The following is a 230,686-nucleotide window of genomic DNA, read 5'->3' as shown; positions in this document are numbered from 1 at the left end:
CGGTACCAGGCGGTCGCCAGGGTCTCGGTCGGCCGGTTCGACGAAGCGGCCGGCAGCCTCAGCGAGGCCCGGGCCGTTGACGAGGCGGCGGGCACGGTACCGCTCCTGGGGCCCGAACTGGTCCTCACCGGCTTCCGAGGTGACCTCAACCGGTACCAAGAATTGCGGGAGCTGCTGGGTCGTGACGGGCGGCCCTTCGAAACGGTCGGCGAGCACTACGCGAGGGCGGTGCTGCACAACGGGCTCGGCAACTACGAGGCGGCCCTGGACGCCGCGCTGGCGGCCCAGCGCCGCCACCAGGCCGGCTCCTACTCGATCTGGGCCGTCTACACCGAGCTCGTCGAAGCCGCCGCGCGCGTCGGACGCGGCGAGGACGCCGTCGCGGCCATGAAGCACCTGGAGGCACTGGCCCGCACGAACCCCGTCCCCTGGGCCGTGGCCGAATGGCTGCAGGCACAGGCCCTCCTCGACCGGGGCGGGGACCGCGAAACGCTGCACCGACAGGCCATCGCCCACTTCGCCCGGACCCGGGTCCGGGTGCTCCACGCCCGCGCCCGGCTGACGTACGGGGAGTGGCTGCGCCGCGAGAACCGACGCGCCGAGGCCCGCGACGAGCTGCGGGCCGCGCACGACGTGCTGTCGGGCCTCGGTGCCCGCGCCTTCGCCGACCGCGCGGCCCGGGAACTGCGGGCCACCGGCGAACAGCCGCACCGACACGGTGAGAACCCCCTCGGCCGGCTCACCGCGCAGGAACGGCTCATCGCCGGAAAGGTGGCCACCGGAGCAACATCCAAGGAAGTGGGCGTGATGTTGTTCCTCAGCCCCCGCACCATCGACACCCACCTGCGCAACGTGTACCGCAAACTGGGCATCTCCTCGCGCCGCCAGCTGCGCGAGATATCGCTGTGACGCATCGGCCTCAGGTGCCCACGGACGGTTCAGGACTGGTCCCCACCGGACCGGCCGAAGAGCTCGATCTCCGCTATGGCCAGCTGTTTGTCCGCGGACGCGGCATGGGCCGACTCGATGGTGAAACGCACCCTGGTCACCTCACCGACGGAGAAGGCACGGCGCTGTCCGCCCGCGGCCGGATCCAGGGTGAGTTCACGGGTCGTGGTCCCTCCGTCCTTCGTCGTGATCGTCGCCTTGACCCGGTGCGGCAGGGCGGACTTGCCGAGCTGGTCGGCGCGAGTGGACACACCCGGCGTGATGATGAGGTCGAGCAGCCGGGTCGGGTGGGCGAAACTCACCTCGATCCACTCGCCCTGGCCGGATTCCGACACCCCCGGGCCCCACCAGGTGTTGTTGAGCTTGTCGAAGGCCAGCTTCGGTCCGTGGCCGGGGTAGGACCGCGAGGCCCGGATCCCGTCCGGTTCGACCGGCGCACGCTCGGCGAAATGGTCGCGCACGGCCTGGATGCCGTCGGGGACGTACAGCACACCGAGAACGAGCAGCGCCACGGCGATGGCGGCGGTGATCCAGGTGCCGATGCGGTCGAACGCGCGGCGGAGGCGGGGGCGGTCGCCGGCCCAGGGGATCTCATGGCGGCCGGGGCCGAAGAGACGGCGCCACCAGGGGCGGTGTCCGGGCTGCGTGGGCGCGGGTGCGCCGTTCTCGGCGAGCGGCATCGCGCAGTGCCGGCAGAAATGGCGGTCGGGTGGGTTCGGGGTGGTGCACCAGGGGCAGGACGGGCCGTGCACCGTCCCCTGCTGGGGGCCGGGGGCGCGTACGACGGGCCGGTCCGTGTCGGGTCGGCCGGGGAGGACCGGGGCCACGGCCGGGAAAGGCACCGGAGGGGTGGCCTCCGGGTCCGTGACGGGGACGACGAGGGAACGGGCGCGGTCGGCCATCCGACCGTCCGGGGGGAAGCTGTCCGCAGGTGTGCGCAGCGGCGGGCTGTCGGGGGCGGTGTCCTCCAGGTCCGGGGCGTTGGGGGCGGGCCGGGACGCGCCGGTCGTCCTGGCGCCGTCACGGTCCCCGGGGTGCTCCGGGGCCGCCCCCGCAGGGCGGCTGCCGGGCGGGCCGGAGGGAGCGGGCGGCACGTCGGTACCGACGGGTGCCGGCGCCGGGCCGCTGCCGCCGGGTCGGGCGGAGGCGGCCCGGCCGGCACCGGCGTCCGCGGCCGCCGGGCGGCAGGTACGCCGACCGGCCTGATCCCAGCGGAGGACGGCACCGCAGGCGTCGCAGAACGACTGCCCCGGTTCCGCGCGGGTTCCGCATTCACCGCAGTCCTGCGTGGTCATTTCTCCGAGTTCCTTTCAGCGGCCGTCACGGTGACGGTGTAGGGCATGTGCGCGGGACGGGCCGCGGCCACGAGGGTGTCCAGGCGGTAGGTGTCGGCCGGGGTGGGGTCGGACAGCCGGAGGGCGACGTGGAGGTGGGGGCGGGCGCTGCCCGGGAAGGAGCCGCGCGGGCGCGCGCTCCAGGCGGCACCGCCGCTCTCCGTGATCTCCGGTTCGACGCCGAACGCGAGCCGTACCGCTTCCGACAGCCCACGCCGGGTGCCCCGGACGCGGTGCAGGCCGACCGCGGCGGCCACCGCGGCGCGCAGCCGCGGCTCGGGTTCGGTGCCGTCGGTCTCGGCGCCCACCCAGGTACTGAGCCAGCGGGCGAAGTCGGCCGGGGTGAGGGCGGGGTCGAAGTAGGTGTCCAGGCAGTCGAGCACGTTCAGGATCGGCGCGAGGACGTCGTCGAGTCCGGCGACGAAGCGCAGGGCGAGATCGTCGTCGGCGAAGACGGCCGGGAGCATCGCACCGATGGGGGCGGAGGAGCCGAGGCCGTCGACGGAACCTCTCATGACCGGCCTCCCGTGTACGTCGATGTCCTCACGTCCCGTCTCCGATCACCCGTACGCGGTGGTCGAAGGAGAAGACCAGGGACGGCGGTTCCAGGTCGATGCGGTCGGTCGGATCGCCGCGCCGGCCGGTCAGCGGGTCGGCGGGATGCAGTACGACCTCGTCGACCAGTTCCACCCCGGGGACCCGTTGCAGGATGGCGAAGACCTCGCCCGACTGGACCGGTCGGCCGAAGCGCCAGCCCTGGCCCTCCGCGCCGCCGGTGAGCGGGTCGAGGTGGCGGTAGAGGGCGTCGTGGGCCTGGCGGCGCACCCGGTCGGTGTCGGCACCGCGGAAGGCGTGGACGGTGGCGACGACCGTGACCCCCTGGTAGTAGGGCGGGCCGACCGCGAGTCTGGTGCCGATGAGGCGGCGTGCGTCGAGGTGGCGGGTGATGCGGTCCAACAGGCGGTCGCCGGGGACGAGTTGCTCGAAGCGCAGCCGGCCGCCGGGGTCCGGGACGGCCTGCGGCACGACCAGCACCCGCACCGCGTAGGCGCCGTGCTCGTCCCGTTCGCCTTCCAGGCAGGTGATGCGGGCGGTCTCGGGGGCGGCCCGGCGGGCGAGTTCCTCGTAGTCCCGCAGGGTGACGGCGCGTTCCTGGGCGCGGAGCGTGATCGGGGCCCGGACCTTGGCCTCCTCGACGGTCTCGCCGTCCACCCCGCCCCGTGCGGCTTCGCGGTTGACGACTTCCGACACATACGGAATGGAGGTGCGCAGGACCCGTACGGCACCGCGGGTGACATTGCCGGTCCGGCCGCCGCCGGTGCGGTAGCGGCGGGCACGGATGACCGCGCCCTTGGGGGCGACCATGCCGTACTGGCGCAGGGTGCCGTCGGCTTCGCGGACGGCGGGGCCGAAGGCGATCTCGCCGGTCGTGGCGTCGAGGGTGAGGTGGCGGTCGTCCGGCCGGGACCCCGCGAAGTGCGGGACGACCTGCCAGTCCTGCCAGCCGTCGTGTTCGGCGGTCTGGAGCAGCAGGGGCGGGTCGTCACCGACGACGGGTGCGTGGGCGAGCCGCCGGCGCTGCCCCGGCAGGCCGGTGGATTCGCCGAGCGCCTCGTCGTGCACGGTGGCGGCGTGGACCACGCGGGTGGTGCCGCCGATGGTGCAGACCTCGGCGGATCGTACGGTCGGTGACGTGGTGTAGAAGGGCTGGCCGGGCAGGGGTGCGGTGACCCGGCAGCGCAGCCAGCCGGCCTCGTGGCCGCCGTTGCGGGACAGCGCGTGGCCGCCGGGGACGTGCAGGACGATGTCGCCGGCGCGGTTGAGGCCGCCGGTGCCGTCGCGGTCGACCTCGCAGGGTTGCCAGCCGTCCTCGGTCCACGCCTCCCACACCAGCGGCGGCTGTCTCGGGTCGACGCCGACGCCGTCCACCCGGCTGTCGAGTTCGAGGGCGACGGCGCAGTGCGGGACGGCAGCCGTGAGGCCGATCAGCATGCAGTCGCCGGGGCCGGGGGCTTCGGCGAAGCACCGTACGTGGGTGCCTTCGGCGAGTGCGACGGTGTGGTCGGCGACGGGCTGTCCCCGGTGCTGCGCCATGAGACGGCTCATGGCGCAGGGGACGATGTCCAGTTCGTCTTCGGTGGCGAAGACCACCGCCTCCTCCTGCTCCGTGCGCAGCGTGGCCACCTCGGTGCCGACCGGCACCAGCACGGCCTCCTCCTGGGGTGCGGACAGCCAGAAGGTGACGTCCGTACGGGCCGCCGACGGCGGGAAGAGGGTGACGCCGACGAGGTCCAGGAACGCCAGGTGGTTCTTCTCGGGCACCCGGTTGAGGCGGTAGACGATCTGGTCGGCCATGTGGGCGACGGTCTCGACGAGGGTGACGCCCGGGTCGGAGACGTTGTGGTCGGTCCACTCCGGGGCGCGCTGCTGGATGTAGCGCTTGGCGTCGTCGACGAACTGCTGGAAGCGGCGGTCGTCGAGGTTGGGGGAAGGCAGGGACATCAGCGTTCGCTTTCGGGGGAGTTGCCGGAGCCGTCGTCGAAGGGACCGCCGCCGGAGCCGTCCTCCTCATGGGAGGGGATGACGTAGAACGGAAAGACGAGGCTGCGCGGGTTGTTGGTGCCGCGGATCTGGTAGCGGATGTCGATGTACAGCACGCTGCGGTCGGTGCCGGCGGTCACCTCGACGTCGGTGACCTCGATCCGCGGCTCCCAGCGGTCCAGGGTGACGTACACCTCGTGCTGGATGCGGCCCGCGGTCTGCTCGTTGACCGGGGCGAACACCAAGTCGTGGATGGCGCAGCCGAATTCGGGCCGCATGGGCCGCTCTCCGGGCGCGGTCGCCAGGACGAGACGGATCGCCTCCTCGATCTCCCGCTCGCCGCTGACCAGCGCGATGCCGCCGGTCGGCCCGATACGCAGCGGGAACGACCAGCCGGACCCCACGAACTGCTCGGTCATCAGCCGTCCACCCCTTCCCCGTACCCACCGGCGCTCATGCCGGCAGCACCATCGGCACCAGGCCGTCGATGGTCACCGCGCCCATCAGCGGGACCGCGAGGGCCCGGATGCCCACGTTGGCAACGGAGTTGATCTGTACGCCCCCGATGCCGCTGACCAGCGCGCTGCCCACCGCGTTCATGGTCAGGGCGCCCACCGCGTCCACCGTGACCGCGCCGAGCGACTTGACGTTGACCAGCCCCTTGCCCTCGATGTCGAGCGGGCCGCCGCTCCTGATGCTCACCCGTCGCCGCGCGCTGAGCGTGAGGTCGGTACCGGCCTCCACCGACACCGACCGGCTGCCCTTGATCGTGACCGAGCCCTTGCTGTCCACGACGATCTCGGTGTTGGTCCGGTCCAGATTGATGGTGAGCTGTTTGTCGCCGGACGCCAGCCGGACGCCCTGCTTGCGGCCACCGGTCTTCTGGCTGAGCAGGTCCATACGGTTGCCGTCCCGGTCGGAGACGGTGTGCCGGCTCGCCTTCTTCCGCACGGTGTCGTGCAGCGGCACGTCACCGACGGTGGTCGGTGTGTCCTTGCCGTTGTAGAGCCCGCCGATCACGAACGGATGGTCGAGGGCGCCCCGGTCGAACGCGACCAGCACCTCGTCGTTGACGTCCATCGGGAACACCCCGCCGCCACCGAGTCCGCCCATCTGCACCGTGCGGGTCCAGTCGCTGACGTACTTGTCGTCCAGCCACGGGAAGCGCAGCCTCACCCGGCCCTGCTTGAGCGGGTCGTTCACATCGGTGACCAGGGCGTTGGCCACGCTCGGCAGCCTGGGCGCGGTGCCCGTGCCGCCCCCGCCGGAGGCCAGCCCGAACAGCGAACGCCACTGCCGGCCGCTGACGGTCACCCACGACTCGTAGTGCTTCCCGTCGCCGAAGACGTGCCGTACGGAGGTCGCCGTGTACTTGCCCTCGAAGGGCGCGCCGGTCTCCGTGAGCGTCACCGGCACTCCCGGCCGCAGTCTCGTGTTGCCCAACGCCACGACCTCCACCTCGGCGAAGGCCGCGGTGACGTCCTCGGCGAGGGCGTCGGAGGCGAACTTCACCTCGGTCGCCTTGTCGTACGGGGTCGACGTCTCGACCAGCTTGCCCGCCTTGAAACTGCCCGCGGCCCGGCCGGGCGTCTCGCCGATCGCGAAGCCCGGGTTCTGGGTGGCGGGTGAGACGGATCGGAGCGGCTTCTTCTGGGTGACGTCCCAGCCGCGCGCCTCCACCTTGCCGATCTGGTCGGAGGCGGTGACCGCGGCCCGCAGCCGCAGGATGTCGTGTCCGGCCTGGAGCACGAGCGGGCTGGTATCGCTGTCCGTGCTCGTCGGCGGCGCACCCGAGGCGGGCTTCGGCCTGACGAACTGGAACCTTCCCTTGGCGTCGATGGACATGACGGTCTCGTTCTCGTCGGCCAGTCGCGCCAGGAAGTCCCAGTCGGTGACGTTGGACTGACTGATGAAGTCGTACACCGTCTTCGTCGACTCGATCGTGCCGATCGGCACACCGTCCCGCGCGGCCAGCTTCCGGGCGATGTCGGAGGCGGACTGGTTCCGGTACGCCGCCACCCGGCGCTGGCGCATGAGCCGGTGCCCGAAGTCGTAGCCCCGGATGACGGTGAACGTGCCGGTGCCGTCGTAATCGGCCTCAAGGCCGGTGATCTCGCCGGTCAGCAGGATGTCGCCGGCGCCCTGACCGTCGGTCACGGTCGCGAGGGTGACCGGAGTGCCGAACGTGGCGCCCAGCCTGCTGATCATGACCCGGTAGGGATCACGGAAGGTGAGCTGGAAGGCGGCGGGCACCCCGGCGCCCTGGTCGACCCAGCCGTCGACGAGCGCGTCGGCGGCGTCGTCGGGCAGCGGGTCGTCGCCGATGGTGACCTGGAGGACTGCGGACGTGGCGGGATTCACCATCAGTGACGCACCTCCTCGGCGGCGGGCAGGACGAGTTCGGTGCCCGTGGACAGCTGGGCCGGGTCGTCGATGCCGTTGGCCTCGGCGATCACCCGCCACGCCGTCGCGTCCCCGTACTCCCGCCAGGCGAGGGACGGCAGCGAGTCACCGGCGACGACCTGGTGCACCCGCTGCGCGGTGAGGGCGCCCGATGTCGGGTTCTGCCGCCCGGTCCTGCGCGGGATCTCGTGCAGACGGACCTGGCAGGTGGCACGGATGGGGACACCGGTGGTCCCGAACAGCGTGTACGAGGCCTCGACGGAACTGACGTACGCGGTGAACCGCGCCGTGGAGAACGACCCCCACTGGAAGACCACCCACGGCGGCGAGGGCCGTTTGGTCGCGATGCTCTTGGCGGTCACCCGGCAGCAGCTCATCAGGGACTCCACCTTCTTCAGCACCGTGTCGCTGGTCGGCCGGTCGGAGGAGTCCAGGAAGATCTCCAGGGTCATCGAACGCGGCTCGACCCCCATGAACTCGGGTTTCGGGCCGTCCCGTCGGGCCGCGGTCGGCGTCACCTTCCACTGGGCGGACCGGCTGAGGGACAGCTGCGCCGGGTTGAAGTCGAAGCGGAGCGTCTTTCTGAGCGCGCCCGGGGTGGTGCCGGTGCCGGCGGGAGGCTCGTGGATGGCCAGGGTGGCGCGTACCAGGCTCTTGCCGGCGCCGTTGCTGCTCTTGGGCATGGGGCGTTCTCTCCCGCTCCTCGGTCGGTGGTCTTCAGTCGGTGAACCCGTGATGGGCGATCTCCAGGACCTCCGTGGCGACGGCCGGAGACGCCGGGTCGAGGGCGGGGCCCTGCCAGCTGACCGGCAGCACATCGATCAGCCCCCAGCGCGCGACCTCCGAGCCGTCCGCGCGCAGCGCCGTGATCTGGGCGGTGGGCCGCTCGATGCCCGTCTGGACGGAGGAGATCCACTTGGCGACCTTCGTGGTGTCCGGGGTGAGGGGACGGGTCAGCCGGATGGTGGAGAAGGTGACACGGGTCGGCAGCTGCCAGACGAAGCCGTTGTTGCCGCCCTCCTGCCGCTGCTCCGTCTCCACCTGGGACGACAGCCCGTCGCACCCGTTGAAGTAACCCAGGCTCTCGCCGTCGATGGAGAGGGTGAACCAGAGGGAGGAGCCCGGGTCCTGGCGGGACATCGCGGAGGGCCTTTCTGTCAGAGGTGCGGTGCGCTGTGATGCGGTGTGCTGTCAGAGGTACGGCGTGGGGCGGCCGGTGCGGCGGGAGGCCGTCGGCCGGTCACTGGCGGGGGTCGCGGAGCCTGCCGATCCGCTCGCGGTCCAGCCGCAGTTCGGTGCGGATCAGCCGGGTGATGCGGCCGATGATCCGGTGCACCAGCTCGTCGAGCTGGAAGTCGGTGAGTGCGCGCGGGTCGAATCCGCCGGCGGGTACCTCCGCGTAGACGGGCGGGGGCTGTTGCGCCCGAAGCTGCGTCTGTGAGGGCGGGGCGTAGGCGTAGGCAGGTGGTGGGTCGTCGCGAGCGGATGCGCTGTAGGCGGGGGGTGGGCTGTAGGGAGGGGACGGGCTGTAGGCAGGGGGCGGGGCGTCGGCGGGCGGCCGGTGCGGAGGCAGGATCCGGGGCAGGGTGTCGGCCACCGTGGCCGCGGCCCCGGCGGCGAGCGCACCGATGGCCGAGCCCCGGGTGCGCTGGACGGTGACGGGGGGCGCGGAGGCCGGGGCGGCGGCGGTCCCGGAGGTGGGCCGGAGCGCGGGCGGCGACAGTGCCGGGGGCGGGGTGAGGGGGGCCACGGGGAGCGGCCGGGGGGCGGTGGTGCCGGTGGGCGGGGTGGGACGGTGCAGCGGTGCGCCGTTGTGGGGCGCGGTGCTGCGCTGGACGCTGACGGGGGAAGGGACCGGGGGAGGGACGGAGGTGGTGCGCGCCGGTGGGCGCGGAGCGGCCGGGAGTCCCACGGCCGGAGGTGCGGGAACGGGACCCGGAGCGGGCGTGCCGGCCTCCCGTGCCGGGAATCCGGCGAGCGGCGTGGCGTCCGCGGGCACGCCGGTGACCGGCGCCCCCAGGGGAGAGCGGCGCTGTGCGGTGGCTGCCGGCGCACGCTGGACCAGGGGCGCCGACGACGCGGAGCGCGGGGCGGTGCCGGGACCGTGCGGCGCGGCGGGGCGCACGGCAGTGGTCACCGCCGGGGGCGGGCCGGCGGGCCGCGCGGCACTCCGGGGTGCGCTCGGCGCACCGTCCGGCAGGGCCGAGGCGGGGTGTGGGCGTGCGGGAGCCGCGGCCTGGGGAACGGAGTCCCGGGACGCGACGGTCGGCGGCGCGGGCACCGAGGCGACCGGGGCGCCGAGGCCGGTCCTGGGGACCTCACGCCGGACGCTGCGCTGAACCGATCGGCTGGGCGCGGAGCGGGCGGGGGGCGGGTTCGCGCTTGGGTTCGCGTTCGGGGTCGGGTTCGTGCTCGGGGTCGCGTTCGGGTTCGAGGGCGCGTTCGGGGGCGGGTTCGTCCTGGCGCGGGGCGTGGCGGACGTCGGCGGAAGGCCGGCGGGGGAGCTCCCGGTGGGGGAACTTCCGGCGGGGGAACTCCCAGAAGGTGAACTCCCAGAAGGTGAACTCCCAGCGCGGGGTGGGGACTTCACCGGGCGAGCCGCGGAACTGCTGCCCGGGGCCGCGTGCGGTACGGAGGAACCGGCCGCCGAAGGCACACCGGGTACGCGGCCGTCGGCAGCCGGGAGCGACCGCTGAACAGGGACCGCTGCTTCCGAGGCGCCAGAGGCCGACGCGCCAGAGGCCAACGCGCCCGAGGCCGGCGCGCCCGACCCCAACGCGCCCGAGGCCGGCGCGGCCGCCCGTACGGCGTTCTCGGCCGCCCCTGCGACGGCACTCGGGTGCGCAGCCGGCGCGCTGCCCGGGGGCGCTACGGGCCGGGTCGCGGCGTCCCGCACAGGGGGCAGCGCGCGCGGCGGACCGGCCGGGGTGCCGACGGCCCGCTGGACGGGTGCCGTGTCGTTGCCCGCACCCGTCGCTGTCCCTGTCGGCGCACCGGCCGCCGGTCCGCCTGCCGCCGTGGTGGCACGGCTGGCTGACGGCCCCTGCGATGTCGTGGGTCGGGTCGTGGGTCGACCGGAGCCGACGGCCGGCCGTCGGTCGTCGCCCGCCTCCCTGTTCAGGCCGACCGTTCCGCTCGGGGCGACTTCTCCGCTCGGGCCGGCCGTTCCGCCGGAGGCCGCGGCGTTGCGTTGCTCGACCGGGGCCCGCTGTACGCGCACCGGACCGGAGGTCGCCGTGCCGCGATCGCCGCGCGGTGCGCGGGCCGGGGGCCGGGATCCCGCCATGTCGTCGCTCGTGTCGCGTACTTCGCCACCGGGGGCAGCGGCACCGTGAGAGGCGGCGCCTGCGCCACGAGGGCCGGATGCCGCGTCGGTGCCGGGGCCTTCCGGTGCGCGGTCGCGACGGACGGCCGCCCGCTGCACCGGGGGCCGGCCACCGTCCGCCCACGCCCGGTCGGCGCTGCGCCGGATCCGGAGGGGGACGGACCGGCGCCCACGTTCTTCGGTGCGGGTGCGGGTGCGGGTACGGGCGCGGGGCGGTCGAGCGGGCCACGCGAGGCAGCCGGGCCGGCCCCTGCTCGGTCACCCTCGGCCGGCGAGACCGCTCTGGGCTCGCTGGCCAAGGCACCGCTCGGTTCCCGCACGGCCCTCGTGGTGCGCGCCCCTGTACCGGCGGGGCCTGCCGCAGTCGTTGCCGTATTTTCCGCGGGCACGGAAGGCTCCTGCTGCGCCACCGGCAGAATCTTCCGCTGTACGGTGCCCGTCCCGGCCGGCGCCTTGGTCAGGGGCCGTAGCCGGGACGAGTTGGGCGGGGTGGTCGGGGTGGGCGCCACGCGGACACCCCGTACGGCGAACGGGGCGGACGCGTGCGGGTCCCGAGTGCCCTTAGCACCCGGGCCCCTTGAGGAAGACGAAGCCGCGGGGGTCGAGGCCGCCGGGGTTGAAGCCGCGGGGGTCGAAGCCGCCGGGGTCGAGGCCGCCGGGGTCGAGGCCGCCAGGCCGGACCGGGACATGGCAGCGGGCGCGGCACGACGACCACCCGCAGCGGGCCGAGCCCCCGGAGCCTGCGCGACAGGAACGGCAGGAACGGCAGGGACAGCCGGCCCGGCCGGAACGGCAGGCCTGGCCGGCCCGGCAGAGGAAGCGGACGCCGCCGCACCGCCCGCCGCCGCACCGCCCGCCGGCGCCCGGCGCCCGTCCCTCCCGGGGCCTTTCCGCTTCCGAGCGGTGCCCGAACTCCCCCTGCCGGGCCCGGCGTCGGCATCGCCGGTGGCAGGGCCCGCAGCGGTGCCGCGGGCGCCCGCTGCACCGTCGGCTCCGGTGATGCGGTCGGCCAGGACAGCGCGTTCGACGGCCGTTCCAGTCCCGTCACCGGTCGGGCCGCGTCGGTCATCGCCCCCGAAAGCAGGCTGCCGGCAGCGGTGTCCAGGACTCCGATGCCCACCTGCGCCCTCGTGAACGAGGGGTTCTGCCACGTCGGCAGCCGCGTGGCGAAGCCGGCGTCCGCGACCCCGGCCCGGCCGTCGGCCACGGAGCGCTGGAGGGGCGGCAGCCCGCTCCAGGCGGTCGCCGCTGCCGCGCCGTCGGCCACCGCACCGTTCGTCGGCGGTTCCGGGGCGGGGCGGTCGCCGCTGCCGACCTGGTCGCCACTGCCCTCAGGGCCCCGGTCGTCACTGCCCTCAGGGCGGTGACGAGCCTCCGGGTCCCCACCGTGACCACGACCGCCTCGGCCCCGCAGCCGGTCCAAGAACCCCACGGCTCAGCCCTCCGCCCCGGCGCGCGTCACGAAGGACGCGATCCGGTCCGCGTACCCGCGGCGGTCGTGGTGTTCCAGGTCCAGGATCGTCTCCAGGCCCCAGTGGAAGTGGTAGGCGACGTACGCGATCTCCTCGTGCAGTCGGTCGGTCGCGTACGTCACGATTCCCCCAGGCGGCTCCCGCCGAGTTCCACCTCGAACGGCTCGGAACAGTGCGGGCACTGCACCGCGGCGCGGGTGTGGCCCTCGGCGTTGATCTGGCGGTAGAAGTCCTGGAGGAAGGCGAGGTCGGAGGCGAACATGCTCTCCACGATCCCGTCGTGCACCATCGACAGCGTGCCCAGCCGGGTGATGACCCGGCCGAGCAGCACCACCGACAGGTACGCCGGATTCTCCTGGACACGGACGTCGCGCAGCGGGACCAGCTCGTCCCGTGCCGTCGACAGCCGCATCACGCCGTCCCGGTGCACGGTGCCCGACTCGTCGACGTAGCCACGCGGCAGTTGGAAGGGGAACTCGGTGCGCAGGTCGCGGGGTGCCGGGTCGGCCGGAGCGGCGGGGGAGGCGGGAGCGGGGAGCTCCACGCCCGCCGCCGCGGCCGGGGAGGCCGGTGGCGCCGCGACGGCGGCGCCCGCGCCGGGCGTACCGGTAGCCGAGCGCCGCATTACTCGATGACCAGTTCTTCGAAGACGATGGTCACGGTCTCGGTGAGCACGGCGGCCTCGCCGGCCTTCAGGCTGCTGGCGTCGATCTTGCTGCACCAGGCGTTGCGCAGGTTGTACCGCTTCACCGGATTGTCCTCGTAGTCCATGAGGATGATGGTGGCGTTCTTGCGGGCCGTGCTCATCCGGCCGTTGATCGAGTCGTTGATCCACTGCGTGAACGAGTTCGACTGGGTCATGCCGCGCACCACGGTGCACTGCCCGTTCTTCTGCACGCCCGGCAGAATGTTGATGTCGATCTTGCCCTGCGCGGTGTTCTGCGGGCTGACGATGACGTCCTGTTCGATGGTGAGACCGCTGACCTCCGCGAGGTACTCGACCATCACGCCGTCGATCTGCAGACCGAAATTGTGTGCGGTGAGGGAGTCGCCCTGCATGAGACTCATGTGTTCGCTGTCCTTCTAGGCTTCTTGACGGTGACGTACGAGGGCTGGGGCGTGGGCGCCCGCTCCTTCGGGGCTACTCCTCCAACTCCCCGTTGCGCTGGAGAACTGGGACAACCGGAAGATCACGAACTCCGCCGGTTTGACCGGCGCGATGCCGATCTCGCACACGACCCGGCCGAGGTCGACCGACTCCGGCGGGTTGGTCTCCGCGTCGCACTTGACGTAGTAGGCCTCCTCGGGCCGCTGGCCGAAGAGTGCGCCGCTGCGCCACTCGTTGACCAGGAAAGCCGAGACGTTGCGCCGGATGCGGGCCCACAGCGCGTGGTCGTTCGGCTCGAACACCACCCACTGGGTGCCGATCAGGATCGACTCCTCCAGGTAGTTGAAGTACCGGCGGATGTTGAGGTAGCGCCACTCGGGGTCGGAGGAGAGGGTGCGGGCTCCCCAGACGCGGACGCCCCGGCCGGGGAAGGCGCGGATGCAGTTGACGCCGATGGGGTTGAGCAGGTCCTGCTCACCGCGGGTGATCTGCAGCTCCAGATCGACGGCGCCGCGTACGACCTCGTTGGCGGGGGCCTTGTGCACGCCGCGCTCGGAGTCGTTGCGGGCCCAGATGCCGGCGACGTGGCCGCTCGGCGGGACCATGCGGGCCTGGCCCGTCGCCGGGTCGAAGGACTTCAGCCAGGGTAGTACAGGGCCGCGTACTTGGAGTCGTAGCCCGCCGTCTCCTGGCGCCACACCCGGATCTGACGGGCATTCAGGCCAGGCGGCGGGTCGACGACCGCGACCCGGTCGCCCATCAGCTCGCAGTGGGCGATGAGCCCGAGCTGCACGGCCTTGACGGCCTCCAGGTCGAGCGTGCCCTGCTGGTAGGCGGCCATGAGGTCGGGCACGGCCACCATGGATATCTCGTCGATGGCCTCCAGGCCGCCGAAGCCGGTGCGGTCCGCGGAGTCGCCGAGGTACTGGGCCGGACCGGGTGCGCGGCCGGGGCCCGCTCCGCCGGCGCGGTTGCGGGGGCCGGGGCGGGTGGTGCGGCCAGGGTGACGGTCTGGTTCTCCGGGCGGGCGAGCTGGGCCGCCGGCGCCGTCTCCGTCACGCTGATGAGCTTGGAGCGCTCCTTGACCTGAGTGACGACGTAGGACCGGGAGCCCTTCTTGGCGGTGACGTCGAAGGTCTCGACCGGCTTGTCGCCGTCCTTGACGATCAGCTTGAAACGTTCCGCCGGGCCCTCGCCCTCGGGGTCGGCGACCTCCACGGTCAGGGGCCGGTGGCGCCCGGTGCCGTGGCCGCCACGGAGAACGTGCCGAGCTGCTTCGGCTCGGCGGCGGGCAGGGCCACCGGCGGGACCGGGCCGGACGTCTCGGCCGGGGCCGCGCCCTCACCGGTGCTGCCCTCGGCGGAACCCCCGACCCGCACCACGTACGCGGCGGAACCGCCGTTGTTGAAGAAGCCGTAGACGGAGTGGGCGAGGTAGTACCCGTCGGTGAAGTCGCCGAAGGAGGAGACGTACTGACTCCAGTTCGTCACCAGCGTCGGCTCGTTCAGCGGCCCGGTCGGCGCGAGCCCGACGAAGGCCGCCACGGAGGTGCCCACCCCCTCGATCGGGCGCGAACCACTGGCCACCTCCTCGACGTAGACGCCGGGCGACAGGTAGGACGGCATGCTGTGCTCTCCTCGGGTACGAGACGGGACGCTCCTCACCCTGGCGTGCGCGCCGCGCCGCCGTAACGGCCCCGGGGGCCGGTGACCGGGCAACGCCGCTGCCCCCAAGGGCACTTCGGCGTGGACCGGCCCCGGGCGCCCGCCGTGCGCTGCCCGGGTCATTGCCCGTGCGGCTGCCCTCGCGGCCCTGCCGGCCCCGGGCGCGGGCGGGTACAACGGCGTGACGGAGGCGGCCCGGCCCCGTCAGGACCGGAGGACATCGCCGCCGCCCATCAGGGCAACCAGCTCTGCCCGGCAGCCTCCTGACGGCACCCGCCTTCCCTCCTAGCGTCGAGGCGTGAGCCTTTGGACTTCCTTGGAACCTGCCTCCGCGACCGTCGACCCCGGCAGCAGCACCACCGTGCGGCTGAAGGTGCGCAACACCGGTGACATCGTCGACGAGTACCGCTTCGAACCGGTCGGTGCTCTCGCCCCCTGGACCACGGTGGAGCCGCAAACGCTGCGGCTCTATCCGGGGACGACCGGCACGGTGGAGCTGACGTTCGCGCCGCCGCGTACGCCGGACGCGACCGCCGGCCCGAATCCGTATGCCGTACGGATCACCCCGACCGAACATCCGGACACCCCCGCCGTCCCCGAGGGCAACCTCACCATCACCCCCTTCACCGAGATACGCGCCGAGCTGGTGCCGCCGACGGTGAAGGGGCGCTTCCGGGGGCGGCCGCAGCTGGCCGTGGACAACCTCGGCAACACCAAGGTCACCGCCTCGCTCAGCGGCAGTGACACCGGTGACCGGTTGTCGTACGACCTCCAGCCGGCCAACGTCCAGATCGAGCCGGGCCGGGCCGCGTTCGTGAAGGCGACACTGCGGCCGCGGCAGATCACCTGGTTCGGTTCCAAGCAGGAACAGCCGTATGCGCTGAGCGTGCGACGGTCCGGCGCCGATCCGATGAAGGTGGACGGAACCTATGTGCAGCGCGGGGTCCTGCCCGGGTGGCTGGCCACCAGCTTCGGCCTCCTCCTCGCGCTGACCATCGCGTTCATCACCATCTGGCTGACGTTCCAGCCGCAGCTGAAGAGTGCGGCGCGGGAGAAGCCCCTGGCGGGCCACAACATCGCACCGACCAAGCCGTCCGCGCCGATCAGCAGCGCGCCTCCGCAACCCGAGGCGAAGCCGACCGACGCCGCCAAGCCCGACGACTCGGGGGGCGGCGATGGCGGCGGTGGCGAAGAGCAGCCCGAGAAGCCCCAGGAGCGGACCGCGGCCACCGCGGTGCGCGAGCTCGTCGCCGGCGGCCCGGCCGCCACATCTGCTACCGCGTCTACGTCGCGGACGGCGGCTGGCAGGACCCGGTGTGCGACGGGGCCGAGGCCGGGGCGGTGGGCAGCGGCACGCCCATCAAGGCCCTCAACATCGCCGTGTCCGGCACCAAGGGCGTCACCGGCGCCAGTGCCTATGTCGGCGAGGGCTGGCGGAAGGGCGACGAGTGGGCGTTGGCGGTCGACGAGCAGGACATGGTCATCGGCAGCGACAAGGAGGCGGACCCCGCCATGCAGGGACTGACCTTCAAGGTCTTCGACGGCTCGGTGTGCCAGGACGCCTATGTCAAGGACAAGCAGTGGATGGGCCAGACGTGCACCGACCCCGGCGGGTGGAAGTACGGCGGAAGCCCGATGGAGCTGAACCTCCAGCTGGAGGCGGTCCGTTTCACCGTGTGACCCCGCCGCCGCGTGCCGGGGCGGGTACCGGTACGCGGGGCGGGAAGGGCGACGGCCCTCGCCGTCACCAGTTCGCTTCGCCCGGGACCAGTCGGCCCGCCTTGCGGTACTCGCGGCGGGCGCCCTCCCACAGGTCGCTCGCCCCGACCGACCGGTCCCGGCCGGCCGCGAGGTAGGCGGCGGTGACCACCGCACTGCGGATCGCACCGCCGGCCAGCTCGAAGTCCCGGGCGAGGGCGTCGACGTCGATGTCCTCGGCGCGGGGCACGTGCGACAGTCCGTGCCGCCACAGCGCCAGACGCTGACCGGCGTCCGGGAAGGGGAAGTCGACCACCAGGTCGAGACGGCGGTGTGAAGGCGTCGTCGATGTTGGCCCGCAGGTTGGTGGTCAGCAGGGCGATGCCGTCGAAGGACTCCAGGCGCTGCAGCAGGTACGCGCTCTCCATGTTGGCGTACCGGTCGTGCGAGTCCTTGACCTCCGAGCGCTTGCCGAAAACGGCGTCGGCTTCGTCGAAGAGGAGCACGGCGTCCGTGCGGTCGGCCTCCGTGAAGATCCGCTCCAGGTTCTTCTCGGTCTCGCCGACGTACTTGTCCACGATCGAGGACAGCTGGACCACGTACAGATCGACACCCAGATCGGCGGCGAGCACCTCCGCGGACAGCGTCTTGCCGGTGCCGGACTCGCCCGCGAACAGTCCGAGGACCCCGCGGCCGCGGCCGCCGCCGGCACTGAGCCGCCAGTCGCCGAGGACCCGGTCACGGTGGCGGGCGCGCAGGGCGAGTTCCCGCAGCTGGGTGAGCGGCCCGTCGGGCAGGACCAGGTCCCGCCAGTCCACCGCGGGCCGGATCCGGCGGGCATGCCGTTCGAGGCCCGAGGCCGACTGCTGCCGGGCCGCCAGCCGGACGTGCGCGGCGGTGAGCGGGGTCCCGTCGAAGGCGGCGAGCGCCGCGGCGGCACGGGCGGCGCGCCGGATGCGCTCACCACCGAGGTGGTACGGGGCCACGGTGCCGGCCACGTCGAACCCGTCGGCGGCCGGCCCCAGCGCGGTCCGCCAGGCGGCCGCACCCCCTGCCGGATGCCGGGGTGCCTGCAGCACCAGCGGGTCGTGCGCGGACCACTGCGGATCGTAGGGACGAGGATCGGCCAGCAGCACCGTCACGTCCGTCGCCCCTGTCAACTCACCCACCATCGGGCCCGGTTCGTCGGGCAGACCGCACACCACGACCGCCCGGCCGCTCAGCCGGGCCTCCCGCAGCAGCTCGGGGACGTGGTCCGCGGAACCGGAGAAGCGCAACGCGTCGACGCCCGCCGCCTGCAGAGCGGACGCGAGGGCGGCCAGGGCGTCGCCCTCGCGGTGTTCCCGTAAGTAGGCGGTGAACGGTCCCTCGCCGAGTCGGGTGGCCAGCCGTTGGACGAAGGCCTCGTCGTGCTCCGCGGTGGGCAGCGCATCCGGCATCGGCAGCAGCCGGCCGAGGAGCGCGGCATCCGGGGTGTCGTCGCCCAGCAAGTGGGCGGTGAGGCGGTCGGGCACGCACAACGAGCGGGTGAGGAGCGGCCGGTCGGCCTCCTCGACGGTCAGCAGACCGAGGGCGCGCAGCGGCGCCGAGAGGTGGAAGCGGGCGCGGGCCGCCGGCAGATGCGCGGGCACCCCGCACAGTTCGAGGGCGAGTCCCACGGTGGCGCGGCGGCGGCTCACGTCGTCGTTGAGGTAGCCGTAGAGCGGTTCGAAGGCGCGGTCGAGGTCGGGGGCCAGGGCGATGAGCAGCACGGCGGCATCGAGCTCGGTCAGCCGGAGCCGGACGGCCGTCCGGGCCAGCCGGTCGTCGGTGTCCTCCGGCCACCCCGTCGGCCCGGCCGGCCGCACGGCCGCGTCCGGCACCGGGTGCGGCCGGGTGCGCAGCAGACGGCGCACGGCTTCCTCGGACACGTACAGGCCGCGCAACGGGTCGTGCGCGGTGGGGTCGTCGACGGACCGGTGCTCGATCAGCGCGGTCACCGTCTGCCGCAGTCCGGCCAGCCGGTCGAGGAGGGCGCCGGCCGGGCCCGCGGCCCCGGAGTCCGGGGGCCGGTCGGCCGTGGCTGTGGCGCTGTCCGGGGACGAGGTGGTCATGGCTGCTCCGTGCGGTGGGCCGACTTCTGCTCGCGTGCGGCGCGGGCCGCCGCCACGTGGTGGGGCCGGTGGGCGCGTTCCGCCGACCGCAGCGAGTCGCCGTCCACACCGCGTACCCGGACCGCCGCGCCCTCCGTGACCGGGGGCCCCGCGTCGTATTCGGGGTACGCCGGGAACGGCACGGTCACCACGACGTCCAGGGACGGCTTGAGTTCGCCGCCCAGCGCGGACCAGATGTCGGCGAGGGAACGGGACTCCGTAGGGACGCTGCCCACCGTCACCGGCACCGGCAGGCCGAGGCGCCCCAGCGCGCCCGGAAGCTGCTGAGGAGGGAGCAGCTCATGGGGCAGCAGTGTCGCCAGTACCGCCGACAACAGCCGGTGTTCGTCCCGCGGAGTCTTCGTCCAGGCCGTCACCAGGTAGGACAGCCGGAACCAGCGCGGAGCCCGGCGGCGGCGGACGACGATGTCCCGCTCGTCGATCACCGGCGCGCGACCGCCCTGCCGCCGGGACGCGTCCTCCCGGATGTCGTACAGATAGGCGTTGATCACCGGAGCGTTGCGCCGGGCCGCCCAGTCACGGGTGGGGACGTCGAAGGACACCTCGATACCCGAGCCGTCCAGCGCCCCGCTGCCGAGGACCTCCTTGAGGACCTCGTCCACCTCATGCATCACTTTCCGCGCTCCCGCCCGCCGCCACCCGCCGAGGGCGGCTCCTCGACGCCCTGTCATCGATCGTGCTCCCCGCACCGTCCCAGGTGCACGCACCGTGGGGACGACGGCGGGGCAGCGCTTCTTGCCTGAAGGGGCCCCTCCGTCGCCCGTCCGGTCAGATGTAGCCCTCGCGGACCGCGTACGCGACCGCGTGCGCACGATTGCGCAGATGCAGGCGGGTGGTGAGCCCGTGCATGACGTTCTTGATGGTGCGTTCGGAGTAGGAGAGCTTGGTGGCGATCTCCGTGGTGTCGAGGCCGTCGGCCACCAGCCGCATGACGTCCGCCTCGCGCGGAGTGAGACCCAGAAAGGTCCCCGGCCGGTCGGCGCCCCCTCGGTGCAACTGCCCCACCTGGCTGATGAGCCGGCCCAGCAGGTCCGCGGGCAGATCGCCACCGCCCTCGGCCGCGGTCAGCACCGCCTGCACCAGCCGATGCGCGGTGGCCTCGCGGCGCCAGACGATGGCTCCGGCACCGCACTCGATGACGTCCAGCAGTTCGCTCTCCCGGATCGTCCCCACGACGAGCACCACCCGCGCCCCCTCGCTGCGCACCATCCGCCGCAGCCGGACGAGCGCGGTCTCGTCGAGCACGTCCTCGACCAGCAGGGCCACCGTCGCGGAGCCGAGATCCTCACACAGGTCGACCTCCGGGTGCCGACGCAGCTGGCTGAGGACGCCCTCCTGGCTGATCGGATCGGGTGCCGTGACGGCTACCCGCACCCGGCTTGCTGTGGGGACGGAGACTGTGGCGGCCGGATGCGAGCTGAACAAGTGTTCCCCCTCTGTGTACTGGCACGTCCCCGGCCAGGACTGGCGCTGTGGGACGCATGCGCGGTCGCAGACCCGGGGTTCCGCGCTGCCTGGATGCCCGGCAGAACTGCCCCCGTGATCACCGTGTCTGCCCCTTACGTCGGGGCCCTTACGTGACTGCGGTACCGAGCCTGCCGCCGGAAAGGGAACCGTCGCGTCGGCAGAAACTACGTAGCGCGGCATCTACGTAATCCCGCGCCGGGCACGGGAGATCGTGGGCCGGGCGTGGGAGAACCTGGGCCGGGCCGTCGGGAAGTACGTCGCCGCGCACCACGCCCTCATCGGCATCCGCGCCCCGCCGCAGTCCCTTCCCCCCGATCCTGAGCCACACACGCCGCCCCCGCACGCGCGCCGCCCAGCATTGCCCCGTTCTCCACCCGCACTACCCGGTAAGGCGTTCTTCCCGCCTTCCCGGGCATTCGCGGGCAAGGACACCGTGCCCCCTCGGCCCTCCCGACCACCGTGCGTCCGCTGGTAGGTGTGCCACGAAGGGCCGGAAGAGCAGGGCGGCTGGACCCGACGGGAGATCGTCCGCTGCCTCCAACGCTCCGCTGCCGGGACATCCCTGCCCCGCCAGCTCCCGCCAACTCCCGTGAAGGCCTGGGAACTTCACCCACCCGCCAGTAGCATCCGGCCGGCCAGTAGCACGTCGCCCAAGCCGCCCTCCTCGAAAGGGGCTCGGCATGCGCTTGACCTCCCGCGTCGCCTCCGCCGTCCTCGCCGTGGCCGCCCTCTTGCTCGGCGTCCTCCCCACGCCGGCCCAGGCCCACCCCGACCGCGCCCCCGACCGCGCCCCGACCGGGTCACGGTCGGCGACCGCACTTACATCGCCGACGACCAAGGCCGCGCGCTCCAGTGGCGCGGCTTCAACCTCGCCGACAAGAGCAGCCGCGGCACCCACGCGTTCGCCGACATCCACGAGAGCGACCTCAAAGACATGGCCGGCCGGGGCTTCAACCTCGCGCGCCTCGCGTTCTTCTGGGACGACCTCGAACCCACCCCAGGGCACTACGACCGCGGCTACCTCACCAAGATGCGCCGCATCCTCGACTGGGCCGGCCGCTACCACATCAAGGTCATCCTCGACGCCCACCAGGACGTCTACGGCCCCCACTTCGGCTCCCGCGGCGTCCCCGACTGGGCCACCCGCGACGAGGGGTTGCCGTTCGAGCCGAAACCCGACGACTGGTTCTCCGAGTACTTCGAGCCATCCGTACAGACCGCCTTCGACCACCTGTACAAGGACGCCGATTTCCGCGCCGCGCACGCGCGCATGTGGATGACGGTCGCCTCCGCCCTGGGCAGGCACCCGGCGCTGCTCGGCTACGACCTGATGAACGAGCCGTTCGCGAAGTTCCTCGCAGGCGAAGACCTCCCCACCGCCGCGGCCCGCTTCGAGGCCACCGAACTCACCGAGCTGTGGAACCGCCTGGCCCGGGCGATCCGCCTGGTCGACCACAGGTCATGGGTATTCGTCGAACCCACCGTCATCGTCGGTGTCGGCGTCCCGACCCAGATGGGCCACATCGACGACCCGCACGCCGGCTACGCGCCGCACTTCTACGAGACCGCGATGGAAACCGGCGCCGACTACGACCCCAACGGCACCTTCATCCCCGCCTACGAGGCCGCGATCAGCGACTACCCGACCCGTCACCGCATGCCGGTGATCGTGGGGGAGTGGGGCGGCAACCCCTACCTTCCGCACGCGAGACAGTTCGTCACCGACATGACGGCCTCCCTGGACCGCTTCTCCAGTGGCTGGACGTGGTGGCAGTGGTGCCGGGGCGGCGGCTACTGCTTCCTCGACCGGGCGGGCGTCGCGAAGCCCAACGCCCAGCTGCTCGTCCAGCCGTACGCGCGGGCCGTCGCGGGCGACCCGCTCAAGTACGCGTACGACCCGGCTACCCGCACCTACACGCTCACCTTCCGCACCCGCCACAACGCAAAGGGGCCCACCCGGATCACCGTGCCCAGCGACACGTACCCAGGCGGCTACCGCGTCGATGTCCAAGGCAGTAAGGCCAGTTGGGACGACCACGGCCAGACCGTCAGCGTGCACACCCACGGCAGGGCCGGAGCCACCTACAGGGTCACGATCACCCCGAGGTAGCCCACCCGATCCGCTCAGGGGCTGCGGCCCGCGACCCCCGCATCCACGCCAGGGGGCTCGCGGGCTGCGGCCGTTGGCTTCTCGCTTGTCACTGTTCCGGCTCATGCGGCTGGAGCGGGCCGGCACGCGCCACCGACAACGCCACCCACAAGGGGCCCGCCGCGAGCGGGCCCCTTGCGCATGTCCGCACGCGCCCGCCAGGAGCGGGTCCACCACACGGGTCTGGGCTCCGTATTCGGCGCCCGGCTTCGCCGTGTATTGGCCCGTCCGGGTGATAGTCGAGTCAAGACGGTGGTGTTCCATTGGCCATTTCGGGTTAATGGTGGTGACCGTTTTCCGGTGGGTTGCCCATCTCTCCGGGGAGAGATGGGCAACCCCTGCGGTGCGCCGGTGAGCCAGTGCGTCGGTGAGTGGTACGCGTCGGGGCGTCCTCTCTCTGTCCCGGTGTGCAAGCGGTGATCCGGTTTCGCGTATTCCGGCGCTGCGCGACGCGGGCCCCGGTGGAATCCTTGGGCGGCCCTCTCAGCTGAGAGGTGTGTCATGGAATCGACTACGGGTTGGTTGGGAGCTCCGGCGGTAGCCGGCGGGTTTAGGCCGGCTGTACCGGCCGGTGGATCCGGGGTGGCCGCTGTGCGGGGGCTTGCGGCCGCGCCGTTCAGTGCGGCGTTCTCCACGGTGACGATCCCGGCGGGCACGACCCCGCTGGCGGTGGCGGTGGCGCAGAACGGCAACGTCTACGTCGGCAACGCCAATTCGGCCAACGTGACGGTGATCAACAGCACCACGAACACCGTCCTGGCCACCGTCCCCGCCGGCTCGGACCCGGCCATGATTGCGGTGGCGCCGAACGGCAACGTCTACGTCACCAACCAGAGCTCGAACAACGTGACGGTGATCAGCAGCGCGACGAACACCGTCCTGGCCACCGTCCCCACCGGCGGGGCCCGTTCGCGCTGGCGGTGGCGCCGAACGGCAACGTCTACGTCGCCAACAGCATCTCCAACAACGTGACGGTGATCAGCAGCGCCACGAACACGGTCCTGGCCACCGTCCCCGTCGGCGCGGTCCCGGACGCGGTGGCGGTGGCGGCGAACGGCAACGTCTACGTCGCCAACCGGAACGCGAACACCGTGACGGTGATCAGCAGCGCCACGAACACCGTCCTGACCACCCTCCCCACCGGTGGTTTCCCGGGCTATGCGGCGGTGGCGCAGAACGGCAACGTCTACATCGCCAACCAGACCTCGAACAACGTGACGGTGATCGACAGCGCCACGAACACGGTCGTGGCCACCGTCCCCGCCGGTTCGGTCCCGGGGGTGATCGCGGTGGCGCAGAACGGCAACGTCTACGTCACCAACACCGTTTCGAACAACGTCACGGTGATCAACAGCGCCACGAACGCGGTCCTGGCCACCGTCCCCACCGGTGGGGGCCCGTTCGGGGTGGCGGTGGCGCCGACCGGCAACGTCTTCGTCGGCAACAGCAATTCCAACAACGTGACGGTGATCAGCAGCGCCACGAACACGGTCGTGGCCACCGTCCCCGTCGGCGCGTTCCCGTTCTCGGTGGCGGCGGCGCAGAACAGCAACGTCTACGTCACCAACGCCAATTCGGCCAACGTGACGGAGATTTCGCCGCTCACGGTGACCACATCACCAGCGTCGCCGGTGTGCGGGCAACCGGTGACGTTCAACATTTCCGGGGGGACTCCCAACGGGACGGCGGTGGTGAACTTCGGTGACGCCAGCCCCACGGTCACCGTCCCCCTGGACGCCACCGGGAGCGGGCAGACCACCCACACCTACACCGCCGGTATGTTCACCGCGACCGTGAACGGCAACCCCACCCCCGTCACCGTGAGCACCAACCCCACGACGACGACGCTGTCGGTGACGCCGAACCCCTCCACCTGCGGGCAGAGCGTGACCGTGTGCGCCACCATCACCCCGGCACCAGGCACCACCACCGTGCCGACCGGCACGGTCACCTTCACCCTCCCCGACAGCCAGACCCAGATGGTCCCCGTCAACGCCTCGGGGCAGGCCTGCTTCACCACCACCGCCCTGACCACCGGCACCCTCACCGCCTCCTACGGCGGTGACAGCTGCTTCACCGGCTCCGCCGCCGGCACCCCCGTCACCGTGAACCCGGCCCCCACAACACTGACCGCGCAGCCAGGCACGATCCGGCTCCGGCTGACCCCGCTGCCCGAGTTCTACATCCCCACCCTCAGCGCCACCCTCACGACCACCTCGGGGATGCCGGTGGTCGGTCAGCCGGTGACCTTCACCGCCACCACGCTCTTCGGCCCGGTCAACCTCGGCACCGCCATCACCGACGCCAACGGCACCGCCACCGTCCACAACGCCATCGTCCCCGTCTTCGCCATCGCCACCCCCTTCTACACCGCCACCTTCGCCGGCACCGCCTGCTACACCGCCGCCACCGCCCACGGCATCCTGCTGTTCATCCCCCTCTAGGCCAGAGGCGGGGCTCCGGCCGCGAGGGCGGCTCCAGCATGGGCACGGTGATCCAGCAGACGACGGCGCAGGAAAGGCGGCAGAACAGCCCGACCGACCGTCGAGGCGGTAGCGGCGTTGTGACGTCGCCATGGGTGGAGAGCCCATGTGTTCGGGGACCAACAAGATCGTGAAGCGCTGCGGCTCTGCAGTCGGGCTGTGACGCCACGGGGGTGAGCGCTTCCCGCCGGACGCCAGTGTGCAGCAGACACATGCCCCCACGGCCTTCGTGCTGGTCATGTGCCTCTTTGGCCGGAGCACAAGATCAGACGAAGGCCGTGTTCACGTCCCCGGGATCCTCGTACGGGCGATCAGGTTCGGGGAACCGTGCGGAGTAAGACCAGGAAGATCAAGCTCAGCGCATCCACTCCGAGTAGAAGTTGGGGAGGCCGGGCTGGGGGTCGCTGACGCAGGTGGCCTCGTGGTACTTGGGGTTCTGTGCCAGGTCACTCTGCATCTGGTCATAGCACTTCTGCCAGGAGTCGAACGACTCGCCACCGACCGGCTGCCAACCGTCACCGGGCGGAGGGCCGGCGGCAAAAGCGGCCGTGGCAGTCAGCGGCACCGTGACCGCCGCGACACCCACGGCGAGACCGAGAGCGATACGAGTGCGCAAGGACTTCATGAATTCCTCCATCGTGTGTGGGGATCTTTTCCGCAGCAGCTCTCCTGGAGCGACACCGCGGCCAAAGCCACCTGCTCTGTGCGTCGTTCACCAGGTTTGGTGCACGTACTGGGGCAGTGGCACAGGTTGGTCTTTACTTGTGGGCGCTGATCACGCCGCCGCTGCTGAGCACGATGTACACGCCGTTGGCGTCGACCCCGGCGTCGTGTCCCTTGGTCTCCAGCGTGGCGGCCACGCCGTCGAAACCGATGATCTGCGCGCGGTAGCGCAGCTCGCCGAGCTTGGTGACCTTGGCTGTCCAGCCGCCCGGGAGCTTGAAGGTGCCCGGGCCCTGGTGGCCGCCGCCCATCCAGGAGTGGATCTCGCCGCCCATGGTGAGCACGATGTACATGTCGTTGGCGTCGAGTCCGGCGTCGGCGTTCTGCCCCGTCGTCTCCATCGTGGCCACGACCGATCCGCGGGCGACGATCTTGGCGCGGTAGTGCTGGGCGCCGAGCTGGTAGATCTCGGCCTTGCTGATACCGTCCGCCAGGGTCTGGGTGCGGACCGGGGTTCCCGTCTTGGCGCCGCCGGTGGCGTGCGTGCCGCCCGACTGCTTGTCCGCGGCGGCCGATGTGATGGCGGTCTTGGCATCGGTGCTCTGGAGTCCGGACCAGCCGGCGGCGGTGGAGTCGGCGGCGGCCGCGCTCGTGTGCGGGTGGCCCGCGGACTTCGCGTCGGCGGGGTCCGAGCCGGAGCAGGCGGTCAGGGTGAGGCCGGCGGCTGCGGTCAGGGCCGCGGCGGCGACGCGCAGGGTGCGGCGACGGGCGGTGCGGGCGGTGGTGCTGGCGCTCATTGCAGGCCCCCGGGGGGCAGTCGGTGTCGTTGTCTCCTCGGTACGTCACCCACCCTGGTCCGGGCCACTATCGAGAGGCTGCCGCTCCACTAACGATGGGCTAACACGGGTGTGAGGAGGGGAAGATGGCTGTTCTGTAGGGCCTGGCCTGAGGGCCTGCGCGGCCGCCACCTGCCCGCCGACGACGGCGGCACAGAGAGGGGGCCGCCCCCCCCGTGCGACCGTAGCCGTAGCCGTAGCCGTAGCCGTAGCCGTAGCCGTAGCCGTAGCCGTAGCCGTAGCCGCACGAGGCTGCCCGGGCACTTCAGTTGAGTTGTGCCTCAGCGGAAAGCGGCGATGTTGCGGGCGACCCAGTCGTTGAACGGGCGCGGGGCGCGGCCGAGGACTCGTGCCACGTCCGGGCTGATCCGCAGTTCGGCCGGGTTCGGGGCGGCGATGATGTCCAGGGTGTCGTCGGCGAGTTCCGCCGGCACCAACTGGGTCATCGCGGCCTTGGCCTCGTCGCGGGTGAGTTCGTGGAACCGCACCGGCGAGTCGAGCGCGGCGGCGGTGGCCTGTGCCTGCTGACGCGGCGTGATCACCTCGGGCCCGGTCAGCTCGTACACCCCGCCGGTGTGCCGGTCGTCCACCAGGCAGGCCGCCGCGACCTCGGCGATGTCCGCCGGGTCGATGACCGGCACCCCGACGTCACCGAAGGGTGCCGCGACCACCCTCCGCGTGCGGAGGGACTCCGCCCAGGCCAAGGCGTTGGAGGCGAAGCCGCCCGGCCGCAGGACGGCCCACTCCAGGCCGGACTCCCGCAACACGTCCTCCAGCGCGCGCATCGCGACCCGCGACGGGCCGAGCGGCCTGGTCGCCACACCCTGCGAAGACAGCAGGACGATCCGGCGGACCCCACTGGCCTTGGCCAGGCCGACGATGTCGGCCGGCCTGGCTCCGGGGGCGTGCAGGTCGCCGGAGAGCAGGAGGAACAGCGCCTTCGCCCCGTCCAACACGGGTGTGAGGCCCGCCGGCTCGGCCAAGTCGGCGGCCGCGTGCCGGACGCCGTCCGGCACCGCCGCCGCGTGCCGGGACACCGCTGTCACCTGCTCGCCCGCCTCGGTCAGGACCCGCGTCAAAGGCCGGCCCACGTTCCCGGTAGCCCCGGTCACCACGATCATGTTCAGCTCCTAGTCCGTTGTGCACTACGGGATTTGACGTTAGGAGCAGTGGCTTACTTTTCGTAAGGACGTACCCAGAGGTAAGCTCCGGACAGGAAGGAAGGTGCGCAGCTGGCGCAGGTCGAGGTGGGTCGCCGGTATGAGGTGTTTCACACCGACTGCCCGCGCGGGACGTGGTCGACCACGTGACCAGCAGGTGGGGCATCTGGGTGCTGATCTCCTTGCGGAGCAACGACCTTCGGTTCTACGAGCTGCGCAACGGCATCCAGGGCATCAGCGAGAAAATGCTGGCTCAGACCCTGCGCGCGCTCGTCGAGGACGGTCTGGTCCGGCGGGAGGTCGAGCCGACGACGCCGCCCCAAGTCACCTACGGACTCACCGAGTTCGGTCGGGAGATCGGCGAGCCACTGACGGATTTGTTCCATCGGATCACACAGCGGCTCACGCCGCGCAGCCCGGGATAGTGCGGTAGTGGCCGGCCTCGAAGACGAATCCAACGTGACCTGGTGACCTGGTGGCCTACGCTGCGGGGCGACCAGAGGCGGCTGGCGATACCGTCGGTGCTCCGTCGCCGGGCTCTCCTGGTACTTCAGGGCTTGGCCGCCGAAGCCGTACCGCCGAGCGGCCCCGCCTCGCCTGGGACACCCACCTCGTGACCCCGGCGACCCCGCAAGGCACCGCATCCGTACCAGCGGATCATGGCGAGCCACGACGAGCCGGGTCACCCGGTCGTCCACGAAGTCTCCACGGCGAGGGTCTGACCTGCGGAGATCACCCCTCCGGGTCCGCTCCGCGGCCACGTTTTGAGGGCTCCTCCTGACCCGGGTGTCAGGATCGCGTCACGGAGTGGGTAGCGTGGTCGGGTGAGTGAGAAGACCCTGCAGCACCGGATTGATGGTCCAGACGACGCACCCGTACTCGTCCTCGGTGCCGCGCTGGGTACCACATGGCACATGTGGGACCGGCAGATCCCCGAGCTGACCCGCCACTGGCGGGTCATCCGTTTCGACCTGCCCGGACACGGCGGTTCCCCCGCCCACGCGGCGCCCTCCGTCGCCGAGCTGGCCGACCGGCTGATCGCCACGCTCGACGGCCTCGGCGTGGACCGCTTCGGCTACGCCGGCTGCAACATCGGCGGCGCCATCGGCACCCAGCTGGCGCTCACCCGCCCGCACCGCGTCACCTCCCTGGCGCTGGTGTCCTCCTCACCGCGCTACGGGACCGCCGACGCCTGGCGGCAGCGCGGCGTCGTCATCCGCACCAACGGACTCGACCCGATCGCCCGCACCGCCCCCGAGCACTGGTTCACCCCGGGCTTCGCCGGCGCCCAGCCCGCCATCGTCGAATGGGCCGTCCAGATGGTGCGGACCACCGACCCCGGCTGCTACATCGCCGCCTGCGAGGCGCTGGCCTCGTTCGACGTCCGCTCCTCGCTCGGCCGGGTCGGCGTGCCCACGCTCGTCGTCGTCGGCTCCGAGGACCAGGTCACGCCGACCACCGACGCCCGCACCCTGGTCGCCGGCATACCCGACGCGAGCCTCGCCCTGGTGCCCGGCACCTCTCACCTGGCGCCCGTCGAGCAGCCCGCGGCCGTCACCGAGCTGCTCATCCGGCACTTCACCAACGCCTGGCACGACAAGCCGGCCCCGGCGGCCAGGTGGCCATCGGCGCCGCCGCCCCCAAGCCGCAGATCGCACCCCCGCCGCCCCCGCAGGCGCCGCCGGCCGCCATAGAGTCCGGCCTCGCCCAGCCCGAGCAGGACCGCGGCGGCACGTACGAGGCGGGAATCAAGGTCCGCCGGGAGGTCCTCGGCGACGCCCATGTCGACCGCGCCCAGGCCGCCGCCGACGACTTCACCGGCGACTTCCAGGACTTCATCACCCGCTACGCCTGGGGCGAGACCTGGACTCGCCCGGGCCTGGACCGCCGCACCCGCAGCATCATCACGCTCACCGCACTGACCGCCCGCGGTCACAAGGAGGAGCTGGCCCTGCACACCCGCGCGGCCCTCCGCAACGGGCTCACCCCGTCGGAGATCAAGGAAGTCCTCCTCCACACCGCCATCTACTGCGGCGTCCCGGCCGCCAACTCCGCCTTCGCGGTCGCCCAGCAGGTGATCCGCGAGGAAACGACACCGGAGGGGTGAGGGGCCGGGGGCCTTCGCCCCCGTTGTCGCGGGGCGCACCGCCGGCGCGCCCTTCCCCGCCGCCCACCCGCGCCTTGATTTTTTCCCCGCCGCCCACCCCCTTCGGGGGGTGGGCGGGTCAGGTGACGCGGGGCGCGCGTAGCAAAGACCTGAGCCGGGGGAGCATGCCGGGCCCCACCCACCCCCCGGCGCGGCAAGATGGCAGGCATGGAACTCACCAAGAAGACCCATGCCTGCGTCCGGCTGGAGAAGGACGGGCAGACGCTCGTCATCGACCCGGGTGTCTTCAGCGAGGAGGACGCGGCCGTCGGCGCGGACGCGATCCTGGTCACCCACGAGCACATGGACCACTTCCACGAGGACCGGCTGCGGGCGGGCATGGAGGCCAACCCCGGCGCCGAGATCTGGACCCTCGCCAGCGTCGCCGAGCAGCTCTCGGCCGCCTTCCGGGCCGCGTGCACACCGTCGGCGAGGGCGACACCTTCACCGCCGCCGGCTTCGAGGTCGAGGTGCACGGTCAGCTGCACGCCGTGATCCACCCCGACATCCCGCGGGTCACCAACGTCGGCTATCTCCTCGACGGCGGCGCGGTGTTCCACCCGGCGACGCCCTCACGGTCCCCGAGGGCCGTACGGTCGACACCCTGCTGCTGCCCGTCCACGCGCCCTGGAACAAGGTCGCCGAGGTGATCGACTACGTCCGCGAGGTCGCGCCCCGGCGGGCCATCGACATCCACGACAGCCTGCTGCAGGACCACGCCCGCCCGATCTACGACTCCATGATCGACAAGCTCGGCGGTACGGACCACGGCCGGCTCACCCCCGGCAGCCACACCGCGCTGGGCTGACCCCCGACGGGTGACCGGGCCCCCGCCGACCAGGGCCGGAACCGGCTGTGACCAGGGCCGGAACCGGCCCCGGCCGGGACCGGAGCCGGGTTGTCAGTGGCGGGCGGTAGGTTTGCAGACATGCGCATCGCGACCTGGAACGTCAACTCGATCACCGCCCGCCTGCCGCGGCTGCTGGCCTGGCTGGAGAGCTCCGGCACGGACGTGCTGTGCCTCCAGGAGACCAAGTGCACCGCCGAGCAGTTCCCGTACGAGCAGCTCCGCGAGCTCGGCTACGAGGCCGCGGTCAACGCCAACGGCAGGTGGAACGGCGTGGCCCTGCTGTCCAAGGTCGGACTGGAGGACGTCGTCATCGGCCTCCCCGGCGGGCCGCAGTACGACGGCGTGGAGGAGCCCCGGGCCGTCTCGGCGACCTGCGGCGCGGCCCGGGTCTGGTCCGTCTACGTCCCCAACGGCCGCGAGGTCGACCATGCGCACTACACCTACAAGCTCGGCTGGTTCGAGGCCCTGAAGACCGCGGTCGCCGATGACGCGGCGGCCGACCGCCGTTCGCGGTCCTCGGGGACTTCAACGTCGCCCCCACGGACGAGGACGTCTGGGACCCTGCCGTCTTCGTCGGCTCCACCCATGTCACCCCCGCCGAGCGCGCCGCCCTCCAGGCCCTCCGCGAGGCGGGCCTGTCGGACGTCGTCCCGCGCCCCCTCAAGTACGACCGCCCGTACACCTACTGGGACTACCGCCAGCTCGCGTTCCCCAAGAACCGCGGTATGCGCATCGACCTCGTCTACGGCAACGCCCCCTTCGCCAAGGCCGTCTCCGACGCCTACGTCGACCGTGAGGAGCGCAAGGGCAAGGGCGCCTCGGACCACGCCCCGGTCGTCGTGGACCTGGACGTCCAGCCCACCGGGTCGTAGCAGCTCCCCTCAGGCACGGGAGGGCTTCTCCAGGGCGCGAGACGGCTCCCTCACGGGGCGACTGTCCGCCCGGGCACGCGCGCCGTCCCGGGCACCAGCGTCCTCAGCTCGATCGACTCGCCCAGCGCGCGCAGCCCCGCGTCGCCCGGGTGGAGATGGTCGCCGCTGTCGTAGGCGGGCAGCATGCGGGCCGGAGCGGCCGGGTCGCGGAGTACGGCGTCGAAGTCCAGGGTCGCGTCGAAGGCGCCCTGCCCGGCGCCGTCGCGCAGGAAGGCGTTGACGGCCTGCCGGCGGGCCTCCGCGGCCGGGGTGCAGTCGGGGTAGCCCCCGCACGGCGTGACGGTGGCCGCGACCGCCCGCAGTCCCCGCTCGTGCGCCCGCCGCGCCAGCGCCCGCAGACCGGCGATGACGTCGTCGGCCGGGGTGCCCGAGCGGACGTCGTTGATGCCTCGAAGACCACCACGGTCCGCGCCCCGGCCTGGGCCAACACGTCCCGTTCCAGCCGGTGCTGGGCGCTCACCCCGCCGGTATCCGTGCTCACCCCGTCGCCCTGATAGCGGTCGGTGACGATGCGGTTCGCCGAGATGCCGTGATTGAGCACGCCGTAACGCGGCAGCGTGTGCTGGGCCTGGAAGCGGCGGGCGAGGACGTCCGGCCAGCGGCGGTCGGCGCCGCTCGTCGACTTCACCCCGTCGGTGATCGAATCGCCCAGCGCGACGATGGAGCCGGGCCCGCCGTCGGTCTCCAGACCGGTCAGGAACGGCCAGAACGTCATGGTCTGCGGATAGGCGCCGCCGTCCGGGTCCCGCGTGCGGTCGCCGCTGCCGTCGGCGCTCACGTACGACAGCTGGGCCGCCTCCTGGTGCACCGGCGCCGCGGTCAACGTCCCGGGCAGATGGAGGCTCACCAGCAGATCGGTGTCCGCGGGGACGGTGAAGGCCGCGGGATCGCTGAACAGCTCCGCGCCGGCCGGTATCCGGGCTCCGGCCCGCCCCCGGAAGGTCAGCGCCACGGGCCGGCCGTCGCCGCCGCTCCCGCGCCGCGCACCGCGATGCTCGCCGCCCCGATGGCGACCGGTGCCGCCGCGAAGGTGTTGGCGATCCGGATCCGCGCCCGTGGCCCGCCCGCGCCGCTGTGCACGACCAGCCGCACGGTACGGTCCCGCCAGGGGCCGACGGCGCGGTAGCCGGCCGTGCTCGCCGCCCAACTCCCGGTGCGGCCAAGCCTGTTGTCCCGCACCGACACCGCGAAGACGTGCAGGGCGGCGCCCCCGGCGGCGGCCCGGGCGCGGGGCGGCAGCACCACCGACGCCACCGCACGCCCCGGCCGCAGCGGTACGGTCACCGCGTACAGCCGCGCCGGACCGGCCGACTGCCCGTCCGGGCCGTTGACGTGCGGCAGCGCCACCGCCTTGGTGCTCAGCGGCCCGGAGCGCCAATCGGGAGCGGTGAGTTCATAGGTGCTGTGCGAGCCGTCCCGGTAGCGGACGGTGCCACGGCCGGCCGCCTGGCCACCCGTACCGGCCACCAGGAAGGTCAGCGCATCGCCCCGGCCGCGCACCGCGACCGCCTGGCCGTCGGCCCGTACGTTGTCCGGCGTCCCGGCCGCGCCGCGCGGCCAGCTCAGCCGTGCGCCGTCGAGCGTCAGCACGGTCCCCGGCGACCAGCCGGCCGCGGCCAGGTCCTGCGCGGACAGCGAGCGGCCCGCGCCGTCGAAATCGGCCGCACCGGGGCGGGAGTTGTCGCTCACCGCCGTGTTGTCGAAGAGCCGGGGCAGCGGCCGGGGCGCGGGCGGCGCCGTGGTTGCCGCGGCCGCCGGCGCGAGGGCGGTGCCCGGCAGCGCGGTCATCAGGAGCAGCAGTGTCAGGGCGGTGCCCCATCGGCGTAGACGCATCGGTCCGTGTCCCCTCCGGCCGCAGATCCGCTCCGGGCGCACCGAAGGTAGGGAGCCGACGGGGGCGCGTCAAGGTGGCGGACGGCGCCGGGTCACGCCGCGCGCCTGTGGCCCCGACCACAGGTCGGGTGGGACCCTGCACACCATGAACATGTCTTTCCTGGACAAGTGGCGCAAGCGACCGCCGACCCGCCGGTCCGTGCCGCTCGCGGAGTCGGTGCGCGCCGACCCGGAGAGCGTCATCGAGCTGCTGTCCGAGTGCGGGCTGCTGCGGTCCCACGCGGCCACCGCGGGCGTCGAACTCGACGACTCGGTACGGTCGTTGGAACGGCTGGACCAGCTCCAGCCGGTCTGGCGGGACGACCCCGAGGTGGCGCCCTGGCTCGGCAACGACGCGGGCCTGTATCTGGGCACCGTATTGGTGCGTACCGTCCGCGGCGCGGTCTGGCACGTCTGGCCGGACGGGCAGCCGGTGGTCCGGCTGGCGTCCGGGCGCGAGATCGACGTCGTGGCGGCCGGCCACCAGTGGGCCGACGACGGCGCACCGGAACTCTCCCAGGTGTACGCCGAGGCCGCGGAGAGCTGACCCGTAAGCCCGGGACCCGCCTGCGCGCCGTACCGGCCCGTATGTGCCGGGGCCGTACGTGCTGCCCCGCACCCGCCGCCGAGGCGCCATCGGACCCTGAACAGCCGCAGGTCGACTTACCCGATTTATCCCCTCGAACCCGCCTGGATGTGCGTGTCAGGGCGTACCGCCTCCCTCTCCCCGGTAGTTTGCGGGCTCTCCGCTGTACGGACGAGAGTGGGCAGATCGGACATGGCCGGTGAGGCGCTGATTGAACTGCGCGGGGTCAACAAGCACTACGGAAAACTGCACGTCCTCCAGGACATCGACCTCACCGTCGGCCGTGGGGAGGTCGTCGTGGTCATCGGGCCCTCCGGGGGCGGGAAGTCCACCCTGTGCCGGGCCATCAACCGCCTGGAAACCATCGAATCGGGCACGATCACACTCGACGGCAGACCGCTGCCCGAAGAGGGCCGGGCGCTCGCCCAGTTGCGCGCCGAGGTCGGCATGGTCTTCCAGTCGTTCAACCTCTTCGCCCACAGGACCGTGCTCGACAACATCATGCTGGCCCCCGTCAAGGTCCGGAAGAAGCGGAAGGACGAGGCCGCGCGGCGCGCCCGTGAGCTCCTGGACCGGGTCGGGCTGGTCTCCCAGGCCGAGAAATATCCCGCGCAGCTCTCCGGAGGCCAGCAGCAGCGCGTCGCCATCGCCCGCGCGCTCGCCATGGACCCCAAGGCGCTGCTCTTCGACGAGCCGACCTCCGCACTCGACCCGGAGATGATCAACGAGGTGCTGGAGGTCATGCGCCAGCTCGCCCAGGAGGGCATGACCATGGTCGTGGTCACCCACGAAATGGGCTTCGCCCGGTCCGCCGCCAACCGCGTGGTGTTCATGGCCGACGGCCGGATCGTCGAGGACCGCACCCCCGAGGAGTTCTTCACCGCCCCGCGCAGCGAGCGGGCGAAGGACTTCCTCTCCAAGATCCTCAAGCACTGAACGGGGGTGCCGCCATGCCATACCGACACTCCGCGCGCCCGCCCCGTACCCGCACGGCCCTCCTGCTCGCCGTAGTGGGCGCCCTCGCACTGCTCCTCGCGGGCTGCGGCCGGGCCGGCAGCCCACCGGTCAAGGGCCCCAGGGGCAGCGAACTGCCCCAGTACCCGGTCGCCAAGAACTTCCGGCTGCCGTCCTCCCCGACCTGGGTGGCGGCCAAGCGCCGCGGCCACCTCATCATCGGCGTCAAGGAGGACCAGCCCTACCTCGGCGAGAAGGACCCCGCCACCGGCGTCTACACCGGCTTCGACATCGAGATCGCCAAGATGATGTCCGCCGCCCTCGGCTTCCCGCCCCGCACCATCCAGTTCCGGACCATCGCCTCCGCCAACCGCGAGACCGCCCTCCAGAACGGCCAGATCGACCTCTACGTCGGCACCTACACGATCAACGACAAGCGCAAGAAGCTGGTCGGCTTCGCCGGCCCGTACTACATGGCCGGCCAGTCCCTGCTGGTGCGCACCGACGAACACGACATCCACGGGCCGCAGGACCTGGCCGGCAAACGCGTCTGCTCGGCGGCCGGCTCGACCCCGTACCAGCGCATCCAGTCCGAGTACCCCAAGGCGATCCTCGTCGCCTACGACACCTACTCGGTGTGCGTGGACAACCTGCTCACCTACCAGGTCGACGCGGTCACCACCGACGACGCGATCCTGCTCGGCTACGCCGCCAAGGTCCCCCGCGAACTCAAGGTCGTCGGCAAACCCTTCTCCGAGGAGCCCTACGGCATCGGCGTCCCGCGCGCCGACAACGCCCTGCGCTTCGCCCTGAACGACGCGCTCGCCGCGAACGAGAAGAACGGCAACTGGAAGAAGGCCTACGACGCGACCCTCGGCCTGTCCGGGGTGCCCGCCCCCAAGCCGCCCCCGATCGACCGCTACCCGGCGACCTGAGCCGCCAAGGAACCGACCGATGAACGTTCTCCTCGACAACCTCTCCCTCTACGCGGAGGGGCTGCTCGGCACCGTCGAACTCACCGTCTACTCCTCCCTGCTGGCGCTCGCCCTCGGCTTCCTCATGGCGGCCTTCCGGGTCGCCCCGGTCCGCTCGCTGCGGGCCTTCGGCACCGCGTGGGTGACGGTGCTCCGCAACACGCCGCTGACCCTGCTGTTCTTCGCCGTGGTGCTGGGCCTGCCGCGGTTCGGCCTGGTCCTGCCCTTCAAGCTCTTCGCCATCCTGGCGCTCGGCTGCTACACCTCCGCCTTCATCTGCGAGGCGGTCCGCTCCGGCATCAACACCGTGCCGACCGGACAGGGCGAGGCGGCCCGCAGCCTCGGCATGACCTTCCCGCAGACCCTCGGCATCGTCGTCCTGCCCCAGGCGTTCCGCTCCGTCATCCCGCCCATCGGGTCCACCCTGATCGCGCTCGCCAAGAACTCCGCGATCGCCGGCGCCTTCAGCGTCGTCGAACTGCTCGGCGTCTACAAACCGCTCAACGAGCTCGGTTACAGCATCATCTGGACCTTCGTCTGGATCGCCGTCGGCTACCTGATCGTGACCCTGTCCATCAGCGCGATCTTCCACGTGCTGGAGAAGCACTACGGAGTCGCCCGATGACCGCCAACGCCCTCTACGACGTCCCCGGCCCCCGGGCCAGGACCCGCCACCGGGCCTACGGACTCGCCGGGACCGTCGTGATCCTCGCCCTGATCGGCTGGATCCTCTACCTGCTCTTCGTCACCAGCCAGTTCACCGCCGCGAAATGGAGCCCCTTCACCTACGTCGGCATCCAGGAACTCCTGCTGAACGGACTGGCCAACACCCTGCGGGCGTTCGGATTCGCCGCGGTGCTGTCGCTGGCCTTCGGCGCGGTGCTCGCCACCGGGCGGCTCTCCGTCCACCGGCCGATCCGCTGGCTGTGCACGCTGATCGTGGAGTTCTTCCGCGCGATGCCCCTGCTCGTCATGATCTTCTTCATCTACGTGGCGCTCCAGGTGGCGCCGCTGCCCGCCCTGGTCGCCGGCCTGACCCTCTACAACGGCTCGGTCCTCGCCGAGGTCTTCCGCAGCGGCATCAACGCCGTCGAGCGCGGCCAGGGCGAGGCCGCCTATGCGCTCGGCATGCGCAAGACGCAGGTCATGACGTACGTGCTGGTGCCGCAGGCAGTTCGGGCGATGCTGCCGGCGATCATCAGCCAGCTGGTCGTCGCGCTCAAGGACACCTCGCTGGGATTCCTCATCACCTACGAGGAGTTCCTGCACGCCGGCAAGCTCATCGCCTCCAACCTCGACTACGACCTGCCGTTCATCCCCGTCGTCATGATCATCGCGCCGATCTACATCGGGATGTGCATGCTGCTCTCCTGGTTCGCCAACTGGGTCTCCCGGCGCCAAATGCGCAACCCCAAGGTCGAGTCCGCCGACGTGGCCGCCGCGGAACCCGGCAACCTCCTGCCGGGCGACCACCAGCGGCCGGCGCTCTGAGACCTGCGTGGTGGTCCCCCCCGGGACCGCCGTCAGCGGATGCGGCGCGCCAGCCAGGGGCTGAGCGCCCCGCCCAGGATCAGCTCCTTGTACGTCTCATCGCCCGGCAGCGGGACGACCAGCCACTGCCCCGGCGGGAAGAACCGCGTCTTGACGTGGGCCAGGCCGCCGTAAACGGACCGCAGGAACGCCGGCACCGCATCCCGCGGCACATCCGCGAACTCCACCCCGTCCACGGTGATCTTCGCATCGTCCTCCGGGAACAACTGGACGGTGACCACCGGGTCCCCGCCCAGCTCCACGAACGCCTCGTGCGGCAGCGAGCCGTCCGGGTCCAGCACGGCGAACGCCCCGGCGGAGGTGCGCCGGGAGGTCACGTCCGCACCGATGTCGTCCGTGACGGCCACCTCGAGCCGGTACTCCTCGGCGACCTGCCGGACGGCCGTGACGGCGGACTCGGTCGTGGGCAGCTGCGGCCGCTGCCCCGGGCTCGGGGCGGAATTTCCCATACCGGCGATCATGCCACCGGCCGCTCCCGGGCCCGGACGGACGGCCGCGTACGACTACACTCGCCACACCCCGTCCCGCATCAGCTCCCGCCCCGCGAGCTCGTTCACCTCGCGCCACGCCAGGATCCGGTGCGGCCGGAAGACGAGGAACACCCAGGCCTCCCGGCCGCGCGGATCCCAGCCGAGCTTCTCGACGAACGCTGTGCCCGTGTCGTCGGGCAGCGCGTCGGAGGCGACGGTCTCGGCCGTGCTCTCGATGAGGACCACGTCCCGGGTGGGGCCGAGCGCCACCCAGCAGGCACCGTTGGCCCGGAGGTTGCGGGCCGTCGGGTTGTTCTTCTTCGTGGCCATCACCAGCCGCTCGCCGTGCCAGACGAACGACAGCGGCACGAGGTACGGCGTGCCGTCGGCGGACGCCGAGGAGACCCAGGCGTCCTCGTCCGTGATCAGTCGTGCGAGCGCATCGCGCTTCCGCTGCCCGGCGTCGCGGGCCGGTGGGATGGTGGCCATGCGCTGAGGCTAGCGATCACGACCCCCTCGCCGCCTCGGGCCCGCGCTGTACGCCTGGGGGCCTAGGACCGGTTCGCGGGGGCCTAGGACCGGTTCGTGGGCCCCTGGGACCGGTTCGCGGGGTCGCGGGCGGGTGGGGTGGCCCGAGCGCATCCACCGGAGCAGAAGCACGGGGTGCCAGCCTCAGGAGAACCACGGGGCGAGAACCACGGATCGAGAACCGCGGATCGAGCCTTGCGGATCGAGAACCACGGGTTGAGAACCACGGGTTGAGGTGGGGTCAACCCGTGGTGCGATGACCGGGGCGGGCGTTCATGGAACGGTTGAGGACATGAACAGCCGGTCAGGCTGAACCGCCGGTCGGCTCACCAGCCGATCGGGCTGACCGGCCCGTCAGACGACGTTTCCCTATCTCTTTCCCTATCCCTTCCGGGAGGCCCCCATGTCCACGCTCGCCGCCCTCACCCATCCCGGCGTAGCCCGCCCCGCCCATCCCCGCTTCCTCGGCGGCCGATCTCTCGACGTCCGATCCCTCGACGGCCGATCTCTCGACGTCCGATCCCTCGACGTCCGATCCCTCGACGTCCGACCCCTCGACGTCCGACCCCTCGGCTTCCGCCCCACCCACCCCGGCCCTCACCACCATGCCGACGAACCGGGGCCGGCGCCGCCGCGGTGTCTAGTCGCGCACCGGCACGGAGACGTACGACGGATCGTCCGCGGGAGAGGAGAACGTCAGCCGGGCGCCGGACGGATTGTGCTCGATGTAGAGCGGATCGACGGTGTCCACGACCACCGCCAGCTTGTGCCCGGCCGGGACGTCGTACGCGGTGGAGAACAGCTCCAGGTCCACGCCGAAGGGCTGCCCGGGCGTCTTGCCGTGGAAGGTGAACGGCGCGTGGGTGACCAACTTGCCGATGCCGAGCGGGCCGACGTCGTAGAGGTACGCGATCGCGGTACCACTCTCGGCGGTGCTGGTGACGGTGGTGTGCAGACGGGTGGTGCCACGGACCCGCTGCCCCGTCTCGTAGCGCTCGGTCTGCCAGACGGCGGCCAGCGAGCGCGGCAGCAGCGGGATCGAGGCCATCGGCGGCAGCCGGAAGAACTGGTCCAGCATGCTGGAGAGGAAGATCAGTCCGCCGTCGGCGCCGGAGTCCCAGTTGGTGTTGATCTGCCGGCTGCCGTCCAGCGCGATCTTCCGGTGCGCGGACGGCACGTCCTTCCAGCTCTTGTAATCCTCGTAGGCACCGGTGGAACGGGACTTGAGCAGTACCGGAGATTCCTTGTCGATCCCGTTGTCGGCGCCCTTGAGGTAGTGATCGAACCACCGCTTGGTGTCGGTCCAGGTGTCGTTGGGCAGTCCGAACAACCCGAGGCCTTCGGCCGTCGCATGGTCGCCGGGCCGGAACTCCAACCGCTTCGGCCCCTTGAGCTTCTCGAAGAAGTCGGCGTACTGATTGGGCGGGAAGAGCGAATCGCCCCACGCATTGCCCAGCATGATCGCCGCGCCGTTGGAGTTGATCCGGTCGAGGTAGGTGGCGGGGGAGCGCTTCTTCCCCCAGGCGATCAGGTCCTTCTCCTTGGAGAGGTTGGAGGCCAGGAAGTCCTTGAGGACGGTGCGGAGTTCGGGGCTCGGCCGCCCGGTCAGCTCACCCGCGCCGCCGAGCATCGCCGCCGCCTGCAGATGCTGGGTCCGTTCGCTGTAGATCGAGTCGATCAGGTTGGCCCAGCCGCTGAGCGCCGCAACCACCTTGATCCGCTTGTCGAACGCGGCGGCCAGCAGACTGATCCCGGCCCCGTACGAGACCCCACCCATACCGACCTTCTGCGGATCGGCAGGCGTGTTCGCCAGCGCCCAGTCGATGACCTTCGAGGCATCGGCGATGTCCTCCGGCCCGGCGGTCTCGATCTGCCCGCCGGACTCCCAGAATCCTCGCGAGTTGTATCCGACGACCACATATCCCGCGTCGGCCAGCTTCTTGGCCTGCGCCATGTACTCGACCTGCGGCATCGCCCAGCTGGTGGGCAGCACGATGACCGGGTAGCGCCGGGTCCCGTCCGCACCGGCCGGGGTGAAGACGTTGGCCTTGAGGGTGATCCCGCCCTCGCCCTTGATGTCGACGAACCGCACGGAGGCGGAGCCGGCGGATGCCGTGGCCGCGGGGGCGGCTTCCGGGGTCGCCGCCTGGGCGGTGGCCGGTGCGCCGGTGAGCACGGTCGTCGCCAGCACCGCCGCCGAAACGGTGCCGATCGCGGCGCGCAGGGTCGTACGGGAGGGGGTCATCTTCTGCTCCAGATCTCGATGCGAGCCGACCGCATGCTGTCTGGGGACAGGAGGGGGCATACGCCCGGCCCGAGGTGACTGGAGAGTAAAGTCCGACCCTTACCGAAGGTAACCCGTCGGTAGGTTACGGGTGGGTAACAGCCTTGGGTCGGGGCGAGTCGGGGGCGAGTCGGGGGCGAGTCGAGGGTGAGTCGGAGTGCGGTGGTGGGGTGGGTCCGGGAGGGATGCGGCTGACTCGGGGAGGGGGCGGGGCGGGGGAGGGGGGTGAGGTGGGGTGAGTCCGGGAGTGGTGTGGCTGACTCCAGGTGGGGACGGCGAGTTGGGGTGAGTCCGTTCGGCTCGGGGGTGTGTCGGGCGATAGTGGCGGAGCCGTCGGCGCCGGCCGCGTCGGGTCGTGTTCGGCCGCGTCGGGTCGTGTTCGGCTACGTCGGGCCGACTTCGGTGCAGCCGGGTCGGCTCCGGCCAGGCGTCGGACCGGGATCGGTCACGTGGGTGTGTTCGGTCGTGTCGAGCTGCGTCGGGCGACTCGCGGCCCTTGCGGGGTGCGTTGGGCGGCGCCGGACCGAGTGGGGGGCAGGTGAGGCAGGCGGGTCGGGCCGGTCGAGTGCGGCGCGGTGTCGAGCCGTGCCCGGCTGCGTCAGGCCGCATCGGTCGTTTCCGGCAGCGTCGGGGGCGCGGCGGGATGAGCTCAGCCGCGTCGGGGTGAGTTCGTGTGGGCTTGGTCCCGTCTGGCCGCCGTGGGTCAAGTTGGGCTGGACCGGGGCGAGTTGGCGCGAATAAGGGTGGGGCGGCGGGCTGAGTTGGATGGTGCGTGCGGGGCCGGACCACGTCTGGCCGCCTCTGGCCGCCTCTGGCCACGTCTGGCTGCGGCGGGTCGAGTTGGGCTGCACCGCGACCCGTTGGTGCAGGTTTGCGGGCGGGCTGAGTTGGGTGGGGCGGGCTGAGTTGGGTTGGGGCGGGGGAAGTTGCGTGGGTCGGGCGGCGTCGGGGCGGTTCTGGCCGCGCCTGGTTGCCGCGGGCCCAGTTGGGGCGAGTCGGGGGCGAGCCAGGCTGTTTCCTTCGGATCACCTCGCCGACCGGAGGAAGAGGGCGGCGAGGTGGAGCGCGGCGAGGTAGATGGTGGCGATCGTGTCGTAGCGAGTGGTCGGGCCGCGCTGCTGCTTGAGCTTGTTGATGCACCGGTCGACGGTGTTGCGCTGCCTGTAGGTCTCACGGTTGAAGGCTGGGGGTCGGCCGCCGCGGTGGCCGAGCCGCTTGCGGTTGGCGGCCTGCTGCCGGGCTGTGGGATCACCGCCCGGATTCCGGGGCTGTGGGGTCACCGCCCGGATTCCGCGTCGTCGGAGATGACGGCGGATCGCCTGTCGGGACGCGACTGCCGCCCGCACGTTGTCCCGTCTACCGGCGGGCGGCCGGTCGGTAGACGGTCGCGGCACACCGGCCCGGGCCGACGCGCACGACTGCCCGTGTGGTCGGTGAGTCTGCCCCTGCGTCCCTGGAGTCGCCTCGGTCCTGCAGGTAAGGGTGAACCGATTGGTTCGCCCTCGATTCAGGAGGAACGCAGATGGGCCTGGCCCGGGACGACAACAGCAAGGACGAGAAGGCGCGTGCGGCCGCGCGGGCGCGCGCGGCTTCCCCTCCCCAGGCGCGGCGGTGCAACGAATGCTCGACTTGAACGGTTCTGCCGGCAACGCGGCGGTCGTTCAGATGCTGCGTCAGGACGGGCATCCATGGGCGCAGACCGGGCACCAGCACGGTCCTGCCTGCGCCCCTCACGCGCAGGGCTCCCCCGTACAGCGATCCGTGGGTGCCACCGTGGCGCGCGCCGCGGAGGAGGACGCACACCTCCACAACGCCGTGCCGGACACCAGCCCGGAGGGACAGAGTGCGCTGCTGGCCGCCGCCATGAACTCCTCCAGCGAGTCGCTGCCCTCGCCGGTGGTGGCGAAGGCCGAGTCGTTCTACCAGAACAAGAGGATCTCCTCCACCCGCCTGCACCGCGACGCGGTGGCCCAGCGCGCCACCGCGGCGATGGGGGCCGAGGCCATGACGGTCGACAACCACATCTTCCTGTCCGCCGGAGCGAGCGTGCACGACAAGACGCTCATCGGCCACGAGCTCAGCCACGTCAACAACAACCTTCTGGGCATACCGGAGACAGGCCACAGCAACGGCGCCGGCATTACCGTCACCGACCCGAAGCAGGGCTCGGAACGGGCGGCCGGGAACGACGGCACCGCTTTCGATGCGGGTGAGACGACCGCTCCCTCCGTCATCGCCCGGAGCAGGACGGCAGACGGCCCGGGCGAAACCGTCCAGCGGATGGCAGCAAGTGGCGGGCCCCACCAGCACGGGCCGGGGTGCGGCCACGGTCAAGGGCGGGAGGACGTCCATATTCAGCGTGCGGCCGCCGCCTACTACGCGCCGGAGGAAGACGTCGATGAACATCCCGGATTCAGCACCCGATGCACTGCGACGCTGAATGGGCAACCCATCGGAACCACCACCAGCAAAACCGGTCCACACTCGCCGGGTGACCACGCCGAGGACCAGTTGCTCGACATACTTGACGAAGCAATCGCCAACCATGAAAACGGTGCGCGCACCACCGCCCTGGCCCTTGGTCGGGTCGGGAGTGACGACACCCTGCACCACACGCTGGTACTGGATCTCTCCACGAGTCCGTGCTCCACCACCATGCAAACCTGCAGAAAGACACACGGAGAGGGCTGCACCGAACGGCTCATCGAGTTCGCCAGGCACGGCTACCAGCCGAAAAAAGGCGGTACCACCCACAAATTCGCCATCACCGTCGATGCGCATCATCTCTACCAGCCGCACGCCACGGAAGACGTCAAAAGCAAGTCGCAAGCCGCCGTTGACGCCATGAAGAGTGCGGGAATCACGGTGATTATCAGGAATTGAGCCCGCGGCTTTCGGCCTGTTGTTGGTCAACGGTTCCCGCGCGGCAACCGCAAGGCCTACGCGGGCGCCCGTTTCCCTCCGGCCTTCGGCTGGACCGTTTCTTTCAGCTCACCGGATCGCTGGTTGATGGGTGTCGGTGTCGTTGACTGACGCCCAGTGGGCACGCATCGAGCCCACTGCTGCCGAATCGGAAACCGAAGCGGGGTGGGCGGTGGCGGGGCACCGGCAGGCGACCGACGCGATCGCGTTCAAGTACCGCACCGGGACGCCGTGGATGGACCTGCCCGAACACTTCGGCTCGTGGTCAGCACGCCGCCGGGGCCCGTCAAAAGGGGCCCCGGCCAGAGAGCCGGCCGACCATGCTGTCGATCGCCCCCGTGGTGGACGCCCCCGCGGCTGACCACCAAGATCCACCTCGTCGGGCTTCACCTCGCCGCCGTCTTCATCTGGTCGGCGAGGTGATCCGAAGGAAGCGACTAGGGGCGAACCAGGGGGCGAGTGGGGATGGGGGAGGAGGGGCGGGGCGGGTGTAAGGATGAGGCGGCAGTCGGTTGGCGGTGAGTTGGGGAGGGGCGGTTCGTGGAGGCGGCTGAGAAGGGTGGGGCGGCGGGGGTGCAGACGCCGTTCGATGTGAGTGAGCGGCGTGCCTGGGCGGGGAGTGCGGCCGCCTATGAGGCCGGGTTCGGCAGGCTGTGTGCGTATCCGGTGCCCGCGCTACTCGACGCTGCTGGAGCGGGGCCGGGCATGCGGGTGCTCGATGTGGGGACGGGCCCGGGGGTGGTCGCTGCGGCGGCGGGTGCACGCGGTGCGCAGGTGGTGGCGGTGGATCCTGAACCTGGGATGGCCAAGCGTGCCGCCCAGGCGGTTCCGGATGCTTCCGTATACGTGGCCGCGCTACCTCAACTCCCGTTTCAGTGCGGCCAGTTCGATGCGACCGTGGGCAACTTCGTGCTCAATCATGTGGGGCGGCCGCGGGTGGCGCTCGCGGAGTTGCGTCGGGTGACCCGGCCGGGCGGCTGGATCGCGCTGACGATCTGGGCGGTGCCGGCGGCGTCCGGGCAAGCACTGCTCGGGCGGTCCGTGGCGGCAGCCGGGGTGCCCCGGCCGGCCGATGTGCCCGCGCTCGCGCCGGAGGATGACTTCCCGCGTACGGAGGAGGGGCTCACGGCGCTGCTGGAGGAGGCGGAACTGACGGAGACGGGGTGTCGTTCGCTGGCCTGGGACCACCACACGACGGCGGAGGAATGGTGGCAGGGGCCGGCGGCGGGGGTGGCCACGATTGGACGGGTCGTTACCAGTCAGGGGGCGGAGGGAGTCGAGCGGGTTCGGCGGCACTTTGCCCTGCTGGCCGAGGAGTTCATGGACGGGGGTGGCGGTCTGGTGCTGCCGCACCGGGCACTGCTTGCGTATGGGCGAGTGAGCCGCCCGGCGGCGTGAAAGAACCCTTCCGAGCGGCGCGGACGGTGAACCGCAGGGCTCCTTCCGCGTGGTGCGGGCGGCGAACCGCAGGGCTCCTTCCGCGAGCCGCCGCCGAGGTGCCGATCTGTCGTGCCGTGCTGAACTGCCCTTCCGGGCGGGCGACTTCGGGCGGCCCTCGCCGAGGCCGGCCGTCTCGTCCCGGCCTTTTGAGGGCCGGGACGAGACGGCGGCTCTACGGAGTGTTCCGCTCGCCGTCGATGAGATGGCGATGGTCGGCCCGGTTCGGGGTGATGGTCGACCGTTGGGGCGCCGTGGCCAGCTGGGGCACGTAGGCCGGCGGCGTCGGGCGGCGCTTGCGCAGCAGTTGCTGGGCAGCGACGTGCCTCTGGCCGTGGCCCGGACCCGGCTGGCACAGGGGCGATTCGACGACTGGGCCGACCGCGAGGTGAGCGAGACCGCACTCGGCCACTACCGCGGCATCTACGATGCGCATCGCACCGAGCGCGCGGAGCGGCGTCCTACCTTCTGGTGGGGGTGGAGAGGGTGGTCAGGAAGGCGGACAGGGCGGTGTTGAAGTCGTCCTCCCGTTCCAGGTTGGGCATGTGGGCTGCCTCGGGGATGATCGCCAGGGTGCTGTCCGGGATGCGTTGGTGCAGGTCGCGGGCGTCGCTCACGGGGGTGTAGGCATCTTCCGTGCCGACGACCACCAGGGCCGGTACGGACATCCGGGTGAGCAGTTCCCGGTAGTCGGGGCGTTCGGCGCGGCCACGCAGGGCGGCCGCCGCGCCCTCGGGCGGGGTGCCGGTCATCATGCCCAGGACGTGTGCGGCGACCTCCGGCCGGGCTTCGATCGTGCTCGGTGCAATCATCTTGTCGAGCACCTCCTGCGCGTATCCGGTCATCCCCTCGCGTAGTAGGCGCTCGGCCATCGCCCGGCGGCCCGCCTTGCCCTCGTCGGTTTCGGGCGCCGCGAAGGTGTCGGCGAGTACGACGCCGTGGATCCGCTCGGGGAAGAGGCGGTAGCACTCCATGACGATCTGGCCGCCCATGGAGAGCCCGCCCAGTACGCAGCGCTCGATGCCCAGGTGGTCGAGCAGCCCGGCGATGTCGCGGGCGAAGGTCTCCAGCGGGGTAATGCCCGGGACGGTCGAACTCTCGCCGTAACCTCGCAGGTCAGGGACGATCACCCGGCGGCCGGCCCGGCTGAAGTGGGCGATCTGCGGGCGCCACATGGAGCGGTCGAAGGGGTGCCCGTGGATGAGTACCAGGGGCTCGCCGCCATCCCCGTTCCGGTGGCCCTCCTCCTGCTCTCCTACATCCTCGTAGCCGATGGTGATTTCGCCTATGACGACCGATCCCATGGTGGACATCCCCTCTGCGGCAATGTGACGCCCTCGATGCTATGAGGTGCAATTACTCGGCACAATAGGGATAATGTGCTCGGTGCAATGTGGTCCATGCGTGATGCTTTCCATGTCCCATGTCCCATGTCCCGGTACCCGGAGGGCGGAAGGCGAGAGACGGGGGCGGGGGACGAGGAGCGAGAGGCGAGAGGCGAGAGGCGAGAGGCAGAAGACGGAAAACGGGGCGGCGGGAAGACGGGGAGCGGGGAAAAGGTGGCGATGGACGACTATCGAGTGCTGGCTGATGGGGTGGCGGCGGATATCGCGGCGGGGCGGTTGCGGCCCGGGGACCGGTTGCCGCCGTTGCGGCGGTTTGCCCGGGACCGGCGGATCGCCAGTTCCACCGCGGCCCGGGTGTACCGCGAACTGGGTCGGCGCGGTCTGACCGTCGGCGAGGTCGGCCGCGGCACCTACGTCCGTACCGCCGCACCACGCGCCGAAGCCGCCCTGGCCGAACCGGCGGAGGCCCGGATCGACCTGGAGCTCAACTTCCCGGTCCTGCCCGAGCATCCCGCGCTGCTCGCCAAGAGCCTCGAACGCCTGGTGCGTCCCGACGCCCTGGCAGCCGCGCTCCAGCCGGTGGGTCCGGCCGGTACGGCAGCGGCGCGGCAGGTCGCGGCCGCCCACCTCGTCCGGGCCGACTGGGCCCCGGATCCCGGCCAGTTGCTCTTCGCGGGCAACGGGCGGCAGGCGGTCGCCGCCGCGATCGCCGCGCTGGTGCCGGCCGGCGAACGGCTGGGCGTCGAAGCGCTGACGTATCCCGTGGTCAAGAGCATCGCGGCCCGGCTGGGCGTCACCCTTGTCCCGCTCGCCATGGATGAGTACGGTCTGACGCCCGCCGCGGTCCGGGCCGCCGCCCCGCTGCGCGCCGTCTACCTCCAGCCGGCGCTGCACAACCCGCTCGGCATCACGATGCCCGGTCCGCGGCGACGTGAACTGGTCGAGGCAGCCCGGGAGTTGGGGCTGCGGATCGTCGAGGACGCGATCTACGGTTTTCTGCGCCCCGACCTCCCGCCGCTGGCGGCTCTGGCGCCGGAACGCACCGTAGTGATCGACAGCCTGTCCAAGCGGCTGGCGCCTGGCCTGTCGCTGGGGTTCCTCACGACGCCCGAGGCTCTCACCCGCGAACTGGCGGCCGCCCTCCGGTCGGGGACCTGGACCGCGTCCCGTTTCGCGCTGGAGGCGGCCACCGGCTGGATGGCCGACGGGACCGCGGCGGCCCTTGAGGAGGCCAAGCGCAGTGATGCGGCCGAGCGCCAGCGGATCGTCGCCGAGCGGCTGGGCGGCTTCCGTATCCGGGCCGATCCGCAGGCGTACCACTGCTGGTGGGACCTGCCGGAGCCGTGGCGGGCCGACACCTTCGTCGCGGCCGCCGCGCGCCGGGGGATCGCGGTCACCCCGGCCGGAGCGTTCGCCGTGGGCACGGGGCACGCCCCCAATGCCGTACGCCTGGCGCTCGCCTCTCCGCCGCTCGACGCCCTGGCCGAGGCGCTCGACGTCCTGGCCGGGCTGGCCCGGGGCGTACCGGAGGACAGCGGTCCGGTGGAGTGAGCGGGCGGTCGGGGAGCCGGTCCGGACTGCTCAGGTGCAGCTCATCGCCCCGCTCAGGTGGTGTTCAGGCGCAGCTCGCCGCGCCCGCTCAGGTGCCGCTCATCATGTCTCCGAGGCCGGTGCGGAGGTCGTCGGCGTTCATCACCGGCTGGAGCGCGACCTTCGCGTTCAGGTCCATGAAGAACGATTCGAGCACCGGCGGCATCTGGGAGGACTGCTGCATGTCGAAATAGAAGAAGCAGGTGCGCTCGCCGTCTTCGAGGGTGAAGTACGCCGCCTCCGGCTGCAGGGCGGCGTACGCCGCCTCCATGATCTTCAACAGGGTGCCGTTCCTGAGTACCGCGTTGCCCGCCTCGGTCGGTATCCGGGCCTTCAGGACCATCCTCATCGGACTCACTCCTCGGCTGACTGTGGAGTCCCCGTCCCTCTCTGTCCCCGTCCCTCTCTGTCCCCGCCCCCGTCTGTCCCTGTGTCTCTGCCTGTGTGTGGCCCTGGTGGGCCGTCTGTCAGTGTCTGCGTCTGACTGTGGTGGGCCGTCTTTATGTCCCTGTATCCGCGCCAGCATCCTGTTTGTTTCAGCGTCTCACGGTACGGCGCGACGGTCAGGCCAGGCAGCCCGGCGTCAGGAGAGCCCGGTGTCAGGACGGCCCGGCGATCACGACAGCCTGGCGTCAGGACAGTCCGGCGATCAGGACAGCCCGGGCGGAGGACAGCCTGGGCGGTCAGGCGGTCAGGCGGCCCGGTAGCCCGGCAATCAGGAAGTCGGGCCGACGGGCGGGGCTGTCCGCCCCGCAGTCAGTGCAGCGGCTCGGGGCGGCCGGTGGGCGGCACTTCCTCGGCCGGCGGCACCGGGCCCGGCGGCGTGCCGTCGCCGAACGGCCGGCCGCCCAACTCCGCGCGGTGGTGCGGGGTCAGCCAGCCGGACAGGTCCGGCCCGACCGGGACCAGGCCGGTCGGGTTGATGCCCGTGTGCACCCGGTAGTAGTGCTGCTTGATGTGGTGGAAGTCGACGGTGTCGCCGAAGCCCGGGGTCTGGAAGAGGTCCTTGGCGTACGCCCACAGCACCGGGTCCTCGGCCAGCTTGAATCCGTTGCACTTGAAGTGACCGTGGTAGACGGCGTCGAAGCGGACCAGTGTGGTGAACAGCCGGATGTCGGCCTCGGTGATCGTGTCGCCCACGAGGTAGCGGCGGTCCGCGAGCCGCTCGGACAGCAGGTCCAGGCGCCGGAAGAGATCGTGGAAGGCGGACTCGTACTCGCTCTGCCCGGTGGCGAATCCGGCCCGGTAGACCCCGTTGTTGACGTCGCGGTAGACCCCCGCCATGACCACGTCGATCTCCTCGCGCAGCGGCTCCGGATACAGGTCCGGCGCGCCGGGCCGGTGCAGTGCCGTCCACTCCGTCGCGAGGTCCAGCGTGATCTGCTGGAAGTCGTTGGTGACCAGCTGGCCGCTGGGGATGTCCACGATGGCGGGCACGCTGACCCCGCCGGGGTAGTCCTTCTCCCGGGCGTCGTACGCCTCGCTGAGGTACTCGATGCCCAGCACGGGGTCGCGGCCGTCCGGATCCAGGGTGAAGCGCCAGCTGCGGTCGTCCTGGATGGGGTCGGCGATGGCGAGCGAGAGCGCGTCCTCCAGCCCGAGCAACCGTCGGGAGATCACGGCGCGGCTCGCCCACGGGCAGGCGCGGCTGGCCACCAGGCGGTAGCGGCCGGCCTCGACCGGCCACCCGTCGCGGCCGTCCGCCGTGATGCGGTCGGCGAAGTGGCTCTTGGAGCGCTTGAAGGGCTTGCTGCCGTACGCGGCGTTGCCGTCGCTCTTGCCGCTGTTCTTGCCGTCGTCGCTCTCGCCGCTGCTGCCGCTGCTGTGGCCGCTTCCCTTGCCGTTGCCGGGCATCGTCGGCTCCTTCCGTCTGCGGTGGCGCGGACCCCGGGCCATTGCGTGTCCCCCGTGTTCTCCATCGTGTGCCCTCCGGGCCCCAACCTCATGGCGGGGATCCGGGGCCGTGCGGTGATTCCGGTGGGCACCTGCATCTGCACCTGCACCCGCACCCGGGGCCGCGCCGGAATTCGGCATTCCGCATTCCGCATTCCGCGTGCTTTACGGCAGGTCGGGAGGTCGAGTGCCCTGCGGCACGTCGCGCGCCTTACGAAAGGGCGGTGCCCTCCGACACGTCGCGCTCCTTGCGAAAGGTCGGGTGCCTTGCGGTGGAATTCCTCCGAAATGCGGGATGGAATGTAAGAGAGGTGTCCTACCGGACCTGTTCAGCGACCCGGAGCACTGCCTACCATCGCCCGATGATCAAGAAAGCATTCAGCGTCGCCCTGGTGGGCGCCGCACTCCTGACACCGTCCGCGACCGCCGGCGCGGCGCAGGGCTGGCAGCGCGTCGGGGACGGCATCACGGCCGGTCTCAGCGGCATCGTGGTCGACGGCCGGCACGGCGACACGGTGGACACCCTCGCCGTCCGCGACAACAAGAAGCCCGGCGAGAACCGCCTGGTCGCGGTCGCCTACCGCCCCGGCGCGGCACCGCGGGTGACCCCCGTGACCTGGCGCGGCACCCTGCCCGTCGACCTGGAGGCGATCGACTCCGTACCGGGCCGGGCCCATGAGTACGTGGCCCTGGCGAGCGACGGAACGGCGTACCGCATTCGTCGCGAGAACACCACCGTCAAGGTGCTGCGCACCTTCCGGCTGCCCGGTGTTTCGTCTGACGGAAACTACGAAGGATTTGCGCTGGCCCCCGTCGGACACGGGAAAATAACCGCGGTCTGGGCGGACCGGGGAAGCAATGATCGCCCCGGGAAGCTCACCGCGGCGGAATGGGACCCGGCCACCAATGCATTCGGCTCCCGGGATTCCGCGAAATTCCGGGCACCGTACCCCAAGAAGGACGTCCGGCAGATCTCCGACGTGAAGCTCTCCGCCGACGGTGCGCTCACCGTGTCGTCCACCTCGGACCCGGGCGACGACGGGCCGTTCGAGTCCGCGCTCTACGCCGCCGGGCACCTCTCCCTCGGCAAGCACGGCGCCGTCCGGCTGAAGGTGTCCGACACCCCGAAGCGGCTCGCCACCTTCTCCGGGCACAAGATAGAGGCGCTGGCCTGTCTGCCGAAGTCCCACAAGGGCGTCCTCGGCTCGGACGACGAGAACGCCGGCGGCTCGATCACCGAGGCGTCCTTCTGCCGTCCGTGACGAGCGCTTCCCACCGTCCGTGACGGGCGGCTCTCCTGCCGTCCGTGACGGTTTCCGCCGTCCGTAGTGGCGTTACGGGGCAGCCGTCCTGCCCCACCCCACCCCCTCCCCTCTCCCCCTCCGCCTCACCCCAAGTGGGTCAGGTCCGGCCGTAGTCGGTGCCAGATCGGGTGGCGCAGCCGGCCGGCCGCGGTCCAGCCGCTGAAGGCGATCTCGGCGACGAGCCGGGGCTCGGCCCAGTGGGCGTCGGACGCGTCCACCGGGTTGACGAACGGGGAGCGGTCGAGCGGGATCACCCCCAGGTACTGCGCCAGTTCACGGCGTTCCCGGTCGGACAGCCCCGAGCCGACCGAACCGACGTACCGAAGGCCGGACGGTTCCGCCACCCCCGCGAGCACGGAACCGGGCAGTCCGGCCAGTGTGCCGTGCCCCTCCAGCCAGCCACCGATGACCACGTCGAGGGTCTCCAGATGCTTGGTCTTGCGCCAGTCGGGTGACCGGACGCCGGGCAGGTACAGGGAGGTGAGCCGCTTGGCCACCACGCCTTCGAGGCCGCCCTGCAGCGAGGCCTCCCAGGCCTGCTGACCGTGCCCCTCCACAAAGCCGGGCACCGACCAGTTGGGGCCGCGCAGTCCCAGCCCGGCCAGTGCGGTGCGGCGCTCGAAGTACGGCGCGCCCAGCAGCGACCCCTCCAGAAACATGAGGTCGAACAGGACCAGGTGGACCGGATGCTCCATGGCCAGCCGGGCGGTGCGGCGCGGATTCGCCACGCCCATCCGGCGCTGCAGCAGCCCGAAGTCCGGCCGGCCGCGCGGATCGAGGACCACGACCTCACCGTCCAGCACCGCGATCCGGCCCCGTAGCTGTTCCCCGAGCGGCGCCAGCTCCGGATACGTCGTGGTGGCGTCGTTGCCCGCCCGGGTGACCAGCCGGATCGTGCCGTCGCCCGCGGTGTTGACGATGCACCGCGCGCCGTCCCATTTGGCCTCGAACGCCCAGGCCGCCTCCTCGTGCGGGGCGGGCAGCGGCCCGACCGAGGCCAGCATCGGCTCGATCACGGGGTACGGGGCCGGGCCGCGCCCGGTGGTGGGGGCCATGGTTCGATCATCGGCCGACGGGCAGGCGTTCGCAGATCGGCGCCGGACGGCTTGAGCGGGGCCCTCGTCCGCCGCCCGGATCAGTCGTGGGGCCGCCGGAAGACCAGCAGATAGCGCCAGAACAGCAGCCGGCGGATGTGGCACCCGGGGAGCAGTTCCGCGGCCTGCCGACGGATCCGGGGGAGCGGCACGGTCGGCGGGGCGGTCGGCGCCCGAACCGGGTCCGCCGCACCGGACGGCTGGAGCGCCTCCGTCGCTCCCACGGCGAGCCGGGCGGCCGCGTTCGCCGGTACGGCGGCCAGGCTCCAGGCGTAGTCGGCCGTCGTCCGCTCCGGATAGCAGCCGAGGACGGCCAGTACCCCACCGGGCGCGAGCGATGCCCGCAGTGTGCTCACCGTCTCGAAGGGCATGTGGTGCAGGCTCGCCAGGCAGGAGATGAAGTCGTAGTGGCCGGACGGGAGTTGGAGCCGGGCCGCGTCCGCCTGCTGGTAGCGCACTGGCGCTCCACCGGGCGTTCGCGCGGTCGCCGCCCGGGCCCGGGCGAGCGTCTCGGCCGACGGATCGACGGCATGGACGTCGATGCCCCGCGCCGCCAGCCGCCGCGCGAACCGCCCGGTGCCGCACCCCACGTCGAGGGCTGTACGGCAGCCCGGGGGCAGCTGCCGTAACAGCAGCCGGTGGTAGTGGTCGTTGTGATCGAACGGCATGGGGTGACTGTACGGGGGCCCCGAGGCGGGGGTGTTGCCCCGAGGCGCGGGTGACCGGGGCACAGCCGGGCCCGGCCCCGTTCCCTAAGATCGTTTGCGGTATGCCGAGAGGCGTGGACCGAGCGAGCGACGGAAGCGACGGAGGGGTGCCGATGAGTCGGGGAGTGCTGGTCACGGGGGCCTCGCGGGGGATCGGGCGGGCGGTTGCCGAGCGGTTCGCGGCGGACGGGGACCGGGTCGCGCTGCACTACGCGACCCGGCGGGAGGCGGCGGAGGAGGCCTTCGCCGGGCTCGCGGGGAGCGGACACGTGCTGGTGCACGGGGACGTGAGCACGCCGGAGGGGGCCGAGGCGGTGGTCGCGGCCGCCGTGGCGGGGCTGGGCGGCGTCGACGTGCTGGTCAACAACGCCGCGGCGAACGAGCCGCATCCGCTGGACCGCACCCCGTTCGAGGACTGGCAGCGGGCCTGGCGGCGGATCGTGGACGTCAACCTGCTCGGTGCGGCGCACGTGAGCTACTGCGCGGCGCGGAACATGATCGAGCGCGAGGTGGAGGGCCGGATCGTCAACATCGGCTCGCGCGGCGCCTTCCGCGGTGAGCCGGACCATCCGGCGTACGGCGCGACGAAGGCGGCGCTGCACGCGATGGGCCAGTCGCTGGCGGTGCACCTCGCGCCGTACGGGATCGCGGTGGCGTCGGTGGCGCCGGGGTTCGTGACCACCGAGCGGGTCGCGGACCGGCTGACGGAGGAAGTGCGGCAGCAGAGTCCGTTCGGCCGGGTCGCCGCGCCCCTGGACGTGGCGTCGGCCGTCCACTACCTCGCCTCACCGGAGGCGGTCTGGTCCTCGGGGGCCGTACTGGACGTGAACGGTGCCTCGCACCTGAGGTGAGCCGGGAACGGGGAAGCCCCGGCCGAACGGGGGAATTCGGCCGGGGCAGCTTGGGGGAGGGCGCTCGGCGCCGTTTCCAATTGAACGATAAACCATAGGGGAGAGCAACGCGCTGCGAAGTGACCGTTCTCACCCATTGGCACCTTTTTGTGATCGTTCGGTGACGGGGTCGAAGCCGGCCGCCGCCTCACGCCCGCGGTCCGCGTGGCTCACGGCTCGATGCGGGCGCGGTACCCACGGGCGGCGGGCGCCGCGCGGTCCTACGGGCTGACCGCCAGCACGATGTACGCGGCCAGCAGGGTGAGGTGGATGCCGCCCTGGAGCGGGGTGGCCCGGCCGGGGATCACCGTCAGGGTGCCCACGGTCACGGTCAGCGCGAGCAGCACCATGTGGCTGGCGCCGAGGCCCAGGATCAGCGGCACCGGTAGCCAGACCGTGGCCAGCGCGACCGCGGGGATGGTCAGGCCGATGCTGGCCATCGCCGAGCCGAGACCGAGGTTCAGGCTGGTCTGCACGCGGTCGCGGCGGGCCGCGCGGACCGCCGCGATGGTCTCCGGCAGCAGCACCAGCAGCGCGATCACGATGCCCACGACCGACGACGGCAGACCGGCCGCGGCCACCCCGGACTCGATGGCCGGCGACACCCCCTTGGCCAGCCCGACCACCGCGATCAGTGCCAGCGCCAGCAGGCCCAGGCTGAGCAGCGTGGCCCGCGCGGTCGGCGGGTCGGCGTGGTCCTCGGTGCCGATCACCTCGCCGGACGAGGTCACCGGCAGGAAGTAGTCCCGGTGCCGGACCGTCTGGGTGGTCACGAACAGGCCGTACAGCACCAGCGCGGCCAGCGCCGCGAAGACCAGCTGCGGGGTGGAGAACCGCGGGCCCGGCGTGCTCGTGGTGAACGTCGGCAGCACCAGGCTCAGCCCGGCCACCGTCGCGACCGACGCCAGCGCGGCCCCGGTCCCCTCGGCGTTGAAGACGGCCACCTTCCGCTTGAGCGCCCCGACCAGCAGACACAGCCCGACGATCCCGTTGCAGGTGATCATCACCGCCGCGAAGACGGTGTCCCGGGCCAGCGCGGCGCTCTTCTCCCCGCCGTCCGCCATCAACGTGACGATCAGCGCCACCTCGATGACGGTCACCGCGACCGCCAGCACCAGCGACCCGAACGGCTCGCCCACCCGGTGCGCGATCACCTCCGCGTGGTGTACCGCGGACAGCACCGCCCCGGCCAGGAAGTACGACACCAGCCCGATCAGTGGGGGCGGGAGCGACCGCCCCCACGTCAGGACCAGCAGCACCGCCGCCAGCACCGGCACCACCGTCGTCCAGTGCAGGAGGGGCGAACGGGGAGATGCGATCATGCCGACGAGCTTCGCAGATCAGCCGGACATATCCCGGCAAAAGCATCGCGCTCAGGCTCGCCGCGGCACCGCGCTCAGACCGCCGCCCGATGCCCCTTCGGCTCCGCCGGCGCGGTCGCGGCCTTGGTGACGTCCGCGACCAGCTCGACCACGTCCGGCCCGTACGCCTGCGAGTTGACCACCTTCAGCAGCAGGCAGAACTGGCCGTCGGCACCGTGCCGGCGCGCCAGCCGGGCCCGGTTGCGGACGAGATGGCGGACCGCGGCCCGGTGGGTGACCGGACGCTGCCCGGCCGCCAGGAACACCGGACGGCCGCCCTCGCCCGCCGTCAGCCGGGCCAGCAGCACGTACTCCACCGCCCCCGGCTCCATCCGGTACGCCGTGCCGCCGATGGTGAAGGTGCCGCGGCCGGCCCCGGACTCGTCGCCCGGGTGCACCGCGACCCCCGGCAGCAGACTGGCCACGTGGGCCGCCAGCCGGCGGTGCGCGGTGGGGTCGCCGACGCAGAACTCGGTGCGCGCCCCGAACCCCTGGAGCCCGGTGTCGTGCGGGGCCACCTCCGGGTGCGCACCGCAGTTCTCGACCACCGCGGCCAGCCCCAGCAGCGCCAGCGCGTCATGGCGCGGGATCGACCAGTGCGGCGAGGAGCTGTCGCGGTGGGTGACCAGTACGCACTCCGAACCGCCCGGCAGCCCGAAGAAGCTCTGTTCGCGGGCCAGCTTCCGGCGTGCCGCGGTCGCTTGGCCGGCCCAGCCCGCCACCAGCCCCACGACGAGGGCCGCGGCCGCCACGGTCAGGAGCAGCAGGGTGTCATCCATGGCCGGGGAGCGTAGCGGCTGCCCGGCTGCGTGTTCGAGGGCGGGGCACCGGATGCCCGCGGAAAGCGGCTCCACCGGCCCGCCGTCGGCCCGTCGGACACCACCGCCCGGGATGTCCGCCGGATGTCCGGAACGTCACGCCACCGCCGTCCCGCGGCCGCTGTGTGCCGTCCGTGTGTCGTCGATGTACCGTCCCGCGCGGCGTCGTTGATGGGCGCGGCGGTGCCGATTAGCCTCCTGGGACCGTTCGTTCGAATGAGCGGTCCCAGGGAGGGCACGCAGCGTGAGCGTTGACGAGAGCCAGGACAGTGCGACCGGAGCCCCGGCCCGGCACACCGGGACCGCGGCCGGGGAACTGGAGGGGCTCGCCGAGCAGTCCCGGGCGCTGGCCGCCGGCAGCGTGACCTCCACGGCCCTGGTCCGGCGCTCGCTGGAGCGCATCGAGGCCACCCAGGGCACCGTCAACGCCTTCCGGCGGGTACGCCCGGAGGCGGCGCTCACGGAGGCCGCCGAGGCCGACCGCAGACTCGCCGCTGGCGAGCGGCTGCCGCTGCTCGGCGTGCCGGTCGCCGTCAAGGACGACACCGACGTGGCGGGCGAGCCCACCGCGTTCGGCTGCGCCGGTGAATTCCCGCCGAAGGAGCGCGACTCGGAGGTGGTCCGGCGGCTGCGCGCGGCCGGCGCGGTCATCGTCGGCAAGACCAACGCCTGCGAACTGGGCCAGTGGCCGTTCACCGAGGGCCCGGCCTTCGGCAACACCTGCAACCCCTGGAACCTCGCGCACACCCCGGGCGGTTCCTCCGGCGGCTCGGCCGCCGCGGTCGCCGCCGGCCTGGTGGCCGCGGCCCTCGGCACCGACGGCGCCGGCTCGGTACGGATCCCCGCCGCCTGGTCCCACCTGGTCGGCATCAAACCCCAGCGCGGCCGCATCTCCACCTGGCCGGACCCCGAGGCGTTCCAGGGCATCACCGGCATCGGCCCGCTCGCCCGTACGGTCGAGGACGCGGCGCTGCTGCTGGACGTGGCCGCCGGCAACCACGCCGGCGACCTGCACCGGCCGCCCGCCATCGCGGCCCACGAAGCGGTCCGCCGCGACCCGGGCCGGCTGCGGATCGCGCTGTCCTGGAAGGCGGCCACCACCTTCACCCGCAAACCGCTGCACCCCGACGTCCGGGCTGCGGTCACCGACGTGGCCCGCACCCTGGTCCGGCTCGGCCACTTCGTCGAGGAGGCCGAACCGGACTACGGGCTGGTGGGGCTGGCCTTCGTCCCGCGGGCCACGGTCGGCGTGGGGGAGTGGGCCGCCCGGGTCCCGGACCGCTCCCTGCTGGACCGCCGGACGCGGGGGTCGGCGCGGCTGGGGCGGCTGCTGAGCGGGCCCGTACTGCGCCGCGCCCGCGCCGCCGAAAGACGCCAACAGCAGCGCGTCGGCGCCCTGTTCGGCCCCTACGACGTCCTGCTGACGCCCACCACCGCGACTCCGCCGCCGCGCATCGGCACCCTCGCCAAGATGAGCGGCTGGCGCACGGATCAGGCCATGATCGCGGCCTGCCCGTACGCCTGGCCGTGGAACGTCCTCGGCTGGCCGGGCGTGAGCGTACCGGCCGGGTTCAGCGCGGACGGCCTGCCGCTGGGCGCCCAGCTCCTCGGCCCGGCCCACGGCGAGCCGCGCCTGATCTCGCTGGCCGCCCAGCTCGAAGCCGAACTGCGCTGGTACGAGCACCGGCCGCCCGCCCACCCGGCCCGGGTCGACGGCACCGTGGTCAGCCGAGGAGAGTGAGCACCGCCTCGGTGGTGCCGGTCTCGCCCAGGCGCGGGAAGACCTTCTCCAGGCTGTTGCGGTGCGCCGCCTCGTCCAGGTCCGCCATGGCGTCGGTGACCAGGGTGACGTGGTAGCCGTGCTCGTGCGCGGCGCGGGCGGTGGACTCCACGCCGATGCTGGTGGCGATGCCGGCCAGCACGATCTGGGTCACCCCGCGGTCGCGCAGCTCCCGGTCCAGCCCGGTGCCGTGGAAGGCGCCCCACCGCTGCTTGCTGACGGTCAGGTCGCCGGGCCGCCGGTCCAGTTCGGGCACCAGCTCCGCCCAGTCGGCCGGCGGCGTGCCGCCACCCGACGGGAACTCCGTACGGCCGGGCGCGCCACCGGTGACGTTCACCAGGACGACCGGCAGGTCCCGGGCGCGGAACGCGGTGGCCAGCCGGGCGGCCCGCCCGACGACGTCGGCGGCCGGCACCGGGACGACGGGCAGCCCGGTGATCCCCTTCTGCAGGTCGATCAGGACCAGGGCGGTCTTCGGGTCGAGGGTCGTGACGGACATGAACACTCCTTGTACGTGGAGGGGTTGGGGACATCGGTGAGGTTGGTATGGCGCAGGTGAGGTGAGGTGAGGTGAGGTGAGTGACCGGTGGCCGGATCTAGCCGTCGGTCGGGGCAGTGGCGCCGCGGCGCAGCGTCCGGTCGGCGGCGGTCAGGACGATCAGCAACAGGCCCAGCACGACGCCGATCAGGGCGATCCGGTGCAGCCCGGCGTCCGCGGCCCGCTGCCCGTAGAGCAGCCCGATCAGGCCGGCGGCGGTGATCGCGCCGAGGTACTGGGCGGTGCGCTGCAGCCCGGCCGCCGCGCCCACGCCGTCGGCCGGTGCCTGGGCGTAGACCGCCGCCTGGTTGCCGGTCGAGGCCAGGCCCTGCGGGACGCCGAAGAGCGCCCCCGCGCACAGCAGCACCAGCAGCGGACTGGTCCCGTGGAGCAGCAGGAAGACCGCGCTGCCGGCGGTGAGGCAACCCGCGGCGACGGTCAGCGGCGCGCGGATGCCCTTCGTCCGGGCGCCCACGATCGAGCAGAGGGCGGCCGCGCCGGACATCGGCAGCATGACCAGCCCGGCGTGGAAGGACGAATTTCCGTGCGCCTCCTCCAGCCACTGGCTGAAGCCGTAGAGCACGCAGTAGATGACCAGGTACGTCAGGCCCTGCCGCAGATACGTCAGCACCAGCGGGCGGTTGCGGGCGAGCATCCGCAGATCGATGAACGGGTCCGGACGGCGCAGCTGCCACCACACCAGTACGGCGCCCAGCACCGCGGTCGGCGCCAGCAGCAGCCACTGCGGGTCCTGCAGCCGCAACAGGAAGAACATCGCGCAGGTCAGCGCGCCGGCGAACAGCCCGATGCCCAGCGGGTCGAGCGAACCGCCGCCGGACCCGGCGCTCCCGGCGGCGCTCCGTCCACCGCCCCGTTCCTCGCCCCGTGCACCACCGCGCCGGCCGTCCGCCGGCAGCCAGGCCAGCGCCCCCGCCCCGGCCAGCAGCGCCAGCGGGACGTTGACCGCGAACACCGCGCGCCAGCCCGCCGTCGCGACCAGCAGCCCGCCGAGCGTGGGCCCGACCGCCGCGCTGCCCAGCGCGGCCAGCGACAGCCGGCCCAGGACGTACCGGGGCGTGGGCCGGCCCAGCCGGCGGGACTCGGCGCGCAGCAGGGCCATCGCGGCGGGATAGGCCGCCGCGGTACCGATGCCGAGCACGGCCCGGGAGACGACCAGCAGGGTGAAGCCGGTCGCCAGCGCCCCGATGAGCCCCGCCGCGCAGACGGCCAGCGTTCCGGCGAGGAACACCCGGCGCGGTCCGATCCGGTCGGCCAGCCGCCCCAGGCAGGGCTGACCCACCGCGCTGGAGAGGTAGAGCGCGGAGACCAGCCAGGCGGTGTCCGCGGCGCCGACGTGGAAGTCCTGGCCGATGGCCACCAAGGACGTGGCGATCATCGTCGAGTTGACGGGATTGAGCAGCGAGCCGAGCAGCAGCGGCGTCATCAGCCGCGCGCCGAAGGCCCGGTCGCCGGGGCGCGCGGGCCCGGCGGAGCGGGCCGGCGACGCGTCCGCCGCGCGGGCACCGGCCCCACCCCTGGACGCGGAGTCGCTCATTCCTGCGTCAGCCGCCGTATCAGCCCGGTCGCCTCGGCCAGGGTCCGCTGCTCCTCGGGGGTCAGCCGGTCGGCGATCGCCACGGCGAGCCAGTTGTGCTTGGCCTGACGTACCGCGTCGATCAGCCGGCGGCCCTCCGCGGTGAGCGAGAAGACCACCTGACGGCCGTCCGTCGGATGCGGGCTGCGGACGAGGATGCCCCGCTCCTCCAGCGCGCCGACGGTCAGCCGCATCGACTGCGGCCGGACCAGCTCGGCGCGGGCCAGTGCCGCGATCGTGGCCGGGCCGTCGGTCTCGATCCGGGAGAGTGCCGCGCGTTGGGAGGGCGTGAACTCACCGTCCGACGAAGCGACGCGCAGATGGCGCATCAGCTGGGAGAGGGCCGCCCGCAGGTCCGTCGCGAGCCGTTCCTGTTCTTTGTCCGGCATGCCTCCACCGTACGAGATCGACAGGCAAACTTGCAAGATTGCCTGCCGAAATCGCCGTTCCGCCGCGGACGCGCCACGCTGGAGATGGTCTTGCCAGCGCCCATGACGGGGCCTACGGTCACCTCCACACGCGTAGATCCCGCGTGGGCTGCAGGCTGACTTACGGACGAGGGAGCAGCTCATGGCCGATGTTGTGCGTGCCGCACTGGTCCAGGCGACCTGGACCGGCGACACCGAATCGATGATCGCGAAGCACGAGGAACACGCCAGGGCGGCGGCCGCGCAGGGCGCGAAGGTGATCGGCTTCCAGGAGGTCTTCAACGCTCCGTACTTCTGCCAGGTCCAGGACCCGGAGCACTACCGCTGGGCCGAGCCGGTGCCCGACGGCCCGACCGTACGGCGCATGCGGGAACTCGCCCGCGAAACCGGCATGGTCATCGTCGTCCCGGTCTTCGAGGTCGAGCAGTCCGGCTTCTACTACAACACCGCGGCCGTCATCGACGCCGACGGCACGGTCCTGGGCAGCTACCGCAAGCACCACATCCCGCAGGTCAAGGGCTTCTGGGAGAAGTACTACTTCAAACCGGGCAACGCCGGCTGGCCGGTCTTCGACACCGCCGTCGGCAAGGTCGGGGTCTACATCTGCTACGACCGCCACTTCCCGGAAGGCTGGCGGCAGTTGGGCCTGAACGGCGCCCAGCTGGTCTACAACCCCTCCGCCACCTCCCGCGGCCTGTCCGCCTACCTGTGGAAGCTGGAGCAGCCCGCGGCCGCGGTCGCCAACGAGTACTTCATCGCGGCGATCAACCGGGTCGGCGTCGAGGAGTACGGCGACAACGACTTCTACGGCACCAGCTACTTCGTCGACCCCCGCGGCCAGTTCGTCGGCGACGTCGCCAGCGACTCCAAGGAGGAACTGGTCGTCCGCGACCTGGACTTCGCGCTGATCGACGAGGTCCGCCAGCAGTGGGCGTTCTACCGCGACCGCCGCCCCGACGCCTACGACGGGCTGGTGCAGCCGTGACCCACCACCCCCATGACGCGGCGGAGCTGCACGCCCGCCACCGGGCCGTACTGCCCTCCTGGCTCAGCCTCTACTACGAGCGGCCCCTGGAGCTCACCCACGGCGAGGGCCGGTACGTCTGGGACGCCGAGGGCAACCGCTACCTCGACTTCTTCGGCGGCATCCTCACCACCATGACGGCCCACGCGCTGCCCGAGGTCACCAAGGCCGTCGGTGAACAGGCCGGCCGCATCATCCACACCTCGACGCTCTACCTCTCCCGGCCCATGATCGAGCTGGCCGAGCGGATCGCGGCGCTCTCCGGCATCCCCGACGCCCGGGTCTTCTTCACCACCTCGGGGACCGAGGCCAACGACGCGGCCCTCCTGCTGGCCACCAACCACCGCCGCTCCAACCAGATCCTGGCGATGCGCAACAGCTACCACGGCCGGTCCTTCTCGACCGTCGGCGTCACCGGGAACACCAGCTGGTCACCGACCAGCCTCTCGCCCCTCCAGACGCTCTACGTCCACGGCGGGGTGCGCAGCCGCGGCCCCTACGCCGGCCTGGACGACCGGGCGTACATCGCGGCCTGCGTCGCCGACCTGGAGGACATGCTCCAGCAGACGGCCGGCGGCGTCGCCGCACTGATCGCCGAACCGGTCCAGGGCGTCGGCGGCTTCACCCTGCCGCCGGACGGCCTCTTCGCCGCCTTCCGCGAGGTCCTCGACCGGCACGGCATCCTCTGGATCAGCGACGAGGTGCAGACCGGCTGGGGCCGCACCGGCGACCACTTCTGGGGCTGGCAGGCCCACGCGGACAACGGCCCGCCGGACCTGCTCACGTTCGCCAAGGGCATCGGCAACGGCATGTCCATCGGCGGGGTGGTGGCCCGCGCCGAGGTCATGAACGCGATGCCCGCCAACTCCATCTCCACCTTCGGCGGCAGCCCCGTCACGATGGCCGCCGGCCTGGCCAACCTCACCTACCTCCTCGAACACGACCTCCAGGGCAACGCCCGGCGGGTCGGCGGCCTGCTCATCGAGCGCCTACGGGCGGTCGCGGCCGGCCTCGACGTGGTCCGCGAGGTACGCGGCCGGGGCCTGATGATCGGCGTCGATCTGGTCCGCCCCGGCACGGACGTCCCGTCCCCGGAAGCCGCCACCCAGGTCCTGGAGGCCGCCCGCGAACGCGGCCTCCTGGTCGGCAAGGGCGGCCAGGGCGGCGCGGCATTGCGGATCGCCCCGCCGATGTCCCTGACGGTGGCGGAGGCGGAGGAGGGAGCGGAAGCCCTCGCGGCGGCGCTACGGGCTGTTTGACTTCCCACGTAGCCGTCTCTCCCGCCGCGGGGCTCGCTCGCCGTTGCGCGCTTTGCGGCGCCTCCCACGTACCTGTCTGTCCCGCCGCGGTTGTTGTTCGCCGTTGCGCCTGCGGCGGGCTGGGTTGTGGTGGGTGCGGTGACGGGCCTCCGGGGCCGGTTGTGTGGACTGCTGACGCTTTACGTCCACACAACCGGCCCCTCCGGCCCGTCCCCTCCCGTGAGGGGGAAAGTTTTGGCCGGTGGGGGTGCACGTAACGCCCACGCGCCCGCAGGCAACAGACCAGGCCCGCCCCCAACCAGCTGAGAAACTCCCACTCACGGGAGGGGCTGGACCGGAGGACGAAGTCTGGAGGGCCGGCACCGCACCCGACACACAAACGCCCGCCGCCAGGCGCAACGGCGAGCAAGACCCGCGGCGCCGCAGACAGGTACGTGCGGGGCGCCGCAAAGCGCAACGACGAGACGACCCGCGGCGGGAGAGACGGGTACGTGGGAATCAAACGGCCCGTAGCGCGGCCGCCACGTGGGAGAAGAACCGGCTGTGCGCCCGGCGGCTGCACGGCGCCTCCGGGTTCCACGGGAGGAGCCGTACGCGCGCCTCCAGCGCGCGCCAATGCGCATCGACGCGCAGCGCCTCCGCGCGAGCGGCGTTTGCCCGGACGTCGATGAGGAGGATGTCGGGGGTCAGCCCGGCCGCCTCCGCCCAGCCGACCGTGGACCAGTTGATGCCGGCGCCGGCCGGCGGTTCGACCAGGTTCACGCCGTGCTCGGCGAGTGCCCGCAGGTCCGGCCAGGAGCTGGGGCGGGCCAGATGCACCCGTTCGGGGCCGGCGGGCGACAGGGCCAGGACCCGCGGCCGGGAGGGGGCGCCGGCCGCCTGCCGCAGGGCGTCCTCCGCGGTGTCCAACTCCCGTGCCAGGCCCAGTGGTTCGCCGCGGCCGAGGGAGCCGGCCAGCGCCGCGAACCGTTCGCGGACCTCGGCCAGGCTCCGGCCCGGGCCCACCGCGACGGTGGCGACCGGTACGTGCGCCTCCAGCTCCAGCGCGGTCTTCTGCTCCAGGCCGTAGAGCTGCTCGCCGTCGTACGTCACCGCCACCACGAGGTCCGGCTCGGCCTCCAGCAGGGCGTCGGGGTGCAGCGCGGCGCCCGCGCCCAGGTAGGGGATCTCCGCCAGCGGCAGCTCGCCGCCCTTGGCGGGGTCGGGGGCGGCGCCGTCGTGCTGCGACCCGAACAGGCCCACCGGGCGTATGCCGTGGTCCCACAGGGTCGCTCCGGCCTGTATGTACGTGACGAGCCGTTCCGGCCGCTGTCCGGCCACCACCAGGCGCCCCCGGTCGTCGGAGAACTCCCACGGTGTGCGCTGCTCCATGACCTGCCGCCCTCTCTGTGTCGTCCGCCATGAGGTCGTGCCGCTCGCGAGGATTGCCCGCCGCAGTCGGCGGATACCTGCCCATCGCGCCACTCCCGCACCCCTCCGGGACCGCCGCGGCCCGTGGTGAACCGACCGGCTGATCGCCCGCGCAACACGCGCCCGGCGCGCTGATCGAGCGTCACGGTATTGCCACGGATGGTGACATGCTTCTACGGTGTCTCCTTCTCGAGCGGAATCTACGGGTGTAGACCGGTCATGACATGGCGTCAGGCAGGCACGGGTAGACGGGCAGGGAGCTGACATGGTGAGCCGTACGGTCGTCCGGGGCGGACTGGTGATCACCGCCGCCGATGAGATCCACGCCGATGTCCTGGTGGAGGACGGGCGGATCGCCGCCCTCGCCGCCCACGGCAGTTCGACCGCCGACAGCTGGACGGCCGTCGACCGCACGCTCGACGCCACCGGCAAGTACGTCATCCCGGGCGGTGTCGACGCCCACACCCATCTGGACTTCCCGTTCGGCGGGACGGCCTCCTCCGACACCTTCGAGACCGGCACCCGCGCGGCGGCCTGGGGCGGCACCACCACCATCGTCGACTTCGCCGTCCAGTCCCGCGGCGCCTCGCTCCGCGCCGGTCTGGACACCTGGCACGCCAAGTCCGATGCCCAGTGCGCCATCGACTACGCGTTCCACATGATCCTCTCGGACGTCAACGAGCACACCCTCAAGGAGATGGACCTCCTGGTGGCCGAGGGCGTGACCTCCTTCAAGAATCACGTTGGCCAAGGTGACCGGCGATGTTCTGACGACCGACTCAGCCCGTCCGGTGACGCGGGAGGTGTCGGGGGAGCGGCCGGCGGGCGCGGCTGATACGGCGGTGAGGCGTGCAGACACCGACTCGCACCTACGAGACCGGGGTATCACGACCGGCTCCCTCACCCCTACTGCCCCTACTGCGCCGCCAGCTCCGGGCGCGTAGGGCCAGGTTCGACTCGACGACCGCACCGGGATCACGGAAGTGCCCGGTGAGCGCAGGGAGGCGCGAAAGATGACCCGCACTCTGATCACCGGTGGCCTCGTCATCACGTCCGCCGAAGAGATCCACGCGGATGTCTTGATCGAAGACACTCGCATCGTGGCCGTGGCTTCCACCGGAACGCAGGAGTGGACCGCCGAGCGGGTCATCGATGCTTCCGGCAAGTACGTCATTCCGGGTGGGGTCGACGCCCACACGCACATGCAGATGCCGTTCGGCGGCACGACCGCTTCCGATACGTTCGAATCGGGGACGCGGGCGGCCGCGTGGGGCGGCACCACCACGATCATCGACTTCGCGATCCAGTCGGTCGGCCAGTCACTGCGGCAGGGGCTGGATGTCTGGCACGCGAAGGCCGATGCCCAGTGCGCGATCGACTACGGCTTCCACATGATTCTCTCCGACGTGAACGAATCAACGTTGAGGGAGATGGACGGGCTCGTAGGTGAAGGAGTGAGCTCGTTCAAGCTCTTCACCGCGTACCCGGGAGTTTTCTACAGCGACGACGGGCAGATTCTGCGGGCGATGCAGCAGGCCGCGGACAACGGTGGACTGATCATGATGCACGCGGAGAACGGCATCGCGATCGACGTGCTGGTGCGCCAGGCACTGGAGCGGGGCGAGACGGAGCCGCGGTACCACGGTGAGGTGCGCAGGGCGTTGCTGGAGGCGGAGGCGACGCACCGAACGATCCAGCTCGCCCGGGTAGCGGGTTCCCCGCTGTATGTGGTGCATGTGGCGGCTCAGGAGGCTGTCGCGGAGCTGACGGCGGCCAGGGATATGGGGCTGCCGGTCTTCGGGGAGACCTGCCCGCAGTACCTGTACCTGTCCACCGACAACCTGGCCGAGCCCGACTTCGAGGGTGCGAAGTACGTGTGTAGCACGCCTTTGCGGCCACGTGAGCACCAGGCCGCTCTGTGGCGAGCCCTGCGCACCAACGACCTCCAAGTGGTCTCCACCGACCACTGCCCGTTCTGTTTCGCGGGCCAAAAGGAGCTGGGGCGCGACGACTTCTCCAAGATCCCCAACGGTCTGCCCGGAGTGGAGAACCGTATGGATCTGCTCCACCAGGCGGTCGTGGACGGGAACATCAGCCGCCGCCGCTGGATCGAGATCGCGTGCGCCAGCCCGGCCCGCATGTTCGGGCTGTACGGCAAGAAGGGCACGATCGCGCCGGGCGCGGACGGGGACGTGGTCATCTACGACCCGACCGCCGAGCAGGTCATGTCGTCGGCGACGCACCACATGAACGTCGACTACTCGGCGTATGAGGGCAAGCGCGTCACGGGGCGAGTGGAAACGGTCCTGTCACGGGGCGAACTCGTCATCGACCAGCGGGAGTTCGTTGGGCGTGCCGGCCATGGCCAGTACATGCCGCGCGCCACCTGCCAGTACCTGAACTAGGAGGCCACCGTGGATTTCGGACTGGTTCTGCAGACGGACCCACCCGCGTCGACGGTCGTCGACCTGATGCGACGCGCGGAGAGAAACGGCTTTCGCTACGGCTGGACCTTCGACTCGGCAGTGCTCTGGCAGGAGCCCTTCGTCATCTACAGCCAAATTCTGGAGCACACGACGGCCTTGACGGTCGGGCCGATGGTGACGAACCCGGGACGCGCACGTGGGAGGTGACCGCGTCGACCTTCGCGACGCTCAACGACATGTTCGGCAACCGCACTGTGTGCGGCATTGGCCGGGGCGACTCGGCGATGCGGGTTGCCGGACGGAAGCCGAACACGCTGGCCACGGTCGGCGAGGCCATCCACGTCATCCGTGATCTGGCGGAGGGCCGCGAGGCCGAGGTGGACGGGCGGGCCCTGCGGATCCCCTGGGTACGCGACGGGCGTCTTCCCGTATGGATGGCGGCGTACGGCCCGAAGGCGCTGGCCCTGGCCGGCCGGCAAGCCGACGGCTTCATCCTCCAGCTGGCCGACCCGTATCTGACGGAGTGGATGGTGAAGGCCGTACGGGATGCGGCGGCTGCCGCCGGCCGCGACCCGTCCTCGGTGACGATTTGTGTAGCCGCACCTGCTTACCTCACCGATGACACCTCGCCCGCCGCGCTTGCGCACGCGCGTGAGCAGTGCCGCTGGTTCGGCGGCATGGTCGGCAACCACGTCGCGGACCTCGTCGCCAAATACGGCGAGCACTCCGACGCCGTCCCCGAGGCCCTCACCGCTTACATCAAGGAACGAGAGGGCTACGACTACGCCCATCACGGTCGCGCCGGCAATCCTGATACTGCCTTCGTACCCGACGAGATCATCGACCGCTTCTGCGTCATCGGCACCGAAGAACAACACCTCGACAAGCTGAGGACGTTGCAGGCATTGGGCGTCGACCAGTTCGCGGTGTACGCCATGCATGACGCCCGGGAGGAGCTTATCGACGGGTACGGGTCGAGTGTCATCCCTGCTCTGCGGCACTGAGAGCGACGTATAGGCCGACTCGTCGGTCAAGGTGACCTGACCGAAGAACATCCTGGCGCGCGCGGCGTTCTCGGGGCTGCTGCTTACCGAAGTGAAGGGAGCGCTGCAGCGTGCCCTGATGTCCCCCATGACCCCGACGGCGCCCGCCTCGCAGACCGAGACGTTGCCACGTTGCCTCGGCCTGCTGGCGGGCCGAGGCGAGACGCCTTCCGCGCATCTGTGATCCCCTCGAACTGCTCGTTCTCACCAGCGATCCAGCCCGCCATGGCGATCAGCCCAGACAGCCCCAGTTGCTTCGGCCTGTGTCGACTCGTCTCAACTCATCCAGGGCGCGATGTCTTCGGGGAAGGTGACAGGGGAGCCGGCCATTTACCGGTCGGACATACGCAGAGGGGAGAGTTGTCATGGCCAGACGGCCGATGAGCCGTCGTGAGTGGCTGAGCCTGATGGGAATCATCGTGGGCAGCCTTGTCTCCGCCATCGCCGGAGCGGTCACCAGCGAGGCGTTGAGGATGCTGCTGTCTTGAGTGCACGATCTCGAAATGCCACAGCGCATGCCCCGACGCTCACCCGACTGTGCGGCGTGACCGCTCTCGGTGCGCTGCCGTGGGCCCCTGTCGTCCCAGCTTGCTCTGCCTCGGATCTTGCCTGCGGCAGACGGCTGGTGAGACACCCTGGCCCGAAAACGGTGCTTACCCGTCGCTGGTATACGGCGAACCCCTTGCAATCCTCATGCATTCCGTCACTTTGTGTGTGGCTTCGGCTGCGACACGCAAGGATGTCTCGATGACCAGTCACAGGAGTAGTTCGCGGCAGGGAAGCCAGCGGCGCATTCCGCAGCCCCTGGGCGTGACCCCAGCGGCGCTGCGTGACTTGAAGGACTACGTGTACCAGCTCTACGTGGAAGCGGGAACACCGCCGGTGCAGCACGTAGCGGCTGAGATTGAGAAAGATGACACGTTCCGTGGCAGTCCCTCAAAGGCCACGGTGCACCGCATCATCGGCTCACGGGAACTGCTGGCGGGACAGGAAGACGTTGTCTCTGTTGCCGTGCTCCTGGCCCGCACAGCGGGCAAGGACGCAAGCGCGGTGGAGAGCCGGGTCAAGGGCATGTGGGCCGCCGCCCAGCTTGCACAGCCTCTGGGGACCCCAGTGAGAGATCTCGATCCGTTTGCCCTTGAGGTACACCAGGCCATCACCGTCCCCGGGCGGGAGTCACTGCCTACGTTGCCGCTATACGTTGAACGGGATCACGACCGAGCGCTGAGCGAACTCGTGGATCGGGCGTCCTGCGGTGAAAGCCTCCTGGTTACGTTGGTTGGGGAGTCATCGACGGGGAAGACCCGGGCTTGCTGGGAGGCGTTGCGCCGACTCCCCGACGGATGGCGCGTGTGGCACCCCTACGATCCGACGCGCCCCGACGCCGCGCTCGTCCACCTCGCCGAGGTTGGCCCACGGACCGTGATCTGGCTCAACGAAGCCCAGCACTACCTCCTTGCACCGGACGAGAAGACCGGGGAGCGTATCGCCGCAGGGCTGCGCACGGCTCTCTTCGACCGACATCGGGGTCCTCTGCTGGTCCTCGCCACCATTTGGCCGCGGTTCTGGGACCCTCTCACAGCTCCCTCCGCCACGGGTGCTGACGACCGGTTCGAACAGCAGCGCAAGCTCTTGACGGGTATCGGCCAATACATCCTGGTACCGAAGGCGTTCACCGAGAGCGACATGCGTCAGGCGCGCCAGAAGGCGGACGGCGACCCACGACTGGCCAGTGCTCTGGACGGGGCCGCGGACGGGGAGATCACGCAGTTTCTCGCCGGCGTGCCGAAGCTCATGACCCGATACCGTTGTGCGCCACCGGGTGCGATGGCGCTCATCCATGCAGCCATGGACTATCGGCGACTCGGGCACGGCCCCGCACTATCCCGTGCGCTCCTCGCGACGGCCGCTGAGGGCTACCTCAACGAACGTGAACTCGCCTGGTCCGGGGACGACTGGGTGGACGAGGCATTGGCATTCTGTGGCACACCGTGCAACGGCGTCCCGGGGCCGTTGACGAGGATTCCGCGCAGGAGCAATGACGTCGACGGGCCGGTGTACCGGCTCGCCGACTATCTCGAACAGCAGGGTCGCGTTGAACGCCGGCTGATGTGCCCACCAGCCTCCTTCTGGGAAGCTGCAGCCTGGCACTGCCACGGCCACGAGGACTGTGCATCGCTGGCACGTGCGGCAGAGGCGCGAGGGCGCCTGCGTGCTGCTGCGGCTCTTTACCAGAAGGCTTTCGACGGCGGTAACACCCATGTACGGCCCGCCTTGGCCCGGCTCCTCGAAGGTGCGGGAAACGCCGCGAAGGCGAAGAGGCTGTATGAGGCTGCTTGGAAGGCTGATGGCCTGGTGCGATGGGAGCTTGTCCGGCTTCGGGAGATCACAGGGGAGCTGAACGGAGCTGAGGAACTGGCCCACGTGGCTGCCAGCCAGGGAGACACCACCGTCCTGACCCGACTGGCCCGGCTACGGCAAGAGGCCGGTAACGAGCAGGGCGCAGAGGACCTGATGCGGAAGGCCGCCGCTATAGGGGAGATCAGAACGTTCGCCGGGCTGGCCCGGACGAGCGAAGACTCGGGTGACCGAGCAGGAGCAGAGGCACTCGCCTTCTCGGCTCTCGAACGAACAGGCAGTCCCTACGCCCTGTCCCTGTTGGTATGGATACGGGAGAGGTCTGGCGACTGTGATGCTGCCGAGCGCCTGGCGCGGGCGGCCGTTGAGCATGGCAACGTCCGCCCGGCGGTCAGGCTTGCCTGGATGAGACAGCAGGCCGGCGACATGAGGAGCGCGGAACGCGTTCTGGACCTCGCGGCCGATTCGGGCAGCAAGTTCGCCTTGCTGGAGCTGGCTCGTCTGAAGAAGAAGGCGGGAGACAGTGACGGGGCGGAAAGACTCCTTCGTACGGCAGCGAGTAGGGGCAGCACTCTCGCCCTGACTGAATTGGCCCGCCTGCGAGACAAAGCCGGAGACATCGAGACGGCGCTGCGGCTGTACCGTACCGCGGCTGACCAGGGCAGCACTGATGCGCTGGCTCACCTGGCTCTGCTGCGAGAGGAGGCAGGAGCCTGTGAAGAAGCTGAACGCATGGCCTGCAGCGCCGCGGATGCGGGAAGCACCTTCGCCCTGCTTGAGCTGGTGTGGCTGCGTGAGAATGCCCGGGACCGCCGCGCCGCCGAGCGGTTGGCGGACACTGCTCAGCGCGCAGCCAACACAGGAGCCCTCGTACTGCTGGCCCGTTTGCGTGAAGAAGGCGACGACAAAAGCGGTGCCGAACGACTCGTGCTGCGTGCGGCGCGAGCCGGCGACAGCCTCGCGCTCAACGAATTCGTTCTGCGGAGAGAGAAGAACGGTGACAGTGAAGGGGCCGAGCGTCTGGCCTCGGCGGGAGGCGGTCGGCTACTCGCGCAACTGGCCCAAATGCGGGAGGAGGCCGGAAAGTCACAGGACGCGGAGCGTCTGTACTGCCTTGCGGCCGAACTGGGGAAGACACAGGCACTGGGGGAGTTGGCCCGTCTGAAAGAGGAGGCGGGCGACCGTGAAGCGGCGGAAGAGTTCGCCTGCAGAGCGGCCCATGCTGGCCATGTGGAGGTCTTCTCCGAGCTCGCTCAAGCACGCGCCACGAGAGGAAGGTTGGGGGACGCCTACCGCCTTCACCGCGCTGCTGCCGATGCGGGATATGTAGAGGCGTTGAACCACCTCGCGCAACTCCGTAAGCGATGGGACCCTAACTGGGAGCACCTGCTGCGCTATGGCCTCACCGCCGATGGCCAGACGTCAGAGCCGTGGTGGTCTCTGCTGACGCCTGTGCCCACGCCGCTTGTGGCCACGTATGGAGTGGTCCTGCCTCGCCGATAATAGAGGAACCGGAGCTCAGTGACCGGGATAGCCCTGACCACTGCGCGGGTCCTCGGGGCCCATCAGCTGCCTGCTGCCGCATTATTGATGCGATGACCTCGCGACACTGGTATATGGCTGCTCACCGCAGCGGACGTTGAGTGCGAGGAGATCGTGGCGGACGTGTGTCGCATTCGTCCGGAGTGGGTGCGCCAACTCTCCCAGCCTGGACGGCCCACCGACCTGCGGGAGTTCCGGGAAACGCAGAATCTGGCGACAGGCGACGCAGAACAGTGCCCCGCTCGCGGCTCGCCAGCGGCGCCTCATGGACGCGACCGAGGACCATGTTTTCGGCGTCCTGAAAAGCGACGGTTTGGCCACGCGCCAGGTCGACTGGTGTGCGGAGGGCCTGGCCAAGGTGACCTACCTGGCCACCGAGGAGGCCCCAGACTCGTACCTGGCGGGCTGGCAGCGCGGAACCCACGTCGCAGGATGGTGTAACCATCCCCGCGGGTGCGGGCCTACGCGCCGCGCCCCGGGTGGCCTGACTGCGGGCGATGAACGGCGGTCCTGGTCAGATGCCCGCTGGGACCGCCGTGAAATGAATCGTTGCCGCAGGCTGGGGGCCTAGAAGGGTGAGTGAAGCCCCCCGCCCGGGTCGGGCGTGGTCAGTGGATGGCCCAGCTCTTCGTGCGGTCGCCGCTTTTCAGAGTGTCCAGTCGGAAGGCGAGCTGGACAGCTGCCTCACGGTCGCCCTGGTCGGCGCGGCGGATGAATGAGCCGAGTGTGTGGAGGTCTCGCAGCTCGGTGAGCACCGAGAGCCCTTGCCAGTCCGCGAGGTCGTAGCCGTATGCGTCCGAGAAGGCGCGCAGTTGGGCGGGCGTGCGGCCGAAGCGGACGCCCTGGAAGGTGTTGGCGAGGTCAGTCTCTCGGGGCCCGATCGCTGCTTCGTCCCAGTCGCCGAGCCTGGCGGCGGAACCGTCCCAGAGAGTGTTGCCCGGGTAGGCGTCACCGTGGACCAATCCCTGACCGAGGGGGAAGTCGAGATGCGCGTAGGCGTCCAGAAGTTCGTCAGAGCGGCCGAGTATCCATTCGCGATCGCTGGGTGAAAGGGCAGTGCTGGACTCGACGACAGGACGCAGAGCCAGATGGGGGCGATAGGCGGGCAGCTCGATGGGGGGCTCGGGGAGCCGGTGCAGGCGGCTGAGCAGACGGCCAAGGTGTTCCGGGCCGGGGGGCGGTCCATCGGGCTGCGGGTAGTGCCGCCACAGGGTGATCACGTATCTGCGAATGTCCAAGGGCTGCGATACGGCGAGTGGCTCGGTGACCTCAAGTCCCTGGCTGGCCAGCCAGCGGGTGAGGTCGATGGCTCGTTGAATCGAGGTGCGCTGTTCGTCCCGACTGACCCGGATGACGGCTTCGGCGTGAGGCAGGAGAAAGACCGAGGTGGCGTGGGCGCGCAGGGGCGAGATGCCGCGCGCCGAAAGCCCCCAGATCGCGCAGGCCCGTCGCGCGGCGCCCTGGGGCGTAAGAGATGTCGTGGTCATCGTTCCGACCGTAGCGCGGCCGTGCCGTCGATGACTCGGTAGCCCTGAATGAGGTCCGCCAGCTGCCCGATGGTCCGGTTGCCCTTGAGGTCGGTTCGGCGCATGAGGCTGCCGAGGCGATCCATGGCGCTGCCGAGCTGGCGGATGCGCATCTGCGGGGGCAGGTCCAGGACATGTTGGAGGGCGGTTGTCGCCCCGGCGGGATCTCCCTGGAGGATGGCGGCAGTGATCAGGTCGATATGGGCCAGGGCCTCGTCGCCGTACGAGCGCTCCTCTCTCGGGCCGCTGCGGTACGCGGTGATGGCGGCGGTGGCATGCCGGTGGGCCTCCTCGTGCTTCCCGAGCAGTGTGTATGTGCCGCCGAGGTAGTAATCCTGTTTCGCGAGGGGGAAGGTCAGCAGGCCACCGAACTGCTCGACTTCGTCGTGGAGCGGAGTTTCCTCCCTGGCCTGCCCCATGCGGTCGAGCGCGGCCAGGGCCAACTCGTGATCGCCAATTCTGGCCGCCACGCGAGCCTCGATAGCGGCGATACGGATACGGGCCTCGCCGGCCGGTGCGAGCTGGGCCGCGTGTTCCGTCAGCTTCAGGGCCATCCGGTTCTGTGGTGACCATTCGGTGATCAGCGCGGCCGTGCCCGCGGTCCACGCCCGCAGCCCGGTGTGATCCGCCTGCTCGGCGCACAGACGCGCGGTACGGATCTGCGTCATCGCGGAGGCTTGCTCGCCGAGGTTCTGTGAGGCGTGCGCGAGCAGTAAGCACGCCGTGCCGGCGAGCATGAAGAGATCGCGGCTCTGCTGGGGGCGCTGGCGGCCCTGCAGGCGGTCGAAGAGCTCGTCCCGTACCGCGACGAGCTCGGTGAACAACGGGAGCAGCGGGGCGTGGACGTAATCGGTGGCGATGCGGGCGAGAGCGAATCCGAACTGCTCAAGCTCGTCTGTACTGACGTTGCTGGACGACATGAATGCGGCGAACGCGCTGGAGGACTGCGCTGCTCCTGTGGCGAGCGAGCGCAAGTGATCAGCTTCCTCACGCTCGGGCTCCAGTGCCTCGCGCTCAGGCGCGCTGCCGGGAGCGAGCGGGCGGAGTTCGGCCGGCACATCCAATGCGTCCAGGAACGTTTGGGTCTTGTCGAGACGTGTGAGACGCCGGGCTCCGGATTCGAGCTGGGAGAGGTAGCCCTGACTGAGGCCGGTGAGGCGAGCGAGGTCGTCTTGCCGTAACCCAGCGTGCTGCCGCAGAAGACGGCTCATCTTCCCGAAGTCCATGACCCGGAGGGCGGCTTGGATCCCAGGATCCGACCAGACACGCTCAGGGATGGAGGGTGGTTCGGGCTCCGTTGAGGTCGGGGCGCCGCGTGCGCATGCACCACACAGTTCCCGGTCGTCCGGGTTGTAGCGGCTGAGGCGGCACCCGCATTTCAGGCAACGACGCTTCCCGCTCATTGCCCCTCCCACCTCGGCCGACTGACGTGGACGCATGATGCTCATGCTGGCATTGCGGTTGCCATATTGCAGCCCAACTCGCTTATCGCTCATCAGATATGCGATCTCCCAAGCCCGGTGGCAGCGTGATCCGTAAGCCGTTGCCGAGACGAATTGTCCCCGGCGTGGCAGGGACCTTGGGAGGTATGTCCATGACGGCGAACCACCAGATCGTGTTCCACATTCTCTGCCGGGAATCGGCGGTTGTTGATGCCCGGCACTTGCTTGGCATGGATTCGCTGAAGGCGGCCATGCGTCAGCAGCACCCCTTCGCCCAGGCTCGCCCCTTCGCAGATCGGGCTGCCGCTCTGTGGCCGATGCTGATGGAGGCGGCCCAATGATCGGCCGGAGCTGCGTTTCCGGCCTGGCAGCTGCCGCCGTCCCCTCGAGGAACTCCGGTGGATGGCCTGCGGGGGAAGGCATGAACAGCGCCCTGGCAATAGAAGCTGTTATCGCGAACGCCGAGCTGCATTCGAGGGTCACATTGGCCTCCGACGATTTGGCTCCCCATCGGGCCCGGGTGTTCACCCGGACGAAGCTCGCCGAGTGGGGCCTGGACGCACTCGCCGATCGCGTACTGCTCATCGTCAGCGAACTCGTCACGAATGCATGCCGCCACGGCAGGACCAAGTCCGAGGGCCTGTTGGAGGAGATCGCCCTGACGCTCTCCTACCAGAACGCCGTCGTGGGGATCGAGCTGGAGGACAACTCCTGCCAGCTCCCCGTTCCGCGTAGGGGGCCGATCAGTGCGCTCGATGGCCGGGGTCTGTGCCTCGTAGCCGCCGAGGCGGACGCCTGGACCTCGCGCCTCAATCCGGACGGCACCGGCAAGCGGGTCCTTGCCTTCCTGCGCTGGCCGTCGACGCCGCCGGCCGTCTGACCGCAACCCGTCCTTACCACTCCACGCGTCCGATCAGATCCTGGAGCTGTTTGTCATGCCCGTACATTCACCGCCTGCCCTGCTGTCCCTCCTGACACCGAGGGAAACCGAGGTCCTGGGCCTTGTAGCTGATGGCCTGGGGAACAGCGAGATCGCGGCGCGCATCGGCTTGGCCGAGGACACCATCAAGGGCTACCTGCGCAGTATCCGGACCAAGCTGGGCATGAGCCGCCGCCCGGTGCTCGCCGACATGGCGTGTCGAGCAGGTCATGCAGCCCGGCCCAAGGGTGCGGAGGCCGTGCGGCCGGAGGTCTCCGATGCCGAGAAGACCACGCTCAGGCTGCTCGCCCAGGGGGCGGGTGCAAGGGAAGTCGCGAAAGCGCAGCTCATGTCGCACCACACCGCCAAGAAGCACAACCGGCAGTTGCTGGACAAGATGGGTGCCTCCGACGCCGTGCACGGAGTCAGCCTCGCCTGGAGCTGGCAATTCTTCAATGCCGATGAAGGAGCGCGAGCCTGATGGCGGCGTCCAGGCTCAGGCGTGCGCTCGTCCTCGACCTCGACGGAGTCCTGCTCGATACGCGGCCGGTTATGCGACAAGCATGGCGAGAGGTACGCGAACGCCACGGCATCGACGTGCCGTTCGAGGCGTACGAGCAGCACCTCGGCCGCCCCTTCGACAACATCATGGAAATCCTCGGCCTCACGGAGGCTGATCGTCTCCACGAGACGTATGCGGAGGCATCCCGGCGAGGCTGCGAGCTGGCCAGACCGTTCCAAGGTGTGGAGGAAGTGCTCCACGCATTCGCTGCCGCCGACTGGCTGCTCGGAGTCGTCACGTCCAAACCGTTGGACCGCGCCGCTCCACTGCTGGCTCGGCTCGGGTGTCCCTTCGCAGCGGTACGTACCCCAGCGGCCCCGGGCGGGGCAAGCCGGCGCCGGATCCCCTGATGCTCGCGCTTGTTGATCTCGCCACTGATCCCGCATCCGCGATGTTCGTGGGAGATATGGCCGTTGACCGCGAGTGCGCCCGGCGAGCCGGGGTGCCGTATGTGCACGCAGCCTGGGGCTACGGCGAGCCCGGCAGCCCGACACCTGAGATCGCGCGTGACCCGCAGGACCTTCTCCGGGTACTCGACACGAGCTGCGAGTCGGGCCCCTTTGTCGCAGGGAGCCTGTTGTGAGCATTGCGAAGCGAAGCGCTCTGGGCCTCGTCCGGACTTCGGTGGGGGAGCAGACCGTCTGGGCGCTCGTTGGGGAAGCGTCCCTTCGGCACATGACGGCTGCCTGCATCACCACACTGGAACTTGAGGCTTTGCCGGTCGATCGAACAGAGGTGGCTCGGCACGTCGACGACGTCATGTCCGCCTTGGAGGCGTACAGCTCGCGGCGCGCCGAGACGCCGGGTGGCGCCTCGTGGTTGTACGTGCAGTACGTTCCCGTACGGCGTCTGATCACGCAGCTGGTGCGGAAACTCCTGGCGCTGAGCGCGTGGCCCGAGTTCGCCGCGGCCCCCGGGCCCGTGACCGTGGCCCCGTATGAAGGGCTGCTTGGGCTGCGGGACAGCAGTTCCCGCGAGTACCGCGCCTATACCGTCACCTGGTCGGGCGTCGCGTATGCCCTTGGTGCGCCGGCGCCGTACAACCCGGAGCGCTCCGCCCGGCTGCGAAAGCTCACAACTGTTCGTCCCGACAGCCGTCTCGCAGGCACTCCGACACCTTCCGTCGCGCCCGCGTCTGAGGTGGTGGCGCTTTCCTGGTCATCCCGTCACGCGCAGACCCTGCTGCCGGTACTGGAGAAACTTGCCAGTCAAGGCCGATCGAGCGTGCTGATCGATATCGCCACGGACCCCGTGGAGCTCTGTCCCACCCCCGCGCACAGTTCCATCACCCTGCACCCAGGGCCCTCCGAAGCCCTGACCGCTTCCGGCACGGTGCCCGGATTGCGTCGGGATGTCGAAGCACCCGCTGGAACCGATGGTGTGGTCCACGTCGTTGCTCATACCGTTCGGTTGGATCGGCTGGAACGCCTCGCTGCCGCCCTGCTGGAAGGGAGCGGCGGCGGGTGTACCCAGCCGTCCTGGCGAGCCGTAGTGCGAGTGGAGGAGTGGCTCCAGGAGCTGCTCGACGCGGTACGCCCGCACACCGTGCTGCTGAGCAACGACACCAGCCCGCTCGGAGCGCTCGCCGCCCATACCGCGGAGCGGCATGGTGCCACCACCGTGAACGTCCAGCACGGGGCGTGGCTATCGGAGTCGGTCGCCTGGCCGGCCCTCCACAGCCGTCACATCGTTGTGATGGGTGACCGCGACGTTGCCCCGGCGAGGTCATGGGTTCGGCACCCCAAGGCGGAGATCCACGTACTGGGGCAGCCGCGCTTCGATGCGCTCGCCGGCCTCGGTCGCGAAGCACAGCGTCGCTATCTCCAGAAGCTGCTCGGCGCCGACAGCGAGCGCGGTCCGGTGCGGATCGCGGTGTGGGCCTGCCAGCCCTTCGGCCCTGAGCGCCTCCAAGCTCAGGCGGACATCATCCTCGACGGTCTGAAGGCGGCCCAGGGGCACTGGGGGCTCGTCATTGCCCCGCACCCAGCCCAAGGTGGCCACGTCTTCGACTGCCTGCTGCGAGGGAATCGAAAACCACCTGTGGCTGTGGCCGACCCGCGCGTCGGAGCGCGCGGCTGCCTGGCGGGGGCGGACGCCGTGGTGAGCGTGTCCTCCACATGCGGCATCGAAGCCGTACTCCTCGACGTGCCCGTCCTCGAATTGGACCGCCCCGGTGACCGCACGCTCGGTCTCGCAGGGCACGCCGTCGCGTATCGGTGCCGAACCGCTGCCGATGTCGCGGATGCGCTCGACCTCGTGAGCCGGGGAAGCGCCCGAGTACCGCGAGAAGCACGCGATGCGGTGTGCCGCTGGCGAGGCCACAGCGCTGCCGACATCGCCCAGCTCATCATCCGCCAGGCCGCGGCCGGCATCTCGCACACCGACCCAATCGAACGCCACCCCGCCGACGCCGAGTCCGGCCCGCCCCGGGGAGAGGGAGCCACCATCCGATGACGAACCTGACCGCCGACACCGTCGCCGAACTCTTCACTGGGGCCGTTACCTTGGCCAAGAGCGGGGAGAAGATCAGTCCGCGCGGGATGGCCACTCGTGAGGTCCTTGACCTCTCCATGCGCCTGATCCAGCCCCGGGCACGCCTCCTGTACGCGCCGCCCGCCCGCATTGTGAACCCCGCCTTCGCGGTGGCCGAGACCGTCTGGCACCTTTCCGGCTCCGACGCCCCGTGGATCTTCGACTACAACGCGCGGCTGCGGCAGTACGCCGACGACGGCATCCTCCGCGGCGCGTATGGGCCCAGGATGCGGAACTGGGGTGGGGAGGTCGACCAGCTCCACCGCGTCGTGGAGATCCTCAAGGACGACCCCGACTCCCGGCGGGCAACCATTCAGCTCTACGACCCTGCTCGCGATACCGCTGGCCACAAAGACGTCCCCTGCACACTCGGCTTCCGCTTCCACCTGCGTGGCGGACGACTGCACATGTCGACCACGATGCGTGGCCAGGACGTGTGGATCGGCATGCCGTACGACCTGTTCTTCTTCACCACGCTCCACGAGCTTGTCGCCGGCTGGCTGGACGTCGACCTGGGGGAGTACCACCACCACGTCGACTCCCTCCACATCTACGAGCGCGACATCGAGAAGGCCGACGCTTTGACCGATGCGGCAGTGAGTCCGGTGATGCCTGAACTGTCTACGGGATGGGAGGGGTTCGAGAAACTCCTCGACCAGGTTGAAGCCGGTGGCGAGACGGGGCACCCGGCCTGGGATGCCATGGCTGAGACGATGCGCAGCTACCGGCTGTGGAAGGGCGAAGAGCGCGAGCAGGCATGGCGTATCGCTGACACCATCGAGGGGCCGCTCGGCGAGGCCCTGACCGGCTGGTACGGCGAGCTGAATCGTCGCGTTGGCGGCACGCCGTCCTCCGCACCGGTGGGGACGAGGTGACCACCGCCGTGGACCAGGTTCCGTCCGTCGTTCTGGGTGTGTGCTCCTTCACCCACGACTCCGCCGCAGCCCTACTCATCGACGGCGAGCTGGTGGGCTTCGTCGAAGAGGAGCGCTTGTCCCAGCAGAAACACACCCGTGAGTACCCGCGTCAGGCCATCGGGTGGCTGCTGGGGGAGGCGGGCATCACGCCCGGTGACGTCGATGCCGTCGCGTACAACTTCCAACCCATCCGCTATCTCGCGGAGACTCCTGCTGCCCTGCGGATGGCTCTGTCGGGCACGACCCGCTCACGAGCCCTACCGCGTGCCGCAGGGTTCGCCAAGGTCGCCGTGCGTACCCGGCGTCGCCTACGGCTCCTCGCTCAGGACTTCCCTGACGCCCGCGTCACCCCCGTACTGCACCACCGCGCGCATCAACTGGCCGCGTTCACCGTGTCGGGCTGGGATGAGGCGGCTGTTCTCGTTGTCGACAGCCTCGGCGAGCGGCAGACCACCACTATCGCCCACGCTCACCAGAGCGCGCGTCCGCGGGTGCGCATGTTGGAGGCGCTCACGGACCCGGCTTCGCTGGGCTATGTGTACGGGGCGGTCACCGAGCATCTCGGCTGGCGGCGCGGCGACGAAGAGGGCACCGTCATGGCCCTCGCAGCACTCGGCGACCCCGCCCGATTCCGGCACGTCTTCACCCGCGCAGTCCGCACCACAGCCACCGGCTTCGCTCTGGACCCGGCGTACTTCCCGCCCCGCGTGCTCACCTCCGGCTATCCACGCACTGCCCCTCGGTTCGTCGCCGAGACCTGCTCGCCCCGGGATCCGGACGAGCCGGTCCAGGAGATCCACCAGGATCTGGCTGCCGCCCTCCAGGAGCGCACCGAGCAGATCATGATCCACCTCGCGCGCCGAGCCCGCTTGGTGAGTGGCTCGCGCAGGCTGTGCGTCGGTGGTGGCGTGGCCACCAACTGCGTCAGCATCGGACGGATCATCGACGCCGGCATCTTCGACGAGGTCTTCGTCCCGCCGGCTCCCGGCGACGCAGGCACGGCGATCGGCGCCGCTGTCGCCGTGCACACCGACAGCGGCAGCCGACGGCCCCTGTCCCGGATCGCCCGTACCTGCTACCTCGGCCCGTCCTTTCCGGAGCCGGAGCTGGACCTCACGCCGTGGCCCGGACTGAAGCAGAAGCCCCTCGGCACGGACGCCGCGGAGTTTCTCGCCGACCAGCTGGCCCACGGGATGATCGTGGGGCTGTTCCAGGGCCGCGTCGAGGCCGGCCCCCGTGCCTTGGGGAACCGTTCGATCCTCGCCTCGCCCCTCGAAGCCGGGGTGGTCGAGCGCCTGAACGCAACGGTGAAGTTCCGCGAGCCCTTCCGCCCGTTCGCCCCCATGGTCACCGCCGTCCGCGCCCGCGAGTTCTTCACTCTCGGCCAGGACGCCCCGTACATGTCCATGGCCTCCCAGGTGACCGACGCTGCCCGCGAGCGGATCCCTGCGATCGTCCACGCCAACGGATCCGCCCGTCTCCAGACCGTCACCGCGCCACAGAACCCGTTCATGCACCAGGTCCTGGAGGCGTTTGCCCGCCGTACGGGAGTCCCGGTCCTGATCAACACCTCGCTCAACGTCAAGGGAAAGCCCATCTGCGGCACCCCGGAGATGGCACTGGACTGCCTCGCGAATTCCGGGCTCGACGCCCTGCTGCTTGAAGGGCGGTGGATCACCAAATGAAGATCGGATACAGCTTCTGGGGCTTCCTCGGAAACGGAGTCACCGACACCCCCGACGGAGGCCGCAGCCACCGCCGACCCTTGATCGACGCGCTCCTCGGACGCGGCCACGACATCGTGTTTCTCCAGGCTGACCGCGATCACCTCGAAGCCGGGGACGACCTCGGCGGCGCGTACGCCTTCGACGCTGGCCTCCCGGACATCGACGTGCTCTTTCTCGAATGGCGCTGGCCCATCGAAGGACGCAACACCACTGCTTGCGGCACCCAAGGACATACCTGTGATCTCCACCGACAAGCGGAGCTGCTCCAGCACTACACCGTTCGCCGCCGTACCCCCACCGTGATCTGGGACAAGGACCGGCAACTGCGCGAGGACAACATCTGGCGGCGGAACCGGAACGTCGAGGTATGCGAGGCCGCCCTCACGCCCACCCCCGGTGCCCACCGCCTCCTCTTCCCCGTCGATGACGCGCTCCTGGACGGTGCCGACTCCATCGCCCTGGCCAGTAAGGACCGGAAGACGCCGCTCGGTTATGTCGGCAACCAGTACGACCGCGACGACGAGTTCGACCGTTTCTTCGCTCCGGCCGCCGCCCGCTTCGACCACCAGGTGGGCGGCAAATGGACCCGCACCGCGCGCTGGCCCCACATCACCTTCCTCGGCCGAATCCCCTTCGGCGCCGTCTCCCGGCTCTACAGCACCACCTTGGCCACGGTCCTGCTCCTGCCCGAGCGGTACGCCGCGGTCGGACAGATGACGCAGCGGATCTTCGAGGCTGTCCTGGCCGGTTGCCTGCCGCTGGCGCCGGCCGGCATCCGGCACGTCGAGCGGTTTGTGCCCGAGGACCTGGTGGTCAGGACCGGCGACCAAGTGATCCAGCGGATCGCCGGCCTTCAGAAGATCGCGGGCAGCCACCAGCACGCCGAACTGATCTCGGAGTGCATCGGCCGACTGGAGCTGTTCCGGCTCAGCCACCAGGTTGACGCGCTGGAGACCGTGCTGGACGTGATCACCACCGCCGCCTCGCCAAGGCAGGGGGCCGCATGATGGACCGCCTTGCATGGGCCGGCAGGCCCCGGTCATCCGTATGTGTTCCGGCGGCCGAGCCGTCCGGGCACCCGAGCACCTCTAGGCTGGAGCACCATGAAGAAGGTAGCCATCGTCGGCTGTGGAGGCAGCGGCAAGTCGGATCTTGCCCGCAAGCTGGCCAGGATCCTGGACGCTCCAGTGACGCATCTGGATGCCGCGTTCTACGACGACGAGTGGAACGCCCTGCCCATGGAGAAGTTTGCCGAGGTGCAGCGCGATCTGGTCGCGCAGCCGACGTGGATCATCGACGGCAACTACAACTCCACGCTGCAGATCCGTCTCGAAGCCTGCGACACCGTGGTGCTGATGGACGTCTCGACGCCGGCCGCACTGTGGGGGATCTTCTCCCGGCAGATCCGGCACGGCGCCGGACACAAGGGCAACGGGGTGCACAACCGCATCACCTGGGGCGTGATCAAGTACGTCGCGACGTACCGGCGCAAGATGCGACCGCGGGTCATGGCCAAGATCGAAGAGTTCGCCGCTGGGCATGCCGATGTGGTGTTCCTCACCAGCCGTCGGCACACCCGACGCTGGCTGCAGCAGGTCGCCGCCCAGCACACCTGAGGGCGCCGCGCCCCGAGCGGGGGTGCGGGTCGTGATCACCAACCCGTTTCTTGACCCTGACCGGCAGGGCGAGCTGTACGGCCACGCCGCCCGGCTGGCCAGCCGCTCCAGCGCGCTGATGCGGGCCAAGACCGCAGGCCGTCCCGTCCCCGAGACCATCGTCCAGCTCGCCCAAGCGCACCGAGCCAGGTCCGATCGCCGTATCGGCTTGGTAGCGGACATCGGATGCGGTCGCGGAAGCAGCAGCCAAGTCCTGGCCCAGCAGCTGAAGCCGCAGCGGCTCGTGGGTATCGACGCTTCTCCCGCCCTGGTAGCCGTCGCTCGAAGCCGCGTCAGCCACCGCTCCGGAACGCAAGTGGCGTTCCTCCAAGGGGACTTTCACCATCTACCTCTGCCCGATGATTCTTGTGAGCTGGCTGTTGCGGCATTCTGCCTCTACCACTCACCCGACCCTGGGCGAGCCATCGCGGAAATCGCCCGCTCCCTGGCTCCCGGTGGGCTCGCCGTGCTGGTAACCAAGGCGCTCGACAGCTACAGCGACATGGACACCCTCATCGCCGCCTCCGGTCTCGACCCGCGTGCCGAGCGGCACGAGAGCCTCTACGCCACCGCGCACGGCGGCAACCTCGCTGAGCTGGCCCAGTTGGCCCTGGACGTGGTGGCGGTCGAGCACGAGGAGCACGGCTTCGAGTTCTCCGGCCTCGACCACGCCGCCGAGTACCTCGCCACCAACCCCAAGTACGACCTCGCACCTGGTCTGTACGGCAACCCGGGCGCCCTGGCCGCCGCGCTCCATGAGTGGCACCCGGACAAGCCGATCACCGCTACCTCGGACATCACCTATGTCGTGGCCCGGTCGGCGGGAGGCCGGACGTGACGCCCTTCCACTTCACCAAGCACTACGAGACCCCGGCGAAGGCCGCTGCCGCTGCCCACCACTACGGGTGGCTCGCCACCCATGCGAAGCCGCTACGGCAGCCGGCGCTGACTGTGGTCGGGCCGACCAGCCTGACTTTTGAGCACATCGACGGCCGTCATGCGCAGAAGAAGGACCTGCTGTCCCTGGCTGCCCTCCTGGGCGATGCACACGGTGCTGCGTGGGCAAGTGACCTGCACGCAGCACAGCTGGACATGCCGCACGAACCCCGGAAGGACAGCCTTCTACCGGCTTTCCGTTCCTGTCGGGAAGTAGCGCTGCGCAACCGGTTGGAGAAGGGCTTTCTGCCCGACACCGCCGCTCTGCACGCGATGCTGACGCTGCTGGAGCGCTCCGCAGATGGGCCCGCCGCCTTCTACAAGGACAGCAACCCGCGGAACTTCCTGATTACCGAGGACGGCACGATCTTCAGCGTCGACACCGACGACGTCACCGTCGCGCCCTTCGGATACGACCTGGCCAAGCTGATCACGACGCTGATCATGACGCACGGCCCGATCGACCCACCCGGTATCGAAGCGGCTCTGAACAGCTACAACCATGCCGCCGCCCGGCATGACGCCCAGCTGGGGGCGACGAGCCGAGAGCGCCTCGGCGACTTCCTCGCACTGCACGCCGTACTGACCGCGCCGTACGCCGGGCGTCACGGCTACCACTACGGCTGGCTGCATCAGCGCCAACAAATCCAAGGCACCTCATGATCACCACAGAACTCGTCTTCGTCCGCCACGGCGAGGCTCGCTGCAACGTCGACGGCCGCGTCGGCGGACCCGCAACCTGCACCGGGCTGACGCGCCGCGGATACCTCCAGGTCCAGAGGGCCGCAGTCCAGCTGGCTGCCGAGCACCGCGCCCAGCCCTTCACCGCGCTCTACGCCGGCCCCCGACTGCGCCTGCAGCAGAGCGGGCAGATCCTCGGGCAGGCCCTCGGCCTGGAGCCCGTCGTTGAACCTGGTCTCGATGGACCCGTCCACGGTGAGGCCGACGGCAAGTCCTGGGACTACGTCAAGACCGCAGCGAACGGCGGACCGCATGCCCACCCAGACCAACCGTGGGCCGCAGGATCCGACACCTGGAACGGCTACCTCCAGCGAGCCGAGGCGTTTCTCCAGGACCTCATCGCCCGTCACGACGGGGGCCGAGTCGTGTTCGCCGCCCACGGCGAAACGATCCTCGCCGCACACGCCCTCCTGCTCGGACTCGGGCCGATGACGGAAGCCGGCTTCACCGTCTCCCACGCCTCCGTCACCCGCTGGCAGCACCACCACAACCGGCTCGGCCAGCGCCGCTGGATGCTCGACCGACACAACGACACCGCCCACCTCGCCGCATTAGCAGCGGGAGCGACGCCATGAGCACCGCCCACGACGATCCGCGCGTCCAACTCGCGCGCCAGACGGTCGGAGCTGTCAGCATCGTCGCCGACCCGACGCTCCCGCCCCACCTCCTGCAGCTCGTCGACACCAGGGGCAACACCTACTTCGCAAAGCAGCACAGAAGCCAGGCCCGATACGTCCAAGAGACACAGGCATACCTGACGTGGCGACACCATCTCCAAGACCACGCACCTGAGTTAGCGGGCCAGCAGGACTCGACGCAAACCTTGCTGCTCACCGCCGTTCCCGGTCAGAGCGGTGACGCACTCCCGCCTGGTTCGGACGAGGAGGAGCGGGCGCACCACGATGCCGGAGCTGCACTTCGAGCTCTTCACCAGGCGACGTGCCGTCGGAGCGCCGGCGACGCGGGAGACAAGCTGGCAGTCCGTCTCCGAAGCTGGGTTGCCAGGGCCGACCGCGCAGACCTCCTATCGGGCACCGAGCGAAACCTCCTCCTGCAGGTCGCGGTCGAGCTGGCCGGTACCTGCATGGACAGCGCCGTCTGCCACCTCGACTACCAGCCCAGGAACTGGCGCATCGGAGACGGCTTCTGGGCCTTCGACTTCGAGCACATGCGACGCGACGCCCGCATCCGGGACTTCGCCCGACTTGCTTTCCGCCACTGGCAGGCGGCCCCTCGATTGCGCGAGGTGTTCTTCATCGGATACGGCGGTCGCCTCACGGACACCGAACGACGGCTCCTGGAGCGGTTCGGTGCCATCGAAGCCGTCACCGCAATCGTCCGCGGCCACGAACAGGGCGACGTCCTCCTGAGCGCTCACGGCCGCACCGTCCTGTCCCAACTGAGCTGACCTCCCTACCCGCCAACCCACATCTGGAGAGTTCCGTGTCAGACACCCACTCCGCCGCAACCGCATCGAGCCCTCGGCGCGCGCTGGTGACCGGCTCGGCCGGCTTCATCGGATCCCACCTCGCCCACGCCCTGCTCCAGACAGGAACCACCGTCATCGGCGTCGATCGCCGCGACCCCGCAAGAGATCAGACGGCCGCTGTCAACATGGCCGCACTGCACGGTCTCCCTGGCTACATGCACATCACCGCGGACCTCCTCACCTGCGCGATCGACCCGCTCCTCATCGACGCAGACGTGATCTTCCATCTGGCAGGCATCCCTGGTGTACGGCCCTCATGGGGACCGCAGTTCAGTGAGTACGTCAACTCCAACATCCTTGCCACCCAGCGGCTCATGGACGCCGCCACCCGCATGCACGTCCCCCGGCTCGTCGTGGCCTCCTCCTCCAGCGTCTACGGGCCTACCAGCGGCGGCCCCAGCGTCGAAGGTGATCACCCCCGCCCGGCTTCCCCGTACGCGGTCACCAAGCTCGCCGAGGAACAGCTCTGCCTTGCTCACGCCTCCCGAGCCGACTGCCCCACCAGCGTCATCGCGCTGCGGTATTTCACGGTCTACGGCCCTCGCCAGCGCCCCGACATGTTCACCCACCGCGCCCTCCACGCCGCCATGACCGGGGAGCCACTGCGGCTGTACGGAGACGGCCACCAGCGCCGCGACTTCACGTACATCGACGACGCTGTCGCCGCCACCATCTCTGCTGCGGGTGCCCCCATCGACACGGGCATCGTCAATGTCGGCGGCGGAGCCAATGCCTCCTTGCTCGACGTGATCAACATTGCCAACCACCTCACCGGCCGAGAGATCCAGATCCACGGCGACAACGTCCGCAACGGAGACGTACTGACCACCCGCGCTGACCCTCGCCGCGCCCAGTCCGTACTCGGCTGGCAGCCGAAGGTCGACCTGCCCACCGGCATGCGCGCACAGATGCATGCCCTGACCCAGCCCGCGTATCGAAGGGCTGCCTGACCACCTGGCGACGAGAGAGGACTTGCTGTGGAGAGTCCAGAAAAGGCACGGCTGGACGCCTTCTTCCGACGAATCACCGAACGCTTCCCTGCCGCTGGTCAGGCCACCTCGCTGATCATTACGCACCTGCTCCCCGAGCGCCCGGCGTTTCTACGCGCGATGGCTCGCACGACCACCGTCGCCGCCGTTCTCCCCAAGCCCAAGTCGGTGACCGGAGAGGCTCTGGCAGAAGTCCGCCGCACATACGCCGTCCACACCCTCACCCGCGAACTGTTCGCCGATCCGACCAGTGCCCTGGAGTACCTCGAAGAAACCGCACCCGGTCGCGACGTCGTCCTCCTCGACATCGGCGGCTACTACGCTCCCAGCCTCGACACTCTGGTCGACAAGTTCTCCGGCCGCATCCTGGGAGTCGTCGAGGACACCGAAAACGGCCACCAGCGATACGTGGCGCTCGGCCAACTGCCTTGCCCCGTCTTCTCGGTGGCCCGCTCGCCGCTGAAGGACTGCGAGGACCACCTCGTCGGTCGGTCCATCGTCTTCTCCACGGAAGCCCTGGTGCGCACCCGAGGCGACATCCTCACCAGCCGCGACGCCTGCGTCATCGGATTCGGCAAAGTCGGCCGCAGTATCGCCCAGACCCTGCGAGCCCACGACCTGCGCGTCGTCGTCTATGACAACGATCCCGTCAAGCAGGTGCAAGCCCACGCCCAGGGCTTCCGCACCACCGCCACCTGCACGGAAGCGATCCACAAGGCCGGCCTCGTACTGTGCGCCACCGGCAACCTGGCCCTACGGCAGAGCGACTTCGCAGCCCTGCACAACGGCGCGTACGTCGCCTCGGTCACCTCCTCCGAGGACGAACTCGAACTCGATGCGCTCGACGACCTCTACCGGCGCACCCCAGCCGGGAATCAGCTGACTCGCTACGACGTGACCGGCCACTACTTCTACGTGCTCGCCAACGGCAACGCCGTCAACTTCCTGCATGGCGCGGCCGTCGGCACATACATCCACCTCGTCCAAGCCGAGATACTCGCCGCCACATCCGCACTCAGCCGGGGCACGCACGAACCGAGCCTCCACGAGATGTCCCCAGACGCCCGCCAGGCCATCGCCCGAGCCTGGCTCGACCACTTCACAAGGTGATCCACATGCCCCCGTCCGGCAGCCACATCCACCACACGACCGAGGCATACCTCAGGCGCCATCCCGACGAGCGGGAAGCGCTCAGGCCTCTTCTGGACGCCCTGACACGCCCGGAGGCCCCGACCAGCCGCAAGACCTACCCCGGCCACATCACCTGCAGCGCCATCGTGATCGACCGACACGATCAAGTGCTGCACATCCGCCACAAGATTTTGGACAAGGACCTCGCTCCCGGTGGGCACATCGAGCCCGCCGACACCGATCTCCCCAGTGCCGCCCTGCGGGAACTCCAGGAGGAGGCCGGCATCCCGCCCAGCGCCGTGGAGCCGCTGATGGGTTACGAAGGCATCCCACTCGACATCGATGTACACGACATCGCAGCCAACCCTGGCAAAGGCGAACCGGCGCACCAGCACTACGACTTCCGGTTCGCTTTCCGGCTTCTCGGCGAGCGGAAGATCCACCTTCAAGTCGAGGAAGTCACGGACTACCGGTGGCTGCCCTTCACCAAGGTCCCTGCACCGACCATCGCTGCCAAGCTCGCTCTCCTGCCGAGCTCCACCAGTCCCTGACCTGCCTATCGACCGGAGATCACCGTGGCCGCCACCACAACGAAGTCGAAGCACACCTCGCGCCGGCACATAGCGGTGATCCCATGCCGCTGGGGCGCCTCACGATTCCCAGGAAAGCCCCTCGCCATGCTCGGCGACAAGCCGCTGCTGTGGCACGTCCATCAGCGATGCCAGGAGGCCACACGGCTCGATGACGCCATCGTCGCGACCGACGATCACCGCATCGAAGAGACCTGCAGGCAGCTCGGCATTCGCTGCGTCATGACCGGCGAGCACGTCACCGGCACCGACCGTGTCGCCGAGTGCGCCCAGCACCTCGACGCGGATGCGTACATCAACGTCCAGGGCGACGAGCCGTTCATCGACCCGGCAGCGATCGACGCCGTCTCGGAAGCAGCGGCTCACCTCGACACAGCCACCCTGGCGGTCAACGCCTACACGCGCGTGACGGACGTGGCAGCGGCCATTGACCCCAACGTCGTCAAGGTCGTCGTCAGCGCGGACAACAATGCCCTGATGTTCTCCCGCCAGCCGATCCCGTACCCGCGGGGGCACTACCCTGCCTACCTCCGTCAGCTCGGGCTGTACGCGTTCATGGCCGAGGGGCTGGAGATATTCCGGAACCTGCGTCAGGGGCCGCTCGAACGTGCCGAGGGCGTCGAGATGCTGCGCTTCATCGAGCATTCGCGCAACGTGCGGATGCTGCCCGTGGTCGACGCCGGCCTTGCAGTGGACACCCCCGAGGACCTCGTCCGTGCGGACCTCCTTCTGGAACAGGCAGAGGCCAGCTCGGGCGCCCCCTGAGGGGGCGAGGAAACGGCGGTTGGCGGATTCCAACCGTTCAAGCTCGCGATGCGGCCTGCAAGCCAGGACACAGCCTTGCCTTCCGCGGCGCAGCCGCGGCCTTCACCACCCGCCGTTACCTCCCCGAACCCAACGACCTCTCATTCAGGCCGAATATTTCGAGACCTGCCGCGACCGGCAGATGAACGGAATGATTGCTTCAAGCGATGGCGTGAGTCCCACGAAAGATCGGAGTCCCCTTGTGATGTATGGAGAAGAGAAGTCCCTCGGAGCTCGCCGGAATGGGTGATTCGCCCTTGCGCGGGGCAGACTCAGGACGGCCGGTATGGATGTCGATGCGGGAGCCCGTAATTCCGCTTAGTGGTCTACGCAGGAACGCGTTCGAATCCAGACGGGAACGGTCACTTTGTAAACGCAATGGCCAGAATGTGACTTCATACTGCCTTCGCCGACTGTAAAGATCGTCAGCGTTCATCGCCCGCCGGCCTCTACCGGCGGGCGTCTGCACGACAACGGGAGACGTTCCATGAAGAGAACGGGCAGATTAGTGTCACGGGCAGCTGTGGTGGTCGCGGGGGTTGCCATAGCAGCAGGGTCCACCACCGCCTTCGCGGACATGGACCGGTACACGTCCGGTGCGCATGCGTGGCGTACGGCGGGCGGGTCCCAGGTCGGCCTGCAGGACACCAAGGGAGATGGCAACTCCGTCAAGGCTGAGTACAACCGCAACAACCCGAGCACTGAGTTGTACACACTGTGGAATCACAGTGGACAGGGCACCAAGGTGTACAGCAATCAGGGTGGCAAGGTGTGGGACATGCGAGTCTGCACCGAAATCGACAAGTGGCCGGACGACTGTTCCAACTGGTGGAGCGACGACCACTAAGTCATAACGGTCCGCTGTGACATCGCGCTGCCCGGGACGCTCTTTTGCCCGGGCAGCGCATTGCTGATTCTCTTCTCCTGAAAGGCAGATGGCGTGTCGGATGCGTTGCCCCTTGAGGTCCGCGAGCTGGGGTACGAGGTCGGGGGCCGACGCCTGCTCGACGGGCTCGAACTTGTCGTGAGCGCTGGCGAGTCCGTCGCGGTCATGGGCCCTTCAGGTTCCGGGAAAAGTACACTCCTTTCCATCCTTCTGGGGCTCGTTCGCCCTGATGCCGGATCAGTCATGATCGCTGGAAGTGATGTCGTCACTTTGCGAGGTCGCCGCCTGGCAGAGCACCGCAGGAAGCACATGGGGATGGTCTTCCAGTTCGGGGAATTGCTGCCCGAACTCTCTCCGGTGGAGAATGTGGCGTTGGCCGCTCTGCTGGACGGCGCGGATCGCGACCGTGCCTATGGCGAGAGCCGCAAACTTCTGGATGAACTTGGTGTGCCCGTCACTGACACCGCCACCAGTGAGCTGTCAGGCGGTGAACGCCAACGAGTAGCCGTGGCTCGGGCGCTGATCGGTAGCCCCGCGCTGCTCCTGGCGGACGAGCCGACCGGTGCACTTGACGAGGCATCGCGTGACCATGTGGCAGACACGCTGTTCGCCGTACCCGCCGCCCGCGGGTGCGGGCTGCTCGTCGTCACCCACGACCCCGCTGTGGCAAACCGAGCCGACCGGGTCATGCAGCTGGAACAAGGGGCCCTGGCAGGTGCGCGATGAAGCGTGGCCAGATCCACCACATGCTCCGCATCGGCCGGGCAGCCGGGCGGACCGCCGAAGGCGGCCGGGCCCGGTTCTGGGCGCTGTTGGCCGCAACCGCGGTCGTCGCCGTCGTGCTGTGCTCGCTGGTCGCGACCGCTGCGACGTGGGAGGGGCGCGAACAGCGCGGCGCGGCGCGCGTACCCACCCTCGCGGATCACGGGCACCAGGCATCGGCGCTGTGGAGTCGGTACTGGGACAGCTATCAAGGGCGCCAGTTCACCGTGGTAGTCATCGCCCCCTTGACCAAGGATGCGCCGTTGCCGCCCGGCCTCGCGCGCTGGCCGGCCCCGGTGAGGTGTTCTTGTCGCCGGCGCTGGCCGAGGGGCCCGCCAGTGAGGACTTCACCCACCGGTACGGCACCACCGTCGGCACCGTCTCCGCCGAGGGGCTGGCATCACCGGGCGAACGGCTGGCTTACGTGCGTCCCACCACGGCGATGCTGGGCACAGCACGGATGGAGGGGATCACCGGGTACGGAGGCCCCGGACCGGTCTTCGGCGACCTGCGGATCGTCGGCCCCCAGTCATCCATGCTGGCCGTCATCGGCGTACTGCTGGGACTTCCGGCTCTGGGGCTGGCGGCAGCCGCGGCCAGGATGGGCGCTGCGGGACGGGACCGTCGTGATGCTCTGCTGCACACTCTCGGTGCCGGCCGGGCCGCACGCGCCTGGATGGACATCGGGGCCGCGGTCCGGCCCGTGTGCATCGGCGCTGCTCTCGCAGCCCTGTTCACCCTTCCGTTCCTGCTGGTCGATGTCCAACTGCCCTGGATCGACTACACCCTGTACGCCACGGACCTGCGTCGCGTGGGCGTGACGCTGGCAGCTGCCGTCACCGTCTCCGCCCTGGGGATGCTCGCACTGATCCTGTTGTTGCGTCCTGCTGCCGCGCGGAAAGGGGCATCCACAAGACCTCGTGCGGCAGGCAGCGGTCTGCTGCGACTCCTGGCCCTCGGGTCCTGTCCCGCTTTTCTTGTCCTGGCTCTGACGTCGAGGTCCGTCGGTGCGCAACGCTCCGCGGCGGCCTATCTGTTCGCGGTCGTCGGCGTGTGGGTGACGCTTCCCTGGGTGATCGGCTGGGCCGCGTCACGGATCAGCAGGCGGGCAGCGAAGTCGCCTCACCACAGTGGCGCCCCGGCGCGCCTGATCGCCGCCCGCACCACTGCGGCCCGACCGGGCATGGTGGTCCGTCTGGTGGCCGCAATGATCATCGCCATCGGCGTCATCGGCCAGACGCAGATCATCACCAGTCTTCTGTTCGCCCGCTCCGGAGACGAGGAACAGCTGAACTCCGCGCAGGGCCGGAGCATGGCGCTCGTACAAACGTCGGCGACCCGGCTCACCGACGCCTTCACCGCCGCACTGCCCGAAGGGGCGCACACGGTCGCCATCGGCACCGGAAACATCCAGCCCGACGGTTCCAGCGCCAGCCGAGTCCTCCAAGCGCCGTGCAGCGACCTCCGTGCCCTCCAGCTCCCCTGCCCTCCCGCTGGACAAGAGGCCACAGTGCCGTACGGGGAACTCGACAAGCGCCTCAGAGTCTCCGGCTACCAGACGTTCGGCCAGACTCCCGCTGCGGTGCGCACCGGTCCCGTCAGCGCCATCAACCGTGCCGACGGTCTACAGGCCGTCGTCTTCACCGACCTCGACAAGCCCATGGATATCCCGGCCGTCAAACGTGCCGCCCACCTGCACCTGAGCGTGAAGGCACTCACCGAGCCGGTGGCAGAAGACGGAGCCAAATCCTTCACCGTCGGCTATCAGTCACGCTGGATTCCCTTCCTCGGCACCATCGGCACGCTCGTTCTGCTCACCGCCATGGCACTCGCCGCCCTCTCGGAATTTCTGCGGTTCGCGCAGACACTGGCCCCAATCACCGTGCTCACCGGACGCAGTCAGGTCTTCCACACGACGGCGTTCTGGTGCCTCGGGGTCCCGCTTCTGGGCGCTGGTGCCGTCGGCGCGTTCGTTCACGTCGTCCTGGTCCAGCCCGTCACCGGAGGAGAAAGCGGAGCAACCCTGTCATGGGACCTCATCACGGCCGTCCTGACAGCAACGGGCCTCCTGGCCGCAGCTGCAACAGCTGCGGGCGGTTCCACAGCCGCACGACGTGCACTGGCGTGGCGGCCCCGCGCCGACTGACCGAAACAGCTGCTGACCCCTATGAGCGTTGCCACGGCCCTACGACCACCCGCTCACGCCGCACCACGGATTGGACGGATCAGACGGGTGGTGTCGGATGGAGACTTTCTTTGGCGCCCACCGCTCAGTGCTCCTATGGGCGAGCTTCGCATCGGAGCCATGGTGCGCCGGCAGGCCGGACGAGCGGAGCGGGCGTAGGCGGGCGCGGGGAACGCATGCCTGCAGACAGCCGACCATTCGAGAAGCAGAGAGGGAAGGGAAGGACAGGCGGGGGAGAGACGGCAAGATGTGTCGGACGGGCGCCTGCGACAACGCGGTGCCCGTACATGTCGCCGTTCCGTGAACCGTGACAACTCGACGCCGTGACCCACGCCGCCGAAGCAGCCCAGTCTGAGGACTGCTGGCTTCATCGCCGACGCCGCAGTTGCGGTCGCCCAGGCCCAAGGCGGACCGAAACCCTGGCTGTTGGACCAGCGCGGCCGGGTGGAGGAACTCATGGCCGCCAGCGCACAACTCGCCCGCGTCGGCATAAACCTTGTACCAGGCGGTGGCCCGTGTTCTGCGGGCCGCTGCCCGGGGCGAGGAGGCAGCCACTGAGATAGTGCGGCGATGACAGTGGTGCCCGGTCTCCACCGGCGGCCGTACCTACTACGGGCTACTCGCCTACCTCTCTACGTGCCCGGCCGTCGGGACGAACACACTGACCCCCACCTGGTCGCCTCCTGGATGCCGAGCCTGCCTGCCCCCGACCCGGGACGCGACCCGACCGCCACCCTCAAGCAGCTCACAGACCGCCTCGACCTCCCCGTCCTCGCCCTGCCCAAGTACCGCCGACCGGCCCGCCACGTCTGGCACTGCCCCGTCCGCACGACCCACGGCGACCGCCATCTGACCGACGCCGAATGGGCAGGGCCAAGGTTGCCCGACACATCGTCCACGCCACCGGCATCGCGGAAGAGGGTGACGACAGGGCATGCCGCTGGATCGGCGTAAGCCATGCCGACGACCACATTCGCCTCGTCGCCACCCTCGTCCGCGCAGACGGCCGCCGCCCACGCCGCCACAACGACGGCATCCGTGCCCAGGCCGATTGCCGCAAGATCGAAGCCGAATTCGGCCTGCTAATCCTCAACGAAGGAGACCGCACCGGCGCACAGCGACCCACCAGCGGGGAACGAGCCAAAGCCGAACGCGCCGGACGCACAGAAACGGCCCGCGAGACCTTGCACGAACGCGTCCGCCAGGCTCTTTCCGGAGTGGCGGGCGAAGAGGAGTTCTTTCTGACCCGAGCCGACTACATGGCGATAATCGGCGAAGGCATCACGGAGGGGAACGCCTTGCCCGGGGGGCTCGCGGCGCCGGCCGCCCACAGGCCGAGCGCGGCGACCACGATCATGGTGACGATGCTGGCCAGGGCCGTACCGAGCGCATGGGCCCAGGACCGGAGCGGGTGGCGGGCTCCAGACGGCTACCGGGCCGGGGGTTCGGCGGATGCGGGATCTCGTAGCTGGCTCACGCTGCCTCCCCGCCTTACGGTCACCTCACCGCGATCGCGGATCCAGAACATCCACAGCTTCCCACGCATACACCCTCCACCGTAAGCGCGCCGTGTGGCGTAGCGCGTGCGAAAAGTGGCGCCTCGGGGGACACAATGATCTAAACATCGATAGATACGGGCAAAATTCGCATCGTCGGATGGCCCACGCGCCGGAAGAGGAACCCGACCCGTGACATCTTCACCGCCGCCTGACAGCAACCCGACGGGGCCGCCGTCGGGCCCGCTCTCCGGCCGCCCGCCGTCCGGCGCTAAGTCAGGTACGCCGACCGGCCCCTCGCACGAGCCGCCACAGGCGGGCTCGGGGCCCTGGTGGCGCCAGTTGAAGCCGTCCCGCCCCGGGCCGCCTCCCCCGCCCGGTGGCCCCGGCGGCCACGGCGGCGCAGGGGGCGGCGGCGCAGGGGGCGGTCAGCCCTGGTGGCGGTCCGCGCCACGGATCGCCATCATCGCGGCGGCCGTGGTCGCGGTCGTGATCGTGGTGGTCGTCCTCACCCGGCCGGGCGGAGGCCAGACCGAGGTGTTCGCCGAAACGGCCAGCTCTACCGGTCAGAACCCGGTCACCCGGTCGTCGGCGAACGAGTCCGCGCCGTCCTCGTCCGCCACGCCCACGAAATCGCCCGGCGCCACGAACAGTACGGTCTCGGGCGACACCGCCGGCCTCTACGGCGGCACCCAGAACAACGCAAGCTGTGACGTCCAGAAGCAGATCAGCTACCTCCAGAGCGACCCCGCCAGGAACCGGGCGTTCGCCGGTGTCCTCGGCCTCCCGCCGAACACGGTCCCCACCTATCTGCGGTCGCTGACGCCCGTGCAGCTCGCCTACGACACCCGGGTCACCAACCACGGCTACAAGGACGGCAAGGCATACGACTTCCAGTCGGTGCTCCAGGCCGGCACCGCGGTTCTGGTCGACCAGTACGGAGTGCCGCGGGTGCGCTGCAAGTGCGGGAATCCGCTCACTGACCCGCAGCAGGTGAAGGACATGAAGACCGTCGGCAGGAAGTGGCCCGGCTACAACGCCCGCAACGCGGTCGTCGTCCAGCGGTCGAAGACCCCGATCCAGGAATTCACCCTGCGCGATCCGAAGACCGGCCAGTGGTTCAAGCGCCCCACGGGCGACGATGGCAGCAACGACCGGCCGACGCCCCCGCCGACCGAAACGCCCAGTGGGCCCATCTCGTCCCAGCCGCCGTCCTCCGAGCAGCCGCCCGGCGAGACCCCGACCGGCTCCACCGGCACCGCGCCGTCGGAGAGCGGAACCACCGGCACCACGGGCAGCGAATCTCCGTCGGAGACGGGCGGAGATACCCCCACCGGCGGCGAGGTGACCCCCTCCACCACGGAAGGCAGCACGTCCGGTAACGAGTCCACCACCGGCGAGACCACGACGGGCGGCGAGACCACCACCGGCGGAAGCCAGAGCGCACAGTGATCTGACGCGCCACCTGACACGAGAGGGCACCCGCCGCGGCGGGTGCCCTCTCGATATCGAAAGGCGCAGCCTCCTCGGTGGCCCGCTCGGCGCGCGCCACGACATCGGCAGGGGGCACGGCCACGGGCCGGTTGCGCAGGACGATGGCGCACGGCTCGTCGTCCTCGGCGGGGCCAGGCACCTCTCTGCACCAAGCCGTCGCTGGGCGGTACCCGATGTAGGAGTCGACGACCGAGAGGAGCGCACCCCCTCCGCAGATGCGATCGAGTTACTCGGCCTCAGCCCGTGCCAGATCAGGCTCGTGAGCGCGGTGCACGAGGCCCGGCACGTCGTGGTCGCCGACACCGTGGGCGCGTTCATCCACCACGCCCAGGTCACCAGCTCCGAGCACTTCGGGGAGGGCGACGTGGCCCACGTGGACCTCGAAATGCCCGGCGCCGCCGAAGTGCTGTTCCCTGAGCACCTGATCATCCTGGCCGCCGACTTCCAGGCGTCGTTCTTCTGGCCCGCGGCCGCCGGTTCATGTTCACGAACATGGCCACGCTCAACCGCGCCCTGAACATGCTCGCCGCCGGCGACCACGGCATCGTTGCCGAGCTGCGTGAGCGGTGGCAGCGGCCCGACGTCCGGGTCCAGGACGCCGCCCCGCCCGTGGCGAAGATCCTGGCCCGACACTGGTCGACGGTGCTGCGCATCGCGTACGACCTCGCCCCCGTCGGCGTCCTGTACGACCACGAACTGCGCACCCACCTCAACAGTGGGCCCGATGAACTGCGGATCAAGGCCCGCGAGGGCTTCCAGCAGGGGAAATCCCGGCGCTCTGGACTCTAACGGCGCCAGTAGCCAAACGAGAGACATTACCTGCGGGTCAAAATGAGGGCGACTGCGATGGCGATCAGAACGATCGCCATAAACTCTACTGTCAGCGCCCCAATCAACATCCTTGCTTTACAGTCGTTACGCTTCCTGAGCTCGGCAAGAATATTCGTTTGTGTGTTATATAGCTTCAAGGCGACGGCGTTCGGGTTCTGCTCATCCCAGTCATGCTGGGCAAGGTCAGACAGGTGCTTGGTGGAAACTATTGGCTGACCCGCCGGAAGATTGGCGAATAGTGCAAGGGATGCGGCAACTACAAAGAGAGCGAGTGCGGCCGTTGACAGATCGAAGCTGACCGAGGTGATGGCAAAAGTCTGGGTGCGCGTTCGAAGGGCAGCCATTGCAAGCTGCAGGGTCACCAGTGCACCCGAGGTTGTGATCACTAGTGCCGCGCGTTGTTCGAGTGAGGTTTTACGTGAGCGTTCAGCGCTGGTCTGATCCTCGACTAGGCTCAGATGCAGCGACGCCACTCTCTCTGGATATTCCATCACTATTCCATTTGGCGCTTGAGCGGGATTGAAACCACCTTGTCGACCTGCCGTTGAAGGATCTCCGTGGCCCAAGGAGTAGATCCCAGCGCTTTCCCCTTTACTGTTCGTATCCCAACTACAGGTGCGGCAGCCCGTACGTGGCTGGAGAGAGAAACCGCCGCCCTAGCTTCTTCGTAGAGGTGGCGCAAAATCCGGACATTTTCATACGTGCGGCCGATTTTCCTCAATTCTTCCTCGGCTACTGCAAGTCGCTCGCGCGCTTCGCCCTCCTCCGCGAACCCCTCTCGTACCTTGCGGGTTGCGCTCTCTATTTTCCTATGTAGTCGATCATTGGGCAGCTCTGATATTGCACACTTCACTTCTGCTAGCACTCTCAGTGCCGGCTCGGGGGCTTGGCGGCAGTTGTTTAGTGCAGCCTGGAGTTCCTCCATAAGTGGCTCGACTTTAGGCGCTACTGTGAGTCGAAGTTCTCCAAGGAGCGAGGTTTCCTGTTTCAGCCAGTCTGCTCTCATGTTGTCGACCCTCCTTTTGCGCGACCGCACTTCCTTGGAAGCAGCGTATGATTCCCTTGCGAAGTCATCCTGGGCTGCACGCAATTCCCGCCGTATGTCATCAACGGCGGTGGCCTCTTCCTCGAAGGTCTCTATCGCAGATTTGAGGAACGGGTATATGTCGAATTGGGATGACGTAGGCAAGACGAGAATTCGCTTCTCCCACATGGAGGCTACCGCTACGCAAGGAATGAGAGACTCACTCAACCCCAGAAATTTGGCCATTTCGTTGACTGTGGACGTTACGGCCTTCACGCCGGCTCGCTTTGTACTTGGGCGCCTTTCCGAGATGGCGGCGCCTACTTGCAGAGGGTCTTGCCCTCGCTTCACTGGGAGGGCCCGCCAGAACGCCCTGTCCCATTCCCTGTCGTCGACCATGGCGGTCTCAATTCCTGGAGCACCCAGCGCTTCGGGCTCAACCCCTGGGTTGGCGACGGTAGTCATGTGAGAACCCTTAGATGCGTCAGGGCTTATGACTGCGAAGTGCTCCCGAGTTACACTGTGGAGGCTACTCCAGGACGCCATCACGCTGGAAATGAGTTGGCCACTGTCGGCCTCGCGCCCTATGGCGAGAACTATTCCCGCATAGTCGGTCTCTTCCGCTGCGGTGAACGCCCGTTCCAAATATTCGGCAATCGGAATTTTGATGACGAACATTGGGCATCCTCCCTACATCGGTTCCAAGCTATAGCAGATCGTAGAGTCTGGCCCGTGGGGCGCACTCTCCTCGGGGACTGCGTGGTTACAGCCGGTGGAGTGGGGCGGAATCGTCACCGAGCGCCAGATCCCGCAGGTACCGACTCACCGGCTCGACCTCCCGGCCGACCGCATCGACCACGAACCACGGCAGCGAAGTTCTCTCCCCTTTCACCGCCGCACCGATCGACGGCAACCGGCCGCGGCCATCCATCAGATCCCGATGCACGGAGGACATTCCACGCAACGAGGACATGCCGAGATCCCCGGCACCTACCAGCCGTAACAGCAGCGGATCACCAACTTGGTGCAGTCAACAGACCAACGTCCGCAACGCGGCTGTGGTCGGAGAGCGTCCAGGCGTCCACGTCGTCGCACTCCTCACACCCCTCGCACGGGCAGTACCTCAAGGCGTGAGGGGCAGCGGGGTACGGGGTGGGGATGTGGCCGGCCTGGCGGACGCCGGCCTCGTCGGGGAAATCGGCGACGACGAGGTCACCGGCATGCACCTCGTGGGCGCGAACAGCCACGGCGTTGCCGAGGTGAGCCCGTACGGCAGAGGTGGGAAGTCGTCGGCGGTCGGCCGGTCGGTGAGGGCAAGGGTGTCGGAGCCGTCGGTGAGGGTCCGGAAGCGCATGGCGGAGCCTCCGGGGCAGGAGGTAGCGGGGGGCGGGCAGCCCATGGGCGGGGATGGCGACAAGGAGTTCGTCGGCATTGTTGAGCCGGCACACCGGGCCCAGCCCGTCGCGCGCCCAGGCGGCGAGCGCGACGGGCTCTGTGAGGTAGGTGAACGGGGCCGCGCGGTGCTGGCTTCACAGCGCGCACGGCACCCCGGGCCGGCGGAGCGCGGCCGGGCGACGTATGGGATGAAGCCGTACGGCAGGTAGCTGGCGGCGCCTACCTAGTCTGATGTCCTCGTGCAAGGGGCAGATGTCTAATGCCTTCGACGGTTGCTCTACCTGCCCTTATTACCGTGCATAGAGGGAACGTCAGGTCGGCTCGAATCCGCCCCCGGAGCCGATTGCTCCCGTCCACTTGACGCCCTAGGCTCCTGCTTCTGTGTGTTCATAGTGATCACAGAACCGCACCGCCACGGGGAAGCACGTGACCTACGACCAGGATTGGGACCGCCAGCTCAATCCGTTCCGTTACAAGGCTGACGGATCGCTCACAGATGCCGCCAAGCGGCAGAACGCGACGATGGAGCTCAACTCCTCAGGGAGCAAGGGAAGCGGGGGTGCAGGGAGCGGAACTCAGGAGACCTCGGTCCGAACGGCCGCGCTGACGAAAGCGGCCAAGGCGTTGGAGGATCTCCGGGGCGATACCGACAAGGTGGATCAGCACGCGCTGTCGGAAACCGATGTCGCATCCAGCGCACTGGGCGGCTGGCAAAGCTCTCAGGGGCTTTCCGCACTGCACAAGAGGTGGGCGGACGAGTCCACGCATCTGAGCACGATGCTGTCCGACGCCGTCATGAAGTTGCACAACACCACCAGTTCGTACGAGCGGACAGACCACTCCGAGAAGTCCAGGATGGACTCTCTTGACGGTGGGAGGAACTGATCATGGTTGCGTTCTCAGACCTCCTCCACGCCGACCTCGGCAAGCTCCAGGCAGCAGCGGACGAATGGAGGCTGCTGCCCAAGAAGTACCAGGGCCTGCATGAGCTGTTCGAGGCACGTGTCACCAAGCCCCTGAAGTCCGACTGGCACGGGCAAGCAGCCGACCAGGCGCAGCTGTCGCTCACCAAGGTCAAGGAGCAGTACACCGCGGCGGCGCAAGAGGCCCACGCCATTGCGACTCTGTTGCTGGACGCCCACGCGGAGTTCAGCGCCGCACAGAAGAAGCTCCGCCGGATCATCGATGAGGAGGCGCCGGCCGAGAAGCTCCAAGTGCTGGACAACGGTATGGTCATCGATACCGATCCGGGCACCCAGGGTTTCATGGCCGGCGGATACAGCGATGTCTTCCACCCGGACCGCAAGGCAAAGATCGAGGACATCCAAAGGCGCATACAGAAGGTGCTGCGGGATGCCACCGCAGCGGACGAAGCCGCGAACTGGGCGCTGCGTCAGGACGCCAACGGCAACAACGCCTCCTTCAACAAGAACATCTACACCTCGTTGGACTCGGCCCGGGACGCCAAGAAGGACATGGCGGAGGCTCTGAGACTTACCAAGAAGGGCGAAGATCTCACCACCGACGAGTTGGACCGGCTCGGGAAGATCCTGTCCAAGCGCAAGACCGACATGGTCTTCGCGGAGCGGTTCGCCACCACGCTTGGCCCGAAGGGCGCGCTGGAATTCTGGCGAGAGGCGTCCGGGCCCAACTCCGGAGAGCGGGGCCCGGAGCGTAACGCCGCCCTCGCGCAGTTGCAGGCCGGTCTCGGTTCCACACTCGGCATCGCCACACAGAGCGACAGCGTGGCGATGGACGAGTGGAAGGAGAAGATGCTGGCGCTCGGGCCGCAGACCATCGACCCGGGAGGGCCAGGCGGGCCGAGCGCCAAGGGGTACCAGCTCATGAGCAGCCTGATGCGCAGCGGAAGCTACGACACCGACTTCCTTAACGACTACGGTCGCAGCTTGGTGTCCTTCGAGCGCACCCACAAGGCACTGACGCCGCAGCTGCTGTGGGCACCCGACTCCGTCATGGCCCGGGTCGACTACTCGGGTGAAGGAGGGGGCAGCGACCCCATGAAGGGGTTGATGGATGCCTTGGCGAAGAATCCCGAGGCCGCCACCCAATTCTTGGATCCGGGCGTGAACAACGAGGACGATCGCCTCAAGTATCTTGCCGGCGAACGGGAATGGCCGAAGGACACCTTTGACGGTAAGACAGGCCATCACTCCTTGGCACTGGCGATCGAGGCGGGAGCAACCGGACCTGGCGGTGACTCCGAATACGGCTCGCGTGATCACACTGAAGCACAGACCAGGGTCATGCGCGACGCTGTCAACGCCCTCGGAGGCGAAACACCGCCCCGAATCGTAAAGACCACGACGAGATTCGCCCGTACAAGCCGCTCCTGAGTGACATGCGGGGCCCTATCACTAATGTCCTGCGTGATTACGTTTCCGAAACGCACGACGCGCTTTCCGGGACCAAGGATGACGTCGCGGTTCGCCTTGACCCTGGAGCCCTCACCAGGACCATGCGGGGAGTCGCAGAGGATCCCGAATCCTTCCGCGCCCTACACGAAGCTGAGATCAAGCACGTGGCGCATGGGCTGGCTACGTTCCAGCCCGATGTCAGTCCCAAGGTCATGAACGGTTTCATGAAAAACGCGGCACACGCTATGGGAGCTTATGACGCGGTTCAGGCAGACGTCATTCTGGATCACAAAGAGAGCGAAGCAGCAGCAAAGGCGTGGCAGGTGAAGGCTGCTCAGCACGTCGTTTCCGCGGGTGCCACGAAGATTCCCGGTGTCGGCGACATCGCCGTGCGACTCGTGGACGCCGGCGCCAAGGCATGGTTGGACAACGCGACAACCGACATTCAGCTAGACGCCAATGGGAAGCTTGAGGCGAACGCTCGTGCCGGCAGCGAGAGTGTAAACAAGATGGTCGCCACTTGGTACACCGAACGCGGTTTGGACCCTGACGGCGGGGACGCCGACGACGACCAGCACGAGGCGAATAACACCTACGAAAGCGGTCTTACTGAGGCCGGGCGCTCTCTAGGACGTGGAGATAACTAGTCATGGGATCCACAGTGGGGGAGCGTCGGATCGGGGACCCTAACCCCCGGATTATTCGCATAAAGCGCAAGCGATGGCTGATCGCTGCGCTTATCTTCCTTGTGGTAGCGGTGCCCGGCGTCTTCTATTTCAGCGGGGCGTATGACAGTTGGAATGATGGTCGATCCCTTTCCAATGCCTGCCGGGGAAGTATCGAATCGTCCCAACTGAAGCAGCTCCTGGGCGTGGACAGCCTAACGGCAAAGGATGCCTCTGCGGATGACCATCCGAATTTTGACTCAGGAACCCTACACCGCTGCATAGTCTCCTCCAAGGCCAACGGAAACTATCTCGATGTTTCCCTTGACTGGAATGGCAATCCGGACGGAGGGCTCGGTGAACTGCGAGATGGTTCGTTCGGCCGAGATTTCGGGCCGGTTTCGCCCATCGGGCATGGTTGGCGCGGCGTCGTGACCGGGGCAGAGGATCGAGGTGCAGCTGTTGTCGTCATGAGCTGTTCAAACAAGGGCCGCGACAGAAGCCTGCTCGTGACGTTGGACGGAACTTTCAGCGCTGCAAGTTCAGCCCAGAAGACGCGGCTGGGATTCACTGCGGTGCACACCGCTGAACGGGCAGCCAAAGCGTGGGGTTGCAAGACGGATCCAGGCCGCGGCCAAGTCAATGTTATTCCGGGCAACAATTCCATGAAGCCCGAGCTTCCAGGGGTAGCCAAAGGGACCTGCCAAGGGATTCGTGTCAGCGGCATCGGCTCGCACGCAGATGGAAATGCACCCATTGAGGACTGCTTCATCCAGGCGAAGGATGGACGCGGAACTCAATACATCATGAGTGCTTACTATTACCCATTCGACAAGGCGTACGGAAGGTACAATATCCGCTCCGGAGAAGGCGGTGACGAAACGTACTACGCCGCCGCGGAGTGCCGAAATGGACACCGAGCTCGCTACGTCATCGGGAGCTGGAGTAATTACCGCGGACGCGATATCGATGGCTCTGAAACGTTCTCCGGTGATGCAGTTCGGGGGAAGAAGCAGGCGTTGAAGGAATTCGCCACCCGGTCCGCGAAGCGCCATGGTTGTACAGATCTAAAATTGCCGTGACGGTGCTCAGTCGCAGGTGGCCATGTTCGCGCGTCAGCATGCTCGCCGATGGTTGGTGACCGCTTCATCGCAGATACGCCGGTATGCCCCCTGAACGTGGAGCCGGTCACCAGCTGCGACGCTACGTCTTGCGTCAGCCAGGATTGCGTCGCTTTCAGGACAGATATGGCACGCAGCGGCGACCGCTAGGAAGGTGGTTGACCTGGCGTTCTGATGGGGGGTTACATGGGTTCTCTGCCTGTGGCGTCAGGCTTCAAGCGCAGCACTAAGTAGGGCACACCGGGGGGAGTTTGCAGGTGGCCGAGGAATATCGAGTTGATTTGAGCGCGCTTCAGCAAGTCATCACGCGTCTCAACTCGCTGGTGGACACCATGGATGGGATCGGGACCACTGCGGAGTACAAGACCGAGCTACCAGAGGGGTATCTCGGCCAGGGGTTTGCCGAGGAATCTGGGCTCCGCAATGCGCACAGCAGGATGAAGCGGGAGATTGCGGCCATGGTCGCCGAGCTGAGGCACATGATGGCCGATGCCGGCAAGAAGTCGAGAAGCGTGCACGACGACTATGACAGCCGTGAGCAAGAGGTCCGCCGGTCCATGCGCTGAGGCGGGCTGCCGCCGACTCGATAGGTGAGTCGGCACAACGGGGAGGAATGAAATGGGTAGCGGGGGTGGGCACTCCACCAACTTCTCAAGCCATACGCTTGAGTCGCTGAAGGCCATGGTGCGCGACGCAAAGCCGGACAAGGTCGACGAGATCGCCGACCACTGGATGTACGTGCACGACCAGCTTGCCGGTGAGGCGCCGGACGGCAGCGTGAAGGATCTGCTGGACAAGGCCGTGGCAGATGTCCGTGAGTACTGGCACGGCGCAGCGGCGGAAGCCTTCGAGGAGCGGGCAAAGAATCTGAGCACGAGTCTCGCGAATGGCTCTCTGTACGCGAAAAATACGGCGCACACTCTGAAAGCCGCGGCGATCGACCTTCGCAATACTCAAAGGGCCGTCACGGCTCTACAGGATTCCGAAGCCGCATCGGGAAGCGGCAACGTCCTTGAAGCGATCGGCTCTAAAGTCCAGGACGGTGCGGACTGGCTGAGTGATTTTGGTGCTCGCAGCGATGACACGCTGAAGCAGGATCTCGCCAACGGCATGAACTCCAGCGATGCACTGGACAAGCACCGGGACACGCTGTCCCGAGGGCGGGAGATCGCCTTGCAGGCGGCCGCCCATATGGAGAAGCTCGGAGCCTCGTACAACGTCAAGTCGAATCAGCTGGCGCCACCACCACCCCGGGACCGGGAGAAGCCCATCTCGCCGCCGGATTCGACGGTGCCGCCGCCAGATGTGGCAGTCGCCGTGGTGCCAGCCGTGGCGAGCCCGCGGAGGGGAACGGGGAGTGCCGCTGGCGTGTCTAGCCGGAGCGCACATGGCAGCACGTCACCAGCGGGTGGTGCTGCTTCGCCCCAGCCTTCACGGGAGGGCGGGGGTACAGGAGGCTCTAGCCGGCCCGGGACGCGTCCTCCCGTGCCGCAGGCGCCGCGTCCTGGTACGGCGCTGGACGGTGTTCGTGGAGGTGTAGCCAATCCCGCCAGTCCTCCTGGCGTTGGCTCCGGCGGACCGGTGGTCGGGGCACCTGACAACTCCGGTGCGGGCACCGTCGGGCCGGGCGTGCCTGGTGCTGGTCCGGTGGTTGGCGGACGCGGTCCTGCGGGCGGTAAATCGGTGCGTCCCGGTTCACCGGGCGTACCGAGTAAGACTCCGGGCGGTCGTGCTGGTTCAGGAAGAACCGCTATGCCGGGTGCTCCTGGCCAACCGGGTCAGTCAGGACGACCACCGATTGCCGGCGGAACGGGCCCTGGCGCATCTGGTAAGGGCGGTGCTCGTGGCCGACAGGGAGGGCTCGCGCGACGTCCCGGTGGTGTCATCGGGGAACCGAACAAGCCCGGCGCACCGGGGCGGGGCTCGCAGGGTGGCTCAGGTTTGCATCGCAGTCGGGGTGGCGCTCTGAACGGCCGTTCGGAAGGATCGTCTCGTTCGCGTGGTCCGCTGGGCGTACCGGCCAACGGGCGGTCCACCCGTGAGGACAAGGAACGTCGCAAGTCACAGCGTCCTGATTATCTCGTCGAGGATGAAGAGACCTGGGTTTCCCAGCGGGACGTTGTGCCGGGAGTTGTTGGCGTTCCGGCCTCTGAGGAGTCGGAAGACGGCGGCGTACCGGTAGAGCGTAGCCATGCGGCAGAGCCGGGCAGTTCGGAAGGAAGCAGCAAGGCGTGACGTTCAAGCGATGGATGAGATCGGCGGGTGGGACGGCGCTGCTGTGCGCGGTCGGTCTCGCGCATGTAGCACCCCCGGCAGCCGCGGATTCCATTCGCGATCGTCAGTGGGCCTTGTCGGCATTCGATGCGGACGCGATTGAGAAGGTATCCACAGGTCGGGGGGTGACCGTCGCTGTCATCGACACCGGTGTCGACGGGACCCACCCCGACCTCGTGGGCAATGTGCTGCCCGGAAGGGACCTTCTCAAGGGCAGCGGTCGTGCCGACCGTGAAACAGAGAACTCACATGGCACTGCCATGGCTTCCTTGATCGCCGGCCATGGTCACGGGCCCGGAGGCGGGTCCGGCGTCAAGGGGCTCGCTCCTGGGGCCAAGATTCTGCCGCTGCTTGTCAACACTCAGGATGGCTTGCGGGTGGGCACTGGCAAGGGGGAATCCCCCGTGTCGCAGGCGATCCGTTATGCCGTCGACCACGGAGCGACAGTCATCAATCTGTCGCTGGGGGATACGTTCAAGATTACCGACCTGGACGAGGCCGTTCAGTATGCGCGAAAGAAGGACGCCGTCATTGTTGCCGCGGCCGGCAACGACGGCGTTGCCGAGCCGAACTACCCCGCGAGCCTCCCCGGCGTGATCTCGGTAGGAGCGGTCGACTCTTCAGGAAAGATCTGGGAGAAGTCCAACTACGGGTCCAACAACATGCTTGCCGCACCAGGAGTGGACATCCCCGGGGCGGGACGCGACCACGGCTATCGAAGCGGCACAGGCACCTCCGATGCCACTGCCTATGTCTCAGCTGCCGCCGCCCTCCTCCGCTCCAAGTTCCCCAACCTCACGGCTGGCCAGATCGTCAACCGCCTGGTGAAGACAGCGCAGTTGCCAGACGATTTGAAGGGTACGAACCTCCCAGACAAGCACTACGGCTATGGGTTCATCCGCCCGTTCAGCGCCTTGACCGAGGACATCCCGGCAGGCTCGCAGAACGGTCCGCTGCCGGCTCCCCCTCGGCTTCACCGGTTCCCACTGGCCCGTCCGATGCCTCCTCCAACGGGGGTAAGGCTTCGGCCTATGTCATCTGGGGTGTCGTCGGTGTCGTAGTGCTGGGCCTCGTGGCCGTGCTGGCCGTGGTCTTCGTCAAGCGCCGGCGCCCGGTCGCACCGCCACCCTCCCCATATGGCCACCAGCAGCCCGGCCCGCCCTTCCAGTAGTAACAGGCCCCATTGGCAACCGTCACCATCAAGCGCCCTCCGCGCGCCACGCCTCCTGACTACTTAAAGGGCGAGCTGCAGCTGAAGGCGCCGCCCAGACTGCCGGAGCACAAGGGCGAATCCGCTCTCCTGACGCTGCTGCCCATGGCGGGTATGGCCGGCACGGCGGTGTACTTCTTCCTGCCCGGCTCACCACCGTTCATGAAGGTGATGGGCGGCCTCATGCTCATCTCCGCCGCCATCGTGGGGGTGGGCCAGTTGGTCCGTGCCCGGTGCGGCTCGTCGTCAGGCGTCCACGCGGCGCGTCAGCAATACCTGAAGTACCTGGCCCGCACTCGTGAGGAAGCACGGAACACCGCACGCGCCCAGCGCTTGGCGGAACTCTGTATCTTTCCCGAGCCGGCACAGCTGTGGGCGGTCATCGCTGAACGCACACGACTGTGGGAACGCCGACCCGGCGACGACGACTTTGCCCAGGTACGCATCGGACTGGGGCCACAGGCTCTGGCGACCCGCCTTGTGGTGCCGCAGGCCGGGCCTGCGGAAGAGTGGGAGCCGCTGTCCGCGCATGCACTGCGACACTTCGTTGCAGCGTACGAGTACCTCGACGAGCTGCCCCTGGCGTTGTCCCTGCGGGCTTTTCCGCGGCTGACGATCAGGGGCGATACGGACACCGTCCAGGGTTCGGTCCGGGCGCTGGTCTGCCAACTGGCGGCGCTGCACTCACCGGATGATGTGTGTATCGCAGTTGTCACGGCTCCGGGGGCGGCTGTGGAATGGGAGTGGATCAAGTGGCTGCCGCACGCCCGTACCGCCGAACGGGCAGCTGCTGACAGCCGACGTGCGCAACGACTGCTGATCTATTCCTCGCTCAACGAGCTCGCAGAGGACTTTGCCGAGGACTTCTCCACGCGCCTCGCCTGGGAAGCGGATGCCCAGCCGCTGCTCGACCGGACCCATGTGGTGATCCTTCTGGATCCCGGCCCCACGACGACATTCGCGTGGCCATTCGACCGTGACGGTTTTCTGGGCGTGACCGTCATCGACCTCGAAACGGCCACCGGTGGCCAGCAACAGCGCCCCAGGTCTGGAGGCGGGGCCTACCGAGTGGATCGCCGACCGGGTATGGCTGTCGAGCCGAATACCCTGACCCTCGTCTCCACTTCCGGCTCCACCTACACGGGCACTCCGGACACCCTCAGCTCAGTCGAAGCCACAGCACTCGCCCGGGCCCTCTCCCCGCTGCGGACCAGCGACGACGAGGACGAAGACCCACTGCTGGGCAAGCTCGACTTCACGGAGCTCATGGGTATCAACGACCCCACAACCTTCACCCCAACGCCGGGGCATCTCGTTGTGCAGGACCGCCTGCGCGTACCCATCGGCGTGGGCGGCGATGGCAATCCCGTTGTCCTCGACCTCAAGGAGGCATCCCAGTCAGGAATGGGTCCGCACGGCTTGTGTGTCGGCGCCACCGGCTCCGGTAAGTCCGAGCTGCTCCGCACCCTCGTCCTCGGCCTCGCCGCCACCCACAGCTCCGAGACCCTGAACTTCATCCTCGCTGACTTCAAGGGCGGTGCGACGTTCGCCGGCCTGGCCGACCTACCGCACGTAGCCGCATTCATCACCAACCTGGCCGAGGACCTCACCCTCGTCGATCGCATGCAGGACACCCTGGCCGGTGAATTGCTGCGCCGTCAGGAGCTGCTGCGCTCCAGCGGCAACTTCGCCAATATCGGCGCCTATGAGCGAGCCCGAGCAACAGGGGCACCACTTCAGCCGCTGCCGACGCTGCTGATCGTCTTGGACGAGTTCAGTGAACTGCTGGCTGCCAGGCCCGAGTTCATCGACGTGTTCCTGCAGATCGGACGCATAGGGCGTTCGCTCGGTGTACACCTTCTGCTTGCTTCACAGCGGGTGGATGAGGGCCGGCTGCGCGGCTTGGACACCTACCTGTCATACCGACTGGTGATGCGCACTTTCTCGGCCGAAGAGTCCCGCATCGCACTTGGCGTCGCCGACGCATACCACTTGCCCAACGTCCCTGGAGCGGGCCTTCTGAGTCACGGAACGGAAGCCCTGACCCAGTTCAAGGCGGCCTACGTCTCTGGCCCCTACCGTCCCCGGCGCGCGACCGCCTCCGGTGTTCGAGAAGACCTCTCCCCAGTGCTGTTCACCGCCGAGTCCATCATCGAGGGCACCGATCCATGCCTGACCAGCGATGATGAGGCACCGCCAGAGGCAGGCGGCACAGAACCTTCCGTACTGGACATTCTGGTGGAGCGTCTCCGGGACCACGGACCGGCGGCACAGCAGGTCTGGCTGCCCCCGTTGGAGGACTCCCCTTCTCTTGGCGATCTGCTTCCCCCGCTCACGGTCACTCCCGAACGGGGCCTGCAACCAGTCGAGTGGAGGGAGATGTCCCTCGTCGTCCCACTCGGCATCGCCGACGTGCCGTTCGAGCAGCGCCGGGAAACCCTTCGGTACGACTTTTCCGGCTCACAGGGCCACGCCGCGGTGGTCGGTGGCCCGCGGTCGGGGAAGTCCACCCTGCTGCGCACCCTCATCACGGCGTTTGCGCTTACGCATACCCCCCGCGAGGTGCAGTTCTATTGCTTGGACTTCGGTGGTGGCAGCCTGTCGACCCTGTTGGACCTCCCGCACGTGGGGAGCGTCAGTTCCCGCCTGGATGCGGCCAAGGTGCGACGGACCATCGCGGAGATGCGGGAGATCCTCGACGAAAGGGAGGAGTTCTTCCGGGCCCATCACATCGACTCCATCCGGACGTACCGCGGACGGCGAGCCGTGGGGCACTACTCCGATCACCTCTTTGGAGACGTCTTCCTGGTCATCGACGGCTGGGGCTCCTTCAAGCGGGAGCATGAACAGCTGATCCCGGACGTCGAAGCCATGGCCACTCGGGGCCTTGCCTACGGCATTCACGTCATCCTGACGGCCGGGCGGTACAACGAGATCCGTCCTGCTCTGAAGGACCAACTCGGTACCCGGCTGGAACTTCGGATGGCCGATCCGCTGGATTCCGAACACGATCGCAGACGCGCTCGCAATGTGCCCACCAACCGCCCCGGACACGGCCTCGCCCAAGGCGGCCTGCACTATGCCGCCGCACAGCCGCACGCCATTTGCCCGCATGGCACGCACGAAATTACGGATGCCGCTGAGAGCTCCGCCGAGCTGATCGCGGCTGTCGCATCCCACTGGCAGGGGCCGGTGTGTCCACCCGTACGCATGCTCCCCGACCGCCTGCACGTGGACGCCCTTCCCAAGGCGAGCGAAACACCCGATCTCGGCTTCGCTGTGGGCTTCGACGAAACGGCGCTCGCGCCGGTCTACCTCAACTTCGACACCGATCCGCTCCTGGTGGTCTACGGCGAAAGCGAGTCCGGGAAGTCCTCGCTGCTGCGCCTGCTCGCCCGGCGGCTGGCTGAACGGCATCAGCCCCATGAAGCTCTGGCGATCGTCGGAGATTACCGACGGGGGCTGCACGGACAGCTCCCGGAGGACCACGTGCTGCACTACGCTCCCGCCTCGGCATCGCTCGAAGACGGCCTGAAGCGCCTCGTCCCGATCTTCCAAGCCCGAATGCCGACCGAGGAGGTCACCGCCGAGCAGATGCGCGCTCGCAGCTGGTGGCACGGCCCCGAGATCTTCATCGTCATCGACGACTACGACCTCGTCGCACTCCCCTCCGGGAATCCCCTCGAAGCACTGGTCGAATTGCTTCCCTATGCCCGCGACATCGGCCTCCGCGTCATCGTCGCCCGCAGTACCGCCGGCGCAGCCCGCGCCTCGTTCGACCTGGTGACCCGACGCCTCAAAGAGCTCGGAGCCGTGGGCGTCATTCTGTCGGGCAACCCCGATGAAGGACCGCTGGTAGGCAGTACGAGGGCTGAGCCCATGCCGCCCGGGCGGGCTCATTTGGTCTCTCCTCGGCAGCGGTCCCGCGTCATTCAAATCGGCTGGTCCTCCCCCAGGTGAGCCAGTGGGGACAGGCCAGCGCTCGACGGAAACCAGCAGCTAGGCAGCGATCTTCGCCGCTAATAGCCGCACACGTCTCCATCGCCCCGCCCAGTGCGGGGCGATGGACACGCGCGAAGCGACCGGTCAGCCGTGCCGATCCGAGCCGGGCTGGGGACAGGGGCGAGCTTCCTGTCCGGTCAGAGCTGGGCCCGGTCGCCGATGTACCGGGTTGTGTCACAGGCGACCCTGCCGATTCCAGCGAACTTCACGCAGATCTTGGTGTCGGTTCCTGTGTGCATGGTGGGCCAGGTATGCGAGAGCGTGTTGCCGATCCGGCGGGCCTGAGCCGTGCTGACACGCCTGCCGTTCATGAAGACCGTGACAGCTCTGTGCCGGGTCCCTCGCGAAGGGTTGGTCCAGATGCCCGTGATGGAGTTGGACCCGTTGCGGCCCTTGAGCCGGATGCAGACCTGCGGCCCTGAGAAATCGTGCGTGCAGCTACTGGTGTCGGCGACTGCTGGCTGCGCGCTCAGCAAGGGAAGCAGAGCTGATGCTGCCGCGAGGGGAACACCTCGCCTGATAACCGGCCAAATCGTCACAGACTTCATACACGGTCAACGCGTCAGCTACGGAAAGGCATCGCCTGCAAGTTCGCGATCACTCGGCGGGGCGGGTATTGCGCACGGATTGACGGCTTGTGCCCCAAGAGCCCGCTTTGCCTCACAGGTCATCCCGCGAGGCTAGTTCGCCTCGCGCGCGAAGTCGGCCGCCAGCCGGCTGGCCATCCGCCGCCCGCGGCAGAGGTGCCGTGGCCAGCGCCCGATGTAGCGCGCCCTGGCCGTGGAGCTGGACGATTCCGGTTTCCACCACGGCGTGCTGGCCGACTTCCGCGAGCGCAACGGAAGAATTGACCTCTCAGTCTCGCAGCCGCTGGAAGGCCCTCCCTTGGCGTGACGCCTGAAAAGCCCTATCGCGGAAGCGATAGCGGTCCTTCGTCGGAACGGTCGTGAGTATTTCCCGCTTGCCTCTCACTGTCGTCTCTTGCGGATGCGGTTCACGTCGCCGCCGATTTCCACAATCAACGAAAGTCCTCTTGATCAGCGGCTTCCGCTCTTCGTGAGCGGCGAGGTTCGGTGGTCGTGTTCCAGCCGCGATCATCTTGGAGGTTGTCCGCATGGCCCCTATTTTGTTCGTCGCCGCATCCCTGACGTTGTTGTTCACCCACACCGGCCCCGCGGTGTTCGCTGAAGCGAGCATGAGCGTTCGGCCCGGGCGCGGCCGTCACCGCCGTGTCGCCCGAGGACGGCATGCCGCGCGAGGGGGGCGACGATGACTCCGACGCTGCCCCACAACAACGAGGTAGTCCGCGTGCTGTGGCGCTGGGCGAGCGACACCCCCAATGCGGTGTCGCGGGCCCGGACCGCACTGCGCTGTGCGTTGGATCAACTCGGCTACGGGGGCGAGACGCTGGATGATGCCGTGTTGGCGGTGTCCGAGCTCGCCTCCAACGCACTCGAACATGCGCCGGGGCCGTACGAGGTGCGGCTGCGTTTCACCGCTTCGGGCCTGATCTGCGAAGTGGCGGACAGGGCCCCTCAGTTGCCGGCAGTCCCCGCATTTCCGGCAACAGGTCCGTTCGAGGTCGACCCATCGCGGCGCGGTGGTGGCCGGGACGCGTTGCTAAAGGCCATTTCCGAGGGAGGGCGGGGACTGCATGTGGTCCACCAGCTCACTAGCGGAGCCTGGGGTTTCGCCGCGGAGGAGGGAGGGCGGATGAAGGTGGCCTGGATGGCGATTCCGGGCAGATGATGCCGATCGCGCGTGGCTTGCGGCCAGGTGGGCGGCAAGCCACGCGTTCGCCTCGGCGCACCGCGGGCTCGTGGCGTGTCTGTCATAAGTCCGTCAAGAGGGGGGCGGCTCTTCCCGATACGAGTGGAAAGCGCGGCGCAAGCATTTTCAGCTTGCAAATGATCACCCAGGGTTGTTATTTGTGGGCTCTGAGTGATGAAAGGTGGGGGTCATGACGATGCGTGGACGAGTGATACGGCAACTGCGCTGGGGCTGCGTAGCCGCCGCTGCTCTGGGCTTGGTGGGTGGGTGTACCGGAAGTCCGTCCGATGCCAAGCCGTCCGAAGGGACTGTAACGACTGGGGTAGCACGCACGCCGGGGACCGCGCACGCGGACGCGATTGCCGCCTACCGGGCAATGTGGAGCGATCTGACCGCTGTAGCGGCGGCCCCCGACCCGCAGTCTCCGCGCCTCAAAGGGCATGCGACGGCCGGCGCTCTCGAGTTGATGAAATATGGCCTCAGGAAAGCAGTGAAGGAGGGCGTTGTCACCAAGGGCGCCCCGCGGTTGGCTCCGACAGTCGTTTCCGCACGGGACAGCAGGGTCGTCATCCGGGATTGCGTCGATGGCACCGATTGGCTGGAGTACAAACGGAGTGGCGAGCTGAAGAATGACGTGCCGGGTAGCCATTTCAAAACTGACGCGACTGTCCGGCGAGCCAAGGGCATCTGGAAGGTCACTGATCTCTACATGCACGAGTCCGGCTCATGCTGATCAAAGCCATCAGGCGAAACAGTCGGACCTGCGGTTTGGCTGTGTGGTCGGGAATCCTTGCGATTTCACTCTCAACGTGGCCTGCACGAGCGGACGGGAGGGATCTGTTCGGCGGAGTTACATGCGTTCCAGGTGAGTGCAGCGCAGAAGCGAAGAGCGTCACGAAGCACCCGGGAGATTCCGGGAAAGACGGGCCGGCTCGACAATCCTCCAGAGGGCGTACGGAACCCGACAGTGAGGAAGCGAAGGGCCCTTCAGAGATCACTGCGTATGACTGGGCGCATGGCTCGGCCCCGATGGGCCTGGTAAGCGCTGGAAAGGGCCTCCTTCCGCGCTTTGATGGCGAAGAGTCGAGCAATCCCAAGGCAGACGCAAAAGAGCATGTGCCGGTGCGGGTTGTGGTGCAGCAGGCGGTGTCGCGGTTGAAGTTGCCGAAGCCGGTGATCCATACGAGCCCACGTGAGGACCTTGTGCAGGTGGTCAATGTGCCGACGTGGATGTGGGTGGAGCGCGGCGCTTGGGGGCCGGTAACGACAGCGGCGGCGGTGGATGGGTTAGAGGTGACTGCCACGGCTCGGCCGCGGAGGACGGTGTGGTCGATGGGCGATGGCGGGAGTGTGGTGTGTCGGGGGCCAGGGACGCCGTACTCGGCCGAGTACGGGCCCAAGGCATCGTCGCCGGACTGCGGTTATACCTACCGACGGGCGTCGACGTCCGAGCCGGCGAAGGCGTTTCCGGTGTCAGTGCGGGTGATCTGGGATGTGGAGTGGAGAGGGGGTGGGCGATCCGGGACAGTACCGGGCCTGGCGATGTCGGCGCGGCGGCGGCTGGTGGTGGATGAGGTGCAGGCCGTCGTGACGAGCTGACGGCTGCAGTAGGCGAGCGGTGCGCTGCTGTGCCGCTCGGTGGAAGTTGGACGTTCTTGCTGCGGGGTGAATTGTGGGTACTTCCTTGTCTTCTTCAGTCCCCAAGAGTGCTGGGGCCGGTGTGCCAGGGGCGCGGAAGTCAGGTCCGGAGCAGAAACCGCTTATGACCGGTGGTCGGCGGCGTCGGCTGGGCTGGGTGTGGGCGGGCCTGGGGGCAGTGGTGGTCTCGGCGGTCGGGTTCACGATGGTCGCCAAAGTGGTGGGGCACCGGGACCGGGTGCTGGTGCTGACGCGTGATGTGCCGGTAGGCCGGGTGCTGCAACCGGCTGACCTGCGGGTGGTGGAGGTTGCTGCGGATGCGGGCGTCGTGCCGGTGGCTGAACGGGGCACGGTTCTGGGGCGGAGGGTGAAGGTGCCGTTGGTGGCCGGTGCGTTGTTGGCGCCGGGGCAGGTGGGGACGCCCATCGCCTTTCCGCCGAAGGGCTCCTCTCAGGTGTCGCTGGCGGTGGAGCCGGGCGCGGCGCCGCCGGAGCTCTCCCGTGGAGAACGCGTGGCGGTGCTGCCCGGACCGACTGGGGGCGGTGCAGCGCAGTCCGCAGCGGACGAGGCGCCCGCTGCGGTGATGGGGACGGTGACGGGGGTGCGGGCACCGGAGTCGTCGGGCGGGCCGCGGGTGGTCACAGTGCTGGTGGAGACCGCGGCTGTGAAGCGGGCGACACAGATGGAGCATCCGCGTGTGGTGGTGCTGCCGGCACAGGGGCGTGAGGCTCCGTGAGGCGCTTGGTGGTGGTCGGGTCGATCTCGGGTGCGCCGGGGGTGACGACGACGGCGTTGGCGTTGGCTGCCGCGTGGCCGCATGAGGCGGATGGTGGGGTCCGGCCGGTGATGGTGGAGGCGGACGGGTCCGGTGGGACCTGATGATGCGCTTCGGGCTACCGCCGTCGCCCTCACTGCTGGACGTGGCGGCCGCGGTCGGGAAGCCCCATCCGGGGTCCTTGCTGGGCGCGGTGAGTGAACTTCCCTTCGGGGTTCGGGCGGTGGCTGCGGTGCCTGGGCGCGGCCCGTGCACAGAGGCGGTGCGGTTGCTGACCGACGAAGGCGGCCGACGGGTGCTGCTGGGTGGCGAGGGCGACCAGGGCACGGTGTTGCTGGATGTTGGGCGGATCGGAAGCGCCGTTGAGCCACTGCTGGGGGCCGCTGGACAGGTGGTCCTGGTGGCGCGGGGCGGTGCGGAGCCTTTGACGCATGTGTCCGCGTACGGGCTGAAGACGAAAGGGTATGGCGGGCGGTTGACGCTGGCTGTCGTGGGTCCGTGTCCCTATTCAGCGGACGAGATCGCGCAGTCGCTCGCCATCGAGCAGGTGGTCTTCCTGCCGTGGGATACCAAGACCGTGGCCGCGATGAACCGGAGGCATGCGGGACGACTGCGGACGACGGGGTTCCGGGTGATGCCGATGATGGCTGCAGCCTGCAAGCTGGCCCGGCATCTGGCCGAGTCCCGACAGCAGAAGGCCACGGTGGTGGGCGCGAAGACGCAGCGGCGTCTTGGCCCGGTCGCGGGTGATGAGGGGGTGATGCCTCGTGGGTGAGACGCTGATGCCCCCGCCGGGCGTGGTCCCGGCACAAGGCGAGCGGGAGCTGGCGCTGCTGGTGCGGCAGCGGGTGGCGGCCCGTCTGGCGGAGTACGCCGGTGAGCGGGAGGCGGCGGGGCTGCCGGCGGAGAGCGAGGCTGCGCGGCGGGCCACTGTGGATCGCCTGCTGGCCGAGGAACTGGGGGCCCAACGCCGCCTGGCTCTCTCCCATGGGAGCCGGGTCGTCGATGCGGCAGTCGAGGAACGAGTCGCCCAAGCGGTCACAGACGCGCTGTTTGGAACGGGGAGCCTGGAGCGGCTGCTGGCCGACACCACCTTGGAGAACATCTGCATCAACGGCTCCGATGTGGTCTGGGTCAAAGACGCCTCCGGCACATGGCGCCGCGAGAATGCGGTGGCAGATTCGGATGCCGAACTGGTGAAAATCGTGCGCACCCTCGCGGCCAGCACAGGCGACGAAGAGCGCCGCTTCGACCGAGGAATGCCCCGGCTGAACCTACAACTCCCAGACGGTTCGAGGCTTTTCGCGGTGATGGCGGTGACCGGTCGGGTTTCCCTGACGATCCGCCGTCACCGCTTCCCGGCCGCGTCGATGGCCGAGCTGGTGCGGCTGGGGGTCTGTGATCAGCAACTGGCGGACTTCCTGACCGCTCTGGTGCGGGCGCGCAAGAACATCGTGATCGGCGGTGGAACCAATGTCGGCAAGACCACCGTGCTGCGAGCCTTCGCCCATGAGATTCCTCCCGAGGAACGGCTGGTGACGATCGAGGACACCTTCGAGCTCGGTCTCGACACCGATCCGGTGGCGCATCCGAACGTGGTGGCCATGCAGGCACGGGAGCCGAACATCGAGGGACAGGGCGGCATCGACCAGGCGGAGCTGGTGCGTTGGGGGCTGCGGATGTCACCGGACCGGGTCATCGTCGGGAAATCCGTGGCGCAGAGGTCATCCCGATGTGCAACGCCATGTCGCAGGGCAACGACGGCTCCCTCTCCACCATCCACGCCTCCACCTCACGCGGGGTATTCACCAAACTCGCCTCCTACGCCGCCCAGGCCCCGGAACGGTTGTCGCTGGAGGCAACGAACCTGATGGTTGCGTCCGCAGTCCACTTCGTTGTGCACCTGGGCTGGGACGCGGCGGGGCAACGGGTGATCGACTCGGTGCGGGAGGTCATCGACGCCGAGGGCGCGCAGATTGTCTCCAACGAGGTCTACCGTCCCGGCTTGGATGGTCGGGCCGTCCCCGCAGCCCCCTTGCGGGCGGAGACCCTCAACGATCTGGTCGCGGCCGGGCTGGAGCCCCAGGCCACCGAGACATCGTGGTGGGGAGCGGCCAGATGACCACCATCAACTGGGGCACCGGCACGGTGACGGCGGTGGCGGTGGCTTGCGGCACCGTGTGGGGTTTGGGACTGGTGGCGATCGGCTACGGCGCCGTACGACGCACACTGCGCGAGGAGCAGGCGGGGCTCGGACGCCGACTGATCGGGCGGCTGCCCGCGGAGTGGACCACCCGGCGCTTCACGATCGCAGTGACGGTCGGAGTGGTCGTGGGCGCTTTGACGGGCTGGCCGGTGGCGGCGGTACTGACTACAGCCGCCGTGCTGACGCTGCCTGGGCTGCTTGGCCCGGACCGGTACGCGGCAAGACGGACGGAGCGGATGGAGGCGCTGGCGGCGTGGACGGAGATGCTGCGTGACACCCTCTCCGCCGCGGCTGGACTGGAGCAGGCGGTGCTGGCGACCGCCGACATCGCGCCGACCGCACTTGAGTCGGAGATGCGGCAGCTGGCCGCAGCCGTCCGGTCGGGCCGATCGCTTCCTGCCGCGCTGAGGACGTTCGCCGTAGAGGTGGATGATGCGCTGGCGGATGTGGTGGTGGCGGCGCTGGTGATGGCGGCTGAGCAGCAGGCGGGCCAGTTGGCACCGTTGCTGGGTGAGCTGGCGGAGTCGGTCCGCGAGCAGGTGGCCATGCGACAGCGCATCGAGGCCGGCCGGGCGAGCGTACGGACCGGGGTGCGGGTCACCGTCATCGTCACGTTGGGGATGGCGGTGGGCATGGTGGTCTTCAACCGCCCGTACCTGGATCCCTTCAACACGCTGACCGGGCAGGCGGTCCTGGCAGCGGTGGGCGGGCTGTTTGCTGCCAGCTTCACCTACCTGTCCGCGATCGGCCGCATCGACGAACCCATCCGCCTGATCAACCCCACTATCACCAGTGCGGGTCCCGTCCCGGGAGGGCAACCGTGATCGTCATGCTGCTCGGGGCGCTCTTCGGCGCCGGGGCGACCGCTGTGGTCTACGGGCTGCGTCCTCCCAGACCCGCACTTGCCGACGTCCTCACCGCACTCAACGCTCCTGTGCAACCTGTGCCTTCGTCGGCGCGGCATGCGGAGGAGATGGAGTGGGCAACCCGGTTGGGGCGCCGTGCGGTGCCGTTGGTGCGGGCACTCGGCTTTCCCACGAAGTCCTTGCGGGCAGACCTCGCAGTCTGTGGCACAGACGAGGAACAGCACCTGGCGGGCAAGGCCGCATGCGCAATGACCGGGCTCGTCGCGCCTTGGGCCGTTGTTCTACTCCTGCGCCTGGGGGTGGATGCCGCGGCCGGGTGGTGGATGCCACTGTCCGGCTCCTTGGCCCTTGCTGCAGCGCTGTTCTTCGTCCCCGACCTCGGTCTGCGCAAGCAGGCGCAGCGGCGGCGCCGCGAGATGCAGCACACACTCAGCCTTGTCCTCGACCTGACCGTGATCGCGCTTGCCGGCGGCGCGGGCGTCCAGCAGGCCCTGACCCAGGCCGTCGCTGCACCACAGGGCTGGGCAGCCGGCACCCTGCGGCACGCCCTGCACGTCGCGCAGCTCACCCGTACCAGCCCCTGGACCCACCTGGGCGATCTCGGCCGGCAGCTGGGCGTCAGCGACCTGGTGGAACTCGCCTCGACGCTGAGCCTCGCGGGCAGCGAGGGCGCCAAGATCCGTGGGTCACTGGGGGCGAAGGCGCGGGCGATGCGACGGCGCAGGATCTCCGAGGCCGACGGGGCGGCCCAGGCGGCCACCGAGCAGATGTCGCTGCCCGTGGTCGGGCTGTTCGCCGCCTTCCTGCTGCTGATCGGATACCCGGCCCTCGCCCATGTGCTGTCCGCAACTTGAGCCCGGAAACGCGCAAGAATCGAAGAGGAAGAGCTGTCATGCTCGACGTGAAGACGCTGGCTCGCCTGCTGCGGGCCCATCTGGCCGAGGTGCGCCGGCACGCCCGTACCCGTGGGGACGCCGGCTACACCACCGAGACCGTCCTGATCACCGCCCTGCTCGTCATCCTGGCCTTGAGTGTGGTGGGCATCATCGTCGCCAAGGTCACTGCCAAGGCCAAGGCAATCGACCTGGGATAGGCCGTGATTCCTTCCGTTCACAGGTGGCGCGACGATCGCGGGGCGGCGTCGACGCAGCTGGTGCTGGTTGTCCCGGTGCTGCTGCTCCTGGCCATGCTGATCGTGCAGTTCGCGCTGGTCTGGCATGCGCGGCACATCGCACAGTACGCAGCCCAGCGCGGTCTGGCAGCCGCTCGCACCCAGCACGGGAGCGCTGCGGACGGCCGGGTCCAAGCCGCACGCAGTGTCGCGGCACTGGGCAGCCGGACCCTCACCACGCCCTCCGTGGCAGTCGACCGCACCTCCGCGCAGACCACCGTCCGGGTCCGCGGAACGGTGATGACCGTGGTCCCCGGCCTGCACTTGCACGCCTCCGGCGCGGCCTCCGGCCCCACCGAGCGCCTTACAGCCCCTGATGGAGGCCAGCCATGATGCTTAAGGCGCGTGGTGTACGTGCCGGGGACGACCGGGTTCGGCTGCGGTAGAGATGGTGCTGCTCACCCCGCTGCTTGTGCTGATGCTTCTCGTTGTGGTGGCCCTGGGGCGGCTCGCCGACGCACGCCTCGTTGTGGCGGATGCCGCCCACCAAGCCGCCCGCGCCGCCTCCCTGGCCCGCACCGAGCACGTCGCCCATACCCAGGCCCTTCGCGCCGCGGCCACGTCGCTCAAGGGAACGGGGGCCACCTGTACCAGCCCAAGCGTTCATCTCACTACCGGTGGCCTTGCCCCCGGAACCAAGGTCTCAGCGAAGGTCACCTGTACCGCCGCCCTGGGAGATCTCACCCGCACCGGGATGCCGGGACACGTGCGCCTGGTCGGCACTGCCTTCTCCGTCGTCGACTCCTTCAGGAGCAGAGCCCGGTGAACCCACGACTCCGTGCACATCTTGCTGGCCTCCGCACCAGATTCGCTCTGGGAGACGACCGGGGACAGGCCACGGCCTTCGTCGTCGGCATCGCCGCCGCGCTATGGCTGTTCGCCGGGATCGTCATCGACGGCGGCCTTGCCCTGGCCGGTAAAGCCCAGGCACTGGACGTCGCGCAAGAGGCCGCGCGGACAGGCGCGCAGCAGCTCGACATCGGCCGGCTACGCGATCACAACGATGTCCGACTCGTACGTGCGGAAGCCGCCCGGACCGCCCGCGGCTACGTCTCCTCCATCGGCGACAGCGGAAGCGCAGCAGTGAAGGGGAACGCCGTCACCGTCCACGTCACCCACCGCTACCGCACTCAGATTCTGCAGCTGGTTGGCCTGCGCACCCTCACCCTGCACGCGAGCGCGACCTCACAGGCCGAACGCACCACCTTGTAAAGACCGTTCATCCCATCCGCCGCGGAGAGCGAACCGGCCACCATGACTCACCACGTCGCACTACGCGAGCGCCTGACCGCCGCCGTCACGGCCCTGAGCACCCTCGCTGTCACGCTTGCCCTGCTGGTCGGAATGCCCTCTGTGCTGTGGCATGCCGCCCACATTCCCTGGCCGGACAACGTCCACTCCTGGCACGAGTTGGGCGAACGGCTCTCCCAACCGGTCAGTGATCCTCTGGTCATCGACATGTTGGCGGTGGCGGGCTGGGTGTGCTGGGCCGCGTTCGCCTTCACCGTTGTCCGGGAGATCTGCTGGTACGCAGCACACCTTCCCCAGCTTCTGCACGACCGCCGTGCCCACCACGACCACATGGCTACCCTGTCCCTCAAAAGCTCGCTGGCCGCACTGTGCATCGGCACCCTCGCCGTCGCCCTGCTCAGCCTCTGGCGCCCCACAACAGCCAGCGCCCAGCAACCCTCCTGGGCGCACACGGTCCGGCCGCCGACTGCTGTCACAGCGCCTCTCGACCCCTCGACGGGGCAGAACGTCGCAGCCCGCGTGACAGCCGCTCCCCGGTTCGCCGAAGATACGGAGGCGTCGGTTCATCTGAGCCACTCTGAACGGGAGGCCGGCGCTGCGGCGACCAGGCACTTCGAGTACGTGGTGAAGGAAGGCGACACCCTGTGGGATGTCGCTCACGCACACCTGGGAGACGCGCTGAAATGGCCGCGGATCTACGCACTCAACAAAGACCGCGTACAACCCGACGGGAGCCTGCTCACCGACCCGGACCTACTCAAGCCCGGCTGGCAACTGACCATTCCCGTCAGCGAGCAGCCCACCTCACGGCCTTCCAACCATGGCCCGGCACGCCCTGCCGCGCCGCCTACCGAGTCGCAGACATCGTCCGCGCCGCCAGCCTCTGCACGACCGGCGCCTGACCAGACCCCGAGCGCCAGTCAGCAATCCGCCCACACCCACACCCACACTCAAACCCAGACCCATGCCAGGCCACGGCTGGACGGTAACGGCGCAGACCGCAAAGTGAATATGGACAGGGGCCCGGCCGCCATCGGCTTCGGCGAGGCCAGTCTGATCGGCATCACGGCGGCGGCAGGACTCCTGGCTGCGCGCCGTTACTGGTACCTGCACCAACGCCGCACGCGCAGACCCGATGACGAAGCGACCGCACCTGCTCTGAGCCCGCTGGTCGACAAGGCCGCCCAAGCAGCACAGGCGGCCACCCAGCCACGCCGCCCCCATGACCCCGAAGCCCTGGTAATCCGCCGCACCCCACCGCAGCAACCCCTCAGCCCCGGCACGGTCACCATCGGAGTTGACGACAACGCCGAAGTTCCCCTCGACGTCCTCGCCATCGCCGGTGGCTGCACCTGGACAGGACCAGGGCCGAAAGCGCCGCCCGCGCCCTGCTCACCGGCATCCTGACCGCTGCCGAACGTCAACGCCCCGGTTCACCGCCCGTCACCGCCGTTGTTCCCGAAGAACTCGCCGCCCGCCTGCTGCCCGGACTCCCCCCACAGTTCACGGCGCTGACTCAAACCAGCGACACCGCACATGCCGTCCGGGCCGCCGAGCAACATCTGATCGCCCACGCTCGTACTCAGCACGAGCGCGACACCCCGGCAACCGCACCGGCAACGGCAGACCCCGCCCACCACCCCGCAGACCTGGGCACCCTGCTCCTGCTCACCACGCCGGAACCTGCCCACCTCGGGCAGGTCCAAGCTCTGGCCGCCCGCAGCCGGCCCGGAGTCCTTGCCGTCCTCAGCTTGGACACCCCGCTTCCGGACGCCGAGCACTGGCTCATCGCCCCCGACGGCACCACCACACGACCCGGCACAGACCCTCAACACGCGGGACTGAAGCTCTTCCACCTCACTCCCGACGCCGGCTGCGACATGACCCAAGTCCTCCTCGGCGCCCACGGCAAGCGCCCGAAACTACGCGTGCTCCCAGCACAGAGCCCGCCTTCACACGACAAGCAACACGAAACCGCAGCCGCTCCCGAGCCCGAGGAGGAAGCCGACCCCAGCGGCCCCCACCTCACAGGAACCTCCCGCCCGGCCCAGACCAAACCCGTCCGCCTCCACGTTCTCGGTCCCGTCACACTGTTCGCCCGCGGCCACGAGGAACCCGTCGGCACCAACCTGCGCCCCGAAGTCCACGAATTCCTTGCCCTGCTCGCCGCCCACCCCACCGGGCTTCTGGCCACGGACATCGCCGACAAACTCCAACTGGAACCCGAGAGCACACAGAACGACCTGAAAAACCTACGCCGCGCCGTACGCCGCGCCCTGCGCGCAGCCACCGGAATCACCGCACAGGAATTCGTCCTGCGCCAAGGAGAGCTCCACAAGCTTCACCCAGATCTCATTGAAACCGACCTCGCGGATTTCACACGAGCTCTCAAGCAGGCATTCCCGGCAAGCACACCGAAGTCGTCGCTGCACGACACGTTGCAATGTGCACACGAGGCCCTGGCTCACTACCGCGGCCCCTTTGCACAAGGTTGCGACTACCTGTGGGCCGACGCGATCCGCGAGCACTTCACCACTCAGGCCACCGACGCCGCCCTCCGCCTGGCCCACCAGGCCGAGCACTCGACCGCCGACCCGCATGAGCGGAGCGCCATCCTGCCCCTACTGGAGCACCTGGGAGCCATCCACCCCGACCACGAGCGGCTGACCCAGCACACCATCCGTCTCTACCAAGCCGCTGGGCGTCACGACGCCGCCCGACACGCATATACCCGCCTCGAACACCACCTCGCTGAGCTCGGCCTCGAACCGGACCCTGCTACCCAAGCTCTCCTCACACCACGGTCGGCCCGTAACCGGTCTCGATGAGAGGGCCAAGGCCGGGCCAAGCCTCAACGGAGTCACGCAGACATCGGCCTTCGCCAATGGCCTCCCGCCCATGACAGGGGAGAGCGGCCGGCCGTGCCATCGATCCCGCTGTCCCAGCTAGGTCACGAGGGCTACGACATCAATCCCAACTGCCGCGAGCCGCGTAAGCACGGATGACGCCCTCATCGCCCTGCCTGGAGCCTCATCTGTTGGCGGGCATCACGAAGACCCGACCATGATCGTGTTGAGGCCTCTTGATGTGCTTGACAGTTCACATCGCGGCCCGCAACTCTGAGGCGGATGAGCGATGCAGAGAGCGTTGAAGGATTAACCAGAGCCAGTGCATACCGAGCTTTGACGACTGCGTGCAGTGACACGGGGCTTCGCGCCGACCAGGCGGAACTGTTGCGCCTGGGGGAGAACGCCATCTACAAGCTGCCGAGCGAGGGCGTGGCTGTACGGGTGGCTCGCGCGGATACGGAAGACGTCGAAGAGAAAGTCACCAAGGAACTGGCTATCGCTCGATGGCTCCTTTCCAAAGGCTTTCCCGCGGTGGAGCCCCGTGACGATCTGCCGCAACCCTTACGGGCCGAGGGGAGGCTCGTTACCTTCTGGGAGTACGTTCCTCCGAGCCGGACCGAACCCGGTCTGGTGGACCTGGCGAGATTGTTGCGTGAGTTGCATTCCTTGCCCGAACCTGACTTCGCTCTCCCTGCGCTGAATCCTTTTTCAGTAATGTGGCGGCGCCTTGAGCGCGCCCATGGGGTCAAGAAGCGGGACGTAGAGTTCCTCAGAGAGGCCTGTGCTCGCAGTGAGGCAGAGTTTCGCGATGTCGCAGCACACTACCCCACAGGTTTGGTTCACGGTGATGCCCACCGTGGGAATCTGCTGGCGCGTGACAGTCGAGTGCTTCTCATTGACTATGAAGCAGTCGCTGTGGGCCCTCAAGCTTGGGATCTGCTTCCCACTGCCATTGCAGTAGACAGGTTCGCTCTCGGTCGTCAGGATTACCACGCTTTCTGTCGCGATTACGGGCAGGACGTCACTGCCTCGCTCGGGTACCAGCGACTCCGCATGGCGCGGGAATTGGGTATGACAACGTGGCTGATGCAGAATGCCCAATCCGGCGCGGCCGCAGAGGAGTTCGCCATCCGTATGGAGTCGCTGCGAAAGGAAGACCGTGAACGCCGCTGGCACGCGCTCTAACGGCTCGGCATCCTTGCCCTTCGACCCCTATGTATCCCGAGAGCACACCAGGCTGACGACCGTTTACTCGACCCCATGGACTTACGACCCGGATCAAGTCGACGGGGCCGCAGGGCAGCCTGGCGAGTTCCTGAACTTAGGACGACTGGCTGGGTATTACAGTAAATCGGACCAGCAACTGCCGCAGGTTCTGAAACGTGAGGCGCTCGACTCCTCCGAGATGGCCTTCCAGCGCTGGACCGGAGAGGCTCCGTCCTCCGCACAGCTGTGGCACTTCCTGCTTCCGTCCGGACAGGTTGTTGTAGGCCTCACCTTGGACGTGAGCGGTGGCCTCATAGAAGTGATCCCACTCCTCGAAGACCTCTACTATGCAAGCGTCGAGTACACCGGGGCAACCCTGGAAGAGATCGCAGCCGGCCGAATCGGCTGCACCACGAATGGCGACGGAAGCACACCGGGCTTCCTTCCCGAGCGCCACCAACTGGTCTTCATCCAGGTTGAGACACAAGAACAAGCCCCTGATGAAGACACCATTCAACGCGTCATTTACCGAACCGATCTGCCCTATCGCTCGCAGCACAGCGCGATCTGCTACCCAGCGGAGCTCAACCGCCGCCCCACCACGATCGGTGCTCTCGGGCCGTATGTGAGCCTCATCGGCGGACATCAGGACTACATCGAGAACTGCGTTCTTCTCTCAGCTGTCCAAGGCGTAGGATCCGCCGCCCGTCTCCGTGAGATCCGAGAAGTCGCCTATTCGTACGTACGCAGATTTCGTCACCGTAGCGCCGACCAACGAGACGCCCATGACCGCCGCGCTGCGCTGGAGAGGATCTCCGACGGCCTAAGCCAGCTCGAACTCGAACTCAGTTACAGCGTCGAGGTCGGCAGCGACATCGGAACACTCGTGCCGGCCTTACGCGTCGAAAGCTTCCATCGGGAATTATTCGGCGCCATGGGGCTCACCGAGCGCGCAATCACCATCGGTCAAATGCTCCAGCGACTCAGGAACGCCGCCGCTGCGGAACTCACCTCGGTGGAGAGTATGGAGCAGCGCGCTGCCGACCGACGACGAGTCCGCACCGTCGTGGCCGTCACCTTCGTCACGACCATCACGGGAACCCTGAGCCTGCTCTTTGGGTTCTTCGGCATCAATGCGCGTCAAGTTGACCAGCAACGCTCGATGTTCGATGACCACTACACGCCAATCTATGCACTGATCACGGCCATCCTCCTGTGCGCGGTGGCGATCTTCGGCGCAATGCGTCTCCAGGAATGGTGGGAAGAGCGCCGCGATCGCGGCAGAACAAGGCTCTGGGAAGGCACCCACCGCCTGCTGGCCCGTGAGGCGGGCGCAGTCATCCTGGACCCAGACGCTGCCCCCAGTCGCCGTATCCCCGGCTCACGTAGCGCCAGCAGGCCTGACCAACGAGCACACCCCACATCCCGCTGATGCTGTTCAACCCTGGGCTGGATCCGGTGCTCGTAGCTCGCCACGGCAGAGGGCACGCCGGCCTTGAGGCGGTGGCCTCTGCCACCGTTCAGGTTGTTGACGCCAGGGGAAGGCGGCTTCGCGTGGTCGAGGTGCCGATCCGCCGTCAGTCAGCAGGCCAGGCCGGCCTCCCATCCACCGATGCGGTCCAGGCTCCACGATTGTTGTCGACCTCGTCGGAGTCGGCGTCGACGAGGCCGATCCATTGGGCACGGGTCTTCTGCGGGATCACTCATGTGAGTGCCGTTGGATCATCCCCGTGGGGGGGGAGCAGCGTGCCACTGGCACATCCCGACGCGGCGGCCTGGGACCTTCCCCGCAGGCGCGGGGAGCAGACGGCTGCGACTCCCCGCGGGTGCCGGGAGCACCGGACTCGGACAACGCCGAGTGAGTGAAGGGGAGAGACCGTCCCCGCGGGGTGCGGGCAACACGCGATTCCCCTCCGGATCTCCGCCGCGATCTCGGGACCATCCCCGCACGCGCGGGTAGAACTTTGGTGCAGCAGCTGTACTGCCCGCGGTAGTAGGTACCATCCCCGCGGGTGCGGGGAGCACGCTGAAAGGGTTCGCCCCGCCGTCCGGGCGCTGGGACCATCCCCGCGGGTGCGGGGAGCACGAGCAGGCCCGGGACATCGCGCGCCACCTGGCGGGGCCATCCCCGCGGGTGCGGGGAGCACGGTGGACGCAAGGGTGATCCGCCGACGTGGCCGGGACCAGCCCCGCGGGTGCGGGGAGCACCGCTTCTTCACCATGAGCACGTGGCCCTCGGCGGGACCATCCCCGCGGGTGCGGGGAGCACCGGGCCTCCGCCGTTCTCAGGCTGTCGACGGGGGACCATCCCCGCGGGTGCGGGGAGCACGAGATGGGCAGGTCGACTACGGTGAGTGCGCCGGGACCATCCCCGCGGGTGCGGGGAGCACGCGCCGCCGATGAACCCGCCCACCGTCGAGCAGGAACCATCCCCGCGGGTGCGGGGAGCATACGGAGTTTGTCGTGCTGGCTGATGTCGGGTAGGGGCCATCCCCGCGGGTGCGGGGAGCACGCTTCAACGTCCAGGTCGACCAGCCGGTTGCCGGGGCCATCCCCGCGGGTGCGGAGAGCACACGTGGGGCCCGAGCATCTTCATTGGCCAGCCGGGGCCATCCCCGCGGGTGCGGGGAGCACCCCGCCACCGTATCCACCGCGGCGCATCTGCCGGGGCCATCCCCGCGGGTGCGGGGAGCACGGCGGTCACGTTGTCCACCACGTCCAACAGCCGGGGCCATCCCCGCGGGTGCGGGGAGCAGAACTTGCCGTCGAGGAACTTCTTCAGGCCCTCGGGACCATCCCCGCGGGTGCGGGGAGCAGCCCGGTTCCGAGTACCTCGCTGTGCTGGACGCGGGACCATCCCCGCGGGTGCGGGGAGCAGGACGGCCGGCCCATGAAGGGAGCACCGAGCGCGGGACCATCCCCGCAGGTGCGGGGAGCAGCACCGGCCATCGCAGGCCCTCGGCATCGTGGAGGGACCATCCCCGCGGGTACGGGGAGCAGGCCTGGTAGGCCAGGTGCACCAGCTGGGCATTGGGACCATCCCCGCGGGTGCGGGGAGCAGGGTCGACCCGTTGTACCGCAGTAGGTCCGTGCCGGGACCATCCCCGCGGGTGCGGGGAGCAGCGGGCGGCGGCCAGGTCGGCCGCGTCGCGCTTGGGACCATCCCCGCGGGTGCGGGGAGCAGTGTCGGCGTCGCCGCCGTCGCTTTCGTGGTGAGGGACCATCCCCGCGGGTGCGGGGAGCAGGATGCTGGGCGGGATCGACCACTCGACGATCAGGGACCATCCCCGCGGGTGCGGGGAGCAGCCGATCGTGATCCACGCGGCGTCCAGCTGGGTGGGACCATCCCCGCGGGTGCGGGGAGCAGATCTCCAGCGACGCGAAGTACGTCGGGATGTTGGGACCATCCCCGCGGGTGCGGGGAGCAGATTCGCGAGGTCGGAGGCAGACCAACGCTCGCGGGACCATCCCCGCGGGTGCGGGAGGAGTCAACCTGTAGGTGGCTGATCAAATTGGGGAGGGGACCATCCCCGCGGGTGCGGGGAGCAGTTGCCGCCGGTGCGCGCCAGGTCCTTCAGGGCGGGACCATCCCCGCGGGTGCGGGGAGCAGCCGCCTGGTCCTCGTCCTCGTGCACCAGCTCCTCGGGACCATCCCCGCGGGTGCGGGGAGCAGCGCTCACCTTGGGGTCGACGTAGCGGTGCCCGGGGACCATCCCCGCGGGTGCGGGGAGCAGGACGCGTTCCTGGAGTTGGCGTGGGAGGGCGAGGGACCATCCCCGCGGGTGCGGGGAGCAGAGCGCTGCCGAGGGCACGCGCAACGGGAGGCTGGGACCATCCCCGCGGGTGCGGGGAGCAGCCAGTGCGGTCCTCCGTGCTGTCGGCCTTGCTGGGACCATCCCCGCGGGTGCGGGGAGCAGCCTGACTACGAAAAAGGGTCACGGCAGGATCGGGGACCATCCCCGCGGGTGCGGGGAGCAGTTCTTGTCCGGCGGGCAGGTCACCTCCGGGCCGGGACCATCCCCGCGGGTGCGGGGAGCAGTCGAGGAGCCCGGAGCCCCCACCGAGCAGGCGGGGACCATCCCCGCGGGTGCGGGGAGCAGCCGTGCCCGGTGCCGGCCGTGAGCCGGGACCATCCCCGCGGGTGCGGGGAGCAGCCGTGCCCGGTGCCGGCCGTGAGCCGGGACCATCCCCGCGGGTGCGGGGAGCAGCGCTCCTCTGGACTCGCGTCGGTCTCGGCGCTGGGACCATCCCCGCGGGTGCGGGGAGCAGCCTTCGTGACCTGCATTGTTATGCGTCAGCCGTGCCGATTTGAAGCACTTTCATCGAATCCGGCATTTGCGACATTCATGTCTAGTAACTCATTGCTGCCAAGCGTCACAACCGCGAAAGCGGGGCGGACCACCGGCACGCGGCGCAGTGGTCAGGTCGGGGGCATCTGCGCCGGGGGCGGAAAGCAGAGCAACGACTCCTGGTTGGTGGGACCAGCCCCGCGGGGAGGAAGCAAGCTTCGTGACCTGCACGGTTACGGGGCGACCTGCCGACCCCTTCTCCTCAACATCGTGCGGATCTTAGTTGGTTCGCGCCCAGCGCGTTGCTGTTGTCTCATTTGGGCCCCACTGGCGGGCGCTGGTGTGTATGCATACCGCATGACAGATGCGGGGGAGGCGTCGGTCCTGGGGGCAGGACTGACGAGAGCAGCTCGAGCTGCGTGGGCCAAGCATGATCGCGACGGTGAGGGTTGGCTGCCGTTGTGGCGGCACATGGAGGACAGTGCCGCGGTGGCGGGGCTGCTGTGGGATAGATGGTTGCCTTCAAGTGTCCAGTCGCTGGTAGCGGAGGCTCTCCCGCAGGGGTTGTCGGATGCTCGCGTCCTGGCGGTGTGGCTGGCAGCGGTGCACGACATTGGCAAGGCGACGCCGGCCTTCGCCTGTCAGGTGGATTCTCTGGCTGATCGCATGCGGGACGAGGGTCTGGAGATGAAGACCCGGCGTCAGTTCGGCACTGATCGGAAGCTGGCTGCTCATGGTCTGGCCGGCCAGGCCCTGCTGACCGAGTGGTTGGAGGAGAGTCACGGCTGGACGGGCAGGCAGGCGGCGCAGTTCGGGGTGGTGGTGGGTGGTCATCATGGTGTGCCTCCTGATCATCATCAGCTGAAGGATCTGTACGACCGTCCTGATCTGCTGCGGACTCCCGGTTCGTCGGAGGCTGCGTGGCGGGAAGTGCAGGAGTCTCTTCTGAGCGCCTGCGCAGATGTCTTCGGGGCGGCAGGCCGGCTGCAGGAGTGGCGGGCGGTGCGGTTGCCTCAGCCGGTTCAGGTGTTGTTGTCGGCGTTGGTGATCGTTGCTGACTGGATCGCCAGCAACCCGGAGCTGTTTCCTTACTTTCCGCAGGCTGCGGCGCAAACGGAGTCGGCCCGTGTGGCGGCGGCTTGGCTGGGGCTGCAGTTGCCGCCGCCGTGGGAGGCCGGTGAACCTGCGGATGATGTGGCGGGGTTGTTCGCTTCGCGGTTCGATTTTCCTGAGGGTGCTGGGGTGCGGCCGGTGCAGGAGGCGGTGGCAAGGCTTGCTCGCACGATGCCGCAGCCAGGGCTGCTGGTGGTCGAGGCGCCGATGGGAGAAGGCAAGACGGAGGCGGCCTTGGCGGCTGCTGAGATCCTCGCGGCGCGTTCCGGGGCCGGAGGTGTGTTCTTTGCGTTGCCGACCATGGCGACGGGCAATGCGATGTTTTCGCGGGTGGTGCGGTGGTTGAAGAGGCTGCCGGCGGAGGAGGGCGCGCGGGTCTCGGTGCAGCTGGCGCACTCCAAGGCGGCGTTGAACGAGGCGTTCGCTGGTCTGGAGCGGGCGAGTCGGCAGGCCCTTCGTGCGGTCGACGCGGATGGAGGCAGTGAAGACTTCCGGCCCGGTGTGGTGCGGGGGGATGCGTCTGCGGAGCTGGTGGCGCACCAGTGGTTGCGTGGGCGGAAGAAGGCGATGCTGTCGTCGTTCGTGGCCGGCACGGTGGATCAGCTGTTGTTCATGGGGCTGAAGAGTCGGCACTTGGCGCTTCGGCATTTGGCGATCGCGGGCAAGGTCGTGGTGATCGACGAGGCGCATGCCTATGACGCATACATGAACGTGTACTTGGACCGTGTGCTGTCGTGGCTGGGGGCATACGGGGTGCCGGTCGTGGTGTTGTCAGCGACGTTGCCCGCGTCGCGGCGGCAGGAGCTTGCTGAGGCGTATGCGGGGGCGGGGGCTGCCGGTTTCGGTGCGCTGGGCGAGCAGGATGCGTATCCGCTGGTGACAGCGGTGGCGGCGGGGCACGGACCTGTCGTGGATGCTCCTGGGGCATCGGGGCGTGAGGGCCGCGTGGAGCTTGAGCGGCTCGATGACGACCTTGAGCTGCTGGCTGGGCGGTTGGAGGAGGAGCTTGAGGGGGGCGGCTGTGTGCTGGTGGTGCGCAACACGGTCAAGCGGGTTTTGGCCACTGCACAGCTGCTGCGCGATCGGCTGGGGGATGCGCATGTCACCGTGGCGCACTCGGCTTTCGTAGATCTCGACCGTGCCGAGAACGACAAGGCGCTGGTCGACATGTTCGGCCCGCCTGAAACGTCAAAGGGGCGGCGGCCGGCGAAGCACGTGGTGGTGGCCAGCCAGGTGGCGGAGCAGTCCTTGGATGTGGACTTCGACCTGCTGGTGAGCGATCTGTGTCCGATCGACCTGCTGCTGCAACGGATGGGCCGTTTGCACCGTCATCAGCGCGGGGTGAAGGAGTCGGACCGGCCGGAGCGCCTGCGGGTGGCGCGGTGTCTGGTGACGGGAGCGGACTGGTCGGAGCCGGTTCCTGTGCCGGTGCGTGGCTCGGTGGCGGTCTATGGAGCGTATGCGCTGCTGCGGTCAGCGGCCGTGCTCGTGCGGCATGTGGAGGGTGAGCGGCGGCCGGTGCGTTTGCCGCAGGACATCAGTGTGCTGGTGCAGTCCGCCTATGGGCCGGAACCTGCCTGGTCGGGGCCGTGGGTTGCGGCCGTTGATGCCGCCCGCCTGAAGCATGAAGCGCATCGGGCGGATCAGATGGAGCGTGCGGGGCACTTCCGGCTGGGGGAGGTCGGCCGTGTCGGTCGGCCGCTGTTGGGTTGGGTGGCCGCGGGGGTGGGTGACGCTGACGATTCGCGTGCCGGGCGTGCGCAGGTGCGGGACAGTCGGGAGAGCCTTGAGGTCCTGGTCGTGCAGCGTCGCCAGGACGGCAGTCTGGCGACGCTGCCTTGGCTGGGAGAAGGTCGCGGTGGACTGGAGCTTGCGGTGGACCAGGTGCCGTCGCCGCGGGCAGCGAAGACAGCCGCGGCGAGCGGTCTGCGGCTCCCGCGCCAGTTTTCCGACCCGACGGTGATGGACCGCGCCATCGCCGAACTCGAGCAGTTTTACGTGGAGGCGTGGCAGCGCAAGGACAGCCCTTGGCTCGCCGGCCAGCTGATTCTTGTGCTCGACGGCGATTGTCAGTGCCAGCTGGCAGGCTACGCACTCCGATACAGCCGACGCGACGGTCTTGAGGTGACCCGTGCCTGACGAAAGCCCACCATCCGACGTCTTATCGTTCGACCTGACCTGCCAGCGGTGGCTGCCGGTGCAGTACCTCGACGGCACACCGGGCCTGCTGTCGATACGTGAGGTCTTTGAGCAGGCCGGCCAGGTGCGGCGGCTGATTGGGGACGTGCCGACACAGGAGTTCGCCCTGCTGCGGTTGCTCCTGGCCATGGTGCACGATGCCCTCCAGGGCCCGGCCGACATCGATGAGTGGGCGGACCTGTGGGCGGATGACGACTGCTTCGCCCCCTTGAGCGGCTACCTGGAGAAGCACCGCGGCAGACTCGACCTGCTGCACGCCACAGCCCCGTTCTTCCAAGTGGCGGGGCTGCGGACCGGCCGCGACGAGGTCTTCGACCTCAATCGGATCGTGGCTGACGTCCCCAACGGCGAGCCGTTCCTGAGCGCTCGGATGCCGGCCGTGGGCCGGATCGGTTTCGCTGAAGCAGCCCGGTGGCTCATCCACGCTCACGCCTACGACACCTCCGGCATCAAAACCGGTGTCGCCGGCGATGACCGCGTCAAAGGCGGCAAGGTCTATCCCCTCGGTGTGGGGTGGGCCGGCAACCTGGGAGGGGTCTTCGCCGAGGGTGCCACCCTGCGCGAGACGCTGCTGTTGAACCTGATCGCCGCCGATACCACCGACCTGCACGTCGGAAGTGATGATCGGCCGGCGTGGCGTCGCGAGGCGTGTGGTCCTGGAGCAACGGCGCAAGCAGCCCTTGCGCAGCGGCCGTCGGGCGTGCGCGACCTGTACACCTGGCAGACGCGCAGGCTCCGGCTGCACTTCGATGCAGAGGGCGTGCACGGTGTCGTGCTCGGCTACGGTGACCCGCTCACGCCCCACAACCGCCATGAGAGCGAGCCGATGACCGGCTGGCGGCGCAGCCAGGCGCAGGAGAAGAAGCGCGGCGAGGCGCTGGTCTATATGCCGCGGGAACATGATCCGGCTCGGCAGGCTTGGCGGGGGCTCGCGGCGCTGATCGCGGACCGGGTCCCCGGTACGGCGCAGGGCAGCGAGCCGGCTGCGTCGTTGCGGCCGGGGGTGCTCAGGTGGGTGGCGCGGCTGGCCACCGAGGGGGTCCTGCCACGGCGATACCTGATCCGGGCGCGGGTCGTCGGTGCGCTCTACGGCACGCAGCAGTCCGTTATCGACGACATCGTCGACGACCAGGTCGCCATGGCGGTGGTGCTGCTGCACCGTGAGCACGCCAACCACGCCAGCGTGGCGATCGGGGCGGTGACGGATGCCGAAGCGTGTGTGTCCGCGTTGGGGGACCTGGCGGGGGATCTCGCCCGGACCGCCGGCCGTGCGCCGGAGCCGGTGCGCGACGCCGCGCGGGAGGCCGGGTTCGGGGCGCTGGACGGCCCGTATCGGACCTGGCTCGCGGCTCTCGGCGAGGCTGAAGACCCTCACGAGCAGCGCACGGTCTGGCAGCGGGACGTCTACCGGATCGTGAGCAGGCTGGGGCGGCAGCTGCTGACCGGTGCGGGCGATGCCGCCTGGGAAGGCCGGATGGTGGAGAGCAAGAAGGGCTCTGTGTGGCTGAACTCTTCCCTGGCTGACCGATGGTTCCGCGGCCGCCTGAACACAGCCGTGGGCGCTGCCTTCAGCTCGGACGCTGAGGCTGCGGATGCAGCGGGCGGCACGTACGAATCCGATTCCGATTCCTCTTCCCCGAAGGTGCCCGTATGACCACCGTGGTTTCCCAGCCCGCTGCCCAGGCCCGGGCCTCCCGGGCAGCTGAGGCAGTCATCGTGCCTCTGCAGAAGGGCTACCTGGCCGACCACCCTTCAGCCGTCGCCGCGCTCGCGCAGCTGCGGCGCGGAGCCGGTAAAGAGTTCCAGCAGGTGCCGGACCTGTGGGGGCGCCTGGACCTGTCACCCCTGCATCACCAGTCAGCTGAAACGGCGCCACTGCGGGAGAGGGAGCTGACGTGGGCCGAGGACGCCGTGCACGTGGCCGTGACGCTGTGGGCCCTGCACCAGCAGTCCCGTAGCAGCGCGATGCACCGGCCCCACACCAAGGAGCTACCGACCGGGCTGGGAGCAGCGGTTCGACAGCTGGTACCGGACGACGAGCGAGGCGAACCGGTCCGCAAACGCTTCGTGCGGGTGGGGACTGCCGCCACGCTGCGCGAACTGGCCGACAGGCTCCGCGGCCTGGTTGTCCTTCTGCGCGGTGAGGACATCGCCGTGGACTACGCCCTGCTCGCCGGACAGCTCTACGCCTGGCAGCAGCCCGGCGGTCGCGACGCGGTGCGCCGCGCCTGGGGCCGTTCCTTCCAGGCCTACCGACCTCGCAGCGCCGCCGACAACGACAACAACGACAACAGCCTCGACAAGGACGCCTCGTGAACCGCATCTTTCTCGACGTACACGCCCTTCAGACCGTCCCGCCCAGCAACCTCAACCGCGACGACACCGGCGCTCCGAAGTCAGCTGTCTACGGCGGGGTGCCGCGGGCTCGAGTCTCCAGCCAGGCGTGGAAGCGCGCCACCCGTACCTACTTCACCGACGAGCAGCTCCTGGAGCCCTCTGAGCTGGGGGTGCGCACGAAAAAGGTCGCCGAGGTGCTCGCTGCGCGCATCACCGCCTTGGACTCCGCCATCAGCGGCACGGCGGCGCTGAAGCTGGCAGCCGAGGTCATCCAGAGCGCCACGGGTTCGAAGATCGAGGTGCCACAGCGTAAGCGCACCGAAAAGGAGGACGGCGCTGAGCCGGCGGCGCCGACGTCGAAGTACCTGATGTTCCTCAGTGCCCGGCAGCTCGACGGTCTCGCCCAGCTCGCGGTCGACGGCGCGGCCGACATCAAGACGTACCTGAAGGACAAGGAGAACAAGGCCCGCGCCAAGGAAATCGCCGACACCCTGCACTCGGTGGACATCGCCCTGTTCGGGCGGATGGTCGCCGACTCCGCCGACATCAACGTGGACGCCGCTGTGCAGGTCGCACATGCCATCAGCGTCCATCGTGTCGAGAACGAATCCGACTACTACACCGCCGTCGATGACAAGAACACCGACGCAGAGCCCGGCGCCGGCATGATCGGGACCGTCGACTTCAATTCCGCCACGCTCTACCGCTACGCCGCGCTCAACGTCCACCAGCTGCGCAACAACCTGGGGGAGGGACTGCGCGAAGATGAGCCGCTGACAACACCGGTGCGGCGCGCAGTGGAAGCCTTCGTGCACGGCTTCATCGCGTCACTGCCCACAGGCAAGATCAACACGTTCGGCAACCACACCCTGCCCGACGCAGTCATCGTCAAGCTGCGCACCACCAGGCCCGTCAGCTTCGCGTCAGTCTTCGAAGAGCCGGTACGCGGCGAGGACGGCGGATACGTCAAGGAAGCCTGCGAACGACTCGCTCAGTACGTGCCGTCGGTTGAGCGCGCCTACGGCGATGAGGACTCCACACAGACCTGGGTTCTGCGTGTGGGGGCCAGCACCGAAAAGCTCGCCGGGCTGGGGGAGGAGATCCCCAGCCTCACCACGCTTGTGACCTCCGTCGGGCAGGCCGTGGCTGACCACATGGAGCACGACGGATGAGTGTCCTGACCCTGCTGCTGGCGGGCCCCCTGCAGTCGTGGGGGCCTCGTCCCGCTTCACTCGCCGCACCACTGAAGCCGCACCCACCAAAAGCGGCGTGATCGGCCTGCTCGCCGCGGCCAAGGGCATCGACCGCAACGACGACGCCGGCCTTGCCGACCTGGCCGGCCTGCGCTTCGCGGTACGCATCGACCAACCCGGCACCCGCCAACGCGACTTCCAGACCGCCCACCACACCGTCACTGGTAAAGCGATGCCCCTGACCGAACGGTTCTACCTCTCCGACGCGGTCTTCGTCGCCGCCGTCGAGGGCAGCGAAACGCTCGTCCGCGAGCTTCACGACGCGCTGCGCGCCCCCGTCTACACGCCCTACCTCGGCCGCCGCTCCTGCCCACCGGCCCGCCCCGTCGACCTACAGCTCCATACCGATGCCGGCTTGCACAAAGCGCTGGAACTTGAGCCCTGGCAGGCGGCCCCCTGGTACCAGCGCATGCGGCACCGGGACGCACAGATCGACCTGGTGACCCTCATCGAAAGCCAAGACGGCACCGGCGACCACCTGCGGGACCAGCCGCTGAGCTTCTCCACCGCCCACCGCCGCCACATGCTGCGCACCTACACGACCAGCACGATCCGCGTGGCCAACCCCCTTAGCACCGCCGCGCGAGGAATCAAACGCCCTGCGGTATCGGCTCACGACCCGTTCAGCGCCCTGGAAGAGGAGAACGACTGATGCACCTGAGCCGTTTCCGCGTGAACACCGCACGCTCAGGTGCCCGACGGCTGCTCAGCTCCCCGCAGCGTCTACACGCCGCTGTCATGTCATCGTTCCCCAGCACGCTGCCCAGCGACACCAACGCCCCACGGGTCCTGTGGCGCCTGGACCGCAACGCACGAGCCGAAGTCTTCCTCTACGTGGTCAGCCCTGCACGACCCGACATGACACATCTGGTCGAGCAGGCCGGGTGGCCAGCAGCCGCAACCGACCCGGAAACGCCCGGCTGGCAAACCCGCTCCTACGCCCCCCTCTTGGACCGCCTGGCCGCGGGAGGCCAATGGGGATTCCGGCTCACTGCAAACCCTGTCCATCATGCCCGCCGCAAGGACGGTGAGCCGACCAAGCGAACCGCCCATCTCACCAACCACCACCAGCAACGATGGCTGCTGGAACGCCAGGAGCGGGCCGGCTTCCGCATCCTTGAAAAGGAAGCCGCCAACCGCTTGCTGCCGGCCGGCACCATGCACGGCGGTCACTCGCACCACGGTGACCGCTACCAGATGACGGTGCGCGACCGGCGCGATGTCGACTTCACCAAAGAACTTAGCACCAAGGCCCCCGTACGGCTGGTCACGGTGACCTACGACGGCTTACTCGAAGTCACCGACCCCGACGCGATGCGACGCACCCTCACCCACGGGCTCGGCAAGGCCAAGGCCTACGGCTGCGGTCTGATGACCCTCGCACCAGCACAGGGCAGGGCATGACCACCATCGCCAAACACGCCGTGCTGACACCTCGCCACCTCACCCGCACTCGCGACCGATTGTCGTTCCTCTACCTCGAACGCTGCACAATCCACCGGGAAGCCAACGCCCTGACCGCCGAGGACGCCGACGGCATCACCCACATCCCTTCCGCCGCCATCGGCACTTTGCTGCTCGGCCCGGGCACCCGCATCACCCACCAAGCCATGAGCGTCTTGGGCGAAAGCGGGGCAGCAGTGATGTGGGTCGGCGAGGCAGGCGTGCGCTACTACGCAGGAGGCAGAGCACTCACCCGCTCCTCCGCCCTGGCCGAGGCGCAAGCAACCCTGTGGGCCAATCGGCGCACCCGGCTGAGCGTTGCCCGGGCCATGTACCACCTTCGGTTCCCGGACGATGACCCCGCCGGCCTGACCCGCCAAGAACTCCTCGGACGCGAAGGACAACGCGTCAAAGACTGCTACCGCACCGAAGCCGCCCGAACCGGCGTCACCTGGCGCGGCAGACGTTTCACTCCAGGCGAGTTCACCAAGGCCGACCCGATCAACCAGGCCATCACCGCTGCGGCTCAGTGCATGTACGGCATCGCTCACGCTGTCATCGCCTCTCTCGGCTGCAGCCCCAGCCTCGGCTTCATCCACTCCGGGCACGAGCTTGCCTTCGTCCTGGACATCGCAGACCTCTACAAGACCCAGATCGGCATCCCCACCGCCTTCACCGTCGTCGCCGAAGACGACACCGACGTCGGCCCCCGAACGCGCAGAATGCTCCGCAACGAAATCAACCGCGCCGGCCTGCTCGACCGCTGTGTCAGCGACATCAAGCAACTCCTTGCCCCGGCCAACCCGACCGGCTCAGACCACCAAGGAGAAACGGACGAAGTCAGGCTGCAAACGGACGGGGGCCGAGAAGTCTGCGCAGGCCAGAACTACGCCGAGGCCAGCTGGTGACCGTCATCGTCCTCACCAACTGCCCACCAGGATTGCGCGGCTTCCTGACGCGCTGGATGTTCGAGATCTCCGCAGGCGTCTTCATCGGAAACCCTTCAGCCCGGATTCGCGAGATCTTGTGGGCAGAAGTCGAACAGTACGCAGCCACCGGCCGCGCCCTCCTTGCTCACTCGACCAACAACGAACAAGGCTTCACCTTCCAAACCATGGATCACGCCTGGCAACCCGTGGATCACGAGGGCGTCACACTGATGCGTCGCCCGAAAGCACCACCGGCCACCATCCCTCCAACTGGTTGGAGCAAGGCATCCAAACGACGCCGCTTCAAGCCATAGGAAAGGGGCTGAATGCCGGAAATGACCGACTCGGTGAAAGTGCTCGGTACGGGGGTGCCGCGCTGTAAAGCTGCTGCTCAGGAAGAGTGCTCCCCGCGCCCGCGGGGATGGTCCCAGCGAGGTATTCCGGCGGCCGGTCCAGGAATCGTGCTCCCCGCGCCCGCGGGGATGGTCCCCAGCGCAAAGCCGACCTCATCAACAACCAGCCGTGCTCCCCGCGCCCGCGGGGATGGTCCCGGCGAGTCCGTAGCTGAGATCAGCAAGCGTCTGTGCTCCCCGCGCCCGCGGGGATGGTCCCCAAGTGCTTTACTTGTTCGGACAGGCATCTGCTGTGCTCCCCGCGCCCGCGGGGATGGTCCCACGCCCGCACCAACGGCATGCCCCCGGAGCAGGTGCTCCCCGCGCCCGCGGGGATGGTCCCTCATCGAACTCGGTGTCACCGAGCCTGTTCGGGTGCTCCCCGCGCCCGCGGGGATGGTCCCCGATGAAGCCAGCTCCGCCCGTGACGAGCACCGTGCTCCCCGCGCCCGCGGGGATGGTCCCAGCTCAGCCTCGATGGCCTCCGCCCGGGCCTCGTGCTCCCCGCGCCCGCGGGGATGGTCCAAGACCGGCCAACTGCCCGGGTCGGTGTGGTCGGTGCTCCCCGCGCCCGCGGGGATGGTCCCGCGGCGAACTCCTCTTCCGAGGACACGGTCGGGTGCTCCCCGCGCCCGCGGGGATGGTCCCAACCCCTGGACCAGCTTCGCGGGCTGGTGCCGGTGCTCCCCGCGCCCGCGGGGATGGTCCCGCGAGGGGGCGGCCCTTCATCAGGCGCCCCGGGTGCTCCCCGCGCCCGCGGGGATGGTCCCTTGACCGCCTCTTTTGCGTGTTCGGGGCTCAGGTGCTCCCCGCGCCCGCGGGGATGGTCCCCCCAACGCAGTCGACCCGGACACGGCGGAACTGGTGCTCCCCGCGCCCGCGGGGATGGTCCCGGGAGCGCGATCACCGTCGGCGGCATGGACAAGTGCTCCCCGCGCCCGCGGGGATGGTCCCTTCCTGCCACGCGAGGGGAATGAGGAGCGCGAGTGCTCCCCGCGCCCGCGGGGATGGTCCCTTCCAGGCAGGAACGGCGGGTTGGCAGGTGGCGTGCTCCCCGCGCCCGCGGGGATGGTCCCCTCCACACCCGCGCGGTCAAGGCACACCAGGGGTGCTCCCCGCGCCCGCGGGGATGGTCCCCCCCCGCCTCTTGGACAGTGCGGACGACCCGGAGTGCTCCCCGCGCCCGCGGGGATGGTCCCGCGGTCCCCCGTCCCGCCCTTCGGCTCCGCCGTGCTCCCCGCGCCCGCGGGGATGGTCCCCGAATACGCAGGGAACGGCCGGTAACCCGTGGGTGCTCCCCGCGCCCGCGGGGATGGTCCAGAACCGCAAGAACAAGCCGGACGCGGACCGGGGTGCTCCCCGCGCCCGCGGGGATGGTCCCACCGACCACCTAAGCCACGCCAAGAACCGACGGTGCTCCCCGCGCCCGCGGGGATGGTCCCACGGCCAACGGCCGGGATTACGGGCACTTCGTGTGCTCCCCGCGCCCGCGGGGATGGTCCCTCGCGGTGGATGGAGGCGGAGGCGGAGTTGTTGTGCTCCCCGCGCCCGCGGGGATGGTCCCGCGCCCTGTACCGGGCCATCACGGGCAACCGTGTGCTCCCCGCGCCCGCGGGGATGGTCCCACCACGTACCGCGTCGAGATGTACCTCCACTAGTGCTCCCTGCGCCCGCGGGGATGGCCCCAGCTCATCCGTGGTGGGCTGGAGCTGATCGGTGTGCTCCCCGCGCCCGCGGGGATGGTCCCGAGAATGGCGTTCAGGGCGGTGTCGACTTCGGGTGCTCCCCGCGCCCGCGGGGATGGTCCCCTTGCCGCGCTGTCCATCGTCCCCGTCCCCGTGTGCTCCCCGCGCCCGCGGGGATGGTCCCTCGGGGCAGCCAGCAACGCTGCATACTCGCCAGTGCTCCCCGCGCCCGCGGGGATGGTCCCGTGAACACGAACCTCTCCTACGCCATCGAGACGTGTTCCCCGCGCCCGCGGGGATGGTCCCTCCCCGCCATGGGCAAGAAGATCACCCACACCGTGCTCCCCGCGCCCGCGGGATGGTCCCGAGTTCCGCGCCTGGGACGAAACCCGGCCGCTGTGCTCCCCGCGCCCGCGGGGATGGTCCCACCGAGTACGTGATCCGGGCGTCCTCCGTCCGGTGCTCCCCGCGCCCGCGGGGATGGTCCCTGCCAACCATCCAGGGTCTCTGCGCGGATGCCGTGCTCCCCGCGCCCGCGGGGATGGTCCCCCTCCATCGCCGCCGCCAAATCCTGGGCTTCCGTGCTCCCCGCGCCCGCGGGGATGGTCCCGCGGACCACGTCATCTGAGGTTCCAGATCGCAGTGCTCCCCGCGCCCGCGGGGATGGTCCCGCAGCTGGGCAGAGCACAGCCGGGCCGGGTATGTGCTCCCCGCGCCCGCGGGGATGGTCCCACCCACGCCGGCCGCCACCTCACCTGCCACTGGTGCTCCCCGCGCCCGCGGGGATGGTCCCGTTCGCCGTCAGACTGAGGCGGGCGTCCGTAGGTGCTCCCCGCGCCCGCGGGGATGGTCCCAGCATCGCCTCTCATCACCAACCGCCAAGGAAGTGCTCCCCGCGCCCGCGGGGATGGTCCCCCAAGCTTCCTCCTCAGCGATCGGGTCCTGGAGTGCTCCCCGCGCCCGCGGGGATGGTCCCCAGTGGAGCATGATCCGGTCCGTGGCACAGAAGTGCTCCCCGCGCCCGCGGGGATGGTCCCTCCGACCTCCGCCGCGAACTCGCCGAGGTACAGTGCTCCCCGCGCCCGCGGGGATGGTCCCAGCCCTTCTGTCACCAACGAGCAGATCACTTAGTGCTCCCCGCGCCCGCGGGGATGGTCCCGCGGTACCCCTTCAGGTCCTGGTCCCGCTGGAGTGCTCCCCGCGCCCGCGGGGATGGTCCCTCGTCGCGTAGCTTCTCCGCCACGGTGATGGCGTGCTCCCCGCGCCCGCGGGGATGGTCCCCTGGTGTGCAGCTGGGCCTGGGTGTACCGGTTGTGCTCCCCGCGCCCGCGGGGATGGTCCCTTCGCGATGTTCGCGGCGTTCTCGACGCCTTCGTGCTCCCCGCGCCCGCGGGGATGGTCCCGCCTCCCTGGAACCGGTGCCGTCCCAGTAGCTGTGCTCCCCGCGCCCGCGGGGATGGTCCCTTCATCTGGGCCGTGCAGCCGATGAGGTGGAAGTGCTCCCCGCGCCCGCGGGGATGGTCCCGCGCAGGACATGGCGCGGTCACGGTGCCCCGTGTGCTCCCCGCGCCCGCGGGGATGGTCCCTCGGCCGCACCCTCGACTACCAGTGGCCATACGTGCTCCCCGCGCCCGCGGGGATGGTCCCGTCCCGTTCCGCGGCAAGCCGAGGATGCGTGCGTGCTCCCCGCGCCCGCGGGGATGGTCCCTCTGCGGTGAACATGGTCGCGTCCGGCATCCAGTGCTCCCCGCGCCCGCGGGGATGGTCCCCCCGCACCCGCCTCGACCAGGCCTTCGGGATCGTGCTCCCCGCGCCCGCGGGGATGGTCCCTGGAACGTCGCCCACAGGGGACGAGCAGGGAGGGTGCTCCCCGCGCCCGCGGGGATGGTCCCATGGCACGCTCGGAGTCGTCGGCCTCCGCCTCGTGCTCCCCGCGCCCGCGGGGATGGTCCCGGGCCGCTGATGCCGACGGATCAGCCGCCGGTGTGCTCCCCGCGCCCGCGGGGATGGTCCCGTGCTGCAGGGGCAGCGTGGCGGCGAGGGGCGGTGCTCCCCGCGCCCGCGGGGATGGTCCCACCGGCGACGTACTCGGGCCACGCCTGTAGCAGTGCTCCCCGCGCCCGCGGGGATGGTCCCAGGTTGGCGTCCCACGGGGCGACGCCGGTGCAGTGCTCCCCGTGCCCGCGGGAATGGTTCCACCGGCCCGGCAGTCCCCGGCCGTGGTCGGGGGTGCGCTCCCCTAGGCATGCCTGGCTCTGTTCACGTCGCAGAGCAGCGTTTCGATAGCAGTTCGGGAGGCACTTGCCTCTCCGGATGTTCACGAGAACGGGCAGCAGCACGGTGGTGACCGGCGGGACGCAGTCTGCTGCTGCTCGGCCGGACGGGGCCAAAGCGCTGGCTACGGCCTGTTCTCGTGTGCGTTCGAGGGCTTGCGGAGCTCGGTTGAGGGGTGCCCACCTCATCCGCCGCTGGGCGGTTGCCGGTTGGCGTAGTAGTAGAGGGCGAGGTCGTCCGGGTGGTGGACGCGTTCCTCGGTGCCGCCGATCTCCTTGAGGATGAGGTGGGTCTTGTCGAGCGGGTGCTGGGTGATGAGCCAGGGGTTATTGTCACTCTCCTGCCAGACCTGGGCCCACACCTTGTCTCCGACGCGGACTTCGCCGCCGTCCTTCGTGCTGAATTTTGATGCCATGGACCGTGCATACCCGCATTCCACGCATCCGGCTCGGCATCATCCCGCCGCCCCATCCTTGAACATGGGGCGCCGGGGTCAAACCGGCACGCCGTGACCCAGCACCGTGTACCCCCTATGGCACTGCGGCGCGGACAACGCGTGATGTCCGCTGTTGGACTAGCACCAGCAACTGGCACCCGCCGGGTGCCGCGAGCGACACTCCGTCGGCGGGAGACGGTGACCGCGGCTGCCTGTTCGTGTTGAAGAGCCGCGCCGAAGCCTTCCAGCCCCTCGTCCGCCATAGTCACGCCAGCGACCACGAACGCAGCGCTGCCTCTCCTGCTTATGCCCCAACAAGGAGACGCCGCGCGCCGTCTCCTGGACTACGTCGATCAGGACGTCGGCTGCCGTCGGTTCGCTCTCGGGGTCGTGTGGGGCGGGTGGAGCGAGGGGACTCGGTTGTTCGGTAAGCATGTGAGTATTCGCCGATCGCGGTCGCCGTCGGCGTACCCGGGAGGTATGCGCAGACCTGGGGTAGGGTCGCCAGCCGAGATTTGAGAGACCGCTATCGGGGCGAACTCGTTTCGAATGCAGTGGAGTTGGGGTCAGCCTTCTGGCAGCGCGCGGCACGACGGAAGAGATGGGGCGTGCTAGCCCTACTGGTGGCTGCAGGGTTGTGGGCCTGGCTCATCTACCTGCTGGCTGTGCCGTATTCAGCCGGCGGCGACCACCAGTGCGCGGCGCTTCTCTTCCGTGACCTGACGCCGTCCGAGCAATGTCTGCAACCCCGTCCTTGGTGGGAGATGCTCGGTCTTCTGGGTGTAGCGGTGCCCATGTCTGTCGTGGGGGCCAGCCTGTACGTTGCCGGATCAGTTAGCCAGTCACTCTGGTATCACCTGCAGATGGTTCGGCACTTTGAAGGGCAAGAAGCGGGCGCGGATTCTAACTGAAGCTTCGCTCTCATCGCGGTCGGCATTCAAAAGAACAGCTCGCTGCTGACCTTTCGGCCATCACATGCCGCCCTCGGAGAATTCGTTGTGCCGCTCCTGTGTTGGGGGTAACGTCGGACAGCGGTGGGCGGTTCTCACCAAGAGATCGCTGATGCCGTCACAGGAATTCAAGACTCTGCACCGCGACGCTGGCCTCGCTTCAGTTCCTCCGCTTCCACACTTCCCGTAGCGTCGACGTCAAGAGCGACAGCATTGCAATGCACTTCCACGACAAGGGGCGGGTTCCTTGGAGTTCACGCTTATCAGGCGCCGGGGCTAGCTATGTGACGTTTCCCCGGTCGTATCGGGCGTCGTGTCCACCGTCGCATCGGTGTACGCGCTTGAGGACGACACCCCCGCCGGCCCATAACGCCAGGTCAGACCCACTGCGAGCCACCGCTGGGTGCGGCCGACTGTTTATCGGTGCAGTCAGGCATCCCGATCTACTTGTGACCACCCCGGCCCGCGCCTTGCGGCCATGCCGGCGTCTGACTTCACCACTTCGCCTGGCGTAGCCAGCCCTGACTGCTTCTTCTGTCTTTCTGTAGCCCTGGCTGCAGAAGCCTGCAGTTCCGGACGCCTTGGAGGGCGGCGGCGCCCGAGCGAAGCTACGGGTGCCGCCGTGCCGCCGTGCCGCCGTGCCGCCGTGCCGCCGTGCCGCCGTGCCGCCGTGCCGCCGTGCCGCCGTGCCGCCGTGCCGCCGTGCCGCCGTGCCGCCGTGCCGCCGTGCCGCCGTGCCGCCGTGCCGCCGTGCCGCCGTGCCGCCGTGCCGCCGTGCCGCCGTGCCGCCGTGCCGCCGTGCCGCCGTGCCGCCGTGCCGCCGTGCCGCCGTGCCGCCGTGCCGCCGTGCCGCCGTGCCGCCGTGCCGCCGTGCCGCCGTGCCGCCGTGCCGCCGTGCCGCCGTGCCGCCGTGCGCCTGGGAAAGGGTCGTGAACGCCGCGAGCCACGACGCCTTGCGTCGCGCTTTCGCGAATTTCCCTAAATCCCCGTCGTGAATTCGCGAGAATTCCAGCATTGTCAAGCCGGAATCCAGCTTCAAGCGCGGTGCGCGTCGAGCTATATTTGAATTGTTCCCGGGAAGTGGGAATTAGAAAACCCCCCCGATTTATTTGCGGAGATATCCGCGCCTGGGTGGAGTGCGGCCAAAAACGAGCTGGCACCTCGTCAGCTGGTCAACGCCGTCACGTCAGCCGCCCGAGCCAAACAGCGCCACCCGCAAGTCATCGCGCGGCGCAGGCGCGCCCCCCACGTACGCACGGAAGACGGAGCAGACCCCCATGTGCCATGAGGCAGACGACAACGCCCCTGCTATCCCGCGCATTCCGCGCCCCAGGAAACCGCTGGAGTCCATGCCTGAACCGCCCCGGCGCCCCATCGTTCCTCCCCAAGCGCCGCCCGCTGACAAGTAACTCACCTGCCACCTTCGCGACGCACAGATCGGAGTCACACATGACCACGCAGCCCCAACCGGGACCCGCCGCCACTTCTTCCGCCTCCCCGCAGGCGAAGGCGCGCCCCGGTGAGCTGCGATCGAGGATCGCGCAAATCCTTGCTGCGAACACCGCAATGGAGTTCAGCGTCACGGAACTGGCCAAAATGCTGGGGCATTCCGGCGGAGCGGTCGGCAACGCGTGCGAGACCCTGGTGTGCCGCGCCGAGGCGGAACGGGTCGGCGAGAAACCGCGCCGGTATCGGGCAACCGCCAAAACCGGCTCAGCAGCACAGGCCGCCGTACCACCGCAACCCGGTCCAACTCTCACCTCCCCGAATCCACGCCAGACGACCTCGCAGGCGCCCACGCCCCCGCCGAGCGGGCGACCGCAGCCGATTACCCGCCCAAACGGCCAGCGCTACCACCCCAGGGCACTGGCACAGCTCCCAGATGTCGAAGCGCTGCGCAGGTTGCGCGAGGCGGGCGTGGCGGTGTTGTTGTACGGGCCGCCGGGGACGGGGAAGACCTCGCTGATCGAGGCGGCGTTCCCGGACCTCATCACGGTCGCGGGAGACGGTGACACCACGGTCGGCGACCTGGTCGGTGAGTACACCCAGGACGAGAACGGTGGCTACGAGTTCGTCTACGGGCCGCTGGTCACCGCCATGCAGGAGGGACGTGCCCTGCTCCTGGACGACGCGACGCTGATCTCGCCGAAGGTGCTGGCCGCTTTGTATCCCGCAATGGACGGGCGGCGTCAGATCCAGGTGAAGGCGCACAAGGGCGAGACCATCACCGCCGCCGACGGCTTCTACGTGATCGCCGGTCACAACCCCGGCGTACACGGAGCGGTCCTGACCGAGGCCCTCGCCTCACGGTTCAGCGTGCAGATCCAGGTCGGATCGGACTACGACCTGGCCGCAGCCTTGAAGATCAACAGCACGGCGGTACGTATCGCCCGCCGCCTCGCCACCAGTCAGCGCGCGGGCGAACTGGGATGGGCGCCACAACTACGGGAGTTGATCGCCTTCCAGAAGATCGCCGATGTCCTGGGCACCGAGGCGGCCTTCGCCAACCTGGTCGGCATCGCGCCCCTGGAAGACCGTGACACGGTCGCCGAGATCGTCACCAAGGCAGTCGGCAGGCCGGTTACCGCCCTGGCCTTGGGCCGACAGCTCTGACTTCCCGGGGCCCGGCATCGCCGCGCCGGGCCCCACAGGCCCACCCCTCAGGGCCACCTCGACCCCACCCCACGCCACCCTCCCCGTACGAAGGGAACGACCTGCCATGTCTGCACAGTTGCACCACCACGTCCAGCCTGTACCACCCGCCCTGACCGAAGCTGAGCGGGAGGCCCACCGCTGGGAGGACGATGGCGGACTTATCCCCGAACCGCGCCCCTCCGCACAAAGCGACCACTGGCTGCGCATCGGCGCCGCCCTGAGCCAGCGCCTCCCCGAACTCACCGGGCGCCACGACGTGATCGTCACCTGCCAGCACGGAACGCGCTCCGGTGCCCCGGCGGCGTTCTACCCCACCTCGGCCGACCTTGAGATCGACGCAGCCCTCTTTGCCCCGCTGAATCCCGCAACCATTCACCCGGCCCGCCACGGCGACGAGGACCGCTACCCGGTGGCCTGGGGCGCCTTCGTCCACGAGGCCGCCCACGCCGCCCACAGCCGCTGGAACACCCCGGCCCCACTGCTCGGTACCGCCCTGGACAAGGCGGGGCAAGTCCTGGAGGAATCCCGCGCCGAACACGCCCACCTCCGTCGCCGCCCCGGCGACCGACGCTACCTGCGAGCCACCATCCGCACCCTGGTCCTGGACGACTTCACCAGCCAGACCCCCACCGACCGGTGGCAGGCGGCTTACGCGGCCGGGCTGATCCTCGCCCGCCGGGACGCCGGAGTCCTGGACCCGGACGAGACCGAAACTTTGGAGACCACCGTCACCGGCATCCTCGGCCCCGACCTGCTCCAAACCCTCACCGGGATCTGGACCGCTGCCCACCACACCGGCGACGAGGACGAGAAGACGATGATGGAACACGCCCGAGCCTGGTGCCAGGCCCTCGGCACAGAACCCGAGGCACCGGAACCAGTCCCGGATCCGGCAAGCGGACGCAAGGGCGAACTGGCCGAGGCGATCGGCAAGGTCATCGGCCACGTACGGGCGAACGAGGCCGCGCAGGCCGCTGCCGAAGCGCAGGTTGCGGCCGCCCGCACCGCCCGCGCCCAGGCCAAGGCCACCCAGGCCCAGCATGCGCGGCAAGCCGCGAAGATCGCCGAGAAGGTCTTCGCCCCGGGAGGACGCCCGTACACCCCTGGCAAACCGGCGAACAGTCGCCGACGGTCGCCGGTGACCGGCACCCGGCTCCCGACCTCGGGCGAGAAGGCCGCCGCCGGGCAACTGGCGCGAGCACTGCGGGCGGCCGCCTACCGGGAACGCACCGCCATCACCACCGCCTCGGCCGCCCCGCCCGGACGCCTCAACATGCGACAGGCCCTGGCCCGGGACGCACAACGAGCCGCAGGCGTCACCCCGACCGCAACCCCCTGGACGCACACCGTGCACCGACCCAGCCCCACGCCACCGCTCCGCGTCGGAATCGCGGTAGATGTCTCCGGCTCAATGGACGCGGCGACCAGCCCGATCGCCTCGGCCGCCTGGATCGTCGCCAAGGCCGCCGCCCTCACCGACCCCGACTCACGCTGCGCAACCGTCGCCTACGACCACGCCATCACCGCGATCACCTCGCCAGGGCGTGCCCCAAGGCACGTCACACAGTTCAGCGCGAGGGGCCTGGGGCACAGCCTCGCCGAAGCCATCGACGCCCTCTCAGCCGGCCTCGGCCTCGCACAGCCAGGAGCCGGCCGCCTGCTGGTCGTTGCCTCCGATGGCCTGTACGCGCCTCACGAGGCCGACCGCGCCGCCGAACGCATCACTGCCCTACGGCAAGCGGGGTGCGCCGTGCTGTGGCTCGCCTTCGCACCCGACCCTCAACCACTCCCCGGCGCCACTCTGCTTGAACTGACCGACCCGGCCCAAGCCGATGCGGCGATCGGCCAGGCTGCCGCCTCAGCCCTGGGCAAAGCCAACGCCTGACCTCAGGGGGCGTCCCTGGCCAACGCCGGGGGCGGCCCTCACTCGCCTCCGCCCAGCATGGCCCCATCCGGAACAGTGCGTGTGAGGGCTTCTCGAAGGAGAGGCGCTACGTCCGGCGATGCGCTCCAATCGGCTCAGTGCGTGGCTCCGCCGGCTACCGGGCCTGCCTATGCATCGGGTGCTTGCACCTATGTACGCTGCTTCAGTTTTTGCGTAGCGAGGCGGACAGTACGGTGTTCGTTTCCGTTCAGGCGGTGCAAGAAGATCCACCGGCCGTCCTCGTGTGCAGCGGTGAACGCGGAGGCGGTTCGCGTGGCGCCGATGTGCGTCGGTCCGTGACGAACCCATGTGAGGGGCGGGCCCCCAAGCACGCGGTCCACCAGGCCAACCCGAGCCGGGCGACTGGGCGAGGGGTGGCCCATAGCCCGCCTGCAGGCAGGATCGGTCCCGACCGAGGTTGGAGTACTGCGTGGTCCCCACAGGACAGGTGGCTGTCTTGTCATGTGTCCGCATGCAAGCGTTGGGGTTTGAAATACCTGCCGCGGTGGGGGTCGTGTCTCGTTTGGTGACCGGCGACCATCGGCTTCAGTCCTTCGCTGTCGTGGAGGACCCCGGGTTTGGAGGCAAGCTCTGGCAGGCCTGTTTCGTTTGCTGACATGGCGCTGGGGGCTGGGTTGATCCCCTTTGAGGTATCACCAGAGACGCGATCACGGGGCGCGCTCTCGTCGACCACTTTGGGTGTCGGCCAGGTTCTAGTAGTGCTTTGTTAGCTGGTCTTGTCGCGGTTGGTGTTCGGTAGTTCGCTGGCTGTATGAGGGCTGGGGAGCTTGCCGGGTGTCGTCAGCGGTTGGAGGAGTTCGCTGGGGAGGTGTTCGCGCCGTTGGTGCGGCGTGATCAGCGGGCCAAGGGCGGGTTGTATCTGCGGGGTCTGTTGCTGGACGGGCGGCGGAAGTCGATGCAGCCGATGGCCGGGCGTCTGGGGATCGATCACCAGCAGTTGCAGCAGTTCATGACGTCCTCGACCTGGCCGGTCGATCAGGTGCGGGCCCGTCTGGCATGGCGGGCGGTTGCCGTGGTGCGGCCTGAGGTGTGGGTGGTGGACGACACCGGCTTTCCCAAGGACGGAACGGCCTCACCAGGGGTGGCCCGGCAGTACTGCGGCACCTTGGGGAAGGTCGGCAACAGCCAGATCGGGGTCAGTCTCCACGCCGCCTTCGATACGGCCTCGTGCCCCCTGTCGTGGAGGCTGTTCCTGCCCCTCTCATGGGATGGACCCGATGCGGTGGCCCGCAGGAACAGCTGCCGCATCCCCGCCAGCGAACACCATCGTCCCAAGTGGCGGCTCGCGCTGGAGATGCTCGACGAGCTGGCCGGCATCGGTCTGCGGCCTGCCGCACTGGCGGCAGATGCCGGATACGGCGCCAACGCCGACTTCCGCCGTGGTCTGGAAGACCGTGGGCTTGGCTACGTCCTTCAGGTGAAAGGCGAGATGATCGCCTACCCCAAGGATGCCGAACCACATCAGCCCCCCTACGGCGGACTTGGTCCCAGGCCGCTGCCTCGCTACCGCACCCGCCCGGTCTCCTTACGCGAACACGTCCTGGCCGCAGGCCGCCCCCAGGGCCGGACCGTGGTCTGGCGCAAGGGCTCCAAAGCCGCGGTGAGCTCGCACTTCGTGCTGGTGCGGGTCCGCCTGGCGGGACGGCGGCCCAAGCCGGCCTCCGACGGCACGATCCCCCTGGCCTGGCTGATCGCCCAGTGGCCCGACGGCGAAGACGAGCCGGTGAAGTACTGGATCTCGAACCTTCCCACCGACCTTCCTGCCAAAGACCTCGTCCGCCTGGCAAAGTCCCGCTGGCGCATCGAACACGACTACCGCGAGATGAAGACCGCACTGGGCCTGGACCACTTCGAAGGCCGATCCTTTGCCGGCTGGCACCGGCACGTCACCCTCGTCACCGCCGCCCACCTGTTCCTGACCGAACAGCGGAGGAGCCCAAAAGTCCCTGCCAGGGCCTGACTCTCTACCAGGCCCTGGACCTCCTCCAACACCTGCTGGCCACCTGGACCGGCACCTGCCCCACCTGCCACCAACCCACCCCATGGCAGCCCTACGACACCACCTAACAAAGCACTACTAGAAGGAGTCGGGGCAATCCGTGGAGAGCGAGCCCTGCTACTCACCTGAGCAAGCCCCAAGCGCGGACCCACTGCTGCTCAGACGGCCTGAGGAGCTCACTCAGCGGAGTGGAGGTCAATGTCGAAGGAGTACAGGTCGCTGTCGCCGTCACCGTCCAACCATCTGCCATAGCGCCGCCGGGAGACGGTGAAGCTGGTCCGTGCTGTCAGCGTGAACCGCTGTACGGTCAGCGGCACCTGCAGCACGGCGGCAGAGAGTCGAGAACCGTCACGCAGGCTGCCGCCCGGAGGGCTGGAGTATCGCCAGGAGAAGGCGTTGGTACCGAGCCCGTAGGCGGTTATCACAGGCTGGAGTTTGGTGAATACCACCTGCCGCGCGATACCTCCCAAGCCGACGCCCATATTCATGAACTGGAACTGCGGGGTGACCGTGTAGCTGCGGGTCGATTCCACCGGCGACGATTCGTCGAGGGGCACCAGGCTGTATGCAGTAATGCTGGGTTCTAGGGACTCGAACTTAACATCAGCCCGGTGGAAGGTACGCCCTGTATCCGGCCATTCGAAGGTGTAGGGGAAGGCTGCGAGATACATCTTCCACCGTTGCGGGTTCGGCAGCAGGTGTACTTCCGTTTCCTGGTCGGTGCTGTTGGACGGCGGCAAGTAAGCGATCCGCGGTGCGCCGTACCTCACTGTGCCTTCCACCAGGGTCCGTCTGGGGGCGTCGTCTCCGCGCAGTGTTTCCTCTGTGAGGATCAGTTCTTTGGTCGCCACTGGTTCGAACGCCTCATCATCGCGGAATTCTTGAGCATCCATCCCGGTTCTCCCTCATCTCCACGCCCCCGTCAACTGGAAGCCCGCCCAATGCTGTGGCTGGTCCGGATAGAGCGTTGCGATCTCGGCCTGTCCCCGTCGCAGGGCTTCCGCCTTACTTGTGCCGTTTGCCAGCCACTGCTCGTGAAAGCGGTACACCAGATCCAGACTTAGCTCCTGCGGGATGCTCCACTGGCTGGCCAGCAGTGATGCCGCACCTGAGAGCAGTACGGAACGGGCGAGCCCCTGGACTCCGTCACCCGTGACACGTCCGCCGGCGCTCTGGCAGGCCATCAGGATGACCAGTTCCGCTCGGCAATCGAGCTGCTGGAGGTCTCCCGGCCGGACCACCCCGTCGTGCCCTGAGGTCTGGTCCGGAGCCAGGGCGATGAAGGAATGGTCGGCGTGGTCGTCGTCTGCCTGCGCATGCGTGCCGAGCAGGAGCACATCGTGCTGGGAGGCGTCGTCCCGCAATCGCGCCAGGGTTGCTCCTCGGCCGGTCCGCTCGGTCCGGGCATCGGGCAGATAGTGGCCGGTGATGGCATGCAAGTTGGCGCGGAGCTCGGACAGAGACGGTAGGCCGCCGGGCATGGGGGACGGATCCACGAAGCAAGCCAGCCGCCGCTGTATCGGCCGCGGCCGCGCCCGGGCGTACCGCAGTGTGCCGATGGAGGGCGCGTAGGAGAGAGCGCAGCGGTCGAGGAGGTACTGGCCGGTTTCCGCGTCGCGGAGGGCGGCGAATGGGATGTGGAAGAGCATGCGGTGCGGTATGACGATTAGCGGTGGCGGGTTCGGTGCGGGGCTGGTTGTGGGGAGCCAGTTGTGGGGCAGGGGTGCGATGAGGAGTGTATGGAGTCTGGTCAGGACGGTGCTCATCTGGGCTTGGTCGGGTCGTGCCGATTCCAGCAGCGTGCGGGCGCGTTCCACGAGAGGCAGCAGGGTCAAGGCGCCGGACGGTAGGCGCACGGAGTCGAGCTGCCCGTCGGGGGTGACCAGCCAGGCGCGGGAGGTGTTGGACCCCACGGCGTACTCCAGCACCGTTGCGTCGCTCATGTGGATCTGGGCGAGTAGTTCTTCTGCGCTCAGCGCCTCCACGGCTCCGAGTTCGTGCGCGTTGTTGCGGCGGGCGGCCTGCACGTCGAGAAAGACCCGGCCCCTGCCCCGTTCGGCGGCGGCCAGTGCGGTGCGATCCAGGCCGAGGTCCGCGATTGACTCGGTGAGCGAGACGAAGAAGTCGTCCGCATGGGTGAGTAGGTCTATGCGGGCGACTTCGGTGTCGAGCCGGAGTCGCCAGTCTTCCAACACGTCGGTGAGCGCGGTCATCGCACCGTGTGCTTGCTCCCGGATCACTTGGGCGAGGTGGTGCCGCCGGGCGAGTTCACGGCGGACTGTGACAGCAGCGTGCAGTGTCTCCAGTACCGGGGCGAGCTCGTCGCTTGAGCGGTGGCAGTGCAGCAGTCTGGTGAGGATGTTGACCTCGTCGATGAGCAGAGAGTCTGCGGGGTGTCCGGTGGCATGGTGCCGCTCGGCCTGGCATCCCGCGAGCGCCTGTCGCAATACCGTGACCGCCTGCAGGTGCCGCCCTGCCAGGGTGAGGTCGAATCCTTGGTCCCGCAGTGTGCGCCACGGCTGGGCCTCGTTTGGGACAGATGGAGCCCCAGGCGGGGCGGACGCTCCGGGCGCCTCAAGTAGTGCTGTCTCGGCGGCGGACGGCTGGTCGGCAGCGACCGTGCGCTCCCGCCACCATCGTTCAAAGTCAGCGGGATCGGGCGGGCCGGAAGCGATCGCCTCTCCCTCTACGCGCGCCTCGTAGGCGGCCTCATGGCCGAACAGTCGGCCGGTGGCTGCGATACGGCCGTGCACTGTGGCTCCCGTGCAGCGGAGCAGCGCCTCCGCGTTGGTCGCCGGAATCGGCATTGGCGCGTTCCAGCAGATGCTGGGAGCACCTTCCGGGGCGGTGCTCTGACAGTGCAGCAGGCCGTTCTGCAGGAACATCCTCAGTTCCCCTGTGTCTGTCCGGGACAGGCCGGGGGCAGAGACGATCCACGAGAGAGCGCCAAGGGAGGCGAGGTCGTTCGTGGAGATCAGGAGCTCGACCGGCCAAGGCGCATCGGCGACAGCCGGCAGCGTCACCACCTCACCTTCCACGGGTCCAAACGAATGCCCAGCCGCCTGTCCCGCCATCCAAACCCGATAGAGAGCGGGGAGGTTGAGGCTGTCGGTTGCGTCGCTGAATCTCCGTCCGGAGGTTTGGTGAGTTGCTGGCACCAGGCGCTGCCGGAGCGCCACCTCGATCGTGCCTGATGCGGCGGTAACGCGGTACTGAGCATCGAGTTCGCGAGCCCCAGTGCCGTCTGGGTTGAGCAGTACCTCTCCCGTGATCCCGGCGTACGGGCCGTCCCGGTGCCGATACTCAGCCCGAAGGCGAACGCCACCGGGGCACGGAGCATGGCGGCCCCGAAGCGGGAAGAGATCCCTTCGTGCCAGGCCCGGCTCGGGGATCACTAGGAGCCGGCCATCGGGGTGCAGCCACCAGTGGGTCAACTGCAGCATGCGGCCCAAGGAGGCGGTGCCACAGTGTCCCGCCACCACCCGCAACTCGGCCAGGGAATCAGCCACCAATTCCAGGACCTGACTATTCTCCGCATTATTCTTCGTGGCCGCAATCATGCTGGAATCCCCCGCGGTGTGTTCAAGGAGACCGGGAACCCAACATGTAGGTAAGGAATCCAGTTTCTCGGCGGCTTCTCCTGTGAGATGGCTTCCTGGCAGGCGGACTGGTAGGCGGTCAGGGTGTCATGGCTCACAAATTTACTGTAGAAGGTGACGGCGAATTCATAGGCTGCGGACGCAGTAACCGGTGTCAGGCAGGAGACTTCCGCGACGGCTCCGCGAACGCGCAGGGCGAGTGGGAACCCGTTGAGATCCCCTGCGTGCGGTGCCTGCCGCCCGACGGTGCAGGCGTTGAGGAAGATCAGAGATGCCCCACACCCTGAGTGCAGCCATTCACTCGCACTCACGGTGACTCCATCCAGAAGGCGGAGCTTGGAGGTGGAGGACAACGGCCATCGATAGAATTCGCCATGTGCAACGATGTGCACGATTCCCCATTCGGCGGTGTGGCCCAGCAGGCATTCGCGAGCGTCTGCTGCCTGGTGAGGGCTTACTACGTCGAAACCAAACTCGTCCTCTACCTGAGGGGTCAGCACTCGCGCCTCGTCGACCGCCTTGATGGAATTGTCCCATCCGCCGATGAATGCGGTTTGAGGTATACTCGCGCCGGAGGGCGGCGATTCGAAATTCGGCAGGTACCCCACCCGATGTTGCTCGACCAGGTGTCCATCCGGGCCCAGGGCTGCATGGAGCGGGAGCCCTGAGAAGGCCCGGTGAGGGATGAAAACAACGGCGGCGCCTTCGGTGATTCGTCCAATCCACGGATGCACGACTGTGGCGTGAAGGCGTCTCAGGTCCTCCAGCAAATAATCTTGACCATGCTGGCTGCCTGTCCAAGTCTCGATTGCTTCCCGCAGGACGTTCAACAAGGGCGGGGTAACTTCAATACGGCAAGACCAGTACTGGCAGTCGCCGTTGGTCAGGTCGGCACCGAGCGCCCAGGCGCCGTACTGCGGCGAGCGCAGCAGTTGAACGATGGTGACAGGAGAACCGAACGGAGCGGCTACGTCGGCAAGCTTCGGAGAGGCCTTGGAACGGTGAGACTCACCGCCTGTCCTCAACCGATCCAGCATCATGGCGAACAGTTGCTGACTGGCATCCGGTGTACCGCGGTGCTGACGCTGCTCCGCCAGTTCGTATTCCTGGATCAGGTCCGGGCTATCCACGAACGCCCGGCTTAGGGCGCCGATCGGTGCATGTGCGGCCTTGAAGGCCCACTCCTCATGTCCCTGGAGAGCCAGCAGGCCGGCAAGCTGGTTGGAGACCGCTGTCAGGCTCTGGGCAATGTCGATCAAGTCGGCCGTCCCGTGAGCCCTTTCTAGGGAACCCTGTATGAGGTCGCACGCCACTGCCGCCAAATCGTTGATCTTCCTGGCTGCGTCAGGGCGGCCACGTTGATGACGGAGCCTGATGAGTTCCAACAGTGCCTTGATCGATTCCCGAGGCCGCCCGGCTTCGAGCCCGGCCTGGTAAGTCTCCTCGGCCACAGCGTGGCGCTGTTCCTGGGCGAGTCCGCCGTTCTCAAGGAGTCGGATCAGCAACTCGGGGCGGTACAGCGGGGCGTAGCCCTGTGCGAACTCATCTGCGATCTCCGTGCAGACGCGCACCACGTCGGTTCCCGACCGGCATTGATCGACCGGCAGTCGGCTGGCACGCGTCCCGCGGCGTGCCGGTCGCCACCGGTCCGCTACGGCGAGCCGCTCGAGAAGAGATGATGTCGGGGGGACTTCTTGGGGATGGCGATTGGCCAGGCCGAGGAGCGTCAATACCAGCCCGTGAGTGTGTTCGGTGTGCACCCGGTCGGCCAGTCTCTGTTCCCAGCCCTCGTCTGCCCGGTGGGACGGAGCCGGTGATGAAGGGCCAGCGCGGCCGGTAGCCCGTACCGGTCTGGATGATTCCGCTTCCGCGATATCAAGGGCAGGGGGCGTATTCGAGTCGCGGTCTCCCCGGCCTGCGCTCGGCGCTTCCCTGGGGAAGCGGCTCCTGAGGTCCTTGGAGAGCCGAGACCAGAACCACGACGCGGTGGGGCGTTCCAGACGCGCGAGGACCTTGCTCATTTCGCCAGCGGCGTCTGACAACTGCTTGCGGATGGTGGCGCTGTGCTGTGCCGGACTGTTCTCGTCGCCGAACACAAGATCACGCAGTAGTTGTTCGTAACTAGCGATCATGGCTGTCCGGTCACGCTCGAGCCGGATGAGCGCCAGGCGGGACTTCAGCCGGTCAGGCGACCGCTCGCTGAGGGTGAGGGCCTTCCGGGCGCAGGTAAGGGCCACATCGAAGTCTCCTGCGTCCTCCGCGGCACCGGTGGTGTTCAGTAGGTAGCGTGCGGCCTTGGGTCGCTTATCCTTCGGCAGAGAGGCGTAGTCGTAGTCGCCCGGCCTCACCGCGGACGACGCTCGGCCCGTGGTCGCCCACAGGTCTCCCTCCGCGACGTGAAATGCCTGAAGTCGGTGTTCGGCGGACGTCAAAAGTCCAACGTGCCGCCTCTTCCGGCGGTTTCGCCAAACCTCGTCGGTGCCGATGGCGATCTCTAGAAACTCGGAGGCTAGTTCCGGGTTGGGCACGTGCGAAAGGAGGAGACTCCGGCTTTCTTGAAACCGGTCCAGGGCGATATCGAAGAAACCGATAGTCGCATCACTGTCCGATAGGTAGCCGATGGCCATCGCGTACCGGATGGCGATGCGCGCGATAGCCTTGGCCGTGGCCGGCGTTCCAGGCCGCAAGGCCTGCCGGGCTTCCCACGCTTCGTCGTAGAGCGGAACGGCCACTTCTGGCCTTTCCAGGTCGAACGCCGACCTCCCGGCATCGGCCAGAAGATACACCCAGCCGCCGCGCTGGATTCCCCTCCTGGCGCGTCCGGTGCCATAAATCGGGCGGAGCATGTCGGTGAGATCGCTGTATACCGCGAGGCGCCGAACTCCACTGCCCTTGCCCAGGATTCCTTTTACCCACCTCGACTTGCTAGGCGGCAGGCCGCCGCCACACAGCAGTTCCTCAGCAATCCAGAATGAAACGCGGCTGCTGCTTAGGGTGTTTCTCCAGGCGTCCTCGGCCCGACGCTGAAAAGTCACGCGAACCTCAGGCTGCCGCGGCAGTTCCCTCAGCAGCTCCGAATCGTTGTTTCGGGCCCACACACACAGCTCGTCGAGGCCCTCGTCGTGGCACTCCAGCCACGCATTTAGGTCCTTCATGGAGTGCAAAGCGGCACGGAAGTCCTCGACGACCCGTGGGGTCTGTTGCTCAGGCATCCAGAACCTCCTGGGTGAATTCCACACTAGAGCTGCGCCCGGCATGACGCATGCTGAGAAGGGCAGGGGCACATCAAGCACTCTTAGCATTCGCTTAGTTGCTCCAAGTAAGCGCTTTGCTCGAAGCGCAAAGTTGGCGTAGACCTCGGATGAAGTGCTGGCGGCGCCACTTGTCAGCTGAGCGACGACGACTTTGTGCCGCCAATATGGACTTCAAAACCCCTCAGTGCAGGCCTAGCCCGGCGAACAGGCACCCGGGTCACTTGTGCAGTGCGATGACTGCTGCCGCCAATCCCTGATCGCTTCGGCGACCAAACGATCGCGGATAAGGGATCGTCTCACTTGGTAAGTCTGTGGTAGCAGATCGGGCTGCAGGCGATGGCGGTGAACGCTAGGAAGTGCTCGGCTTTGCGTTCGTAGCGGCGGTGGAGGCGGCGGCAGCCGGCGAGCCATGACATAGCGCGCTCGATGGTCCAGCGGTCCGGCCCAGTCGGGTGGAGGACTCGATGCCCTTGCGGGCGATTCGGTGCCGGATGCCGCGCTTGCGGAGCCATCGGCGCAGGTCGTCGTAGTCGTAGTCTTTTCCGCGTGCAGTTTGGCGGGGCGTCGTCTGCGTGGGCCGCGGCGGGAGCGGATGGGTGGGATCCCGAATACGAGAAGCTTCAGGGCCTGGCTGGAGGTTGGCGCCGGAGATACCGATGGACAGGGGTAAACCGGTTCGCTCGGTGATCAAGTGGATCTTTGAGCCTTTCTTGCTCCGGTTGACAGGATTCGGACCTGTCGGTCTCCCTCTTCAGAGCTCGCATGTTCACTGAGTCGATCGCGCAGCGCGACCAGTCCAGATCACCGCGCGAGCCCAGTTCGGCAAGGACCAGCCGATGTAGTTTCGCCCAAACTCGGGCGGCGGACCACTCGGTGAAGCGCCGGTGCGCGGTCGGCCCCGGAGGAGTCCTTGGGCGTCCTGGCGATCGAGATCGGGCTGATGAGAAAGGGCTGCCGGTCCACTCGTCGTCGCCGCCGTGCAGGGCCAAGTGCACCACCCCCGTCGCCTGAGCTGAATGGAACGACCGGTGGGCACGGTTAACCAATAACGGGGAGATCGAGACCAGGCGCACCCCACCTCATGTGTGGGGTGCGCCTGGCATGGGTGCGAGGGGCTACTTGGTGTCGTTCACGCCGGGTCGGTGAGCCGGAACGTGCGTGGCTGGTCGTTCACCTGCTCGGCGATTCCCTGACTGACCAGCTTGTCGAGCGCGTTGGCGATGGCGCCGGAAGACCTCTCGATGATGCGGCTGATCCGGGTGGCGGTGAATGCCTCGTCGGGGTGTGCCTGGAGGTGGTCGATGACCATCTGCCGGAGAGCTCCTGGCGCGAGTCGCCCCTCTGCATTGGGTGCGGGCGGTGCCGGTGCGGTCGGCGGCTCGGGGTTCTCCCGCGGCGCGGAAGCGTTGCTGCTGTCCTCCTCACTGTGCGTACCGTTTTGGCTGGTGCCGTCGCTGTCGTTGTGCTCGGTGTCCTGAGACGGGTCGCTCTGTGGCGCGTTGGCGTCCTCTTCGGCGCAGGTGTCCATGCTGTCGGTGTCGGAAGAAGTGGCGCCCGGCGTGGGCTCTTCCTGGGAGTTGTCGTTTGCTTCAGTGGAGCTGCTGGTGGGGCCGGTGGTGTCGTCCGTGCAGGGCTCTGGCTGGGCTAGCGCGGGGGCTTCGTCGTTCGACGGCGTGCTGATGGCCTCGTTGGCCATAGCGGCGGTGTACCAGAGGTCGGGCTTGCGCCGGGGGCCGTCGTGCCCGCCCGGGGAGCGTACGGCCAGGCCACGTTCTTCCAGCATGGGCAGTGCCCTTCCGGCGGTGGACTTGCCGACGCCTGCGGCGAGGGCGAGTTCGATGACCGTGGTCGGTTCGGTGAGTGCGACCAGTTGGGTGTAGATGGCGGCTTGTGCTTCGGTCAGTCCGGTCAGCGGTTGGGGTGCGGGGTGCTGCGTCGATGTGCTGTCGGGTGTGGTGTCGGACATGAGGGTCCTCGATTCCCTGGTGGTGTGGGTGGTTGAGGTCCCCGGCCGGGGGCGGGCCCGGTGTGCGGCCCGTGGGTGTTCGCCAGGCGCGTGCGCATCGCGTGTGTCCGGGCGAACGTGGCTGTGGCGGGAGCGGTTCGCGTGATGCGGTCCGTGGTCCCGTCGGCCGCGACCATGGACGCTCGAACCGCGGTAGGAAGTCAAGCGATGGGATGGCGTGGGATCGATGCTGGTCAGAGTGGTGGCGCGAGGGCCGGGGCCGATCGGTGCGGAGCGGTGAGCGGTGAGCGGTGTCGATCGGCGTACGGCGGGCGTCGTGGGTCTTCCTGCTGGGCGCGGCGGCGGAGCTGGCGGGAGCGGGCGGGGGCGGTTCATCCGATTGGGTGTGATGGGTCGGGGGAGCGGGCTTGGAGATCGTGGTGGATCTGGCGAGCGCGTTTGGGGCCGATGTGCAGATCGGTACGTAGCCGCCAGATGCTCGCCGGCTTGCCGGTGGCGACGCGAGCGGCTTCGTCTACGGCGATGGCGTGCGGCCAGACATCGGGGTTTGCGGCCCCGGTAGGGGGTGCTGGCGGGCTGGGAAGGGACGATCGGCCGGGTGGTGCGCTGTTGGGCGCGTCGGGTTGGACGTCGGGCACGTCCGGGACGTGGATTCCGATCGGGGCCTGATCTGAGGGGTTGGTCGTGAGTGAGGCCGTGTGCAGTTGGTTGCTTGCCGCCGAGGCCGATCGGGATGCCAGAGCGGTGTGTGGATCGGTCGGATCGGTGGACCTGGAGATGCCGATCTGGTTCAGGAGGTCGGTGACGGTCCGGCGGTAGGCGGCGATGGTTTCGGTGAGCGCGATGAGGAGGAGGGCGGGGGTGAGGTGGAGCAGGACGGCTGCCGGATCGGCTTGGTTGGGCCAGCCGATCTGTCCGTCGGGCCACAGGCTCTCCCAGGTGTTCATGAGGGCGGCGGTGGAGCCGGCACTCCAGCGGAGTGTGGTGGACCAGGCCGGTGGGCGGATGCCCCAGGAAGCGAGGCGGGCGTCTACGTAGAGGACCCCGGCGAGGGCGATGCCGAGCATGGGGTCGAGGAGGACGGCGATGGGGAGGGGGACGTGTCGGCTGATGGCGAAGCGGGTGACGTTGACTGTGGTGAAGACGAGCGCCAGGATCCCGACGACGCACAGGACCCGGGTCATGTTGCGCAGCAGCTCGACGGCTTCGCAGGCTTGGATCTGCTTCACCATGCGCCGCCTGCTCGTGCTGCGGGGCGTGTGGCTCCCTGGAAGTCGGCGGCGGCCGTGTGTGCCGGGGCTTGGCGGACGACTGCTCCGGGGTGTGGGGCGTCGATGGCTTTGCCGGCGCCGGTGTAGAGGGCGACGTGGGTGATGTGCCGGGGGCTGGGGCCGAAGAACAGCAGGTCGCCCGGGGCGAAGGGGGTGCCTTTCGGGAGGTGGGGATCGGCGTCGTACTGGGCCTGGGCGACGCGGGGGATGGTGATGCCTGCGGCGTGGTAGGCCGCTTTCGTGAGGCCGGAGCAGTCGAAACCGCCCTCGGAGGGGCCGTCGCCACCCCAGACGTACGGGGTGCGGAGCTGGGAGCGGGCGAAGGCGACTGCCTTGGCTGCGGGGCCAGTTGGGGTGAGGGTGGCGGCTGCGTACGAATGCGAGATCTTGAGGACCTCGTTCACGTAGGCATGGGAGTGGTTGTACGCGTAGATCGCGGCTCGGAGGTTCTTGCTGTTCCTGGCGCCGTTGGCGCACAGCAGTCTCGCCGCGGCGTATACGGCGTCGACCGCGTCCCAGGGGGTGGGCGGTCTCTTCCCTCCGGGCGGGATGGGGTGGGCGTAGGCGTTGAACGTGGAAGGCAAGAATTGCATCGGTCCCACGGCCCCGGCGGCGGAGACCATGGTGGGGTGGCGGGCGTGGTCGGTCTCGACTTTGCCGATTGCGGCGAGGGTGGTCCAGGACAGGCCAGGGCATTCCAGGGCGGCGCGCTGGTAGAGGGCGAGTAGGCGCGCTGGGATGTCGGTGCGGGCGTGTTTGCTCGGGGTGGCCGAGGTGTTGCTGGCGGAGGTCATGTTGCTGAGTGGTGCGGCGATGACGAGGGCGGCGAGGACCGGTAGGGCGATGACCGCGCAGCCGATGCCGGCGACTGCTTTTGTGAGGAGGGAACTCATGGGGCGGTGTCCGGGGCGGGCGGCACTGGTGGCACGGGGAGGGTGAGTGCGGTGTCGGCGTCGGTTGGTTCCAGGCCGGAGGCGGGGCTGAGGTTGGGCCATTGGGTGGCGAGGTGGGTGAGGGTGGTGCGGTGGCTGCCGGGTTGGAGCGGTGCCCACCAGGGGCCCCAGGGGTTGGTGGTGGTGAAGTCCGCGGAGGAGGTAGCTACTTTCAGGTTCAGGTCGTGTGCAGTGGCGGCGAGGTGGCGGCGTAGTGCCTGGTCGCGGGACTGCGTGCGGGTGTGGATGAGCAGGGCGGGGCGGGTGCTGGTGGCGGTGGTGAAGGCGGCGTAGCCGGCGAGTTTGGCTTCGACGCGCGAGAGGGTCTGGCTGCCGGTGTCGTATTCGAGGAAGAAGGGCAGCAGGTGGTCGCCGTCGCGCCAGTGGGCGTAGGCGTCGGGGCGGATGATGTCGCTCCAGCGGCGGGCTGCGGAGCGTTCGGAGAGCCAGAGGGGCAGGCCGGCGTTCGGGGTGGTGTGTGCGTAGGCGGCGAGGTGGGTGAGGAGGTCGTTGACGCCCAGGTCGTGGCCGAGGGAGGGGGAGTAGGCGATGCGGCCGGTGTGGGTGGGCCGCCAGCCGAGTGCGGAGATGTCCAGGCCGCCGTGGGCGGCGAGGAGGGCGGCTCCGGCGGGGCCGAGGGTGTAGTGCTCGGGGGCCGAGCCGGTTTGGGTGAGCGGCCGGAACGAGTCAAGCACCGTGTGCTGGTGGAGGGTGCGCAGGCGGCGCTGGGCGGAGCGCAGTGAGGTGTAGGCGAGGCGGGCGATCTGGTGTGTGGTCAGTACTCGGTGTTCGTGGAGCATGCGGACCAACCACAGGTCGCGGTGGGTGAGGCGGCGGGTGAGGGCCGCTACGTCCATGTGCCGTGGGGTGGGGTGGCGGGTGCGCGTGGTGGCGGCGCGGGCGGTGTAGCGGGAGCCGGGGCCGGAGGCCGGCCGTGGAAGTGCAGGCATGGCAGGTCACCACCAAGGGAGTTCGGGTCGGCTCAGGGCTATCGGCTTATGGGCGGGTGGGGGAACAGGGGCCGGTGCGCCCGGCCGCCGCTGTCCGCAGGTCTTTGGCGCGGCCGGGGACGGGTGGTGGCAGGGGGCGGGTGGTGAGGGTGAACGCGGCGGACTCTGCGCCGCTGGTCAGGAGATGGGCGGCGGCCTGGTAGGGGCCGAGGTGGGCGAGGTCGTGGGCGGCCAGTGCCGGGAGGGTGTGGCGTTCCAGGGCGTTGGAGTCTTCGGGGGAGGCGCTGAAGAAGACCTTGTTGCGGGCGTTGGCGGAGATGCCTTCGCGCAGGTCGCGGGGGAGCTGGGCGAGGTGCTGGTGGGCCAGGAGCATGGACAGGCGGTAGCCGCGGGCCTCGGCGAGCATGTCCTCCAGCGGGTAGGGCAGGGTGAGGAAGTTGTGGGCCTCGTCGATGCTGAGGGTGGCGTCGATCCGCTGGTGTTCGGGTGAGCGGGCGCGGGCGGCTGCGGCCTGCCAGGTTCCGGCGACGATGAAGGAGCCCAGCAGACGGGCGGTCTCCTCGCCGAGGGCACCTTTGGGCAGGCGAGCGAGCAGGATCCCGCCGTCGAGGACCTGGGTGAGGTCGAAGGTGGAGGGGCCGGCGGCGATGGCGCGGTGGGCGAAGTTGCGCAGCAGGAAGGCGCGGAGCTTGTTCATCACCGGCCCGACCACCGCCGCCCGGGACGGCTCGGACATCGACTCGTACCAGGCCCAGAAACCGCGGAGAACGGGGTCTTTGAGGGCGGGGATGATGCGGAGCCGATAGGCGCTTTCGCCGAGCAGGCGGGGGATGTCGGCAAGGGTGACCAGTTGACCGGTGCGCTGGCGGTGCTTGAGGAGGGTCAGGCAGGCGGCACGCATGACGTCGTCGGTGCGGGGCCCCCAGAAGGCCGTGAAGATCCGGCGGAAGATGCCGGTGATGTTGTCGACGACGACGTCGATGTCCGTGCCATCCAGCACGTTCAGGCACGGGGGCGTGTGGGGGTCGTCGGGGTCGATGAGGACGAGGCGATCCGCGCATGTATCGGGGAGGCGGTCCAGGAGATCGGTAACCAGATCGCCCTTGGGATCGATGACGATCACGCCGCGGTGATTGCGTACGTCGTCGAGGGCGAGGTTGGCGATAAGGGTGGACTTGCCCGATCCCGTCGCGCCCATGACGTGGAGGTGGTGGCGGGCGTCGGCAACCGCGAGCCCAACGCCACGGCGAGCACCCGTATCCGAGCGACCCAGGGGTTTGACGCCACCGCCGGTGGTGGGTTCGGGAATCTGCGGAGGCGGCAGGACGGAACGGGCACCGGCCCGCCGTACGCCCGGCGCGTCGGCGTCGAAGGGGAGGTGGGCGAGGGCGGCCAGTTCCGGTACGCAGAGCAGCGCGGCACGGGAGGGGAAATGCCGCGTGCTCAGACATGGCTCTGGGTGGGCGATGCGGGTTCGGGCGAGGTAGTTGCGTTCGGCGAACAGACCGAACGCCGAAGCCAGGGCGTGCGCCCGGCCGCGCGCTACGTCATCGGCGCGTTCCTGGCCAGTGGCGCAGGCGGCGGCGTACGTGAGGGCGCACTGCCACTGCGGCCCGGAGAGTTTCTGCGCCGACTGCCTTACGGCGGCTCCGTGTTCGGGGTCCTGTTTGCTGGTGGTGGAGGGCTGAGGGCGGTGGAGGAGCAGGGCAGCCAGGGCGGGCAGGCGAGCTGGGGTGTGCCCTGCTTTGAGGCGGCGGGCCTGGCGGTGGGCGCGGCGCACGGCCCGGCCGGTGGCCGGCCGGGCCAGGATCTGTACGCAGGCCGCCTCGTGCTCGGCCATGCCGGTGGCGGCTTGGAGCAGCGCGCGCAGCGGGTCGGTGGGGTGGTCAGTGCGCAGGGGCAGGTTGTCGGGCCGTGCCGGGCGCAGGCGTCCAGCGGTGATGGTGTGCCTGTGTGGGAGGAGGGGGACGGGGTCGGTGACGCGGGTGTGGGCGCCGGGCCAGGCGGCCTCCACCGCGCGGCGCGCGAGCCCCAGGGGGACGGCGCCCGGGACCCATAGGCGGATGCGCAGTCCGGTGTGGGACCAGGTGTACTCGAAGGAGAGGTGAGGCTGGCCGCTGGTGAGGCGGCGCCACCATGGACGGAGCAGACCGGACAGCTGGGCCCAGAGGACTTCGCCGCCTTTGGGGGCGACGTGGGGCGGGGCGAGGATCTCGATGCAGCGAGCGCCCTCGACGATACGGCGCTGCCTCCGGTGACGCAGGTGGCGGCGCAGCAGGTAGCCGCCGGCCGCGATGGCGGCGGCATAGGGGGCGAGAAGCGGCGCCTGGGTCCCGAGCCAGTTGACGGTACCGCTGCTGACATCCGTCCAGAAGCCGTTGGGGTCGATCAGGAAGTCGAGTGCGGGACCGCTTGGCTGTGTAGGCATGGAGAGTGGGTGTGCCCTGATCATGCCCAGCCCTCGTCGTCGAGGGACTCTCCGGTGTACGAGTCGTCGGAATCGAGGTCGCGGTCGAGAAGCTGGGCGGCGAGTTCCCCGGGGTCGGTGGTGATCACGTCGTGTTCGCCGGGGGCTGCCACGCTGATCAGGGCGACCTTGTGTCGGCGGTCGCCGGTCAGCAGCAGGGCCTCACCACGAGAGGCGGAGAGCAGGAATTCCCGCTCACCCTGGCAGAGATGGAAGCTGTCGCTGATCGTCTCGATGGCCTGTGGTGCCTGACGCAGCAGGATCTGCGTGGCGGCGTTCGAGACGATCGCCCGCCCGAGCGGTGAGGCGAGCACGTCGTCGGCGTCCTGGGTGATCAGGGCCAGGCCCGTCCAGTACTTGCGGTCGACCTTGGCCATGCGGAACAGGAAGCGGGCCCCCGCCTCCTCGCGCATCAGCAGCCACGCCTCATCGACCACGACCAGGTGGCGGCCCTGCTGAGCACGATGAGCGACCTGCCGCCAGATCGCGTCCAAGGCGAGCAACATCGCCGGGGCCTTGACCTCTTCCGGCAGCTGGCGCAGTGCATAGACCACCAGGTGACTGGAAGTGGTTGCTGTGCTGGGGCCGTTGAACAGGCCAGCATGAGAGCCGGTGGTGTACGGGGCTAGCCGGTCGGCGAGGTCGGTCGCGGTCTGGTCGCCGTCGTCGGTCAGGACGGTGGCCAGGTCGGCGAGCGTGGGCGGTGTGCGGGTCCACGTACGAGCATCCGCGGTGATCCCGGAACGCGCGTAGGTGGCGAGGATCGCCCGGTCGAGCACCGCCTTCTCGGCCGCAGCCAGGTCCGTTCCCAGCAGTACGGCGAGGAAGGTGTGCAGGAACAGCACACGACGGGTCAGGAGATCCTGCTCGGGTTCTGCCCCTGCCGGGAGGTCGAACGGATTGAGGCGCACGCCGTCTGCGCCGAGCGCGATGACGGTGCCGCCAACGGTCTCGGCGAGGCGTACGTACTCGTCCTCCGGGTCGATCACGGAGGCCGTGACGCTCGTGAACAGAAGCCTGAGGAGTTCGAGTTTGGCGAGGTAGGACTTGCCGGCGCCGGAGCGGGCCAGGGTGATGGAGTTGTAGTTGTCCTGGGCGAAGCGGTCCCACAGCACCGGTGCGCCGGATACGGCGTTGAGCCCGTACAAGACTCCCGCGGCCTCGCCGTCCGTGCCGGTGGCAGCAGGCAGGTCAGGGCTGATGAAGGGGAAGCACGCGGCGAGCGCAGCAGTGTCGAAAGTGCGGCGGGTCTTGAGGGTGTCGATGCCGAGCGGAAGGCTTGCAAGCCAGCCAGGCAGGGCCCGGTAGGTGGTAGGCGCCACCGACATCAGGAGGGACTCGGCGATCGCGCGGACGGCTGCGGCCTGCTCGGCGAGCGACTCCTCGTCCGCGGCGTGGACGGTCAGGTAGAGGGCAACGTGGAAGAGCTTTCCCTCGCCGCGGGCGATGCGATAGGCGAGTTCCGCAGCATCCGCGGCAGCGGCCTCGGTGTCCGGGTCGTCCAGGTTGCCTTTGTCGTAGCGTGCCCGCCGGCCGGATTCCAGGCGGGCGCGTTGCTTCTTGAGTCCTTCAGCAGCCACGGGGTTGGGCACAGGCTCGATGTGGAGGGCGATGTCGAGATGCCCGGGAAAGTTCAGAAGCGGGGAGAGCCAGCCGGGTGTGACTTCGGCCGGGTAGCCGGTGACGACCAGGGTGGTGGCCAGATGGGCACCGATCGCCAGCGCGCGGGCGTGGACCTCGATCGACTCGGGCCCGGCAGCGTCGAGCAGCGTCGCGCTGTCGATGGCCGTGTCTGAGGAGGGGTGGGGGCGACGGCGTCCGGGAAGCAGATGGGTCATGCGTGGTGACCTTCCGATCCGCTGGCGGGGTGGGTGGGTGTGTCGGGGTTGCATGCTGCGGTGAGCGTGCGGGCGGTCTGGGCGGCGTCCAGGGGAGTGACGGTGATCTCGGCCGATGCCAGGGCGCGGGTGGCCTCGTCGATGCGCTGCAATACCCGACCGTCGCCCGTACCGAGCCGCCTGCTGCCGTGGAGCGGCGATTGCTCGCGAGCCACCAGCAGGATTTGCCGGCCGAGCAGGTTGTCGCCGGCGGCGAGGTCGGCGAGAAAGTCGGCGTGGGCGCGGGCAGCCTGTTCCAGCGCCGGGTGCGGCAGAGCAGCGGCGTTGTACTGGAGCGCACCGACGAGGCCGTTCAGACTGATGCGATGGCACCGCACCAGCAGCTGCGTAGGGCCGGTCAGCGAGTTCAGCCAGCGAGCGAAGGCAGAGGTCAAGCCCTGCTGTTCGGAGACCGAGCGCAGCTCGAAGTTGACCGTGGAACACGTCGCCATGGCAGCACGGCCGTCAGAACCGAGGTCGAGCACTCCGTCCGCGGTGACGCCCTTGTACGGCATGCGCACGGCGGCCGGAGCCGGCCCTGCGGCCTTCACCCACCGAGAGGGGACGGCGGCGGGCAAGGGAGGGACGCCTTCGGGAGCATCGACCCGGCGTTTGGAAGCGCGGGTATGGGCGAGGGCGGCTGCCAGGAAGCGGTCCAGGCCGATGCCTTCCCTCTGGCCGAGCGCAAGCGCCATCACCGCCCCGGCGACGGGAATCACCAGCGCCGCATAGGTGAGGGGTGCCATGAAGGGGCGCGTCATCCACCAACCGCCGTAGAGGGTTCCGGCTGCCGCAGTGAGGATGACGGTCTGCCGGGCGGTGAAAGGGCCCAAGAGGCGGTCGGGGCGGGAGATGTCGACGGGGATGCGTGTGGCGTACGGAGCGTCTGCAGGGTCGTCGGGACCATTCACGGGTTCCTCCGGGGCGGTTCGAGGGGGAGCCGCAGCTGCACAGGGCGGGGCGGGTGCGGCCGTGCACACTCGGCGGGGATGCGTAGCGCCATCTGGCGCGCACGCGATGCCGACGCCGATGCCGGGGCGGGTCCAAGTCCGGAAGGCGGTGGGGGAAGCAAGGCGCGGGTCGGCAGCCCGGGCTGGGCAGCTGCCTGATCAGCGCGACTGTGTGAGGCGAGTTGCCGGCTACTGCGGGCTTGGGCGGGACGGATCATGCGGGAACCCTTCGCTGCAGGAGCGAGGAGGGTGCCCTTCGGTCCATGACGTCGAGGCGGCGAGCCTCCAGATGAGCGGGGCCGAATGCCGCGACGTTGAGGGCCACCAGCTGATGGGGCCACCAGACCCATGGCGCCGGGTTGGGGCGTTGGACCGGTCTCAGGGGCTGTGGGCGCCGGACGATGCTCGGCCAATCGTCCTTCGGCGTGAGGCAGGCTGGCTCGGCCACGGGCGCCCGGAGTTCGATCACGCCTGCCCCCGCCACGACCAGCTCCTGGCCCGCCAGGCGGGCCACCACCGCGTCCCGGGCGGCCACCCCCACCCCCCGGTCCACCACGACGCGGACCGAGCCCCCACGCGCCGCCGCCTCCGCCGCCACGGCCGCCGCCAGGGCGGCGGCGCAACATTCCGATCCCGGGCAGGTACTGGTCCATGAGCCGGTACAACGCGAGATGACGCAGCATTCGCACTGTGGCAGGCGCCTGCGGCTGGTGGACGGGAGTCCCGCGCAAGACCACTTGCAATGCCCAGCCGGGAATCTTGAACAGCACCCAGAACAGGCCGAGACCGGCGAGCATCGTGCCCAGCTGGTCGGACTTCGGGATTCCCAGCGTCGTCGCTCCAGGAGCGAAGAAGAGCTTGATGGCGAGGATGAACGTGATCGACTGCGCGACCTGGATGACCAGGCACCCGCCCAGGGCACGCCACCACAGCCGGGCCACCGGGTCACTCAGCGGATGGGCATGACACGCCAGGGCGAGGGGTGCCGAGACAGCCAGCAGCGCCAGGACCGCGACGCGCACCATGAAGCCGATCAGGACCGCGAGGACCAGCGCAACCATCAAGATGGCCAGCAGGATCAGGTAGAGCTTCAGACCGGCGACGCCGAACAGCGCGAACGGCAGGACGCGTTCGACCATGCCTTGCCCTGCGTCGGCCATATCCGTGGCCATGATCGCGTGGGCGAGGGCGTTGGACAGGCCGATCGCCTTGCCCATCATGGTCAGGGAAGTGGTGGCCGCGACCACCCCAACAGCAGCCGCGGCAGGATCTGCTTGAGGGCATAGCGGGTCTGGACAGTCTCGTAGCCCATGACCGTGACGCCACCCGCAGTCACGAACAGCACATAGACACCGAAGGTGATCTTCAGCATGGCTGCCCACAGCCGTTTGACGTCGGCGTGCTTCGTGACGTCTGGCGTCGCCAGCAGCGTGTCGGCGAGGAACTCGCGGACCGGCTTCATCACCTGCTCGATCAGGAGGCCGAGGAACGAGGTGATCGCGTCCACGATCATCCCGGGGAAGTCGGTGAGTGCATCCCAGCCCGAGGAGGTGTCTTTGACGCACTTCTTCCCCATCGCTTCACACGCCGGCGGCGTCGGACCTGGCGCCGGCTCCGGGGACGCTGGGCGCGAAGGCTTCGGAGAAGGCTTTGAGGATGGCCGTCCCGGTGCGGGCGTTGGCCCAGGGACAGGATCCGGCCTGGGCGAACCCGTCGTCTGCCGCTGCGGGGCGGAGGGGCCGGGCGCAGGACGTGGCTCGGGCCGTGGCGGATCCGGAGCGGCGGGTGCATGGGGCGCCGCGTACGCGTAGGCGGGTGAGACCGACATCGGAAACACAACGAAGGCGGCCACGACGAGGAGTAGAGCGGCGCGTGCGAGGCGCCTGCCAGGGTTCACTTCCCACCGCCATCGGTACCCGCTCCGACGATGCTCTGCAGCACCGTGACCAGGACCGGGGCGAGGATCGCCAGGCCGTAGCCGATGGCCGCGGCTTTCAGGGCCCGCTTTGCGCCCTCGACCTCGCCCGGGTCACCCCCGGCCATCAGGTAGCGCAGCCCGCCGAAGGTGAGAAACAACGTGGCGAGGCCGGAGAGAAGGCCGACGATCCAGTTCCGCAGGTTCTTGATCACGGTCGGGATGTCTGCGACCGCCCATACCCGCGGTGGGCTTACCAGCAGGACGCAGCAGACGAATGCAGTGACGACGAGGAGCCGTACCATCCAACGGCCTACCAGCCAGATCTGCCATCGGTGCGACCGACGAAGTCTTGCGAGCATGACGGACGCACCTCCAGTAGGCCCAGCACATGTGGGCAGAGACGAACGCAAGGGACCGAGGCGGCTCGGTGGGCCACATCGGCAAAGCAGTGCGCGGTGTGGGGTGAACACGGATCCGATGCCCGGGGCCGACCTCCTTCAGGAGCGGCAACGGGAACACGGTGCTCGGGTGTCAGCACGAGACGGTGCGTCCACCCCACACGCGGTGGCCTGGGAGCAAACCGCGCGCCCTGGGCCAGGGCATCGGCACCCAGGCGCGTGGTGCGCACCCGGGTGCCGCGTACCCCTAATAGAGACTTACGACCAGGAAATTGACATCCACGGCGGAAGTTGGCGATCTACGGCACTGGCCCTACTGCTCACGCATCTGGTGACAGATGTGGACGGCCAACTGCTGCTCGGCGGCAGCACGCCGACGGTACAGCTGACGCACACTCACCCGCGCTCGACGGCCAGACACTCCATCGACTCGCCTCCCAGCCGCGTCCGAGCGATCAACTGCGCCTCGGCGAGGTCTACGACGCGGGCCCGCACGGCGCGGGCCAGTACCGCGTACTCGTCTCTCTCCTCGCCAACCTCGGCTCCATGACCGGCGACGTGACAGCCGGCGCGATCCGCGCGATGGGAAGGACCAGCGAGGCGGCCGAGGTGAGCAGCGTCCTGACCGGTCTCGCGTTCGGCGCGGCGGCGCGCGGCATACGCCAGCCGGTGGACGGCCCGGTCGGCGGCCGCGAACAACTCCCTGGCGGCGTCCACCGCGTTGGCGTCCACAGATGGCAGAGCACTGGCGACGGCGGCGAGAGCCTCCTGCTCGACTTCAGCGCGCTCCAGGTGGGCCGGGTAGGCAAGACGGGCCAGCATCCGGCGCAGAACCGGAACGGTCATTGCGACGGCCACGGTGTCCCAGGGCTCGCCCAGGCGCTGAGCGCGGCGGATCACCTCCCCCCAGGTCCGCTCGCGCAGCGCCGTGGAGGTGGCAGCGTGAGCGAGCCGAGTACGGACCTGGTCGACCGGCAGCACGTCCTCCTCAGGCTCCTCACAGATCAGGTGCGCGGGCAGCGTGAGCGGTTGGGGTGCAGTGGCCAGGGCGAGGAAGGACTCCTCCAGCACCTGCAGCGGCGAGGCGAGCGGACGCGCACAAGCGAAACGGTGGCTGGCGGAGCGGGGGTGTGGCGCATGTGCATCTCCTTGCGGGAGTGGCGAACAACCTTCGCCGCAAGCCCTCTCACCGCCTCGCGCCACGAACGGACCAGTCGCGGACCAGCCACATGCGCCAACCGAACCACTGGCTCAGTATGTGCGACGACCAACCCCCGGTCTGCCTGCGGTGACCAGCACTGCTCCCGTAGGAGTACCGCCAGAATCGAACACAAAGAATTTTCGACCCGTCCTCACTGAAGCCACCGCGCACTTCCGGGGTGGCTCGGCACTGGCTCGCAGGTGGCTCGCCACTGGGCCACCAATCGCCTGACCTGGACAAACCGGAGAGTTACCCTCCCCGAGCTCCCGTCATGGGCGACACCCCTGCTGGTGGACTCCCGCTTCGAACGCCTCTCTTGGCGACGTCAGAATCGCCCGCACGCGTCCCTATTACTTCACGTCAGCACCAGACGGTTTGGACCCGCTCCCGGGCGCCACTCGTCCATGTCTTCCACTCACCGCCGTGCTCAAGGCACCGCCCGTCGTCGCCACACCGCTCGCCCCCTGCCGACCACGGTCTGGCTCCCCGCCCCCGACCAGCCGGACACCGTGCCTGCACCCGGCGCCGTGCTGCCCAACTGGGCAATTGAGCAGATCCGCACCGAGTTCACTCACCACCCGGACCAGCCGCCCGCCGCCCTGCTCAAAATCTCCATCCCGGACACCGGACCGGGCATGGATGCCCGCGCCAACCTGGTCACCTATGGCAACGGGGCACCGAGCAGGATGACCATGCTGCTTGCCGAGTTCCACCCCGACGTCCTCCCCGCTCGCACCGACAACCTCACCGGCGGGGCCGCCAGCGAGATGCCCGGAGCCATGGAAGAGGGCTGGTCCGGCTTCTTCCACCGAGCGCACCGTCTCCTGCCTTCCGACGGAGTGCTGCTGCTGGCAACCCGCCAGCACCGGGACGACAACGTAGGCCTCACCGACCCGCTCGGCTCGCTCATCGCCTGCGCACGCACCGCCGGCTTCCGCTACCTGCAGCACATCATCGTCGCCCACACCCACCCCGCCGGAGACCAACTTGTGGCCGCCCCTCCCAGCGACGCCAGCCCGGGAGTCACCCACAGCGACCTGATCGTCCTTACCGCGATCCACCACGCCTGAGCCCCCGAGGAGTCACCGTGCCCCATTCCGACTCGGTGTGGAACACCGCCCCAACGTCCGCCCCCGCCCAACGCAAGGACCGCTACGTCCCCGGCTCGGCAGCCCACCCCGCCAAGATGCACCCCGGCATCGCCGCCCACGCCATCGCCACGTACACCAAGCCTGGCGACCTGGTCCTCGACCCGATGTGCGGCATCGGCACCACCCTCGTCGAAGCCCTCCACCTCGGCCGCAACGCCATCGGCATCGAGTACGAACCGAAGTGGGCCAACCTCGCCTCACGCAACGCCACCTTCGCCAGCGACGCAGAAGGTAAGTGCACTAGCACCGTCCGCTGTGCCGACGCCCGCAGACTCACCGAGGTCATCCCCACCACACTGCACGGTGAGGTGAATCTCGTGGTCACCTCACCGCCCTACGGGCCCAGCGTCCACGGGCAAGTCCGCTCCACCAGAGAGACCGGCGAACGCGGCGTGGTGAAGAAGGACTTCCGCTACAGCCACGATCCCGCCAACCTTGCCCACGTCCCCACCGCCCACCTCCTCGACGCCTTCACCGAAATCCTCGTCCAATGCCGCACCATGCTGCGTCCCGGCGGTAAGGCTGTCGTCACCACCCGCCCATGGCGGGAGCGCGGCGAACTCATCGACCTGCCCTCCGCTGTCATCGCCGCCGGCAAAGCCGCCGGCCTCACCCCCACCGAACGGTGCGTCGCCCTCCTTGCCGGCATCCGCAACGGCCGCCTCGTCACCCGCCCCTCGTTCTTCCAGATGAAGAACGTTCGCGACGCCCGCCGACGAGGCATCCCTCTCTCCGTCGTCCAGCACGAGGATGTTCTGATCTTCACCCGGTCAGGGGGATGCCTCCGCAAGCCGCCCTCCACGAACAGCAACGGGCCGACGCCTGCGCCGGCCTTCCGCTCCCGAACCTGCACCCAGCGGTGTCGGCATGGGTGTCAGTGACCCTCCCGTCAGCGGCGCCCTCCGCACCACCGCCGGCCTGAACGTTGGTGGCCGGCATGTGCGGGGGACCGCGTTGCCTGGTGCGCTCAGACTGATCGGCTTGCCAGTGCCGTATCGGCCCGGAACCGGCCCCGGACCCCACACGCAGCGGACCTCCGAGGGGTCGAACCCATCGACGTGCTCACCACGGGACTCCCGTGCCCGCCATTCGGCGCGAGCACGTCCCTAGCCCAGCTATGCCGGGACGCTCATCTAGGAGTGCACCGATGACCCTCCCGACCGAGTCTCATCACGCCGCTCGCGATAACGGTCTCGATGGCATTGCAGAGAAGGAATACCCGCGCACCGCTTCCTCTGACTGTGCGCACCGCAGTGGCCAGCCGGACACCCAAGGTCAAACAGAATCGCCAACGGGAGAAGACGTGCCACGCGCGGGCCAGGTGGGATGTGGTGGCGGCCAGGGCGCGGTGGACGAGCTACCTCCCCGCACGTCCGTTGATGCGCACCGACAGGTCATCACCGTGAGCTGGACACCGCGCACCTTCGGCCCGACAACACGCATGCGATTGGCGTCAATTCTTTTTGCGAACCCCGAAAGAGAATGTGCGGCGCCAAATGAGGAAATTGAAGGATAGTGGCTCTCTTCATTTCCTCTAATAGGGTGTGGCTGCGTGGTTCGTCCCGCCGGTAATAGTGGGTTGGGGATTTCTGCACCCAGGAGAACGATATGCATCGACGTACTGTGGCTCGTGCCAGCCAGTGCACCGATGGGCTTGTCCGGGTTGCTGTTTACCTACGAGTCTCTACAGTCAAACAGCTCAAAGGGTATGGCCTCGAAGTCCAGCTGGATGAGTGCAAAGCGTGGCTCGACTACAAGATCGGGAAGGGGAAGTATGTAATTGAGGTGTACACGGATGGCGGCGTATCGGGAAAGCTGACTCAACGGCACGACCTGAACGCCCTCAACTCCGATATCTCGGCAGGACGCTTCGATCTCGTCGTGGTCGGGAAACTCGACCGTATCGGGCGGACGATGAAGGACATCCACCGCTGGGTCTATGACACCACCGACCAGGACGTACGCGTCGCCACCGCCGACGGCCGTATCGACAGCGACGATGAGATGTTCGGCATCCAACTCAGCCTCCTCGCTTACATGGCCGAACTCGAACATGCGATGATCCTCGATCGCACCATGGGCGGCCGCGAGAAGAAGCTGTCGGCTGGAGGCTGGCCGGGAGGCATGCTCCCGTTCTGGCTCGAACCCGCGGGCAAAGGATCGAAGGAGCCGCCGACGCTCCGCGAAGAAGGTGTGCGACTGCTGGAGGCGGCGGCACGCCTCATCGCGGACGAACGCCGCAGTGCTGAACAGGCGGCAAGGGGCCTCAACGCGCTCGGTTTCACCACGGCGCGCGGTCTCCCGTGGGCCGGCGCCAATCTGATCCGCACTTTTGGTCAGACAGCACTCGATGGCTACATCATCTACCGCAACACCGAGCATCCCCGAGGCAGCGCAGTCCGGCGTGGGCCCGATGGCCAGCCGTTCTACGGAGAAACCGTTCGCATCCCCGTCCCTGTTCCATTGCCGGCCGAACGAGTCGAGCAGGTACGCAGCGCCCTTACGTGCCGCTCTTTCCGCAAGACCACGGAAAAGGGATACCTCCTGACCCACCGGGTCCACGGGCGGTGCGGACACCACTATGTGGGCACGTACCGCGAGACTCGCGATCGAGCCACCTATCGCTGTACCGGTCACCGCGCCACGAACCCGTGCAGCTGCCAAGAGATCTTGGCCGGACCGCTCGAAGACGCGGTATGGGCGGAGATCACGAAGATTCTCGGAGACCAGGAGAAACTCAAGGGGCTCGCCGAAGAATGGCTGGGAGACGTCCCGAACAGGGTCGAGGCGTATCGTGAGCGCATCGCGGATTTGGATTCCCAGATCGAAGAGAAACCGTCGCATGCGCAAGAAGAAGCTCGTCGCACTCGCAGCTGTGGTGGCTGCCGATGAAGGCGACGACACCGCAACGGAAGCGGACCTCCAAGCGGCCATCGCGGAGGTGAAGGAGGAGATCAGGGAGAAGGAGCAGCACCTCCGTGTGATGCGCGACGACACCGTGGAGTGGCTCCTTGAGGCTCAGCAGCAGGAAGACCGAGCGAAGGAAGTCCTGGAACTCGCTCTGAAGATGCGCCCGCAGCTGGACAACCTGCCGCTCGACAAGAAGGACGAGCTCCTCGATCTCCTCGATGTCCGAGTGGAGGTGACCAGCGATGTCCCCGGCAACCTTCGTAACAAGGGGTGCCCCTTCGAAGCCTGGTTCAGCGACAACCAACGCCTCGTTCCCCCGCCGCTCACCGACGAGCAGTGGTCGCACATCGAAATCCACTTCCCGCGGCCGAAGAAGCAGTCGAGAGTTGTTCCACCGCGCGTCGCCTTCGAGGCTTCGCTGCACAAGGTTCGACACGGCTTGCCGTGGACGGACCTGCCGGAGAGCATCACCCAGGGGCAGCGCCCGCAGGCCATCTATCAACGTGCCCTGGCGTACCTCAAGATGGGGGCATGGGAGAAGGCGGTAGACGCACTGGGCGACTATGCGGGTACTCCTGTCCCCCCGCTCTACAAGCTGCCGGATCTCCACATCACGGGCACCTTCGACCCGCGCCTGTGCACCCCGCCGGAGCCTCTTGGGAAGGAATTCGACACCACAGGAGTGGGCCGCCAGACGACACGCGGCGGCACAGCCGCACGTTTTTCAAGCTCTTCACCGCCTACCCGGGCGTCTTCTACAGCGACGACGGGCAGATCCTGCGCGCCATGCAGCGCTGCGCCGACAACGGCGGGCTGGTGATGATGCACGCCGAGAACGGCATCGCCATCGACGTACTGGCCGAACAGGCGCTGGCCGCCGGCCGGACCGACCCGCGCTACCACGGCGAGGTCCGGCACGTCCTGCTGGAGGCCGAGGCCACCCACCGCACCATCCAGCTCGCCCGGGTCGCCGGCGCCCGCTCTACGTCGTCCACGTCTCCGCCGAGGAGGCCGTCGCCGAGATCACCCAGGCCCGCGACAAGGGGCTGAACGTCTTCGGCGAGACCTGTCCGCAGTACCTGTTCCTGTCCACCGACAACCTCGCCGAGCCGGACTTCGAGGGCGCCAAGTACGTCTGCTCCACGCCGCTGCGGCCGCGCGAGCACCAGGCGGCGCTCTGGCGGGGCCTGCGTACCAACGACCTCCAGGTGGTCTCCACCGACCACTGCCCGTTCTGCTTCAAGGGCCAGAAGGAACTCGGCCGCGGCGACTTCACCAAGATCCCCAACGGTATGCCGGGCATCGAGAACCGGATGGACCTCCTCCACCAGGGCGTCGTCGAGGGCCGGATCAGCCGCCGCCGCTGGATCGAGATCGCCTGCGCCACCCCGGCCAGGATGTTCGGCCTCTACCCGAAGAAGGGCACCATCGCCCCCGGTGCCGACGCCGACCTCGTCATCTACGACCCCGCGGCCGAGCAGACGGTCTCCGCCCGGACCCACCACATGAACGTCGACTACTCGGCCTACGAGGGCAAACAGCTCACCGGACGGGTCGAGACGGTCCTCTCGCGCGGCGAACTCGTCATCGACCGCCGGGAGTTCACCGGACACGCGGGACACGGCCAGTACATCCCGCGTGGCACGTGCCAGTACCTCATCTAAGGAGCGCCGCCGTGGACTTCGGAGTTGTCCTGCAGGCCGACCCGCCCTCCTCCGCCGTCGTGTCCCTGATGCGGCGCGCCGAGCGCAACGGCTTCCGCTACGGCTGGACCTTCGACTCGGTCGTCCTGTGGCAGGAACCGTTCGTGCTCTACAGCCGGATCCTGGAACACACCGACCGGCTGATCGTCGGCCCGATGGTCACCAACCCCTCGACCCGTGCCCCCGAGGTCACCGCCTCCACCTTCGCCACCCTCAACGAGATGTACGGCAACCGCACCGTCTGCGGCATCGGGCGCGGCGACTCCGCGATGCGGGTGGCCGGCCGGCGGCCCAACACGCTGGCCCGGCTGGGGGAATCGATCGGCATCATCCGCGACCTGGCCGAGGGCCGCGAGGCGGACCTGGGCGGCGGCCACCTCGTCCGCATCCCGTGGATCCGGGGCGGCCGCCTCCCGGTGTGGATGGCCGCGTACGGCCCGAAGGCCCTGGCCATGGCGGGCCGGCTGGCCGACGGCTTCATCCTCCAGCTCGCCGACCCCTTCCTCACCGAGTGGATGATCAAGGCGGTGCGCCAGGCCGCGGTGGACGCCGGCCGCGACCCGGCCGCCGTTACGATCTGCGTCGCCGCCCCCGCCTACGTGGGCGAGGACCTCGACCACGCCCGCGAGCAGTGCCGCTGGTTCGGCGGCATGGTCGGCAACCACGTCGCCGACCTCGTCGCCCGCTACGGCGAGCACTCCGGCATGGTCCCCGACGAACTGACCGACTACATCAAGGCCCGCACGGGCTACGACTACGCCCACCACGGCCGCGCCGACAACCCCGACACCGCCTTCGTCCCCGACACCATCGTCGACCGCTTCTGCCTCCTCGGCCCGCCCGCCGCCCACCGCGACAAGCTCCGGGCACTCAAGGCCCTGGGCGTCGACCAGTTCGCCGTCTACGCCATGCACGACGCCAAGGAAGCCACCCTCGACGCCTACGGGACGGACATCATCCCGGCGCTCACCGAGTCGTAACGGCGTGCCTCAGGGCACCCGTGCCCGCCACTGCACCGAGCTGGACTTCCCCTCGGCCGACTCCCGCGCCCCGGCCAGCTCCTGCCGTCGTCGCTTCCGCCGCCGCCCTACTCCGCCGGCTCCGCCAGCCCCGCCAGCAACCTGGGCAGCGCCGTTCCGATCGGCTCACGGATGACCTCGTCCGCGAGCGGGTCGTACGGCGTCGGCTCGGCGTTGACGATGATCAGGCGCGCCCCGTGCTCCGCCGCGACCCCGGCGAGCGAGGCCGCCGGCTGGACCTGGAGCGTGGTCCCGACGGCGATGAACACCTCGGCGGCCTTGGCCACGCCCAGCGCCGTGCCCAGCACCTGCGGATCCAGCCGCTCGCCGAACATCACCGTCGCCGACTTCAGGATCCCGCCGCACACCAGACAGTCCGGATCGGGCTCACCGGCCGTCACCCGCGCCAGCGCGTCCGCCATCGAGGACCGCGCATGACACCGCGTACACGTCACCGCCCGCACCGTGCCGTGCAGCTCCAGCACCTTGCGCTCGGGTACGCCCGCGAGCTGGTGCAGGCCGTCCACGTTCTGTGTGATCACCCGCACCGGCGTCCCCGACCGTTCGAGACGGGCCACCGCCTCGTGCGCCGCATTCGGCTTCGCCCGGAACGCCGGACTCTCCCGCCGCATCTGCCACGACCGCCGTCGGATCTCCGGATCGCCCATGTACGCGTCGTACGTCACGAGCTTCTCGGCCTCCGGATTCCGCCGCCAGAGCCCGTTCGGCCCCCGGTAGTCCGGAATCCCCGAATCCGTGGAAATCCCCGCCCCGCTCAAGATCCCGACCAGCACCCGCCGCCCCCGGCCCCCGCCCCCTGCACCACCACTGCTCATGGGCCGAGGGTACGCAGGGGGCCGCCCGTCGGCGAGGGAATTGAGGGTGGGGCGGGGGTGTTCCGTGCGCGGGCATGGGGGAGAGAGTGGGCGGGGTACGGATCGGCGGCGTCGGTGCGGGCGGGCTCCGGCCGGGCAGGGGCGGCGCGGGTCCGCGGGACGTGCGAGAGAAGAGGAGTCGCGGCGACGTGTTCAGCACCCGGCCCACCCTTCAGGGCACTTTCGGGATGGTCTCCAGCACGCACTGGCTGGCCTCGCAGTCGGCGATGGCGGTGCTGGAGGACGGCGGCAACGCCTTCGACGCGGCGGTGGCGGCCGGGTTCGTACTGCAGGTCGTCGAGCCGCATCTGAACGGGCCGGCGGGCGAGGTGCCGATCCTGCTGGCGCCCGCCGGCGGGCCGGTGCGCGTGCTGTGCGGGCAGGGACCGGCACCGGCCGGGGCGAGCGTGGCGCACTACACCTCGCTGGGGCTGGCGCTCGTACCGGGCACCGGGCCGCTCGCCGCCGCCGTCCCCGGGGCCTTCGACGCCTGGATGCTGCTGCTCCGCGACCACGGCACCAAGTCGCTCGCCGAGGTTTTGCGGTACGCCCTCGGCTACGCCGAGCACGGGCACCCCGCCGTCGAGCGGATCGGCCACACCGTCGAAGCCGTCCGGGAACTCTTCGAGACGGAGTGGACGTCGTCCGCCGAGATCTACCTGCCCGGTGGAAAGGCGCCCGCCCCGGGCGGTCTGCTCAGGAACCGGCCGCTGGGCGCCACCTGGCGGCGGCTCATCGCGGAGGCCGAGGCCGCCTCGGCCGGGCGCGAGGCGCAGATCGAGGCGGCCCGCCGTATCTGGCGCGAGGGCTTCATCGGCGTGGCCCTCGCCGACTTCGCGGCCCGCCCGGCCATGGACACCACCGGCGAACGGCACGCCGGCACCCTCACCGGCGACGACCTGGCCGCCTTCGCCGCCAGGTACGAGGCGCCGGTCACCCACGACTGGAACGGCTGGACCGTGGCCAAAGCGGGCGGCTGGTCGCAGGGGCCCGCCTTCCTCCAGCAACTCGCCCTGCTCCCCGACGAGTTGCCCGCGTACGGCAGCCCCGAGTACGTCCATCTGCTCATCGAGGGCTGCAAGCTGGCGATGGCGGACCGGGAAGCCTGGTACGGCGACGCGGACGAGGTGCCGCTCGGCACCCTGCTCGGCGCCGGGTACAACGCCGCCCGCCGGGCCCTCATCGGCGAGCACGCCTCGTACGAGCTGCGGCCCGGCAGCCCGGACGGCCGTGCGCCGCGGCTCAGCAAGCACGCGACGGCGGTGGCGGCCGGCGAGGACGGGTACGGCGACGGGCCGGCGGCTCCGGGACCGTCAGTGGCCTCTCCGTGAGCGGGGCGGGCGAGCCGACCGTGGGAGGCCGGGTGCCCGCGGACGTCGCGCCCGAGGTGGACCGCAGGGGCGCCACCCGGGGCGACACCTGCCATCTCGACGTCGCCGACCGCTGGGGCAACCTCGTCTCCGCCACCCCTCGGGCGGCTGGCTGCAGTCCAACCCCGTCGTCCCGGCCCTCGGCTTCCCGCTCGGCACCCGGCTGCAGATGGCCTGGCTGGAGGAGGGCCTGCCGAACTCGCTCACCCCGGGGCGCCGCCCCCGCACCACCCTCACCCCCTCCCTGGCGCTGCGCGACGGCGTGCCGGTGATGGCCTTCGGCACACCGGGCGGCGATCAGCAGGACCAGTGGCAGCTGCACTTCTTCCTGGCGGTGGCGCTGCGCCCGCAGGTCCGCGGCGGCCCCGACCTGCAGGGCGCCATCGACGCCCCGAACTGGCACAACGACTCCTTCCCGGGGTCCTTCTTCCCGCGCGGCATGCGGCCGGGAAGCGTGACCGTGGAATCCCGGATCGGCACGGCGACCGTCGAGGCGCTGCGGCGGCGCGGGCACCTGGTCACGGTCGGCGACGCGTGGTCCGAGGGGCGGCTGTGCGCGGTGGCGCGGGACCCGGAGACCGGGGTGCTGTCCGCGGCGGCGAACCCGCGCGGGATGCAGGGGTACGCGGTCGGGCGCTGAGCACCTGGTCGTACACCCCGTGGCACCCGGAGTTCATCTCGCGGCAGGCTGCTGTGTCAGTGGCTCGTGGTTCGATGGACACATGATCGAAGCACTTCGTACCCAAGAACCGGGAGACACCACGAACATCACCGATGCCGCTGCCGTCGCGAACGTCACCGATGTCACCGATGTCGATGTCACCGATGCCGGGGTCGCCGGTATCGCCGATGCGGCAGGCGGACCCATGACCCTCTCACCGGACCTGTCCGGGCTGGACCTGGCGGCCGTCGACGCCGCCGTCCGCCGTGCCGCGGCCGACGAGGTCATGCCCCGCTTCCGGCAGCTCGCCGTCGAGGACATCGTCGAGAAGAACGGCCCGCACGACCTCGTCACCATCGCCGACCGGCGCGCCGAGGAGCACCTGACCGCCGCCCTGACCGCCCTGCTGCCCGGCTCCCGGGTGGTCGGCGAGGAGGCGGTGCACGCCGACCCGGGCGTGCTCGACGCCCTGCACGGCGACGCCCCCGTCTGGATCGTCGACCCGGTCGACGGCACCCGCCAGTTCGTCCACGGCGACCCCGGCTTCGCCACCCTCGTCGCGCTCGCCCACCGCGGAGAGGTGCTCGCCTCCTGGACGTACGCCCCCGCGCTCGGCCTGATGGCAGTCGCCCGCCGCGGCGCCGGCGCCGAGCTGAACGGCGTCCCGCTGCGCACCGGCAGCCCCGCCCCGGACGCGATCCTGGACGTGGCGACGTCCCACTACGACTTCACCGACAACGACCAGAAGCGGGTGCTGGCCGCCCTCGACACCGGCGGGATCGCCCCCCGGCCCTGCGGTTCGGCGGGCCTTGAGTATCTCCACGTAGCCCGCGGTGACCTCGACGCCACGGCCTTCAGCTGGGAGAACGCCTGGGACCACGCCGCCGGGCTGCTGCTGGTCCACGAGGCGGGCGGCGCCAGCGGTACGGTCACCGGCCAGCCGTTCCGGATAACCGGCGGCAATGCGCTGCCCTTCACCGCGGCCCGGGACGCCGAAACCGCGCGGCGTATCCTCGGACTGCTGGCAGCCGCCAACTGATCCTCACCGACGAGGGTCGGACGTGAGGGGAGTGGCGCAGGTGCCGAGGATGCTCGATGCCGTGGTGATCGGGGCAGGACCCAACGGCCTGACGGCGGCCGTCGAACTGGCCCGGCGGGGAATGTCCGTCGAGGTCTTCGAGGCCCGCGACACCATCGGCGGCGGCGCCCGTACGGAGGAGCTGACCCTCCCCGGTTTCCGCCACGACCCCTGCTCGGCGGTGCACCCGACCGGCGCCGGCTCGCCGGCCTTCACGAAGATGCCACTGGACCGCTACGGCCTGGAATGGGTGCACCCCGAGCTGCCGATGGCGCACCCGTTCCCGGACGGTACGGCGGCGGTGCTCGCGCACTCCGTCGGCGAGACCGCGATGTCGTTCGGCCCGCGCGACGCCGGCGCGTACCGCCGGCTGGTGGCGCCGTTCATCGGCCGGTGGGACGCGATGGCCCAGGACTTCCTGCGGACGCAGTGGCTCGGGGTCCCCTCCGACCCGCTGACCTACGCCCGCTTCGGCCTGGTCGCCGCGCAGCCGGTCACCCTCCTCAACCGCCGCTTCCAGGGCGAGAAGGCCCGCGCCCTGATGGCCGGCCTCGCGGCGCACGCCATCTCGCCGCTCGGCGGGCTGGGGACCTCCGGCATCGCCCTGATGTTCGCGCTCGCCGCGCACGCCAACGGCTGGCCGGTGGCGCGCGGCGGCTCGCAGGCCATCTCCGACGCGCTGGCCGGGCTGCTGCGGGCGCACGGCGGGGCGGTGCACACCGACTTCGAGGTCAAGCGCCTGGACGACCTGCCGCCGGCCCGAGCGTACGTCTTCGACACCTCGCCGACCGCGCTGGCCCGGATCGCCGGCCTGGGCAACGCCTACCGCGACGTCACGTACGGCCCCAGCGTCTTCAAGATCGATTACGCCATGGCGGAGCCGGTGCCGTGGACGGCCCCGGCCGCCCGCCGGGCCGGCACCGTCCACATCGGCCCCACCAGCACCGAGATCGGCGCCGCGCTCAGTGCCGCCGTCCACGGCCAGGACCCGTCCGTCCCGTTCCTGATCACCGCGCAGCCCAGCCTGATCGACGACACCCGCGCCCCCGAGGGCAAGCACGTCTTCTGGGCGTACGGCCATGTCCCCAACGGCTGGGAGGGCGACGCCACGGAGCTCGTCGAGCGGCAGATCGAACGTTTCGCCCCCGGCTTCCGCGACCTCGTGCTGGCCCGCGCGGTCGCCGGCCCGCCGGAGATCGCCGCCCGCAACGCCAACTACGTCGGCGGCGACACGGCCACCGGCTCCGCGGCCGGCCTGCGCCTGCTCATCCGCCCCAAGCTCGCCCGCATCCCTTACGAGACCGCCCACCCCGCGGTCTACCTCTGCTCCCAGGCCACCCCGCCCGGCCCCGGTGTCCACGGCATGTCGGGCCACTACGCCGCCAAGGCGGTCTGGCGCCGCCTCCGCGCGAACCGTCACTGACCCGGGCCACTCCGCGCCGTACGCTCGCCCCATGAGCTCCGACCGCCCCGCAGCCAGCGCCCCCCGCCTCACCCTCGTCCAGGGCGACATCACCGAACAGGCCGTCGACGCCGTGGTGAACGCCGCCAACTCCTCACTGCTCGGCGGCGGGGGAGTGGACGGCGCCATCCACCGGCGGGGCGGCCCGGACATCCTGACCGAGTGCCGCGCCCTGCGCGCCTCCCACTACGGCCGCGGCCTGCCCACCGGCCAGGCCGTCGCCACCACCGCCGGCCGACTGCCCGCCCGCTGGGTCATCCACACCGTCGGCCCGGTCCACTCCGCGTCCGAGGACCGCAGCGACCTGCTGGCCTCCTGCCACCGTGAATCGCTCCGGGTGGCCGACGAACTGGGCGCCCGCACGGTCGCCTTCCCGGCCATCTCCACCGGCGTCTACGGATGGCCGATCGAGGACGCCGCCCGGATCGCGGTGGAAACGGTGCGGAGCACACGGACCGCGGTGGAAGAGGTGCGGTTCGTCCTCTTCGACGAGCAGGCGTACGCGGCGTTCGCCGCGCAGGTGCACTGACCGGGTACGCGAAGACGGGGCGGCCGCGCGGTCGGGTGAAGAAACGGGCCGGGCGTCCGCGCAAAGCCCGGGCGACCAGCGGGACTTGGCCCCGCGCACGCCGCACGCTCCTCCCGCTCTCGTACATCCGGCGATGCCCCGCATTGCGCGTATTTTCCGTGTTGCACGTTTGTGACCTTCTGGAGTGGCGTCGCCCCGCGTCCCGGTCGTAGCGTGGCGAAGGAAGAGCACGACCGCCCCGCGGGATCGCCGGCTGCCGACCGATTGCCGACCGTATGCCGGGCCCCGCGTCGCAGCCGGTGCGTACGCATACGAAGCGGTCGAGGAGCGGGTATGCGAGCTCAGCGTGCGAAAACCACCTTTCTGGCCTGTGTCGGGGCAGCAGTCGCGGCAGCTACCGTGTCGGCGCCGGTCTCCGCCTCGTCGGCGCCACGGACGCGGCCCGGTACGGCAGTCGTCGACTGCACCGAGAAACCGCAGGTCCGCCCGGGCACCTTCATGCTCGCGTGCGGCGACGGCAACAACGTCCTGACGTCACTTCGCTGGTCACGGTGGCAGCCGCGGGTGGCGGAGGCCGAGGGGCGGGACATGGTCAACGACTGCCGCCCCTACTGTGCGGCGGGCCACTTCCACGGCTACCGCGTCCATGTGCGCCTCGACCAACCACAACGCCGCCCAGGCCACCCCGGTCAGTGGCACTACACCCGGATCACCCTGACCTACCCCGCCGACCGGCCGGCTGCCACACCCAGCGTCGTCACCAGCCGACTTTGGAACTGACGGGGTGTCACCTCCCGTGACTGGCACGGACTCTGACCACCTCGTGTAACAGCACGGCTTCGCCCCGCCTGCATAACTGGCCTTTCACTCGGGGAACTTGACGTGTCGCCAGACAACGAACGGCTCGACAACCGTGGCGGCGCCGGGTGTTGGACGCCAGGATGGGCTCGATAGCGTGACGCCATGCGTTCCGCGAGCGACCTGTATCCGCCCATCGAGCCCTACGATGCCGGGATGCTCGACGTCGGCGACGGCAACCTCGTGTACTGGGAGGCGTGCGGCAACCCGCGGGGGAAGCCCGCGCTGGTCGTCCACGGCGGGCCGGGTTCCGGGTGCAAGGCCCGGGCGCGCCAGTACTTCGACCCGGACCGCTATCGGGTGGTGCTCTTCGACCAGCGCGGGTGCGGGCGTTCCACCCCGCACGCCGCCGGCCCGGCGACGGACCTGCGGCACAACACCACCCCCATCTGCTCGCCGACATGGAACGGCTCCGCCGGCACCTGGGCATCGAGCGCTGGCTGCTGTTCGGCGGGTCATGGGGTTCCACGCTGATCCTGGCGTACGCAGAACGGCACCCGGAGCGGGTCTCGGAGATCGTCATCCCGGGCGTCACCACGACCCGGCGCTCGGAGACCGACTGGCTGTACCGGGGCGTCGGCCGGTTCTTCCCCGAGGCGTGGGAACGCTTCCGGGACGGCGCGACGCGGGGAGCGCGGCGCGCGGACCGGGCGGAGGCGGCGGGTGCCGGGGGCGGGGATCTGGTCGCGGCGTATGCGCGGCTGATGGACGATCCCGATCCGGGTGTACGGGAGCGCGCCGCCGCGGGCTGGTGTGCCTGGGAGGACGCGGTGCTCTCCATGGAGCCGCACGGTTCCGCCAACCCTTACGGGGACCGGCCCTCGGCGGCGCGGCTGGCGCTGGTCCGGATCTGCGCGCACTACTTCTCGCACGGTGCGTGGCTGGCGGAGGGCGTCCTGCTGCGCGAGGCGGGGCGGCTCGCGGGCATCCCCGGGGTGCTCATCCACGGCCGCCAGGACCTGAGCAGTCCGCTGGACACCGCCTGGGAGCTGTCCCGGACCTGGACCGACGCCCGGCTGATCGTGATCGACGACGCCGGGCACAAGGGGAGCGGACGGACCCGAGACGAGGTGATCGGGGCGCTGGACGGTTTCGCGCGGTGAGGCCCGATCGTTCGCGCGGTGGGGCCCGATGCCTTCGCCCGGTCAATCCCGCTCGCTTCGCGCGGTGGGCCGGAGCCGCGCGGGGTTCCGCGAGGGGCGAGGGGCGATCTGCGGCGGTCCTGGTAGCCCGACGTTGATGTCGGATTTCCGCCAGCCCGGGACTCCTCGCTGCGGAATCCTGAAGGCATGCACACCGACACCCAGCGCTGTGTGCGCGCCGTTCAGTCCAAGGACGCCCGCTTCGACGGGTGGTTCTACACGGCCGTGCTCACCACCCGCATCTACTGCCGGCCCAGCTGTCCCGTGGTGCCGCCCAAGCCCCGGAACATGCGCTTCTACCCGAGCGCGGCCGCGGCGCAGCAGGCCGGTTTCCGGGCCTGCAAGCGCTGCCGGCCGGACGCCAGCCCGGGGTCGCCGCAGTGGGACGAGCGGGCCGACCTCGTCGCCCGCGCCATGCGGCTGATCGCCGACGGCATCGTCGACCGCGAGGGCGTCCCCGGCCTCGCGTCCCGGCTCGGCTACAGCACCCGGCAGATCGAACGGCAGCTGCTCGCCGAGCTGGGTGCCGGGCCGCTCGCCCTGGCCCGGGCCCAGCGGGCGCAGACCGCCCGGCTGCTGGTGGAGACGACGCAGCTGCCGATGGCCGAGGTCGCCTTCGCCGCCGGATTCGCCAGCATCCGCAGCTTCAACGAGACGGTCCGGGAGGTCTTCGCGCTGGCCCCGACCGAACTGCGGCAGCGCGCCCGGCCGGACCGCCGGGCGGTCGTCCCGGGCACGCTCGCGCTGCGGCTGCCGTTCCGTCGCCCGCTCAACCCCGACAACCTCTTCGGGCACCTCGCCGCCACCGCCGTACCGGGAGTCGAGGAGTGGCGCGACGGTGCCTACCGCCGCACCCTGCGCCTCCCCTACGGGCACGGCATCGTCGCCCTCGCGCCCCGCCCCGACCACATCGACTGCCGGCTCGCCCTCACCGATCTGCGCGACCTGGCCGGCGCCATCGCCCGCTGCCGCCGGCTGCTCGACCTCGACGCGGACCCGGAGGCCGTCGACGGGCTGCTGCGCGAGGACCCCGGGCTGGCGCCACTGGTCGACAAGGCCCCCGGCCGCCGGGTGCCGCGGACCGTCGACGCCGACGAGTTCGCCGTCCGTGCGGTCCTCGGCCAGCAGGTCTCCACCGCGGCCGCCCGTACGCACGCCGGACGGCTGGTCCGCGCGCACGGCACCCCGGTCGAGGATCCGGGCGGCGGGCTGACCCACCTCTTCCCGCCCGCCACCGCGCTCGCCGGACTGGACCCGGAGGCGCTGGCCATGCCGCGGACCCGCCGGGCCACCCTCCTCGGCGTCATCGCCGCGCTCGCCTCCGGGGAGCTCCAACTCGGCGTCGGCAGCGACCGCGAGGAGGCCCGCGCCCGGCTCGCCGCGCTGCCCGGCGTCGGCCCGTGGACCGTCGAATGCATCGCCATGCGCGCGCTCGGCGACCCGGATGCCTTCACCCCACCGACCTCGGCCTGCGCCGCGCCGCCGCCGGCCTGGGCCTGCCGCACACTCCGGCCGCCCTCATCCGGCACTCCGCGATCTGGCGGCCCTGGCGCGCCTATGCCGTCCAGTACCTCTGGGCGACCGACGACCACCCCATCAACCACCTCCCGACGGACTGAGCCCACTGCCATGACTGCCATGACCGTGCACGCCCCCGCGCCCGACGCGCCCCTGACCCACACCGTCCTCGACGACACCCCGGTGGGCCCGCTCACCCTCGTCGCCGCCGGCGACGCCCTCACCGGCCTCTACATGACCGACCAGCGTCACCGCCCGCCCCAGGAGACCTTCGGCGCGCCGGCGGACCCCGACGACCCGCCGTTCGCCGCGGCCGCCGCCCAGCTCCGCGCGTACTTCCGCGGTGAGCTGACCACCTTCGACCTGCCGCTGGCGCTGCGCGGTACGCCGTTCCAACGGCGCGTCTGGGCGGTACTGTGCACGATCCCCTACGGGGAGACCCGGACGTACGGGCAGCTCGCCGCGCTGCTCGGCACGCCCGGCGCGGCCCGCGCGGTCGGCCTCGCCAACGGGCGCAACCCGGTCGGCATCATCGTCCCCTGCCACCGTGTGGTCGGCTCCGACGGCAGCCTGACCGGCTACGGCGGCGGCCTGGACCGCAAGCGACGGCTGCTGACTTTCGAACGGGCGGAGGAGGGGCTCTTCCCGGAGGCGGCCTGCGGCTGACGGGGGTCGGGGCGGGCCCGGGAGGGTGACGGGGCCTTAGTTAGTACTGCAACCGCATGTGGGGTGTGTGGCCGCGGTGTTGGTAGTGGCTGTGGCGGGCTCGGGCTTGGCTGTGTCTGCGGAAGTGTGACCAGTGCAGACGGTGTTCGTTGGTGTGACAGTGGGGTGTGCGGGCGAGGTGCCCGATCAGGCGGCGGATTTCGGGGACGCTGAGGGGTACGAGGTCGTGTTCGTCGCATCCGCTGCCCCTTTTGCGGCTTGTGTTGCGCGGACGGCGGTCAGGTAGGCCAGGGCCGCCATGGCCAGGGTGATGTGCCGGTACCAGGCCCGGTAGTGCCGCACCTGGTAGTGATCCAGGCCGCACTCGCCCTTGGCGCTCTGGAAGCACTCCTCCACCGCCCACCGCGCTCCAGCCACCTTGACCAGGTCTTTCAGACGCGTAGAGACCGGTCCGAAGCAGACGTAGTAGGCGATGTCGGCAGGGTTGCTGATGTTGCGGCGGGCCAGCACCCAGTGCCCGAACCCGTTCTCCTGTCGCGGCCTGAGGGCGGCGCGGGCCCAGTGATAGATCCTCTGGCCGTGGGCGCCGGCTCCCGCCGAGAGCGGTTTCCATGCCTGCTTCGGGCGGGTGGCGATCAGCTCGTCGACCCGGTACTGCCAGCCGTCGAGACCGGTCACCGTGTCGTTGACCTTGGTGGCCACCACATAAGCCACCTTGCGTTCTTCCAGCCAGGACCGAAAATGGCGGACTTGTCCGTAGGCCTCGTCGGTGGTGACCCAGGCGAAGGGCACGGCCGCGTCCAGGGCGCGTTGCAGCATCCACTTCAGATGCTCGATCTTGGTGGCGAAGGGCACCTCGTCGCCGATCTTGGCCGCCCGGCACCGGGCGCGGTCGTCCGTCCAGGAGGCGGGCAGATACAGCTCGCGGTCGATCAACGCCCGCCCCCGGGTGGAGGCATAGGCCAAGAACGTGCCGACCTGGCAGTTCTCCCTGCGTCCGGCGGTGCCGGAGTACTGCCGCTGGACCCCGGCAGACTTGGTGCCCTTCTTCACAAAGCCGGTGTCGTCGCCGATGAGGATCCCGTCCTTGGTCCCGATGGTTTCCACGACGAAGTCGCGGACATCGTCACGGACGGCGTTCTCGTCCCAGTCCGAATGGTTCAGCAGCCGCTGGACGCCGTCCGGGCGGAGCTGGCCGACCTGCTCGGCCAGCGTCCAGCCGTTCTTCCTCTCCAAAGGGGCCAGGAGGCCCCGCAGGTAGTCCAAGGCCCGGTCTCGTGGCTCTGACCTGCCGAAACGATGCCCGATGCGGGCATGCAAATCCGCTATTCCCTCGGACCACGACTCGATCTGCTCAACCGTCAGCGACTTCTCACACAGTCACACCAACGAGCCCCAGCCCACACGGTCACACCACATGCGGTTGCAGTATTAGGGGGCGGGCGAACAGATCACCTAGGGACCGCAGGCGCCCCCTGCGGGGCCCCAACGCGGTGGGGGCGCGGCGCATTCCCGTGGCGGCGTTCCCGACGGTGCACCCGGTGGCGGACCTTACGGTGCACGCGGGTCCCTACGGCATACCCGGCGGCGTTCCCGACGGTGCACCCCGTAGGGAGTCCTGCAGCGCTCCCTACGGTGCCCCCGGTGGCCGGAGGCCCTCCAGCAGTGCGCGGACCGTTTCGGTCGCGAACTCCCGCTCGTCTTCGGGGAGTAGTGCGCCGGCGGGCGCCTTGGCGTCGAAGAACAGGTCGAGGAAGGCGCGGTGGAAGCAGGCGCCGACGAGCAGTGTGGCCGCCGCGTGCGGGTCGACGCCGGAGGTGATCCGGCCCAGCTTCTGCTCGGCTGTCAGGTAGGCGGCCAGATGCTGGACGGCGTTCTGCGGCCCGTCGGTGCCCAGTTCGTCCAGCTTGCGCCGGTGGGTGTCCAGCAGCTCGGGGCTGGCGAAGAGCGAGGCGGCGATCGGGAACGAGCGCCGGTAGAAGTGCAGGGCCGTCAGCGCCACCTCCTCCAGGTGCCGGGCCGGGCCGCGGTCGTCCCCGACGGCGTCCGGCAGCCGCCGCAGCGCGTCCGAGAACCGCGGCGCGCGCTCGTGCAGCACCCGGACGAAGATCTCTTCCTTGTTGCGGAAGTGCTTGTAGAGCGCCGCCTCGGAGCAGCCGGCCTCCCGGGCGATCTGCTTCGTCGTCGTACGGGTCAGGCCCACGGTCGTCATCAGCGCGGCGGCGGCGTCGAGGATGCGGGAGCGCGTCAGCGCGCCTCCGGTCAGGGGAGCGGCGGCGTCGGAGGTCATGGGCCGAGCCTACCTTGACAGGTGGGTGAATACTCACTCACTCTGGTGGGTGAGTGCTCACTCACCCTCGCGTGTCACTCACCACGGGCGGATGTGCGTCCCACTCGTGCCCGCTCTCCTGCCCGCTCTCGTGCCCGCTCTCCATCCCGCTCTCCTGCTCGTTCCGCAGCCCTACCTCGTCCCGGGAGGGACCATGAAACTCACCGTGCTCGGTGCCTCCGGCGGCGTCGGCCGGCAGCTCGTCACCCACGCCCTGGCCGACGGCCACGAGGTGACCGCCGCGCTGCGCAGCCCGGAGAAGCTGACCGAACGCCATGAGCGGCTGACGGTCGTCCGCACCGACCCGCTGGACGCCGCCTCCGTCAAGACCGTGGTCGACGGCTCCGACTCGGTCCTCTCCGGCATCGGCCAGGCCGGCCGGCACGATCCGCTGCGCCCGGCGTCCACCTCGGCGCGGGCCGTGGTCGAGGCGATGACCGCCACCGGCGTACGGCGCCTCCTGGTGGTCAGCGCGGGCCCGCTCAACCGCACCGGCGCCGGTCAGCCGTTCCTCAGCCACCGGGTGTTCGGGCCCCTGCTGTGGGCGGTCCTCAAGGAGGTCTACACGGACCTGACGCGGATGGAGGCGGTGCTGCGCGACAGCGGACTCGACTGGACCGCGGTCCGCCCGCCCCGGCTGCTCGACACCCCCGGTGAGGGCCGCTACCGCCACGCGGTCGAGGCCGGACCGGCCGGTTCCGTCATCGCCCGTGCCGACGTGGCCCGGGCCATGCTCGACCTCGTCACCGACCCCCGCACCTACGGGCACGCCGTCGGCGTCAGCCGCTGACCGCGGGCCCGTACGGCTCCCGCCGAGGGCTCACCCGCACCCGGGAGACGCGGCCGCGCCCCTTAACCGTGCCCCGGCGACGCGGCCGCGCCCCCTCCCGCGCACCGGAGACGCGGCCGCGCCCCCACCCCTCACCCGCGCCCCGGAGGCTCCGCCCCCACCACGTCCCGCACCTCGTCCACCAGCCGTTCCGCCTCCGCCAGCGAGCGCCGCAGCTCGTCTCCCGTACGACCGAGGCGGGCGAGCAGGGCGGTGGCGCGGTCGGCGAAACCGGGTGGGGTGTCCGGCAGGGCCGCAACGGCGGCGAGGGCGCCCTTCTCGTTGAGGCACCAGGCGCCGTGGTGCGCGTACAGGGCCTGGACGAGCTGGCCGATCGCCCGGGACAGGCACAGGGCCGCGTGCAGCACGTCCTGCGCCGCGGACGACTTGCCCGCCATCGCCACCGAGAACCCGGCGTCCCAGACGGCAGCGCCGGTCAGGGACGTCCGCAGCGCGGGAGGGTAGGCGCGGGCCTCCTCCTTGAGGGCGGACAGCTCCCCGTCGGTGTCGGCGAGCACCCGGCCCAGCGCCACCTCGCCCGCGTACGCGGGCGACCAGAACCCGAGCGGATGACCGGGCTGCACACCGGTCTCGTAGCGGCCCGCCCGGCAGTCCTTCCAGACCCGCCGCACCCGGTCGAGGTCGCGCAGGATCCAGTCCACGTGCCGGCCGTCGGGCAGGACGAGCCAGGCCCCGCCGTTCACCCACGGGCCCCACGCCCCCGGACCGAACACCTCGACCGGCCCGCCGGTCACCTCGGCGGCCAGCGCTTCCAGCCCCGCCAGATCCAGCTCGCCGCGGTAGTACACCCCCAGGTCCCAGTCGGAGTCCGCCCGATGCGTCCCCCGTGCCCGGCTCCCCCCGAGCATCACCCCGACCACTCCCGGCACCCGCGCGATCTCCGCGGCGATCTCATCCATGCCGGCCACCCTAGGCAGACGGGCGGCCGGCGCTCACGTCATTTCCGGGCGGCGGCCGCTCCCGCGGGCGGGACGCCGTCCTCCAGTTCCGCCGGGCCGCGGCCGTCCGCGAGGGCCTTCAGGGCCGCGCCGATGCGCAGCGCCATCTCCTGGCTGACCAGGGTCCGGGCCTCCTCCCAGTCGACCAGGCGCCAGGACAGCAGCTCCTCCTCCTGGAGCCGGATCGCGGCGAACCGGTCCGCGTCCAGCACCCCGCCGTCGAAGAGATACGACACCAGCGGCGGCCGCCCCTGCCCGCGGACCCAGTCGACGGCGAGCAGCGGGCCCAGCTCGACGTCCAGGCCGATCTCCTCGGCGGTCTCGCGGCGGGCGGCCTGGCGCGGCGACTCGCCGACGTCCGACTCGACGGTGCCGCCCGGCAGGATCCAGGTGTCGCGGTAGTTGGGCTCCACGAGCAGGATGCGGCCCTGCGCGTCACGGAAGAGGGCGCCGGCGCCCGCGATCACACGGGGCAGGCCGGCGATGTAAGCGGCGTAATCCAAGGTCGTCACGGGCGCGAGCCTAGAGCCTGCCCGGGGGATCTTCGAGGCGCATTCCGGGGCGCTCGAAGCGTCCGCGTACCGGAGTGCCCTGTTCGCATCGCCGCGCGCCGGATAAGGTCACAGCGGCGCGACTGCCAGTTCGAAAGCAAGGGGAAACACGGTGGCGGACGCAGCAAGGACAAACACAGCACATGTGCTGATCGCCGCGGACAAGTTCAAGGGTTCGCTCACGGCCGTCCAGGTCGCCGAGCACGTCACGGCCGGTCTGCGGCGCGTGGTCCCCGGTCTGGACGTGGCGGCCGTCCCGGTCGCGGACGGCGGTGACGGGACCGTCGCCGCGGCGCTCGCGGCCGGCTTCACCCGCCATGAGGCGCGGGTCACCGGCCCCACCGGCACCCCGGTGACGGCCACCTTCGCGCTGCGCGAGGACGGCACCGCGGTGGTGGAGATGGCGGAGGCGTCCGGCCTCCAGCACCTCCCGGAGGGCGTCTTCGCGCCCCTGACGGCCACCACGTACGGCACCGGCGAACTGCTGCTCGCGGCCCTGGACGCGGGCGCGACCACGATCGTCTTCGGCGTCGGCGGCAGCGCCACGACCGACGGCGGCGCGGGCATGCTCGCGGCGCTGGGCGCCCGGTTCCTGGACGCGGACGGCAATCCGGTCGCCCCCGGCGGCGGCCCGCTGCGCGAGCTGGCCACGGCCGACCTGTCGGGCCTGGACCCCCGGCTGGCCGGGACCGAGGTCGTGCTCGCCAGCGACGTGGACAATCCGCTCACCGGCCCCAAGGGCGCCCCGGCGGTCTACGGCCCGCAGAAGGGCGCCGGTGAGCAGGACGTCGCCGCGCTGGACGCGGCGCTCGCGCACTACGCCCAGGTACTGGAGCGGGCGGTCGGCCCCAAGGCCGCCGAGTACGCACTGGCGCCCGGCGCGGGCGCGGCGGGCGGGATCGGCTACGGCGCGCTGGTCGGCCTGGACGCGACGTTCCGGGCCGGTATCGACGTGATGCTGGAGGTGCTCGGCTTCGCGCCGGCGCTGGCCCGCGCCACGTTCGTGATCACCGGCGAGGGCTCGCTGGACGAGCAGACCCTGCACGGCAAGGCCCCGGCCGGTGTCGCCGCCGCGGCCCGGGCGGCGGGCCTGGACGTGGTCGCGGTCTGCGGCCGGCTCCAGCTGCCGCAGGAGGCCCTCACCCGGGCCGGTATTCAGCGGGCCTACGCGCTGACCGACCTGGAGTCCGACCCGGCCCGCTGCATGGCGGAGGCGGGCCCGCTGCTGGAGCGGGCGGCGGAGAACCTCGCCCGCGACTTCCTTCTCTGACCCGCGGCACGCGAGAACGCCGGGAGCCCCGGGCGAAGGTTCGCCCGGGGCTCCCGGCGTTCGGTGCGAAGGTGCGGCGCCCGCTAGCGGAGCTGCGCGGCCCGCGACTCGGCGCGGGACTCGCGGCGGTTGTCGCGGAAGGTGTTGACCCGGCGCGCCGTGGCGAAGACCGGGATCATGGCACCGAGGACGATCTGCAGCGAGCAGCCGGTCTGCAGCAGCAGCTGGCCGCCGGGCGCGTCCAGCGCCCAGGCCGCGAGCATGCCCATGCTGAGCACGATCCAGCTGAGCATCGCCACCGCGAGCCGGCCCCGCGGCTTGGGGTACTCGACCCGGCTCACCATCAGCCAGGCCACCCCGATGATCGCCAGCAGCGTCGGCAGGAACGGCAGCTCCAGCAGCACGATGGCGACGACGGTAAGGGCGCCGAACGGACTCGGCATGCCCTGGAAGATGCCGTCGCGCAGGGTGACGCAGGAGAACCGCGCCAGCCGCAGCACCACCGCCAGCAGCACCACCACCGCCGCGACCACCGACACCCGCTGGTGCGCGTCCTGGGCGACCATGCCCCACGTCACGACGAAGTACGCGGGCGCCAGCCCGAAGCTGATCAGGTCGGAGAGGTTGTCGAGCTCGGCCCCCATCGCCGAGGCCCGCAGCTTGCGCGCCACCAGCCCGTCGAAGAGGTCGAAGACCGACGCGAACAGCATCAGGATCACGGCCATGGCCGCGCTGTGCCGGGCCATCCCGCCGTCCTCGGTCCCCGTGAGGTGCGGGATGAGCACGCCGGTGGTGGTGAAGTACACCGCCATGAAGCCGCAGATGGCGTTACCGAGGGTGAGGGTGTCCGCTATTGACAGCCGCGTGGACAGCGGCATGTCGTCCTCGTCCTCGTCCGTCTCGGGCGCCCAGCCCGCCTGTGTCTCGGGATCAATCACGGTCAAGACGTGTCACCCCCGCGGTGGTGGCCTGGCCGACCTCGACCGCGACCTCGACGCCCGCCGGGAGGTAGACGTCGACGCGCGAGCCGAAGCGGATCAGCCCGATCCGCTCGCCCTGCTCCACCTTGGTGCCCTGGGGCACGTAGGGGACGATGCGGCGGGCCACCGCGCCGGCGATCTGCACCATCTCGATGTCGCCGAGCTCGGTGTCGAAGTGCCAGACGACCCGCTCGTTGTTCTCGCTCTCCTTGTTGAACGCCGGAACGAATCCGCCGGGGATGTGCTCCACGGACGTCACCGTGCCGGCCAGCGGCGCGCGGTTGACGTGGACGTTCAGCGGGCTCATGAAGATCGCGACGCGGGTGCGCCCGTCCTTCCACGGCATGATGCTCTGCACCACGCCGTCGGCCGGAGAGATGACGCGACCCTGGGCGATCTCCCGCTCCGGGTCGCGGAAGAACCACAGCATGCCCGCCGCCAGTGCGGTGGTGGGCACGGCAACAGCGGCCCAGCGTCCCGACCGGCGGGAGCGGGCCAGGCTGACCGCCGCCGTGGCAACGGTCGGCAGGAGCCACGGCGACGCTCCGCGCGCGAGGCGGACGCGACCGCGTTGTGCAGAGGATTGGCTGTGGGGCATGGATGACCTTCGTAGCGGAGGATGCCGCGTAGGGATACGGGGGACGGCGGCTTTCCCGGATGCTATCGGTTGCGAGCGGCAACTGGCCAAGAGCCAGAGCCAATCCGTGGCCGAAGAACAATGACGGGGTGTGATCTTCGTCTAGGCCAAAACAGCCCAAACCGGACGTTCATGCCTGGATTCGGTACTCCTCCAGTAGCCGGCGACCAATGATCATTTTCTGGATCTCGGCGGTACCTTCACCGATCAGGAGCATCGGGGCCTCCCGGTAGAGGCGCTCGATCTCGTATTCCTTGGAGAAGCCGTACCCGCCATGGATGCGGAACGCGTCCTCCACGACCTCCTTGCAGTACTCGGAGGCGAGGTACTTCGCCATGCCCGCCTCCAGGTCGTTTCGCTGACCGGAGTCCTTTTTGCGAGCGGCATTAACCATCATTGCATGGGCGGCTTCGACCTTTGTTGCCATTTCGGCCAGTTTGAACTGGATCGCCTGGTGCTGGGCGATCGGCTTCCCGAAGGTGTGTCGCTGCTGCGCGTACGAAACGCCCAGCTCGAAGGCGCGCTGGGCGACGCCGCAGCCACGCGCGGCGACGTTGACCCGGCCGACCTCGACGCCGTCCATCATGTGATAGAAGCCACGTCCGGTCTGGCCGCCGAGCACCCGATCGGCCGGGATGCGGAGCCCGTCCATGATCAGCTCGGTGGTGTCGACGCCCTTGTAGCCCATCTTGTCGATCTTGCCCGGGATGGTCAGGCCGGGCCGCACCTCACCGAAGCCGGCCTCCTTCTCCACGAGGAAGGTCGTCATCGACTTGTGCGGAGCGGTGCCCTCCGGGTGCCCCTCGTCGGTCCGGCACAGCACCGCCACGAGCGTGGACGAACCGCCGTTGGTGAGCCACATCTTCTGGCCGTTGAGGACGTAATCGTCGCCGTCCCGGACACCCTTGGAGGCAATGGCCGAGACGTCCGAGCCGAGCGCCGGCTCCGACATCGAGAAGGCGCCCCGGATTTCGCCGGCCGCCATCTTCGGCAGGAAATAGTCCTTCTGCTCCTGCGTGCCGTGCTGCTTGAGCATGTACGCCACGATGAAGTGGGTGTTGATGATGCCCGAGACGCTCATCCAGCCGCGGGCGATCTCCTCGACGGTCAACGCGTACGTGAGAAGGGACTCACCCAGCCCGCCGTACTCCTCGGGAATCATCAGACCGAAGACACCGAGTTCCTTCAGGCCCTCGACGATCTGCGTCGGGTATTCGTCGCGGTGTTCCAGCTCCGTGGCGACCGGCAGGATCTCCTTGTCCACGAAGTCGCGGACGGTGGAGAGGATTTCCCGCTGGATGTCGGTCAGGCCCTCGGTCTGCGCAAGACGGGTCATGGCGGTCACTTCTCCTTCTTGGCCGCGGGGGCCGCCAGCTCGGGGCGGCCGGGCTGCTCGCCGCCGCGCTCCTTGATGTACGTCGCCGTGGGGACCATGACCTTGCGGCGGAAGATGCAGACCAGCGTGCCGTCCTGCTTGTAGCCCTTGGTTTCCACGTACACGATCCCGCGGTCCGACTTCGACTTCGAGGGCGTCTTGTCGAGCACCGTGGTCTCGCCGTAGATCGTGTCGCCGTGGAAGGTCGGCGCGACGTGCTTCAGCGACTCGATCTCGAGATTCGCGATGGCCTTTCCGGAGACATCCGGCACCGACATGCCCAGCAGCAGCGAATAGATGTAATTGCCGACCACGACGTTCTTGCCGAAGTCGGTGGTCTGCTCCGCGTAGTTGCTGTCCATGTGCAGCGGGTGATGGTTCATCGTGAGCAGACAGAAGAGGTGGTCGTCGTATTCGGTGACCGTTTTCCCGGGCCAGTGCTTGTACACGTCGCCGACGGTGAACTCTTCATAGGTGCGGCCGAACTGCATCGCGCTCATGCCTCCGGAGCTTCGAACTTGGATGTACGGATCATGCCGGCGGCCCGGCCCTTGCCGGCGACGACCAGCGCCATCTTCCGGCTCGCCTCGTCGATCATCTCGTCACCGAGCATGGCGGATCCCTTCTTGCCGCCCGCCTCCGAGGTGTGCCACTCGTAGGCGTCCAGGATCAGCTCGGCGTGGTCGTAGTCCTCCTGGGACGGTGAGAACACCTCGTTGGCGGCCTCGACCTGGCCCGGGTGCAGCACCCACTTGCCGTCGAAGCCGAGCGCGGCGGCGCGACCGGCGACCTCCCGGTACCCGTCCACGTTCTTGATCTGAAGGTACGGGCCGTCGATTGCCTGCAAATCGTAGGTCCGTGCGGCCATCAGAATGCGCATCAGAATGTAGTGATAGGCGTCCGCGCCATAGCCGGGCGGCTGCTCGCCGACCACCAGGGACTTCATGTTGATCGACGCCATGAAGTCGGCCGGGCCGAAGATGATGGTCTCCAGCCGCGGCGAGGCGCCGGCGATCGCGTCGACGTTCACCAGGCCCTTGGCGTTCTCGATCTGCGCTTCGATACCGATCCGGCCGACCTCGAAGCCCATGGTCTTCTCGATCTGCGTCAGCAGCAGGTCCAGCGCCACGATCTGCTGGGCGTCCTGGACCTTCGGGAGCATGATGCAGTCCAGGTTCGGCCCCGCGCCCTCGACGACCGTGATGACGTCCCGGTACGTCCAGTGGGTCGTCCAGTCGTTGACCCGCACGACCCGGGTCTTGCCGGTCCAGTCGCCCTGGTTCAGCGCCTCGACGACGGTGTGCCGGGCGCCCTCCTTGGCGAGCGGCGCGCAGGCGTCCTCCAGGTCCAGGAACACCTGGTCCGCCGGCAGGCCCTGGGCCTTCTCCAGGAAGCGCGGATTGCTGCCGGGTACCGCGAGGCAGGAGCGCCTCGGCCGCTGCCGGTTCAGCGCCGTCATGCGGGGACCTCCAAGGGGTCGAGCTGGTTCGCCGTCCGGATCTCGTCGACGATACGGCCGATGATCTCCGTAATACCGAAGTCCTTCGGTGTGAAGACGGCCGCCACTCCGGCCTCCCGGAGCGCGGTCGCGTCGGCGGAGGGAATGATGCCGCCGACGATGACCGGGATGTCGTCGACGCCGGCCCGCCGCAGCCGGGCCAGCACGTCCGGCACCAGCTCCGTGTGCGAGCCGGACAGGATGGACAGGCCCACGCAGTGCACGTCCTCGGCGACCGCCGCCGAGACGATCTGCTCCGGCGTCAGCCGGATGCCCTGGTAGATCACCTCGAAGCCGGCGTCCCGGGCGCGTACGGCGATCTGCTCGGCGCCGTTGCTGTGCCCGTCCAGTCCGGGCTTGCCGACCAGCAGCCGCAGCTTGCCGCTGCCGAGCTCGGCGGCCGTCTTGGCGACCTTCTCGCGGACCGCGGCCAGCGGGCTGCCCTCCTCGGCCGGGACCGCCAGCGGGGCGCTGGAGACGCCCGTGGGTGCCCGGAACTCGCCGAAGACGTCCCGCAGGGCCCAGGCCCACTCGCCGGTCGTCACACCGGCACGTGCGCACTCCAGGGTCGCCGCGAAGAGGTTGGTGTCGCCGGCCGCTGCCTTCTTCAGCGCCGACAGCGCCTCCTGGGCGCGGCCCTCCTCGCGGTTGTCCCGCCAGTCGTGCAGCCCCCGCACCACCCGTGCCTCGTTGGCCGGGTCGACGGTCATGATGGCGGTGTCGAGGTCCGCGGTGAGCGGGTTGGGCTCGGTGGACTCGAAGCAGTTCACGCCGACGATCTTCTCCTCGCCGGCCTCGATCCGGCCCCGCCGCTCGGCGTGCGCGGACACCAGCTGCGACTTGAGGTAGCCGGACTCCACCGCGGCCATCGCGCCGCCCATCTCCTGGATCCGCTCGATCTCGGCCAGGCACTCGGTGACCAGCGCGTCCACCTTGGCCTCGATGACGTGCGAGCCGGCGAAGATGTCCTCGTACTCCAGCAGGTCGCTCTCGTGCGCGAGGACCTGCTGGATGCGCAGCGACCACTGCTGGTCCCAGGGCCGGGGGAGGCCCAACGCCTCGTTCCAGGCCGGGAGTTGGACAGCCCGGGCGCGGGCGTCCTTCGACAGCGTCACGGCCAGCATCTCCAGCACGATCCGCTGGACGTTGTTCTCCGGCTGGGCCTCGGTCAGCCCGAGCGAGTTGACCTGGACGCCGTAGCGGAAGCGCCGCTGCTTGGGGTTCTCGATGCCGTACCGCTCGCGGGTGATGTGGTCCCAGATGCGGCCGAAGGCGCGCATCTTGCACATCTCCTCGATGAACCGGACACCGGCGTTCACGAAGAAGGAGATCCGGGCGACCACGTCGCCGAACTTCTCCGGCGGCACCTGCCCGGAGTCCCGCACCGCGTCGAGGACGGCGATGGCCGTGCTCATCGCGTACGCGATCTCCTGGACCGGGGTCGCCCCGGCCTCCTGCAGGTGGTACGAGCAGATGTTGATGGGGTTCCACTTGGGGATGTGGGCCACCGTGTACGTGATCATGTCAGTGGTGAGCCGCAGGCTCGGCCCCGGCGGGAAGACGTGCGTCCCGCGCGACAGGTACTCCTTGACGATGTCGTTCTGGGTCGTCCCCTGGAGCTTGGTGATGTCCGCGCCCTGCTCCTCCGCGACGACCTGGTAGAGCGCCAGCAGCCACATGGCGGTGGCGTTGATGGTCATCGAGGTGTTCATCTGGTCCAGGGGGATGTCCTGGAACAGCCGCCGCATGTCACCGAGGTGGGAGACCGGGACCCCGACCCGGCCGACCTCGCCGCGGGCGAGGACGTGGTCGGGGTCGTAGCCGGTCTGTGTCGGCAGGTCGAACGCCACCGACAGACCGGTCTGGCCCTTGGCGAGATTGCGCCGGTACAGCTCGTTCGACGCCTCCGCCGTGGAGTGACCGGCGTACGTGCGCATCAGCCACGGCCGGTCCCGTTCCCTGCGCCCCTGGGACTGAGGGTGACGTTCTGTCATGGGTGCCTCCCGGCCTCAGACGTTCCGGAAGCGGTTGATGGCGTCGAGGTGCTTGGCGCGCATCTCCTCGTCGCGCACGCCCATGCCCTCCTCGGGCGCGAGCGCCAGCACGCCGACCTTGCCCTGGTGCAGGTTGCGGTGCACGTCGTACGCCGCCTGCCCGGTCTCCTCCAGGGTGTAGGTCTTCGACAGGGTGGGGTGGATCTTGCCCTTGGCGATCAGGCGGTTGGCCTCCCACGCCTCGCGGTAGTTGGCGAAGTGCGAACCGATGATGCGCTTCAGCGACATCCACAGGTAGCGGTTGTCGTACTCGTGCATGTAGCCGGAGGTGGAGGCGCAGGTGGTGATGGTGCCGCCCTTGCGGGTGACGTAGACCGAGGCGCCGAAGGTCTCGCGGCCGGGGTGCTCGAAGACGATGTCGATGTCCTCGCCGCCGGTGAACTCGCGGATGCGCTTGCCGAAGCGCTTCCACTCCTTCGGGTCCTGGGTGCGCTCGTCCTTCCAGAACTTGTAGCCCTCGGCGTTGCGGTCGATGACCGCCTCGGCGCCCATGGCGCGGCAGATGTCGGCCTTCTCGGGGCTGGAGACGACGCAGATCGGGTTGGCGCCGCCGGCCAGCGCGAACTGGGTGGCGTAGCTGCCGAGGCCGCCGCTGGCGCCCCAGATCAGGACGTTGTCGCCCTGCTTCATCCCGGCGCCGTTGCGGGAGACCAGCTGGCGGTACGCGGTCGAGTTGACCAGGCCCGGGGCCGCCGCCTCCTCCCAGCTCAGGTGCTGGGGCTTGGGCATCAGCTGGTTGGACTTGACCAGCGCGATCTCGGCCAGGCCGCCGAAGTTGGTCTCGAAGCCCCAGATGCGCTGCTCGGGGTCGAGCATGGTGTCGTTGTGGCCGTCGGAGGACTCCAGCTCGACGGACAGGCAGTGCGCCACGACCTCGTCGCCGGGCTGCCAGGCGTTGACGCCCGGACCGGTGCGCAGCACGACGCCGGCCAGGTCGGAGCCGATGACGTGGTAGGGCAGGTCGTGCCGCTTGGTCAGCTCGGAGAGCTTGCCGTAGCGCTCCAGGAACCCGAAGGTCGACAGCGGCTCGAAGATCGAGGTCCAGACGGAGTTGTAGTTGACGGAGGAGGCCATCACGGCCACCAGCGCCTCGCCGGGGCCGAGTTCGGGGACCGGGACGTCGTCGACGTGCAGCGACTTGCGCGGGTCCTTCTCCTTGGTGGGCAGGCCGGCGAACATCTCGGCCTCGTCCTTGTGCACGGTCACCGCGCGGTAGGACTCGGGGATGGTCAGCGCGGCGAAGTCGGCGCTGGTGGTGTGAGGCGCAAGGATTGCGTCCAGGATCTCGTTCACGGTGTGCCTCCGGCGGGTGCAGCCTCCCCTGCTCGTCGAGCGGAGCCGAGAGTCAGGGGATTCGTTGAGAACGGCTTGAGGGAACGTCGGGGGTGGTGCGGGAGGTGGTGCCGTCGGTTCGGCCGGGGTGGCGCCGCCGCCGTCGTCTCCGCCGGTGTCGCGGAGGCGTCGGCCGTGGTGCCTGGCAGCGCCTTGGTGAGCGCGGAGCCCGGCGGGTGCCGGGCGGTGTGCCTGTGACGCAGGCATCCGGGCGGCAGCCGGGGAAGGCTGTTGGGACAGCCGGCGCACGAGGATCGCCTCGTCCGCCGGTCGCCCGGACACCCTCAACGTATGACACCGCGTGCCAACCGACAAGACACTGAGTGCCAAGAATTTCTCTCAGATGTCATTTGGCCGGCACGTATGAGCGGCAGATGGGCCGATAGGGGGCATGGCGGTGACGGACCGGATGCGCGATATCACGGCAGGTGAGCAGCGATGCGGTTAGGCCGTTCGGGTGGGTCGTGCCCCGGTCAGGCCCGGGGCCTCAGGCGATCCCGGGCGGCCGGCCACAACTGCGCCGCGGTGTGCAGGGCCAGCAGCCCCGCGGCGACGGCACTGCCGCCCGGCGCACCGGCCCGGACCCCGGCCACCAGCAGCCCGGCCGCGCCCACCGCGTGGAAGCGGTGCAGGCCGACCGCGGCCAGGTCGCCGAGCCGGCTGCCGCGGCTGCGCTGCCAGACCCGCCGGGCCGCCCAGGCCGTGCCGCCGGCCAGCGCCAGCTGCGCCGGCCACAGAGCCACCGACCCGCCCTCCACCAGCGCCACGGTCAGGCAGCCGAGCGCCCAGAGCGCCCCGCAGCACGGCAGGGCGAGCAGCCGCAGCAGCACCGGCCGCACATGGCGGGCCGCCTGCTCCACGGGCGGGCCCGGCACGGCGGGCGGCGGTTCCGGGGGGGTGCGGTCCGTCCCCGCAGGTGCCGCGGCGGCGGCCGCCGGCTCCGCGGCCAGCTTCAGCCACGGCCACTTGACCGCCAGCAGGCGTTCCCGCAGCAGCGGCAGGTGATGCGCCCCGGCCTCGCTGAGTGCCTCCCGGAGCAGCTGCTCGGCCGCTCCCGGCCGCCCAGCCTCCTGCTCCGCCTCCAGCAGCAGCGCCAGCGCCTCGACCGTCACCCGGACGTCCCCCGACCTGCGCGCCACCTCCAGCCCGCGGCGCAGCAGCTCCAGGACCTGCCGGTGGTCGTGCCGGTACGCCGCGCACCCGGCCAGTCTGAGCCAGGCGTGCGCCACGACCGTGAGGTCCCCGTCGTGCGCCGTCGCCACCGCCCGGCGGTACGACAGCGCCGCGTCCCGGGCGCGCCCCAGCCGCTCCTCCGCGTCCCCCCGCGCCAGCAGCGAGGCCGCCAGCCGGTGCCGGTCACCCCGCAGCGCCCAGCCGCGCACCGCCCGCCCGTAGTGGTGCGCCGCGGCCCGGTGGTCATCGTGCTCGGCCGCCTGCTCGCCGAGGTCGTCGTCCAGCTCCGGCGGGCGCACACCGGCCCGGATGCGCGCCAGATGGCCCGCCTCCGCGCAGGACCGGGCCTCCGGCCAGCGCTCCAGCGCACGGTAGTGGCGCCGCATCATCCGCAGCAGCTCCGCCTCCCGGTGGTGGTCGGCGCGGTGCCGGGCCGCGAGGACGCCCTGCCGCAGCGCGAACAGCGCGTCCACGGTGCGGGTGCGCCGCAGCAGATACGCCACCAGGTGGTCCACCACCGGCGCGACCCGCTCGTACCGGCCCTGGTCCACCGCCTGTGCCAGGGCCGCCGCCAGCGCCCCGCGCTCCCGGTCGAACCAGCCGTCGTCGGCGGTGGCGGCCCGCTCGCCGTAGTGGGCCATCAGCCGCTCCAGCGCCGCACCACGCGCCGACTCCGGCTCCTGCGAGGCCAGTTCACCGACGAACAGCTGCAGCAGGTCGTGGAAGCGGACCCGGCCCTCACGGCCGGTGGGGCGCAGCAACTGGGCCCTGACCAGGCGGCGCAGCGTACGGTCGGCCTCCGCCGGTGAGACCCCGGCCAGCGCGGCGGCCGACTCGGCGTCGATCTCGGTGCCCGGGTGCAGCCCCAGACGGCGCAGCATCCGCGCGTCCGGTTCGTCGAGCGCCTGGTACGAGGCCTCGAACGCCTGCCGTACCGGGTCGAGTTCGGCCAGCCGCTCACCGGGCGGGCGTAACGCGGACAGGATGCGCTGTGCGCTGTCGTCGCCGTCCCGCAGCCGGCCGGCCACCACGTCCAGTGCCAGCGGCAGATGGCCGCAGAGCGCGGCGATCTCGTCCAGCTGCGCCGGCGGGACCGGCTCGCCGGCGGCGGCCTCCAGCAGCGCCAGGGAATCCTTCGGGCGGAGCGTGTCCAGCCGCAGCACGGCGACCCGTGCGTCCTCCGGGGCGGTCCGGACGGTGACCAGGAGGCGGTGGCGGCTGTCGGGGGGTATCAGCGGCACGAGGTGCTCGTCCGGCGCGGCGTCGTCGAGCAGGATCAGCAGTGCCTCCTCCGCCTCCCGGAGCCGGCTGCGGAACTGGCCGAGCAGCCCGGCGCGGTGCGGCTGGAGCTGGTCGCCGGGGATGCCGAACGCCCGCAGCCAGGTGCCCAGCAGCTCCTCGATGCTCATCGGCTCCCCGCCGCCGTGCGCCCGGGCGTCCTCGTAGAGCACCCCGCCGGGGAACCAGCTGTGCGCCTCGTGCGCGGCGGCCGCCATCAGGGCCGACTTGCCCACTCCGCCCTGGCCGGTAACGGCTATCGCGGTGGGCGCCCCGGCGGGGCCGCCGGGCTTCAGCAGGGCGAGCAGCGTGGCGAGCGGGCCGGCGCGGCCGAGCAGGGCGGCCGGACGGGGCGGCAGCGCGTTGAGGGAGCGGACCGGGGCGGGCGCCGGGTAGATCTGGACGACGCCACCCTGGATGACGTCACGGGCCTGCCCGCCACTGATCGTGTTGTGGGTGGCCGGAGCCGGCCCCGCCTCGCTCGCGTCCGCCACGCCGTAGTGGATAGCACGAGCGAGCCGGGCCCGTCAGGCCGTTACCGGATCATCTCCGGTCCTTGATCGCCTTGCGGATGGTGCGCATGACCTCCTCCAGCGGGGCGTCCGTGCGGGCCACCGCGACCAGCACCTCGCCCTCCCGGGAGACGGACGCCGGGGGCTGCTCGCCCGTCGTGGTGCGGCCCGCGCCGATCCCGGCGCCGAAGGTCTCCCGGACGATCTCGAAGGCGTGGTCCAGCTGGGCCTCCACGTCGCCCTCCGCGCCGGCCCGCAGCCAGCGGCGCAGGACGTGGTTGTGCGCGGTGACCACGGCGGACGCGGCGACCTCCGCCAGCAGCGGGTCGTCATCGCCCTCGCGGTGCGCGCCCTCGTCGAAGTGGCCCAGCAGATAGCGGGTGAACAGCCGCTCGTAGCGGGCCACCGAGGCGATCTCGGCCTCGCGGAGGGTGGGCACCTCGCGGGTCAGCCGGTAGCGGGCCACGGACACGGCCGGCGAGGCCGCGTACATCCGCATGACCTCCTTGATGCCGCGGCAGACCGTGTCGAGCGGGTTCTCGTGCGGCGGGGCGGCGTCCAGGACCGCCTCGGCGCGCACCAGGGTGTCGTCGTGGTCGGGGAAGATCGCCTCTTCCTTGGAACGGAAGTGGCGGAAGAACGTCCGCCGGGCGACGCCCGCGGCGGCCGCGATCTCGTCGACCGTCGTCGCCTCGTAGCCCTTGGTCGCGAACAGCTCCATCGCCGCCGCCGACAGTTCGCGGCGCATTTTGAGCCGTTGCGCGGCCGCGCGGCGGGTGCCGGGAGTGCTGCTGTCGGGGGCGTCGGAGGGCTGCGTACGAGCGGGCTGGGACATGTGGGGACGGTACTGCATATTTACCCGGCCTGCGGCATGAGGTCCCACCTCCGCCCTTGTGAGCGGGGGTGGACCGCCGTCCGGCTCCAGCAGCCCACCCCAGCCGGCCCCGTCCGGGCGGGGGCGCCCCCACGGGTCAGCGCCGGGCGTACTCACGGAAGCCGCGGCCCGTCTTGCGTCCGAGGCACCCCGCCGCGACGAGGTGCTCCAGCAGCGGCGCGGGGGCCAGCCCCGGGTCGCGGAATTCGGCGTGCAGGACCTTCTCGATGGCCAGCGAGACGTCCAGGCCGACCACGTCGAGGAGCTCGAACGGGCCCATCGGGTAGCCGCCGCCGAGCTTCATCGCCGCGTCGATGTCGTCCAGCGACGCGTAGTGCTCCTGGACCATCTTGATCGCGTTGTTCAGGTACGGGAACAGCAGCGCGTTCACGATGAAGCCGGCCCGGTCGCCGCAGTCCACCGGGTGCTTGCGGACCTTGGCGCACACCTCCCGCACGGTCGCGTGCACCTCGTCGGAGGTCAGGACCGTCCGCACCACCTCGACCAGCTTCATCGCCGGCGCCGGGTTGAAGAAGTGCATCCCGATGACGTCCTGCGGGCGCGAGGTGGCCCGGGCGCACGCCACGACCGGCAGCGACGAGGTCGTCGTGGCCAGGACCGCGCCCGGCTTGCAGACCTTGTCCAGCGTCCGGAACAGCTCCTGCTTGACGGCCAGGTCCTCGGCCACCGCCTCGACCGCGAGGTCCACGTCCGCGAACGCGTCCAGCGTCCCGGCCGGGGTGATCGCCGCCAGCGCCGCGTCCCGGGCCTCGGCGGTCAGCCGGCCCTTGTCCACGGACCGGCCCAGCGACTTGGCGATCCGGGCCTTCGCCTTCTCCGCCTTCTCCGGGCTGCGGGCGGCCAGCACGACCTGGTACCCCGCCTTGGCGAAGACCTCGGCGATGCCGCTGGCCATCGTCCCGGAACCGGCCACGCCGACCCGGGTGACCGTGCGCCCGGCCGCGGCCTCGCCGGTGACCGCCGGGCTCTCCGCGTCCGGCACGACCGTGGCCGAACCCGGCGCCTCGTACGAGTAGAAGCCGCGGCCCGCCTTGCGGCCGGTCAGCCCGGCCTCGGCCAGCTGCCCCAGGATCGGCGCCGGGGCGTGCAGCCGGTCCTGGGACTCGGCGTACATCGCCTCCAGGACGGTCCGGGCGGTGTCCACGCCGATCAGGTCGAGCAGCGCCAGCGGACCCATGGGAAGGCCGCAGCCGAGCCGCATCGCGGCGTCGATGTCCTCACGGGTGGCATACCGGGACTCGTACATCGCGGCGGCCTGGTTCAGATAGCCGAACAGCAGGCCGTCGGCGACGAAACCGGGCCGGTCACCCACCGCGATCGGGTCCTTGCCCAGGTCGCGGGCGAGCTCGGTGACCCCGGCCACCGCGGTCGGCGCGGTGAGCACGGAGGAGACCACCTCAACCAGCTTCATGGCCGGTGCGGGGTTGAAGAAGTGCAGTCCGAGCACCCGCTCGGGACGCTGCGAATCGGCGGCGAGCCGGGTCACCGACAGCGCGTTGGTGCCGGTGGCCAGGATGGCGTCCGGCCGCACCACGGCGTCCAGTTCGGCGAAGACCTGCCGCTTGAGCTCGTAGTCCTCCGGGACCACCTCGATGACCAGGTCGGCCTCCGCGGCGGCCTGCAGATCGGTGAAGGTGCGGAAACGGGCCAGGACGTCCTGCCGCTCACGCTCGGTGATCCGCTCACGGCGCACCGCGCGGGCCGTGGCGGCCTCCAGCGCGGCGACGGCATGCCGGGCCGCGGCCTCGTCGATGTCGATGCCGATGACCTCGCGGCCGGCCCGGGCCAGCACCTCGGCGATGCCGGTGCCCATGGTGCCCAGGCCGACGACGGCCACGGTGGAGAGGGACAGTGGGGAAATGTCGGGGGAGACATCAGGGGTGGACGAAGGGCCCATCGCGAACTCCTGAGGGTGTTCCCCTGAAGGGCAGGGGAGAAGTGACGACTGAGTGGTGGCCGCGCGGACGCGAGGGGCAGCGGATACGCGGCGGCCGGGGCGCGGCGGGGCCGCGGAAGGCCGCAGCGCTGCTGGCAGCGCCGGCGGTGCGGGAGCTACGGCGGGGCCCTGTCCCGGGGCCGTGCCGTGCTCCGTACTGATGTCGTGCTGTTTGCGGTGCCGAACCGACTTCACTCTGTGGCGGCTGCGTCACCAGGCCGCCCGAGCAGGGGTGCTGCTCGTTCCAGCAGGTTAACCCGTGGGTAACCGCAGCGCCAGGGGTAGTCCGGGTCATTAGTCTGTGGTGCAGGCCACGTCTCGGTATCCGGGGCGCCCCGGCGGGAGGGAAGCGGCAAATGGAAGACGAATTCCACGAGTTGACGGACCGGGTGCGGGCCGAACTCCGCTCCCCACAGGATCTGGTCGCCTACGAGCGCCTGCTGGGGCTCGCCCGCAAGAACACCCCCGCCGGACGGGAGGAGCTCGCCCGGATGCTGGTCGCCGTCGAACGCCCCCTGTGGGCCCGCGAGATCGCCGCCTTCATCCTCGGCTGCGCCGGCGACAAACGCGCCTTCGAGACGCTCGTCCTGCTGCTGAACTACCGCGATCCGGTGCGCTGCGCCACCGCGGCCCACGCCCTGAGCCGGCTCGGCGACCCGCGCACCGCCCGCGCCGCGGCCGCCCTGGCCACCAACCCGCTGCGCACCGCGTACGCCCTGCATCCGGTGCGGCTGCTCGCCGAGCTGCGCGCACCGCAGTCCGTACCGGCGCTGGTCGCCACCCTGGAGCGGCTGCTGACCCCGCACAACCCCTACTGGCGGGTGGCGCTCGCCTGCGTCGAGGGCCTGGGCGCCCTGGGCGACCGCCGCGCCGTGCCCGCACTCACCGCCGCCACCGGGCACCCGCGGCTGGCCGCCGCCGCGGCGGCCTCGCTGGCCCGGCTGGGGGTGCACGAGCTTCCCGGGGACGAGGGGCGGGGCGACGGGGGAGCGGGTGCCGCGAAGGAGGACCGAGACGCGGCGAAGGACGGCTCGGGCGCCTGAAGCGGTCCGTCAGGGGACACCCCCGACATCAGGTCCGGAGGAGACGACCGGGGTCCGGGAAGGACGGGGACAGCGGGCGCCAGTAGCGCAGCTCGGGGACGTTGCTGCCGCCCACCTTGTACGTCTCCTCCGCCCCGTCCGGGACGAAGCCGGCCCGCTCGTAGAACCGCTGGGCGCGGGCGTTGCCGCGTACCACCCACAAATACAGCGCGCGGTATCCGCTCTGCCGTGCCCGGTCCGTGCCCGCGGCCATCAGGGCGCGGCCGACGCCGGTGCCGATCCGCTCGGGCGCGACGTACAGCGCGAACAGTTCACCCGCGGTCGGGGCGGGGCGGGCAACTCCTCGGCGCCCGGGGCCACATCGGGGTCCCGGGCCGGGCCGACCGACGCCCAGCCGACCACCTCACCGGCCGATTCCGCCACCAGGTCGACCACCTCCGGCGACCGCCGCCCGAACCACGACCGCCTGCGCTCGGCGTCCGCCGCCACGCTCATCCCGTCCAGATACGCCTGCGGCATCAGCCCCCGGTACGCCGCCTGCCAGCCGCGGACCCGCACCGCCGAGACCGCCTCGACGTCGGCCGCGCCCATCTCCCGTATCCGGAGCGGTCCTGCCGGCCTCCTGCCCCTGCTCCTGTCCGTGTCCCTGCCCGTGTTCATGAGGGAGAGGGTAGGGGCCGGGTCAAGGGGGCTTCCGGGGTTTTCCGCTGCCCGGTTCCCGCGGTTCCGTCGCCGTGCGCTTGACCTTGCCCCTGGGGACAGGGTTCGAGACTTCCGGCATGGCACACAGCACGCACCGCGGGCGGACCGCGCCCACACAGCAGCCCGGGACGAACGCCGCCGGAACCGGCCGGCGCCCCACGGACGCCCCGCCCCGCAGGGTAGTGATCATCACCGGCGCCGGTACGGGCATCGGGCGGGCCGCCGCCCGGGCCTTCGCGGCGGAGGGCGCGCGGGTGCTGGCGGTGGGCCGCCGGGCCGAGCCGCTGGCGGAGACGGCGGCGGGCGCCGAGGGGGACGGCGAGATCGTCCCGTACGCCGCCGACATCACCGCGGACGGCGTCCCCGCGGCCCTCGTCCGCCGTGCGATCGAGGCCTACGGCCGGCTGGACGTCCTGGTCAACAACGCCGCCATCGTGGGCAGCGGGGCGCTCGGCAGCCACACCAAGGAGCGGATGGGGTCGCAACTGGCGACGAACCTCGTCGCGCCCGTACTGCTGACGCAGGAAGCGGTGCCCCATCTGGAGCGCACCGGCGGGTGGTGGTCAACATCAGCACCTCGATCGGCCAGCGCGGCTGGCCCGGCAATGCGGTCTACGCCGCGACCAAGACGGGGCTCGAACTGCTCACCCGCAGCTGGGCGGTGGAGCTCGCACCGCGCGGGGTGCGGGTGGTCGCGGTCGCCCCCGGTGCCGTCGAGACCCCGATCGCGCTCCACCAGGGCCTGTCCGAGGAGCAGCGGGCGGCGCATCGCGCGTGGCAGATCGCGCACACGCCGCTGGGCCGGATCGGCCGCCCCGAGGAGGTGGCCTGGGCCATCACCCAGCTGGCCGCCCCGGCCGCCTCGTTCGTCACGGGGGTGATCCTGCCGGTCGACGGCGGAGCGGTGGTCGGCTGAGCCCGCCCCAGCCCCTCCCCCCGGACCCGGCCCGGACGAGGCGCGGCACAATGCGGGACGCGGCCCGGGAATCGGCCGCGAGGCCGGAGTTCAGGGAGGGAACGGCCCGTGCGGATCGGGGAGTTGGCGGAGGCCACCGGGGCGACGCCGCGGGCGTTGCGGAACTACGAGCGGGAGGGGCTGATCGCCTCCGTCCGGGAGGCGAACGGGTATCGGGTCTACGACGCCGGCGCGGCCGTACGGGTGCGCAACATCCGCCATTTGCTGGCGGCCGGGCTCACGCTCGCCGACGTCCGCTGTTTCACGCCCTGCCTGGACGGCGACATGACCACCGCTCCGCCGTCCGCCGAGGGGCTGCGGATCGCCCGTGAGCGGCTCGCCGTCATCGACGAGCGGATCGCCGCCCAGACCGAGGCCCGCGACCGTCTGGCGCGGGCCCTGGAGGCCGTCCCGGCCGCCTCGGCGTGAGCGGCCGGCCCGGCCGGTTCAGATGAGGGTCAGCTGGGTCGGCCCCGAGGGCGCGGGTGCCGGCGCGGGGTCGGCCGCGGGCGGTGAATCGGCCACGGGCGCGGAGTTCCCGGCGGCGTCGGCGTCCCCGGACGGCGGCCGGATGCGGCGGGCCTCGCCCGAGCGGGCGGGGCCGATGCCGTACTCGGCGGCGAGTTCGTGGACCTGGCGGGTGATCCGGCGCTGGTACCACGTGGGGGCGTAGGCGCCGTTCGCGTACATCGTCGTGTAGCGCCGTACGAGATGCGGATGGTGGTGCTCCAGCCAGGACAGGAACCACTCGCGGGCGCCGGGGCGCAGGTGCAGCACCAGCGGCGTGACGGATCCCGCGCCGGCCTCCGCGACGGCGCGGACCGTGGCGCGCAGCTGCTCCGGCGCGTCGCCGAGGAACGGGATGACGGGTGCCATGAGCACGTTGCAGGGAATGCCGTGTGCGGTGAGGGTGCGCACCACGTCCAGCCGGCGTTCGGGGGCGGGCGTGCCGGGCTCGACCGTGCGCCACAGCTCGTAATCCAGGAAGCCGACGGAGACCGAGATGCCGACGTCGGTGACCTCGGCGGCCTGCCGCAGCAGTTCCAGGTCGCGCAGGATGAGCGTGCCCTTGGTGAGGATGGAGAACGGGTTGGCGTGATCGCGCAGGGCCGTGAGGATGCCGGGCATGAGGCGGTAGCGGCCCTCCGCGCGCTGGTAGCAGTCGACGTTGGTGCCCATCGCGATGTGGTCGCCGCGCCAGCGGCGCCCGGCCAGTTCGCGGCGCAGTAGTTCCGGCGCGTTGACCTTCACCACTATCTGGGTGTCGAAGCCGAGGCCGGTGTCCAGGTCCAGATAGCTGTGGGTCTTGCGCGCGAAGCAGTAGACGCAGGCGTGGCTGCAGCCGCGGTAGGGGTTGACCGTCCATTCGAACGGCATCCGCGAGGCGCCCGGGACGCGGTTGACGAGGGAACGGGCGCGCACCTCGTGGAACGTGATGCCGCGGAATTCGGGGTGTCGAACGTCCGGCTGACCACGTCCGCACCGAACAGTGCGGCCGGGCCGTCACCCAGGTTGTCCCAGCGCATCGGGCCTCCTTCTGCATGCTGCATGCCGTCGAGCCCCCGTCCCCCATAATAGAACACGTGTTCCCTTCTCGACCGTCGCGACGGGCCCGGGCGGATTTTGGGCGCGCCCCCCACTGGTGGTTGGCTTGGCGGCGCACCGCAGGACCGGCAGCCGACTACTGGAGGAAGACACACATGGGTCAGGTCGAGGCCACCACGCAGCGCGAGATCGCGGCGGACCCGGAGGACGTGTTCGACGCGCTCGCCGACTACAGCGGCACGCGCCAGCAGCTGCTGCCCGAGCACTTCTCGGAGTACGAGGTCCGCGAGGGCGGCGACGGCAAGGGCACCCTCGTCCACTGGAAGCTCCAGGCCACGAGCAAGCGGGTGCGCGACTGCCTGCTGGAGGTCGACGAGCCCACCGACGGTCAGCTCGTGGAGAAGGACCGCAACTCCTCCATGGTGACCACCTGGGTCGTCACGCCGGCCGGCGAGCAGCGCGCCAGGGTCGTCGTCACGACCACCTGGCAGGGCGCGGGCGGCATCGGCGGCTTCTTCGAGCGGACCTTCGCCCCCAAGGGCCTCGGCCGGATCTACGACACCATCCTCGACAACCTCGCGGCGCGCATGGAGAAGTGATCGGACGTCATACATCCCCCGGGTGTCCTGTGCGTCACGCGCGTCGGCTGCTTCCTGCGCTGAGCGCGGACGTCACATGCGTCACCCTGGGCGCGTTCCGTCACGCTCACCGGTTCGGGTGGTTTCGGCCGCGCCGAGGCGCCCCGGCCGTCGGACCCGTTCCGCACGGAAAGCCCTGATGGGAGCCCAAGGGGCCTGCCCGACAAGGCACTTGACGTCCGTTCCGGCACCGCCCGACCCCTTTCGTCGCGCTTGAACGCTGTTGTCGCCCAATGCGAGAAATTGGGCCTCAACAGGCGTGACGAGGGGAGCAGTACGTGGGCGGGACCACCCTGAGCGACCCGGCCGGGCGGACCGGCCTACCGGCACCCGGCCCGGCCCCGGCCATCGGGGACCGGGCCGGGGCACCGCACGGCGCCGCGCCGATGCCGCTCGGCCCGCGCCGGATCCGTCTGGCCTTCGCCGGCCTGCTGCCGGCCCTGCTGCTCGCGGCCCTCGGCCAGACCGTCGTCGTCACCGCGCTCCCGAAGATCGTCGGCGAGCTGCACGGCGTGGGCACGATGTCCTGGCCGGTGACGTCCTACCTCCTCGCCGCCGCCCTCGGCCTGCCCCTCCACGGCAGACTCGGCGACCTCTTCGGCCGCAAACCGGTCCTCCTCTTCGCGCTCCTGGTCTTCACCGCCGGTTCGGCGCTGGCCGGCTGGTCGCACACCATGGGCGAACTGGTCTCCTTCCGGGCCGTGCAGGGCTTCGGCGGCGGCGGACTGATGATCGGCGTCCAGGCCCTCGTCGCCGACGTCGTACCGCCCCGGGCCCGTGGCCGCTCCACGGGGCTGATCGGCGCCGCCTTCGCCCTCGCCTCCGTGGCCGGACCGCTGGTCGGCGGCCTCTGCGCCGACCACGCCTCCTGGCGCTGGTGCTTCTACCTCGACGTCCCGTTCGGTGCGCTGGCGCTCCTCGTCCTCGCCTTCGCGCTGAAGCTGCCGCGGCCGCCGCGCCGGCCCCGGCCCGACCTCGCCGGCGCCCTGCTGCTCGTCGCGTTCTTCACCTGCCTTGTGCTGCTGGCCGGTTGGGGCGGTACGGAGTACGCCGGGGACTCGCGGGTAGTCCTCGGGCTGGGGGCCGGGGCGCTCGGCAGCGGGCTGCTCTTCCTCGCCGTCGAGCACTTCGCCGCCGCACCGATCGTCCCGCTGCGGCTGCTCCGCGACGCGCTCTTCAGCCTCACCGGCCTGGTCGGTGCCGCCGTCGGCCTCGCCCTCTTCGGCGCCGCCGGCTGTCTGCCGACCCTCCTGCAGCGGGCCGACGGCACCTCGGCCACCGGGTCCGGACTGCTGATGCTGCCGCTGTTGGGCGGCCTCGCCCTCGCGTCCGGCGTCTCCGGCCGGCTCATCCGCCGCACCGGCCACCACCAGGTCTTCCCCGTCCTGGGCTGTGCGGTGGCCGCCGTGGGGATGTGGCTGCTGTCGCGGCCGGCGCCGGACGCCTCCCGGGAGACCTACGGCCTCGGGACGGGCCTCCTGGGCCTGGGCCTCGGCCTCGTGATGCCGGTGCTGGTGCTCGCCGCCCGGAACTCCGTACGCGCCCGTGACCGCTCCACCGCGCCCGGCGCACACCACTACCTCCGGCACCTCGGCGGCAGCGTCGGCGTGGCCCTCCTCGGCACCCTCGTCGCCGACCGGCTGGCCCGCCGGTTCGCCGACCGGCTGCCCGACCCGGAGTCGATCACCCCGCAGCTGCTGCGCGTGCTGCCCGCCTCCCTGCGCGACGGCCCCGTCGCCGCCTACGCCCATGCCATGCCGAGGGTCTTCTGCTCCCTCGTGCCGGTGCTCGTCCTGGGCTTCGTGCTCGCCTTCTTCCGGAAAGAGAAACCACTGGTGTCCCACGCCTCTCACGCCCCGCAGACCTCCCCGACCCCGGACCGGCCCACCTCCTACGGCGAGCCGACCGAACCGGCGGGACCTGCCGAACCGGCCGCCGTGCCGCAGGCCCGCTCCGCCGCCGACCAGGACCCCCTCAACTCGACGTTCCCGACGGCGAGTTACCGCCGTGGTCCCCGTCTCTCCGGTGGCGGGCACCCGGGCATCCCGGTGTGCGGGGCGGTACGGCACCACGACGGCTCCATCGTGCCGCGGGCCGCGCTCACCCTCATCGACGTCACCGGGCGGCAGATCGGCCGCGGCGCCTCCGGCGACGACGGGCGGTACGCCCTGAGCACCCCCGGTGCCGGCTCCTACGTGCTGATCGCGGCCGCCGGCGGCCACCAGCCGCAGGCCGTGACCGTGACCGTCGGCGAACGGCCGGTCGAGCTGGACGTCGTCCTCGGCGGTGCCGGCCGGCTGGCCGGCACCGTCACCACCGCCGACGGCACCCCCGTCCGCGATGCCATGGTCACCCTCACCGACGTGCGCGGCGAGGTTGTCGCGACCACCCGCAGCGGGCGTGAAGGAGGCTATGTCATCGGGGAGTTGGTGGCCGGGGAGTACACCCTGGCCTCCAGCGCACCGGCGTACCGGCCGGCCGCGCTGCCGGTCACCGTGCAGGCGTCGCGGGAGACCCGCCAGGACATCGAACTCGCCGGCGGTGCGGTGCTGCGCGGGACCGTACGGGCCGGTGGCGGGCGGCCCGTCGAGGACGCCCGGGTCACCCTGCTGGACGTCGCGGGCAACGTGGTCGACACCGCCGTCACCGGACCCGACGGGCTGTTCCGCTTCGTGGACCTCGCGGCCGGTGAGTACACCGTGGTCGCCGCCGGATACCCGCCGGTGGCCACCGTCCTCCAGGTGGCCGGCGGCGGCCGCACCGAACGCGACCTCCAGCTCGGGCACGAGGACTGACGGCGCGCCGAGGGGCGCTGCCCGGAGGCCCGTTGCGCGGCCATACCACCTGTTCGGCCTCTTAGGGAAATGCCGCCCACCGCTTCCGCCGGCGGCCGTAGCGTGACGGCGGTGAGGCACGATCGGGGTACGAGGAAGCAACCGCCCGTGGAGCACGGCCCGTTGGGCGGCGGGGGCAGGCCGGGTACGGCAGCCAGGGGGGCCGAGTCGCGCCGCGCGCTGCCGGGACGGATTCCGCTTGCGGTCGTCCTGGTGGCCGCGGACGGCCGGATCTCCCACTGGAGCAGCGGCGCCCACCGGCTCTTCGGACCCGGCCGTGCGGAGGCGGTGGGCGCCCCCGCGCTCGACCTGATGCCGGTCACCGGCGCCCTCGGCGACAGCGGTGCGGAGGGGTGCGACGGGCACGGCGGGCTGCACGCCTCGATGGGAGGTCGGACGTCCTACCCCACCGCGGGCCGGGCCCGGATGACGACCGGCGGGACGGGCCCCGTGGACCTGCTGTGGTGGGCGTACCCGCTCGCCGCACCCGGCCCCGGGACGACTCTCGTCCTCGCCGCGGATGCCGCCCTGTTGCCCGACGGCCCGTGCGGCCCGTGCGGGCCGGGCACCGGAGGGAAGGTTGGATACCCGGCTTCGCCCGGCACACCGACGCCGACGTGACCGACCCGGACCTGATCGACACGGACGTGACCGACGCCGATGTGACCGACCCGGACGTGATGGACGTGACCGACGCCGAGGTGACCGCCACCGACTCAACCGACGCCGACTTTCCCGACACCGATCAAGCCGGTGCCGCCGCCGAACCCACCCGCCGGCTCCCCGAGTTCATGCCGGACCTGAGTCCCGGCCTGCGCGCCCGGATCGTCGCGCAGGTCCTGGAGCTGGGCTGTCCGGTGCTGGAGATCAGCCGCCGGGACGGCCTTCCCGCCGAGCTCGGGTAGGACAGATGCCGTGGCCGCCCGCGGCCGGCCGGCTCAGCGCTGCAGGTCGCGGTGGATGACGCGGGCGGCGCCCTCGATCGTGGCGACTCCGTAGTCCATGGTCGCGTTGCCGGTGGAGAGGACGGCCATGCCGTAGTCGTGGCCGTGGCCGGTGAAGGTGCCGACGCTGTTGATCCGCCAGCCGCCGGTGTCCCGCGGCAGCCAGCCGTTCTTGACGTGGACGGTCGCGGTGGACGGTGCGCCGGCCGGTACGCCCCAGCGCTGGTCGGGCGCGACCCGGTGCATCAGGTCGAGCGCGTAGCCGCGGGAGGCCGGGCCGAGCACCGCCCCGTCCGTGGTGAGCAGCTGCATCAGGGTGAGCTGGTCGGCGGCGGTGACCTGGGTGAGGCCCCAGGACGCGCCGCTGCCCGGCACGGTGTCCCGCATCCCGGCGAGGTCCAGGAAGCGCTGCACGCCGGCCGGGCCTATCTGGTGCCACAGGGCGTTGGTCGCGTCGTTGTCCGACTTGGTGATCATGGCGGTGGTCAGCTTGACCTCGTGCGGGGTCAGCTTCCGGTGCGCCTCCTCGACCTGCCGCAGCAGCGCCCCGAGGACGGTGACCTTCACCACACTCGCCGAGTCGAAGTGGGTGCCGGGCTTGAAGGCGCAGCGGGTGCCGGTGCGGCGGTCGTAGAAGGCCAGCGCCGAGGCGCTCTGCCGGCCGTGCAGGGCGTCGGCGATGTCGTGGGACAGGGCCGGGGCCAGGCCGGGCTTCTTGGAGCTGCAGACGACCTTGGCACCGGCCACCGGGGTGCTGGCGGTGCCGGCCGCGGCCGGGGTCGCCGAGGTGAGCACCGTGAGCAGTGATCCGGCGGCCGCCAGCGCGGCCAGCCCGCGGCGGGTGCCGGTCGCGAGGCGTCGTCCGTGGAGGCGTGATCCGTGCATGGAGGTGGTTCCTGTCCCGCTGTTTCGGGCCCCGCCGGTGGCGGTCGGCCCCGGGTGACCGGAGGCGGTCGGGCCGGCGCGGCCACGCGCGGCGGCGTGCGCGCCCTTCATGGGTCACGGTGACGATACGGGGCAGGTCAGAGGGCACCCTGGCAATGTGTGGCGCTATGTCCGTATTTGAGGGGTGCGGCTCGGGTGTGAGATTCGCCAAACAGGGACGGACGGGACGGACCGGGCGGACGGGGCGGACCGGAGGGGGCGGGGCGCGATACGCGGCGCGGCGCCCTGGGGGATACCCCTAGGGGCCGGCCACCGACTGTCGGAGGCGGCTGGGGCGGGGTCGGCGGGACGCGGCGGCCCGCCGCCGGTGGGTGCCCGCCATCAGCCGGCGGCCGCGCAGCGCCAGCTCGATCTCGAAGCGGGCCCGCGGATCGCGCAGCCGGGCGCCGAAGAGCTTCTCCAGCTGGCGCATCCGGTACCGCACGGTCTGCGGATGGATGCTGAGCGCCTTCGCCACCTCCGGCGCGCCCATCCCGCCCAGCCAGGCCAGCAGCGTCGCCTCCAGGCGCGCGCACCGCTCCGGTGACAGGCCCGCGAGCGGCCTGAGCCGCCGGGCGATGAGGGTGCGGGTGAGCGACTCGTCCTGGAGGAGCAGCAGGCTGGAGAGGTGGTCGTCGACGAACGCCACGCCCGCGGCGGGGCCGTCGCACCGGGCGGCCAGCTCCAGCAGGCGGGAGGCGGCGCGCACCGAGGCGGCGGCGTCCTGCGGTGGCACGGCATGGCCGACCGCGGCGGCGCGGTGGCGCAGGACGCCCTTCAGTCGGGCCCGTCCCTCCTCGCCGTCGGCGAGCGCGCCGGGGATCAGCAGGCCCGGCGCCCCGTCCGGCAGGCTGACCAGGCAGTCGCCGAGCGCCGCGGCGACGAGGTGGAGGTCGGTGCCGGTCGCCAGCCGGACCGCCCGCACCGTGGCCGGCAGCGGCCGGCCGGCCCGCAGGACGTCCGCGATCAGCCGGGTGACCTGTGCCCCGTCCTTCCGCTCCAGGAGTTCCCGGAAGCCTGGATTGCGCTCGCAAAGAGAACGGATGACCAGTTCGGTGAGGGCGGCCAGCTGGTCGTCACCGCCGTCGGCCTGCGGGTCGCCGAGTTGCGCTAACGGGCTGGCATTGCGTGCTGTGCTCATGATTCTGCCTCTGTCTCCTCATGTGGGAGGCCGGTTCGGGACGTTCTATCCCACCGGGCTGGGGGCGTCGGCGGCTGACAGAAGTCCGTCGGAACTCCATCGGAATTCTGGCGGATGCCCTTCCGCTTTGCGACAGAAACTGTGTGGAATACGGTGCCACACGAGCGTGCCCGAGTCACCTGCGCTGTCTCCGGGGCATCACGGTGTTGCGGCCAACTCGGCGGTCCTGGAGGGTGCCGGACGAGGTGTCATGTGCTGCCGGGCATGTTCGATGCCTCGAAAAAGTTGTGAACGAGTGATGTCCAAAATCGTGCATACCGCCTGCTGCCTGCGATAGGACTGGTGACCGTGAAGATCCTCATCTCCGCCGACATGGAGGGCGCCACCGGCGTGACCTGGCCCGCGGACGTGCTGCCGGGCAAGCCGCAGTGGGAACGCTGCCGCCACATGTTCACCTCCGACGTCAACGCGGCGATCGCCGGATTCTTCGACGGCGGCGCCGATGAGGTGCTCGTCAACGAGGCCCACTGGTCGATGCGCAACCTCCTGCTGGAGAAGCTCGACGAACGGGCACAGATGCTCACCGGCCGGCACAAGTCGCTCAGCATGGTCGAGGGCGTGCAGCACGGCGACGTCGACGGCATCGCCTTCGTCGGCTACCACACCGGCGCGGGCACCGAGGGCGTCCTCGCCCACACCTACCTCGCCAACACCCTCACCGGCGTCTGGGTCGACGGCACCCGCGCCAGCGAGGGCTACCTCAACTCCCTCGTCGTCGCCGAGTACGGCGTCCCCGTCGTCCTGGTCACCGGCGACGACCGCACCTGCCGGGACGCCCAGGGATACGCCCCGCGGGCGCCCGCCGTGGCGGTCAAGGACTACGTCTCGCGCTACGCCGCGGTCTGCCGGCCACCGGCCCGTACGGCCGCCGACATCCGGGCCGCGGCCGCCAAGGGCGCGGCGCTGGCGGCCCGTCACGAACCCGCCCGCCAGGGGCCGTTCCACGTCGAGTTGGAGTTCGACGCGGAGCATCTGGTGGGTGCCGCGACCTGCGTGCCCGGCGTGGAGCGCAGCGCGGAGCGCCGGGTCGCGTATACCAGTCAGAACATGTACGAAGCCATCCGGTGCTTCAAGGCGGTCACCACCGTCGTGTCGTCCGCCGTGGAGGAAGAATATGGCTGAGAAGACCGAGCAAGAGGGCGCCGCGGACCACGGGTCCGGGGTGGACCGGCAGGCCCTGGACGAGGTGGTGCGATTCACCTCCGACCTGATCCGGATCGACACCAGCAACGCCGGCGACGGCACCTGCCGGGAGCGCCCGGCCGCCGAGTACGTCGCCGAGCGACTGGCCGACGCCGGCATCGAACCGGCCCTGCTGGAACGCACCCGGGGCCGCACCAACGTCGTCGCCCGCATCGAGGGCACCGACCCCGCGGCCGACGCGCTGCTGGTCCACGGCCATCTCGACGTGGTCCCCGCCGAACCCGCCGACTGGTCCGTGCACCCGTTCTCCGGCGAGGTCGTCGACGACGTGGTCTGGGCCGCGGCGCCATCGACATGAAGAACATGGACGCGATGGTGCTCGCCGCCGTACGGCACTGGGCGCGTGCCGGCGTCCGGCCGCGCCGCGACATCGTGCTGGCCTTCACCGCCGACGAGGAGGCCAGCGCCGAGGACGGCTCGGGCTTCCTCGCCGACCGGCACGCCGGGCTGTTCGCCGGCTGCACCGAAGGCGTCAGCGAATCCGGGGCGTTCACCTTCCACGCCGGCGGTGGGATGCAGCTGTACCCGATCGCGGCGGGGGAGCGCGGCACCGCCTGGCTCAAGCTGACCGCCCGCGGCCGGGCCGGGCACGGCTCGAAGGTCAACCACGACAACGCGGTCAGCCGGCTGGCCGGCGCGGTGGCCCGGATCGGCGAGCACGAATGGCCGGTCCGGCTCACCCCGACCGTACGGGCCGCACTGCGCGAACTGGTCGCCCTGCACGGCCTGGACGTGGACGTCGACGCGCCGGACTGCGATGTCGACGCGCTCCTCGGCAAGCTCGGCCCGTCCGCCAAGCTCGTCGAACCGACCGTCCGCAACAGCGCCAACCCCACCATGCTGTCGGCCGGATACAAGGTCAATGTGATCCCCGGCTCCGCCGTCGCCCACATCGACGGCCGGGTCGTGCCCGGCGGCGAGGCGGAGTTCCGCACCATCATGGACGAGCTGACCGGCCCCGAGGTGGACTGGGAGTACCACCACCGCGAGGTCGCCCTGCAGGCCCCGGTGGACGGGCCGACCTACGCCGCGATGCGGGCCGCCATCGAGCGCTTCGACCCGGACGGCCATGTCGTCCCGTACTGCATGTCCGGTGGCACGGACGCCAAGCAGTTCTCCCGGCTGGGCATCACCGGTTACGGTTTCTCGCCGCTGAAGCTCCCCGTGGGCTTCGACTACCAGGCGCTCTTCCACGGCGTGGACGAGCGCGTACCGGTCGAGGGGCTGCACTTCGGTGTCCGGGTCCTCGACCACTTCCTGCGCGCGGCCTGACCGGCCCGCGCCCCGCCCGACCGGTGGAGGAGAGGATCCGCACCATGGTGACCACGGCCCCTTACGGCAGCTGGACGTCCCCGATAGATGCCCGGACGGTCGCCGCGCACGACGGCCGGCCGGCGTTCGTCGGCGTGGTCGGCGACGAGGTGTGGTGGACCGAACCACGCCCCGCCGAGGGCGGCCGCCGGGCGCTGGTCCGCCGGCGGGAGGACGGCACCGAGGAGACGGTGCTGCCGGCGCCGTGGAACGTCCGCAGCCGGGTGCTGGAGTACGGCGGCCTGCCCTGGGCCGGGACCGTCACCGAGCGCGGACCGCTGATCGTCTTCTGCGACTTCGCCGACCAGCGGCTGTACGCCTTCGAACCGGACAGCGGCCGGGAGCCCCGCCCGCTCACCCCGCGGTCCGAGGTGGGAGGGCCTGCGCTGGGTCGATCCGGTGCTGCGCCCGGAGCTGGGCGAGGTCTGGTGCGTCCTGGAGGAGTTCACCGGCGCGGGACCGACGGACGTGCGGCGGGTGATCGCGGCCGTCCCGCTCGACGGCTCGGCGGCCGGACACCGGGAATCCGTACGGGAGCTGAGCGACGACCGGCACCGGTTCGTGACCGGACCGCGGATCTCGCCGGACGGCGGCCGGGCGGCCTGGCTCGCCTGGGACCACCCGCAGATGCCCTGGGACGGCACGCTGGTGATGCTCGCCGAGATCACCGGCAAGGGCGAGTTCACCGCCGTCCGGCCGCTGGTCGGCGACCTCGGTCCGACCGCACCGGGCGGCGGCGCGAGGGTGAGTCCGTGGTGCAGGTCGAATGGGACGCCGACGGCTCGCTGCTGTTCGTCTCGGACCTCGGCGGCTGGTGGGAGCTCCAGCGCATCCGCCCCGGTGCGCAGGACGACGGCGTGGTGGCGAGCCGCGGCCTGTGCCCCGCCCGGGAGGAGGAGTTCGGCGGCCCGCTGTGGAACGTCGGCGAGCGCTGGTTCCTCCCCCTGGACAACGGCACCCTCGCGGTGCTGCACGGCCGCGGCGCCCTGACGCTGGGCATCCTCGACCCGGTCAGCGGCGACCTCGTCGACGCCGCCGGCCCCTGGACGGAGTGGACGCCCACGCTCGCCGCGCACGGCAGCCGGGTCGTCGGCATCGCGGCCGGCCCGGACCGCTCGTACGAGGTCGTCGAGCTGGACACCTGCACCGGCCGCGCCCGGGCGATCGCCTGCCGGCACACCGACGCCGTGGACCCGGCCTACTACCCGCGGCCGCGGCACCGCACCTTCACCGGCCCAGGCGGACGGGACGTGCACGCCCACATCCACCCGCCGCACAACCCCGAACACGCCGCGTCGGACGGCGAGTTGCCGCCCTACGTGATCTGGGCGCACGGCGGCCCCACCAGCCGCGCCCCGCTGGTGCTCGACCTGGAGATCGCCTACTTCACCTCCCGAGGCATCGGCGTCGCCCAGGTCAACTACGGCGGCTCGACCGGCTACGGCCGCGCCTACCGCGAGCGGCTGCGCGGCCAGTGGGGCGTGGTGGACGTCGAGGACTGCGCGGCGGTCGCCCGGGCGCTGGCGGAGGAGGGCACCGCCGACCCCGCCCGGCTCGCCATCCGCGGCGGCAGCGCCGGCGGCTGGACCACCGCCGCCTCGCTGACCTCCACCGACCTCTACGCCTGCGGCACCATCAGCTACCCCGTTCTGGACCTCACCGGCTGGGCGAACGGCGAGACCCATGACTTCGAGTCCCGCTACCTGGAGTCGCTGGTGGGCCCGCTCGCCGAGGTCCCCGACCGCTACCGCGAGCGCTCGCCGCTGCACCGCGCGGACCGGATCACCGCGCCGTTCCTGCTGCTCCAGGGGCTGGACGACGTGATCTGCCCGCCCGCGCAGTGCGAGCGCTTCCTCGCCGAGGTGGCCGGCCGCGGCGTACCGCACGCCTACCTCGCGTTCCCCGGCGAGGGCCACGGCTTCCGCCGCGCCGAGACGCTGGTCCGCACCCTGGAGGCGGAACTCGCGCTCTACGCCCGGACCTTCGGCTTCCCGCGCGACGACGTCCCGCCGCTGGAGCTCCGCGACTGACCGGGAGAGCCCCGTCCGCCGTACGCCCAACTGGGCCGTGTGCGGCGGACGGTGGCGAACTGACGTCCTTACGAGAAACCGCGTCAGGAGCGTTGACACCTCGTTACTCGTGTCACAGCATGAACGCGCCGCTACCGACTGGTTGGTACGACGTGTCCCCGTTGGAGGTCCTGGTGCCCCGCGCGTCCCGAGCCGTGTCCCGCCCGCCGCTCCGCACGTCCCTCGCCCTGCTGGCCGGCACCGTCCTCGCCGCGCCCCTCTTCCTGACCGGCCCTCCGGCCGCGGCCGCGGGTCCCTACACCGTCACCGCTCTGAAGGTCACCGTCCGCGCCGGCGACCGCAGTTGCACCCTCGACACCGACGTCTACCGCCCGTCCGGCGTGGACGCGGCCCACCCCGCGCCCGCCGTGCTGACCACCAACGGCTTCGGCGGCAGCAAGGCGGACGGTTCCACCGACGCGCTCGCCAAGGCGTTCGCCGCCCGCGGCTATGTGGCGCTGGCCTACTCCGGCCTCGGCTTCGGCAGGACCGGCTGCCCGATCTCCCTGGACGACCCCCGGACCGACGGCCGTGCGGCGAGCCAACTCGTCGACCTGCTCGCCGGATCGCGGACCGCCGACAACGGCACCCGCCTCGACTACGTCGCGATGGACGGCCGGGGCGATCCGCGGGTCGGCATGATCGGCGGGTCCTACGGCGGGGCGATCCAGCTGGCGACGGCCGCCGTCGACCACCGCGTGGACGCCCTGGTCCCGCTGATCACCTGGAACGACCTGTCCTACTCCCTCGACCCCAACAACGCCGACCGTGGGCAAGGCGCCGGCGGACCGGTGCCGGGCGCCTACAAATGGCAGTGGACCAACGGGTTCTTCCTGATCGGCGAGGCGCAGGGGCTGCTGCACCCCCGCATCGACCCGTCCCGGACCGGCGGCGCGGGCTGTCTGCACTTCGTCGCGCGGGCCTGCGAGACCAAGCGGCTGCTGGACTCCGGGAAGTACCCGGCCGCCCGCACCGAGGCCATGCTCCGCTACGCGCGCAGCGTCTCCCCGGTCTCGTACCTGACGTCCGTCACGGCGCCGACGCTGCTGGTCCAGGGCCAGGCCGACACCCTCTTCAACCTCAACGAGGCCGCCGCCACGTACCGGGCCCTCACCGCCCAGGGCACCCGGCGAAGATGATCTGGCAGTACTGGGGCCACAGCGGCGGCATCAAGAACCCGCCCGCGGGTGAACTCAGCCTGGCCAAGGGCAATTTGGAGGGCAGTTACGTCGGGCGCCGGATCCTGGCCTGGTTCGACCGCTATCTGCGGCACCGCACCCACACCGGCACCGGCCCGGCCTTCGCGTACTACCGGGACTGGGTGACCGGTGGGAACGCCTACGCCACCGCCGCCACCTTCCCCGCGGGCGGCAGCCGGCGGCTGTATCTGTCCGGCGACGGCAAGCTCGTCGGCCACCGGGCCGAGGTGGTGCGCGGCAGCCGCGAGTACCGCAATCTACGGGTCGCCACCAGCCATTCGGAGAGTTCGCTGGCCGGGATGCTCGGGCTGCCCGACCCGGCACCGTTCGACGCCCGCGGAACGCATCTGGACTGGACGTCCGCGCCGGTCACGGGCCGGCCGGTGGACGTGGTGGGCGCGCCCAGGGTGACCCTGAAGGTGGTCTCGCCGCGGACCGAGCGGGTGCAGAACTCCGCCGACGCGGCCGACAAGCTCGTGCTCTTCGCGAAGCTCTACGACGTCGCGCCGGACGGCAAGCAGACGTTGGTGCACCGGTTGGTGGCCCCGGCCCGGGTGCCCGATGCGACCCGGCGGTTCACCGTGGAACTGCCGGGCATCGTGCACCGTTACGAGCCGGGGCACCGGCTGCGCTTCACCCTCGCCGCGAGCGACTCCGCCTACGCGGGCAATCGCGGGGTGAAGCCGGTGACGGTCACCAGCGCGCCCGAGGACACCGGGGTCCTCGAACTGCCGGTCACCCAAGGGGTGGTGCGGTAGCGGATGAGGTGGATGCCGTAGGAAACAAGAATCGGGGCGGTACGGTGCGGGCGCGCCGCGGGCGCCGGAGCCGTCCGGCCGCCGCGCGCGTCAGCCGCGCCGTCCGCGGGGATGTCGGCTCAGTCGTCCGTGATGGTGATGGCCTGCACGGGGCAGGCCCGGGCGGCCTCCCGCACCAGCGGGTCGCCGGCGCCGTCCTCGCGGCCGGAACGCACCAGGCCGAAGCCGTCGTCGTCCTGGTCGAACACCGCGGGGGCGGTCAGGGCGCACTGGCCGGCGCCGATACAGACGTCCTGGTCGATGGTGATCCGCATGCCGGACCCCTTTCGTTCGTCCGCCGTCATGGCCGCTACCAGGACAGCGGCAGTTCGATCATGCCTTGGAGAGTGTCCCCCGGTTTGAACGGAATCTCGGCAGCCGGTACGGCGAGTCGCAGATCCGGGAGCCGGGTGAACAGCGAACGGAGCGCGATCTCCAGCTCCGCCCGGGCGAGGTTCTGGCCCAGGCACTGGTGGATGCCGAAGCCGAACGCGACGTGGTGCCGGGCGGACCGTTCCAAGTCCAGCCGGTCGGGCGCGGGATAGGCGTCCTCGTCCCGGTTGATCAGGGACGCCGGGAACAGCACGCCGTCGTCGGCGCGGATCAGCTGACCGCCGACCTCGATGTCCTCCTTCGCCACCCGCAGCAGGCCGTCGGCGATGGACAGGAACCGCAGCAGCTCCTCCACCGCGGCCGGCATCAGGCTCTCCTCGGCCTTCAACCGCGCGAGCTGCTCGGGGTGTTCGAGCAGTGTGAAGACGCCGAGCGAGATCATGTTGGCGGTGGTCTCGTGGCCGGCCACCAGCAGGATCATGGCGAGCCGGACCAGCTCGTCGTGTTCCAGCGCGCCGGCCCGCAGCCGGTCCTCGATCAGCTCGTCCAGCAGTCCGTCGCCCGGGCGCTTCTCCTTGTCGGCGATCAGCCCGGTGAAGTACTCCTCCAGCTCGCTCCGGGCGGCCTCCGCCTCGTCGGCCGAGCGGCCGCGCAGGAGGCGGCGGGACTGCTCCTCGAAGAACTCGTGGTCGGCGTACGGGACGCCGAGCAGCGAGCAGATCACCATCGACGGGACCGGCAGCGCGAACGCGGAGACCAGCTCGGCCGGCGGCCCCTGCTCCAGCATCCGGTCGATCAGCTCGTCGACGATCCGCTGAATGTCCGGCCGCAGCGCGGCGGTCCGCTTGACGCTGAAACTGGGGATCAGCATCCGGCGGTGGGTGTTGTGCTCCGGGTCGTCCACCCCGATCAGCGGGGTGCGGGCCCGGCGGATCGCGGCGAACCGCTCGACGGGGATCGGGAAGGCCGGGTTCTGCCGGTCGGACGACAGCCGCGGATCGCTCAGCAGTGCCCGCGCCTCGGCGTGGCCGGTCACCGCCCATACCTTGCGGCCGTCGTAGAAGGTCACCTGGGCCAGCGGGCCGCCCTCCCGGAGCGGCCGGTACGCGCTGGGCGGGTGATAGGGACAGGTCCGGTCCTGGAAGTAGGAAATGGCTTCGGTCACGACATGCCTCCCGTTACGAGGGGGTTCGAGCGGACTCGAACCACTCGCGTGTGCGGTGTCAACGCACAAGCGCGCCGTATTCGCCGCGCTGATCTCCACTTCATGCCTCGGACACATGGCGCGTCTATGCACAGTTCGGCCAACTTGGTTCATCTTCGGTCGAGTTCGGTCACCTGCACCTTCTGTCGTCGGTCGTCACAGCGGACGCACGAGCATGTCGATCACGCCGTCCAGATAGCGCTCGCGCGCGGTCGCGTCCGGCAGGCTCCGCGGGACGGCGTGCGCCAGCTGGGTGTGCCCGAGGTAGGCGGTGTACGCCAGCAGGCCGCGCCGGCGTGCCTCCTCCTCGGGGAAGCCGAGCTCCGCGAAGAGTGAGGCGACATAGCCGATCCGCCGTTCGGTGACCCGGGCCAGGGCGGCAGCGACCCTGGGCTGGCCCGCGGTCGCGAGCAGCGAGACCTCCAACGGGTCCTCGGCGGAGCGGTTCGTGGCGTGCAGCAGCAGCCGGCGCAGCCGCTTGCCGGGGTCCGGCTCGGCCTCGACCTCGGTGATCACGGCCTCCGTGCCGAGCTGTTCCCAGCGCGCAAGGGCTGCCTCGACCAGCGCCTCCCGGTTGGCGAAGTGCCAGTAGAAGCTGCCCTTCGTCGCGCCGAGCCGGGCGGCCAGCGGCTCCACGGCCACCGCCGCGAGGCCCCCCTCGCCCATGGCCGCGAGGGCGGCGTCCGCCCAGTCCTGCGCCGTCAGCCGCTGCCGGGGGACGCCGCCGGATTCCTTCGTCCGCTGCTGTCGTGCCATGTCCATACGGTACCGTACGGTCAAACATACGCCACCGTATGGAGGTGCTCCGTGCGTACCGTCCGCGACGTCCATTCCCGCACCGTCCGGGCCCCGGCCGAGGCCGTCGGCGCCCTGCTCGACCGGCTCGGCAGCGACCACGACCCGCTCTTCCCGGCACCGGCCTGGCCGCCGATGCGCTTCGACCGCCCGCTGGGCGTCGGCGCGGACGGCGGCCACGGCTTCGTCCGCTACCGCGTCGGCGCGTACGAGCCCGGCCGCCGCATCCGCTTCGACTTCACCGACGGCAGCACCGGCCGCCACGAGGTCACCATCCACCCCGACGGTCCCGACCGCTGTCGCGTACAGCACCTCCTGGAGGCGCAACTACCGCCCGTACGGCGGTTGTTGTGGTCCCTCGCGATCCGCGCGATGCACCGCACCGTCGTCCGAGAGCTCTTCGACAACATCGAACGGGCCGCCACGGGACGGCAGATACCGCCGCCGCGCCGCTCCCCGTGGATCCGTCTGCTCCACCGCCTGGCGTGGGACCGCGCCCGGGCCGTCGAACTGCCCGCCGCCGCACGGCTCGCGCACCGGGCGTTCCCACGCACCGACTTCGAGGATGCCTGGCAGATGGACCTCCTGCCCGGCCTGCCGGACACCCCGGAGGCGTGGCAGGGCGTACTGCGCGGGGCGTCCTTCCCGGTCGTCGGCCGGACGGACCAGGAGCTGCTGCTCGGTGAGGACGCCCGGCACCTGGACTTCCGCGCCTCGCTCCTGGTCGCGGACGGCACCGTCACCCTCGGCACGGTCGTCCGCATCCACAACACGGCCGGCCGGCTCTACTTCGCCGTGGTCCGCCGGGTCCACCCCTTCATGGCCCGCACGATGCTCCGCCGCATCCACCGCCGGCTGGCCCTCGCCGCACCGACCGCGGCCGAGCGGGAGGCGGCGGTGCGGACCTGACCGGCCGGACTACTTCTCCAGGAGCGTCAGCAGGAAGGTGACCACGACGACGCCGATGCCGAGGGCGGCGCCGAGCACCGGGTTGACGTAGGCGAGGTAGACGGCGAGGCCGCCGAGCACGAGGGCGAGTGCGGTGCGAGTGTCCATACCGTCAAGTCCCGCCGGGGCCACCGGAATTTTCATCCCCGCCCGATGAAAAACTTCCGGCCCTCACCGCGACCTTCCAGGGAGCCCGGGACCCCCGAGCGGTACCCGGTCAGCGGAGAGGGACGACACATGAGGCAGCTCTCAGGGGCGGCAGCGACTCCGCGGAGTCACCCCGCCGGCTGTCCAAGGAGCGCGAGGCCGAGCTGATGGAGGCGCTGCGGACCGTCGAGCCGCGGCTGATCGCCTCGGTCACGCGGGTCACCCACGACTACCACCTGGCCCAGGACATCACCCAGGAGGTGTGCATCGCCATCTTCCAGGAGTTCCGCAAGGGCACCAGGTTCGAGAAGCCGGTCCTGGTCTTCGCGACCGTGGTGGCCCGCAACAAGCTCCGGGACCACTGGCGCAAGAGCTCCTCGGGCGAGCGGCCGTACGACGAACCGCCCGAGCACGGGCGGCGGTTCGGGCCGGACCCGGTCGCCGGCCTGGAGTACCTGGAGCTGCTGGAGTCGGTGAAGGCGGCGATCGCCGACGAGCGGCAGGCGGCGGTCTGGGAGCTCGCCCATGTCTGGGGCCTGAAGGGCACCGAGATCGCGCAGCTGCTGGAGATCTCCTCGGCGACGGTGAGCCGGCAGCTGGCCGCGGCCGAGGCGAAGGCCAAGTGCTGGCGGGAGGACGAGGACCTGGAACCGGCGTAGGCCCCGGGCTCCCGGCGGCCGCACCCTCTGGCGGCCGCCGCCCGTCCATTGCCCCGGCGCCGCCTGCCGGGCTGGATCCCGCCCCGAGGCCGTGCGTCAACGCGGCTTCAGGGTGGGACCTATCCCGCCCCGGTCCTTGCCATCTGAAATGGGGAGATCCATGAATGACCGTCCGTCCTCTCCGCAGGAGAGGCTGCTGACCTACCTCCGAGAGGGGGACCGCCTCGTGCCACCGGACACCCGCACCGCGCAGGACTGGGACCTGCGATACGGGTCCCTCGCGGCGGCAGCCGATCTCCGCGGGGCCACCGAACCACTGGAGCCCACCGACCTCTCGCCGGCGTCCTGGTACGACGACGGACGCGAGGCGGGCCTCGGCCGATCGGCGGCGGGCCGGTGACAGCCGGTCGCTTATCGATGGGCCGGAGTCCGTATGCGCACTCCACGGGGGGCGTGCGGGTACGGAGTTGACGGCCGGGCGCCGGCGGCGCGGCCCCACGGGGGTGGGCGGCGCCGGCCGGGCCCGGAGCCGGCAGCAGCGCGACCCGGCGGGTGCCGGGGCCGTGGCAGACTGCCTGTATGGGGCAACGACAGGGCGGTGGGGGCGGGCGCGGCACCGGTTCGGCGTGGGCGGCGCTCGGGGGCGATCCGAGGCTGATCGAGCGCGTCGCGTACCGAGGCCCGGACGGTCTGCTGCCGGCGCGGCTCCCGGTGGGCACCTTGGCGCGGGGCACGGTGGCCGTGTGCGCGCTCGCCGCGGCCGAGCTGGCGGCGGCCCGCCGGGGCGGCCCGGTACCCGCCGTACGCGTCGACGAAGGGGCGGTCGCCACCGCCTTCGTCAGCGAACGGCACCTCCGGATCGACGGCCGTCCGATGTCGACGTTCGCGCCGTTGTCCCGCTTCTGGCGGGCCGCCGACGGCTGGGTGCGTACCCACGCCAACTACCCGCACCACCGCGCCCGGTTGATCCGGGCGCTCGGCCTGCCGGACGGCGCCGGGGTGCCGGAGGTCGCGGCCGAACTGGCCGGGCGCGCGGCCGAGGAGATCGAGGAGACCGTGTACGCGGCCGGCGGGCTGGCCGTCGCGGCACGTACGCCGGGGGAGTGGGCCCGGCATCCGCAGGGCGCGGCGGCGGCCGCCGGTCCGCTGCTGACCCTCGGCCCGCTCGGCGCCGGCGGTCCGCCGCGCGCCCTGCCGCCGCTCGCGGGGCACCCGGTGCAACCCGCCGCCGGTCTGCGGGTCCTCGACCTGACCCGGGTGATCGCCGGCCCGGTCG

General features: G+C 70.0%; 177 protein-coding genes, 25 pseudogenes and 3 CRISPR repeat arrays (2 of these 205 running past the window's edge). Of the genes and pseudogenes, 120 read left to right on the top strand and 82 right to left on the bottom strand.

Features of this window, described 5'->3' with window-relative positions; translation table 11 throughout:
* A protein-coding gene (locus tag OJ254_RS28970) for a helix-turn-helix transcriptional regulator (protein ID WP_341483748.1) crosses the window boundary here: on the top strand, positions 1-909 show its 3' end. 1,953 nt of this gene lie to the left of the window's left edge; 909 of the gene's 2,862 nt are visible here — the last part of the coding sequence; the start codon falls outside the window, past its left edge; its stop codon occupies positions 907-909.
* Positions 910-938: 29 nt separating this feature from the next.
* On the opposite strand, the gene OJ254_RS28965 is transcribed toward OJ254_RS28970, so the two are convergent.
* The 12 genes and pseudogenes from OJ254_RS28965 to OJ254_RS28910 all read right to left on the bottom strand — a co-directional run.
* Positions 939-2,243: an NADase-type glycan-binding domain-containing protein gene (locus tag OJ254_RS28965; RefSeq protein WP_265364752.1), complete on the bottom strand. Its 1,305-nt coding sequence runs from the start codon at positions 2,241-2,243 to the stop codon at positions 939-941.
* A complete protein-coding gene (locus OJ254_RS28960; RefSeq protein WP_265364751.1) occupies positions 2,240-2,797 on the bottom strand; it encodes a phage tail protein in 558 nt (185 codons plus the stop codon). The genes OJ254_RS28965 and OJ254_RS28960 overlap by 4 nt, the downstream gene beginning before the upstream one ends.
* A gap of 28 nt (positions 2,798-2,825) precedes the next feature.
* Entirely contained in the window at positions 2,826-4,784 is a 1,959-nt protein-coding gene (locus tag OJ254_RS28955; protein ID WP_265364750.1) for a putative baseplate assembly protein, read from the bottom strand.
* The gene (locus OJ254_RS28950) at positions 4,784-5,242 is read right to left on the bottom strand and encodes a GPW/gp25 family protein (RefSeq protein ID WP_265364749.1); all 459 of its coding nucleotides are present in this window, start codon (positions 5,240-5,242) and stop codon (positions 4,784-4,786) included. Before OJ254_RS28950 ends, OJ254_RS28955 begins: the two co-directional genes overlap by 1 nt.
* A gap of 34 nt (positions 5,243-5,276) precedes the next feature.
* Positions 5,277-7,187 (bottom strand): VgrG-related protein, encoded by a 1,911-nt coding sequence (locus OJ254_RS28945; RefSeq protein ID WP_265364748.1) that lies wholly within the window; start codon positions 7,185-7,187, stop codon positions 5,277-5,279.
* Complete coding sequence (locus OJ254_RS28940; protein ID WP_265364747.1) at positions 7,187-7,909, bottom strand: CIS tube protein; 723 nt, start codon at positions 7,907-7,909, stop codon at positions 7,187-7,189. The genes OJ254_RS28945 and OJ254_RS28940 overlap by 1 nt, the downstream gene beginning before the upstream one ends.
* A 34-nt stretch (positions 7,910-7,943) precedes the next feature.
* Entirely contained in the window at positions 7,944-8,366 is a 423-nt protein-coding gene (locus OJ254_RS28935; protein ID WP_265364746.1) for a phage tail protein, read from the bottom strand.
* A 100-nt stretch (positions 8,367-8,466) separates the two neighbouring features.
* A complete protein-coding gene (locus OJ254_RS28930) occupies positions 8,467-9,363 on the bottom strand; it encodes a hypothetical protein (RefSeq protein WP_265364745.1) in 897 nt (298 codons plus the stop codon).
* Positions 9,364-11,986: 2,623 nt separating this feature from the next.
* On the bottom strand, positions 11,987-12,145 hold the full coding sequence (locus tag OJ254_RS28925) for a DUF6760 family protein (RefSeq protein WP_265364744.1): 159 nt from the start codon (positions 12,143-12,145) through the stop codon (positions 11,987-11,989).
* A complete protein-coding gene (locus OJ254_RS28920) occupies positions 12,142-12,648 on the bottom strand; it encodes a hypothetical protein (RefSeq protein WP_265364743.1) in 507 nt (168 codons plus the stop codon). Before OJ254_RS28920 ends, OJ254_RS28925 begins: the two co-directional genes overlap by 4 nt.
* The gene (locus OJ254_RS28915; RefSeq protein ID WP_261954956.1) at positions 12,648-13,091 is read right to left on the bottom strand and encodes a phage tail protein; all 444 of its coding nucleotides are present in this window, start codon (positions 13,089-13,091) and stop codon (positions 12,648-12,650) included. The genes OJ254_RS28920 and OJ254_RS28915 overlap by 1 nt, the downstream gene beginning before the upstream one ends.
* 87 nt (positions 13,092-13,178) lie before the next feature.
* Positions 13,179-14,756: pseudogene (locus OJ254_RS28910) on the bottom strand (phage tail sheath subtilisin-like domain-containing protein); the annotation flags it as partial.
* 337 nt (positions 14,757-15,093) lie between these two features.
* On the opposite strand from OJ254_RS28910, the pseudogene OJ254_RS28905 reads away from it, so the two are divergent.
* Together OJ254_RS28905 and OJ254_RS31820 are read left to right on the top strand one after the other, a co-directional pair.
* A pseudogene (locus OJ254_RS28905) lies at positions 15,094-16,008 on the top strand (COG1470 family protein); the annotation flags it as partial.
* A gap of 101 nt (positions 16,009-16,109) precedes the next feature.
* Positions 16,110-16,475 (top strand): hypothetical protein, encoded by a 366-nt coding sequence (locus tag OJ254_RS31820; RefSeq protein WP_423835981.1) that lies wholly within the window; start codon positions 16,110-16,112, stop codon positions 16,473-16,475.
* A gap of 64 nt (positions 16,476-16,539) precedes the next feature.
* Here the strand turns inward: OJ254_RS31820 and OJ254_RS28895 are convergent.
* The 3 genes and pseudogenes from OJ254_RS28895 to OJ254_RS28885 all read right to left on the bottom strand — a co-directional run bounded on the left by OJ254_RS28895 (position 16,540) and on the right by OJ254_RS28885 (position 20,071).
* Positions 16,540-18,586: pseudogene (locus OJ254_RS28895) on the bottom strand (ATP-binding protein).
* Positions 18,583-19,260: a Pvc16 family protein gene (locus OJ254_RS28890; protein ID WP_265364740.1), complete on the bottom strand. Its 678-nt coding sequence runs from the start codon at positions 19,258-19,260 to the stop codon at positions 18,583-18,585. The pseudogene OJ254_RS28895 and the gene OJ254_RS28890 overlap by 4 nt, the downstream one beginning before the upstream one ends.
* 154 nt (positions 19,261-19,414) lie before the next feature.
* Positions 19,415-20,071 (bottom strand): helix-turn-helix transcriptional regulator, encoded by a 657-nt coding sequence (locus OJ254_RS28885; RefSeq protein WP_265364739.1) that lies wholly within the window; start codon positions 20,069-20,071, stop codon positions 19,415-19,417.
* 517 nt (positions 20,072-20,588) lie between these two features.
* On the opposite strand from OJ254_RS28885, the gene OJ254_RS28880 reads away from it, so the two are divergent.
* The 3 genes from OJ254_RS28880 to OJ254_RS28870 all read left to right on the top strand — a co-directional run bounded on the left by OJ254_RS28880 (position 20,589) and on the right by OJ254_RS28870 (position 24,706).
* Positions 20,589-22,223, top strand: coding sequence for a cellulase family glycosylhydrolase (locus OJ254_RS28880; protein ID WP_341483747.1), 1,635 nt, complete (start codon positions 20,589-20,591; stop codon positions 22,221-22,223).
* A gap of 630 nt (positions 22,224-22,853) precedes the next feature.
* Positions 22,854-23,234, top strand: a complete 381-nt coding sequence (locus OJ254_RS28875; protein ID WP_265364737.1) for a beta-propeller fold lactonase family protein — start codon at positions 22,854-22,856, stop codon at positions 23,232-23,234.
* Positions 23,183-24,706 carry an Ig-like domain repeat protein gene (locus OJ254_RS28870; RefSeq protein ID WP_265364736.1) on the top strand — a complete coding sequence of 508 codons (1,524 nt, stop codon included), beginning with the start codon at positions 23,183-23,185 and terminating at the stop codon, positions 24,704-24,706. Before OJ254_RS28875 ends, OJ254_RS28870 begins: the two co-directional genes overlap by 52 nt.
* 394 nt (positions 24,707-25,100) lie before the next feature.
* On the opposite strand, the gene OJ254_RS28865 is transcribed toward OJ254_RS28870, so the two are convergent.
* The 3 genes from OJ254_RS28865 to OJ254_RS28855 form a co-directional block, all read right to left on the bottom strand.
* Positions 25,101-25,370, bottom strand: coding sequence for a hypothetical protein (locus OJ254_RS28865; RefSeq protein WP_265364735.1), 270 nt, complete (start codon positions 25,368-25,370; stop codon positions 25,101-25,103).
* Positions 25,371-25,503: 133 nt separating this feature from the next.
* Positions 25,504-26,205 carry a hypothetical protein gene (locus OJ254_RS28860; RefSeq protein ID WP_265364734.1) on the bottom strand — a complete coding sequence of 234 codons (702 nt, stop codon included), beginning with the start codon at positions 26,203-26,205 and terminating at the stop codon, positions 25,504-25,506.
* Between the two features lie 320 nt (positions 26,206-26,525).
* Positions 26,526-27,365 carry an SDR family oxidoreductase gene (locus OJ254_RS28855; RefSeq protein WP_265364733.1) on the bottom strand — a complete coding sequence of 280 codons (840 nt, stop codon included), beginning with the start codon at positions 27,363-27,365 and terminating at the stop codon, positions 26,526-26,528.
* 144 nt (positions 27,366-27,509) lie between these two features.
* Between OJ254_RS28855 and OJ254_RS28850 the strand changes: the two are divergent.
* The 4 pseudogenes from OJ254_RS28850 (at position 27,510) to OJ254_RS28835 (ending at position 31,272) form a co-directional block, all read left to right on the top strand.
* Positions 27,510-27,829: pseudogene (locus OJ254_RS28850) on the top strand (winged helix-turn-helix transcriptional regulator).
* A 399-nt stretch (positions 27,830-28,228) separates the two neighbouring features.
* Positions 28,229-29,511: pseudogene (gene pcaDC / locus OJ254_RS28845) on the top strand (bifunctional 3-oxoadipate enol-lactonase/4-carboxymuconolactone decarboxylase PcaDC).
* A gap of 207 nt (positions 29,512-29,718) precedes the next feature.
* Positions 29,719-30,358, top strand: a pseudogene (locus tag OJ254_RS28840) (MBL fold metallo-hydrolase).
* A 120-nt stretch (positions 30,359-30,478) separates the two neighbouring features.
* Positions 30,479-31,272 (top strand): annotated as a pseudogene (locus OJ254_RS28835) (exodeoxyribonuclease III).
* 50 nt (positions 31,273-31,322) lie between these two features.
* On the opposite strand, the pseudogene OJ254_RS28830 reads toward OJ254_RS28835, so the two are convergent.
* Positions 31,323-33,165, bottom strand: a pseudogene (locus OJ254_RS28830) (SGNH/GDSL hydrolase family protein).
* Between the two features lie 145 nt (positions 33,166-33,310).
* On the opposite strand from OJ254_RS28830, the gene OJ254_RS28825 reads away from it, so the two are divergent.
* The 5 genes from OJ254_RS28825 (at position 33,311) to OJ254_RS28805 (ending at position 37,209) form a co-directional block, all read left to right on the top strand.
* Positions 33,311-33,751 (top strand): DUF6278 family protein, encoded by a 441-nt coding sequence (locus OJ254_RS28825; RefSeq protein ID WP_265364732.1) that lies wholly within the window; start codon positions 33,311-33,313, stop codon positions 33,749-33,751.
* A gap of 231 nt (positions 33,752-33,982) precedes the next feature.
* Positions 33,983-34,726 (top strand): amino acid ABC transporter ATP-binding protein, encoded by a 744-nt coding sequence (locus OJ254_RS28820; RefSeq protein ID WP_265365348.1) that lies wholly within the window; start codon positions 33,983-33,985, stop codon positions 34,724-34,726.
* 14 nt (positions 34,727-34,740) lie between these two features.
* Entirely contained in the window at positions 34,741-35,679 is a 939-nt protein-coding gene (locus OJ254_RS28815) for a glutamate ABC transporter substrate-binding protein (RefSeq protein WP_265364731.1), read from the top strand.
* Between the two features lie 19 nt (positions 35,680-35,698).
* On the top strand, positions 35,699-36,343 hold the full coding sequence (locus OJ254_RS28810) for an amino acid ABC transporter permease (protein ID WP_265364730.1): 645 nt from the start codon (positions 35,699-35,701) through the stop codon (positions 36,341-36,343).
* On the top strand, positions 36,340-37,209 hold the full coding sequence (locus OJ254_RS28805) for an amino acid ABC transporter permease (RefSeq protein WP_265364729.1): 870 nt from the start codon (positions 36,340-36,342) through the stop codon (positions 37,207-37,209). The genes OJ254_RS28810 and OJ254_RS28805 overlap by 4 nt, the downstream gene beginning before the upstream one ends.
* A gap of 32 nt (positions 37,210-37,241) precedes the next feature.
* Here the strand turns inward: OJ254_RS28805 and OJ254_RS28800 are convergent, their stop codons facing one another.
* The 4 genes from OJ254_RS28800 to OJ254_RS28785 all read right to left on the bottom strand — a co-directional run bounded on the left by OJ254_RS28800 (position 37,242) and on the right by OJ254_RS28785 (position 41,831).
* Positions 37,242-37,718: a hypothetical protein gene (locus tag OJ254_RS28800; protein WP_265364728.1), complete on the bottom strand. Its 477-nt coding sequence runs from the start codon at positions 37,716-37,718 to the stop codon at positions 37,242-37,244.
* A 54-nt stretch (positions 37,719-37,772) separates the two neighbouring features.
* Positions 37,773-38,228 carry a pyridoxamine 5'-phosphate oxidase family protein gene (locus tag OJ254_RS28795; RefSeq protein WP_265364727.1) on the bottom strand — a complete coding sequence of 152 codons (456 nt, stop codon included), beginning with the start codon at positions 38,226-38,228 and terminating at the stop codon, positions 37,773-37,775.
* A 679-nt stretch (positions 38,229-38,907) separates the two neighbouring features.
* Positions 38,908-40,512: a CocE/NonD family hydrolase gene (locus OJ254_RS28790; RefSeq protein ID WP_265364726.1), complete on the bottom strand. Its 1,605-nt coding sequence runs from the start codon at positions 40,510-40,512 to the stop codon at positions 38,908-38,910.
* A 1,064-nt stretch (positions 40,513-41,576) separates the two neighbouring features.
* Positions 41,577-41,831, bottom strand: a complete 255-nt coding sequence (locus OJ254_RS28785) for a hypothetical protein (RefSeq protein ID WP_423835980.1) — start codon at positions 41,829-41,831, stop codon at positions 41,577-41,579.
* Between the two features lie 340 nt (positions 41,832-42,171).
* On the opposite strand from OJ254_RS28785, the gene OJ254_RS28780 reads away from it, so the two are divergent.
* From OJ254_RS28780 to OJ254_RS28770, 3 genes are all read left to right on the top strand, one after another.
* Positions 42,172-43,434 (top strand): eCIS core domain-containing protein, encoded by a 1,263-nt coding sequence (locus OJ254_RS28780; RefSeq protein ID WP_265364725.1) that lies wholly within the window; start codon positions 42,172-42,174, stop codon positions 43,432-43,434.
* Positions 43,435-43,564: 130 nt separating this feature from the next.
* The gene (locus OJ254_RS28775) at positions 43,565-43,834 is read left to right on the top strand and encodes a transposase (protein ID WP_423835979.1); all 270 of its coding nucleotides are present in this window, start codon (positions 43,565-43,567) and stop codon (positions 43,832-43,834) included.
* Positions 43,835-44,013: 179 nt separating this feature from the next.
* On the top strand, positions 44,014-44,871 hold the full coding sequence (locus OJ254_RS28770) for a class I SAM-dependent methyltransferase (RefSeq protein ID WP_265364724.1): 858 nt from the start codon (positions 44,014-44,016) through the stop codon (positions 44,869-44,871).
* Positions 44,872-45,371: 500 nt separating this feature from the next.
* Here the strand turns inward: OJ254_RS28770 and OJ254_RS28765 are convergent, their stop codons facing one another.
* Positions 45,372-46,214: an alpha/beta fold hydrolase gene (locus OJ254_RS28765; protein ID WP_265364723.1), complete on the bottom strand. Its 843-nt coding sequence runs from the start codon at positions 46,212-46,214 to the stop codon at positions 45,372-45,374.
* A 261-nt stretch (positions 46,215-46,475) separates the two neighbouring features.
* Between OJ254_RS28765 and OJ254_RS28760 the strand changes: the two genes are divergently transcribed.
* Complete coding sequence (locus OJ254_RS28760; RefSeq protein ID WP_265364722.1) at positions 46,476-47,807, top strand: aminotransferase-like domain-containing protein; 1,332 nt, start codon at positions 46,476-46,478, stop codon at positions 47,805-47,807.
* An 88-nt stretch (positions 47,808-47,895) separates the two neighbouring features.
* On the opposite strand, the gene OJ254_RS28755 is transcribed toward OJ254_RS28760, so the two are convergent.
* A complete protein-coding gene (locus OJ254_RS28755; protein ID WP_265364721.1) occupies positions 47,896-48,195 on the bottom strand; it encodes a hypothetical protein in 300 nt (99 codons plus the stop codon).
* 407 nt (positions 48,196-48,602) lie between these two features.
* On the bottom strand, positions 48,603-49,700 hold the full coding sequence (locus OJ254_RS28750; RefSeq protein ID WP_265364720.1) for a glutathione S-transferase family protein: 1,098 nt from the start codon (positions 49,698-49,700) through the stop codon (positions 48,603-48,605).
* Positions 49,701-50,101: 401 nt separating this feature from the next.
* Here OJ254_RS28750 and OJ254_RS28745 point away from each other — a divergent pair, with 401 nt between their 5' ends.
* Positions 50,102-51,001: a hypothetical protein gene (locus tag OJ254_RS28745; protein ID WP_265364719.1), complete on the top strand. Its 900-nt coding sequence runs from the start codon at positions 50,102-50,104 to the stop codon at positions 50,999-51,001.
* A 125-nt stretch (positions 51,002-51,126) separates the two neighbouring features.
* Here OJ254_RS28745 and ligD read toward each other — a convergent pair whose 3' ends face one another.
* A complete protein-coding gene (gene ligD / locus OJ254_RS28740; protein ID WP_265364718.1) occupies positions 51,127-52,098 on the bottom strand; it encodes a non-homologous end-joining DNA ligase in 972 nt (323 codons plus the stop codon).
* Positions 52,099-52,178: 80 nt separating this feature from the next.
* Entirely contained in the window at positions 52,179-52,805 is a 627-nt protein-coding gene (locus OJ254_RS28735; RefSeq protein ID WP_265364717.1) for a class I SAM-dependent methyltransferase, read from the bottom strand.
* Between the two features lie 152 nt (positions 52,806-52,957).
* Here OJ254_RS28735 and OJ254_RS28730 point away from each other — a divergent pair, with 152 nt between their 5' ends.
* The gene (locus OJ254_RS28730; RefSeq protein ID WP_265364716.1) at positions 52,958-53,695 is read left to right on the top strand and encodes an SDR family NAD(P)-dependent oxidoreductase; all 738 of its coding nucleotides are present in this window, start codon (positions 52,958-52,960) and stop codon (positions 53,693-53,695) included.
* Between the two features lie 260 nt (positions 53,696-53,955).
* On the opposite strand, the gene OJ254_RS28725 is transcribed toward OJ254_RS28730, so the two are convergent.
* Entirely contained in the window at positions 53,956-55,056 is a 1,101-nt protein-coding gene (locus tag OJ254_RS28725; protein ID WP_265364715.1) for a calcium:cation antiporter, read from the bottom strand.
* Positions 55,057-55,130: 74 nt separating this feature from the next.
* Complete coding sequence (locus OJ254_RS28720) at positions 55,131-55,874, bottom strand: hypothetical protein (protein ID WP_265364714.1); 744 nt, start codon at positions 55,872-55,874, stop codon at positions 55,131-55,133.
* 283 nt (positions 55,875-56,157) lie between these two features.
* Here OJ254_RS28720 and OJ254_RS28715 point away from each other — a divergent pair, with 283 nt between their 5' ends.
* On the top strand, positions 56,158-57,654 hold the full coding sequence (locus OJ254_RS28715; protein WP_265364713.1) for an amidase: 1,497 nt from the start codon (positions 56,158-56,160) through the stop codon (positions 57,652-57,654).
* Here OJ254_RS28715 and OJ254_RS28710 read toward each other — a convergent pair.
* The 3 genes from OJ254_RS28710 to OJ254_RS28700 all read right to left on the bottom strand — a co-directional run bounded on the left by OJ254_RS28710 (position 57,638) and on the right by OJ254_RS28700 (position 60,214).
* Positions 57,638-58,192, bottom strand: coding sequence for an isochorismatase family protein (locus OJ254_RS28710; RefSeq protein ID WP_265364712.1), 555 nt, complete (start codon positions 58,190-58,192; stop codon positions 57,638-57,640). The genes OJ254_RS28715 and OJ254_RS28710 overlap by 17 nt on opposite strands.
* A gap of 97 nt (positions 58,193-58,289) precedes the next feature.
* Positions 58,290-59,786, bottom strand: a complete 1,497-nt coding sequence (locus OJ254_RS28705; protein ID WP_265364711.1) for an MFS transporter — start codon at positions 59,784-59,786, stop codon at positions 58,290-58,292.
* Complete coding sequence (locus OJ254_RS28700; protein WP_265364710.1) at positions 59,783-60,214, bottom strand: MarR family winged helix-turn-helix transcriptional regulator; 432 nt, start codon at positions 60,212-60,214, stop codon at positions 59,783-59,785. The genes OJ254_RS28705 and OJ254_RS28700 overlap by 4 nt, the downstream gene beginning before the upstream one ends.
* A 181-nt stretch (positions 60,215-60,395) precedes the next feature.
* On the opposite strand from OJ254_RS28700, the gene OJ254_RS28695 reads away from it, so the two are divergent.
* A complete protein-coding gene (locus OJ254_RS28695; RefSeq protein WP_265364709.1) occupies positions 60,396-61,238 on the top strand; it encodes a nitrilase-related carbon-nitrogen hydrolase in 843 nt (280 codons plus the stop codon).
* Entirely contained in the window at positions 61,235-62,536 is a 1,302-nt protein-coding gene (locus OJ254_RS28690; RefSeq protein WP_265364708.1) for an aspartate aminotransferase family protein, read from the top strand. Before OJ254_RS28695 ends, OJ254_RS28690 begins: the two co-directional genes overlap by 4 nt.
* Before the next feature lie 498 nt (positions 62,537-63,034).
* On the opposite strand, the gene OJ254_RS28685 is transcribed toward OJ254_RS28690, so the two are convergent.
* Complete coding sequence (locus OJ254_RS28685) at positions 63,035-63,907, bottom strand: substrate-binding domain-containing protein (protein WP_265364707.1); 873 nt, start codon at positions 63,905-63,907, stop codon at positions 63,035-63,037.
* 304 nt (positions 63,908-64,211) lie between these two features.
* Here OJ254_RS28685 and OJ254_RS28680 point away from each other — a divergent pair.
* From OJ254_RS28680 to OJ254_RS28660, 5 genes and pseudogenes are all read left to right on the top strand, one after another.
* Positions 64,212-64,721: pseudogene (locus OJ254_RS28680) on the top strand (amidohydrolase family protein); the annotation flags it as partial.
* 238 nt (positions 64,722-64,959) lie between these two features.
* The gene (hydA, locus tag OJ254_RS28675) at positions 64,960-66,351 is read left to right on the top strand and encodes a dihydropyrimidinase (RefSeq protein ID WP_265364706.1); all 1,392 of its coding nucleotides are present in this window, start codon (positions 64,960-64,962) and stop codon (positions 66,349-66,351) included.
* Positions 66,352-66,360: 9 nt separating this feature from the next.
* Positions 66,361-67,376 (top strand): annotated as a pseudogene (locus OJ254_RS28670) (TIGR03842 family LLM class F420-dependent oxidoreductase).
* 404 nt (positions 67,377-67,780) lie between these two features.
* Positions 67,781-67,903, top strand: a complete 123-nt coding sequence (locus tag OJ254_RS28665) for a hypothetical protein (RefSeq protein WP_265364705.1) — start codon at positions 67,781-67,783, stop codon at positions 67,901-67,903.
* Between the two features lie 259 nt (positions 67,904-68,162).
* Positions 68,163-71,276, top strand: a complete 3,114-nt coding sequence (locus OJ254_RS28660; protein ID WP_265364704.1) for a tetratricopeptide repeat protein — start codon at positions 68,163-68,165, stop codon at positions 71,274-71,276.
* A 647-nt stretch (positions 71,277-71,923) separates the two neighbouring features.
* Here OJ254_RS28660 and OJ254_RS28655 read toward each other — a convergent pair.
* On the bottom strand, positions 71,924-72,802 hold the full coding sequence (locus OJ254_RS28655) for a phosphotransferase family protein (protein WP_265364703.1): 879 nt from the start codon (positions 72,800-72,802) through the stop codon (positions 71,924-71,926).
* Positions 72,799-74,067 (bottom strand): helix-turn-helix domain-containing protein, encoded by a 1,269-nt coding sequence (locus OJ254_RS28650; RefSeq protein WP_265364702.1) that lies wholly within the window; start codon positions 74,065-74,067, stop codon positions 72,799-72,801. Before OJ254_RS28650 ends, OJ254_RS28655 begins: the two co-directional genes overlap by 4 nt.
* 368 nt (positions 74,068-74,435) lie before the next feature.
* Between OJ254_RS28650 and OJ254_RS28645 the strand changes: the two genes are divergently transcribed.
* From OJ254_RS28645 to OJ254_RS28525, 25 genes and pseudogenes are all read left to right on the top strand, one after another.
* Positions 74,436-74,624, top strand: a complete 189-nt coding sequence (locus OJ254_RS28645) for a hypothetical protein (RefSeq protein WP_265364701.1) — start codon at positions 74,436-74,438, stop codon at positions 74,622-74,624.
* Between the two features lie 179 nt (positions 74,625-74,803).
* Entirely contained in the window at positions 74,804-75,163 is a 360-nt protein-coding gene (locus tag OJ254_RS28640) for an ATP-binding protein (RefSeq protein ID WP_265364700.1), read from the top strand.
* Positions 75,164-75,218: 55 nt separating this feature from the next.
* The gene (locus OJ254_RS28635) at positions 75,219-75,683 is read left to right on the top strand and encodes a helix-turn-helix domain-containing protein (protein ID WP_265364699.1); all 465 of its coding nucleotides are present in this window, start codon (positions 75,219-75,221) and stop codon (positions 75,681-75,683) included.
* Positions 75,683-76,114 carry an HAD family hydrolase gene (locus OJ254_RS28630; RefSeq protein WP_265364698.1) on the top strand — a complete coding sequence of 144 codons (432 nt, stop codon included), beginning with the start codon at positions 75,683-75,685 and terminating at the stop codon, positions 76,112-76,114. Before OJ254_RS28635 ends, OJ254_RS28630 begins: the two co-directional genes overlap by 1 nt.
* The gene (locus tag OJ254_RS28625) at positions 76,114-76,347 is read left to right on the top strand and encodes an HAD family hydrolase (protein WP_265364697.1); all 234 of its coding nucleotides are present in this window, start codon (positions 76,114-76,116) and stop codon (positions 76,345-76,347) included. Before OJ254_RS28630 ends, OJ254_RS28625 begins: the two co-directional genes overlap by 1 nt.
* Complete coding sequence (locus tag OJ254_RS28620; RefSeq protein ID WP_265364696.1) at positions 76,344-78,218, top strand: hypothetical protein; 1,875 nt, start codon at positions 76,344-76,346, stop codon at positions 78,216-78,218. The genes OJ254_RS28625 and OJ254_RS28620 overlap by 4 nt, the downstream gene beginning before the upstream one ends.
* On the top strand, positions 78,215-79,171 hold the full coding sequence (locus tag OJ254_RS28615; protein WP_265364695.1) for a thymidylate synthase: 957 nt from the start codon (positions 78,215-78,217) through the stop codon (positions 79,169-79,171). The genes OJ254_RS28620 and OJ254_RS28615 overlap by 4 nt, the downstream gene beginning before the upstream one ends.
* Positions 79,168-80,898: a carbamoyltransferase family protein gene (locus tag OJ254_RS28610; RefSeq protein ID WP_265364694.1), complete on the top strand. Its 1,731-nt coding sequence runs from the start codon at positions 79,168-79,170 to the stop codon at positions 80,896-80,898. Before OJ254_RS28615 ends, OJ254_RS28610 begins: the two co-directional genes overlap by 4 nt.
* On the top strand, positions 80,895-81,947 hold the full coding sequence (locus OJ254_RS28605; RefSeq protein ID WP_265364693.1) for a glycosyltransferase family protein: 1,053 nt from the start codon (positions 80,895-80,897) through the stop codon (positions 81,945-81,947). The genes OJ254_RS28610 and OJ254_RS28605 overlap by 4 nt, the downstream gene beginning before the upstream one ends.
* A gap of 96 nt (positions 81,948-82,043) precedes the next feature.
* Positions 82,044-82,556: a P-loop NTPase family protein gene (locus tag OJ254_RS28600; RefSeq protein ID WP_265364692.1), complete on the top strand. Its 513-nt coding sequence runs from the start codon at positions 82,044-82,046 to the stop codon at positions 82,554-82,556.
* Positions 82,480-83,433 (top strand): class I SAM-dependent methyltransferase, encoded by a 954-nt coding sequence (locus OJ254_RS28595; RefSeq protein WP_341483746.1) that lies wholly within the window; start codon positions 82,480-82,482, stop codon positions 83,431-83,433. Before OJ254_RS28600 ends, OJ254_RS28595 begins: the two co-directional genes overlap by 77 nt.
* The gene (locus tag OJ254_RS28590) at positions 83,430-84,194 is read left to right on the top strand and encodes a phosphotransferase (RefSeq protein WP_265364691.1); all 765 of its coding nucleotides are present in this window, start codon (positions 83,430-83,432) and stop codon (positions 84,192-84,194) included. Before OJ254_RS28595 ends, OJ254_RS28590 begins: the two co-directional genes overlap by 4 nt.
* A complete protein-coding gene (locus OJ254_RS28585) occupies positions 84,191-84,847 on the top strand; it encodes a histidine phosphatase family protein (RefSeq protein ID WP_265364690.1) in 657 nt (218 codons plus the stop codon). Before OJ254_RS28590 ends, OJ254_RS28585 begins: the two co-directional genes overlap by 4 nt.
* The gene (locus tag OJ254_RS28580; protein WP_265364689.1) at positions 84,844-85,680 is read left to right on the top strand and encodes a phosphotransferase; all 837 of its coding nucleotides are present in this window, start codon (positions 84,844-84,846) and stop codon (positions 85,678-85,680) included. The genes OJ254_RS28585 and OJ254_RS28580 overlap by 4 nt, the downstream gene beginning before the upstream one ends.
* A gap of 35 nt (positions 85,681-85,715) precedes the next feature.
* Positions 85,716-86,711, top strand: coding sequence for an NAD-dependent epimerase/dehydratase family protein (locus tag OJ254_RS28575; RefSeq protein ID WP_265364688.1), 996 nt, complete (start codon positions 85,716-85,718; stop codon positions 86,709-86,711).
* A gap of 27 nt (positions 86,712-86,738) precedes the next feature.
* Positions 86,739-87,860 carry an adenosylhomocysteinase gene (locus tag OJ254_RS28570; protein WP_265364687.1) on the top strand — a complete coding sequence of 374 codons (1,122 nt, stop codon included), beginning with the start codon at positions 86,739-86,741 and terminating at the stop codon, positions 87,858-87,860.
* Positions 87,861-87,865: 5 nt separating this feature from the next.
* Positions 87,866-88,432: an NUDIX hydrolase gene (locus tag OJ254_RS28565; RefSeq protein WP_265364686.1), complete on the top strand. Its 567-nt coding sequence runs from the start codon at positions 87,866-87,868 to the stop codon at positions 88,430-88,432.
* A gap of 24 nt (positions 88,433-88,456) precedes the next feature.
* Positions 88,457-89,236, top strand: coding sequence for a 3-deoxy-manno-octulosonate cytidylyltransferase (locus OJ254_RS28560; protein ID WP_265364685.1), 780 nt, complete (start codon positions 88,457-88,459; stop codon positions 89,234-89,236).
* Positions 89,237-89,852: 616 nt separating this feature from the next.
* On the top strand, positions 89,853-90,122 hold the full coding sequence (locus OJ254_RS28555; protein ID WP_265364684.1) for a hypothetical protein: 270 nt from the start codon (positions 89,853-89,855) through the stop codon (positions 90,120-90,122).
* Between the two features lie 93 nt (positions 90,123-90,215).
* A complete protein-coding gene (locus OJ254_RS28550) occupies positions 90,216-90,887 on the top strand; it encodes an ABC transporter ATP-binding protein (RefSeq protein WP_265364683.1) in 672 nt (223 codons plus the stop codon).
* Between the two features lie 343 nt (positions 90,888-91,230).
* On the top strand, positions 91,231-93,069 hold the full coding sequence (locus OJ254_RS28545) for a hypothetical protein (RefSeq protein WP_265364682.1): 1,839 nt from the start codon (positions 91,231-91,233) through the stop codon (positions 93,067-93,069).
* A gap of 625 nt (positions 93,070-93,694) precedes the next feature.
* Positions 93,695-94,349 (top strand): annotated as a pseudogene (locus tag OJ254_RS28540) (mobilization protein); the annotation flags it as partial.
* Between the two features lie 732 nt (positions 94,350-95,081).
* On the top strand, positions 95,082-96,056 hold the full coding sequence (locus OJ254_RS28535) for a DUF6777 domain-containing protein (protein WP_265364681.1): 975 nt from the start codon (positions 95,082-95,084) through the stop codon (positions 96,054-96,056).
* Positions 96,057-96,357: 301 nt separating this feature from the next.
* Positions 96,358-96,615, top strand: coding sequence for a hypothetical protein (locus OJ254_RS28530; RefSeq protein WP_265364680.1), 258 nt, complete (start codon positions 96,358-96,360; stop codon positions 96,613-96,615).
* Positions 96,591-96,887, top strand: coding sequence for a hypothetical protein (locus OJ254_RS28525; RefSeq protein WP_265364679.1), 297 nt, complete (start codon positions 96,591-96,593; stop codon positions 96,885-96,887). The genes OJ254_RS28530 and OJ254_RS28525 overlap by 25 nt, the downstream gene beginning before the upstream one ends.
* 26 nt (positions 96,888-96,913) lie before the next feature.
* Here OJ254_RS28525 and OJ254_RS28520 read toward each other — a convergent pair whose 3' ends face one another.
* The 3 genes from OJ254_RS28520 to OJ254_RS28510 form a co-directional block, all read right to left on the bottom strand.
* Positions 96,914-97,402, bottom strand: coding sequence for a hypothetical protein (locus OJ254_RS28520; RefSeq protein WP_265364678.1), 489 nt, complete (start codon positions 97,400-97,402; stop codon positions 96,914-96,916).
* A gap of 20 nt (positions 97,403-97,422) precedes the next feature.
* Positions 97,423-98,631, bottom strand: coding sequence for a hypothetical protein (locus OJ254_RS28515; protein WP_265364677.1), 1,209 nt, complete (start codon positions 98,629-98,631; stop codon positions 97,423-97,425).
* 85 nt (positions 98,632-98,716) lie between these two features.
* A complete protein-coding gene (locus OJ254_RS28510; RefSeq protein WP_265364676.1) occupies positions 98,717-98,899 on the bottom strand; it encodes a hypothetical protein in 183 nt (60 codons plus the stop codon).
* Between the two features lie 214 nt (positions 98,900-99,113).
* On the opposite strand from OJ254_RS28510, the gene OJ254_RS28505 reads away from it, so the two are divergent.
* From OJ254_RS28505 to OJ254_RS28480, 6 genes are all read left to right on the top strand, one after another.
* Positions 99,114-99,557 carry a hypothetical protein gene (locus tag OJ254_RS28505; protein ID WP_265364675.1) on the top strand — a complete coding sequence of 148 codons (444 nt, stop codon included), beginning with the start codon at positions 99,114-99,116 and terminating at the stop codon, positions 99,555-99,557.
* 217 nt (positions 99,558-99,774) lie between these two features.
* Positions 99,775-100,233 carry a hypothetical protein gene (locus OJ254_RS28500; protein ID WP_265364674.1) on the top strand — a complete coding sequence of 153 codons (459 nt, stop codon included), beginning with the start codon at positions 99,775-99,777 and terminating at the stop codon, positions 100,231-100,233.
* Positions 100,234-100,235: 2 nt separating this feature from the next.
* Complete coding sequence (locus OJ254_RS28495; protein ID WP_265364673.1) at positions 100,236-101,702, top strand: DUF6571 family protein; 1,467 nt, start codon at positions 100,236-100,238, stop codon at positions 101,700-101,702.
* A gap of 185 nt (positions 101,703-101,887) precedes the next feature.
* Positions 101,888-102,370: a hypothetical protein gene (locus OJ254_RS28490; protein WP_265364672.1), complete on the top strand. Its 483-nt coding sequence runs from the start codon at positions 101,888-101,890 to the stop codon at positions 102,368-102,370.
* Between the two features lie 2 nt (positions 102,371-102,372).
* The gene (locus OJ254_RS28485) at positions 102,373-103,470 is read left to right on the top strand and encodes a hypothetical protein (RefSeq protein ID WP_265364671.1); all 1,098 of its coding nucleotides are present in this window, start codon (positions 102,373-102,375) and stop codon (positions 103,468-103,470) included.
* 296 nt (positions 103,471-103,766) lie between these two features.
* Positions 103,767-104,075, top strand: a complete 309-nt coding sequence (locus tag OJ254_RS28480; RefSeq protein ID WP_265364670.1) for a hypothetical protein — start codon at positions 103,767-103,769, stop codon at positions 104,073-104,075.
* Between the two features lie 1,495 nt (positions 104,076-105,570).
* On the opposite strand, the gene OJ254_RS28475 is transcribed toward OJ254_RS28480, so the two are convergent.
* Positions 105,571-105,702, bottom strand: a complete 132-nt coding sequence (locus OJ254_RS28475) for a hypothetical protein (protein ID WP_265364669.1) — start codon at positions 105,700-105,702, stop codon at positions 105,571-105,573.
* A gap of 38 nt (positions 105,703-105,740) precedes the next feature.
* Between OJ254_RS28475 and mycP the strand changes: the two genes are divergently transcribed.
* Both mycP and eccCa read left to right on the top strand, forming a co-directional pair.
* Positions 105,741-106,844 carry a type VII secretion-associated serine protease mycosin gene (gene mycP, locus OJ254_RS28470; RefSeq protein ID WP_265364668.1) on the top strand — a complete coding sequence of 368 codons (1,104 nt, stop codon included), beginning with the start codon at positions 105,741-105,743 and terminating at the stop codon, positions 106,842-106,844.
* Between the two features lie 122 nt (positions 106,845-106,966).
* Positions 106,967-110,953: a type VII secretion protein EccCa gene (gene eccCa, locus OJ254_RS28465; RefSeq protein WP_265364667.1), complete on the top strand. Its 3,987-nt coding sequence runs from the start codon at positions 106,967-106,969 to the stop codon at positions 110,951-110,953.
* Positions 110,954-111,132: 179 nt separating this feature from the next.
* On the opposite strand, the gene OJ254_RS28460 is transcribed toward eccCa, so the two are convergent.
* Positions 111,133-111,306: a hypothetical protein gene (locus OJ254_RS28460; RefSeq protein ID WP_265364666.1), complete on the bottom strand. Its 174-nt coding sequence runs from the start codon at positions 111,304-111,306 to the stop codon at positions 111,133-111,135.
* 958 nt (positions 111,307-112,264) lie between these two features.
* On the opposite strand from OJ254_RS28460, the gene OJ254_RS28455 reads away from it, so the two are divergent.
* The 13 genes and pseudogenes from OJ254_RS28455 (at position 112,265) to OJ254_RS28395 (ending at position 122,079) form a co-directional block, all read left to right on the top strand.
* Positions 112,265-112,744: an ATP-binding protein gene (locus OJ254_RS28455; protein WP_265364665.1), complete on the top strand. Its 480-nt coding sequence runs from the start codon at positions 112,265-112,267 to the stop codon at positions 112,742-112,744.
* 211 nt (positions 112,745-112,955) lie between these two features.
* Positions 112,956-113,498: a hypothetical protein gene (locus tag OJ254_RS28450; protein ID WP_265364664.1), complete on the top strand. Its 543-nt coding sequence runs from the start codon at positions 112,956-112,958 to the stop codon at positions 113,496-113,498.
* Between the two features lie 389 nt (positions 113,499-113,887).
* On the top strand, positions 113,888-114,364 hold the full coding sequence (locus OJ254_RS28445) for a hypothetical protein (RefSeq protein WP_265365346.1): 477 nt from the start codon (positions 113,888-113,890) through the stop codon (positions 114,362-114,364).
* Between the two features lie 163 nt (positions 114,365-114,527).
* Positions 114,528-115,139 (top strand): SAF domain-containing protein, encoded by a 612-nt coding sequence (locus tag OJ254_RS28440; protein WP_265364663.1) that lies wholly within the window; start codon positions 114,528-114,530, stop codon positions 115,137-115,139.
* Positions 115,140-115,446: 307 nt separating this feature from the next.
* Positions 115,447-115,953 carry a hypothetical protein gene (locus OJ254_RS28435; RefSeq protein ID WP_265364662.1) on the top strand — a complete coding sequence of 169 codons (507 nt, stop codon included), beginning with the start codon at positions 115,447-115,449 and terminating at the stop codon, positions 115,951-115,953.
* Positions 115,946-117,300 (top strand): annotated as a pseudogene (locus OJ254_RS28430) (TadA family conjugal transfer-associated ATPase). The gene OJ254_RS28435 and the pseudogene OJ254_RS28430 overlap by 8 nt, the downstream one beginning before the upstream one ends.
* Positions 117,297-118,208: a type II secretion system F family protein gene (locus OJ254_RS28425; protein WP_265364661.1), complete on the top strand. Its 912-nt coding sequence runs from the start codon at positions 117,297-117,299 to the stop codon at positions 118,206-118,208. The pseudogene OJ254_RS28430 and the gene OJ254_RS28425 overlap by 4 nt, the downstream one beginning before the upstream one ends.
* 383 nt (positions 118,209-118,591) lie before the next feature.
* On the top strand, positions 118,592-119,104 hold the full coding sequence (locus OJ254_RS28420; RefSeq protein ID WP_265364660.1) for a type II secretion system F family protein: 513 nt from the start codon (positions 118,592-118,594) through the stop codon (positions 119,102-119,104).
* Positions 119,105-119,142: 38 nt separating this feature from the next.
* The gene (locus OJ254_RS28415) at positions 119,143-119,343 is read left to right on the top strand and encodes a hypothetical protein (protein WP_265364659.1); all 201 of its coding nucleotides are present in this window, start codon (positions 119,143-119,145) and stop codon (positions 119,341-119,343) included.
* Positions 119,344-119,346: 3 nt separating this feature from the next.
* Positions 119,347-119,754, top strand: a complete 408-nt coding sequence (locus tag OJ254_RS28410) for a TadE/TadG family type IV pilus assembly protein (protein ID WP_265364658.1) — start codon at positions 119,347-119,349, stop codon at positions 119,752-119,754.
* Positions 119,755-119,803: 49 nt separating this feature from the next.
* Positions 119,804-120,187, top strand: a pseudogene (locus tag OJ254_RS28405) (TadE/TadG family type IV pilus assembly protein); the annotation flags it as partial.
* Positions 120,184-120,633: a pilus assembly protein TadG-related protein gene (locus OJ254_RS28400; RefSeq protein WP_265364656.1), complete on the top strand. Its 450-nt coding sequence runs from the start codon at positions 120,184-120,186 to the stop codon at positions 120,631-120,633. The pseudogene OJ254_RS28405 and the gene OJ254_RS28400, both read left to right, overlap by 4 nt.
* Before the next feature lie 42 nt (positions 120,634-120,675).
* Positions 120,676-122,079, top strand: a complete 1,404-nt coding sequence (locus tag OJ254_RS28395) for a LysM peptidoglycan-binding domain-containing protein (RefSeq protein WP_265364655.1) — start codon at positions 120,676-120,678, stop codon at positions 122,077-122,079.
* A gap of 26 nt (positions 122,080-122,105) precedes the next feature.
* Here OJ254_RS28395 and OJ254_RS28390 read toward each other — a convergent pair whose 3' ends face one another.
* Positions 122,106-122,246 carry a hypothetical protein gene (locus OJ254_RS28390; RefSeq protein ID WP_265364654.1) on the bottom strand — a complete coding sequence of 47 codons (141 nt, stop codon included), beginning with the start codon at positions 122,244-122,246 and terminating at the stop codon, positions 122,106-122,108.
* A gap of 177 nt (positions 122,247-122,423) precedes the next feature.
* On the opposite strand from OJ254_RS28390, the gene OJ254_RS28385 reads away from it, so the two are divergent.
* The 11 genes and pseudogenes from OJ254_RS28385 to cas2e all read left to right on the top strand — a co-directional run bounded on the left by OJ254_RS28385 (position 122,424) and on the right by cas2e (position 138,604).
* Positions 122,424-123,500 carry an AfsR/SARP family transcriptional regulator gene (locus tag OJ254_RS28385; RefSeq protein WP_265364653.1) on the top strand — a complete coding sequence of 359 codons (1,077 nt, stop codon included), beginning with the start codon at positions 122,424-122,426 and terminating at the stop codon, positions 123,498-123,500.
* 300 nt (positions 123,501-123,800) lie between these two features.
* Positions 123,801-124,706 (top strand): phosphotransferase enzyme family protein, encoded by a 906-nt coding sequence (locus OJ254_RS28380; protein WP_265364652.1) that lies wholly within the window; start codon positions 123,801-123,803, stop codon positions 124,704-124,706.
* Positions 124,681-126,159, top strand: a complete 1,479-nt coding sequence (locus tag OJ254_RS28375; protein ID WP_265364651.1) for a hypothetical protein — start codon at positions 124,681-124,683, stop codon at positions 126,157-126,159. The genes OJ254_RS28380 and OJ254_RS28375 overlap by 26 nt, the downstream gene beginning before the upstream one ends.
* Before the next feature lie 564 nt (positions 126,160-126,723).
* A CRISPR array of direct repeats spans positions 126,724-128,996; the repeat unit is 29 nt; unit sequence GGGACCATCCCCGCGGGTGCGGGGAGCAG.
* Positions 128,997-129,016: 20 nt separating this feature from the next.
* Positions 129,017-132,268, top strand: a complete 3,252-nt coding sequence (gene cas3, locus OJ254_RS28370) for a CRISPR-associated helicase Cas3' (protein WP_341483788.1) — start codon at positions 129,017-129,019, stop codon at positions 132,266-132,268.
* Positions 132,261-133,982: a type I-E CRISPR-associated protein Cse1/CasA gene (gene casA / locus OJ254_RS28365; RefSeq protein ID WP_265364649.1), complete on the top strand. Its 1,722-nt coding sequence runs from the start codon at positions 132,261-132,263 to the stop codon at positions 133,980-133,982. Before cas3 ends, casA begins: the two co-directional genes overlap by 8 nt.
* Before the next feature lie 62 nt (positions 133,983-134,044).
* Entirely contained in the window at positions 134,045-134,644 is a 600-nt protein-coding gene (gene casB, locus OJ254_RS28360; protein ID WP_265364648.1) for a type I-E CRISPR-associated protein Cse2/CasB, read from the top strand.
* A complete protein-coding gene (gene cas7e / locus OJ254_RS28355) occupies positions 134,641-135,837 on the top strand; it encodes a type I-E CRISPR-associated protein Cas7/Cse4/CasC (protein ID WP_265364647.1) in 1,197 nt (398 codons plus the stop codon). Before casB ends, cas7e begins: the two co-directional genes overlap by 4 nt.
* Positions 135,834-136,570: pseudogene (cas5e, locus tag OJ254_RS28350) on the top strand (type I-E CRISPR-associated protein Cas5/CasD). The gene cas7e and the pseudogene cas5e overlap by 4 nt, the downstream one beginning before the upstream one ends.
* Positions 136,570-137,322 (top strand): type I-E CRISPR-associated protein Cas6/Cse3/CasE, encoded by a 753-nt coding sequence (gene cas6e, locus OJ254_RS28345; RefSeq protein ID WP_265364646.1) that lies wholly within the window; start codon positions 136,570-136,572, stop codon positions 137,320-137,322. Before cas5e ends, cas6e begins: the two are co-directional and overlap by 1 nt.
* Positions 137,319-138,269, top strand: coding sequence for a type I-E CRISPR-associated endonuclease Cas1e (gene cas1e, locus OJ254_RS28340; protein ID WP_265364645.1), 951 nt, complete (start codon positions 137,319-137,321; stop codon positions 138,267-138,269). The genes cas6e and cas1e overlap by 4 nt, the downstream gene beginning before the upstream one ends.
* The gene (cas2e, locus tag OJ254_RS28335) at positions 138,266-138,604 is read left to right on the top strand and encodes a type I-E CRISPR-associated endoribonuclease Cas2e (protein ID WP_265364644.1); all 339 of its coding nucleotides are present in this window, start codon (positions 138,266-138,268) and stop codon (positions 138,602-138,604) included. The genes cas1e and cas2e overlap by 4 nt, the downstream gene beginning before the upstream one ends.
* A gap of 86 nt (positions 138,605-138,690) precedes the next feature.
* Positions 138,691-140,673: direct repeats of the CRISPR family, unit length 29 nt; unit sequence GTGCTCCCCGCGCCCGCGGGGATGGTCCC.
* A gap of 91 nt (positions 140,674-140,764) precedes the next feature.
* Positions 140,765-142,564: direct repeats of the CRISPR family, unit length 29 nt; unit sequence GTGCTCCCCGCGCCCGCGGGGATGGTCCC.
* Positions 142,565-142,825: 261 nt separating this feature from the next.
* Here the strand turns inward: cas2e and OJ254_RS28330 are convergent.
* The gene (locus OJ254_RS28330; protein WP_265364643.1) at positions 142,826-143,056 is read right to left on the bottom strand and encodes a hypothetical protein; all 231 of its coding nucleotides are present in this window, start codon (positions 143,054-143,056) and stop codon (positions 142,826-142,828) included.
* Between the two features lie 2,507 nt (positions 143,057-145,563).
* On the opposite strand from OJ254_RS28330, the gene OJ254_RS28325 reads away from it, so the two are divergent.
* Positions 145,564-146,640 carry an AAA family ATPase gene (locus OJ254_RS28325; protein ID WP_265365345.1) on the top strand — a complete coding sequence of 359 codons (1,077 nt, stop codon included), beginning with the start codon at positions 145,564-145,566 and terminating at the stop codon, positions 146,638-146,640.
* 106 nt (positions 146,641-146,746) lie between these two features.
* A complete protein-coding gene (locus tag OJ254_RS28320) occupies positions 146,747-148,567 on the top strand; it encodes a VWA domain-containing protein (RefSeq protein ID WP_265364642.1) in 1,821 nt (606 codons plus the stop codon).
* Positions 148,568-149,072: 505 nt separating this feature from the next.
* Here OJ254_RS28320 and OJ254_RS28315 read toward each other — a convergent pair.
* Positions 149,073-149,219 (bottom strand): annotated as a pseudogene (locus tag OJ254_RS28315) (IS5/IS1182 family transposase); the annotation flags it as partial.
* A gap of 159 nt (positions 149,220-149,378) precedes the next feature.
* Between OJ254_RS28315 and OJ254_RS28310 the strand changes: the two are divergent.
* The gene (locus OJ254_RS28310) at positions 149,379-150,587 is read left to right on the top strand and encodes an IS701 family transposase (RefSeq protein WP_265364641.1); all 1,209 of its coding nucleotides are present in this window, start codon (positions 149,379-149,381) and stop codon (positions 150,585-150,587) included.
* Between the two features lie 215 nt (positions 150,588-150,802).
* Here the strand turns inward: OJ254_RS28310 and OJ254_RS28305 are convergent, their stop codons facing one another.
* The 15 genes from OJ254_RS28305 to OJ254_RS28235 form a co-directional block, all read right to left on the bottom strand.
* Positions 150,803-151,519, bottom strand: a complete 717-nt coding sequence (locus tag OJ254_RS28305; protein ID WP_265364640.1) for a hypothetical protein — start codon at positions 151,517-151,519, stop codon at positions 150,803-150,805.
* 12 nt (positions 151,520-151,531) lie between these two features.
* A complete protein-coding gene (locus tag OJ254_RS28300; protein WP_265364639.1) occupies positions 151,532-154,186 on the bottom strand; it encodes a CHAT domain-containing protein in 2,655 nt (884 codons plus the stop codon).
* Positions 154,183-157,437: a CHAT domain-containing protein gene (locus tag OJ254_RS28295; RefSeq protein WP_265364638.1), complete on the bottom strand. Its 3,255-nt coding sequence runs from the start codon at positions 157,435-157,437 to the stop codon at positions 154,183-154,185. The genes OJ254_RS28300 and OJ254_RS28295 overlap by 4 nt, the downstream gene beginning before the upstream one ends.
* Positions 157,438-157,775: 338 nt before the next feature.
* Entirely contained in the window at positions 157,776-157,991 is a 216-nt protein-coding gene (locus OJ254_RS31815; protein WP_423835978.1) for a transposase, read from the bottom strand.
* 617 nt (positions 157,992-158,608) lie between these two features.
* A complete protein-coding gene (locus OJ254_RS28285; protein WP_265364637.1) occupies positions 158,609-159,445 on the bottom strand; it encodes a helix-turn-helix domain-containing protein in 837 nt (278 codons plus the stop codon).
* Positions 159,446-159,816: 371 nt separating this feature from the next.
* Positions 159,817-160,677 (bottom strand): extensin, encoded by an 861-nt coding sequence (locus tag OJ254_RS28280; protein WP_265364636.1) that lies wholly within the window; start codon positions 160,675-160,677, stop codon positions 159,817-159,819.
* Positions 160,671-161,609, bottom strand: a complete 939-nt coding sequence (locus tag OJ254_RS28275; protein ID WP_265364635.1) for a C40 family peptidase — start codon at positions 161,607-161,609, stop codon at positions 160,671-160,673. The genes OJ254_RS28280 and OJ254_RS28275 overlap by 7 nt, the downstream gene beginning before the upstream one ends.
* The gene (locus OJ254_RS28270; protein ID WP_265364634.1) at positions 161,606-162,598 is read right to left on the bottom strand and encodes a replication-relaxation family protein; all 993 of its coding nucleotides are present in this window, start codon (positions 162,596-162,598) and stop codon (positions 161,606-161,608) included. Before OJ254_RS28270 ends, OJ254_RS28275 begins: the two co-directional genes overlap by 4 nt.
* A 46-nt stretch (positions 162,599-162,644) precedes the next feature.
* Positions 162,645-165,026 (bottom strand): helicase HerA domain-containing protein, encoded by a 2,382-nt coding sequence (locus OJ254_RS28265; protein ID WP_265364633.1) that lies wholly within the window; start codon positions 165,024-165,026, stop codon positions 162,645-162,647.
* A gap of 20 nt (positions 165,027-165,046) precedes the next feature.
* A complete protein-coding gene (locus OJ254_RS28260; RefSeq protein WP_265364632.1) occupies positions 165,047-166,903 on the bottom strand; it encodes a VirB4 family type IV secretion system protein in 1,857 nt (618 codons plus the stop codon).
* Positions 166,900-167,853 (bottom strand): PrgI family protein, encoded by a 954-nt coding sequence (locus tag OJ254_RS28255; protein ID WP_265364631.1) that lies wholly within the window; start codon positions 167,851-167,853, stop codon positions 166,900-166,902. The genes OJ254_RS28260 and OJ254_RS28255 overlap by 4 nt, the downstream gene beginning before the upstream one ends.
* Positions 167,850-169,109: a TrbL/VirB6 family protein gene (locus OJ254_RS31930; RefSeq protein WP_481005607.1), complete on the bottom strand. Its 1,260-nt coding sequence runs from the start codon at positions 169,107-169,109 to the stop codon at positions 167,850-167,852. Before OJ254_RS31930 ends, OJ254_RS28255 begins: the two co-directional genes overlap by 4 nt.
* A 5-nt stretch (positions 169,110-169,114) precedes the next feature.
* Positions 169,115-169,468: a hypothetical protein gene (locus OJ254_RS28245; protein WP_265364629.1), complete on the bottom strand. Its 354-nt coding sequence runs from the start codon at positions 169,466-169,468 to the stop codon at positions 169,115-169,117.
* Between the two features lie 317 nt (positions 169,469-169,785).
* The gene (locus OJ254_RS28240; protein WP_265365344.1) at positions 169,786-170,112 is read right to left on the bottom strand and encodes a pilin; all 327 of its coding nucleotides are present in this window, start codon (positions 170,110-170,112) and stop codon (positions 169,786-169,788) included.
* A 492-nt stretch (positions 170,113-170,604) separates the two neighbouring features.
* Positions 170,605-171,279, bottom strand: a complete 675-nt coding sequence (locus OJ254_RS28235) for a hypothetical protein (protein WP_265364628.1) — start codon at positions 171,277-171,279, stop codon at positions 170,605-170,607.
* 639 nt (positions 171,280-171,918) lie between these two features.
* Here OJ254_RS28235 and OJ254_RS28230 point away from each other — a divergent pair.
* The 6 genes and pseudogenes from OJ254_RS28230 (at position 171,919) to OJ254_RS28205 (ending at position 178,153) form a co-directional block, all read left to right on the top strand.
* Positions 171,919-172,479: a hypothetical protein gene (locus tag OJ254_RS28230; RefSeq protein ID WP_265364627.1), complete on the top strand. Its 561-nt coding sequence runs from the start codon at positions 171,919-171,921 to the stop codon at positions 172,477-172,479.
* Between the two features lie 17 nt (positions 172,480-172,496).
* The gene (locus tag OJ254_RS28225) at positions 172,497-173,441 is read left to right on the top strand and encodes a TRM11 family SAM-dependent methyltransferase (RefSeq protein ID WP_265364626.1); all 945 of its coding nucleotides are present in this window, start codon (positions 172,497-172,499) and stop codon (positions 173,439-173,441) included.
* Between the two features lie 727 nt (positions 173,442-174,168).
* Positions 174,169-175,452: a recombinase family protein gene (locus OJ254_RS28220; RefSeq protein ID WP_265364625.1), complete on the top strand. Its 1,284-nt coding sequence runs from the start codon at positions 174,169-174,171 to the stop codon at positions 175,450-175,452.
* Positions 175,403-176,290 (top strand): transposase, encoded by an 888-nt coding sequence (locus OJ254_RS28215; RefSeq protein ID WP_341483745.1) that lies wholly within the window; start codon positions 175,403-175,405, stop codon positions 176,288-176,290. Before OJ254_RS28220 ends, OJ254_RS28215 begins: the two co-directional genes overlap by 50 nt.
* Positions 176,188-177,134 (top strand): annotated as a pseudogene (locus tag OJ254_RS28210) (amidohydrolase family protein); the annotation flags it as partial. The gene OJ254_RS28215 and the pseudogene OJ254_RS28210, both read left to right, overlap by 103 nt.
* An 11-nt stretch (positions 177,135-177,145) precedes the next feature.
* Entirely contained in the window at positions 177,146-178,153 is a 1,008-nt protein-coding gene (locus OJ254_RS28205; protein ID WP_265364624.1) for a TIGR03842 family LLM class F420-dependent oxidoreductase, read from the top strand.
* A gap of 107 nt (positions 178,154-178,260) precedes the next feature.
* Here OJ254_RS28205 and OJ254_RS28200 read toward each other — a convergent pair whose 3' ends face one another.
* Positions 178,261-179,028 carry an SIR2 family NAD-dependent protein deacylase gene (locus tag OJ254_RS28200; RefSeq protein WP_265364623.1) on the bottom strand — a complete coding sequence of 256 codons (768 nt, stop codon included), beginning with the start codon at positions 179,026-179,028 and terminating at the stop codon, positions 178,261-178,263.
* A gap of 188 nt (positions 179,029-179,216) precedes the next feature.
* Between OJ254_RS28200 and OJ254_RS28195 the strand changes: the two are divergent.
* From OJ254_RS28195 to OJ254_RS28160, 8 genes and pseudogenes are all read left to right on the top strand, one after another.
* Positions 179,217-181,077, top strand: a pseudogene (locus OJ254_RS28195) (gamma-glutamyltransferase family protein).
* Between the two features lie 226 nt (positions 181,078-181,303).
* Positions 181,304-182,137: an inositol monophosphatase family protein gene (locus tag OJ254_RS28190; RefSeq protein WP_423836045.1), complete on the top strand. Its 834-nt coding sequence runs from the start codon at positions 181,304-181,306 to the stop codon at positions 182,135-182,137.
* Positions 182,138-182,177: 40 nt separating this feature from the next.
* Positions 182,178-183,599 carry a phytoene desaturase family protein gene (locus tag OJ254_RS28185; RefSeq protein ID WP_265364621.1) on the top strand — a complete coding sequence of 474 codons (1,422 nt, stop codon included), beginning with the start codon at positions 182,178-182,180 and terminating at the stop codon, positions 183,597-183,599.
* 31 nt (positions 183,600-183,630) lie between these two features.
* Entirely contained in the window at positions 183,631-184,167 is a 537-nt protein-coding gene (locus tag OJ254_RS28180) for an O-acetyl-ADP-ribose deacetylase (RefSeq protein ID WP_265364620.1), read from the top strand.
* A 333-nt stretch (positions 184,168-184,500) separates the two neighbouring features.
* On the top strand, positions 184,501-184,947 hold the full coding sequence (locus OJ254_RS28175; RefSeq protein ID WP_265364619.1) for a hypothetical protein: 447 nt from the start codon (positions 184,501-184,503) through the stop codon (positions 184,945-184,947).
* 183 nt (positions 184,948-185,130) lie between these two features.
* Positions 185,131-186,128, top strand: a pseudogene (pip, locus tag OJ254_RS28170) (prolyl aminopeptidase).
* Positions 186,129-186,314: 186 nt separating this feature from the next.
* Positions 186,315-187,786: pseudogene (locus tag OJ254_RS28165) on the top strand (AlkA N-terminal domain-containing protein).
* A complete protein-coding gene (locus OJ254_RS28160; protein ID WP_341483744.1) occupies positions 187,725-188,351 on the top strand; it encodes a methylated-DNA--[protein]-cysteine S-methyltransferase in 627 nt (208 codons plus the stop codon). The pseudogene OJ254_RS28165 and the gene OJ254_RS28160 overlap by 62 nt, the downstream one beginning before the upstream one ends.
* A gap of 186 nt (positions 188,352-188,537) precedes the next feature.
* Here OJ254_RS28160 and OJ254_RS28155 read toward each other — a convergent pair whose 3' ends face one another.
* Together OJ254_RS28155 and OJ254_RS28150 are read right to left on the bottom strand one after the other, a co-directional pair.
* Positions 188,538-189,701 (bottom strand): IS701 family transposase, encoded by a 1,164-nt coding sequence (locus OJ254_RS28155; protein ID WP_265365060.1) that lies wholly within the window; start codon positions 189,699-189,701, stop codon positions 188,538-188,540.
* Positions 189,702-189,981: 280 nt separating this feature from the next.
* A complete protein-coding gene (locus OJ254_RS28150; RefSeq protein WP_265364618.1) occupies positions 189,982-190,641 on the bottom strand; it encodes a TetR/AcrR family transcriptional regulator in 660 nt (219 codons plus the stop codon).
* A 193-nt stretch (positions 190,642-190,834) separates the two neighbouring features.
* Here OJ254_RS28150 and OJ254_RS28145 point away from each other — a divergent pair, with 193 nt between their 5' ends.
* Positions 190,835-191,470: an NAD(P)-dependent oxidoreductase gene (locus OJ254_RS28145; protein WP_265364617.1), complete on the top strand. Its 636-nt coding sequence runs from the start codon at positions 190,835-190,837 to the stop codon at positions 191,468-191,470.
* A 131-nt stretch (positions 191,471-191,601) separates the two neighbouring features.
* Here OJ254_RS28145 and OJ254_RS28140 read toward each other — a convergent pair whose 3' ends face one another.
* Together OJ254_RS28140 and OJ254_RS28135 are read right to left on the bottom strand one after the other, a co-directional pair.
* On the bottom strand, positions 191,602-192,429 hold the full coding sequence (locus OJ254_RS28140) for a nucleotidyltransferase domain-containing protein (protein WP_265364616.1): 828 nt from the start codon (positions 192,427-192,429) through the stop codon (positions 191,602-191,604).
* 38 nt (positions 192,430-192,467) lie between these two features.
* A complete protein-coding gene (locus OJ254_RS28135) occupies positions 192,468-192,980 on the bottom strand; it encodes an NUDIX domain-containing protein (RefSeq protein ID WP_265364615.1) in 513 nt (170 codons plus the stop codon).
* Positions 192,981-193,164: 184 nt separating this feature from the next.
* On the opposite strand from OJ254_RS28135, the gene OJ254_RS28130 reads away from it, so the two are divergent.
* Entirely contained in the window at positions 193,165-194,289 is a 1,125-nt protein-coding gene (locus tag OJ254_RS28130; RefSeq protein WP_265364614.1) for a glycerate kinase, read from the top strand.
* 83 nt (positions 194,290-194,372) lie between these two features.
* On the opposite strand, the gene pssA is transcribed toward OJ254_RS28130, so the two are convergent.
* The 10 genes from pssA to OJ254_RS28080 all read right to left on the bottom strand — a co-directional run bounded on the left by pssA (position 194,373) and on the right by OJ254_RS28080 (position 207,920).
* Positions 194,373-195,233: a CDP-diacylglycerol--serine O-phosphatidyltransferase gene (pssA, locus tag OJ254_RS28125; protein WP_261954846.1), complete on the bottom strand. Its 861-nt coding sequence runs from the start codon at positions 195,231-195,233 to the stop codon at positions 194,373-194,375.
* Positions 195,220-195,867, bottom strand: coding sequence for a phosphatidylserine decarboxylase (locus OJ254_RS28120; RefSeq protein ID WP_030412970.1), 648 nt, complete (start codon positions 195,865-195,867; stop codon positions 195,220-195,222). The genes pssA and OJ254_RS28120 overlap by 14 nt, the downstream gene beginning before the upstream one ends.
* Before the next feature lie 169 nt (positions 195,868-196,036).
* Positions 196,037-197,242, bottom strand: a complete 1,206-nt coding sequence (locus OJ254_RS28115) for an acyl-CoA dehydrogenase family protein (protein ID WP_265364613.1) — start codon at positions 197,240-197,242, stop codon at positions 196,037-196,039.
* A gap of 5 nt (positions 197,243-197,247) precedes the next feature.
* Positions 197,248-197,772, bottom strand: coding sequence for a MaoC family dehydratase (locus tag OJ254_RS28110; RefSeq protein WP_030412968.1), 525 nt, complete (start codon positions 197,770-197,772; stop codon positions 197,248-197,250).
* A 5-nt stretch (positions 197,773-197,777) separates the two neighbouring features.
* A complete protein-coding gene (locus OJ254_RS28105) occupies positions 197,778-198,740 on the bottom strand; it encodes an HpcH/HpaI aldolase/citrate lyase family protein (RefSeq protein WP_265364612.1) in 963 nt (320 codons plus the stop codon).
* The gene (locus OJ254_RS28100) at positions 198,737-200,773 is read right to left on the bottom strand and encodes a protein meaA (protein ID WP_265364611.1); all 2,037 of its coding nucleotides are present in this window, start codon (positions 200,771-200,773) and stop codon (positions 198,737-198,739) included. Before OJ254_RS28100 ends, OJ254_RS28105 begins: the two co-directional genes overlap by 4 nt.
* Before the next feature lie 15 nt (positions 200,774-200,788).
* On the bottom strand, positions 200,789-202,126 hold the full coding sequence (ccrA, locus tag OJ254_RS28095; RefSeq protein WP_265364610.1) for a crotonyl-CoA carboxylase/reductase: 1,338 nt from the start codon (positions 202,124-202,126) through the stop codon (positions 200,789-200,791).
* Between the two features lie 512 nt (positions 202,127-202,638).
* The gene (locus OJ254_RS28090) at positions 202,639-205,110 is read right to left on the bottom strand and encodes an NB-ARC domain-containing protein (protein WP_265364609.1); all 2,472 of its coding nucleotides are present in this window, start codon (positions 205,108-205,110) and stop codon (positions 202,639-202,641) included.
* Between the two features lie 49 nt (positions 205,111-205,159).
* Entirely contained in the window at positions 205,160-205,963 is an 804-nt protein-coding gene (locus OJ254_RS28085; protein WP_261954840.1) for a TetR family transcriptional regulator, read from the bottom strand.
* A gap of 136 nt (positions 205,964-206,099) precedes the next feature.
* A complete protein-coding gene (locus OJ254_RS28080) occupies positions 206,100-207,920 on the bottom strand; it encodes a 3-hydroxyacyl-CoA dehydrogenase family protein (RefSeq protein ID WP_265364608.1) in 1,821 nt (606 codons plus the stop codon).
* 395 nt (positions 207,921-208,315) lie between these two features.
* Between OJ254_RS28080 and OJ254_RS28075 the strand changes: the two genes are divergently transcribed.
* The gene (locus tag OJ254_RS28075) at positions 208,316-209,002 is read left to right on the top strand and encodes a HEAT repeat domain-containing protein (RefSeq protein WP_265364607.1); all 687 of its coding nucleotides are present in this window, start codon (positions 208,316-208,318) and stop codon (positions 209,000-209,002) included.
* Positions 209,003-209,030: 28 nt separating this feature from the next.
* Here OJ254_RS28075 and OJ254_RS31810 read toward each other — a convergent pair.
* Positions 209,031-209,593 (bottom strand): annotated as a pseudogene (locus OJ254_RS31810) (N-acetyltransferase family protein).
* A 293-nt stretch (positions 209,594-209,886) separates the two neighbouring features.
* Here OJ254_RS31810 and OJ254_RS28065 point away from each other — a divergent pair.
* Both OJ254_RS28065 and OJ254_RS28060 read left to right on the top strand, forming a co-directional pair.
* Positions 209,887-210,620 (top strand): annotated as a pseudogene (locus tag OJ254_RS28065) (SDR family NAD(P)-dependent oxidoreductase).
* 108 nt (positions 210,621-210,728) lie between these two features.
* On the top strand, positions 210,729-211,088 hold the full coding sequence (locus tag OJ254_RS28060; protein WP_261954837.1) for a MerR family transcriptional regulator: 360 nt from the start codon (positions 210,729-210,731) through the stop codon (positions 211,086-211,088).
* Between the two features lie 18 nt (positions 211,089-211,106).
* Here OJ254_RS28060 and OJ254_RS28055 read toward each other — a convergent pair.
* A pseudogene (locus OJ254_RS28055) lies at positions 211,107-212,185 on the bottom strand (Rv2578c family radical SAM protein).
* A 174-nt stretch (positions 212,186-212,359) separates the two neighbouring features.
* Between OJ254_RS28055 and OJ254_RS28050 the strand changes: the two are divergent.
* From OJ254_RS28050 to OJ254_RS28035, 4 genes are all read left to right on the top strand, one after another.
* The gene (locus tag OJ254_RS28050) at positions 212,360-212,803 is read left to right on the top strand and encodes an SRPBCC family protein (RefSeq protein WP_265364606.1); all 444 of its coding nucleotides are present in this window, start codon (positions 212,360-212,362) and stop codon (positions 212,801-212,803) included.
* Between the two features lie 317 nt (positions 212,804-213,120).
* The gene (locus OJ254_RS28045) at positions 213,121-215,637 is read left to right on the top strand and encodes an MFS transporter (RefSeq protein ID WP_423835976.1); all 2,517 of its coding nucleotides are present in this window, start codon (positions 213,121-213,123) and stop codon (positions 215,635-215,637) included.
* A 252-nt stretch (positions 215,638-215,889) separates the two neighbouring features.
* Positions 215,890-216,297, top strand: a complete 408-nt coding sequence (locus OJ254_RS28040; protein ID WP_423835975.1) for a hypothetical protein — start codon at positions 215,890-215,892, stop codon at positions 216,295-216,297.
* A complete protein-coding gene (locus OJ254_RS28035; RefSeq protein WP_265365401.1) occupies positions 216,294-216,581 on the top strand; it encodes a hypothetical protein in 288 nt (95 codons plus the stop codon). The genes OJ254_RS28040 and OJ254_RS28035 overlap by 4 nt, the downstream gene beginning before the upstream one ends.
* 33 nt (positions 216,582-216,614) lie before the next feature.
* Here the strand turns inward: OJ254_RS28035 and OJ254_RS28030 are convergent, their stop codons facing one another.
* Together OJ254_RS28030 and OJ254_RS28025 are read right to left on the bottom strand one after the other, a co-directional pair.
* Complete coding sequence (locus OJ254_RS28030) at positions 216,615-217,505, bottom strand: serine hydrolase (RefSeq protein WP_265364605.1); 891 nt, start codon at positions 217,503-217,505, stop codon at positions 216,615-216,617.
* 298 nt (positions 217,506-217,803) lie between these two features.
* Entirely contained in the window at positions 217,804-218,685 is an 882-nt protein-coding gene (locus OJ254_RS28025) for a helix-turn-helix domain-containing protein (protein WP_265364604.1), read from the bottom strand.
* Between the two features lie 348 nt (positions 218,686-219,033).
* On the opposite strand from OJ254_RS28025, the gene OJ254_RS28020 reads away from it, so the two are divergent.
* From OJ254_RS28020 to OJ254_RS28005, 4 genes and pseudogenes are all read left to right on the top strand, one after another.
* Positions 219,034-219,867, top strand: a complete 834-nt coding sequence (locus OJ254_RS28020) for a M55 family metallopeptidase (protein WP_265365340.1) — start codon at positions 219,034-219,036, stop codon at positions 219,865-219,867.
* Positions 219,860-221,220: pseudogene (locus OJ254_RS28015) on the top strand (M20/M25/M40 family metallo-hydrolase). Before OJ254_RS28020 ends, OJ254_RS28015 begins: the two are co-directional and overlap by 8 nt.
* A 44-nt stretch (positions 221,221-221,264) precedes the next feature.
* Positions 221,265-223,289: pseudogene (locus OJ254_RS28010) on the top strand (S9 family peptidase).
* Positions 223,290-223,408: 119 nt separating this feature from the next.
* Positions 223,409-225,285, top strand: a pseudogene (locus OJ254_RS28005) (CocE/NonD family hydrolase).
* A gap of 119 nt (positions 225,286-225,404) precedes the next feature.
* Here OJ254_RS28005 and OJ254_RS28000 read toward each other — a convergent pair.
* The 3 genes from OJ254_RS28000 to OJ254_RS27990 all read right to left on the bottom strand — a co-directional run bounded on the left by OJ254_RS28000 (position 225,405) and on the right by OJ254_RS27990 (position 227,623).
* Positions 225,405-225,599 (bottom strand): ferredoxin, encoded by a 195-nt coding sequence (locus OJ254_RS28000; RefSeq protein WP_030412947.1) that lies wholly within the window; start codon positions 225,597-225,599, stop codon positions 225,405-225,407.
* A gap of 35 nt (positions 225,600-225,634) precedes the next feature.
* Positions 225,635-226,822 carry a cytochrome P450 gene (locus tag OJ254_RS27995; RefSeq protein ID WP_265364603.1) on the bottom strand — a complete coding sequence of 396 codons (1,188 nt, stop codon included), beginning with the start codon at positions 226,820-226,822 and terminating at the stop codon, positions 225,635-225,637.
* Positions 226,823-227,017: 195 nt separating this feature from the next.
* Positions 227,018-227,623, bottom strand: coding sequence for a TetR/AcrR family transcriptional regulator (locus OJ254_RS27990; RefSeq protein ID WP_265364602.1), 606 nt, complete (start codon positions 227,621-227,623; stop codon positions 227,018-227,020).
* Between the two features lie 45 nt (positions 227,624-227,668).
* Between OJ254_RS27990 and OJ254_RS27985 the strand changes: the two genes are divergently transcribed.
* The gene (locus OJ254_RS27985; protein ID WP_265364601.1) at positions 227,669-228,565 is read left to right on the top strand and encodes a DUF2867 domain-containing protein; all 897 of its coding nucleotides are present in this window, start codon (positions 227,669-227,671) and stop codon (positions 228,563-228,565) included.
* Between the two features lie 9 nt (positions 228,566-228,574).
* On the opposite strand, the gene OJ254_RS27980 is transcribed toward OJ254_RS27985, so the two are convergent.
* Positions 228,575-228,712: a hypothetical protein gene (locus tag OJ254_RS27980; protein ID WP_199812519.1), complete on the bottom strand. Its 138-nt coding sequence runs from the start codon at positions 228,710-228,712 to the stop codon at positions 228,575-228,577.
* A 206-nt stretch (positions 228,713-228,918) separates the two neighbouring features.
* Between OJ254_RS27980 and OJ254_RS27975 the strand changes: the two genes are divergently transcribed.
* The 3 genes from OJ254_RS27975 to OJ254_RS27965 all read left to right on the top strand — a co-directional run.
* Positions 228,919-229,410 (top strand): RNA polymerase sigma factor, encoded by a 492-nt coding sequence (locus OJ254_RS27975; RefSeq protein WP_265364600.1) that lies wholly within the window; start codon positions 228,919-228,921, stop codon positions 229,408-229,410.
* 160 nt (positions 229,411-229,570) lie between these two features.
* Positions 229,571-229,810, top strand: coding sequence for a hypothetical protein (locus tag OJ254_RS27970; protein ID WP_265364599.1), 240 nt, complete (start codon positions 229,571-229,573; stop codon positions 229,808-229,810).
* Positions 229,811-229,989: 179 nt separating this feature from the next.
* Positions 229,990-230,686, top strand: partial view of a CoA transferase gene (locus tag OJ254_RS27965; RefSeq protein ID WP_265364598.1) — the 5' portion only. 773 nt of this gene lie beyond the right edge of the window; the window shows 697 of its 1,470 coding nt (coding positions 1-697); it begins with the start codon at positions 229,990-229,992; its stop codon lies off the right edge, out of view.

Source organism: Streptomyces endophytica (genome assembly GCF_026153355.1).
Classification (GTDB): domain Bacteria; phylum Actinomycetota; class Actinomycetes; order Streptomycetales; family Streptomycetaceae; genus Streptomyces; species Streptomyces endophytica.
This window is presented reverse-complemented; position numbering and strand designations above follow the sequence as displayed.

Coding starts and splice junctions, on each gene's coding strand:
- OJ254_RS28965 (WP_265364752.1), bottom strand. CDS start 2,243: ATGACCACGCAGGACTGCGGTGAATGCGGAACCCGCGCGGAACCGGGG.
- OJ254_RS28960 (WP_265364751.1), bottom strand. CDS start 2,797: ATGAGAGGTTCCGTCGACGGCCTCGGCTCCTCCGCCCCCATCGGTGCG.
- OJ254_RS28955 (WP_265364750.1), bottom strand. CDS start 4,784: ATGTCCCTGCCTTCCCCCAACCTCGACGACCGCCGCTTCCAGCAGTTC.
- OJ254_RS28950 (WP_265364749.1), bottom strand. CDS start 5,242: ATGACCGAGCAGTTCGTGGGGTCCGGCTGGTCGTTCCCGCTGCGTATC.
- OJ254_RS28945 (WP_265364748.1), bottom strand. CDS start 7,187: ATGGTGAATCCCGCCACGTCCGCAGTCCTCCAGGTCACCATCGGCGAC.
- OJ254_RS28940 (WP_265364747.1), bottom strand. CDS start 7,909: ATGCCCAAGAGCAGCAACGGCGCCGGCAAGAGCCTGGTACGCGCCACC.
- OJ254_RS28935 (WP_265364746.1), bottom strand. CDS start 8,366: ATGTCCCGCCAGGACCCGGGCTCCTCCCTCTGGTTCACCCTCTCCATC.
- OJ254_RS28920 (WP_265364743.1), bottom strand. CDS start 12,648: ATGCGGCGCTCGGCTACCGGTACGCCCGGCGCGGGCGCCGCCGTCGCG.
- OJ254_RS28915 (WP_261954956.1), bottom strand. CDS start 13,091: ATGAGTCTCATGCAGGGCGACTCCCTCACCGCACACAATTTCGGTCTG.
- OJ254_RS28865 (WP_265364735.1), bottom strand. CDS start 25,370: ATGAAGTCCTTGCGCACTCGTATCGCTCTCGGTCTCGCCGTGGGTGTC.
- OJ254_RS28860 (WP_265364734.1), bottom strand. CDS start 26,205: ATGAGCGCCAGCACCACCGCCCGCACCGCCCGTCGCCGCACCCTGCGC.
- OJ254_RS28855 (WP_265364733.1), bottom strand. CDS start 27,365: ATGATCGTGGTGACCGGGGCTACCGGGAACGTGGGCCGGCCTTTGACG.
- OJ254_RS28825 (WP_265364732.1), top strand. CDS start 33,311: ATGAACATGTCTTTCCTGGACAAGTGGCGCAAGCGACCGCCGACCCGC.
- OJ254_RS28820 (WP_265365348.1), top strand. CDS start 33,983: ATGGCCGGTGAGGCGCTGATTGAACTGCGCGGGGTCAACAAGCACTAC.
- OJ254_RS28815 (WP_265364731.1), top strand. CDS start 34,741: ATGCCATACCGACACTCCGCGCGCCCGCCCCGTACCCGCACGGCCCTC.
- OJ254_RS28810 (WP_265364730.1), top strand. CDS start 35,699: ATGAACGTTCTCCTCGACAACCTCTCCCTCTACGCGGAGGGGCTGCTC.
- OJ254_RS28805 (WP_265364729.1), top strand. CDS start 36,340: ATGACCGCCAACGCCCTCTACGACGTCCCCGGCCCCCGGGCCAGGACC.
- OJ254_RS28800 (WP_265364728.1), bottom strand. CDS start 37,718: ATGGGAAATTCCGCCCCGAGCCCGGGGCAGCGGCCGCAGCTGCCCACG.
- OJ254_RS28795 (WP_265364727.1), bottom strand. CDS start 38,228: ATGGCCACCATCCCACCGGCCCGCGACGCCGGGCAGCGGAAGCGCGAT.
- OJ254_RS28790 (WP_265364726.1), bottom strand. CDS start 40,512: ATGACCCCCTCCCGTACGACCCTGCGCGCCGCGATCGGCACCGTTTCG.
- OJ254_RS28780 (WP_265364725.1), top strand. CDS start 42,172: ATGCTCGACTTGAACGGTTCTGCCGGCAACGCGGCGGTCGTTCAGATG.
- OJ254_RS28765 (WP_265364723.1), bottom strand. CDS start 46,214: ATGGGATCGGTCGTCATAGGCGAAATCACCATCGGCTACGAGGATGTA.
- OJ254_RS28760 (WP_265364722.1), top strand. CDS start 46,476: ATGGACGACTATCGAGTGCTGGCTGATGGGGTGGCGGCGGATATCGCG.
- OJ254_RS28755 (WP_265364721.1), bottom strand. CDS start 48,195: ATGAGGATGGTCCTGAAGGCCCGGATACCGACCGAGGCGGGCAACGCG.
- OJ254_RS28750 (WP_265364720.1), bottom strand. CDS start 49,700: ATGCCCGGCAACGGCAAGGGAAGCGGCCACAGCAGCGGCAGCAGCGGC.
- OJ254_RS28745 (WP_265364719.1), top strand. CDS start 50,102: ATGATCAAGAAAGCATTCAGCGTCGCCCTGGTGGGCGCCGCACTCCTG.
- ligD (WP_265364718.1), bottom strand. CDS start 52,098: ATGGCCCCCACCACCGGGCGCGGCCCGGCCCCGTACCCCGTGATCGAG.
- OJ254_RS28735 (WP_265364717.1), bottom strand. CDS start 52,805: ATGCCGTTCGATCACAACGACCACTACCACCGGCTGCTGTTACGGCAG.
- OJ254_RS28730 (WP_265364716.1), top strand. CDS start 52,958: ATGAGTCGGGGAGTGCTGGTCACGGGGGCCTCGCGGGGGATCGGGCGG.
- OJ254_RS28725 (WP_265364715.1), bottom strand. CDS start 55,056: ATGATCGCATCTCCCCGTTCGCCCCTCCTGCACTGGACGACGGTGGTG.
- OJ254_RS28720 (WP_265364714.1), bottom strand. CDS start 55,874: ATGGATGACACCCTGCTGCTCCTGACCGTGGCGGCCGCGGCCCTCGTC.
- OJ254_RS28710 (WP_265364712.1), bottom strand. CDS start 58,192: ATGTCCGTCACGACCCTCGACCCGAAGACCGCCCTGGTCCTGATCGAC.
- OJ254_RS28705 (WP_265364711.1), bottom strand. CDS start 59,786: ATGAGCGACTCCGCGTCCAGGGGTGGGGCCGGTGCCCGCGCGGCGGAC.
- OJ254_RS28700 (WP_265364710.1), bottom strand. CDS start 60,214: ATGCCGGACAAAGAACAGGAACGGCTCGCGACGGACCTGCGGGCGGCC.
- OJ254_RS28695 (WP_265364709.1), top strand. CDS start 60,396: ATGGCCGATGTTGTGCGTGCCGCACTGGTCCAGGCGACCTGGACCGGC.
- OJ254_RS28685 (WP_265364707.1), bottom strand. CDS start 63,907: ATGGAGCAGCGCACACCGTGGGAGTTCTCCGACGACCGGGGGCGCCTG.
- hydA (WP_265364706.1), top strand. CDS start 64,960: ATGACCCGCACTCTGATCACCGGTGGCCTCGTCATCACGTCCGCCGAA.
- OJ254_RS28665 (WP_265364705.1), top strand. CDS start 67,781: ATGGCCAGACGGCCGATGAGCCGTCGTGAGTGGCTGAGCCTGATGGGA.
- OJ254_RS28660 (WP_265364704.1), top strand. CDS start 68,163: ATGACCAGTCACAGGAGTAGTTCGCGGCAGGGAAGCCAGCGGCGCATT.
- OJ254_RS28655 (WP_265364703.1), bottom strand. CDS start 72,802: ATGACCACGACATCTCTTACGCCCCAGGGCGCCGCGCGACGGGCCTGC.
- OJ254_RS28650 (WP_265364702.1), bottom strand. CDS start 74,067: ATGGACTTCGGGAAGATGAGCCGTCTTCTGCGGCAGCACGCTGGGTTA.
- OJ254_RS28645 (WP_265364701.1), top strand. CDS start 74,436: ATGACGGCGAACCACCAGATCGTGTTCCACATTCTCTGCCGGGAATCG.
- OJ254_RS28635 (WP_265364699.1), top strand. CDS start 75,219: ATGCCCGTACATTCACCGCCTGCCCTGCTGTCCCTCCTGACACCGAGG.
- OJ254_RS28630 (WP_265364698.1), top strand. CDS start 75,683: ATGGCGGCGTCCAGGCTCAGGCGTGCGCTCGTCCTCGACCTCGACGGA.
- OJ254_RS28625 (WP_265364697.1), top strand. CDS start 76,114: ATGCTCGCGCTTGTTGATCTCGCCACTGATCCCGCATCCGCGATGTTC.
- OJ254_RS28615 (WP_265364695.1), top strand. CDS start 78,215: ATGACGAACCTGACCGCCGACACCGTCGCCGAACTCTTCACTGGGGCC.
- OJ254_RS28605 (WP_265364693.1), top strand. CDS start 80,895: ATGAAGATCGGATACAGCTTCTGGGGCTTCCTCGGAAACGGAGTCACC.
- OJ254_RS28600 (WP_265364692.1), top strand. CDS start 82,044: ATGAAGAAGGTAGCCATCGTCGGCTGTGGAGGCAGCGGCAAGTCGGAT.
- OJ254_RS28595 (WP_341483746.1), top strand. CDS start 82,480: ATGCCGATGTGGTGTTCCTCACCAGCCGTCGGCACACCCGACGCTGGC.
- OJ254_RS28585 (WP_265364690.1), top strand. CDS start 84,191: ATGATCACCACAGAACTCGTCTTCGTCCGCCACGGCGAGGCTCGCTGC.
- OJ254_RS28580 (WP_265364689.1), top strand. CDS start 84,844: ATGAGCACCGCCCACGACGATCCGCGCGTCCAACTCGCGCGCCAGACG.
- OJ254_RS28565 (WP_265364686.1), top strand. CDS start 87,866: ATGCCCCCGTCCGGCAGCCACATCCACCACACGACCGAGGCATACCTC.
- OJ254_RS28555 (WP_265364684.1), top strand. CDS start 89,853: ATGGACCGGTACACGTCCGGTGCGCATGCGTGGCGTACGGCGGGCGGG.
- OJ254_RS28525 (WP_265364679.1), top strand. CDS start 96,591: ATGGCCACGCTCAACCGCGCCCTGAACATGCTCGCCGCCGGCGACCAC.
- OJ254_RS28515 (WP_265364677.1), bottom strand. CDS start 98,631: ATGTTCGTCATCAAAATTCCGATTGCCGAATATTTGGAACGGGCGTTC.
- OJ254_RS28495 (WP_265364673.1), top strand. CDS start 100,236: ATGGTTGCGTTCTCAGACCTCCTCCACGCCGACCTCGGCAAGCTCCAG.
- OJ254_RS28485 (WP_265364671.1), top strand. CDS start 102,373: ATGGGATCCACAGTGGGGGAGCGTCGGATCGGGGACCCTAACCCCCGG.
- OJ254_RS28475 (WP_265364669.1), bottom strand. CDS start 105,702: ATGGCTACGCTCTACCGGTACGCCGCCGTCTTCCGACTCCTCAGAGGC.
- OJ254_RS28460 (WP_265364666.1), bottom strand. CDS start 111,306: ATGAACGGCAGGCGTGTCAGCACGGCTCAGGCCCGCCGGATCGGCAAC.
- OJ254_RS28455 (WP_265364665.1), top strand. CDS start 112,265: ATGACTCCGACGCTGCCCCACAACAACGAGGTAGTCCGCGTGCTGTGG.
- OJ254_RS28450 (WP_265364664.1), top strand. CDS start 112,956: ATGACGATGCGTGGACGAGTGATACGGCAACTGCGCTGGGGCTGCGTA.
- OJ254_RS28440 (WP_265364663.1), top strand. CDS start 114,528: ATGACCGGTGGTCGGCGGCGTCGGCTGGGCTGGGTGTGGGCGGGCCTG.
- OJ254_RS28425 (WP_265364661.1), top strand. CDS start 117,297: ATGACCACCATCAACTGGGGCACCGGCACGGTGACGGCGGTGGCGGTG.
- OJ254_RS28415 (WP_265364659.1), top strand. CDS start 119,143: ATGCTCGACGTGAAGACGCTGGCTCGCCTGCTGCGGGCCCATCTGGCC.
- OJ254_RS28395 (WP_265364655.1), top strand. CDS start 120,676: ATGACTCACCACGTCGCACTACGCGAGCGCCTGACCGCCGCCGTCACG.
- OJ254_RS28380 (WP_265364652.1), top strand. CDS start 123,801: ATGAGCGATGCAGAGAGCGTTGAAGGATTAACCAGAGCCAGTGCATAC.
- cas3 (WP_341483788.1), top strand. CDS start 129,017: ATGCGTCAGCCGTGCCGATTTGAAGCACTTTCATCGAATCCGGCATTT.
- cas6e (WP_265364646.1), top strand. CDS start 136,570: ATGCACCTGAGCCGTTTCCGCGTGAACACCGCACGCTCAGGTGCCCGA.
- cas1e (WP_265364645.1), top strand. CDS start 137,319: ATGACCACCATCGCCAAACACGCCGTGCTGACACCTCGCCACCTCACC.
- OJ254_RS28330 (WP_265364643.1), bottom strand. CDS start 143,056: ATGGCATCAAAATTCAGCACGAAGGACGGCGGCGAAGTCCGCGTCGGA.
- OJ254_RS28320 (WP_265364642.1), top strand. CDS start 146,747: ATGTCTGCACAGTTGCACCACCACGTCCAGCCTGTACCACCCGCCCTG.
- OJ254_RS28310 (WP_265364641.1), top strand. CDS start 149,379: ATGAGGGCTGGGGAGCTTGCCGGGTGTCGTCAGCGGTTGGAGGAGTTC.
- OJ254_RS28305 (WP_265364640.1), bottom strand. CDS start 151,519: ATGGATGCTCAAGAATTCCGCGATGATGAGGCGTTCGAACCAGTGGCG.
- OJ254_RS28300 (WP_265364639.1), bottom strand. CDS start 154,186: ATGATTGCGGCCACGAAGAATAATGCGGAGAATAGTCAGGTCCTGGAA.
- OJ254_RS28295 (WP_265364638.1), bottom strand. CDS start 157,437: ATGCCTGAGCAACAGACCCCACGGGTCGTCGAGGACTTCCGTGCCGCT.
- OJ254_RS31815 (WP_423835978.1), bottom strand. CDS start 157,991: ATGGCTCCGCAAGCGCGGCATCCGGCACCGAATCGCCCGCAAGGGCAT.
- OJ254_RS28285 (WP_265364637.1), bottom strand. CDS start 159,445: ATGTCCGACACCACACCCGACAGCACATCGACGCAGCACCCCGCACCC.
- OJ254_RS28280 (WP_265364636.1), bottom strand. CDS start 160,677: ATGGTGAAGCAGATCCAAGCCTGCGAAGCCGTCGAGCTGCTGCGCAAC.
- OJ254_RS28275 (WP_265364635.1), bottom strand. CDS start 161,609: ATGAGTTCCCTCCTCACAAAAGCAGTCGCCGGCATCGGCTGCGCGGTC.
- OJ254_RS28270 (WP_265364634.1), bottom strand. CDS start 162,598: ATGCCTGCACTTCCACGGCCGGCCTCCGGCCCCGGCTCCCGCTACACC.
- OJ254_RS28265 (WP_265364633.1), bottom strand. CDS start 165,026: ATGCCTACACAGCCAAGCGGTCCCGCACTCGACTTCCTGATCGACCCC.
- OJ254_RS28260 (WP_265364632.1), bottom strand. CDS start 166,903: ATGACCCATCTGCTTCCCGGACGCCGTCGCCCCCACCCCTCCTCAGAC.
- OJ254_RS31930 (WP_481005607.1), bottom strand. CDS start 169,109: ATGGGCAAGGCGATCGGCCTGTCCAACGCCCTCGCCCACGCGATCATG.
- OJ254_RS28245 (WP_265364629.1), bottom strand. CDS start 169,468: ATGGGGAAGAAGTGCGTCAAAGACACCTCCTCGGGCTGGGATGCACTC.
- OJ254_RS28240 (WP_265365344.1), bottom strand. CDS start 170,112: ATGGTACGGCTCCTCGTCGTCACTGCATTCGTCTGCTGCGTCCTGCTG.
- OJ254_RS28220 (WP_265364625.1), top strand. CDS start 174,169: ATGCATCGACGTACTGTGGCTCGTGCCAGCCAGTGCACCGATGGGCTT.
- OJ254_RS28215 (WP_341483745.1), top strand. CDS start 175,403: ATGCGCAAGAAGAAGCTCGTCGCACTCGCAGCTGTGGTGGCTGCCGAT.
- OJ254_RS28200 (WP_265364623.1), bottom strand. CDS start 179,028: ATGAGCAGTGGTGGTGCAGGGGGCGGGGGCCGGGGGCGGCGGGTGCTG.
- OJ254_RS28190 (WP_423836045.1), top strand. CDS start 181,304: ATGACCCTCTCACCGGACCTGTCCGGGCTGGACCTGGCGGCCGTCGAC.
- OJ254_RS28180 (WP_265364620.1), top strand. CDS start 183,631: ATGAGCTCCGACCGCCCCGCAGCCAGCGCCCCCCGCCTCACCCTCGTC.
- OJ254_RS28175 (WP_265364619.1), top strand. CDS start 184,501: ATGCGAGCTCAGCGTGCGAAAACCACCTTTCTGGCCTGTGTCGGGGCA.
- OJ254_RS28160 (WP_341483744.1), top strand. CDS start 187,725: ATGCCGTCCAGTACCTCTGGGCGACCGACGACCACCCCATCAACCACC.
- OJ254_RS28150 (WP_265364618.1), bottom strand. CDS start 190,641: ATGACCTCCGACGCCGCCGCTCCCCTGACCGGAGGCGCGCTGACGCGC.
- OJ254_RS28145 (WP_265364617.1), top strand. CDS start 190,835: ATGAAACTCACCGTGCTCGGTGCCTCCGGCGGCGTCGGCCGGCAGCTC.
- OJ254_RS28140 (WP_265364616.1), bottom strand. CDS start 192,429: ATGGATGAGATCGCCGCGGAGATCGCGCGGGTGCCGGGAGTGGTCGGG.
- OJ254_RS28120 (WP_030412970.1), bottom strand. CDS start 195,867: ATGCCCCACAGCCAATCCTCTGCACAACGCGGTCGCGTCCGCCTCGCG.
- OJ254_RS28115 (WP_265364613.1), bottom strand. CDS start 197,242: ATGACCCGTCTTGCGCAGACCGAGGGCCTGACCGACATCCAGCGGGAA.
- OJ254_RS28110 (WP_030412968.1), bottom strand. CDS start 197,772: ATGCAGTTCGGCCGCACCTATGAAGAGTTCACCGTCGGCGACGTGTAC.
- OJ254_RS28105 (WP_265364612.1), bottom strand. CDS start 198,740: ATGACGGCGCTGAACCGGCAGCGGCCGAGGCGCTCCTGCCTCGCGGTA.
- OJ254_RS28100 (WP_265364611.1), bottom strand. CDS start 200,773: ATGACAGAACGTCACCCTCAGTCCCAGGGGCGCAGGGAACGGGACCGG.
- OJ254_RS28085 (WP_261954840.1), bottom strand. CDS start 205,963: ATGTCCCAGCCCGCTCGTACGCAGCCCTCCGACGCCCCCGACAGCAGC.
- OJ254_RS28080 (WP_265364608.1), bottom strand. CDS start 207,920: ATGGGCCCTTCGTCCACCCCTGATGTCTCCCCCGACATTTCCCCACTG.
- OJ254_RS28075 (WP_265364607.1), top strand. CDS start 208,316: ATGGAAGACGAATTCCACGAGTTGACGGACCGGGTGCGGGCCGAACTC.
- OJ254_RS28050 (WP_265364606.1), top strand. CDS start 212,360: ATGGGTCAGGTCGAGGCCACCACGCAGCGCGAGATCGCGGCGGACCCG.
- OJ254_RS28030 (WP_265364605.1), bottom strand. CDS start 217,505: ATGCACGGATCACGCCTCCACGGACGACGCCTCGCGACCGGCACCCGC.
- OJ254_RS28025 (WP_265364604.1), bottom strand. CDS start 218,685: ATGAGCACAGCACGCAATGCCAGCCCGTTAGCGCAACTCGGCGACCCG.
- OJ254_RS28000 (WP_030412947.1), bottom strand. CDS start 225,599: ATGCGGATCACCATCGACCAGGACGTCTGTATCGGCGCCGGCCAGTGC.
- OJ254_RS27990 (WP_265364602.1), bottom strand. CDS start 227,623: ATGGACATGGCACGACAGCAGCGGACGAAGGAATCCGGCGGCGTCCCC.
- OJ254_RS27980 (WP_199812519.1), bottom strand. CDS start 228,712: ATGGACACTCGCACCGCACTCGCCCTCGTGCTCGGCGGCCTCGCCGTC.
- OJ254_RS27975 (WP_265364600.1), top strand. CDS start 228,919: ATGGAGGCGCTGCGGACCGTCGAGCCGCGGCTGATCGCCTCGGTCACG.
- OJ254_RS27970 (WP_265364599.1), top strand. CDS start 229,571: ATGAATGACCGTCCGTCCTCTCCGCAGGAGAGGCTGCTGACCTACCTC.